Below are 223,669 nucleotides of genomic sequence, written 5' to 3'. Positions count from 1 at the left end.
GCCCGCCTGATAAGATCGTCACGCTTTCAGCGTGTACCGGGGAGACCAGACATGGCAGGCGACGACGACATCTCCGGGTGAGACCCGGAGCCGATAGCCACCGCCGGCGCCCAGGGCGCCGCCGCAGTGGCCGTGTCGTTGTTCCCTCTGGCCATTCCTCCGGGGCCGCGGTCCGTGCCGACCCCGGATTCACACGCGAGGTCTCCGCATGTCCGACGCATCCCTCATCTGCTCGAACCTTTCCTTCTCCTGGCCCGACGACACCCCGGTGCTCACCGGCCTGTCCTTCACGGTGGGCAACGGCCGCACCGGTCTCGTCGCCCCCAACGGCTCGGGGAAGAGCACCCTGCTCAAGCTGATCGCCGGTGAGCTGCGGCCCACCGCCGGTTCGGTCACGGTCGACGGCACGCTGGGCTACCTCCCGCAGAGCCTCCCCCTGACCGGCGACCTGTCGGTGGCCGAGGTGCTCGGCGTCGACGCGGTGATCCGCGCGCTGGACGCCGTGGAGTCCGGTGATGTGGGCGAGGAGCACTTCGCCGTCATCGGTGACGACTGGGACGTCGAGGAGCGCACCCGCGCCCAGCTCGACCGGCTCGGGCTCGACGGCATCGCCCTGGACCGGAGCATCGGCACGCTCAGCGGTGGCCAGGTCGTCTCGCTCGGGCTGGCCGCGCAGCTGCTGAAGCGGCCGGACGTCCTGCTGCTCGACGAGCCGACCAACAACCTGGACCTCGACGCGCGCCACCGGCTCCACGACACGCTGGAGGCATGGAACGGCACACTGCTCCTCGTCAGCCACGACCGCGCACTCCTGGACCGCATGGACCGCATCGCCGAACTCGGTCCGGAGGAAATGCGCCTGTACGGGGGCAACTTCACAGCCTACGAGGAGGCCGTGCAGGCCGAGCGGGAGGTGGCCGAGAAGAACGTCCGCAACGCCGAGCAGGAGCTGAAGCGGGAGAAGCGCGAGATGCAGCAGGCCCGCGAACGGGCCGAGCGCCGCGCGAGCAACGCGGCGCGCAACCTCAAGAACGCCGGGCTCCCGCGCATCTTCGCCGGGAACATGAAGCGCGGCGCCCAGGAGTCCGCGGGGCGCGCCGGCCAGACGCACGCCGCCCGGGTCGGCGACGCACAGGCCCGTCTCGACGAGGCGGGCCGTGCCGTACGCGACGAGCAGCGCATCACGCTCGATCTGCCGGACACCGACGTACCCGCCGGCCGCACGGTCCTGCTCGGCGAGCAGATGCGCGTCCGCCTCGGCGGCCGGGAGCAGTTCACCGGCGAGGGTGTCGACCTGACGGTCCGGGGGCCCGAACGCATCGCGCTCACCGGCCCCAACGGCGCGGGCAAGAGCACCCTGCTCCGGCTGATCAACGGCGACCTGGAGTTGGACGGCGGGCTGATCAAGCGCGCCGACGGGCGGATCGCCTACCTCTCGCAACGCCTCGACCTGCTCGACCTCGACCGCACGGTGGCCGAGAACTTCGCCGCGTTCGCCCCGCACCGGGCGGAGGCCGAGCGGATGAACCTGCTGGCGCGCTTCCTCTTCCGCGGCGACCGCGCCCACCTGCCCGTGGGGGTGCTGTCGGGCGGCGAACGGCTGCGGGCCACGCTGGCCTGCGTCCTGTGCGCGGAGCCGGCCCCGCAGCTGCTGCTCCTGGACGAGCCGACCAACAACCTCGACCTGGTCAGCGCCGATCAGCTGGAGAGCGCGCTCGCCTCCTATCGCGGGGCGTTCGTGGTGGTCAGCCACGACGAACGGTTCCTGGAGCGGATCGGCGTGGACCGGTGGCTCCGGCTGGCCGACGGGGAGCTGCGGGAGACGGGGGCCCCGCAGACGTGAACCGCTGACGTGCCGTCCGGGCCCGCGCCCGAGGCCCCGTGCCCGGCGGACCCGGAACCGATCACGTCGGAGGTGCCGAGGCCGGCTGCGCCGGCGGTGGCGGGGACGCGAACCGCGGCTGGGCGCCTGAAGACCGCCTTCACACCCCTCTGCGCCCCGCGCCGGCGTCGGGGTGGATGGGCGTGTGGGAGCCGGTGAGCGGTGCGCCCGTGCCGCCCCGGCGCACCGCGACGATCTCCGCCGCGATGGACAGGGCGGTCTCCTCGGGGGTGCGGGCGCCGAGGTCGAGGCCGATCGGGGAGTGCAGCCGGGCCAACTCGTGTTGGGCGACACCGGCTTCACGCAGGCGCCGGTTGCGCTCCTCGTGGGTGCGGCGGGAGCCCATCGCGCCGACGTACGCGGCCGGCAGCCGCAGGGCCGCCTCCAGGAGGGGCACGTCGAACTTGGTGTCGTGGGTGAGGACGCACAGGGCGGTCCGGTCGTCGGTCGTGGTGCGCCGCAGATAGCGGTGCGGCCAGTCGACCACCACGTCGTCGGCCTCGGGGAAGCGGGCCCGGGTGGCGAAGACCGGCCGGGCGTCGCACACGGTGACGTGGTAGCCGAGGAACGCGCCCGCCCGGACGAGCGCGGTGGCGAAGTCCACGGCACCGAAGACGATCATGCGGGGCGGGGGCAGGCTCGACTCGACGAACAGCGTCAGGCCGCCGGGGCAGTGCGAGCCGTCCTCGGCGATCTCGACGGTGCCGGTGCGGCCGGTGTCCAGTATGGCGCGGGCCTCGGCCGCCGCCGCCCGGTCGAGTTCCGGACGGCCGCCGATGTGTCCCGCGTACGATCCGTCGGCGGGTACGGCCAGTGCTCCGCCGAGCAGGTCGTCGGGGCCGCGCACCACCCGGGCGAGTGCCACCGCCTCCCGCCGGGTCGCGGCCGACACCGCCGCCCGGAACACGGGGGCGGCCGGCCGCACCGGGGCGATCAGGATGTCGATGACGCCGCCGCAGGTGAGCCCCGCCGCGAAGGCGTCCTCGTCGCTGTATCCGAAGCGCCGGCGCACGGTCCGCCCGTCCTCCAGGGCCTGCTCGCAGAGCTCGTACACCTCTGCTTCCACGCAGCCCCCGGAGACGGAGCCCACGACGGCTCCGTCCCGGTCGACGGCCAGGGCGGCGCCGGGGCCGCGCGGCGCGCTGCCGACGACGGCCACGACCGTGGCGACGGCGAAGTCCCGGCCGTCCTCGAACCAGGGGAGCAGCCGTTCCGCGATCTCAAGCACCCCGGGTGTCCCCCGCCGCTCGCAGGACGCGGTCCGGGCGGATCGGCAGTTGCCGGTGGCGGACGCCGGTGGCGTGCCACACCGCGTTGGCGATGGCGGCGGCGACCCCGACGACGCCGATCTCGCCGATGCCCTTGATGCCGACGGGGTCGCCGGGCACGTGGTCGTCCACCCAGTCCGCCTCGATGAGCGGCACGTCGGCGTGGGCGGCGACGTGGTATCCGGCGAGGTCGGCGTTGACGTGGCCGCCGGACGCCGCGTCGCGGACCGCCTCCTCGTGGAGCGCCATGGACAGCCCCCAGGTCATGCCGCCGATGAGCTGGCTGCGGGCGGTGAGCGGGTTGACGATGGTGCCCGCGGCGAAGACGCCCAGCAGCCTGCGTGCGCGCACCTCACCGGTGCTGACGTCCACGGCGACCTCGGCGAACTGTGCGCCGAAGGAGTGCCGTTCCTGCCGCGGGAGGGCGTCGATGGCGTCGGCGGTGTCCGAGCGGGCGGTGATCCCCTCGGGCGGAACGGCGCCGCCCAGGGCCAGCCGTTCGCGCACATCGCTCGCCGCGAGCCGCACGGCCCAGCCCCAGGAGCGGGTGCCGGTCGAGCCTCCGGCGATCATGGCCGGGCCCAGGTCGCTGTCGCCGATGCGCACCCGGATGCGGTCCGGGTTCACCTGGAGCGCGTCGGCGGCGATGAGCGTCATGGCGGTACGGGCGCCGGTCCCGATGTCCGCCGCGTTGATCCGTACGGTGAAGGTGCCGTCGGCCTCGGCGGTCACGGCGGCCGTGGACCGGCCGACCCCGGAGGGGTAGGAGGCCGCCGCCGTGCCGGTCCCGAGCAGCCAGCGGCCTTCGCGGCGCAGGCCGGGGCGCGGGTCGCGGTCCGCCCAGCCGAACCTGCGGGCGCCTTCCTCGAAGCAGGCGAGCACGTTGCGGCTGCTGAACGGCAGGCCCGACACCGGGCCCGTCGCGGGTTCGTTACGTGCCCGCAGCGCGATCGGGTCCACCCCGCACTTCTCGGCCAGTTCGTCGAGGGCCGAATCGATGGCGAAGGAGCCGGGCGCCTCCCCCGGGGCGCGCATCCAGGTGGGCGTCGGCACGTCCAGCCGTACGAGCCGGTGCCGGCTGTGGTGCGCGTCGGCGTCGTACATGACGCGGCCCAGCACGGCGCTCGTCTCGACGAACTCGTGCACGGTCGATGTGAGGTTCAGCGCCTCGTGGTCGAAGGCGCGCAACCTGCCGTCGGCGTCGGCCGCGACCCTGACGCGCTGGGCCGTCGGGCTGCGGTATCCCACGAGCGAGAACATCTGGCGCCGGGTCATGACGACGCGCACGGGCCGCTGGAGGATGGTGGTGGCCATGACCGCGGCGACCTGGTGGGCGCTCAGCCCCTTGGAGCCGAAGGCGCCGCCGATGTGTTCGGACCGCACCCGCACCGAGGCCGGGTCCAGGGAGAAGAGCTGGGCGAGTTCGCCGGCCACCCAGGTGCTGCCCTGGTTGGAGTCGACGACGTCGAGCCGCCCGTCGTCCCAGCGGGCGGTCGCGGCGTGCGGCTCCATCGTGCAGTGGTGTTCCTCCGGCGTGGTGTACTCCTCGTCCACGACGAACGCGGCGCCCTCGATCTGCGCCTGGAGATCCCCCTTCGCGGTGTCGGCCTGCACCATCGGGGAGTCCTCGGGCCGGTAGGCGTCGTCGCGTCCGGCGCGGAACGCCACGTCGTGCGGTTCCTCCTCGTAGCTGACGGCGAGCGCTTCGGCCGCTTCCCTGGCCTGCTCGGACGTCTCGGCCACCACCAGGGCCACCGGCCAGCCGGCGAACGGCACCCGGTCGTGCTGGAAGAGCCCGACGACCGGGTTCGGCCGCCCCAGCATCCCCACGTAGTCGGTGTCGACGCGGGGTGCGTTCTCGTGGTGCAGCACGGCGAGGACGCCGGGCATGGCGAGGACCGGCTCGTCCGCCACGTCCGTGATCCGTCCCCGGGCCACCGTGGACAGCACCAGCCAGCCATGGGCGAGCCGGGCGAAGGGGATCTCGCCGGCGTAGCGGGCGGCCCCGGTGACCTTGTCGCGGCCCTCCACCCGGGTGCGGCCCGAGCCGACGGCTCCGGTGGCGGCGCTCTTGCCGGTGGTGGTGGTCATCGAGCGGCCTCCTCGGCGAGTTGGGTGAGGACGGCGACGACGAGGTTGCGCATCAGCGTCACCTTGTAGCCGTTCTCCGGCAGCGATTTCGCGGCGGCCAGTTCGGCGTCCGCCGCCGCGGCGAAGGCTTCCGCGTCGGCCGGGCCGCCGGCCAGCGCCCGCTCGGCGGTACGGGCCCGCCACGGCCGGGAGGCGACGGCCCCGAAGGCGAGGCGTACGTCACGCACGGCTCCGTCGCGCACGTCGAGCGCGGCGGCGACCGAGCCGATCGCGAACGCGTACGAGGCGCGCTCGCGCACCTTGCGGTAGCGGGAGTGCGCGGCGGGGGCGGGCGGCAGCGTGATGCCGGTGACGACGGCACCGGCGGGGAGCGCGGTCTCGATGTGCGGGGCGTCGCCCACGGGAAGGTAGAACGCGTCGATCGGCAGGTCGCCGGGCCCCTCGGCCGTCTCGTACGAGATGACCGCGTCGAACGCCGCGAGTGCGACGGCCATGTCGGAGGGGTGGGTGGCGACGCAGTGCTCGGACGCGCCGAGGATGGCGTGGTTGCGGTGTTCGCCCGCGATGGCGGGACAACCGCTGCCGGGCGTCCGCTTGTTGCAGGGTTTACTCAGGTCGGCGAAGTAGCCGCAGCGGGTGCGCTGGAGGAGGTTTCCGCCGACGGTGGCCATGTTGCGCAGTTGCCCGGACGCACCGGCGAGCAGCGCCTGCGCGAGGGCCGGGTAGTGGCGCCGTACGTCGGGGTGGGCCGCCAGGTCGCTGTTGCTGACGGTCGCACCGATGCGCAGCCCGCCGTCAGGAGTGAACTCGATTCCCCTGAGCGGGAGTTCCTGTGCGTCGATGAGGAGCGTGGGACGCTCCACGCCCGCCTTCATCAGGTCGACGAGGTTGGTGCCGCCGCCGAGCAGCCGGGCGTCGGGGTCGGTGCCGAGGAGGGCGACCGCACCGGCGACGTCGTAGGCCCGTTCGTAGCCGAACTCCCTCATGCCACCGGCTCCTTGACCTCGTCCGCGGTGTTATCGGCCGCGCGCGCGACCGCCTGCACGATCGACGCGTAGGCGCCGCAGCGGCACAGGTTGCCGCTCATCCGCTCGCGGATCTCCTCGGCGGTGAGTGCGGGCGCCGCCGCTTCGGGCCGCAGGTCCTCGGTCACCGCACTGGGCCAGCCCGCTGCGTGCTCCTCGATGACCGCGAGGGCGGAGCAGATCTGCCCCGGTGTGCAGTACCCGCACTGGTAGCCGTCGAGATCCAGGAAGGCCTGCTGCACGGGATGCAGCCGGTCGCCCTCGGCGACGCCTTCGATGGTGGTGATCTCGCGTCCCTCGGCCGCTACCGCTAGCTGGAGGCACGACACGGCCCGGCGGCCGTCGAGCAGCACCGTGCAGGCGCCGCACTGGCCCTGGTCGCAGCCCTTCTTGGTGCCCGTCAGGTCGAGGTGCTCACGTAACGCGTCGAGCAGGGTGGTGCGGTGGTCGACGGGCAGCGTGTATTTTTCGCCGTTGATGCGCAGGGTGATGGCACTGGACGTCGATGGGGCCATGATCAGCCTTCTTTCGCATTGCTTGGACGCGTCGAACGAGACGACGCCGGGAGACGAAGGGCGATGCGTGCGAGTGCGGGGCCGACGGGTACCGGTCGGCCATGTGGCCTGATCCGGCGCTATGGTGGAGCCAAGCGGACAGCTGTCCGCTTGATGGTCGAACCTAACGGACGGCTGTCCGGTGAGCAAGGCCGTACCGGGCCGTGGCTGCGGGGAGGGGAGCAGGCGTGCGGGAGGCGAGGAGCACGCCCACGCGCCCGGACGCGCAGCGCAACCGCGAGCGCATCCTGGCCGTCGCGCTCACCGAGCTGACGCGGGACGCCGACGCCCCCGTCAGCGTGATCGCGAAGAAGGCCGGTGTCGGCCAGGGCACCTTCTACCGCAACTTCCCGCACCGCGAGGCCCTTGTCCTGGAGGTCTACCGCTACGAGATGCAGCAGGTCGCCGGCACGGCCGCCCAGTTGCTCCGCGACCGCCCCGCCGACCTCGCGCTGCGGGAGTGGATGGACCGGCTCGCCCAGTACGCCATGACGAAGGCCGGCCTCGCCGACGCCCTGCGCGCGACGACGAGCGGACACGGCACCCTGGCGCAGGTCGGCCACGGCCCGGTGACCGAGGCGATCATTCTCCTGCTGGAGGCGAACGGGACAGCGGGCAGCATCCGCCCCGGCGTGACCCCCGACGACTTCCTCCTTGCCATAGCGGGCCTCTGGCAGCTCGACCCCCACAGCGACTGGCAGCCCCGCGCCGCCCGCCTCTTCGACCTCGTGATGGACGGGCTGCGCGCGGGGGCGGCGGGTTGAGGCGGTAGGAGAAGCGCGCCACCGGGTAAACACGGCGGCACCGGTGTCACTCCGTCAGGCCCGCCGCGAGGGTGGCGCCCAGTTCCCAGCATGCCTCGGTGTCGGCCTTGCCCGGCTCTCCCGTCACCTTCACGGCGTCCGCCGCCCGGCGCCAGCCCAGGCCGGTGGTGATCGTCTCGATGCCGCGCACGGCCCCCGTGACGTCGTTGCCGCCGTGCACGTAGTAGCCGAAGGGCCGGCCGCTCGTGGTGTCGAGGCACGGGTAGTAGATCTGGTCGAAGAAGTGCTTCAGCGCCCCGGACATGTACCCGAGGTTCGCCGGGGTTCCCAGGAGCAGCCCGTCGGCGGCGAGGACGTCGGAGGCGGTCGCGGCGAGTGCGGCGCGCCGTACGACGCGTACGCCCTCGATCTCGTCCGTCGTCGCACCGGAGACGACGGCCTCGAAGAGGGCCTGGCAGTTGGGCGAGGGCGTGTGGTGCACGATCAGGAGAGTGGGCACAGCACCGAACCCTGCCGTTCGCGTCCCGCCGCCGCAAGCGGGGCGCGCCTCCCGGGCGGCGGTGTCAGGAGCGGTGGCCGAAGAACTCGATCTCGGCGACCGCGACCCGGCGGCCCTTGCCGGTACCGAACGCGGAGTCGAGCGTGAGCCGGACGCGGACGGTCTGCGAGCCCCGCACGTCGAAGGTCTGCTGTCCCGCCCGGTCCGCCAGCCGGATCGTGCGCTCGGTCGTGCTGCCGTCCTTCGCGGTCAGTTCCGCGGTGATCCTGGCCGGCCGGGCCTGCGTGAGGAATTCGTCCGTGCGCGCCGAGGTTCCGGAGAACACCACCATCTTGGTCAGCCGGACCGGCTGGTCGAAGTCGCACTCCAGGTACTCCCCCGCACCGTCGCCGGTGTCCTTGGGCGCCCAGTACCGGTTGTTGAAGCCGTCGAACGCCGCTCCGGCGGCGTGCCCCGGTGCCGCACTCGAACCGTGGCACGCGGAGGGCGGCATGGACTCCGGCGCGCCGGTCTCCTCCTTGGCGAAACCGAGCAGGCCGGACAGGTGCGGGAGCGCGAACCACACGCCGGCCAGCACGACGAGCAGCGCGAGGGGCACCCCGAGCCTCGGCCCGCGCCGGCGCCGCCGGGGCCGCGCTCCGGCGGCATGGGCCTTCGCCGTGCCGCGGACGAGCCGGGCCCCGATGGGGCGCCGCTCCTCCAGGTGCCCGGCGGTCAGGCGCAGGGTCGGGGCGGGAGGGATCAGCTCGTCGAACTCGGTCCTGCCCTGCTCGTCGCTGCGCCCGGCGGGCACGACGAGGAGCCGCACGCCCCGGGCGGCGGCGCCGCTGTCGTCGCCGTCGGCACCTGCCCGGATGCAGTAAACGCGGGCCGTGTCCCGGGGCGACCTCGCGGGCGAGGAGTTCGTAGTCGTGGGGGACGACGGCCCGGTGCGGGGTGCGCAGGGTCATCGGGCCGCGTACCCGGGCGCTGTCGACGCTCTCCCCGTCGACGGCGCCGAGCGCGGGCCGGCGGTTCTCCACCCGGGCCACGTACGGGATCGCGCTGCGCAGGATCTTCAGGGTCGACCTGGCGACATTGCCGCGCAGCCCGCCGCCCGTGCGGTAGGAACGCACCCGGACCGTTGCGCCCTTGGCGGGGACCGCCCCGTAGTAGCGGATGGAGCCGGCCCGTTCCCGTACGGCCGGGCCGAACTCGACGCGGCCGGAGTTCGGGTCGAGCGTGATGTGCGGGTCATCGGGGGCGGAGTGCGCGAAGTCGTCGACCCGGGTCCAGTGGGCGAACTCCGGCTCGGGGCCGCTCGCCGGGTCCGCGACCTCGACGACGAAGTCCCCCGGCGCCACGGAATACCGGGCGAGGGTGAACGTCTGGCCCGGTACGCCTTCCGCCGCGTCGAGCACCTCGTCGGTGATGGTCTCGGCGTGCTCGGCGGTGCGCCTGGGCGCCCAGCCCGGGACCGAGCGGGCACGGGTGGCGTTCGCCGCCACGGAGCCGATGACGTCGTGGACGGTCGAGCGCGTCTCCGCCTCCTCGGTCCGCTCGGGGGCTCCCGCCCGGGCGCGCTGGATCACCGGGCCGAGCGCGGCGTTGCCGACCGTGCGCTGGAGCATGCCCATGCCGGCCGTGCCCACCACGTCGGCCCGGCCGGTGGCCGCCGCCCGGAAGAGGTGGTGGGCTTCCGGTCCCCCGTCGCGGGCCTCCGACGTGCCGGGAGCCGTGGCGCTCTCGCCGTGCAGGTGGTCCGCCGGCAGGCGCTCGGGCCCGGCCTCGGTCTCCCGGGGCGGGGTGTGGTGGTCCCGTTCGAGGTCGTCGTGCTGGTGGTCGTGGTCCTGTGCGTTCATCGTCATCTCCCCTGACCGCGCCGGGGCCGGCCCGCACCGCGCGGGCGAGCAGCCCTACGGCATCCGCGACCGCGCGTTCCGGGACCCGGCGGGCAACCTGGTCCGCGTCCGGGAACTGCGCTGAGCCGTCGGCTCATCGGCCGGTGCCGTGCCCCAGGGGCGCGCACCGGCCGGCCGTGCGCGGTTCACGCGGTGAGTTCCACCCGGACCAGCGCGGCCGCCAAGCGGGGAAGGTCGTCGTCGCCGACGAGAGCGGCCAGTTTGTCCGGGGAGTGCGGCAGCCCGAGTTCGTCCGCGGCGCCCTGGGCCCGCTTGTCGAACGCCGGGCGCAGTTCGGGCCACACGCCCTGGGCCTCGCGGCTGAAGATGTCGGCGCCCACCGGCCCGATCCGGGGGAACTCGCGCAGCAGTTCGCGCAGCCGCCCGGCATCGCCGCCGGCTTCGTCGCGCAGCCGCCGCAGGTCTCCGTGGTACCGGTCGAGCACGAGTTGCGCGCCCTCGCCGAGCGCGGTGGCCGTGGACTCGTCGTAGCGGCGGTAGTGGGCGCGGCCCAGTGCGTCGACGCGGTCCTGCCAGGTGGCGTCGGCCATTCCCCGGGGTGTGCGCATCCCAGCGTCGAAGAGTTCCCGGGCCGCGGCCACCGCGATGTCGGCCTTGATGCGGACCGAGAAGAGCACGCAGAGCGTCAGCAGCTGGTACAGCGGCATGGGCGTGTCCTTCAGCCGGATGCCGGCTTCCTCGGCGTACGTCTGCCCGTGCTCATCCAGCAGCCGTTTCACCGTCGTCGCTCTGGACATGGGTTCCTCCGTCGTGGGTCGGCTCTACGCGGTCAGCGCGTCGAGCAGGGTGCGGGCCCGGCTGAGGGAGCGGGGCCGTGGTGGGTGGTGCCAGGGGTCGCGTTCCAGGAGCCCGTCGGCGCTGCGAAGGGTCCAGCGGCGGGCGTCGAGCGCCGGGTCCTCGATGTCCTCCCAGGCCAAGGGCGCCGCGACGGGGGCGCCGGGGCGCGCGCGGACCGCGTAGGGGGTGACGGCGGTCTGGGCGTACGCGTTGCGCTGGACGTCGAGGTAGAGGCGGCCGCCGCGCGCCTTCTTCCTGGCCTCGGTGGTGAACCGGTCGGTCCTGCGGGCGACGAGGGCGTCGGCGACCGCGCGGGCGAACGCCCGTACGTCGTCGAAGGCGTCCCGGCGGTCGAGCGCCACCACGACGTGCAGGCCGCGTGATCCGGTGGTCATGACCAGGGACGGCAGCTCCAGCTCGTCCAGCAGACCGTGCAGGGCCAGTGCCGCTTCGCGTACCGGGGCGAAGTCGTCGCCGGGCGGGTCGAGGTCGAACACCATCCGGTCCGGGTGGTGCGGCCGGTCCGCCCGGGAGAGGAAGCGGTGCGGGGTGACGCAGGCCTGGCCGGCGAGGTACACCAGCGTTGCCGTGTGGTCGGCGATCGGGTAGGTGACGGTGCCGTCCTCCTTGGGGAGTTCGACGCGGTGGACCCAGTCGGGAAAGTGGTCGGGCACGTCCTTCTGCATGAAGCCGTGGCCGCCGATCCCGTCGGGAAAGCGTTCCAGCATGAGGGGCCGCTCCCGCAGATGGGGCAGCATGCGGCGGGCCACCGTGCGGTAGTACCCGGCGAGTTCGGCCTTCGTGATGCCGTCGTCGGGGAAGAGGACCTTGTCCGGGCGGCTGATCTCCGGTACGCGCCTCGTGCGTGCGGTCACGTCCGCTCACCGGCCCTTGGCCGCGCGCAGTCCCAGGGCCGTGGCGCCGGTCACCGCACCCGCGGCCAGGAGCGCGGTGAGGGCCGGGTGCCGGGAGGCCCACAGCTGCGGGTCGCGCCGGTGGGACTCGTCGTCGAACGTGCCGTGCGCCCCGTGGTCGGTCTCGTCGTCCACCGGGTGCCAGAGGTTGTGCTCGCGCTCCTCGTGGCCGGCGTCCCCGGACTGCTGGGAGTCGAAGCCCGTACGCGCGAGGTAGCGGTCGAGGAGGCCGGGGGCGAACTTGTTGGCGACGAGCGTGGCGACCGTGCTGGAGCCCACGTAGAACTGCTTGCGGCCGGGGTGGTCGGCGGCGTACAGCACGGCCTCGGCGGCGACCTCCGGCTGGTAGATCGGGGGTACGGGCTGCGGCCGGCCCTTCATCCGGGACAGGACCCAGGAGAACTGCGGGGTGTTGACGGCCGGCATCTGGACCACGGTGACGCGGACGTTGCTGCCCTGGTGCATGAGCTCGGTGCGCAGGGACGAGGTGAAGCCGTTGATGGCGTGTTTGGCCCCGCAGTAGGCGGACTGGAGGGGGATGGACCGCTCGCCGAGTGCCGATCCCACCTGGATGATGGTCCCTGCGTCGCGCGGGGTCATGTGCGTGAGGGCGGCCCGGGTGCCGTTGACGAACCCCAGATACGTGACCTGCGTGACCCGCTCGTACTCCTCCGCCTTGATCTGCGTGAACGGTGCGAAGACCGAGGCAAAGCCGGCGTTGACCCAGACATCGATGCGGCCGAAGGCGTGCACGGCCTCTTCCGCCGCGGCCTCCACCGCGTGGTGGTCGGACACATCGGTGGGGACGACCAGGGCGCGCCCGCCGGCCTCCTCCACCTCGCGGGCGGCCGCGTCGAGACCGGCCCGGCCCCGGGCCAGCAGGGCCACGTCGGCCCCGCGCGCCCCGAAGGCCCGGGCCACTGCCCGGCCGATTCCTGCGCTCGCTCCTGTGACGACGACGCTCTGGCTCACGACTGTTCTCCTTCGGACGGGGCGGGTGCGGCGAGACGGACGGAGGTTTCGAGCATCAGCGCGTGGACGAAGGCCTGCGGGACGTTGCCGCGCAGCTGTCGCTGGCCGATGTCGTACTCCTCGGTGAACAGGCCCGGGGGCCCGCAGGCCGCCCGGTTGCGCTCGAACCAGCGCACCGCCTCCCGCTCGTTGCCCTGCTGGTGCTCGGCGAGCGCCATCAGGTAGCCGCACAGCAGGAACGCGCCCTCGGCCTGGTCGAGGGGGCGTTCGTCGTGCCGGAAGCGGTAGGCGTAGTGGTCGTGGGTCAGTTCGGCCCGGTAGGCGTCGAGCGTGCGGACGGTCCGCGGGTCGAAGGCGCTGATCCCGCCGCGGATCGGGGGCATCAGCAGGGCGGCGTCCAGGCCCGGGTCGTCGGCCGCGCGCTGCCAGCGCCCGGTCGGGTGGGTGCTGGTCGCGGCCGTCTCCGCGACCAGGGTGTCCGCGAGTCCGGCCCACGAGGCGGCCTGTGCGCAGCGGACGCTCCCGGCCATGGCCCGCAGTCCGGCGGCGCAGATGAGCTTGCTGTGTGTCCAGGCGCGGTCTTCCAGCTCCCAGATCCCCGCGTCCGGTTCGCCGCGGCGCCGGGCGATGGCCGCCACCGCGATGTCCGCCGCCCGCAGGCCGTCGGGGCCGAGCCGGTCCGCCCGGGCGGCCGCCGCGAACAGGAGCAGCGCCTCGCCGAACGCGTCGAGCTGGAACTGCCGGTTGACGTGGTTGCCGACCCGGTCGTGGCCTCCCGGGTAGCCGGGGAGGGACAGCGTCCGCTGGTCGGGGACCGGACCGCCGGTGGCGGTGTAGGCGGGCGCCAGCCGTGGGCCGTCCTCGTGCAGGCGCGCGGCGACGAACCGTACGGCGTCGTCGGTCAGCTGGTGGGCCCCCACTGCCGCGGCCGCCTGCCCGGCGTAGCACTGGTCGCGAATCCACACGTACCGGTAGTCGTAGTTGCGGCCCGCCTCGGCGCGTTCGGGGAGGCTGGTGGTGGCGGCCGCGACCATGCCGCCCGAGGCGCTGGTGAGGCCGCGCAGCACGGTGTGGGAGTGGCGGGCGTCGTCGGGTGCGAGGCAGGCGGGCAGCGGCTGGGCGGCGCGGGCCCAGGCGTCCTGCGTGGCCTGCCAGGCCAGTTCCGCGTCCACCGCCTCGCCCGGTCCGCTCTCGGCGAGTTCGAGGACGAGGTCGTGGTGGCCGCCGGCGGGCACGGTCAGCTCCGCCGCCATGCCCGTGGTGCGGTGGCCCTCGCGGGCGGGGCGTGCCGCGTCGGCTCCGGTCCAGCGCCAGTGCAGGGGGCCGGTGCGCCCGCTCCACACCCCGGGCCGCTCGCGCCGCACGCCCCGCACCCGGTGCGCGCCGTACTCCGCGTGCGGCTCCAGGCGTACGGTCACCCGGGCGTCCCCCTCCACCGCGCAGATCCGGCGCAACAGGACGGCGCGCCGTGCGTCGCCGGGGAACGCCAGGGCCTCGCGGCACTCGATGACGCCGGAGGCGGTGACCCAGCGGTTGCGCCAGATCAGCGTCCCGGGCTCGTAGTAGCCGCCCCAGACGAAGCGTTCGCGCGGGGTGACGGTGTAGTGGCCGGGGCCTCCGATGAGGGAGGCGAAGACCGCGCCGGAGTCCCAGCGCGGCGCGCACAGCCAGGCGATGTCGCCCTGGGGGCCGACGAGCGCGCCCCGTTCCCCGTCGGCGATCAGGGCGTACTCGCGCAGCACATGGGGCGGCGGGTTGTCGTGCGGCAGGTGCGGGCGGGTCATGCGCCTCCTCGTCGGGGCCCGGGCGGTCACCGGACGCGGTAGCGTTCCGCGGCGTCGGAGCGGAACTCCAGGCCGAGCCCGGGGGCGCCGGACGCGCCGGGGCGTACGGTGCCGCCGGCCGGGTCCAGGGCCCCGTCGAAGAAGAGCTCCTCGATGCGGACGTGGTCGTGGAACCACTCCAGGTGGCGCAGGTTGGGCACGGCCGCGGCGGCGTGGGCGTGGGCGTGCGGGGCGCAGTGTCCGGAGAGTTGCAGTCCGGCGGCCTCGGCGAGTGCGGCGGCGCGCAGCCAGACGGTGATGCCTCCGCAGCGGGTGGCGTCCGCCTGGAGGCAGTCCACGGCGCCGGCGGCGGTCAGCTGCCAGAAGTACGGCAGCGCGTAGCCGTATTCACCGGCCGCGACGTCGGCCGTCGTGGCCGCCCTGATGTGGGCGAGGCCGGTCGGGTCGTCGGACGAGACGGGTTCCTCGAACCAGGTCACGTCGTGGTCCTCGAACCTCCGGGCCATGCGGACGGCCTGTTTGCGGGTGTAGGCGCCGTTGGCGTCGACGTACAGCTCGGTGCCGTCCCCGATGCTGCGGCGGGCCCGCGCGATCCGGTGCAGGTCGCGGGCTTCCTCCCGGCCCCAGGACTCACCGATCTTGATCTTGACGCGGGGGATGCCCTGGGTCTGTGCCCAGCCGCGCAGCTGCCGGTCCTGCCGCTCGTCGTCGTACGGGGTGAAGCCGCCGCTGCCGTAGACGGGGACCTCCTGGGCCCCGGCCCCGAGCAGGCGGGTGAGGGGCAGGTCCAGGAGGCGGGCCTTCAGGTCCCAGAGGGCGATGTCGACGGCGGACAGCGCCTGGGCGACGAGCCCGGGGCGTCCGGCGTTGCGGACGGCCCGGCTCATCGCCTCGTTGGCCGCGGGTACGTCCCAGGCGCTGCGGCCCTCGACCACTTCGGCGAGCAGCTGGTCGACGGCCGCGGCGGTGGCGGGCGCCCCGTAGGTGTAGCCGAGGCCGCTCGTACCGCCCGAGCCCGCCCTGACCAGGACGAGTGTGGTCTCGTCCCAGGCCAGGGTGCCGTCGCCCTCCGGGGCGTCGGTGGGCACGGTGTAGACGGCGGTCTCCACCCGGTCGATCAGGGGGGCGTCCGCGTCGTGGGGGCTCACTTGCCTCCGGGCCCTTCGTCGCCGGAGTCCCCGTGGTGGCCGGGCAGCATCTCCTGGACCTTGGCCTTGAACCCCTGGCGCAGCACCGCACCGCGGTCGCTGTCGCCCCTGACCAGCGAGAGGGCGGCCCCCTCGATCTGGTCGAGGCTCGCGTGCGGCGGGATGGGCGGGACTGCGGGGTCGGTCCGGAAGTCGATGACGAAGGGCCGGTCGCAGGCCAGGGCCCGGTGCCAGGCGTCCTCGACCTCGTCGGGCTTCTCCACGCGTACGCCGTCCAGGCCGACCGAGCGGGCGAAGTCCGCGTAGCGCACGTCGGGCAGGGACTGCGAGGGCAGGAACTGCGGGGCGCCCGACATGGCGCGCATCTCCCAGGTGACCTGGTTGAGGTCCTGGTTGTTGAGGACCGCCACGACGAGGCGCGGGTTCTCCCACTCGTGCCAGTACTTGGCGATGGTGATGAGTTCGGCCATGCCGTTCATCTGCATCGCGCCGTCACCCACGATCGCGATGGCGGGCCGGTCGGGGTGGGCGAACTTGGCGCCGATGACGTAGGGCACGCCGGGGCCCATGGTGGCCAGCGTGCCGGAGAGCGAACCGCGCATCGCGCCCCGGAAGCGCAGGTGCCTGGCGTACCAGTTGGCGGCGGAACCGGAGTCGGCGGCCAGCATCGCGTCGTCCGGCAGGAGGTCGTCGAGGGCGTGCACGACGTATTCGGGGTTGACCGGGTCGGCCTCCACGGCGGCGCGCCGCTGCATGACCTCCCACCACTTGGCGGTGTCCTTCTCGATCTTCTTGCGCCAGCTGCCGTGCTTCTTCCGCTTGAGCCGCGGCAGCAGGGCGTCGAGGGTGGCGCGCGCGTCACCGACGAGATTGACCTCGAACGGGTAGCGCAGTCCGATCATGTAGGGGTCGATGTCGATCTGCACCGCGCGGGCCTGATCGAATTCGGGCAGGAACTGGCTGTAGGGGAAGCTGGAGCCGACCACGAGCAGGGTGTCGCAGTCCTGCATCAGCTCGTAACTGGGACGGGTGCCGAGCAGCCCGATGGAACCGGTGACATACGGCAGGTCGTCGGGGAGCACGTCCTTGCCGAGCAGTGCCTTGGCGACGCCCGCGCCCAGCACTTCGGCCAGCCGCTCGACCTCGGCGCGCGCGCCGCGGGCGCCCTGCCCGATCAGGATCGCGACCTTCTCCCCCGCGTTCAGCACCTCGGCGGCCCGCGCGAGGTCGTCCTCGGCGGGGACCGGCGCGGACGTGCTCGCGCCGAGGCTGGAGGGGACCATCTTGAAGGCGTGGGTGGGGGGCGTGTAGCCCAGTTCCTGGACGTCCGCCGGGATGATCACGGCCGTCACGGTCCGCTTGGCGTACGCGGTCCGCATCGCCCGGTCGATCACGTTGGGAAGCTGTTCGGGGACGGTGACCATCTCGCAGAACTCGGAGGCGACGTCCTTGTAGAGGCTCAGCAGGTCCACCTCCTGCTGGTAGGAGCCGCCCATGGCACTGCGGTTGGTCTGGCCCACGATCGCGACGACGGGCACGTGGTCCAGCTTCGCGTCGTACAGCCCGTTGAGCAGGTGGATCGCTCCGGGGCCCGAGGTGGCGGCGCAGACCCCGGCCTTGCCGGAGAACTTGGCGTAGCCGACCGCCTCGAACGCGGCCATCTCCTCGTGCCGGGCCTGGACGAACTTCGGCTTGTTCTCGGCCCGCCCCCAGGCGGCGAGCAGACCGTTGATCCCGTCGCCCGCGTAGGCGAAGACGTGGTCGACGTCCCACTCGCGCAGGCGCTGCAGAACGTAGTCGGAGACCTTGGTCGCCATGATTTCTTCTCCCTATCGGTGGTGCGTCGTGCGTCGGTTCCGGCGCAGGACGGCGTACGCGGCCGTCCCGAGCACGGTGAGCGAGGTGAGTGCGGTGAGTGCTGCGGCGCCCGAGGCCAGCCGGGCCGCGCCCGGGGTCGGCCCTGCGGGGCGGGCGGTGGCCTTCTCCGGGTGGTCGGCGGGCAGCGGCCCGTCGAGGCCGAGCGCGAGCGCTTCGGCCAGGTGCATGGCGCGTCGGCCGGTGTCGCCCTGCTCGATCTGGGTGCGGCAGCTGAAGCCGTCGGCCACGACCAGGGCGTCGGGTGCGGCGCCCCGGACGGCGGGCAGGACGCCCTGTTCGCCGATGTCCATGGACAGGTCGTAGTGGCCGCGTTCGAAGCCGAAGTTGCCGGCGAGCCCGCAGCACCCTTCATCCAGGACCTCGGCGTCGAGGCCGGCGCGGCGCATCAGTTCGCGGTCCGCGTCGAACTTGGTGACGGCGTGCTGGTGGCAGTGGGTCTGCACGGTGGCCTGCCGGGTCAGGACGGGCGGCCGCCAGTCGTCGGGGGCGTCGTTCACCAGGAGTTCGGAGAAGGTGCGGAACTGACCCGCGAGGCGCTGGATGTCCTGGTCGTGCGGCATCAGCTCCGGGGCGTCGGAGCGGAAGACGGCCGTGCAGGACGGTTCCAGGCCGACGATCGGGGTGCCCGCCTCGATCCAGGGCCGCAGCACCTCCACGGTCCGGCGCAGCACCTTCTTGGCGGTGGCGGGCTGGCCGGTGGAGATCCAGGTGAGCCCGCAGCACACGGCGCGTTCCGGGACGGCGACCCGGAAGCCGGCGTCCTCCAGCACCCGGACGGCGGACCTGGCGATGCCCGGGTGGAAGAAGGTCGTGAAGGTGTCCGGCCACAGGACCACGGTCCGGGCGTCGGCCGGGTCGGGGTTCGGGGTGCCGCGGGCCCGCCACCACTGGACGAACGACTCCTCGGCGAAGGCGGGCGGCTGCCGCTCGGCGGCGACTCCGGCGAGGCGCTTGGCGACGCGCCGGGCGCCGGGGGCGTCGAGCGCCGCGTTGACCAGGCGCGGGGCGAGGCGGGAGAGCTGGGCCCACAGGGGCAGCCAGCCCAGCGAGTAGTGCGCCGCCGGGCGCAGCCGCCCGGCGTAGTGGTGGGCCAGGAACTCGGCCTTGTAGGTGGCCATGTCGACGCCCACGGGGCAGTCGGACTTGCAGCCCTTGCAGGCGAGGCAGAGGTCGAGCGCGTCGCGTACCTCGGTGGAGCGCCAGCCGTCGGTGACGGGTGTGTCCTCGTGGCCGCCCAGCATCTCGAAGAGCAGCCGGGCCCGCCCCCGGGTGGAGTGCTCCTCCTCGCCCGTCGCCCGGTAGGAGGGACACATCACGCCGCCGCTGTGGGAGCGGCAGTTGCCGATGCCGACGCAGCGCATCACGGCCCGGTCGAAGGAGCCGCCGTCGTCGGGGTACTGGAAGTGCGTCGCGTCGGTCCGTGGCCGCCACAGCGGTCCGAGCCGCAGGTTCTCGTCCGTGCGGTACGGGTCGACGACCTTGCCGGGGTTCATCCGGTTGTCCGGGTCCAGGAGCGCCTTGACCTCGCCGAACGCGGCGACGAGCCGGTCACCGTACATGCGGGGCAGGAGTTCGGCGCGGGACTGGCCGTCCCCGTGTTCGCCCGAGAGCGAGCCCCCGTGCGCGACGACGAGGTCGGCGGCGCGGAACAGGAACTTCCGGAAGGTCGCGACGCCCTCGGCGGTCTTCAGCTCGAAGGGGATGCGGGTGTGCACACAGCCCTGGCCGAAGTGGCCGTAGAGGGAGGGGTGGTCGTAGCCGAACTCGGCGAACAGCTCCCTCAGGCCGCGCAGGTAGTCGCCGAGCCGCTCGGGCGGGACGGCCGAGTCCTCCCAGCCCTCCCAGGTCTCGCGCCCGTCCGGCGGCCGCGCGGTCACCCCGAGCCCGGCCTCGCGCGCCTTGAGCATCCTGCGCTCGCGCGGCGGGTCGTCGGAGAACGTCACCGTGCGGTCGTCCTCGTCGCGCCCGAGCGCCCGCAGCAGGTCGCGCGCCTGCCGGTCCACCTCCTGCTGGGCGTCCCCGCTGAACTGGAGCAGCAGCCAGCTCTCGCCCTCGGGGAAGGTCTTCAGGGAGGCGACGTGGCTGTCCTCCTCGCGCATCAGCTGCGCCATCCGGCCGTCCATCGCCTCCAGCTGGGTTGGTGCGCTGTGTTCCAGCAGGAGCGGTACGTCGTCGGCCGCGGCGCAGATGTCGGGGTAGCCGAGGACGAGCATGGCCTCGTGGGCCGGGACGGGCACCAGGTCGAGTTCGGCGCGCAGGACGGTGACGAGGGTGCCCTCGCTGCCGACGAGGGCCCGGGCCACGTCGAAGCCCTTCTCCGGCAGGAGCGAATCGAGGTTGTAGCCGGAGACCCGGCGCGGGATGGCGGGGAAGCCCTGGCGGACGTCGGCCAGGTGCGCGTCGATGATCCGGCGCAACCCCCGGTACACCTCCGCGCGGCGCCCGCCCCCGTCGATGATCCGGGTGAACTCGTCGTCGGATGTGGGGCCGACCCAGCAGCGCAGCCCGTCGTAGGTCAGGATCTCCAGCCGCCGTACGTTGTCGACGGTCTTGCCGTAGGCCTGCGCGGACGCGCCGCACGAGTTGTTGCCGATCATGCCGCCCAGGGAGCAGTGGCTGTGCGTCGAGGGTTTCGGGCCGAACCTCAGCCCGCGGTCCGCGAGCTGCCGGTTCAGTTCGTCCAGCACGATGCCGGGCTCCACCACGCAGGTCCGCGCGGTCTCGTCCACGGACGCCAGGCGGTTGCAGTACTTCGTCCAGTCGATGACCACGGCGGCGTTGGTGCACTGTCCGGCGAGGCTGGTGCCGCCGCCCCGGGAGAGCACCGGAACGCCGTAGCGCGCGCAGACCGCGACCGCTTCGGCGCCCGCGTCGACCGTGCGGGGCACGACGACGCCGATCGGCACCTGCCGGTAGTTCGAGCCGTCGGTCGCGTAGGCGCCCCGGCTGCCCGCGTCGAAGCGGACCTCGCCGTCGACCCGCCGGTCCAGCTCGCGCCGGAGGGAGGACAGGTCCGGCGCCGCTTCCACCCCCGTGCCGTGCTGCCCGTCCGCCTGAGCGTTCCCTCCCGTGGCCATCCGTCTCCTCCTCGTCGTCCGGCCGGAGAACCCGGGCGGCTCCAGCCTCGTACGAACCCGGTACCCGAAGTCGGCACCTTCACCTGTCCGCAGTGCGGCGACTGCCCCGATCGGCCCTGCGGACACCGGCGGCCGGGTGCACGGGCCGCCCGCCGCGTCACCCGAGCGCGCGGCCCGGTGGGCGTACCCGCGTCGGCGGTGCCATGTTTCGGACGAGGCCCCACGGCAACCCGGGTGTATGCCCGGGGACCGGTTTCCACGGGTCCAGGACGAGTACGAGGAGGACAACGTCATGCCGGCAGGATCGAGCCCTAAGCGTGAGCGCCAGTACGAGCACGTGAAGGAGGGCGCGGAGAAGCGCGGCACGTCCGAGAAGCGCGCCAAGGAGATCGCCGCCCGCACCGTCAACAAGGAGCGCGCCCGCTCCGGCGAGTCGAAGACGGCGAGCAAGACGTCCACGCGCGACCCCAAGTCGGCCTCCGAGCGCGGCGGGGAGCGCTCGCACAAGGGCGCGCAGGGCCGCACGAGGGACCAGCTGTACGAAGAGGCGAAGAAGAAGAACGTCGAGGGCCGCTCCACGATGAACAAGGAGCAGCTCCTCAAGGCCGTGAGCCGCTGAACCGCCGGGGCGCGAGGCCGTCACCGTAGTGGTGGTGCGACGGCCGGGAGGGAGGGAGAGCCGGCATGGACAGCAGCCGCGCCGACGAAGGCGACGGGGGTGGGAAGGACGTGCGCTCCGGGCGGGACGAGACGACCGAGGAGCGGGCCGACCGCCGCTGGACGGAACTGCTCCAGGAGCTGCGGGTGGCGCAGACCGGGGTGCAGATCCTCTTCGGCTTCCTGCTCGCGGTGGTCTTCCAGCCCCGCTTCGCCACCCTCTCGGACACGGACCGGGGCATCTACGTCGTCACCGTGCTCCTGGGTTCCGCGACGGCGGCCGCGCTGATCGGCCCCGTCTCCTACCACCGCCTGCTCACCGGGCGCCATCTGAAGCCGGAGACGGTGGTGTGGGCGTCCCGGCTCACGCTGTTCGGGCTGGTGCTGCTGTTCTGCACGATGTGTTCGGCGCTGCTGCTCATCATGCGGGTGGCGCTGCACAACGCGCTGGCCCTGTGGCTGGTGGGCGGGATGGCGCTGTGGTCCTTCGTCTGCTGGTTCGTGTTCCCCGCCTGGGCGCTCGCCCGGTCGTCCTCCTCGTCGGACCGCGAGAACCAGTAGACCCGGGAAGTAGCCCTGCGCGCGCGTTTGTGTGCCCCGGCCTCCGGGCCGGGGCACACAAACGCGCGCGCAGGCATGTCACATGGCGCGCAGAGCGGGCAGCAGCTTCTCCTGTGCCCAGTCGATGAACGGCTTCTGGTGGCCGCCGCCGATCTGCACGAGGGCGACCTCGGTGAACCCCGCATCGACGAAGGGGCGTACCGCCTCGACGAACTGCCCGACGTCGTCGCCGCACGGTACCGACTGGGCGACGTCCTCGGGCCGGACGTACTGGGTGGCCTGGTCGAACGCCGCCGGGCTCGGCAGCTCGGAGTTGGCCTTCCAGCCGCCGACCGACCAGCGGAACTGGTCGTGCGCCCGCTTCACCGCCGCGTCGCGGTCGGTGTCATAGCAGACGGGCAGCTGGCCCACGCTCGGCTTTCCGCCGCCGCCGTGCCGTTCGAACCCGGTGAGCAGGTCCGCCTTGGGCTCCGTGGCGATGACGAGGTCCGCGAGCCGGCCCGCGATCTCGCACGACCGGTCACCCGAGACGGCGACACCGAGGGGCACGGCCACGTCGGGCACGTCCCACAGCTTGGCGTTGTCCACGTCGAAGTGGGTGCCGTGGTGGGTGACGGGCCCACCGGCGAGGAGCGCCTTGATGATCTCGACCGCCTCCTCCAGTTTCTCCAGCCGCACCCGGGCGTCCGGCCAGCCCGCGCCCACCACGTGCTCGTTGAGGTTCTCGCCGGACCCCAGCCCGAGCCGGAACCGGCCCTCGGAGAGCAGTTGCAGCGTCGCGGCCTTCTGGGCCACCACCGCGGGGTGGTAGCGGGTCGTCGGACAGGTCACGTACGTCATCAGCGGGATGCGCGACGTGGCCTGGGCGGCCGCGCCCAGCACGCTCCAGGCGTACGGGGCGTGTCCCTGGGACGCCAGCCAGGGGAAGTAGTGGTCGGAGGTCACGGAGAAGTCGAAGCCGGCCTGTTCGGCCGCCACCACGTCCTCGACGAGGGCCCGCGGTCCCGACTGCTCGGTCATCATCGTGTATCCGAATTGCACCATATGGGATGGGTTACCGATCTGTGGCGGTCGAAACGTGCGGCGAGGGAGCCATCCGGGACGCGTTTCCTCCCCGGCGGACGCGGAACCCGGGAGGGGAAGATCCGGCACGGAAAGCGAGGAACAACATGGCTGTCGCGACATACTGTCTGGTCGCCCTCGACTGCCCCGACCCCGAAGCACTCGCCACCTTCTACCAGAAGGTCCTGGGCGGCGAGGTGAAGCGCGAGAACGACCGCTGGTACGACCTCTACGCACCGGGTGGCGCACGCATCGCCTTTCAGTTCGCCCCCGACTACCGGCCCCCCGAGTGGCCCCGGGGCGACCGGAACTCCCAGCAGGAACACCTCGACTTCGAGGTGACGGACATGGAGGCGTCCCAGCGCGAGGTGATCGCACTGGGTGCGAGGCCGCTCGATCTCGACGACCGGAACGGCGAACGCGGCTTCCGAGTCTTCGCGGACCCGGTGGGACACCCGTTCTGCCTGTGCCGCAGTTGAGTCCTACGGGTGCATGCGGGCGACGACACCGGAGTCGATATGCGCCAGGAGGTCGGCCGGAGAGCGGTACACCTCCACGGCCCCGGCCGACTCCAGGTCCGCCCGGGGGATTCCGCCCGACAGGAGGCCCACGGCGGCGACCGACGCCCGGGTCGCCGCCTCCATGTCCCAGACGGAGTCACCCACGTAGACGGTCTCCTCAGCGGTGGCCCCGGCGATCTCCATCGCGTGGCGGATCGGTGCCGGGGCGGGCTTGCCCTCGTCCACGTCGTCGGAGCTGGCGGTGCCGGCGATGACGTCGTCGGCGTCGAGCGCCCGCCGCAGGGCCTGGAGCTCGGGCCCGGACGCGGAGGTGGCCAGGACGACCGTCCACCCCCGGCCGGCCAGGGCGCGCAGCAGGTCCGCCGCCCCTTCCAGCGGGGGCAGGCGCTCGAAGCAGGTGGCGTACAGGGCGGAGTGCGTGGCGCTGATCCCCGCGTCCTGCTCCCGGTCCCGGCCGGGGCCCAGCAGATGGTCGATGAGGTCGTCGGAGCCGAGGCCGACCGCCCGGTGGATCGCGGGCATCGCCACCGTGTGGCCGGCCTGCCGGAATGCCTCCCACCACGAGGTGACGTGCAGGTAGTTGGTGTCGACGAGGGTTCCGTCCACATCGAACAGGGCGGCGCGCGTCATGGGGTTCCTTTCGGGTGGGCGTGGTCTGCCGGCGTCAGAACGCGATCTCGTCGGCCGCGCTCACCCAGGCGCCCATGTTGCGCTCCGTCATCCGCAGGGCGGCGTCGGCGAGGTCGCGGTGGATGTGGGCCACACCGTCGCGCGGGATCGTGAGGTCCATGTGGCGGATGTGCGCGTCGAGCGCCGAGTAGAGGATGCACTGCTCCGTCACCTGGCCGGTCAGGACGAGGTGGTCGACGTCCAGTTGGTGGAGCAGATACGGCAGGGGGGTCTCGTAGAAGATGGAGTGCCGGGCCTTGACCACGAAGAGCGAGTGGTCGTCGGGCCGCAGCGGATCGACCAGGTCGGGGCGGGCGCCGGCCATGGCCGCCTCGACGATCTCGCCGTGGTGGGACCGCCAGTCACCGAAGTTGTCGTTGGCGTAGATCACAAGTGTTCCGCTTTCCCGGGCCGCGCCCAGCATGCGTGCGATGACCGGGACGACCTGCTCGGCGGAGGGGAGGAGCTGTTCGGCGTCCTCGTGGTCATAGGGGTTGATCATGTCGATGACGATCAGCGCCTTGCGTGACATGGTTTTCATGGTGGCATCCGCCCGCTTTCGTGGCGAACTGTCGGCCTGGACGGGGTCCGGTGTGCGTTCACCGCAGGAAGCGTGCGGCCACGTGCAGGTCGGAGACGAGGCCCCGGTAGGCCTCCGCCCGGTCGCGGGAGCGCAGGACTGCGGAGGGGTGGACCGTGGCGACCAGGCCGCGCCCGCCGCCCTCGCCGTCCTGCCGCTGCGGGGCGGGCGCCGGCAGCCCGGCCCCGGGCAGGTACAGCAGGGTGCCGCGGCTCTCGGTCACCTTGAAGGAGTTCCCCAGCACGGACTTGCCGGCGGTCGCGCCGAGGATCAGCACCAGCTCGGGGTCGACCCGGTGCAGTTCCGCTTCGAGCCAGGGGCGGCAGGCCGCCATCTCGCGCAGGCTCGGTGCCTTGTGGATGCGGCGCTTCTTCCCCTCACCGACGGGGGCGAACTTGAAGTGCTTGACCGCGTTGGTGAAGTACACCTCCCGCTCGTCGATCTCCGCCTCGGCCAGCGCCTTGCGCAGGAGGCGCCCGGCCGGCCCCACGAAGGGTTCGCCTTCCCGGTCCTCCTGGTCCCCGGGCTGCTCGCCGACGACGACCGTACGGGCGTGGGCGGGCCCCGCCCCGAACACCGTCTGCGTGGCGTCCTCGTACAGCGGGCAGCCGTGGCAGTCCGCCGCCGCGCGCCGCAGGGCCGCGACACCCCCTCGGGCCGGGACGTAGGACAGGGCGCCCTGCGCCCGGTCGGGAGCGGTGCTCATCAGCTCCACCGGCTGCCGGCCATCGGGGCGGTCGCCTCGCCCTCCCCGCCGACGACACCTCGCAGGAAAGCCGTCAGCGCATCGGAGGCCGAGTACCGCGCCCGCCAGCCCAGCTCCTCGCGCGCCCGTGCGCAGTCCATGACCGGAAGCCGCAGGACGGCGTCGAAGAGGTGCGGCGAAGCCGGAACCGCCCGCGCGTGCCAGGCCGTCGCCAGCGCGCCGCGTACCAGCGGCACGGGCGCGCGCACCACGCGCGCGTCGAGGAGTTCCCCGAGCGCGCGGGCGTCGGTGACGGTGTCGGCCGCCAGGTTGAAGGGGCCGCGCACGTCGCCCAGTACGGCGAGCCGGTACGCCTCGGCCGCGTCGTCCGTGTGCAGCACCTGGAACCTCAGCCCCTCCAGGTCGGGTACGAACGGCAGCAGGTCCGGGCGGAGCAGCACCCCGGGGAGGTACTTCCCGCCGAAGATGCGCCGCTGTTCGGGGGCCGCCGTCTCCTTGAACAGGAAGCCCGGCCTCATCCGCACCACCCGGATCTGGGGATGGCGCAGCTCGAAGGTGTCGAGGACCCGCTCCAGGTATGCCTTCTCCCGGCAGTAGGCGGCGTCGGGCCACCCATGGGTCGGCCACTGCTCGTCGACCCCCGGTTCCCGCTTCGGGCCGGGCGAGTAGGCGCCCACCGACGAGGCGTGGACCAGGGCCGGCACGCCCGCCGTGCGCACCGCGTCGAAGACCCGCAGGGAACCCTCGACGTTGCTCCGCCAGGTGACGACGGGATCGTGCGTCGGCTGGAAGCGCCAGGCGAGGTGGACGACGGCGTCCGCGCCCGCCAGCAGGGAATCGAGCGCCCGTGCGCTGTCGGGGCGGGAGAGATCGACCCTGCCCCACTCCACGCCGGGCAGGGTGAGGTCGGGCAGCCGCCGTGCCAGGCCGAGGACCGAGCCCACTTCCGGGTCCTGCGACAGGGCCCGGACCAGGCTCGTTCCCACGTTCCCGGTCGCGCCCGTGACGACGACGCGCAGTCCTTGCGATGCGTTCACCGTGACTCCTTCCGTACGTCGCTCCCCCGTGGCCCCTGGGGGCTGCGCACCGGCTCAGGGCCGCAAAAGCGTCTTGATCATGCCGTCGGACTTCGCCTGGAAGGTCTCGTACGCCTTCGGCCCGTCCTCCAGCGGCAGGTGGTGGGTGGCGAAGCCGTCCACGCCCAGCGGATCGTCGTCGCCGAGCAGCGGCAGGATGTCCGGAACCCAGCGCTTGACGTTGGCCTGGCCCATCCGCAGCTGGATCTGCTTGTCGAACAGGGTGAGCAGGGGCAGCGGGTCGGCGGCGCCTCCGTAGACGCCGGACACCGAGATCGTGCCGCCCCGGCGCACCACGTCGATCGCGGTGAGCAGCGCGGTGAGGCGGTCGACGCCCGCGCGTTCCATGAGCTTGCGGGCCGCCGCGTCGGGAAGGAGTCCGGTGGCCCACTGGCCCGCCTTGCCGAGCGGTGCGCCGTGGGCCTCCATGCCGACGGCGTCGATGACCGCGTCGGTGCCGCGGCCGCCCGTGAGGTCCCGGACCGCCTGGGGCAGGTCCTTCCCGTACCGGCTCAGGTCCATGACCTGGACGCCGCGCGCCGCGGAGCGGGCGAGGCGTTCGGGGACGAGGTCGACGCCGATGACGAGGCTCGCGCCGCGGTGCAGGGCGATCCGGGCCGCCATGTCGCCGATCGGCCCGAGGCCGAGGACGGTGACGCTGCCGCCGGGCGGGATGTCGGCGTACTCGACGGCCTGCCACGCGGTGGGCAGGACGTCGGAGAGGAAGACGTAGCGGTCGTCGTGCGGCCCGTCGGGGACCTTGATGGGCAGGGTGTTGCCGAAGGGCACCCGCACCAGCTCGGCCTGCCCGCCGGGCACCTGCCCGTAGAGCTTGGTGTATCCGAAGAGCGAGGCTCCGGAGCCGTACTCCTTCACCTGGGTGGTCTCGCACTGCGAGTGCAGGCCCTGCTCACACATGAAGCAGGTGCCGCAGGAGACGTTGAACGGGACTACGACCCGGTCGCCGCGTGCCACGGCGGTCACCTCGGGGCCGGTCTCCTCGACGACGCCCATCGCCTCGTGCCCCAGGATGTCCCCGACGTCGAGGTAGGGGCCGAGCACTTCGTACAGGTGGAGGTCCGATCCGCAGATGCCCGTCGAGGTGACCCGGACGATGATGTCGGTCGGGTCCTGGATGATCGGGTCGGGAACGGTCTCGACGCGGACATCGCGTTTCCCTTGCCAGGTCAGTGCACGCATGAAGTCATCTCCTCGCTGTCAGGTGACGGCCGGGCCGCCGGTTCAGTGGCCTGCCGTGCGCCGCGCCGCCCTCGCCCCGGACGAGTTCCCAGGGAATGCGGCTTCAACCGGAATGCCCGATTCGATCCGCGTGGGCCGTTGTCTGCCACCGGGGTACGAAAACACCCGGCCGGTCCCGCATGTCCAGGGGCGGTACGGGTACCCGGCTGGCCAGGCTCCCGGCGTACGCGGGAGCAGGCGCTGACGGTTGGGACAACAGCCGCAGCGCCGTCCAGCGGATTCCGAGTCGCGGACCGTCCCCGGTGCGCCCAGGATCGACGGCAGGGCACCGGCGGGTCCGCCCCGGGCGTTCCGCCGCCGCACGGACCCCTCTCACACCTGTCCTACGGAGATTTCATGGTCGACAGCACCCTGTCCCTTCTGCTCCGGGGTTACGCGTGGCTGCCCGATCGCAGGCGGCGAAGTGGCGGAGCGCCCGTCCGCACCCGTCTGCTCGGCAAGCGGGCCATCGCCCTGCACGGCCCCGCCGCCGTGCGCTTCTTCTACGACGAGGACCACATCCACCGGCACGGGGCGCTGCCGGAACCGGTCATCGACACGCTGTTCGGCCAGGGCGCCGTGCACACCCTGGACGGTGCGGGGCACCGGGTCCGCAAGGGGATGTTCCTCCATCTGCTGAAGGACCCGAAGGGGGTGAAGACCCTGACCGACCAGGTGGTCCGGGAGTGGGGTGGTGCCGTCGCCGGGTGGGCGGACCGGGGCCGGATCGTGCTGTTCGACGAGGTGGCGGGGGTGCTCACCCGCGCCGTCCACGCGTGGGCGGGTGTCCCGCTGCCGGAGGCGGAGGCGGACGGCGCGGCCCGCGACCTCGTGGCCATGGTGGACGGGTTCGCGACCCCCGGACCACGGCATCTGCGCGCCCGCAGGGCCCGGCACCGGCAGGAGAAGCGCCTGGCCCGGCTGATCGAGGCGGAGCGCGCGAGCGGTGACGCCGGCGGGGCGGCATCCGCCACCCCGTTCCGTACCGTCGCCCACCACCGCGATGCGGACGGCACGCTCCTCGATCCCCGCACGGCGGCCGTCGAGGTGCTCAACATCCTGCGGCCGACCGTCGCGGTCAGCTGGTTCGCGGCCTTCGCGGCCCACGCCCTGCACCGGTGGCCCGAACACCGTGCGGCGCTCCGGGACGGCGATCCGGGGTCCGCCTACGCCTTCGCGCAGGAGGTCCGCCGTTTCTACCCGTTCGCCCCGTTCATCGGCGGGCTGGCCGCCGAACGGCTCGAATGGGCGGGCCGGACCATCCAACCGGGGACGCTCGTGCTCCTGGACCTGTACGGCCAGAACCACGACCCGGACCTGTGGCCCCGGCCGTACGTCTTCGATCCCGCGCGTTTCCGTGGCGCGGCGCCCAGGCCCGATGAGCTCGTCCCGCAGGGCGGGGGCGACCCGGCCACGGGGCACCGGTGCCCCGGCGAGGACATCACCCTCGCGCTGCTGGCCGCTCTCGCGGTGCTGCTGTCCGGTCTCACGTACCGGGTGGCGGAGCAGGACCTCTCCATCCCGCTGAGCCGCGTCCCGACCGCGCCCCGCAGCGGGTTCGTCATCGAGGACATCCAGCAGGCCCCCACCACCGAAACGGAAGAAGTCGCGTCATGACCGAGTCCGCACCGACCCCGGACCCCACCGAACGCTTTACGCAGCCCGATTTCCCGCAGCAGGAACAGAAGCACCCCGGCTGGACCGGGCCCATGGACCCGCCGCCCGACCACGGCGAGGACTCCTACCGGGGCCACGGCCTCCTGACGGACCGCAAGGCCGTCGTGACCGGGGGCGACTCCGGGATCGGCCGGGCCGTCGCGCTGGCCTTCGCCCGCGAGGGGGCCGATGTGCTGATCACCCATCTCGACGCCGAGAAGGACGAGGCGCGGGAGACGGCCCGCCTGGTCGAGGAGGCGGGCAGGCGGGCCCTGACGGAGGCGTGCGACATCCGGGACGAGAAGCAGTGCCGCGCGTTGATCGGCCGCGCGGTGCAGGAGTTCGGGCGGATCGACGTACTCGTCAACAACGCCGGGTACCAGATGGCCCAGCCCGACGGCATCGCCGCCATCTCCACGGAGCAGTTCGACCGGGTCCTGCACACCAACCTGTACGGGATGTTCTGGCTGTGCAAGATGGCCCTGCCGCACATCCCGGCCGGCGGTTCGATCATCAACACGACGTCGGTGCAGGCCTACAAGCCGAGTCCTCATCTGCTCGACTACGCCATGACCAAGGGCGCCATCGTCACCTTCACCCACGGCCTCGCGCAGATGCTGGCGTCCGACGGCATCCGCGTCAACGCGGTGGCTCCGGGCCCGGTGTGGACGCCGCTGATTCCGGCGACCCTGCCCGACACGAAGGAGTTCGGGAAGCAGAGCCCGCTCGGGCGCCCCGCCCAGCCGGCCGAGATGGCCCCGGCGTATGTGTTCCTGGCCTCGGCGAACGCGAGTTTCATCACCGGGGAGATCGTGAACGCGACGGGCGGCACCCCGCTTCCGTAGCGGGAGCGGGAAACGGCGGGGGCTCGACGCGTGAGGGGTGGGGCGATCACGGGAAGGTGGCCTGTATGCCGAAGAACCACGAAGAAGCACCCGTTCTCGACGCCCTGGCCGCCTACCGGAAGCGGGGCGAGCTGGGGTTCACTCCCCCGGGCCACAAGCAGGCCCGCGGCGCGGCGCCGGAGGTCAGGGCCGTGCTCGGCGATGCCGTGTTCCTGGGGGACGTCCTGGCCAGTGGCGGGCTCGACGACCGGCGGACGAGGTCGGGGGTGCTGCAGCGCGCGGAGGTCCTGATGGCCGACGCCGTGCACGCGGAGCACGCGTTCTTCTCGACGTGCGGCAGTTCCCTGTCGGTCAAGGCGGCGATGCTCAGCGTCGCCGCCCACGGCGAGAAGCTGCTGGTGGGGCGGGACGCGCACAAGGCCGTGATCTCCGGGCTCATCCTGTCCGGCATCCAGCCGGTGTGGATCGAACCGCAGTGGGACACGGAGCGGCACCTCGCCCATCCGCCGTCCCCCAACGCCTACGAGCGGGCGTTCGAGGAGCACCCGGACGCGAAGGGCGCCCTGGTCACCAGCCCCACGCCGTACGGGGTGTCGGCGGATCTGCGGTCCATCGCCGAGGTCTGCCACCGCCGCTCGCGTCCGCTGGTCGTCGACGAGGCGTGGGGCGCGCATCTGCCTTTCCACCCGGACCTGCCGACGTGGGCGATGGACGCCGGAGCCGATGTCTGTGTCACCAGCATCCACAAGATGGGCAGCGGCCTCGAGCAGGGTTCCGTGTTCCATCTGCGGGGCGATCTGATCGACCACGACACGCTGGCGTCCCGGGCGGATCTGCTGGGGACGACCAGCCCGTCCGTGCTGCTGTACGCCGGCATGGACGGGTGGCGGCGCCAGATGGTGCTGGAGGGCCGCACGCTGATGTCGCGCGCGCTCGCCCTCGCCGCCTCGGTGCGGGAGGAGATCGAGACCATCGACGGCATGCACGTCAACGACCGCGACGACTTCTGCGGTCCTGGGGCGGGCTCCGAGTTCGACCCGCTGCCGGTCGTCGTCGACATCCAGGAACTCGGCGTCTCCGGCTACCTGGCGGCGGACTGGCTGCGCGAACACCACCGGATCGACACGCACCTGATGGACCATCGGCGCATCAGCGCCCAGCTCACCCATGCCGACGACGCGGAGACGACGCAACGTCTCATGACGGCGCTGCGGGATCTGGCGCGCCGGGCGCCGTCCCTGCCCCGGGGGCCGGAGGTGGCGGTCCCCGCCCCGTCCGAGCTGCGGATGGAGCAGGCCCGGCTGCCGCGCGACGCCTACTTCACCGGCACCGAGGACATTCCGGTGGAGCGCGCCGCGGGACGGATCGCCGCGGAGATGATCACGCCCTACCCGCCGGGCATCCCGGTGGTGCTGCCCGGGGAGCGGCTGACCGAACCGGTCCTGCGCTACCTCCTGACCGGCCTCGACGCGGGCATGAACCTGCCCGACCCGGCGGACCCGAAACTGCACACCGTACGGGTCTGCGCGAACGACGGCGCCTGATACGCGCGGCCGCTCCCCCCGCATCGGGGAGCGGCCGTCCGTGTCAGCCGCGTGTTCTGGTCACGCACTCGGCGACCGCGTCGCGGAGGCTGCCCGTACGGGCGAGCGCGTCGCGCTGGATTCGGGCCCCCGTGCCCCTCTTCAGGACCTGTTCGATGCCTTCCTCGGCCCTCGCGAGGTCCCCGCTCTCCTCCAGGGCGTCCCGCACATGGGCGAGCAGGGCGCCGAGGACGTCCGGCGCGGGTGCGGGGCGCATGGTGGCGGGGTGGAGCAGCTGGCCCTCCAGGCCCGCGCGCCCGGCCTGCCAGCCGGCCATGCGCAACAGGCCCACCCCGTACGGCTCCGGGGGGTCGCCCGCCCGCCAGGCGCGGGCCGCCGTCTCGACCAGGCCGCGCACCAGGGTGGCGAGCAGCACGGCGTCGGCGGGGTCGAGGCACACGTCCGCGACCCGGACCTCGACGGTGGGATACCGGTGCGAGAGCCGGGCGTCGAAGTAGATCATCCCCTTGTCGCGCAGGACGCCGGTGTCGACGAGGGCCTGGACCTCTTCGTGGTAACGGCGGGCGGTGCCGAAGGGCTCGACGGGCCCGGCCGAGGGCCAGCGCCCCCAGACTCTGCTGCGGTAACTGCTGTACGTGGTGTCCTGACCCTGCCAGAACGGCGAGTTGGCGCTCAGCGCGAGCAGGACGGCGAGCCAGGGCCGGATGCGGTCCAGTACGCCGACGCCCTCCTCGTCCGACTCCACCGAGACGTGCACATGGCATCCGCAGGTCAGCTGCTCCTGGGTGGTCAGCCCGAACTTGTCGGCCAGCCAGCGGTACCGCTCCCCGTCGCCGATGGAGGGGCTGACGGGCAGCGGTGCGGTGGCGAGGGCCACCACCGCTCCCCCGGCGTCCGCGGCGCTGCGGGCCGCCTCCGCCCGCCAGCGCAGGATCTCGTCGGCGAGTTCCCCCATGTCGGCGCGCGGTTCGGTGGCGAACTCCAGCTGCTGGCGGTGGAGCTCCGCCTCGAAGACCGAGTCGCCCTCGGCGCGGCGTTCTGCCAGGGCCAGGACGGCCGTCGACAGGGCCCGGGGGTCACCGCTCTGCTCGTCGACGAGCAGCAGCTCCTCCTCGACACCCACTGTCCGCACCATCGTGTCCTCCATGCTCGTCCGGCCGGGGCGACCCGCTCGATCCGCTCGCACCTGAGCGTCTGCGGACCGGAAGCGCCCTCAAAGGTTCTCCCACAATGCCGTGTGCCACCGCCCGGCCGCGGCACCCGTCGCCGGGCGGGTTTTCTTCGTACGCGGCCGGCCCCGGAGGCCCAGGTCAGAAGGGGCCGGGACCGTGGATGCCGCCGCGCTGCGCCAGGACGGCCAGGTGGCCGGCCGCGATCTCCGCGCCGCCGGCCTCCAGGAGGGAGAACGGCGGGCGCGCCCCGGCCCTGAGCAGGGTCAGCGCCCCCAGCACCGTGGTGTCGTCGGGCGCGAGCAGGGCGACGCAGAGCAGGGAGGTGACGTCGGCGCGGACCATCAGCGGCGCGCCCTCGTCGTCGGTCCCGAGCCTGCCGAGGTCGTCCGTCAGCTGTTCCACCGCCGCCGCGCCCGAGTCCATGGCCTCCGCGACCACCGGGCAGGCGCGCGGGTCCTGCTGGAGAAATACCTTCTCCAGGCCGGGGTCGTCGGGGGACGCGGGCCCGTGGACCGCCGCCCTGACCGGAGCCGGCGCCGCTCCCAGGTCGAGCACGGCCCAGTCCGCGAGGCCGTCCCGCATCAGGCCCGCAGCCGCGCTGAGCGTCGCGGCAGGGTCCTGCTGCCCGCCGCAGCTCAGGAGCAGGCGGTCCGTGCGGTCCAGGAGGGCGGTCAGCTCGGCCTGGCGGACGACGGCGGAGGGCTCGGAAGGCCCGGGTTCCCGCACGGCCGGTACGGGCGGTCCGCCGGCGGACGGTGTGAGCGTGAGGAGCACGTCCTGCTTCCGTCCGTCCGGCACGTCCAGGCCGGTGAGCGTGGCGTGCAGCGGGCAGTCAGGGAGGCGCTGGAGGCGTACCGGGAGGCTGCGGCCCCCCTCGCCCCGGGCCACGGCCGCCGCATGGCCGCGCAGGGCCGCCCGGTCGGCGGGCCGGAGCGTCGCGGCGAGCGGCCGGCCGGCCGCGTACCCCGGGGGCAGGCCGGTCAGTTCGACGGCGGCCGGGTTGACGCGCCGGACCACGGTCTGTTCGTCCATCAGGACGACGGCCCACGGCAGGTGCTCGAAGACGGCCCTGAACGGATACGTGGCCTTGACGCCCGGCGGCCGGGCCCGCTCGTCCTCCGCCGGGCGCAGAACCTCGACCGCGCGCTCCAGTTCCGCCAGGGCCGCGTCGAGCAGGACCGGGTACTCGGCGGGAGGATGGGCACGGGCCGCACGCAGTTCCTGCACGCGGGCGGCGAGGGCCTGAACATCGCCCTCGCGCTCCGATGACCGGCTCATACGACGAAGCTAGCCGATGGTCCGCGTTCTCGCGCCGAGCCGCGCGAGGGGGCTTCCGTTCCGTCAGGGAGGCTGTGAAGTGACCCGTCCGGTGGGTGCGACGACCGATTCCGCCGCCGTGGTACCGCGAATCACCCGGTTGGGTCAACGGGCGATGCGGTGCGCCCCGCGCTGCCGGGGCGCGACCGTGACCACGGAACTCCCCGGCGCGGAAACCCACAGCGCGGCGACCCATCCGGATCTCGCGGAGCTGGCCGCCCTCCAGGAGGAGACCGGAACCGGTCCCGGCGTCGAAGCCGCCCGCTCCGGGCGTCCGGTCGCCGCCGCCGACCTCGTCACCGACGCGCGCTGGCCCAGGTTCCGGGTGGCGGCGCTGGAACGGGGACTGCGCTCCTGCACCGCCGTGCCGGTCCTGGTCGGGGGCGTCCCGGCGACGGTCACCCTGTACGCCTTCCGGCCGGGGCCGCTCACCGCGGCGGTGCTGGAGGCCGTACGGGTCCTGGCCGAGGAGTCGGTCGACGGGCTCCTCCGTGACCACGCCAGCGCCTGTGCCGAGGCGGAGGCGGAGCAGTTGCGTACGGCGATGGCCTCGCGGGCGGTCATCGACCAGGCCAGCGGCATCGTGATGCACATGCTGGACTGCGACGCGGACCAGGCCTTCGACGTGCTGCGCACCTTCTCGCAGCACACGAACCACAAGCTGAACGCCATCGCGGCGCAGATCGTACGGGCCAAGGGCCGGGGCAGCACACGGGAGCTGCGCCGGCTGCTGGGCGAGAACTAGGCGGCGCGCCAGTCGGCCAGCAGGCGTTCGGCGAGGCGGTCCTCCAGGAGGCCGGTGGTGTCGATGCCGAACACGACGTCCGCCTCCAGGTCGGGTTCGTCGTCCAGCAGCCCGCGCACGACGTCGTGGCGGACGACCTGTTCGTGGACCGCGTCCGCCTCGACGTGTTCGGTGTAGAAGTGCTCGGCGGCGGGCCCGGCCCCTGCCCGTTTCATCGCGAGGGCCAGGCGGCGTGACGCCGGGGACGAGGTGATCTCCACGGCGGCGAAGTGGCCGACCAGGGCGCCCCGCAGCCTGCGGTGCAGGCCGAAGAGGGACATCAGGTTCACCAGGGCCAGCATCTCGGCGTGGCCCCGGTCGAGGTAGTGGCCGTACGCCGTCTCCAGGCCCAGGTCCGCCATGAGGTCGGCGAACAACTGGGCGTGGACGCGTTCGGCCCGGCCGGCGCCGAACTCGTCGTACTCGATGGCGGCCATGCCCGCCTTGGCGCGTCCGCTGAGACGGGGCAGCACCCAGGCGTGCGGGTCGGCCTCCTTCAGGTGGTACAGGGAGCGCTGCACGGCGTACGTCCGCAGGCGGTCCCGCGTGCCGTGCTCCTGGAGGAAGTGCGACACCCCCGTGCCCTCGACGGGCTCGACGAGCAGCGCGTCCAGGGTGTCGGTCAGGGCGGCGCCGGGCGGCGTGTCCCGGCGCAGGGCCGACTCGAAGCGGCGTTCCAGCGCGGCCCTGACGGCCAGCAGCCCCGGCTCCCACTCGTGGGCCGGGTCAACCTCCGCGAAGCCGCGGTAGTGCAGCTCGTAGCAGACGTACAGGGCGAGCTGCAGGTCGTCCCCGTAGGGTTCCGCCTCGTCCGCCAGGACGGGGTCGGGCAGCGTGCCGCTCCCCCGCAGATGGGCGATGACCCCCGCCGAAAGGTCGCCGCGTGCCCGCGGAAGCGCCGGTCCGCCGCCCGTCTGACCTGCCATGGTGTGACTCCTCGAACGTCTGCTTGGGCCGAACGGCCTGGTCCGCCGGTCACTTCCGGGTACCCGGGGACCGGCACGTCAACCGGCCGGAGGCCGCCCGGACCGCCTCTCCCACCATGGGCGCCCGCCGCCGATGCCGCTACAGCGGGGGCCGGACGGCGGGGTGTGCGGTTGCGGGGGCCACGGCACGGCAGGAGGCTGCCGGAGGACGGGCGGGCCGCGGGAATGACCGCCGCCATGGGGGGGACCCAGAGGCTGCGACCCGGAAGCAACGTCACCGGGCGTGTTCCCCGCAGGACGGAAGGACGAACGCACATGAGCGACAACGGCAGCAAGCGCAAGGTACTGGCCATCGTCACCAACTACGGCGTGGAGCAGGACGAACTCGTCGTACCGGTCGACCATCTGCGTGAACGGGGCGCCCAGGTCGATGTCGCCGCCCTGAAGAAGGACGACATCCAGACCCTCGTCGGCGACAAGGACCCCGGCAGGACCGTACGCCCCGAGCTCACGCTCGACGAGGTCGATCCGGCGGGTTACGACCTGCTGCTGGTGCCGGGCGGCACGTTGAACGCCGACACGCTGCGGCTGCAGCGCACGGCGTGCGACATCGTGCGGTCCTTCACCACTTCCGGCCGTCCCGTCGCGGCCATCTGCCACGGCCCCTGGCTGCTGGTGGAGACCGGCAGCGTCTCGGGCAAGCGGCTCACCTCGTACGCCTCGCTGCAGACCGACGTCCGCAACGCGGGCGGCGACTGGGTGGACGAGCCCGTCGTCGCGGACGAGACGGGCGGCTGGAAGCTCATCACCTCGCGCAACCCGGGCGACCTCGACCCGTTCCTCAAGGAGGTCGACGCCGCACTCGCCGGCTGACGCCCCAGGCGCCGTACCGGCCGGGCTAGACGGGTTCGGGCACGAAGGGCTGGAACTCGTCCGCGCCCGGCTGGACGACGCCGTAGCTGCTCTCCGGCACTTCCTTCCACACACCGGGCAGGCCGCCCAGGGGCTCCGACACCACCAGGCGGGTGCTGTCGGACACGCCCTGCAGGAAGTCCAGGTCGGGGTGGAGTGCGCGCACGGTCTCGGCCCTGTCGCTGTAGAAAAGCGAGCGGGACTTGCCGAGGCTCGAATAGCGGAAGGCCCAGAGCCGTTCGCCGTCGGACACCGCCACGGTCATCTGCAGCGGATACTCCACCCCTTCGTCGTGCCCCACGCGTTCGATGAGTCCGGCCATGCGCGCCACCGCGCCCGGCACGTCCTGGTCGAGCCCGAATGTCAGCGCGAGGTAGAACATCACCTCCGAATCCGTCGACCCTTCCAGGGCGGAGAACAGCGCCGGGTCGAGCGCCATGGAGAGGTCGCGCCGCAGGCGGTGGAAGTCGGCGATCGCCCCGTTGTGCATCCACATCCACCGGCCGTGCCTGAACGGGTGGCAGTTCGTCTGCTGGACGGCCGTCCCCGTGGACGCCCGCACATGCGCGAAGAACAGCGGCGAGCGGATGTGGCTCGCGAGTTCGCGCAGGTTGCGGTTGTTCCAGGCGGGGCCGGTGTCGCGGATGATCGCGGGCGTGTCCCGGTCGGGCCCGTACCATCCGACGCCGAAGCCGTCCCCGTTGGTCGTCTCGACACCCATGCGTGAGTGCAGGCTCTGATCGATGAGCGAGTGCTCGGGTTTGTAGAGGAGATCGCTGAGCACGACACTCGTGCCGGAGTAGGCCAGCCATCTGCACATGAGCGGCGTCCCTTCCCGGGCGGTGGTCAGGGGCCGTGGCCGGGCGTGACGCCGGTTGCTTGCGCGGTCCTCGGTCCCTGGGCGTCCGGTCTCGTCGTTATGTCCACGCTACCGACTCCGCGGGCCGGTCGCCCGGCCGCGCCCCTACGAAGCGGGGGCGGGCCGGCGCCGGAAGGTCTCCGCCAGGGCGGTGTTGACCACGACGACGACGGCCAGGGCCGCGGCGGCCGTGGGGTGCCCGACCCCGTACAGCGCGGACGCGCCCCCGCCGAGCACCAGGGCCTTGACCGCCAGCACCCCGGCGAGCGGCGGGCGGAAGCGGGCGCGCGGAGCGGCGAACAGGGCCCACAGCGCGATGGCCGCCGCGAGGACGGCGCAGCCGAGCGGGAGCCGGACGGCCAGGTGGTCCGCGAGGGAGAACCCCCACCAGAAGAGGCAGGCCAGCGCCACGAGTTCCACGAGGAACGCCAGGAGTTCGTTGGCCGTCCACCAGGGCCGCCCCGCCATCGCACCAGTCGCCGGTCCGTCCGCAGGTCTCTCGTGCACCATGCCCCCTTGTCGTCCACGTGGCCGCAAGCGTACTGGGGGGGCGCCGTTCAGCGGGCGCGGCGCAGCCGTAGTGCGGCCACGGCGCCCAGCACGACGCCCACCGCGAGGACGGCCAGCCCCCTCAGCCAGACCGCGCCTTCGATCTGGGTGGCGAGCCCGACGCAGGAAGCTGCGCCGAGTACGGGTACGACGACCGGCGCCCTGAAGTGATCGGCGCGGCCCGGGTCGCGGCGCAGGACGAGCAGCGAGGTGTTGACGAGGAAGAAGACGACGAGGAGGAGCAGGACCAGTGTCGAGGCGAGCGTGGAGACGTCGCCGGTCAGGGCGAGCAGCAGCGACAGGGCGGTGGTCGCGGCGATCGCCGCCCACGGGGTGCGCCGGCCGGGCAGCACCGCGGTCAGGAAGCGCGGCAGCAGCCCGTCGCGGGCCATGCCGTACGCCAGCCGCGAGGACATGATGCCCGTCAGGAGCGCTCCGTTGGCCACGGCCACCAGGGCGATGGCGCTGAACAGCCAGGTGGGCACGGTGCCGGCCGTACGGACGACTTCGAGCAGCGGCCCGGTGGACCGCGCCAGCGTCCCGGTCGGCACGGCGGCCGCGGCGGCGGCACCGACCAGGGCGTAGACGGCGCCGGCGGTGAGCAGGGCGCCGAAGAGCGCCCTGGGGTACGAGCGGCGGGGATCGCGGGTCTCTTCGGCCACGTTGACGGACGTCTCGAAGCCGACGAACGAGTAGTACGCGAGCACGGCGCCGCTCAGCACGGCCAGGACCGGTCCCTCGCTCTCGGTGCCCAGGTCCGTCAGCCGACCCACGTCCCCGTCGCCGCGCAGCACGATCCAGGCGCCGAGCCCGATCACCAGCAGCAGCCCGCTGACCTCGATGACGGTGGCGACGGCGTTGGCCCGGGTCGATTCGCTGATGCCGCGGGCGTTCAGCAGCGCCAGCGCCACCAGGAAGACGACCGTGACGAGGACCAGCGGGAGCGTGACGAACTCGGACAGGTAGTCGCCGCCGAATCCCCGGGTCAGCGCGGCAACCGACACCACTCCTGCCGCGAGCATGCAGAATCCGGCGACGAACCCGATGAAGGGGCCGTACGCCAGGGTGGCGTAGTGGGAGGCGCCGCCCGCGCGCGGGTACTTGGTGGCCAGTTCGGCGTACGAGGTGGCCGTGAGCAGGGCCAGGCACAGGGCCACCAGGAGGGGCACCCAGACGGCGCCGCCGGCATCGGCCGCGACCTCGCCGATCAGCACGTACACGCCCGCGCCGAGGACGTCTCCGAGGATGAAGAAGTAGAGCAGCGGGGTCGTCAGGTCCTTCTTGAGGCTCGTCGGAGCGTCCGGCTTCTCGGGGCTGGTTCGGGGAGCGTTCACGGGAGCCGTATACCCGTTGCGCTCCTCCGCAGCGGGTGGGCTTTCCGCCGTACGGGGTGCGGCGGCTCCCGGGGCGTGGCGCCGGATGGCGCAACCCAGGTGTCCGGCCGCGGGGCGCAGGGTACCCGTGGTCAGGCGGTGCCGTCCCCAAGCGCGTGCCGTCCCCAAGCGCGTGCCGGCCACTGCGCGCACGGCACTGCCCGTCCCCCCGCGAGATTGGAATTCAGTGAGCGAGAAGAAGAACCCGGTGTCAGCCGCCGCGGAGAAGATCGCAGGCAAGGTGCAGGAGGCCGTCAGCCCGGGCAACGAACTGCCCGGCGCCCCCGGCCCCGAGGCCGCCCAGGTCGAGGAGCCCACCAAGGCGCGCGAGCCGCTGCCGCCCAAGCACGACCAGACCGGGCCCGACACGTACAGCCCGACGGGGCAGCCGACCGGCGCCCCGCAGGACAAGGTGGCCCAGGGCGGCGCCTACCTCACCACCGCGCAGGGTGCGCGCCTGTACGACACGGACCACTCGCTGAAGGCCGGTCCCCGCGGCCCGGTCCTGCTCCAGGACCACCACCTCCGGGAGAAGATCACCCACTTCGACCACGAGCGCATCCCGGAGCGGGTGGTGCACGCCCGTGGGGCCGCCGCGCACGGTGTCTTCCGGGCCTACGGCGCCGCGGCGGGCATCACCAAGGCCGCCTTCCTCGCCGAGGGCGCCGAGACGCCGGTGTTCGTACGGTTCTCCACCGTGCTCGGCTCGCGCGGCTCCGCCGACACGGTGCGCGACACCCGGGGCTTCGCGACGAAGTTCTACACCGAGGAGGGTGTGTTCGACCTGGTCGGCAACAACATCCCGGTGTTCTTCATCCAGGACGCGATCAAGTTCCCCGACATCATCCACGCCGGCAAGCCGCACCCGGACCGTGAGATCCCGCAGGCGCAGAGCGCGCACGACACGTTCTGGGACTTCGTCACCCTGCACACGGAGGCGACCCACCACACCCTGTGGAACATGTCGGACCGGGGCATCCCGCGTTCGTACCGGATGATGGAGGGCTTCGGCATCCACACGTTCCGGCTGGTCAACGCCGAGGGCGCGACCACGCTGGTGAAGTTCCACTGGAAGCCGAAGCTGGGTGTGCACTCGCAGGTCTGGGAGGAGGCGCAGATCACCGCGGGCATGGACCCCGACTTCCACCGCCGTGACCTGGCCGACGCGATCGAGGCGGGCGCCTTCCCCCAGTGGGAGCTGGGCGTGCAGACGTTCCCCGACAACGAGGACCAGATGTTCGAGGGCATCGACCTGCTGGACCCGACGAAGATCGTGCCGGAGGAGCTGGCGCCGGTCCGCCCGATCGGTCTGATGACCCTGAACGCGAACCCGTCGAACTACTTCGCCGAGACCGAGCAGGTCGCCTTCCACGTCGGCCACATGGTCCCGGGCATCGACGTCACCAACGACCCGCTGATGCAGGGCCGGCTCTTCTCGTACATCGACACCCAGATCACCCGGCTCGGCGGGCCCAACTTCGCGCAGCTGCCGATCAACCGGACCCACGCGCCGGTCAACGACATGCTGCGCGACGGCATGCACCAGACGGCCGTGCACCGCGGCGTGGCACCGTACCGGCCCAACTCCCTGGACGGTGGCTGCCCGTTCGTCGCCGGCGCGGACACCGGTGCGTACATCGAGGTGCCCGCCGAGGTCCCGGCGGCCCGCAAGGTGCGGGACGCGGCGGCCTCCTTCGACGACCACTTCAGCCAGGCGCGGCTGTTCTGGCTCAGCATGACGCCCACGGAGCGCGAGCACATCGTCGCCGCGTACACCTTCGAGCTCGGCAAGTGCTGGGAGAAGGCGGTCAAGGAGCGGGGGCTCAAGGCGCTCGCCAACATCGACCCGGAGCTGTGCTCGCGCGTCGCGCAGGGCCTTGGCCTGCCGGCGCCGGAGGCGACGGTGGCCCTGGCGTCGGTCGAGCCGAGCCCCGCGCTGTCCCAGCTCGGCCGTACCTGGCCGGTCGACGGCCGGGTCGTCGGCATCGTCACCGACGGGGAGACCGGCCTGGACGCCGTGCGGGAGGCGCGCGGGGTGATCCTGGACGCCGGGATGGTTCCGCTGGTGATCGCGCCGACGGGCGGCGAGCTGGGCGGCGGCGGCGACCCGGTCACCGTGCAGCGCACCTTCGCCACCGCCCGGTCGACCGAGTTCGACGCGGTCGTGCTGGCCGGGGCCCCCGTTCCGGGCGCCGACGCGTACGGGGCGCGCGACGCCAAGACCGACGACGACGTGGCCGCCGCCACCGGCGTGGACCCGCGCGTCCTGCTGCTGGTCACCGAGGCGTTCCGCCACGGCAAGGCCGTCGGTGCCTGGGGCGACGGGGCGACGGTGCTGGAGAAGGCCGGTCTGGCCGCGGACGCGGCCGGGGTGGTGTCCGGCAGCGCCGCGTCCACCGTGCTGGACGGCGTGGCCACGCTTCTCGCAGGTCACCGTGTCTGGGACCGCTTCACCCCGGCCCTCTGAGACCGCGCCGGGCCGGTGGTGTGTAGCCGGCCCGGTCCAGGGCACGCGCGGGAGGAGGCCGGGCCTCCGCAGGCCCGCCACGTGCCGTCCCGCCCGGTCGGCGGGGCGCCGCCCACGTAAGGAGACACATGAACCACCAGGATCACGAGCACAGCCGCCCGGACGGCGGGAAGCCTCCCCGGACCGCCGCGGACGAGGTGCTCCAGGAGGCGGAGGAGGCCGAGACGGATGTCGCGGATCTCGGGAAGCGGCGCGGCGAAAAGGACAGGGACAGCGAGGCCGGGGATGCGCTGACCCCGAATGAGGACGCCCAGGAGGACGCGGATCAGCCGCACACCTAGGGTGACAAATGGGGTGTTTCCACCATGCCCGGCAGGGCACTCGCAGGGGTGCGAAGGGAAGCGGCCGGGTGGCGTGACGCCACCCGGCGGCTCCCGGGCACTCATGACGCCTCCGACGGAAGGACGAATCATGCCGACAGAGGCACGTGGCGACGATGTCTACCAGCCGCAGGACGACGGCCAGGACCCGCCGAACGACGAACTCGACATGGAGAACACCCTCGGCGAACGAGGGCTGGACGACCAGATGGAAGAGGGCTACTCCCCGCCCGAGCGTCCGCTGGCCGTCGACAAGTACGGAACGACGGGCGAGGAGGAGCGCCGCGGCGAATCCCTCGACCAGCGCCTGGCGCAGGAGGTCGACGACGTCGAGCCGCCGGACGGCGACGGCATCGGTGACCTGAACGGCGGCGAGGGCGAACCGCTGGAGCCGAAGGACGGCGAGACGCGTTCCGGCCGTCTGAGTGCGGCGGACGAGGTGCCCGGACGGCGCACCGACGTCTACGCCGACGACGTGGGCATCGACGGCGGCGCGGCATCCGCCGAGGAGGCCGCCGTCCACACCACGGACGAGGAAGAGGAACAGGGGCGGAGGGGCTGACCGCGCGGCGGAAACAGGCCGGGTCGGTATGCGCAGAGGGAGGGTTGTCCGTGTCCCGGACCGGGAAGACGGCAGGGGGCCTGCTCGCCCGGCCGGCCGACGTGAAGGCGTGGTGGGGCTCCCTTGCCTCGGACATGCGCTTCCCCGGCCGGTACCAGTTGGTGCAGTCCCTGAAGGCCGCCGCCGCGGCCGCCCTCGCCTGGGCGCTGACGGGCTGGTGGCTGGCGGCCCCGATGGCGCTGATGGCCCCCTGGGCGGCCGTGGCCCTGGTCCAGGGAACCGTCTACCGCTCCCTGCGCTCCGCGGTCGAACTGCTCGCGATGATGGCGTCCGGAACCCTGCTCGCCGCCGGGGCCGCGGCGGTCACCGGGGACACCATGTCCGCCATGCTCATCGCCCTCCCGCTGACCGTGCTCCTCGGCAACTGGGCGCCGGTCGGCGAGCAGGGCCTGTACGCGCCGACGACCGCCCTGTTCGTCCTGGCCTACGGGTCCTACTCGCTGCCCGCCGTCGGACACCGGCTGCTGGAGACCGCGGTGGGGGCCGTCGTCGGGATCGCGGTCAACGCGATCGTCCTGCCGCCCGTGCACTCCCTGCACGTCAAAACCCTCGCGTGCGCGCTGCCCCGCGACTGCGCCCGCCTCCTGCGCGAATTGAGCGAGGGCGTCGTCAAGGAGTACGACGAGGAGCAGGCGGGGCGCTGGCACCGGGCCGCCGGGGAGCTGCCGGGGGCGCTGTCGGAGCTTCGGGCGGCGCGCGGGTGGGCGTCGGAGAGCTTCCGGTTCAACCCGGGCCACCGGATGCGCCGCAGCACCCCCTCCCCCTCCGATACGTGGGACGTCCTCTGGGCGCAGGTGGGGAACCGCCTGCTCACCCTGACGCTGACCCTCTGGGAGACCGCCTCCGAGCGGCGGGCGCTGCCCCGCCCGCCGGGCCGGTCCCTGGAGGACCTGAGCCTCGTACTGGCCGCCGCCGGGAAGGTCTGCGCGGCCGACCAGACGCTCATGGAGCAGGGCCCGGACGACGAGTGCCTGGAACGGCGCGCCGGCCACCTGGACGAGGCCCGCCGTGCCCTGGCCGACGCGATGGGGCACCTGCACGGGCCCGGCACCGACACCCGCGCCTCGCTCGGCAGCCTGCTGGCCTGCTGCCAGGCCCTGCTCGACGACCTGATGCCCGGCGCCGACGGCTCGGCGCTTCCGGCCGGGCGTGCCCGTACCGGCCGCACCTGAGGAGCACCCGATGACACGAACCGACCGCATCGCACAGCCCTGGGGCACCCGGACCCCGTACGGCCGGGGAGAGCCGTGGCCCGTACGGGTGGACACCCGGCTCGCCGACGGGGTCACACCGGACCAGGTCGAGCGCTGGGTCCAGTCGGCGGCAGTCCTGCACTCCAACGGGGACGGGCTCGACATCGCCGTGAAAGGCGGGCGGATCGTCGGGGTGCGGGGGCGCGCGCAGGACCGGGTCAACCATGGGCGGCTCGGCCCGAAGGACCTGTTCGGCTGGCAGGCGAACGGCTCCCCAGACCGGCTGACCCGGCCGCTGGTGCGCGAGGCCGGCCGGCTGGTGGAGAGCGACTGGGACACCGCGATGGACCGGGTGGTGCGCCGTACGCGGGAACTCATGGAGGAGCGCGGTCCGTCGTCGGTGGGCTTCTACACCTCGGGCCAGCTCTTCTCCGAGGAGTACTACACGCTCGCCCTGATCGCCCGGGGCGGCCTGGGCACCAACCACCTGGACGGCAACACCCGGCTGTGCACGTCGACGGCCGCCGAGGCGCTGAAGGAGTCGTTCGGCAGTGACGGGCAGCCGGGCTCGTACTCCGACATCGACCACGCGGACACCATCGCGCTGTTCGGCCACAACATGGCGGAGACCCAGACGGTCCTGTGGACGCGCGTGCTGGACCGGCTGGCCGGTCCGAACCCCCCTGCCGTCGTCTGCGTGGACCCGCGGCCGACCCCGGTGGCGAGGGCGGCCACCGTGCATCTCGCGCCGCGCCCCGGGACCAACGTCGCCCTGATGAACGGCCTGCTGCGGGAGATCGTGGCGAACGGCTGGACCGACCAGGGCTACATCGACCGCAACACCGTCGGCTTCGACGAGTTGAAGAAGGGCCTTGACGCCTACACGCCCGCACATGTGGCGGACATCTGCGGAGTACCCGCCGAACAGGTCCGGGAGGCCGCCCGCGTCCTGGGCACGGCCGAGCGGCTGCTGTCCACGGTTTTGCAGGGCTTCTACCAGTCGCACCAGGCCACCGCGGCGGCGGTGCAGGTCAACAACCTGCACCTGGTACGGGGCATGCTGGGGCGGCCGGGCTGCGGGGTCCTCCAGATGAACGGTCAGCCGACGGCGCAGAACACCCGCGAGTGCGGCGCCAACGGCGACATGCCGGGGTTCCGCAACTGGGAGAACGACGCCCACATGGCCGAGCTCGCCCGACTGTGGAACCTGGACCCGCTCCAGGTGCCGCACTACGGCCCGCCCACCCACGCCATGCAGATGTTCCGGTACGTGGAGGAGGGCTCCATCCGGATGCTGTGGGTCAGCGGCACCAATCCGGCGGTGTCGCTGCCGGAGCTCCGGCGCATCCGTTCGGTGCTCGCCCAGGAACGTCTGTTCCTCGTCGTCCAGGACGCCTTCCTCACCGAGACGGCGCAGCTCGCCGACGTGGTCCTGCCCGCGGCGATCTGGGGCGAGAAGACCGGCACCTTCACCAACGCGGACCGCACCGTGCACCTTTCGGAGAAGGCGGTCGAACCGCCCGGGGACGCCAGGCCCGACCTGGACATCTTCTGCGACTTCGCGCGCCGCCTCGGCCTGCGGGACAAGGACGGCGGCCCGCTGGTCCCGTGGAACGGCCCGGAGGCCGCGTTCGAGGGCTGGAAGGAGTGCAGCCGGGGCCGCCCCTGCGACTACACGGGCATCACGTACGCCAAACTCCGCGGCGGGAGCGGTATCCAGTGGCCTTGCAACGAGCGGCACCCCTACGGTACGGAGCGGCTGTACGCGGACGGTGCGTTCTGGAGCGGCGCCGATTACTGCGAGAGCTTCGGGCGCGACCTGATCACCGGGGCGCCGGTGGAGGAGAGCGAGTACCGGGCGCTGAACCCGTCGGCGAAGGCGGTCATCAAGGCCGCCGAGTACGTGACGCCGCACGAGCCGCCCGGCGGGGAGTATCCGTTCTCCCTGATCACCGGCCGGACGCTCTACCAGTTCCACACCCGGACCAAGACGGCGAGGGCCCCGCAGCTCCAGGCCGCCGCGCCCCAGGTATGGGTGGAGGTCTCCGCCGGCGACGCGGACTCGTACGGCATCGAGGAGGGCGATCTGGTGGAGGTCGCCACCGCGCGCGGCACGGTACGGGCCCAGGCACGCGTCAGCGGCATCCGGGACGGGGTGCTGTTCCTGCCGTTCCACTACGGCTACTGGGACACCGACGGCGGGTTCGCGCCCGAGGGCGACGGGCGCGCCGGGAACGAGCTGACGCCCACCGAGTGGGACCCGGTCTCCAAACAGCCGCTCTTCAAGACGGCCGCCGCCCGGCTGCGCCGCGTCGAGGCCACCGGCTCCCCCGCCCCCGCGCCCACCACCACCGCCTCCGCACCCGTCCCGGGCGCGGCCGTGCCCGCGACCACCGGCGGCGGTGCGGGCGAGGCGGACGAGCGGCTGCACGCGACACGCCCGGAGGAGATCCGATGAAGCTGGACGTGGTCCTCAAGGAGGTGCACGACGGGGAGAACGGCCTCGCCGTGCGGCTGATGCGGCTCTCCAGCGCCCATGCGACCGATCACGAGGTGCACCACGTCGCCCGCGACCTGGCCGCCTGGTCGCAGCAGCACGTACGAGAACTCGCGGACAGCGCCGCCGACCGCGGCATCGACCTCTCCGCGGAACCGAAGGAGGAGTCCGGGGCGGCGGCCTGGCTGCGGGAGAAGGGCGGCGAACTCGTCGGGCGGCGCCCCGAGCCGGGCCTGCTGCTCCTGCGGGACCTGCGCGACACCTGTCTGAAGGCGGCGGCCGTCTCCGTCGACTGGGAGCTGCTGGCCCAGACCGCCCAGGCGGCCCGGGATAAGGAGCTGCTGGACCTGACCGAGCGGTGCCACCCGCAGACGCTGCGCCAGCAGCGCTGGGCCAACGCGATGATCAAGGTGATCTCGCCCCAGGTCCTCATGGGCTGAACGGTCTGCGGAATCGGGCGCGGGGACGGGTGTGGCCGGGTGCGCATGCCCAGCGTCAGGAGGATCGTTCACGTGGGAGCACCCCCGGCGAAGGAGCCCTGCATGCCGAGCCTCGAATGGAAGACACCAGTGGGCGGTGCGCCCTGTTGGGTGAGTCTGGCGACACGCGATCTGCCGGCATCGCAGGACTTCTACGCCCAGGTCATGGGCTGGGAGTTCGACGAAAGCAGCCTCGGCGGCGACTTCGTCGTCGCCCGCGCGCACGGCGGTGCGGTCGCCGGGATCGGCTGCCCCGGCCCCGCGGGCCCGCCCCCGGCGTGGATTCCGTACTTCGCCGTACCGGGGGCCGACGAGACGGCCGACCGGATCAGGGAGCGGGGCGCCACGCTCGCCGTGGGGCCCCTCCCGCTGGGCGAGGGGCGGGCGGCGGTCGCGGCCGACCGGGAAGGTGCGGCGTTCGGCTTCTGGGAGGGCCCCGCGCCCGTCTGGTCCGACGGCCCGCGCGCACCGGCGCGCGTCGACCTCCGGTCCCGCCACGTCTTCGACGCGGCCATCTTCTACGCCGAGGTGTTCGGCTGGGCCGGACCGCACAGCCGGTGCGGCGTCGACTACGCACAGGAGCAGGTGCTCGTCCGGGCCGGCGGGCACACCGTGGTGACCCTGCGCGGCGGGGGCGTGGAGAACGACCCGGACCCGCGTGTCCGGACCCGCTGGGTCGTCGACTTCTTCGTGGAGGACAGCCGCAGGACGGCGGCCGCCGCCGTGGCCGCCGGGGGCGGGGCGACGCCCGCGGGCGGCCTCGCCGGGACGGCGTACGTGATCCGCGATCCCGAGGGCGCGCTGTTCACCGTCTCCGACCGCTGATCCGAGAACGGTCCGGCCAGGGCACGGGAGCCTGTGTGAGCAAGGACACCAGGGCCTGAACTCGTGTGCCGGAGCAGCGGGTTGGGGGATTGCGCGCATCTTGTGACGGCGGGAGGCGGGAGCGGGACTCCGGCCTCGGCTCGATGTTTGTGAAAATGAAGTGCGTCGACGGGCTGGAGTCCGTCCGCCCTCCCCCGCACCCCGAGGTATCACCGCGACGTCGTCGTGGAGTCCGACGCGTGCTGTTCGACCGCCCTCGTTGGAAATGTGCTCCTCCCGTGCCTCCTGCCGCCTCCGTTCCCGTCTCCGCCCGGAAACCGCGCCGCCGCGACAGCAGCAGCCCCTGGCGATGCCTCTCGGTACCCAGCATGCGCTGGTGGTCCGCCGCCAACCTGGTGTCCAACACCGGCGCGTGGATGCAGCTCACCGTGCAGAACCTGCTGGTCCTCCAGATCACCGGTTCGGCCGCGGCCACCGGGCTCTCGCTGGCCGTCCAGGCCGGCCCCGGCCTGCTGCTCGGCGTCTTCGGCGGCGCCGTCGTTGACCGCTGGCCCCTGAAGGTCACCGCTGCGGCCGGCCAGGCCGTCCTCGCCGCGATCGCCTTCTCGACGGCCGCCCTGATCGCGGCCGGGCTGCTGAACATGCCCGTCCTGCTGATCCTGGCGGCGGTCACCGGCATCGTGAACACGATCGACGGGCCCGCGACCGCGCTCCTGGGCAACGACCTCGTGCCCCGCACGGACGTGCCCTCGGCCATCGCCCTCGGTTCGATGGTGCACAGCGCCGGGCGGCTCGCAGGCACCGCGCTGGCCGCCGTGGCCGTCGGCACGCTCGGCACCGGCTCCGCCTACGTGGCCAACGGCATCTCCTTCCTCTTCGTCACCGCCGTGATCCCGTTCCTCCGGCCGTCCGGGGACGCGGCGCCGGCGCAACGGCCCGCCCCCGCGCAACGGTCCCGGGCGGCGGGCGGCGAGACCCGGGCCGGAATCGCCTACTTCCTGGGCCGCCCGGGTCTGGTCGCGCTGGCCGGGATCACCGCGGTGAGCTCGATCTTCGGCCGCAACTACCAGCTGACGCTCGCCGTCCTGGTCATCGGCCCGCTCCAGGCCGGCCAGAGCGACTTCGGCACCGTCTCCACCGTGCTGGCCGTCGGCGGCATCCTCGGCGCCGTTCTCGCCGGAAGGCTGCGGAACCCGACCGTGCGGCTGGTGGGGGTCCTGGCCGCCTGCGGAGGGCTCCTCCAGGTCGCGGCGGGCCTGGCCCCCGGACTCATGGTGCTCATCGCGCTGGTCATCCCGATGGCCGTGGTGGAGTCCGTATCGGACACGGCCGGATCGACCGTGCTCCAGACCGAGCCCGAGCCCGAGATGCGGGGCCGCGTGCTCGGAGTGTGGCGCAGCGCGAGCACCGGATGGCAGCTGGCCGGGCCGCCCCTGCTGGGGCTGCTGGTCGAGTTCGCCGGGGCTCGGGGCGCGCTGGTCTCCGGCGGCCTGCTGATCGCCGGGGTCATCCTCGGCGGAGGGCTGCGCCGCCGCGCCCCGGCCCGCCGGACGGCGCCCTTGCTGGCCCGGCCCGCACCGGCCCAGCCCGCACCGGCCCAGGTGCCGCTTCCCGCCCTGTCCTCGGTCTCCTGACCCGCGCGGCCTCGCAGGTTTGGGGCGGCCCTGGGCGGGAAAGAGCCAGGCGTGCTTCGGACAAGAGGCGCGCCCGTGGGAGCTCTGCTCCGGGTGCCGTCTGTCCGGCAGGCGCTCTCGCGGTGATCCGCCCAGGCGACGCCGAGGGAGTGAACATGATGGCCGGTACCCGACAGACAGCGTCCGAGAAGCGACAGGACATGCCGCCCGAGGAGGCCGCCTTCCAGCGGCTCCGGGCCCTTCCCGAGGGGCCGGAGCGGGACGAACTGCGCCGGGCCACCGTCTGTGCCTGGCTGCCCATGGCCCACCGGCTCGCATCGCGCTTCCGTGACCGCGGAGAACCCTTGGACGACCTGCGTCAGGTGGCGGCCATCGGCCTCGTCAAGGCGGTGGACCGCTACGACCCCGCGCGCGGCAAGGCTTTCGAGACGTACGCCGTGCCCACCGTGGTGGGCGAGCTGAAGCGCCATTTCCGCGACCACACCTGGGATCTCCACGTACCGCGCCGGGTCCAGGACCTGCGCAACCAGGTACGGGTGGCCCGCCGCGACCTCGCGCAGACGCTCGGGGGCCGGCTGCCGACCGAGGCGGAGATCGCGGACCGGACGGGGCTCGGCATCGAGGACGTCCGTGCGGGTCTGGAGGCCCTGGACAGCTACCGCACGCTCTCGCTGGACGCCGAGATGCCGAAGGCCGGCGACGGTTCCTGCCTCGCCGACACCCTGGGGCTGTGCGATCACGCCCTGGACGTCGCCGTCGACCGCGAGGCCGTCAAACCCGGGCTGCGTAGCCTGCCCGAACGCGAGCGCACCATCCTCTACCTGCGGTTCTTCCGCGACATGACGCAGGACCGGATCGCCGAGACCCTCGGCATCTCCCAGATGCACGTCTCCCGGCTGATCGCCCAGTGCTGCGAAGAGGTGCGCCGGCAGGCGCTCCAGGGCACCGGTCAGCCGACGTAACGCCAGGCGGTCCGGCTCCAGGGCACCGGTCAGCCGACGTAACGCCAGGCGGTCCGGCTCCGGGGCACCGGTCAGCCGACGTAGCGCCGGGCGGTCCCCTGGCGTTGGGCCCGTTCCAGGGCCGCCAGCCGGCGCTCGATGGCCGGGGGTACGGGGCTGCGCTGGCGCAGCACCCAGGGCAGGCCCCGCCCCGCGTGTGCGAAGGCGCGGAGGGACGCGCGGTCCCTCGGGACCGTGGCGAGCAGGTAGAGGGTGCGCCGCAGCGCGGAGCCCGCCGGGCGCCGCAGCCAGGTGAACCAGAGGGTGTTGCGCAGGCCCAGCACGCGGCGGTCGGTGCTGTCGCGTACGGGCGAGGCGGCGTGGTGGATCACCATCTCGGGGACGTACGCCAGCCACCACCCGGACCGCATCAGGTCGGTCGCCATCAGCTCCTCCTCACCGCCGAGCCAGATCCCGGGGTGGAAGCCGCCCGCCTCGCGGAACGCCTCGGTGCGCATCACGGTCGCCGCCGCCAGGAACGAGCCGATCGCGGGGCCGGGCAGCCAGGACGGGCCGGTGAGCGGCGAGTCGCGGAGTTCTGCCACCACGGGGTCGTCCTCGCCCCCGGGTTCGACGATGATCCTCGCGGTGACGGCCGCCAGCCGTTCGTGGGCGTCGAGCCGGTCGGCGGCGATGCGCAGGGCCCCGGGGTCCCACCAGGTGTCGTCGTCGCAGAACGCCACGTAGGGGGTACGGACCTGGCGTACGGCGAGGTTGCGGCCGACCGCGCCGAGGTTCTGGCCGGGGGTGAGCAGCCTGACGTCCGGGAAGTGCCGTGCGACCGCCTCGGCGGTGCCGTCCCGGGAGTCGTTGTCCGTCACGATGACGGCCGGCCGTTCGGGGAGTCGGCTGAGCGTCCGCAGCGTACGCAGGAGTTCGGAACAGCGGTCGCGCGTGATGATCACCACCGTGACGCGGGGGTCCGGGGCGGGCGGGGTGCCGGCGTTCATCGGCCGCCTCCGTCCGGCGGGGTGCTCTCCAGGAGCCTGATCCGGTCCTCGACCCACCGGGGCAGCTGCGAGCGCCGGCGCAGGGCGGCGGGGAGGCGGACCAGGGCCTGGCCCAGGGCTCGCCCGGCGCCGGGCCGGCCGCGCGCCCAGGCTCCCAGCAGCCGGGCGGTCTCCCTGAGCGCGACGGGTACGGGTCGCCGCAGCCAGGCCGTGAGCAGGGCGTTGCGGAGCACCGCGACCGTTCGGCCGGGCCGCTCCCCCGGGTCGGGGCTGTGGTGGGCGACGAGGGACGGTTCGTAGACGACGCCCCAGCCCGCGGCGGTGAGGTCGTAGGCGAGCAGGGTCTCCTCGGCGCCGAAGAAGAGGAGGCTGTGGTAGCCGCCCGCGTCCAGGAAGGCGGAGCGGCGGACCACCGCCGCGCAGCCGAGGAACCCGAGCACCGGTGTCCCGGGCAGGTCCGCGCGGCCGGGCAGGGGCGAGGCGGCGAGCACCCGGTTGAGGGCGTCCGGCTCCCCCGTGGGATGGACGACCGTCCGGGAGGCGAGCAGGCCCAGCTTCGGGTAGGTGTCGAAGAGGGCTTCGGCGGCCTTGAGTGCGCCCGGCTCCCACCAGGAGTCGTCGTCGCTGAACGCCACGTAGGGGGTGGTGGCCCGGTGTGCCGCGAGGTTGCGGCCCAGGGCGCCGGTGTTGCGGCCCGGCGAGAGCAGGCGCGCCCCGACCGGGTGGCGGCGGACCGCCTCGTCGGTGCCGTCCGTCGATCCGTTGTCCACCACGAGGACGGGCGGTTTCTCCGGGAGGGCCGCCAGCCGGTCCAAGGTCCTCAGCAGGCTGTCCCGGCGGTTGCGGGTGATGATCGCGACGGTGGTGCGGCCACCCCGCCCGGCCGGTTCGCGGGCGCGCTCAGACATGCCCGGCCACCTCCTTCGCGGGGTCGCCGTGTCGCAGGGCGGCCAGGGCGCCGCGCACCACCTCGTCGGTGCCGATCCGCAGGAGGAGGGGGTCCGGGGCGGTCGCGTGGGGGTCGCCGGGCGGGCCGGGGTGCCAGAGGGCGGTGTGGCGGGGGCCCGGGGGCGGGCCCCAGAGGGCGGGCGCGACCGGGCCGAACAGGGTCACCGACCGGGTGCCGTGTGCGACGGCGAGGTGGGCGGGCCCGGTGTCGCCGCTGACGAGGAGCGCGGCCCCGGCGACGAGTGCGGACAGGTCGTCGAAGGAGAGGGTGCCCGCGAGCACGTCGGCGGGGCCGAGGGCGGCGCGTTCGGCGACCTCGGCGCAGAGTTGCTGCTCGCCGGGGCCGCCGCTGACGACGACGCGGTGTCCGGTCTCCCGGAGCGCCGCCGCGACGGCCGCGTACCGGTCGGCGGGCCAGCGGCGGGCCGCCGCGTCCGCCCCGGGGTGGACGACGACGGCGCCCGGCGCCGGGGACGGCGCGGCGGGCGGCGGGATGCGTACCTCGGCGGGGTCGGCGGGGATGCCGTACGCGGTCAGGAACCGGCACCAGCGCAGGCGCTCGTGCTCGTCGTGCCGCCATCGGGGCGGGTCGGGGTGCGCGGCCTCCGGGCGGGCGAAGGAGAGCGTGCGGCCGGGACCGAGGGCGGCGAGGGCGTCGTGGCTCAGCGGTCCGTTGCCGTGCAGGTCGATGGCGAGGGCGGGCGGCGGGCCCGGCCAGTGGTCCAGGGACGGCACCTGCCGGCCGTTCTCGGGCGTGGCGAAGTGCACGTCGACGGCGCCGGCCGCCCGGACCGCCGGGGCCAGGCTGCCCGGTGCGGCGAGCACCGTCTCGTACTGCGGGAAGGCGCGTCGTACCGCGCGCAGCGCCGGCACCGCCGCCAGCAGGTCGCCCAGCCCCAGGGCGCGCAGCACCAGGACGGCGGGCCGGTCGCCCGAGGGGGCGGTGCGGGGCGTCGGCGGGTTCGTGGGCACCGGGCTCACCGCCGGGTGGGGGCCGAGGAGGGGGCGCCGGGCCGTCGGGCGGCGCGCTCCACGAGACGGGTGCTGGAGCGTCCGTCGAGATAGGGCAGCAGCACCACCTGGCCGCCCCAGCTCTCCACGAGGGCGGTCTCCGGCAGGTCGGTCAGGGCGTAGTCGCCGCCCTTGGCCCAGATGTCCGGCCGCAGTTCGTCCAGGAGCCGTTCCGGGGTGTCCTCGTCGAAGACGATGACGGCGTCCACGCAGTCGAGCGCCTCCAGGACGCGGGCGCGGTCGCCGGCGGGCACCACGGGGCGGCCGCCGCCCTTGCGGCGCCGGACCGACGTGTCGGAGTTGACGCAGACGACGAGACAGTCGCCGGCCCGGCGGGCGGCCTGGAGGAGTTCGACGTGCCCGGCGTGCAGCAGGTCGAAGCAGCCGCCCGCGGCGACGACGGTGCCGCCGCGTTCGCGGACGCGGCGGACGAGTGCGCGGGCGCCGCCGTCCGCACCGGGCGTCGGGGTGACGGGGCCGGCGTCCCGGAGCACCGCGTGGGCTCCGCCGTCGGACACGAAGCGGGCGGCGGCCTCGACGGCCTCGCGGACGGCGAGTTCGACCAGGTCGCCGTCGGCGAGCCGGCCGGCCACCGCGACGGCGAAGCTGTCTCCCGCGCCGCAGCAGTCGCCGCTCGCCCGCCAGGGTGCGGGCACAAGCAGCGGGGGGCCGCCCTGGGACAGCAGGGCGCCGTTCTCGCCGAGCGTCACGGCGACGGAGGCGATGCCCCACCGTTCCAGCAGCGTCCGGGCGTTGGCCGTGGCCGCGCGCAGGACGTCGCGGCGGTCCTGTGGCCGCGCGCGGCCCTCACCCTGGGACTTCGGGGCCGGCTGCCCGGCGAAGTGCCGTGCCTCCGGGGCGGCGGGGGTGGCCAGGCGGGTGCCCGGGACCGGCGGGCCGCCCGCGGGGTGCGGGTCCCAGACGACCGGGCCGCGGGCCGCCCGTGCGGTCAGGGCCTCGCGCAGGACGTCGGCGGTGCCGCGCCCGTAGTCGGCGACGAGCACCGCCCCGGCGTCCGCGAGCGCCCGTTCGGCACCGGGCGTGGAGCCGGCGGCCCGCCCGTCCCCCTCGTCGAGGCGCAGCAGGGGCCGCCCGTCCGCCATCAGCCGGGTCTTGCGGGACAGGGAGCCGCTGAGCGGGAGTTCCACGAGGTGCACGCGGTCCTTGAGCATGTCCCGTACAGCGTGGGACGCCTCGTCGTCGCCCAGGGCCGTGACGAAGGTGATCTCCCGGCCGCCGGCTGCCGCGAGGCACGCCGCCAGTGCGGCGCCGCCCGGCCTGGTGCGGCGCTCCACGTCGCCGACGACGGGTACGGGCGCGTCGGGGGCGAGGCGTTCGGCGCGGCCCGAGACATCGCGGTCGAGCAGCGAGTCGCCGACGATCACGAGGGGGGCGGGGCGCTTCATGAGGCGTCCTCCTCGGCCGGGGTTCCTTCGACGGCCGGCTTCCGCGTCGGCCGGGCGGCGCGTGCGGCGATCTCGCGGTCGAAGCTCTCGCAGATCATATGGACGGCGACCAGGTGGAGTTCCTGCACGGTCGCCGATGCGGCGGCCTCGACGCACAGCGCCTCGTCGCTCGCCGCGGCCAGCGGGTTGGGCTCGGGCCCGGTCAGGGACCAGACGGGCATACCGATGCGCATGGCCTCCGTCGCGGCCTCCAGCAGGTTGGCGCTGGCACCGCTGGTGGACAGGAGCATGAGGATGTCGCCGGGCCTGCCGTGGGCGCAGGTCTGCCGGGCGAAGACCTCGTGGACGCCGTAGTCGTTGGCGATGGCGGTCGTCGACGAGGTGTCGGCGTGCAGGGAGAGCGCCGAGTAGGCGGGGCGGTCGTCGCGGTAGCGGCCGACGAGTTCGGCGGTCAGGTGCTGGGCCTGGGCGGCGCTTCCGCCGTTGCCGGCGACGAGCAGGCGGCCGCCGTCGGACAGGACGGCGGCCAGGGTCTTGCCCCATCGTTCCGTCACGCCGGCGGCGCGGCGGAAGGCGGGGAGGGCTCGTGCGAGGTCGTCGCAGTGCTGGCCGGGGGCGATCAGCTTCATCGTGCCACCTCCGAGGGCTGGGGGGTGCGGACGAGTTCGGCGTAGACGCGGGAGACTCCGTCGGTCACCTCGTCCCAGGTGAACCGGGCGAGCGCGTGCGCGCGTCCGGCGGCGCCGTAGCGGGCGCGTCGGGCGGGGTCGTCGAGCAGGCCGCGGATCGTGGCGGCGAGGTCGTAGCCCTCCTCGTCGGCGGCCGGCACCAGGGTCCCGGTCACGCCGTCGACGACGGTGTCCAGCTGGCCTCCGACGGCCGTGGCCACCACCGGTGTGCCGCAGGCCATCGCCTCGACGGGGACGATGCCGAACGGTTCGTAGCGGGGCAGGGACAGGAGCAGGTCCGCGCTGGACATGAGGTGCGGCATCAGCTCCTGCGGTACGCAGCCCAGCAGCCGGACCCGCTCGGCCACCCCGTACTCGGCGGCGACCTTGCGCAGGCGTTCGGCTTCCGGGTCGGCGAACAGGAGCGGGGCGTCCGGTCCGCCGGCGATGAGCAGTTCGGCGTCCGGGACGCCGGCGAGGGCCTTGATCGCGCGGTCGAAGCCCTTGCGGGGGACGAGCCTGCCGACGGACAGCAGCCGGCGCGGGGAGCCGGGCGCCCGGTCGGCGAGGGGCACCGGGGCGAAGTGCTCCGTGTCGACTCCGCAGGGCACGACGGTGATCCTGGACCGGGGGAGGCCCATGGCGGTGAGTTCGCCCAGTTCGTCGGCGCAGGTGGCGATGATCCGGTGGGCCTCGCGGCCGATCCGTGTCTCGATGTCGACGCGCCCGGGCGGGCTGGTGTCCTCGCTGCCCTGGTGGCGCCGCTTCACCGTGCCGAGGGCGTGGTACGTCTGGATGACGGGGATGCCCGCGTCCCCGGCCCCGGTGAGGGCGGCCATGCCGGACATCCAGAAGTGCGCGTGGACGACGTCGGGGCGGGTGAGCCGCCAGAGCCGGGCCAGGTAGGCCCCGAACTCCGGCATACAGGCCAGCAGTTCGTCCTTCGGTACGGCGGTCGGCGGGCCGGCCGGCACATGGACGACCTTCACGCCCTGCTCGGTCCGCACCAGGGTCGGCAGGTCGGGCCGGTCGCGGCGGGTGTAGACGGTGACGTCGTGTCCCCGTCGGGCCAGGCATCCGGCCAACTGGGCCACGTACACGTTCTGTCCACCGGCGTCGGGGCCGCCCAGGTCGGCGAGGGGGCTCGCGTGCTCGGACACCAGGGCGATCCGTGCGGGTCGCGGCAGGGGCTGCGTCATCGCGTGACCTCTTTCATGAGTCGATCCCAGTCGTCCAGAAACCGCTGGACCCCGTACCTGGCACGGGCCGCCTCACGTGCCCGGCGGCCGGTGTGCTCGGCGTGGGCGGGGTCCGCGACGAAGTGGCGCAGGGCGTCGGTGAGTACGTCGGGCCGGTTGGAGACGACTCCGGCGCCGGGTGGCACCGCTTCGTGCACCTCCGTGGTCCCGAGGGCGACCACGGGCATGCCGAGGAACATCGCCTCCAGCAGGGAGAGTCCGAGCGAGGTCCACCGCACCGGGTGCAGGTAGACGCGGCGGCGGGCCATGGCCCGGTGGAGTTCGTCCTGCGGGAGGTCGAAGGTGCGGCACCGTTCCTCGGTCAGGCCGAGGTGCGGTGCCAGCCCCTGCGTCCGCATGCCGAAGACGTCCAGGGGTACGGCGCCGGCGAAGGTGGGCAGCAGGTCGGTGCCGGTGGTACGGCCGCGTCGCACCGGTTCGTTGACGACGACGGCGGCCCGGGGTTCGGTGCCCGTCCACAGGGGGCCGGGGTCCACGATGCCGTGTTCGATGACGCTGGTGGGGGCGCGGCCGCTGTCCCACATCAGGCGGTTGAAGTGGGTGACGTGCACGACGGGGATGTCCGACCGCTCGGCGAGCGGGTGCCGGGTGTCCACGGGGGTTTCGTGCGGGCTGTTGTGTTCGACGTACACGGCGGGGATGTCCTGCCCCGGGCGCCTGCCGGTCCAGGCGTGGGTGAGTTCGACCTCGTGCGGGCGTTGCAGGACGACGAGGTCGATCTCGGCGTCGCGCAGTTCGTCCGGGCCGATTTCCCGCACGGACGAGGGCCAGGTCCACGTCCGGGCACGGCCGAGGCCGTCGGGCCCCCGGTCGGGGGTCACCGGCACCAGGTAGGTGTGCGGCCCCTGGACGAAGGAGGTCAGCCACGAACCGTGGACGTGCCAGATGAGGATGTTCACGAGCTCTCCTTCCGGAGCTTGTGCACCGCGCTCACCACGTCGTGCGCGGTGATGCCGCCCAGACAGGGGTGGCCCGGCACCGGGCAGTGGCGGGCCCTGCTGTCGGCGCACGGGGCGCGCTGGTCGCCGAGCAGCACGACGGGGACGCCGAAGGGCGCCCAGCGCGAGGCGGGTACGACGGGGGCGAAGAGCGAGACGACCGGGGTTCCCACGGCGGCCGCGAGATGGGCGGGGCCGGTGTTGCCGCTGACGACGACGTCGGCGTGGCGCAGGACCCCGGCCAGCGTCCGGGGGCTGGTACGCCCTCCGAGGTCGACGGCCACCTCGCCGCTGACCTGGTGGGTGAGTTCGGTCTCGGCCGGTCCTCCGGTGACGACGACGCGGTGCCCGGCGTCGGCCAGCTGCTGGACCGCTTCGGCGTGGCGGCCCGGCTCCCAGGCCCTGGCCGGGGCGCTCGCCCCCGGGTGGACGACGACGTAGGGGCCGTTGCCGGTGAGCGCGGCGGTGTCGGGCGGCGGCAGCACGCGCAGCCGTCCGTCGTCGCCGGCGGGGAGGGCGAAGCCCATGGCCACGGCCACGTCGAGCGCCGCCTCGGCCTCGTGCCGGCCGGGGAGCCGGTGATGGCGTACGTCGAGCAGCCGGCCGGGGTGATCGACGCTGTCGGCCCCGAGCCGGGCCACCCCGGCCATGCGCAGCAGCAGTGCGGCGGGCAGCGGGCTCTGGTGGAAGGAGGTCAGCACGAGCCCGGTGTCGAAGGCGCGCTCCCGCAGCGTGGCGATCAGGCCGGTGACGTCCGCCTCGTCCACGGGTGGTGGGTGGGTGCCCTCCCAGGGCGCCTGCCAGACGAGGACGTCGTCCACGCCCGGGAGCATGCGGGCGGCGGGTTCGCCCAGCGGTCCGCAGACCATGGTGACGTGCGTGGCCTGCGCGGCGACCGCCCGCACGGCGGGCCCGGCGAGCAGCACGTCACCGAAGCTGTCGAGTCGTACGACGAGGGCCTTCATACGGGCCGCCCTTCCGTGCGGGCGGCCGTCGCGGCCGGTCCGGGGCGGGCCAGGAGGCGGCGGACGGCGGTGAGGACGTCGGCCGCCGGGTCGGTCTCCGCCCGTGTCTCCTCGGGCCGGGTCTGCGCGTTGGGGACGAGGATGCCTTCGGCGCCGGCCGCGCGGGCGGCGAGCACATCGGCCGCGATGTCACCGATGACGACGCAGTCGGCGGGGCGTACGGCCAGCCGCCGGGCGGCCTCGGTCACCAGACCCGGCCGGGGTTTGCGGCACGGGCATTCCTCGTCGGGGTGGTGCGGGCAGTACACCCAGACGTCCAAGGGGCCGGTCAGTTCGTCCACCCGGGCGTTGACCCGGCGCACGTCCTCGTGGGTGAGCAGGCCCCGGCCGATGCCGGACTGGTTGCTGACGACGCCGGTCGGGATGCCGGCGTCGCGCAGGAGCCGTACGGCGTCGGCGGCGCCGGGCACCGGCCTGACCCGGGCCGGGTCGGCGTTGTACGGGACGTCGTGCACGAGTGTTCCGTCCCGGTCGAAGAGCACGGCGGCCGGCCGGGTGAGCGGCGGTCCGTCGGGCGCGGCCGTTCGGCAGGGCTGAGGGTTCACGCGGTTCCTCCCCAGGCGGCGGCGCGGCGGTGACGTATCGCGCCGATGCCCCGGTGCAGTGCCGCGAGCGGCGGGATGACCGCACTGGTGCCGATCATGGTGGCGACCTCCGTGCCGGTACGGGGACCGGGCGCGATGCGGGCCCAGGTGAACTCCGCGGTGCCGGCGGCCCACAGGGCTCCCGCCACCGCTGCCGCGCGGCGGTGTCCGGTCAGGGCCAGTACGGCGGCGGTGAGTCCGGTGGCGGTGACGGCGAGGTGGCCGCGCAGCCGGCCCCGGGGGGCGTCGGCCCTGGTCCACCAGTCCGGTCCGTGGATGCGGTTCATCAGGGCGTCGTCCGCGTTGCCGCGCTGGGTGCGCACGGAGACCCAGCGGTCGGCGGGGCGCACGGGGTGCAGGGTCGAGCGCGTGCCCCTGCCGAGGGTCCAGCCGCCGTTCATCAGGCGCAGGGCGAGGTCGGCGTCCTCCCGGAAGGCCCGGAGGAACCGTTCGTCGAACCCTCCGGCCCGGCGCACCGTCTCCGTGCGGTAGGCCATGTCCGCGGTGGCCCAGGCCGCCTCCTCCAGGCCCGCGGTGCAGCGCTCCCAGTCGGTGGGCCTGCGGTCGTCGGGCAGCGGGACCGTGAGCCGGCCCTGCACTCCGGCGGTGCCCGGTCCGGCCTGGGCGAGGTCGTGGGCCAGCAGGGCTCCCCATCCGGGGCGCACCTGGACGTCGTCGTCCAGGAAGACGACCCAGGGTGTCGCCACGTGGCGCAGTCCGGCGTTGCGGGCGGCGGCGGGGCCGCGGCCGCCCGTGGCCAGTACGGTGAGCCGGTCCGCGAGTGGGCCCGCCCCCGTGAGGTCGAGGGGCGCGTCGGCGTCGCGGCGGTCGTCGACGACGAAGACCTCCCGGGGCGGCGGGACGGCCGCTTCGGCGAGGGCCCGCAGGCAGGCGTCGAGGCAGCGGCGGCCGATGGTGGGGATGACCACGGAGTAGGGGTCGGCGGCCGGCGCGTCCTGCGCTCCGTGCGGCGCGGCGGTCGTCACGCGGCTCTCCTGGTCCCCGGCCGTCATGTGAACGCCTTCGAACGGCGGACGAGGAAGGGGCCGATGGCCAGCAGGTCGACGGGGGCCGAGCCGAAGCATTCGAGCGCTTCGCGCGGGTGGTCGACCATGGGCCTGCCGGCGGTGTTGAGGCTGGTGTTGACGACGACCGGAAGGCCGGTGCGTTCCTCGAACGCGGTGAGCATCCGGGCGACCAACGGTTCCGTCGCGGCGTCCACGGTCTGGATGCGGGCGGTCCCGTCGACGTGGACGACGGCCGGGATGCGGGACTTCCACTCCTCGGCGACCTCGTGGACGAACAGCATGTACGGGCTGGGCATCTTGCCGTCGAAGAGTTCGGTGGCGCGTTCCGCGAGCACCATGGGGGCGACGGGCCGGAACTCCTCGCGCCCCTTGACCGCGTTCAGCCGCTCCAGGTTCTCGGCCCGTCCCGGGTGGGCCAGGAGGGAACGGTGGCCGAGCGCCCGGGGGCCGAACTCGCTGCGTCCCTGGAACCAGGCGACGATGCCGTCCTGCGCCAGTTCCTCCGCGACGGCGGCGGCGACGTCCTCGGGTTCCTCGTAGGGCAGCGCCGCCGTCTCCAGCACGCGGCGCAGCTCCTCGTCGCTCCAGCCCCGGCCGAGGGCGGCGGTGGTCATCGGGCGGACCGGGCCGTGTTCGGCCGAGACGTGCAGGGCGGCGCCCAGGGCGGTGCCCGCGTCACCGGCGGCCGGCTGGACCCAGATGTCGTCGAAGGGCCCTTCCCGGTGGAGCCGCGCGTTGGCGACACAGTTCAGGGCCACTCCCCCGGCGAGCGCCAGGCGCGGCGCGCCGGTGCGTTCGTGGAGCCAGGAGGCCAGCTGGAGGACGGCCTCCTCCAGGCACCGCTGGGCGCTGGCCGCGAGGTCGGCGTGCTGCTCGCTGTACGGGCCGTCCGGCCGGCGCGCCGGGGCGAATTCGCCCCAGGGGACGCCGGAGGCGCGGAATCCTCCGCCGCCGGTGTCGTGGACGTGTTCGGCGAGCCGCTGGGCGAAGACGGGCTGCCCGTACGAGGCGAGGGCCATCACCTTGAACTCGTCGCTGCTGCGCAGGAATCCGAGGTGCTCGGTCAGTTCCTCGTAGAAGAGGCCCAGCGATTCGGGCAGCGGCTGCGTGTTCAGGATCTCCAGAGCGCCGCCCTTGTAGTGTCCGGCGAGTTGCGAGGCGCACTCCCCGCGCCCGTCGAGCACCAGCACCGCGCAGTCGTCGCCCAGTGGGGCGGCGAGTCCGGCGGACGCGGCGTGCGCCACATGGTGGGCGACGAAGCGGACCTTGGCCGGGTCGAGTCCGGGCAGCGCTTCGGCGAGGAATTCGGGGGCGCGCCGGGCGTAGGTCTGGCGCAGCTCGTCCCAGGGGTCGTCGAGGCCCATCTGCTCGGCGGGGCGGGCGAGTTCGGGGTCGTAGGAGTAGGCGACCACGTCCAGGTCGGCGGGTTCGAGGCCGGCCGTCTCCAGGCACCAGCGGGCGGAGAGTTCGGGCAGCTCCCAGGCGGAGAACGGCAGTGGCCGCTTCCCGTGCTTGCGCCTGCTGAACCGCTCCTCCTCGGTGGCCGCGACGGTTTTGCCGTCGATGACCAGGGCTGCGGACGGGTCGTGGAACAGGGCGTTGATTCCGAGCACGCGCATGCGCTGGCTCCTTCAGAAAGTGCGGGCCGTTGCGTCGGCCGGTGTGCCGGGGTGCGAGGCGAAGAACGCGATGGTGCGTTCCAGCCCTTCTTCCCAGGACACGCGTGGTTCCCAGCCGAACATCTCCCGCACCAGGGTGGTGTCGGGGCGCCGCCGCTCGGGGTCGTCGACGGGCCGGTCGACGTAGTCGATCCGGCTGGCCGAGCTGGTCAGTTTGACGATCCGGCGGGCGATCTCCCGTACGGTCGTCTCGTCGCTGCCGCCGATGTTGACCGGCCGCACGGATTTGCTCGCGGCGACGCTCAGTACGCCGTCGAGGGTGTCGTCGACGTAGCACAGGGACCTGGTCTGGCTGCCGTCACCTGCGACGGTGAGGGGCTCCCCGGCCAGTGCCTGGCAGATGAAGGTGGGAACGGCCCGTCCGTCGTGGGCCCGCATGCGGGGACCGTAGGTGTTGAACAGCCGCACGATTCCCGCGTTCGTTCCCTTGGCCGCGTTGTGGGCGGTCACCAACGCCTCGGAGAACCGCTTCGACTCGTCGTACACACTGCGTGGTCCGACCGGGTTCACATTGCCCCAGTAGTCCTCCCGCTGCGGGTGCACCAAGGGGTCTCCGTAGACCTCGGAGGTCGAGGCGAGCAGCAGGCGCGCTCCGTCCCGGGCGGCGATTTCCAGCATGTTGCGCGTTCCGAGACTGCCGACGTCCAGGGTCTCCAGCGGCATTCTCAGATAGTCGACGGGCGAGGCGGGGCACGCGAAATGGAGCACGAGATCGTAGGGGCCGCGCAATTCCCGTACGCAGGACGGGTCGGAGATGTCGAGGCGGACGAATCGGAATCCGTCCTTTCCTTCGAGGTGGGCGATGTTCTCCGTCGCTCCGGAGGCGAGGTTGTCGGCGCAGTCGACCACCACTCCCCCAGCCAGCAGGCGTTCACACAAATGCGAACCGAGGAATCCGGCGCCGCCTGTCACCAAGGCACGCTGCCAGGGGAACCGCTCGGGCTCAGAGGACGCCATGTGCCCCTTCTCCTTTCAGAGAACTCGCTGTTCCGAAAAGCGCGCTCACGAAGTCGCCGCATGCGCGGACGAATGGCGGGAACGCACCGGCCGACCGGGCCGGTCGTCTCTCCGTGGCACGGCAGGCAAGCTGCCCCGCGGAAATCTCCGCCCTTCGTCATCGCCGCTTCCGACGACACCGAGCCGCGTTCCCTGTCACTCGCTTCTCACACACGAATCCTGCCGGAGTAACTCGCCCGCGCATCTCCGGGACTACCGTTGGAATGAATCAAGGAACAGGAGACGACCATGGGCCAGAGCCTGGCCGGCGTTCTCGACCCACTTCTCCGTCCCCGCAGCGCGACCGGTCGTGTGCTGGTCACCGGGTGGTTCAGCTTCCCGGACGGCGAGGTGACCGCCGGTGACGTCCTCGCCGAACAGGCGGTGTCCGACGCGTTGGGCCGGTTGGGTGTCGCGCACGACTCCGCCTGGAGTCCGCACTTCGCGCCGGGCGCGCTGACCCTGGAGGCCGCGCCGCCGGAGCGGTACGAGCAGGTGATCTTCGTCTGCGGTCCGGTGCACGGCCCGCAGATCACCCGCCTGCACGAGCGTTACGCGTCGTGCAGGCGGACCGCGATCGGGGTGAGTGTGATCGACGGGGACGCCGCGGCGGTGCGGGGGTTCCACCGGATCGTGGCGCGCGACGCACCCGGGGCGGAGCCCTTCGCCGACCTGGCCCTTTCCGCCCGCCCCCGGCCGGACAAGCCCGTGGTCGGTGTGGCGCTCACCCACGGCCAGGGCGAGTACGCGGACCGCCGCGCCCACGACCGGGTCGCCGAGACCCTGTACGCCTGGCTGCCGACGAAGGACTGCGCCCGGGTGACGGCGGAAACGCGGCTGGCCCACGACGACTGGCGGCTGTGCCGCACCGCCGACCAGTTCCTCTCGCTCGTCGGCCGGCTGGACCTCGTGGTCACCGACCGCCTGCACGGGATGGCCCTGGCGCTGAGCATGGGGGTACCGGCCCTGGTGGTGGACCCGGTGCGCGGCGGGGCCAAGGTGTCGGCGCAGGCGAGGGTGTTGCGCTGGCCCGCGGTGATCCCGTGCGAGGCGCTGTCCGGGCGGGCGCTCGACCGGTGGTGGACGTGGTGCCTGTCCGCCGCCGGCCGGGCGTCCGCCGGACGCCGGCGCTCACTCGTACGCCACCGGGCGGCGGGGTGAGCGCGTCGGTTCGGCCGGCCGAACGGCCGGACCACCAGCGTGTTCACGTCCACGCCGCGTGGCTGGGAGATCGCCCGGACGAGCGTGTCGACCAGCTGCCCGGCGGAGATCATCGGGCCTGCCGCTTCCGCGCCGCCCGGGCGCTCGTCCCAGAACGGCGTCAGTACCCGGCCCGGCGCGATCAGGGTCGTCCCCACGCCGTACCCGGTCGTCAGCATGCGGACGTTCTCGGCGAGGCCGGTCACCGCGAACTTCGTCATCGAGTAGAGGTTGCCCGCCGTGTTCTTGTACCCGGCGACGCTCCCGATCAGCGCGATCCGGCCCTGCGTCTCCTTCAGCGCCGGGAGCGCCGCCCGTACCAGCAGGGCGGGGCCCAGCACGTTGGTCGGCACCATGCCCCGCCACTTCTCGGGGTCGCCGGTCTCGACGTGGGCGTCGGCCGAGTACCCGGCGTTGGCGATGGCATGGTCCAGCCGGCCGAACGTGCGTACGGTCTCCTCGACGGCCGCCGACACATGGCCCCAGTCCGCCGCGTCCCCTTCGAGAGTCAGCAGCCGGTCGCCCGTGCCCGCGTCGGCCGCGGCGTCGGCCGGCACGGCCGGCTTCTTCGCGCTGCGCCCGGTCGCGCGACCCGGTGGCCGAGACCGAGCAGGCGGTGCACGCTCTGGGTGAAGCTTCCCCTTGATCGTGGACACCTGGAGACTGGGATCTTGAGGTTCCAGAGGAAGTAGCACCAGGTGGGAAGCAAATACACGAAGCGGTACACCGAGGAGTTAAAGCGGGACGCGATCGCGCTCGTCGACTCCTCGGGCAAGACGGTCACCGCCGTCGCCCGGGAGCTGGGCATCAGCTCCGAGTCCCTGCGCGGCTGGTACCGCCGGGCCAAAGCCGACCGGGGTGAGGGCGCCCCGGGCGAGCTGACCAGCGCCGAACGCGACGAACTGCGCCGGCTACGCAAGGAGAACCGCGAGCAGCAGCAGACGATCGAGATCCTGAAAAAAGCGACGGCCTTCTTCGTGAAGGAGATCGACCGGTGACCGCGTTGTACCAGTTGATCCACGCGGAGAAGGCGAACTATCCGGTCACGATGCTGTGCCGGGTGCTGCACGTGACCCGCTCCTCCTACTACGCCTGGCGCGCGGGCGAGGCCACCCGCCAGGCCCGCCAAGCGGCCGACGACGCGCTCGCGCACGAGATCACCGTGCTGCATATCGCTTCCCGCAAGGCCTACGGCGTCCCGCGCATCCACGCCGAGCTGCGGCGTCTGGGGCGGCGAGTGAATCGCAAGCGCATCGCCCGCGTCATGCGTGAGCGCGACATCCGCGGCGTCACCCGCCGTAAGCGGCGCTCGCTGACCCGGCCGGATTCGAAGGCGAAGCCGGCCCCGGACCTGGTCGGCCGGGACTTCCACGCCGAGCACCCCGGCACCAAGCTGGTCGGCGACATCACCTACCTCCCGACGGCCGAGGGTTGGCTCTACCTCGCCTGCTGGCTAGACCTGGCCACGCGCGAGGTCGTCGGCTACGCGATGGCCGACCACCACCGCGCCGAGCTCGTCGTGGACGCACTCGATATGGCCCACGGCCGAGGCGGTCTGGAGCCCGGATGCGTGGTCCACAGTGATCGCGGAAGCGAGTACACCTCGGCACAATTCCGCGCCCAAACAATAGAGTTGGGGCTACGGCAGAGCTGTGGACGCACCGGTTCGTGTTTCGATAACGCCGCAGCAGAGAGTTTTTGGGCTCTACTCAAGGAAGAGATCGGAACCCGGACTGGCCCGACCGGGCCACCGCCCGCGCCGAAGTCTTCAACTTCATCGAGACCTTCTACAACCGCCGCCGCCTGCGCAAGCACAAGATCTTCGGCTACCTCACCCCGGCCGAGACCAGGCAGCGGCATCGACACGCCCTCGCGGCCTAACGGACGAGTGTCCAGGATCACGGGGAAACTTCATTTCGGACCCCCTCCCCAACACCTGGACAGCACCGCTGGACGGACTGCACGGGCCCGTACGGCACCTGCGCCGCGACGCCGCGATCCGCCTGGTCCAGATGGCCCGTGGCGGCCCACGAGCCAGTGCCGGCCGCTACCTCGGCATCCCGCCCGGGCCCCTGCATGCCACCACGCTCAAGGTCCGCACCTGGCAGAAGGTGCCGGGCAACGCCGAGGCGTATCAGGAAGCGCTCCGACAGGTCGCCGAAATCGCTGTCTCAGAAGGCCGCCGTGGACCTTGAGGGTTGGCCAAAGCCTCACCGCACAGCGGCCACTGGGGCGAACGCCCCAGCACCCGCACCCTCAGCATCTACGCGAACGGATCCTGAGCAACAGAGTTGGCCGTCGGAGCCGTCTATGGCCCACCGTCCCAGCGACGGTCGAGGCCTGGACCTGATGAAGAATCGATCGACGGCCCTGCGTTCGAAGGGCGAGCATGCGTGGCTGCGCCACGCTGAGCGGAGGTGCCGTGGGATCTCCAGAGACGCCGACATCGACTTCACGTTCACGCACCCGACCACCGCACGCTCGATCGTGGATGCCCTAACCGCGGTGGGCTGGTCGGTGGAGGACCCTGTCGGGGGTGTCACCCACATGATCAACGACGCGGATGACATGTACGAATGGGCCACCAGCGCCCCCAAAGACATCAATGAGGTGCTGGTGCGCCTGGACGCGCCCGGCAATCTGCCGTACACCGTGGCCATCAACGTCTACCACCCGCAAGCCGGGACCGGCGGGATGTTCATGCTGATGCCCGGCCGCAAGGAAGTCTTCTTCTCGCCCAGCATCGACCGCCGGCATATCCCGGCGGCGCCCGCGTTCACCGACCTCGCCTGGTACCTGCACGCCCTCGTACCGGCCCTCGTCACGACGGGGCTCGAAGGGTACGAAGCTAAAGAGATCAAGTACTGAGCAGCGCGACCGGGCCTCAATTAAGCCGCCCACGCTGTGCATCGAAGGTGTCCAACAGTGCCAGGTACGGCGCACGCTCACACTCAGTGTCCTGTCGCACTGAAGTTTGAGTGGCGGCGGGAGTCAGTCGTGGGCGGCGCCGGTGACACGGTGATCGGCGTGAGTGGATGAAGCGTTGTTGGGCAACGCATTGCGTACGCCGTAGCCCGGGAAGCGTGGGCACCTCAGGCGTTCGCGTTGGCAGAGGGCGCGGCACCCGCTGCGATCTAGAGCCGACCCCTCACCGTGATCGAAAATTCCAGTTTCGAAAACTTGATTTTCGCTTCATGGGGTGGCTACAGTTCTGGAGTCAGCTAGGAATGGGATCGGGAGCAGCGATGACTGAGGCACCTGTGGCGTCGCGCCGGCGCAAGCTCACCCCGGAGCGGGAGCGTGAGCTGCTGTTCGTGACGGCTCAGCTTGTCGGCGAGGTCGGTTATGAGCAGGTGACCATGGCTGCGGTCGCGCAGCGGGCGAAGTGCAGTACGGCGACGCTCTACCGGCAGTGGGAGAGCAAGCCGCGTCTGGTGATTTCGGCGTGGAAGGCTCTCAGCGCGGAGTCCGGGGAGGATTTGTCCAGCATCGATACCGGCAGTCTTCGCGGCGATCTGATGGAGGTCGCGCGGTACCTGGTGGCCGATGATCTGGCCAATGAGCCCTTCACCTCGTTGCCGGCGGCGATCGTCCAGGACGAGGGCCTCATGGACATCGTGCGCGAGATCCTGATCCATCCGATCCTGCGGGATCTTGCCCAGCTGTTTGAGCGTGCGGTCGCAAGGGGCGAGATCAGGGCCGGAAACCCGGTCATTGACCTGGCGGACCAGATCCTGCTGGGCCCGTGGCTCGCACAGAAAATCGTTCACGGGACCGAGGCGACCCAGGAGCTGATGGAAGCCGTTGTCGAGCTGGTGCTCCTGCCGGCTCTCACCGCGCAGCCCGCCACCGCCTGACCCAACCCAGCCCCCACCACCTTCCGGCCGCACCTTCCCGTGCTGCCGGCGACCCCGCACGTCCCTGACGACGGCCCGGAGCCGCTCGCCTCCCTCCGCATGCCCTCATCGGGGCCCCGCCTGCCACAGGCCGGGCTCAGGGCACCGCACGTCCGAAAACACCTTCGACCCGGAGCGTTTCCCTCATGGCCACCTTCCTTCACAAGATCGGCAGGGCCGCGTTCAAGCGGCGCTGGCTGATCGTCCTCCTCTGGGCGCTCATCCTGGGCGCCGTAGGTATCGGCGCCTCCAGCAGTTCGGGCCCCGCCAGCTCCAGCATCACCCTGCCCGGCACCGAGGCCCAGCGCGCCTTCGACCTCCTGGGAGAGAAGTTCCCCGCGGCCAACGCCGGCGGAGCCACCGCCCGTGTCGTGCTGCGCGCACCCGACGACGAGAAGATCAGCACCCCGGAGAACAAGGCCGCTCTCGAAGCGACTCTGGCCGGCATCAAAGACTCCTCTTCCCGCATCGGACAGATCAGCGACCCCTTCACTTCCAAGGCGGTGAGCGCGGACGGCACCACCGCCTACGCCCAGGTCACCTACACCGCCACGGATGCCGACCTCACCGACGGCGACCACACCGGCCTGGACAAGGCCCTGGAATCGGGCCGCGACCAGGGGCTGACCGTGGAAGCCTCCGGCAACGCGCTGGCCGCCCCCGAGGAAAGCCACACTGCCGAAGCCATCGGCTTCGCCCTGGCAGCCGTCATCCTCCTCATCACCTTCGGCTCCCTGATCGCCGCAGGCCTGCCCCTGCTCACCGCGCTCGTCGGAGTCGGGGTGAGCATGGCCGCCATCACCGCGCTCAGCGGCCCGCTCGACCTCAACAGCAACGCCTCGGCCCTCGCCACGATGCTCGGCATCGCCGTCGGCATCGACTACGCCCTGTTCATCGTCTCCCGCTACCGCTCGGAGCGCGCCGACGGTTACGACGCCCGGGAGGCCGCCGCCCGCGCGAACGGCACAGCGGGTTCCGCCGTCGTCTTCGCCGGGCTGACCGTCGTCATCGCCCTCGCGGGCCTCGCGGTGGTGAACCTGCCCATCCTGACCGCGATGGGCCTGGCCGCCGCTGGTGCCGTCGTCATCGCGGTCCTCGTCGCCACCACCCTGGTTCCCGCCCTCCTCGGCTTCGCCGGTGAACGCGTCCGCGGCAAGAAGCGTAAGAAGCCTGCCGCCGTGGCCGACCCTGCCAAGCCCGCCAAGCCGGGCCTGGGGCAGCGCTGGATCTCCTACGTTCTGCGCAAGCCGGCCCAGATGCTCCTCCTGGCCGTGGTCGCTCTCGGCGTAGTCGCCCTTCCGGCCACCCAGCTCGAACTCGGGCTGCCGGACGATGGCTCCAAGGCCACCTCGTCCACCCAGCGCAAGGCGTACGACATGCTGTCGGAGTCCTTCGGACCCGGTTTCAACGGTCCTCTCACCGTGACCGTCGACGACCAGGACCCGGCCGTCGCCCGCGACAGCGCCGGAGCCCTGGGCAAGTCCCTCTCCGGTCTTCCGGACGTGGCCGGGGTGACGCCGGCCGCCTTCAACGAGAGCGGCGACACCGCGATCATCACGGTCATCCCCAAGAGTGCACCGGGCAGCGACGCCACCAAGGACCTCGTTACCGACATCCGCAGTCTGGCCGGTGACCTCCAGTCCGACACCGGTGCCCGCTCCCTCGTGACAGGCACCACAGCCCTCAACATCGACATCTCCGACAAGTTCAGCGCCGCGATCGTGCCCTACCTCGCCCTCGTCGTCGGCCTGGCCGTCCTCGTGTTGATCCTCGTCTTCCGGTCCATCCTGGTCCCACTCAAGGCGGCCCTCGGGTTCCTGCTCTCTGTACTAGCCTCCCTCGGAGCCCTGGTCGCAGTCTTCCAGTGGGGCTGGCTGAAGGACCTCATCGGCCTGGAACAGACCGGCCCCGTCATGAGCCTGATGCCCGTCCTCATGGTCGGCATCGTGTTCGGCCTGGCCATGGACTACCAGGTCTTCCTGGTGACCCGCATGCGCGAGGCGTACGTCCACGGCGCCGACGCCCGCACCGCCGTCGAGACGGGCTTCAAGCACAGCGCCACCGTCGTCACCTCCGCCGCCCTCATCATGATCAGCGTCTTCGCCGGTTTCGTCGGCTCCCACGACGCCATGATCAAGTCGCTCGGATTCGGCCTCGCCATCGCCGTCGTCTTCGACGCGTTCGTCGTCCGCATGACGATCATCCCGGCGGCCCTCGCCCTCCTCGGCAAGCGCGCCTGGTCCCTGCCCGCCTGGATCGACCGCATCCTGCCCAACGTCGACATCGAAGGCGAAAAACTCACCAAGCAGACCCCCGACACCCCCACCGTCCGCGAACCCAGCTACGCCGGCTTCACGGACCACAACCACTGACACCGCCCCACGGGCCCGCGGCCGCCACGGGCACCGCGGGCCCGACCCCTTCCCCAAGGACGCCGCCGATGCACCGGGTACTCCTCGCGGGCGGCCCGGCCCTCGTCCGGGACGCCTACGCACGCGTCATCGCCGCATCCCCCGCCTTCGCCCACCCAGCCCAAACCGCAACCCTCACCGACGCCCTGGCCGGACTGACCGCCTGCGACCTTCTGCTCGTCGACGCCCAAGAACTCTTCCAAGGCCCGCCCTCCGCAGCCCAGATACGTCTGCGCCACGCCACCGCGTGCACCCGGGTCGTCGTACTCGGGAACATCCCGCCCGCCGAACTGCCCTTCCTCACAGGCGCCGGAGTGACCGGCGTGCTCGGCCCCAACCTGGAACCCGACGACTTCCTCACCGCACTCGACGTCATCCTCGGCGGCGCCATGGTCATCTCACCCGCACCCGCCCACACAGCCCCACCGCCTGCCCTCCGCGGAACGCTGACGCCACTGACCCAGCGCGAACTCGAAGTCCTCACGCTCATTGCCACGCAGCCCGACAACACCGCCATCGCCAAAGCACTCGTCGTGAGCCCTCTGACCGTCAAATCGCACATCAACCGAATTATGCACAAACTCGCAGCGTCCAGCAGATCCCAGCTCGTCGTACTCGCCTACGAAAGCCGCCTGATCATCCCCGGCACTCCCGTCGACCCAAGAGCTACAGACGCCGAGAGCCGCGCCCAGTCCCCCCGCCCCGGTCAGTCCTCCTGAGCACCCGCCACGTTTCGCGCTCACTCGCCAGCCGGCGTGCTCAGTCACAGTCGTTGTGACTGAGCACGCTATCCGGCCCTTGGGCGCGCTAGCTGGCACCTGTGCACGTTAGATGGCCCGCGCGATAGCCGCAGGGACATGCTGGGCTGGGAGTTTCTGGGTTCACGATGGTCTGCGGCGTGCCGTGTCAGGACTGCAGATGGCTTCGAGTCGTCCGGGAGATCCCGCATGATCAATCCACTGGGGATTCGACGGTGGGATGGTGTGGTGTGGGGGACTGGCGGACCGATCCGACGTTTGCGATGTGTCGGGCGCTGGTGGACGGGGAGGATCTGGCCTCGTTCGCGGGAGGCCCGTTCGACATCCGGGCTGTCGTGGCGACCCTACGGCCCGGGACCTTCGGCGGAGCCGCCCTCGACGACCTTCCCTGGGGAAACTTCCCTCACGGCGAGAAAGCGCGGGAGGCCGTTCGCCGGTTGTGCACCGGAGACGGGTCGGCACGTAACTCGATGGGTGTCCTGATCGGCATGTGCGCCGACGACAGCCGGGCCGCCGCCGCTCTCGCTGTCCCGTTCCTGATCCGGATCGCCACCGACCCCCATCATCGACACCGCGCCGACGCCCTCTGCGGTCTCGCCGCCCCGGCCCGCGCCCGTCACTTCGGTGTCGCCTCCCGCGACGAACTCCTCCTCCATCGCTCCGGCCCCCAGCACGACGACTATGACGACTACGGCGTCGAGGTGACCGGCTACCCGGCGGGCTGGTCGGTGGCCGCCGCCCGAGCCGTGATCACCACCGGGGCCCCCGTGCTCCTGCCTCTCCTCGACGCCTCCGACCCCGCCATGCGCATCGACGCCTCCTACGTTCTCGCCACCGCGGCCGACCCCGGGCATACAGTCCGAAGCGCCTTCGCTACCCGGTCCGCAAAGGAGCAGGACCCCATGGTCCGGGCCGCCTTGGTTCTCGCCACCGCAGAGACCACACGTGCCCACCCGCACCAGCCGGCCACCGGATGGATCCGCGAGCTGTGGCAGGACCGGGCACAGGCCCCCGAAGCCCGCCTTGCGGCCGCGATCGGCTGGCTTGCCCTCACCAATGAACCCGCCCCCGAAACTTTGCACACCACCGTAGAAGCCCTGGCCTCCGCAGAACGCGCCCGCGCCATAAATGTCCTGCCCTGGATGGCTGCCGCCGGTGGCAGCGAGCCGGGGCTCCTGCGCTGCGTCCGCCGCATGCTCCACCCGGAGGAGCCCGAACCGTCCGACGACCCCTGGGCCTGACTGCCCTGAGCGACGAGTGGCTGGCCCACAAACACTCGCCTGCGCACCTGCTCGCGTTCTGTGCATCGGAGTTGTCCTTTGGGGCCAAATACCGTGCTCAGTCACAGTACGCTGCCGTACGACCGTTTCCCCGCCCTGGTCGAGGAGGCCACGACCACCCTCGGCGTCCGCTCCCCCCGGTCCTGGCAGATCACCGTCGACCGTCTCACTGGCTCCCTCGTCATCAGGGTCGTCGTGACCGGGCCCGGAGGAACGGCGTCACTGGAGGCGAACGGACAGGGCAAGGTGGTGCGGCGCGCGCCCGCACGGTGAGGTGCGCGTGTCCCGGGACCGCACTGTTCCGGACGGCAGGGGTGTGCTCGGTGGCCGTCCCCGAAGTGGCAGGAGGGAAGCGGATGGGCTGGCACGGATATCTGGTGCTGTGGTGTGGCGTGTTCGGCACGGTCGCGCTGGTGGGCTACGGGATGTCGCTGGCCGGAACGACCCGGGCGCAGCGGGCGGTCCGGGCGAAGGGGCGGATCGAGCGGGTGGGGGTGCCCCGGCACGGAAGCTCCCCGAGCGACGGGATTGCCGTGGTCGTCTCCTTCCAGGACCCGTCCAGCGGACAGGAGTTCACCGTCACCAACGACGGTGAGCGGGGCGAGAGGATCAGCGCGGCCTGGACGGGCCGGGAGATCGGCGTCCACTACCCGCGCGGCAGACCCCACGCCTTCCGGTTCGCCAACGACCTCTCCGAAGGCGGGCGCGGACTCGGCCCGCCGACCTTCGCGGTCTTCCTCGTCTACGCCGGTCTGGTCGTCGTAGCCGCGATCGACCGGGGCTGGCCGTGGGCTCTGCTCGGCTTCTGCGGGCCGTGGGCCCTCTCGGCCATGTACCACCTGCCGGGGAACGTACGCGACAGGAATCGCCGTCTCGACGCACTGGCCGCCATGGCCCCCGTACCCGGCCGTGTCGTCGCCGTACTCAAGAGCGTCAGCACTGACGACGACGGACACACCTTCACGCGCGTGATGCCGGTCGTCACCTTCACCACCCTCGACGGTACGGCCGTTACGGCCTACTGCGAGTCAGGACTGCGGGACCCCGCCGGATCACAGGGCCGGGACGTCACGGTCCACTACGCCCCCGATGACCCGGCGGTCTTCACTCTGGACGTCGGGGCCGAACGCCGGTCCTGGAAGCGGGACATGGCCGTCGACGTCGTGGGTCTCGTGGTCGTGTTGGCGGCGGCCGTGGTGGGGATGGTCGCGCTGTGAGCACGCGGGGCCGCTTCGTTCATCGCCCGCGACCTGGGTGAACGACTCGTGGGCGTCGAGCATGACGACGATGTCGCCGTCGTCGTTCCGGCCGGCTTCGGTGAGGCGGCGGGCCGGGGTGATGTGCGCCGGGCGGCCCACCTGGTTGAGCGGGATGCGGTGCCGGGCGGTCAGGGAGGCAACGCTAGTGATGCCGGGGATCACCTCGACGCTTACGGAGAGCGCGCCGCGGTCCTCGATGTCCCCGGGTCCGACCCGGTTACCTCGGTTACCTGGTCATTACGTACGATCACCAGGTCAAAGCCGCGGCAGGAGCCAGGAAGCCGGTGCGAGTCCGGCACGGTCCCGCCACTGTGACCGCGCACGTCCCACGGGGCGTCCGCGGAAGTCAGGTCACTGATCTGCCGCGGGCCCGATCCAAGGAGCGCGGACTCCGCAGGAGGCTTCCCATGCACGACGGTCACAGCCGTCCCCTTTTCTCGTTCTCCCCGTCGCCCGCGGCGTCCGCAGCCTCACGCGGGCGCGGTCCGGCGCGCCTCGCCGCGGCCGTCACCGCGCTGTCGGCGATCCTGCTGACGGCCGGCTGCGGCTCGTCCGGCACCACCGCCGACTCCCCGGAGGCGGGCGCCTCGGCGGCGAAGGGCTTCCCCGTCACCATCGACAACTGCGGTGTCAGGACGACGTACGCCAAGCCGCCGTCCCGTGCGGTGACCATCCACCAGCATCCGGCCGAACTGATGCTCTCGCTGGGGCTGAAGGATCGGATGGCCGGTACGTCGTACCCTGACTCGGCGGTCCTGCCCGCTCTCCGCGAGGACTTCGCGTCGATCCCGCAGCTGTCGAAGCAGGCGCCGTCGTTCGAGAAGGTCCTCGACACCGATCCTGACTTCGTCTACGGCGGGTACGCCAGCGCGTTCGCGGAGAAGGAGGGCCGCTCGCGCAAGGCGTTCGAGGACGCAGGCATCGACACCTACCTCAACCGGGAGAACTGCGCCGGGAAGAAGGGGGTGACCATGCAGGACACGTACACCGAGATACGCACGATCGGCAAGATCTTCGGCGTCTCCGACCGCGCGTCCGCGCTCGTCTCCGAGCTGCGCACCCGCGTCGACAAGGCGAGCGAGGCCGTGAAGGACGCGCGCGACGTCTCCGTGTTCGTCTACGACAGCGGCGACAAGTCCGCCTTCACGGCCGGCGGCAAGGGCCTGGGCAACGAACTGATCAAACTGGCCGGCGGCAAGAACGTCTTCTCCGACCTGGACGACGTGTTCGGCGACGTCTCGTGGGAACAGGTCGTCGACCGCAAGCCGGATGTGATCGCCATCTACGACTACGCGGGCACCAGCGTCGCGCAGAAGAAGAAGTTCCTGCTCTCCCAGCCCGCCCTAGCCGACGTGCCCGCGATCAAGAACAAGCGTTTCGTGGTGCTGCCGCTGACCGACACCCTTGTCGGCGTCCGCTCGGCGGACGCGGTGGGCGACCTGGCGCGCGGGCTGCACCCGGACAGCTTCAAGTGACCGCGTTCACCGCGGACGCCGAGGACACCGCCGTGGTGAAGCCGCGCCGCCGGGCCGCGTTCGCCGTCACCCTGGTCGCGCTCACCGTGCTCCTGGCCGCCTGCTTGACCGCAGGGCTCGCCGTCGGCTCGGTGCACGTGCCGCCCGCCCAGGTGTGGGGCATCGTGACGCACGCGCTCGGCGCCGACTGGACGGAGCCCACCTGGACCCGGGCGCGGGAGACGATCGTCCTCGACGTGCGCGGGCCCCGCGTCCTGCTCGGCGCGGTCACCGGCGCGGGCCTCGCCGTCGTCGGTACGGCGCTGCAGGCGCTGGTGCGCAACCCGCTCGCCGAGCCGTACCTCCTCGGGGTGTCCTCCGGCGCCTCGCTCGGCGCGGTCGCGGTGATCGTGTTCGGGGTGAGCCTCTTCGGGACGGTGTCCCTGTCGGCGGCCGCCTTCACGGGGGCACTGGGCGCGCTCGTGCTCGTCTACGCCGCCGCCCGCACCGGCGGCCGCATCACATCGATGCGGCTCATCCTGGCCGGGGTCGCGGTGGCGTCGGTGCTCAGCGCGCTGCTGAACCTGCTGCTCCTGACGACGGACAACGGCAACGAGGCGCGCACCGTCCTCGCCTGGACGCTGGGCGGCCTGGGCGGTGTGTCCTGGGGTTCCCTCTGGCTGCCGGGTCTGGCTCTGCTGCTCGGCATCGCCGTCCTCATGGTCCAGTCCCCGAACCTGAACCTGCTGCTCGCCGGGGAGGAGGCCGCCGCCACCATGGGCCTGGACGTCGCACGGTTCCGGGCCCGGATGTTCGTGCTCGTCTCGCTGGTCACCGGTGTGCTGGTCGCCGCGGCCGGACCGATCGGCTTCGTCGGCCTGATGCTGCCGCACATCGTGCGGCTGCTCGTCGGCGGCGACCACCGGCGTGTGCTGCCGGCCGCCGCACTGGGGGGCGCCTCCTTCCTGGTCCTGGCGGACATCGCGGCGCGGACCGTAGCGGCACCGCAGGAGATCCCGGTCGGCGTGCTCACCGCCCTGTGCGGAGGGCCGTTCTTCCTGTGGCTGATGCGGCGCGACGCGCGCAAGAAGGCGGGGGGCGCAGCATGACGGCGGCCGAACTGCGCGTCGAGGGCGTCACGCTCACGGCCGGCGCCCGGCGGCTGGTCCACGACGTCACGCTCACGGCCCGTACCGGCGAGACGATCGGCCTCGTCGGCCCGAACGGCAGTGGTAAGTCCAGCCTGCTGCGCGCCGTCTACCGCGTACTGCGCCCGGAAGCCGGAACGGTCCGCGTCGACGGCGCCGACGCCTGGTCTCTGCCTCCACGCCGACTCGCGCGCACGCTGGCCGCGGTGGTGCAGGACACCCCGTCCGGCCTCGATCTGAGCGTGCGGGAAGTCGTCGCGATGGGCCGGACCCCGCACAAGCGGCTCCTGTCGGGCGACACGACCGAGGACGCCGCCACGATCGAGGCTGCACTCGCCTCGGTCGACGCCGTCACCCTGGCCGACCGCTCCTTCGACCGGCTCTCCGGCGGCGAGCGGCAGCGGGTGCTGATCGCCCGTGCTCTGGCCCAGGAACCGTCGCTGCTCGTCCTGGACGAACCGACCAACCACCTGGACATCCGGCACCAGTTGGAGATCCTGACCGCGCTGCGCCGGCTGCCCGCGACGGTCCTCGTCGCCCTGCACGACCTCAACCTGGCCGCGTACTACTGCGATCGCCTGTACGTTCTGCGCGACGGCGGTGTCGTCGCGTCCGGACCGCCGCACGAGGTGCTCACTCCGCGCCTGCTCGCGGAGGTCTACGAGGTGACCGCCGAGGTCGCGGTGCATCCCCGCACGGGCCGTCCCCAGGTGACGTTCCTGCCGGCGGACGGGCCGTTGCCCGGCGCGGACCGGTGACCGCCGGCCCTGTGAGCGTTCCGAACACGGGCTCGCCCCCGGTGACCTGCCCGGTCACCGGACCAGGCAGCAGTCCCCGCACTTCGAGCCGTTCGGCGCCCGGTAGTACAGACAGCAGCTGCGGCGGCGGAAGGTCAGCTCGGGGCCGGTGATCCGGCCGGTCCCGCGCAGCCGTCCCGTCTCCAGGAGTTCCCGCGTCAGCTCGGTGAGCGGCGCCCGCAGCCCGGGCCGGGACCTCAGCAGCTGCGCCGCCGAACCGACCAGCGCGGAAGCGGAGTTCCCCGCGAGCAGCCGCGGCGCCATCTTGACGGGCAGGTGGCTCTCCACGCGTCGGAGGACGCCGTCGGCCTGCGCGGCCACGGCGTCCGCCACCGGCGACGACCCCGACCGCGGGACACGGCTGCCCCGCGGCCCGGCCAGCCGAAGGGCTGAGCCGTCGCCGGCCCATTCCACGGTGGTCATCACCGGCACGATGCCGTGGACGAGGGTGCAGGCGAGGACCGGCGACCACAGGCGTGCCGCGAGTCCGAGGTGAGCGATGGAGACGCCGATACGGGTTTCGACGGTGCCGTAGCGTTCGTTGACGGTTCCGGCCCGCGCGGCGAACCCCTCCCCCGTGAGACGCTCTTCGCCGGACGCGGGCCCCAAGGCCGTGTCGAGGGCGAAGAAACCTCCCAGCTGTGCGACGTCGCGCAGCGCCTCGACGGTCTCGTGCGCCGGTACTTCGTCCGCCGCGCCCTGACCGCCGGTCATGAGGTGGATGTCCCGACGCGGCGTGGCGCGGCGATCACATAGAGGTCGAGGATCTCGGGGCGGGCCGCGACACCCGGCCCCCCGGCCCGCACCCAGTCCGCTATGTCCTCCGTGGCTGCCGGGTCGTTGACCAGCCCGAGCCAGACCGGGCGGGCGCCTGCCGCCCGTCCGGCCGCCGAGGGCTGCACGACGACGACGTTGGCCTGTTCGCACACGTCCAGGCACTCGGAGATCCGCACCGGGGCGATCTCCCGCAACCGCGCGGTCTGCGCCGCGTGATCGGCGTCGACCTTCACGGTCCCGCAGCAGCAGTCGCGGCACACCACCACCCGGCACGGGGCCGCCCGGTCCACTGTCGGCGCGTTCTCGTCGGCGGGCTGTTCAGGCATGCCGCGTCCTCCCTCTCGCCGGGGAGCTCCGCCCCGGGGTACGTCGAGAAGGCGACAGCGTGAGTCTCTGGCTCTCGGGCAAGCGCTCGTCCCGGCCTTCCCGCCCGCGCGGGACAGTGGCACGTTCCGATCCGCTCGCCGATCACAGTGGCGGTACCGCACCGGATTCACACCGGTTTCCTCGGAGCGCTGTCCCCCAAGTCACCAGCCATGATGCCACCCGCCCCTCGCCGGAAGACGCCGACCACCATGCACCCTCCGCGTCAGAAACGCCGGGCCCTCACAACGGACAGGGCGTCCACGACCTCCCGGACGACGCGCCCCGCGTCTTCGGGGCTGTTCACCACATCAGTTCGGTTCATGTCGATCACGAGGACGTCGCTGGCGGAATAGTGCTCGCGCACCCAGTCGTCGTATCCGGACCACAGCGTCCGGTAGTACTCGACGAGACCCTGGCCCTGCTCGAAGTCGCGCCCCCGCAGACCGATGCGGCGCAGCACCGTCTCGAAGTCCGCGCTGAGGTACACCATGAGATCAGGTGCCTTGCGGTACGGCAGGCCGTCGATCTCACGCATCATCTCTGTGAGCAGCCCCTCGTACACCCGCATCTCCAGGGAACTGATCCTGCCGAGGTCGTGGTTGACCTTGGCGAAGTACCAGTCCTCGTAGATCGACCGGTCGAGGACGTTGTCGTCCTGTTTGTACGCCTCCTTGATCGCGGCGAATCGCGTCTGCAAGAAGTAGAGCTGGAGAAGGAAGGGGTAGCGCCTCGCCTCCATCTCCTCGGGATCAGCCGTGTAGAAGAGCGGCAAGATCGGATTGTCCTCCACGCTCTCGCGGAAGACCTTGCTCCCCAGCTCTTTGGCGATCAGCTCGGCCACACTTGTTTTGCCGATCCCGATCATGCCGCCGACGCAGATCACTGCCCTACCTCGCTTCTTTCCCGGGCAACGTCGGAAGGGCACGATGCCCGCGACGCGGCAAACAGGAACCCGGCAACCCTCGAAAGAGAAGAATCGCAGCTCAGCGCACCCGCCCGCGCGGCTTCAGCGGCAAGTCGGGCAGCGCCGGAGCCGGGAGGGGCGGGCCGTCGTAGCCGTGGACCGCACCGAACCGATCACCGTTCATCCAGTCCTCGCGGGCCTGCGCGATGTCGGCCTGGGTCCTGCCCACGAAGTTCCACCACATGACCAGCTCCTCCTCGAAGGGCTCGCCGCCCAGGAGCATCAGTCCGGCATCGGACTCGGCGCGCAGCGGGAGCTCCGTGCGGCCGCAGCCGAGGTAGAGCATCGAGCCGGGCAGCACGGGTACGCCGTCGACCTCGGCCTCTCCCGACATCGACAGCACGGCGTACTCGAAGTCGGGGTCCAGCGGCAGCCGGGCCTCGGCGCCCCGGTTCAGCGCGAGGTCGGCGCCGACGATGGGGGTGTAGGCAGTGCCGGGCGAGGTGGCGCCGTCCAGTTCGCCGAGGATGACGGTGGCCGTCAGGCCGGGGGCGGTGGCGGTGGGCAGGTCGCGGTGGTGCTGGAAGTGCGGCTCGACGGACCGGTGCGCGTCGGGCAGCGCGACCCAGAGTTGGGCGCCGTGCAGCAGGGCGGCGTGCCGCTTGGGGCTCTCCTCCGAGTGGCTGATCGCGCGGCCGGAGGTCATCAGGCCGAGTTCGCGCGGGCGAACCGTCTGGAGGTTGCCGAGGCTGTCGCGGTGCAGGACCTCGCCCTCGTGCAGCCAGCTGACGGTCTGCAGGCCCATGTGGGGGTGGGGCGGCACCTGCATGCCGGGTTCGTCGGCGATGTCGTCGGGGCCGTAGTGGTCCACGAAGGCCCAGGCCCCGACCATGCGGCGGCCCAGGTTGGGCAGCAGTCTGCGGACCTCGGTGGACTCGCCGAGGCGCACCCGGCGCGGGGCGAGGAGTTCACGTACCGGTTCGGCGACGACGAAGCCCCGTCCTCCGCAGACGGAGGGGACGGCCTGGCGATCGAGATTGCTCATGGCGCTCAACCTATTCGGCCACGGGAGGGGGCGGGTGATGCCCACGCCGGACATTTAGTGGAAGGTTGAACCACCTGTGGGTGTTGTGCGCATCGGACGCCTGCGGGGCCAGCCCGGCGACCGCTCGGGCCGAAACGGAGCTGCGGGCGGTGCTGGAGCGCGATCCGGTGGAGCACTACGCGAGGCCCAAGCTCGGCCGCACGCTGGAGCGGCAGGGGCGGCAGGCCGAGGCGGACAACAGTTGCGGCTGGACGCCGCGCTCTCCGGGGACTTCGGGACCGGCAGCGACTCGTAACCGCCGGTCCCGAATTCGGATAGCGGGGCCGGTCGCGACGCGTAGCCGCAGGCCATATTCGCGTGCCGGGGCCTGCCGCCCCGTGATACCCCGAGGATCATGAATAATGTCGAAACCCCGCGCCTGCTCCTGCACGGGATGAGCGTCACCGACGCCGAACACGTGGTGGCCGGTTCCCCCGCCGCCGGCGGGCGCTGGGCCCCCGGCTACCCCTCCCCCGGCGAGAAGGGGGCTGCCACGCGCTTCCTCACGTCGTGCGCGGACACCGGCGACCCCAGCCCCTTCGGCCCGTACGAGATACGGCTGCGCGAGGACGGGGTGGTCATCGGCGGGGTGGGGTTCCACGCGGCGCCGGACGTGGACGGGAGCGTCACGATCGGCTATGGGCTCGTTGAGTCGGCGCGCGGGAAGGGGTATGCCGGCGAGGCGCTTCGGGCGCTGCTGCGGTTCGCCCGTGACCAGGGCGTCGCCCGTGTGCGCGGGGACGCCGACGTCGGCAACGTCCCCTCCCAGCGGGTCATGGCGGCGGCGGGCATGCGCCTCGTGGCCGAGGACGCGGCGCTGAAGTACTACGCCATCGACTGGAGCGGCTCAGCCGGCGAGGAGTGAGGCACAACGGGCGGAGCCCGCCGGAAGGCCCCGGCGGGCTCCGCCCGTTGTGTCCGTACGACGGTGGTCATCCCACGACGGTCGCCGCCCGGTCCGCCCGGCCGTTGGCGCCCGTGACCGCGGCGGCCCTCGGGACCAGCAGCCGTTCGGTGAGGTGGCCGAAGAGGAGGCCGAACGTGGTCCAGAGCGTGACCTGCACCGCGAGCGTGGCCAGCCGGAACTGCCACAGCAGCGTGGCCGGGAAGTCCGCGCCGACCTCGTTGATCGACGGCAGGAACACGTAGGCGAGGGCGATCACCAGCAGATAGCCGGCCGCCGCCGCGACCGTCGCGTTCCAGTTGCCCAGGCGGGGCGCCAGCCGCTTGCCGATGATGACGGCGGCGACGGCCAGCAGCACGCTGAGGGCGACCATCAGGAAGAACAGCGCGGTGCGTTTGCCGATGGTGTCGGGGTTGCCGACGGCCGGCGGGTTGGCCGGGTACTTCAGGAACGGCACGATGTACACGCTCAGCAGGGCCGCGCCCGCGATCAGCGCGGCCGTGGCGCGCGGGCCGAACCGGCCCATCCGGCCGAGGGCGTAGCAGAAGACGAGCGCGGCGATGCCGCCGACGGCCACGCCGAACACGAGCACACCGGTGGCCAGGCCCGCGGTGGACTGCATGCTCCGGCTGACGAGTTCCTCGGCGGCGCCGTGGTCGTGGCCGTGGGCGCTGTGGGCCTCTTCGAGCGCGATGGCGGCGTCCACACGGGACTCACCGAGGAAGTAGGCGACGAGCAGCGCGAGCGCGCCCGCGACCAGTCCCGCCAGCATGCCGCGGACCAGTAGGGCTCTGACAGATATGGAGTTCATGAGGGATTCCCCTGGATCAGCAGGCAGGTCAGTGGCAGGGGAAACCGAGGAGGTGACGGCCGTCGTGGACCCACTCGTGCACGCCTTCGCCCGAGATGACGGCCGTGGCGCCCTGCTCGGCGCCGACGAAGTAGAGCAGGACCAGCATGAGGAGGCCGAAGAAGACCGCCCAAGGGGCGATGGCCTTCAGGGAGATGGGGGTGATGGCGGATGCGCCGGTGGCGGGGGCAGCAGTCTGCGCCATGGCAGAACCTCCTGTGGGAACACGCGTCCCGATCGTGGTGCCTGAGACGAAGGTGCTGGGTCTGACTTCCCGCACGCGTGCGGGTACACAGTGGCGCGACCGTGCCGGATTCTCACCGGACTTCCGTCACACCCTCGTCATGTCGCCGAGACCATACCCCCTGGACACCGGGCGCCGCCATGGCCCGTCCGAACCGCTCGGAAGCCCCGGATGCCATGGTGTGCTTGGTCATGTGGCCACTGTTCGGGGAGTTGAGGGCGGGTATGACGGTACGGGTGATGTTGATCTCACCGGCGATGAACGCGGCGCTGCGCGAGGCCCGGTTCGCCGGTGACTCCGCGCTCGACGCGTCCGGCGTCCGGGCGGCCCGGCTCGCCGCTTCGCGGGTGCCTGCCGCGGACCGTGCCGTGCGCGGGCCGTCCGAGCGGTGCGCCCTGACCGCCGAGGCCCTGGGGCTGCGGTCGGCGGCCAGTGAACCGGCCCTGGCCGACTGGGGGTTGGGCCGGTGGGCGGGTGCCCGGCTGGACGAGGTGAGTCGGAGCGAACCGGAACAGGTGGCGGCCTGGCTGGCGGACCCCACCGCCGCCCCGCACGGCGGCGAGTCGCTGCACGGCCTGTGCGCCAGAGCGGGCGCCTGGCTCAACTCGCTGCACGGCGACAGCGATGGCGATGCCGACGGCGACTTCCGGGTGCTGGCCGTCGCCGAGCCGTCCCTGGTGCGGGCGGCGCTGGTCCACGCGCTGGCACTGCCGCGGGAGGCGTTCTGGCGGCTCGACGTCCCCCCCTTGACCCTGACGGAACTCAGCGGCCGGTCGGGGCGGTGGAACCTGCGCTGCGGCCGGCCGCTGGCAGCGGAGCCGGCCGGCTGAAACACGACGTACCTATCCCCGGTAGGTCTCCAGCAGCCGGAGCCAGACCTCGCTGATCGTCGGGTAGGACGGCACCGCGTGCCAGAGCCGGTCGACGGGGATCTCGCCCACGACCGCCATCGTCGCCGAGTGGAGCAGTTCGCCGATGCCGGGGCCGACGAAGGTGACGCCCAGCAGGACTTCGCGGTCGAGGTCCACGACCATGCGGGCGCGGCCCCGGTAACCGTCCGCGTACAGCCCGGCTCCCGCCACCGAGCCGAGGTCGAAGTCGACGGCACGGACCCGGCGGCCGGCCTGCTCCGCCTCGGCCTGGGTGAGGCCCACCGAGGCGGCCTCCGGGTCGGTGAAGACGACCTGCGGGACGGCCGCGTGGTCGGCGGTGGCCGCGTGGGTGCCCCAACGTTCGGTGTCCAGCGGCGTGCCCTTGGCGCGGGCGGCGATAGCCGCACCCGCGATGCGTGCCTGGTACTTGCCCTGGTGGGTCAGCAGGGCGCGGTGGTTCACGTCGCCGACCGCGTACAGCCAGTCCGTGTCCTCGACCCGGCAGCTGTCGTCGACAGTGAGCCACGAGCCGGGTTCCAGGCCGACTGTCTCCAGGCCCAGGTCGTCGGTGCGCGGGGCGCGGCCGGTGGCGAACAGGATCTCGTCGGCCTCGACGCTCTCGCCGTTGTCGAGTTCCACGGTGACCGGCCCGTCCGGGTCCGCACGGCGTACGGAGGTGGCCGAGACGCCCGTACGAATGTCGGCCCCGGCCTCGGTCAGCGCCTCGGCGACCAGCTCACCGGCGAATGGCTCCATCCTGGGGAGCAGCCCCTTGCCGCGCACCACCATGATGACCTCGGAGCCGAGGGCCGCCCACACGGTGGCCATCTCGACGCCGACGACTCCCCCGCCGACGACGACGAGCCGGCCGGGCACCTCCTTGGCGCTCGTCGCCTCGCGGCTGGTCCAGGGGCGGGCGTCCTCGATCCCTGGCAGGCCGGGGACCACGGCCCGGCTGCCGGTGCAGACGGCGACGGCGTGCCGGGCGGTGAGGCGGTGTTCCGTGCCGCCGGGCGCGGTGACGGTGACCTCCTTGGGGCCGGTCAGCCGCCCGTGGCCGCGGACGATGTCGGCATCGATCCCGTCGAGCCAGGCGACCTGGCCGTCGTCCTTCCAGTGCGAGGCGTACTCGTCGCGGTGGGCGAGGACGGCGGCGGTGTCGAGCGGCCCCTGCACGGCGCCGCTCAGGCCGGGGACGCGGCGGGCGTCGGCGCGGGCGACGACCGGGCGCAGCAGGGCCTTGCTGGGCATGCAGGCCCAGTAGGAGCACTCGCCGCCGATCAGCTCGGACTCGACGACGGCGGCGCTCAGCCCGGCGGCCCGGGCCCGGTCCGCCACGTTCTCACCCACCGGGCCCGCACCGATGACCACGACGTCGTACACGGCAGGCTCCGCAGCATGTGTCATACGCCCATTGTGTCCGCGGGTGTGGGTGTCGGCCACATGGGCAGGCGGAATAGCGCGAGTACGGGCACCGTTGTCCCGGACACGTCTCATACGGGCACAGGAAGAGGTAGCAACGCATGAGCACCGTAGAGCTCACCAAGGAAAACTTCGACCAGGTCGTCAGCGACAACGAGTTCGTCCTGATCGACTTCTGGGCTTCCTGGTGCGGCCCGTGCCGGCAGTTCGCACCGGTCTACGACTCGGCATCCGAGCGTCATACGGACCTGGTCTTCGCCAAGGTGGACACGGAGGCGCAGCAGGAACTGGCGGCGGCCTTCGAGATCCGGTCGATCCCCACGCTGATGATCGTCCGGGACAACGTGGCGGTCTTCTCCCAGCCGGGCGCACTCCCCGAGGCGGCCCTTGAGGACGTCATCGGCCAGGCCAGGAAGCTGGACATGGACGAGGTCCGCAAGTCCATCGAGGCCGAGCAGAAGCGCGGGCAGGAAGGGCAGCAGTAGGCCGCCCCTTCCGGCATCGCGCGAACCGGTCGGCACCGCTCGCCCGCACCGGTCGGCGCCAGTGATGTGTACCGGCCGGTCCCGGTCGTGTGTAACGGTCGGCGCCGGTTGTCTGTAATGATCGGCGCCAGTGGTGTGTACCGGCCGGTCCCGGTCGTGTACCGGCCGGTCCGCGGCTGATGGCGGGCGGTCTCAGCCGTCCGTGTCCCGCTGCCTGCGGTCGCGCTCGGCGATGCGGGCCGAGAGCCCGTAGGCGAGTTCCGATCCGTCGACGAGCAGGCCCTCCACCGCCTGCGTCCTCGGGTCGATGTCCGCCACCATGCCGTCGCCCGCGTAGCGGGGGTATCCGGTCTCGCCCGTCTCGCCGGTGGCGGTCACGACGGCCGAGCGGACGGCGTCGCCGGGGCCTCCTTCGTCGGAGCCCTTGGCCGCCGTGCCCCGGACGCTGGCGCCGGCGGCACCGCCCCCGGTTCCCTGGGACTCGGGGGCCTTGTCGTCGGTGAACTCGGGGACGATGAGGATTTCGTAACTCTGCGGATGACTCATGGTCATGACGCTAGGCACGGGCCGCCCGCCGCGCACCTCGCCGCGCCCGGCTCGCGCGGTCAGCTGGATTCGCGCCGCACCGGCCGGGCCCGTAGCAGGTCGTGGCGTTCGGGCGGTGTCCTCGGATGCCGTACCAGGCGGTCCACCAGGTCCGCCAGCGGCTGCGCCGTCGCCAACTCCATGCGCACGCTGCTGAGCCGGGGCCGCAGCAGCCGCCCGATCATGGAGTCGTCCGCGCCCACCACGGCGGCGTCGGCCGGCACCTCGATCCCCGCGTCCTGCAACGCCCGCATCAGGAGCATCGCGTAGGCGTCGTCGTAGGCGAAGACGGCGTCCAGGCCGAGCCCGGGCCACCGGGCGGCCAGCGCGGCGGCCGACTCCTCGTCGTAGCGCAGCGGCAGCACCTCGATCCGCGCGCCCCCGGTCAGCGCGGCAGCGCGGGCGCCGGCCAGTCGCGGGGCGGCGAACACGGCGGCGCCGGGTTCCTCGGGCATCACCACGCCGATGCGGCGCCTCCCGCGCTCCAGCAGATGGCGCACCGCGCAGCCGCCGACCTCCCGCTGATCCGTGATCAAGGCGTGGGCGCCCTCCACCGGCTGAGGCCCCAGGGTGATGACCGCCTTGGCTCCGGAACGCCGGAGCACGGCTATACCCTGCGGGGCGAGCGGGACGGAACCGGGCACGATGACGGCGGCCGGGCGGAGTTCGGCCCAGGCGCGGGCGGCGTCGTCGGCGCCGAGCCCGAGGGAGCCGTACTGGACGACGGTGTAGTCGAGGTCCCGCAGCCCCGCCTCCAGTTCGCGCAGGAAGCGCAGGTGCAGGGGCCCGGCCGGCATGTCGCCGGTGGGCAGCAGCACCATGCGGGAGTGGCCCGCGCGCAGGGTCCGGGCAGCCGCGTGGGGTACGTAACCGAGTTCGTCGGCGGCCTCCCGTACCCGGCGGCGGGTCGGATCGCTGATCCGTACCTGCGCGTTGTTGTTGAGGACGTAGGAGACGGTGGCCCGGGAGACGCCGGCCAGGCGCGCCACATCGGCGCTGGTCGGCACGGGACCTTCGGTGGACTGCTCGGGTAACTGACTCATGGCTGCGGGCAGTCTCGCAGACCCCGGCGACGGCCCGACGCCACGGCCCCCCGTGCCCGCCCCGCTCCACGCGGGCGGCGGGGCAGGTTCTACGGTGTTGCGATGACGATCCAGCACCGCACCGACAGCCATGACGATCCGGCCGCCTTCCCCGGCCGCTCCGGTACCGCCGCCACCTCCGAGGCCGACCCGCGCGATGTGGGCCCGGTCCGCACCTCCTACGCACCCGACCGGGACGGCGACCCCGATCCCGGGGAGATCGTCTGGACCTGGGTGCCCTTCGAGGAGAACGACGGGCGCGGCAAGGACCGCCCCGTCCTGGTGGTGGCGCGCGAGGCGGCGGGCACGCTGCTGGCCGTGCAGCTGTCCAGCAAGCAGCACGACCGGGAACGCGAGTGGGTGGCGCTGGGCGCGGGCCCCTGGGACAGCTCGGGGCGCCAGTCGTGGGTGGACCTGGACCGGGTGCTGCGGGTGCACGAGGACGGGATGCGGCGCGAGGCGTGCGCCCTGGACCGGGACAGGTTCGACCTGGTCGTCGGGCGGCTGAGGGAACGTTACGGCTGGTCGTAGCCGCGCCCGACGGCCCGCCCCGGCCGAAGGTGCGGGGCGGGCCGCCGACCCGAACGGAGCAGTTCCGGCGCACCCGGCGGCACACCCACCCTCACCCTGGACGTCAGGGTGAGGGTTGACACCGGCCGGCGAACACGCGCTCGAATGCGGCTCTGGTGGGTGAGGCGTCGTCGCGGCTGAGGATGCCGAAGACGATCTGCTCGAAGTGGCCCGCGAAACGGCCCTCGCCGGTGAGCAGGGCACGGAAGACGCCGGCCACCTCGGCGGGGTCGTTGCGGAACACGCCGCACCCCCAGGCGCCCAGGACCAGCCTGCGGTAGCCGCGTACGGCCGCGACCTCCAGCACCCGTTCGGCCCGGGCGGCGAGCGCGGCGGGGATGAGGTGGGCCTCCTGCGGGGTCCGGGCGCGGATCACCCCGGCGTTGGGCGCGGGCGAGGTGAGGAAGCCCGCCGTGTACGGGGTGTCGAGCAGCCGGCCCCGGTCGTCGCGGAAGACGGGCACGCCCGGTGAGTGGATGACCCGGTCGGTGTAGAACGCGCTGCGTTCGGCGCGGTGGTGGGCGTAGTACTCGGGGGCCCGCAGCAGCGTGGCGTACAGCGCGGAGCCCCGGCACAGGGCCTCCTCCTGCGCCTGGGCGCCGTTGAGGTAGCCGCCGCCGGGATTGCGGGCGGAGGCGTAGTTCAGGACAGCGACCTTGCCGGGCCGCTCGCCGGTCATCCGGGCGGCCGCCCGCAGGCTGCTCTCGCCGGTGACCTCGACGACCGGGGTCCGGTCCCGGTCGAGCGCGGCGACGGGTACGGGCTCGGGGCCGTACAGCCGCGTGCCCGAGAGCGCGGCGGTCAGGGCGCGCTCGATGCTGATGTCGCGGCCCTGCGCGGTGCGGTAGGAACCCGCCCGGACGATGGCTTCGGTCTCCCGCGCGATCCCGCGCAGCCGGGCGCTCACGACCACTCCCCCTTAAGGTGCATACGGGGCATGATCGACGCCCCGTCGGAGCGGACGCAACCGGATATCCGGCGCACAGGGCACTCTTGTGCGATCGCTTTACAGGGGTTTGGCTAGGACGGACGCACCGGAACAAGGAGGCCCGGCATGTCATCCGACACACCCGGCGGCCACGGTCCGCCCGCTCCCGCCCCGCCCCTCGACGAGGGCCAGGCGGAGGATTTACTGCGCGGCATCTGCTTCAAGACGGGACCGCCGCGCACCGTGGGAGTCGAACTCGAATGGCTTCTGCACGATCGTGAACACCCTCACCGCCCCGTCCCGCCCGACCTTCTGGAGGCGGCCGCAACGGCCGTCCGGGCGCTGCCCCTGAGTGCGGCGCTCACCTTCGAACCCGGCGGCCAGCTGGAGCTCAGCTCGCGCCCCGCCGATTCCCTGATGGCGTGCGTCAACGACGCCGCCGCCGATCTCGTCGCCGTACGGGCCGCCCTCGCCCGACTGGGTCTCGCACCCGCCGGAGTGGGCGTCGATCCCTGGCAGCCACCGCGCCGGCTCCTGCGCGAGCCCCGGTACGACGCCATGGAGAGGGCGCTCGACCGGTGGGGACCGGCCGGCCGGGCCATGATGTGCACCACCGCCTCGGTCCAGGTCTGCCTGGACGCCGGGGAGGAGGAGCCGGGGCCGCTCGGGTACGCGCGGCGCTGGCAGTTGGCCCATCTGCTGGGCGCCGTGCTGGTGGCGGTCTTCGCCAACTCGCCGTTCCGGCAGGGCGCGCCGACACCCTGGCGGTCGACGCGCCAGTCCCTGTGGGCCGATCTGGACGCGTCGCGGACGCTGGCCCCCGCCGGCCCGCTGCCGCCCCGCGACGCCTGGGCCGCGCATGTCCTGGACACACCGGTGCTGTGCGTCCGGGGCGAGGCTCCGTGGGCCGTGCCGGAAGGGCTCACCTTCCGGGACTGGATCGGCTCGGGGCTGCCCAGACGCCCGGACCGCAGCGACCTCGACTACCACATCACCACGTTGTTCCCGCCGGTCCGCCCGCGCGGGCACCTGGAGCTGCGCATGATCGACGCGCAGCCCGGTGACGACGGCTGGATCGTGCCGCTCGCCGTCACGACCGCACTGTTCGACGACCCGGAGGCCGCCGAGACCGTGTACCGCGCCGTCAAGCCGCTGGCCGAGACCGCGGGCGCCCGGGCCGCACCGCGCAATCCGCTGTGGACCGCCGCCGCCTGCGACGGGCTGACCGATCCGGAGCTGCGCCAGGCGGCGGACGTCAGCTTCGCGCTCGCTCTGGAGGCGCTGCCCCGGCTGGGCGCGTCCCGGGCTGTGCGGGACGCGGTGGCCGGCTTCCACGACCGCTACGTCGCCCGCGGCAGGTGCCCGGCCGACGATCTGCGGGACCTGCTCACCACGGGCCGGGACCACCGCCCGGACCATCCGAAGGGGACCTTGTCATGACCGAATCCCCCACTCCCCCGAACGCCGGGGGCGCTGAGGCGCTGCGCGAGCGGGCGCTCACGGCGCTGCTCACCGCCCGGGAGCGCACCACGCTGCTCACCGACAGCGTGGACGACCACGAACTGACCGCCCAGCACTCGCCGTTGATGTCGCCGCTGGTCTGGGACCTCGCGCACATCGGCAACCAGGAGGAGCTGTGGCTGCTGCGCGGCGTCGCGGGCCGGGAGGCGATGCGTCCGGAGATCGACGGGCTGTACGACGCCTTCGAGCACCCGCGCGCCACTCGCCCCTCCCTGCCGCTGCTGGCCCCGGCCGAGGCCCGTTCGTACGCCTCGGAGGTGCGGGGCAGGGCACTGGACGTGCTCGAATCCACCCCGCTCGACGGCGGCGCCTCGCTGGTGCGGTCCGGCTTCGCCTTCGGGATGATCGCCCAGCACGAACAGCAGCACGACGAAACGATGCTGATCACCCATCAGCTGCGCTCGGGTCCGGTGGCCCTGACGGCACCGGAGCCGCCGCCCGCCGTCGACGTTCCGGCGCTGCCCACCGAGGTCCTGGTGCCCGGCGGCCCGTTCACCATGGGTACCTCGACCGAGCCGTGGGCGCTCGACAACGAACGCCCCGCGCACCGGCGGGACGTGCCCGGCTTCTGCATCGACACCGCCCCGGTGACCTGCGGTGCCTACCGGGCGTTCATCGAGGACGGCGGCTACGGCGAGCGGCGCTGGTGGGCGCCCGAGGGCTGGGCGATGGTCCGCGAACACGAGCTGGGGGCCCCGCTGTTCTGGCACCGGGACGCCGGGCAGTGGCTGCGCCGCCGCTTCGGGGTGACCGAGCCGGTGCCGGACGACGAGCCGGTCCTGCACGTGAGCTGGTACGAGGCCGACGCGTACGCGCGGTGGGCGGGCCGCCGTCTGCCCACCGAGGCGGAGTGGGAGAAGGCGGCCCGGCACGACCCCGCGTCCGGGCGCTCCCGCCGATATCCGTGGGGCGACGAGGACCCGACGCCGGAGCGCGCCAATCTGGGGCAGCGCCATCTGCGGCCGGCGCCCGCCGGGGCGTATCCGGCCGGGCGGGCGCCGTGCGGGGCGGGGCAGCTGATCGGTGACGTGTGGGAGTGGACGGCGAGCGATTTCCTGCCCTATCCGGGGTTCGCCCCGTTCCCGTACCGCGAGTACTCGGAGGTGTTCTTCGGCCCTGAGCACAAGGTGCTGCGGGGCGGCTCGTTCGCGGTGGACACGGTGGCCTGCCGGGGCACGTTCCGCAACTGGGACCTGCCGGTCCGGCGGCAGGTATTCGCCGGATTCCGTACCGCAAGGGACCTCTGATGTGCCGTCACATCGCATACCTGGGGCCGCCCATAGGTCTGGGCGAGGTGCTGACGCGGCCGGCGCACTCCCTGGTGCGGCAGTCCTGGGAGCCGCGCCGTCAGCGGTACGGGACGGTCAACGCCGACGGCTTCGGTGTCGGCTGGTACGCGGACGGTGACCCGGTTCCGGGACGCTACCGCCGCCAGGGCCCCGTGTGGGGCGACCAGACCTTCGCCGATCTGACCCGGGTGGTCCGCAGCCACGCGCTGCTCGCCGCGGTCCGGGACGCGACCGGGGCGGACCCGGACGGCGAGGCCGCGGCGGCGCCGTTCACCGCGGGCGACGTGCTGTTCAGCCACAACGGGGCGCTGCAGGGCTGGCCCGGCTCGGTGGCGGCCCTGGCGGCCACCCTGCCCCCGGCCGAGTTGCTGCGGCTCACCGCGCGCAGCGACTCCGCCCTGGTGTGGGCCCTGGTGCAGCACCGGCTGGCGGCGGGCGACGCGCTCACGCAGGCCGTGACGGACACGGTCCTGGAGGTCGCGGAAGCCGCCCCCGGCTCCCGGCTCAACCTGCTGCTCACCGACGGCCGCACCATCGTGGCGACCGCCTGGGGCGACACCCTGTGGCATCTGTCCGAGCCCGGCCGGCACACGGTCGTCGCCTCGGAGCCGTACGACGACGATCCGCGCTGGTGCGAGGTCCCCGACCGCGCACTGCTGACCGCGACCAGCTCCGATGTCCTGCTGACCCCGCTGAAGGAGCCCCACGCGTGAGTCCCTTCCTGCTGACCCGCACCCTGCCGGTGGACGCGACGGACGCGGCGCTGCGCGCCGATGTGCTGCACGGTCTGACCCGGCAGCCGAAGACACTGCCGCCCAAATGGTTCTACGACGCCCGCGGCAGCGAACTGTTCGAGGAGATCACCCGGCTCCCCGAGTACTACCCGACGCGTGCCGAGCGGGAGATCCTGAGCGGCCGGGCCGCCGAGATCGCCGCCGCGTCCGGGGCCCGCACCCTGGTCGAGCTGGGCTCGGGCTCCTCGGAGAAGACCAGGTATCTGCTGGACGCGCTTCCCGAACTGCACAGTTATGTGCCGGTCGACGTCAGCGAGAGCGCGCTGCGCGGTGCTGCGGACGCCCTGCTGGCCGAGCGGCCGCAGCTGTCCGTGCACGCCTTGATCGCCGACTTCACCGCCGGGCTCTCGCTGCCCGGCACTCCCGGGCCCCGGCTGGTGGCGTTCCTGGGCGGCACGGTCGGCAATCTGCTGCCGCGGGAGCGGGCGGTGTTCCTGAGGTCGGTGCGCTCGCTGCTGGCGCCCGGTGACGCGCTGCTGCTCGGCACGGACCTCGTGAAGGACGAGAAGGTGCTGGTGGCGGCGTACGACGACGCGGCGGGGGTGACGGCCGCGTTCAACCGGAACGTGCTGTCGGTCGTCGACCGGGAGCTGGGTGCGGACTTCGCGCCGGACGACTTCGAGCATGTGGCCCGGTGGAATCCGCGCGAGGAGTGGATCGAGATGCGGCTGCGGGCCCGCCGGGCGCTGACGGTGAAGATCCCGCAGCTGGACCTGGTGGTGCCGTTCGACGCGGGTGAGGAGCTGCGCACGGAGGTGTCCGCGAAGTTCCGCGAGGACGGTGTGCGCCGCGAGCTGGCCGCTGCGGGGCTGCGACTGGCCCACTGGTGGACGGATTCCGGGGGCAGATTCGCGCTGTCGCTGGCCACGGTGGACTGAGCGGGGGGCGAGGCGCCAAGGCGGGGCGGGACCGGGTCTCGGCCCGGTCCCGCCCCGCCTTGGCGCCGCCGGTCGGCCCGGTCCTGCCCCGCGCCGCCGGTGCGGCCCAGCCCCGGCCCGCGCCGCCGGCCCGGCCCGGCCCCGGCCCGCGCCGCCGGTCGGCCTGCTCCTACGCCGCCCCGCCGGATCAGCTGCCGGCGAGCAGGTCGGTGATCTTCTCGGAGGCGGTCTTCGCCTCGGTCGCCGGGTCCCCGCCCTGGAGGACCGCCGTCATGTAGGGCTTGATCGGGTTGTCGGCCTCGACCGCGGCCCACTGCGAGGAGTTCGGGGTGGCGTGGCCGCGGGTGGCGCCCTCGGCCATGGCGGCGGTGCTCTCCTCACCCTCGATGACGTGGGCGAGTTCGGGCTTGTTGGGCACGTAGCTCATGGTCTTGGCCAGCTCCTCCTGCCACTTGGCCCCGGCCAGCGCCTTGATCACCTCATAGCCCGCGCTGCGCTGGTCGGCCTTCTGCGGGATGATCAGGTCGGAGCCGCCGGTGAACACCGAGCCGGGCGCCTTCGAGGTCTTGCCCGGAATGGGGAAGTAGCCCAGCTTTCCCTTGAGTTCGGGGTTCTTCTTCTCGATCAGCGGCACGCTGCTGGGGGTGGAGATGATCTGGGCGACATTCCCCTCGGCGAACACATCGGCCTGCGGGGGCTTTTCCTCGTCGGCGTCCTTGGGTCCATCGCCCAGCGCCTGGAGTTGGGAATAGAACTGCATGCCCTTGAGCGCGGCGGAACTGTGGAGTGCACCCTGCCAGTCGCCTTCCTTGTCGGTGGCGAGTTCCCCGCCCTCGTCCCAGATGAAGCCGGCGAGCACATACCAGTTCTGCCCCGGCAGATACATGCCCTGGTTGCCGTCGTGGTTGAGCTTTTCGCTGTCCTCGATCCACTCGGCGCGCGTCTTCGGCGGGTTCTTGATGCCCGCGTCCTCGAAGAGGTCCTTGTTGTAGATCACCACGCGGTTGGCCGCGTACCACGGGATTCCGTACTGGACGCCACCGATGCTGCCCGGCTCGGCGAGACCGGGCAGCCAGTCCTCGCTTCCCAGGTCACGCATCGATTCCAGGGTCAGGTCGCGCAGGTTGCCGCTCTCGGCGTACTGGGCGACCTGGGTGTTGCCGACCTCGATGACATCGGGCGTGTCCTGGCCACTCAACGCCTCCAGGACCTTCGGGCCGATGCCACCCCATTCCTGAATCTTGAACTCCAGTTCGACTGATGAGTGCTCTTCTTCGTACGACTTCTTGAAGCGGTCCAGGAAGTCGGCGGTAACACTGTCCTTCATCAGCCAGATCGTCACCTTCTTGCCGCCGGAGCCGCCCGATCCGGGGATCATGCCGCACCCGCCCAGCGCAACAGTGGAAATCAGGGCAACAGCTCCGACGAGCATGCGGTTTTTCACGGAGTCACCTTCTGCGGAACGGCAGGACGAAATTGCGGACCCGGTGTGGGGGACTGCGGGCTGCGCTCGCACGGGCGTGGCTGGATTTTGGTATGGACCAATACTTTGGTCAAGGGGCGTTCCGGACATGCGGAACCCCCACGACCCCTCGCGAACCGGGCCGAGGTAGGGCACCTTGGTAAGGGCGAGAGGAGACATACCATGTCAAACCACACGTATCGCGTCACCGAAATCGTAGGAACCTCCCAGGAGGGCATGGACGAGGCCATCCGCAACGGCGTCGCAAGAGCCTCGGAAACGTTGCACAATCTCGACTGGTTCGAGATCACCCAGGTGCGTGGACAGATCGAGGACGGCCGGATCGCGCACTACCAGGTCGGCCTGAAAGTGGGCTTCCGCCTCGACGACCCGCAGTGACGCGAGCGGGGCGCGCACGGGCGGGCCGATGCGGCGCACCTGGCCGGATCAGGTACGCCCCTCGCGCTCCTGCGCGTCCTTCAGCGCGGGCGAGGCCGGCGTCCAGCGGGCGCGCACCACGGTGAATCCGGCCAGCTCGGCGGCGTCGCAGACCAGCTCGTCGTCGACCAGCATCCGTACCGTACGGTCGCGGCCGAGCCGCCGGAGGATCTCCAGCTTGGTCCGGCGGGCCGGCCGGCGGTCGTCGTCGCGCCGCATGTGCAGCCGCCCCTCGGGCAGCCCCTGCCGCGCCAGCCAGGTCACGGCGTCCTTGCGGCACCGCTCGGGCCGCCCGGTGAGGTAGACGACCTCGCACTCCTTCGCGCTGCTCAGCAGCAGCCGTACGCCCTCGGCCAGCGGCGGGTCGTCCGCCGCGGCGGCGAAGAAACCGGACCAGTCCCGGCGGCGGCCCTCCAGATGGTGCTGGCGGTGGGCGGTGTCGGCGAGCGTACCGTCGAGATCGAATACGGCCAGTGGCCGGGCGTCGTTTCGCATGCGGCCGGCAAACCAAGCGGGCGCGGTGTCCGGCGAACCGGCGCGGCACCGGCCGGCACGAACAGTTCGGCACCGAGCGTACGGAGACCCACTCCCCCATGACCTCCCCCCACGATCCGTACGTCCGGGTCCGCGGCGCCCGCGAGCACAACCTGCGCGACGTCGACGTCGACATCCCCCGCGACACCCTCACCGTTTTCACCGGCGTCTCCGGTTCGGGCAAGTCCTCGCTGGCCTTCGGGACGATCTACGCGGAGGCGCAGCGCCGCTACTTCGAGTCCGTCGCCCCGTACGCCCGGCGGCTGATCCACCAGGTCGGCGCCCCCGCGGTCGGGGAGATCACCGGGCTGCCGCCTGCCGTCTCGCTGGAGCAGCGCAGGTCGGCGCCCGGTGCACGGTCCTCCGTGGGGACGGTGACGACGCTGTCCAACTCGTTGCGGATGCTGTTCTCCCGGGCCGGGGACTATCCCGAGGGCGCGGAGCGGCTGGACTCGGACGCCTTCTCCCCGAACACCGCCGCCGGGGCCTGCCCCCGCTGCCACGGCCTGGGACGGGTCCACCGCACCAGTGAGGAGCTGCTGGTCCCGGACCCGGACCTCTCGATCCGGGACGGGGCGATCGCCGCCTGGCCCGGCGCCTGGCAGGGCAAGAACCTGCGCGATGTGCTGGACGCGCTCGGCTACGACGTGGACCGGCCGTGGCGCGCGCTCGACGCGGCCGACCGGGAGTGGATTCTGTTCACCGACGAGCAGCCGGTGGTGACCGTCCACCCGGTGCGCGAGGCGGGTCGCATCCAACGCCCCTACCAGGGCACGTACATGAGCGCGCGCCGCTATGTGATGCACACCTTCGCCGATTCCAGGAGCGCCACGCTGCGGGCGAAGGCAGAGCGCTTCCTGACCAGTGAGCCCTGCCCGGTCTGCGGGGGCGGCCGGCTGCGGCCGGAGGCCATGGCGGTCACCTTCGCGGGCCGTACGATCGCGGAGCTGGCCGGCCTCGCGCTCACCGAACTCGCCGATGTGCTCTCGGCGGCGGGCGGCGGGGAGACCGCCCGGGTGCTGACGGCGGACCTGCTGGCCCGGATCGGGACGGTCACCGAGCTCGGGCTCGGCTATCTGAGCCTGGACCGCACGGCTCCCACGCTCTCCTCCGGCGAGCTCCAGCGACTGCGGCTCGCGACCCAGCTGCGCTCGGGCCTCTTCGGTGTCGTGTACGTCCTGGACGAGCCGTCCGCCGGCCTGCACCCGGCGGACACCGAGGCGCTGCTCGCGGTGCTGGGGCGGCTCAAGGAGGCCGGCAACACGGTCTTCGTGGTGGAGCACCAGATGGACGTGGTGCGGCGGGCGGACTGGCTGGTGGATGTGGGTCCGCTGGCCGGTCAGCACGGGGGCCGGGTGCTGCACAGCGGTCCGCCGGCCGGGCTCGCCGACGTCACGGAGTCCGCCACCCGGCGCTTCCTCCTCGACGACGGCCCGGCCCCGGTGCGTGAGGTGCGCGCGCCATCGGGTTGGCTGCGGCTGCACGGGGTGGAGCGGCACAACGTGCGCGGGGTGGACGCGGCGTTCCCGCTCGGGGTGTTCACGGCGGTCACCGGGGTGTCCGGCTCCGGCAAGTCGACGCTGGTGGGGCAGGTGCTGGCGGGTGCGCTGGCCGACCGGCGGGCCGCCGGTGCCGAGGAGTCCGAGCCGGAGCGGCCGGTGGCGGGCTGCGCCCGGGCCGAGGGGCTGGACGCGGTGGACCGGCTGGTGCAGGTCGACCAGCGGCCGATCGGGCGGACGCCCCGTTCCAACCTGGCCACGTACACCGGGTTGTTCGACGTGGTGCGCAAGCTGTTCGCGCAGACGCCCGAGGCCCGTGAACGCGGCTACCGGGCGGGCCGGTTCTCGTTCAACGTGCCGGGCGGGCGGTGCGAGACGTGCCAGGGCGAGGGGTTCGTCTCGGTGGAGCTGCTGTTCCTGCCGAGTACGTACGCGCCCTGCCCGGACTGTCACGGCGCGCGGTACAACCCCGAGACGCTGGACGTCACGCTGCGGGGGCTGAACATCGCTTCCGTGCTCGATCTGACGGTGGAGTCGGCGGCGGAGTTCTTCGCGGACACGCCCGCCGCCGCGCGCAGCCTGGGAACGCTGCTGGATGTGGGGCTCGGCTATCTGCGGCTCGGGCAGCCCGCGACGGAGCTGTCCGGCGGCGAGGCGCAGCGGATCAAGCTGGCGGCGGAGCTTCAGCGGGCCCGCCGGGGCCACACGCTGTACCTGCTGGACGAGCCGACGACGGGGCTGCATCCGGCCGATGTCGAGGTGCTGACAAGGCAGTTGCACGGGCTGGTCGACTCGGGCGGCACGGTGGTGGTCGTGGAGCACGACATGGCCGTGGTCGCGGGCGCCGACTGGGTGATCGACCTCGGTCCGGGCGGCGGCAACCGGGGCGGCCGGATCGTGGCGGCGGGTGCGCCGGTGGAGGTGGCCCGGGTGCGGGAGAGCCGGACGGCCGGGTATCTGCGGGCGGCCCTCCATCTCGACTGATCCCCCAACCGTCTCCAACTCCCCTATTTGCCGCACGGGTTGGCTCACGGACCGGCTCTCGGGAAATGAAACAGTAAAGAACGTTGACAGTTAGCTGGTCCATACCAATTATGGGCATGCCCCACGGCTGTTCGTCGCCGTGCGGCATGTGACCCCGGCCGGGAATCACAGGAACGGGCCGCGCCCCTCACCGGGCGCGGCCGAGCCGTGCATCCGCCCGTTGTCCCACCCCGCTGGGAGCTGCCCCATGAGACGTCCAAGAACAGTCGGCGCCGTCCTGAGCGCCTTGGCCACCGCCGTCGGGTCCGCAGGTCTGGTCCTCGGATCAGGCGCCGGCGCGCAGGCCGCCACCACCGCCGCCACTCCCCTGCCCGCCCATGTCTTCGCGCCGTACTTCGAGGCGTGGAACGGGGACAGCCCGGCCGCGCTCTCGCAGGCGTCCGGAGCCAAGTACCTGACCATGGCCTTCATCCAGACGGAGGCCCGCGGTTCCTGCACCCCGTACTGGAACGGTGATTCGAGCACACCGATCGCCCAGTCCGAGTTCGGCTCCGACTTCGCCACCATCCGCTCGCGCGGCGGCGACGTCATCCCCTCGTTCGGCGGCTACACCGCCGACAACACCGGCACCGAGATCGCCGACAGCTGTACGAACGTCGACTCGATCGCCGCCGCGTACGAGAAGGTCATCACGACCTACGACGTGTCCCGCCTCGACATGGACATCGAGGACAACTCGCTGGAGAACAGCGCCGGGATCGACCGCCGCAACAAGGCGATCAAGAAGGTCCAGGACTGGGCCGCCGCCAACGGGCGTTCGGTGCAGATCTCGTACACCCTGCCGACCACCACCCGGGGCCTCGCCGACAGCGGTCTCGCGGTGCTGCGGAACGCGGTGTCCAACGGCACCAAGGTCGACGTCGTGAACCTGATGACGTTCGACTACTACGACGGCGCCTCGCACGACATGGCCAAGGACACCCAGACGGCCATCACCGGCCTGAAGGGCCAGCTGGCCTCGCTGTACCCGTCGAAGACCGAGGCCCAGCTGTGGGGCATGACGGGCATCACCGAGATGCCCGGCATCGACGACTACGGACCGGCCGAGACCTTCACCACGGCCAACGCGCCCACCGTCTACGACTGGGCCGTCTCCAAGGGCGTCGGCACCCTGTCGTTCTGGGCCCTCCAGCGCGACAACGGCGGCTGCCCCGGCACCGGCGGGAGCGACACCTGCTCCGGCATCGCGCAGGACACCTGGTACTTCAGCCACACCTTCGCCCCGTTCACGAGCGGCGGCAGCGGTCCGGTGACCGACGACTACTCGGTGGCCGTCACCCCCTCCTCGGCGACGGTCGAACGGGGCAAGTCGACGACCGCCACCGTGAAGACCGCGGTGACCTCCGGTGCCGCCAGGACGGTCGCGCTGACCACGAGCGGCGCCCCGGCCGGGGTGACCGCGACGCTCAGCCCGACCTCGGTCACCGCGGGCGGCTCCTCGACGCTGACGCTCAGCGCCTCGGCGTCGGCGGCCCCGGGCACCTACACCGTCACGGTGACCGGCACCGCCGGTACGCTCAGCCACTCGGCGTCGTTCACCCTGACGGTGCCCGGTGCCGGCGGCGGTACGGGGTCGCTGGTCAACGGCGACTTCGAGACCGGCGCGCTGGGCCCCTGGACCTGTGAGTCCGGTGGCGCGGTCGTCTCCTCGCCGGTGCACGGCGGTTCGCACGCGCTCGCGGTCGCGGCCACCGCGTCGCAGACCGGCGAGTGCGCGCAGACGCTCACCCTGTCCCCCAACACCACGTACACGCTGCAGGGTTACGTGCAGGGGAACTACGCCTACCTCGGTGTCCGGGGCGGCGCGACGGCCAGCACCTGGGGCCTGTCGAACGGTTACACCAAGCAGTCGGTGTCCTTCACCACCGGTTCCAGCGGCTCGGTGACGGTCTACCTGCACGGCTGGTACGGACAGGGCACGGTCTACGGCGACGACCTCTCCGTCACCCAGTCCTGACCTGAGACGCGTAAGAGCCTTCCGGCCCCGGAGGCGGGCGGCCTCCGGGGCCGGAAGGCGGGTGACAGCTCAGCGGCGCGCCTTGCGGGTGGCCCGCAGCCACTCCTTGTTCATGGCGGAGATCGACGGCAGCGGGATGCCCTTCGGGCACGCGGTGGCGCACTCGCCGGTGAGCGTGCAGCCGCCGAAGCCCTCGCTGTCCATCTGCTCCACCATGTCCAGCACCCGGGTCTCCCGCTCGGGGGCACCCTGCGGCAGGACGTTCAGGTGGTTGACCTTCGCCGAGGTGAAGAGCATCGCCGAACCGTTGGGGCAGGCCGCGACGCAGGCGCCGCAGCCGATGCACTCGGCGTGCTCGAAGGCGAAGTCGGCGTCCGGCTTGGGCACGGGCGTGGCGTGCGCGTCGGGAGCCGTACCGGTCGGGGCCGAGATGTAGCCGCCGGCCTGGATGATCCGGTCGAGGGCGGAGCGGTCCACCACCAGGTCCTTGACGACCGGGAAGGCCGAGGCGCGCCAGGGTTCGATGTCGATGGTGTCGCCGTCGTGGAAGGCGCGCATGTGGAGCTGGCAGGTGGTGGTGCTTCCCCAGGCTTTCGAATCCGCTCGAGCAGGCGAGACCCCGTTCGGGCCGTGTGCGTCGCCGTTGATGACGAGGCTGCACGCGCCGCAGATGCCCTCGCGGCAGTCGTGGTCGAAGGCGACGGGGTCGTCACCGGCGAGGATCAGCTCCTCGTTGAGGGTGTCGAGCATCTCCAGGAACGACATGTCCTGCGAGATGCCGTCCACCTGGTACGTGGACATGGCGCCGGGTGCGTCGGCGTTCTTCTGGCGCCAGACGCGCAGGGTGAGCTTCATGCGTAGCTCCGCTGGGTGGGGTGGACGTACTCGAAGACGAGGTCTTCCTTGTGCAGGACGGGGGCGTCGCCGGTGCCGGTGAACTCCCAGGCGGCGCCGTAGGAGAACTCCTCGTCGCGGCGGGCGGCCTCGCCGTCCGGGGTCTGGGACTCCTCGCGGAAGTGGCCGCCGCAGGACTCGGCGCGGTGCAGGGCGTCGAGGCACATGAGCTCGGCGAGCTCCAGGTAGTCGACGACGCGGTTGGCCTTCTCCAGCGACTGGTTGAGCTCGTCTCCGCTGCCGGGGACCTTGATGCGCCGCCAGAACTCCTCGCGGATCAGCGGGATACGGGCGAGCGCGGTGCGCAGCCCCTCCTCCGTGCGGGCCATCCCGCAGTACTCCCACATGAGTTCGCCGATCTCCCGGTGGAAGGAGTCGGGCGTGCGGTCGCCGTCGACGGCGAGGAGCAGGCTGAGCCGGTCCTCGGTCTCGGCGACGGCCTCCTGAACGGCGGGGTGCGAGGCGTCGATCTCCTCCTGCCGCGGGTTGCGGGCGAGGTAGTCGTTGATGGTGGAGGGCAGGACGAAGTAGCCGTCGGCCAGGCCCTGCATCAGTGCGGAGGCCCCGAGCCGGTTGGCGCCGTGGTCGGAGAAGTTGGCCTCGCCGATCGCGAACAGGCCCGGGATGGTCGTCTGGAGGTCGTAGTCGACCCAGAGTCCGCCCATCGTGTAGTGCACGGCCGGGTAGATCCGCATCGGGGTCTCGTAGGGGTTCTCCGCGGTGATCCGCGCGTACATGTCGAAGAGGTTGCCGTACTTCTCCTCGACCTTCGCCCGTCCCATCCGCCCGATGGCCTCGGCGAAGTCCAGGTAGACGCCCTGGCCGCCGGGCCCGACGCCGCGGCCCTCGTCGCAGACGTTCTTCGCGGCACGGGAGGCGATGTCGCGTGGCACGAGGTTGCCGAAGGCGGGGTAGACGCGCTCCAGGTAGTAGTCGCGCTCGTCCTCGGGGATCTCGTTCGCCGGGCGGGTGTCGCCCTTGGCCTTCGGCACCCAGATGCGGCCGTCGTTGCGCAGCGACTCGCTCATCAGGGTCAGCTTGGGCTGGTGGTCGCCGGTGCGCGGGATGCAGGTGGGATGGATCTGGGTGAAGCAGGGGTTCGCGAAGTAGGCGCCGCGCCGGTGGGCCCGCCAGATGGCGGTGGCGTTGGAGTTCATCGCGTTGGTCGACAGGTAGAAGACGTTGCCGTAGCCGCCGCTGGCCAGGACCACGGCGTCGGCGAAGTAGGTGTCGGTCTTCCCGGTGACGAGGTCGCGGGCGACGATGCCGCGGGCCTTTCCGTCGACGACGATCAGGTCCAGCATCTCGGTACGGGGGTGCAGCTCGACGTTGCCCGCGGCGATCTGCCGGGACAGCGCCTGGTAGGCGCCGAGGAGCAGTTGCTGTCCGGTCTGGCCGCGGGCGTAGAAGGTGCGGGAGACCTGGACGCCGCCGAAGGAGCGGTTGTCGAGGAGGCCGCCGTACTCGCGGGCGAAGGGGACGCCCTGCGCCACGCACTGGTCGATGATCTCGACGGAGATCTGGGCGAGCCGGTGCACGTTGGACTCGCGGGCGCGGAAGTCGCCGCCCTTGACGGTGTCGTAGAAGAGGCGGTGGACCGAGTCGCCGTCGTTGCGGTAGTTCTTGGCCGCGTTGATGCCGCCCTGGGCGGCGACGGAGTGGGCCCGGCGGGGCGAGTCCTGGAAGCAGAACTGGACGACGTGGTAGCCCTGTTCGGCCAGCGTCGCGCCGGCCGAGCCGCCGGCGAGGCCGGTGCCGACGACGATGACGGTGTGCTTGCGGCGGTTGGCGGGGTTGACCAGCTTGGCCTCGAAGCGGCGGGTGTCCCAGCGCTCCGCGACGGGGCCGGCGGGCGCCTTGGTGTCGGCGACGGGTTCGCCGGTCGTGTAGTGCGTGTAGTCGTTCATGTCAGCTCACCACTCCGGTCATGACGGCGACGGGTACGGAGACGAAGCCCACCGTCAGCACCAGCGCGAGGGCATTGGCGAGGGTTTTCAGGACGCGGTCGCGGCTCGCGCGGCCGGCGCCGAGGGTCTGGGCGGCGCTCCAGAACCCGTGCTGGACGTGGAGTCCGAGGGCGAGCATCGCCACGATGTAGATGACGTTGCCGTACCAGGTGGAGAAGGTGTCGATGACGTTCTGGTACGGGTGGCCGGACTGGAAGCCGCCGGAGTGCACGGTGCCGGTCGTCAGGTCCAGGATGTGCCAGACGATGAACAGCCCCAGGATGACGCCGCCGTAGCGCATGGTGCGGGTGGCGTAGCTCGCGCGCGGCCTCGGGTGGACGTAGCGGCTGGGCCGCGCCCTGAGGTCGCGCCGGCTGAGCTGGTACGCGGAGACCGCGTGCAGCACCACGGCCGCGACGAGCACCACGCGCACGATCCACAGGCCCCACTCCCGGTGCAGGACGGGCTCGCCCATCACCCGCAGCCAGTGTGCGTAGCCGTTGAACTCGACGGACCCGAAGAAGATCTTCAGGTTGCCGATCATGTGGGCGACCAGATAGAGGAGCATGACCAGGCCGCTCACGGCCATGATCGCCTTCTTGCCGACGGTCGAGCCCCACAGCGTGCGCGTCATGGACGACCGTCGGTCCGTCCGGGTTGCCAATGCCATGGACACGACGCTAGGGGCGAAGGGCCCGATCAGTCCAAGACATGGAATGCCTCATCTCCATAGGCGGAACCTATGCAGCGCGGTAGCGTGGGGTTATGCAGTTCCAGCAGCTGACCTATTTCGTGGCCGTCGCCGAGGCCAGGCACTTCACCCGCGCCGCCGAGGAGGTGCACGTCTCGCAGCCCTCGCTCTCCCAGCAGATCAGGGCCCTGGAGAGCGAGTTGGGCGCCGAGCTGTTCAGCCGGGCGCGCGGGAACATCACGCTCACGGACGCGGGCGAGGCTCTGCTGCCGCTCGCCCGGCGCATCCTGGCCGACGCCGACACCGCTCGGCACGAGGTCCAGGAGCTGGCCCAGCTGCGTCGCGGCCGGGTCAGGCTGGGCGCGACGCCCAGCGTGTGCACGGGGCTGCTGCCCGAGGTGCTGCGCGCCTTCCACGACCTGCATCCCGGCATCCAGCTGCTGCTGGAGGAGGGCGGCTCGCACGACCTGGTACGGGAGCTGGCGCGCGGCGCGCTCGACCTGGCCCTGGTGGTGCTGCCGCTGCCGGCCGCCTCCCCGGCGCTGACGACGGTAGAGCTGCTCCAGGAGGACCTGGTGGTCGTCTCGTCGGCGCACCGCCCCCGGCCCGGGCGGGGCGGCCGGGTCCGGATCACGGACCTCCAGGGCGAGCCGATGGTGATGTTCCGGCACGGCTACGACCTGCGGGAACTGACGGTGGCCGCCTGCCGGGCCGAGGGCTTCGAGCCGTCGTTCACGGTGGAGGGCGGCGAGATGGACGCGGTGCTCGGCTTCGTCCGCGCGGGCCTGGGCATCGCGGTGGTCCCGAGCATGGTCGCCACCCGGGCGGGCGTCGGACTGCGGGCGACACCGCTGGCCCGGCCGGGGCTGCGCCGCACGATCGCGCTGGCGCACCGCAGCGACGTGGCTCCGCCGCGCGCGGCCCGCGAACTGCAGCGGGTACTGCTGGCCGGCCGGGCGGACGCGGCGTCCCCGTAGGTCAGGGACGAGGCGCGCCCGCCCGGCTCACACCGCGTCGGCCAGCAGCAGCGAGTGGATGCGGTCCGGGGCGCCCGGGCGCGCGTAGTACCAGCCCTGGGCGGTGTCGCAGCCCAGCTCCCGCAGCTGCTCGGCCTGGGCGCCGGTCTCCACGCCCTCCACCGTCACGGCCAGGTCGAGGCTGTGCGCGAGCGACACGATCCCCTCGACGATCTTCAGGTCGACCGGGTCCGCCGGATGGTGCTGCATCCCCTGGGTGAAGGAGCGGTCCAGCTTCAGCACGCTCACCGGGAGCCGCCGCAGGTTCGCGAGGTTGGAGTACCCGGTGCCGAAGTCGTCCAGCGCGATGTCGACGCCCATCTCGGCCAGCTGGCGCAGCGGCTTCAGCAGGTCCTCGTCGGCCCCGATGAGCGCCGACTCGGTGACCTCCAGGCACAGCGCGCCCGCTTCGAGCCCTGACCGTTCCAGGACGTCGATGGTCTCCGCGACCAGCTGCGGGTGGTGCAGCTGGGCCGGCGAGAGGTTGACGTTGATGCGCAGCGGGCCGCCGTCGGTGTGCCGCTCCTGCCAGAAGTTGGCCTGGCGGACCGACTCCTCCAGCACCCAGCGGCCGAGCGGCACGATCAGCCCGGTGTGCTCGGCCAGCGCGATGAACCGGTCGGGCCCCAGCACCCCGTGCTGCGGGTGGCACCAGCGCACCAGCGCCTCCGCGCCGTGCACCGTACCGTCGCCGAGGTGCACCAGCGGCTGGTACTCGATGAAGAACTCGCCGCGTTCCAGGGCGGCCGGCAGGGCCGTGGTCAGGCCGTGCCGGGTGATGGCGCGGGCGTCCGCCTCCGCGTCGGCCAGCTCGAAGCGGTTGCCGCCGGCCGACTTGGCCCGGTACATGGTGATGTCGGCGCTGCGCAGCACTTCGGCGGCGCTGCGTTCCCCGGCGGGCCCCTCGACGACGCCGATCGATCCGCGGACGGTCAGCTCGCGCCCGTCGAGCCGGATCGGGGTGGCGAGCACGCTGAGGATGCGGCAGGCGAGTTCGTCCACCTCGGCCGCCGTGTCGAAGCCCGTGGTCAGCGCCACGAACTCGTCGCCGCCGAGCCTGGCCACCATCTCGCCGGGGGCCGTGGCGCAGCTCTGCAGCCGGTCCGCGACCTCGACCAGCAGCCGGTCGCCCGCGGCGTGGCCGAGGCTGTCGTTGATCGCCTTGAAGCCGTCCAGATCCAGGTAGCAGAGCCCGAAGCGGCTGTTGCCGCCCGCTGAGAGCGCTTTCTCCAAACGCTCGAAAAAGAGCGTCCTGTTGGGCAGACCGGTGAGCGCATCGTGGGTGGCCTCGTAGCGCAGCCGCAGGTTGAGCAGCCTGCGCTCGGTGGTGTCCTCCAGCAGTGCCAGCTGGTATTCGGGCCGGCCCTCCGAGTCGCGCAGCAAGGAAACCGTCAGATTGGTCCACAGGACGGTGCCGTCGTTGCGGTAGTACGGCTTCTCGACCCGGTAGTGCTCGCGTTCGCCGCGTACCAGCTCGTTGTAGTACTTCCAGACCTGCGGGGAGTCCTCGGGGTGGACCCACTCGTTGACGCGGTGGCTGAGGACGTGGTTCTCCAGGCCGCCGAACATCCGGGTGAGGGTGTCGTTGACCTCCAGCACATTGCCGTCGAGGTCGGCGATCCCGATCCCGATGGCCGCGTCCTTGAAGACGGCCCTGAAGCGGGCCTCGGTGGCGTGCAGGGCCTGTTCGGCGTCGGAGCGGGCGGTGAGCGCCGAGCGGGCGATGGCCTCCTGCTCGGCCAGCGTCCGCTCGCGCAGGGCCTGGGTGAAGCCGGCCGCCACCGCGTGCTGGGTGCGGGCGCAGCGCGAGCGGCTGTCCTCGGTGGTCAGGGCCGCCGGCCCGTTGCCGCCGCAGTACAGCACCAGGTAGGAGTCGATGACGCCGAGCGTGGCGCTGAGGGCGTCCGGGTCCGTGCAGTGTGCCGCGACGAGCGCGCCGCCCACCTGGTTCGCCGCGGCCGCGTCGAACGGGCGGGCGTGCAGGGTGTCGCTGAGCGTGCGTGCCAGCGGCAGCAGATGCTGCTCGAATTCCGGCCGGGTCATGGAGGTGGCCGTGGACGGGAAGATGGCCCGGCTCCAGATGGTGGCGAACCTCCGGAGCCGGTCCTCGGGGCCGTCGGGTTCCGCGTCCGGGGCTCCGGACGACTGGGCGGGAATACTCACGCCTTGCGTCCCACTCCCGCGATGCCCGAGAAGGCGTATGGGTCCTCGTTCTCGGGCGCGGTGGGGCTGTCGGGGCGCCATTCCGGCATCGCGACGAGGCCGGGCTCGACCAGTTCGTAGCCGGCGAAGAAGCGGCTGATCTCCTCGCGCGTGCGCATGACCAGCGGGTTGCGGATGTTCTTGTAGACCCCGACCGTGCCGCCGGCCTCGTCACGTGTCAGCGGAATGCCTTCGTAGGCGGCGTGGGTGACGACGAGGAGGCTGCCGGGGGCGAGCATGTCGCGGAGTGCGGCGACGGCGGACTGCGGGTCGTCGGAGTCCTCGACGAAGTGGAGTACGGCCACGAGCAGCAGCGCCACCGGGCGGTCGAAGTCGAGCAGTCCGGCGACTTCGGGGTTCTCCCGTATCTCGGCCGGCCGGCGCAGGTCGGCGGCGGCGATCACCGCGCCGCCGTTGCCCTCCAGGACGGCCTGGCTGTGCGCGACGGCGACCGGGTCGTGGTCGACGTAGGCCACCTTGGCGTCGGGGTCGATCCCCTGGGCGACCTCGTGGACATTGCCGAAGGTGGGTATCCCGGAACCGATGTCGAGGAACTGGTTGATGCCCTCACCCAGCGCGTAGCGCACCGCGCGGCGCATGAATGCCCGGTTCGCCTGCATGGCCTTGGGAAGTCCCGGCATGAACTCCATGGCCTTGCGGGCCGCTTCCCGGTCCACCTCGAAATTGTGCGATCCGCCCAGATAGAAGTCATACATTCGGGACACGCTCGGCACCGAAATGTCAATGCCTTGCGGTGCCCAGGCGGGACGCTCCATCGATGTCTCCAACAAGTCGCCACGGCGATCCGGCCATGTTCATGGTCAGTGTTGACCAGAGGCTACTGATCGACCGCCAAGAGAGCGAGCGGAAACGGAAATTAGCCGTCCGTTATTGGTCACACTCCCGTGGCATGTGCAACCGCCCCGTCGCTGCCTGTCACATTCGGTGAACGGGAAGGGCCAAATAGTTCACTCCCGGACTACTTTGACGCTCCGGCGAAATCGGACCCGTCCGCGACCGGGCCTCATGTGCAGCCGAGTCCATGGCCGTTGGTGCCTCCGGGCCCGCTGCCCCGGAAGGCGGAACGGAGGTCGCGGCAACCGGTTGTCCGCCTCTCCCGCTCCTCTCGGCCGTTCGGCGTGACGAATGCCCACGGCCGGTGACACCGCCTTTGATGTCATTGCCGGCGAGAGGGTCGACAATCGGCCATTTCCAGAGACAGGCGCCGACGCGCACCCGCTCCTTTTCGTGGCGACCGTGGACCTGCGCACCGCCCATCCCCTTCGGCAAGCGGCTCCGGGACGACTTCCCGGGCCGCAAACCTTCCGCACCTCAGGTCCCCTCCATCAGGGGAATCCCGGAGAGGTCCGGCGTGCCGCCGCGCGGCCCGGAACATGCTCCCCGTCGTGTACGGATCACTCATCTGGCGGATGGCCGCCGCGGTCGCGCTCACCTGGCAGCTGACCGCCCCCACCCCGGCGATCGCCGACAGCTGCGCGTACGCCTCCATCGGGGACGACGGCGGCGGCTCGGCCGTGGCCGTCAGCGGTGACGGCAGCTGTTACGCGGGGCCGGAGCCCGAGCCCACTCCGACGCCCACGCCGAAACCCGCACCACCGCCGCCTCCCCCGACGCCGTCTCCGCCGCCCCCGCCGCCTCCTGCGCTACCCGAGCCGGAGCCCGAACCCGCGCCACCTCCGCCGCCCCCGCCTCCACCGCCCGCCCCGGCGCCCCGGCCCGCCCCTTCGCGCTCGCCGTCGCCCGCACCGTCCGTGCGGCCTTCGTCCCCCGCGCCGGTGGCGCTTCCCTCCTATCGCCGCCCCGTGCGGAAGGCACCGGAGCGCCACACCTCCCTGGTCACGCTCACCTTGATGATCACGGCCCCCGCGGTGTTCGCCGTCGCCGTGCTGCGGCCCCGTTCCCGATGATCCCCGGAGACACCCATGTCGGAATGGCTCGTCCTCACACTCGCCCTGGTCGCGGCCACCGCCGTCGTCCTGACCATCGCCGTCCTCAACAACCGCAGGCTCCCCGCGGACGACGACCCGTCCGAAACCCCCGATGTCATCGAGTACATGACGATGATGATCGGCGTGGTCTACGCGATCGTGCTGGGCCTCGCCATCGCGGGTGTCTGGGAGGGCCGGAGCGCCGCGCAGGAGTACGTACGCCAGGAGGCACAGGCCCTGCACGAGGTCAGCGCGCGCTCGTCCGTCTATCCGCAGGAGGTGCGCACCCGCATCCGGGCCGATGTCGACGCCTACGTCAGCTATGTGGTGCACGACGAGTGGCGGACCATGGCCAAGCAGGGGGCGCTCAGCGACCACGGGACCGAACTGCTGAACCGGGTACGCGCCGACGTGACCGACTACCGGCCGAAGACCGACCACGAGGGGGAGGCCTACCAGCCCCTGGTCGACCAGGTGGCCGCCGCCGACGACGCCCGCAGCGCACGGGGGCAGAGCGCCCGCGCGACCATGCCGGGTGTCGTGTGGTTCGGGCTGATCATCGGGGCCCTGGTGACCGTGGGGCTGATCTTCACGCTGCAGATCCGGCGGACGTTCCGTGAACTCCTGCTGGCGGGCCTCTTCAGTGTGCTGATCGCCTTCCTCCTTTTCCTGATCTGGGACTTCGACTCACCGTTCGGGAGGGGATTCTCGGCCACCGCCGCACCCTTCCTCGACCTGTTCCCCGGGGCGGCGGGCGGATAGCGGAACCCTCCCCCGGGCCGGTCCGCCGCCCGGGGGACAGCGGTGCCCCATTCGCCGGACCCCGATCGCGGGCGAAATGCACCACTTCTAGCGTGGGCCGCATTCGAGGTGCATTTCTGACGTTTTGTGGAAATCCGTTCCGCAGCTGCTCCTCGGGGACCCGGAGGATTCACCATGCGCGCAATACGTGTCGCTCCCGTCGCCCTGCTCGGCGCCGCGGCGCTCGCCCTGACCGCCCCGGCCGTCAGCGCGTACGCCACGACGGCGGGCGGGCCGTCGGGCGGCGGGAGCGGATACACCGTCACGCCGTCGGTGATCGCGCCGGGCGGCAAGGTCACCCTGGCGGCCAGGGGGTGCTCGACCACGGCCACGGCGTCCTCGGGGGTGTTCGACACCGTCACCATCCCGATGAACGGCAGCACCCCGGCCACGGTCGACTGGGACGCCAAGCCCGGCGCCGCCTACGAGGTGACGTTCATCTGCAACACCTCGCCCAGCTCCACGGCCAAGGTGAATCTCACGATCAGCGCGGCCACGAGCGCGCCCACCACGAGTTCGACCAGAACCGCGGCGGCCTCGGCCTCACCGGCCGGTGTGCAGGGCGGGCTCGGCGGCAGCATCGACAGCGTGAACTCCGGTGAGATCGTGGCCGGCACCGCGCTGGCCGTGGCCGCCGCGGCCGGTGTCGTGTTCTTCGTGCGGCGACGCAGGGAGAGCCGCTCGCACTGACCGGTGCGGAAGGTGTGGAACAAGAGTCGCCCCGGGTCCTGTCACAGGACTCGGGGCGACTTCGGTATCGGTCCGGCGGGAGCGTCCCTGCGGTCAGGCCGCCCCATGGCCCGTCCTGCGGCGGCGCATGATGTACACGCCTCCACCGAGAGCCGCCGAGGCGACCAGGCCCGCACCGACACCCATCTCCGCGGGAGTCGCGGCCATCGAGCCACCGAGGCCGCCCTGCGCACCCCGGCTGTCGAGCACGGTGAAGCGGTGGCCGGCCGTCCGGTCGGTGCCGTCGCACCGCACGGTCAGGTTGTACGAGCCGGGCGTCGCGTCGTTGAGGATGCGGACCCGGGCGTGGCCGACCCGGCCGGCCGAGAGCCGCGTGGTGCGGAACGCGTTGGACGAGACGCTGCCGCCCCGGCCGCAGCCCTCGGCGCTGACCTGCATGGCCGCGCCCTGGTGCACGCGCTCGGGGTCGACGGTCACGTTGTTCGGGCCGTTGTTGCGCCCGTTGCCGTTGTTGTGCCCGTTGTTGTTGCCGTTCCCGTTGCCGTTGTTGTTGCCGTTGTTCCAGCTGTCCTGGTCGTTCCAGTCGTTCTGGTTGTTCTGGTTGTTGCCGTTGTTCTGGTTGTTCCCGACGTCTCCACCGGCGGCCGCCATCGGGGCGCCGAGCCCGAGAGCGGCGACGGCGGTCGCGGCGACAACGAGAGCGCGTGTAGCACGCATCGTTCGAACCTCCACCGGGAAGCGCCCCGGGGCTGGGTGCACCGGGATGGATCGACGAGAACGCCTCCCATGACGAACCCTCACCAGATCCCTGATCCCCCGCATGTCGGCGCTGCTCCACACCGGTGATCCGACACGCCGTCCCGGTGCGCCCCGAGCTGATGGATGCGCAGGTCACAGGGCGTCAGAACTTTTATCCGTGCGCTACTCCGATAAGCATCCGAGTGTGTCGCCGCCACCCGTTCGCCCTTCTCTGATCGCCGCCCGGCCGTACCGCGCCTAGCGTTCTGCTCGTCGCGACGAAGGGAGAACCATGGGCCGGGACAATTGGCGACCCGAACGGGTCAGACACTCGCCCTGGGGCGCGCTCGCCCTGGCGATGCTCACCGGTCTGGCACTGATGCGCAACGGTGCCGACCTCTCCCCCGGCCCGCCGCAGCCGGTGGCCGCCGCCTCGGTGGGCCACCAGAAGAACGCCCCCGCCGCCCCGGTGCCGGGCCCGGCCGTGAAGCCCCTCGCGTACGCGCCCGTCGCCCGCGTCGCCATCCCGGCCATCCAGGTCGACGCACCGGTCATCGATGTGAACCTCGACCCGGACGGTTGGATCGGGACCCCGCCGCCGGAGGACCCCAACCTGGCGGGCTGGTACCAGAACGGCATCGCCCCCGGGCAGCTCGGCACCTCGGTCGTCGTCGGCCACGTCGACAACAAGGCGGGGCCCGCCGTCTTCTACAGCCTCGGCTCGCTGAAGAAGGGCGACCGCATCGAGGTCGACCGCAGCGACGACCGGGTGGCGGTCTTCGAGGTGTACGGCGTCGAGGTCTTCGCCAAGGACGACTTCCCCGGCGCCCGTGTCTACGGCGACACCGGGCAGGCGGAGCTGCGGGTCATCACCTGCGGCGGCGGATACACCAAGGCCAACGGCTACGACGGTAACGTCGTGGTCTTCGCCCGCCTGGTGGAGACCCGCTGAACCCGTCCCTCAACGGCGTCGCGGCACCGTGAGCCGGTATCCGTCGGCCAGCAGCTCCGGCAGGTACCGGCGCAGCGCCGCCACGCTCTGCGAGCGGTTGCCGCCCGCGTCGTGGGAGAGCACCACGACCCCGGGGCCCGCCCCCTCCGTCACCCGGCGGACGATGCTGTCGGTGCCGGGCACGGTCCAGTCGAGGGTGTCCACGGTCCAGGCCATCGGTTCCATGCCCATCGCGGCGCCGATCTCGAAGGAGCTGCGGTTCCAGGCACCGTAGGGTGCCCGGTACCAGAGCGGCGCGGCGCCGGTGATCTTCTCGATCACGTCGCTGGTACGGCCCAGCTCGTCGGTGGTGCCCGCCCGGGAGAGCTTGGTGACCAGGGGGTGCGTCCACGAGTGGTTCCCCACGGTGTGCCCCTCGTCGGCGATCCGGCGGACGAGGTCGCGGTTGTCGTTCGCCATCTCGCCGCAGAGGAAGAACATCGCCCGGATGTCGTGCTCGCGCAGCGTGTCCAGGATGTGCGGGGTGTAGAGGGGATCGGGGCCGTCGTCGAAGGTGAGCACCATGGCGTGGCCGATGTCGGTCAGCTTCTCGAACGGCCGGGTGCGTACCGGCGGCGCCGCGGGGCGGTAGCGGGGCGGTGTGTGGCCCGTCATGGGCCGCAGTTTATAGGCGAGCGGTCCGGTGCGGAGGGTGGCGGCCTGCGATCCCGCCGCCCCCGCGGCCTTCGGCTCGGGGCGCGGTGGGGAGCCGACGGGGTCCGCGGCGACGAGGCGTACGGCGGTGGCGGCGCCCAGGCCGGCGGCCAGCCGCAGGAGCGTTCTGCGCAGGGGCAGCCTGTGATCACTCTTCATGCCCCACTGCTCGCACGCCCACTCCGCCGCCGACCTCAGCGACACCGCTCGCCGGGGGTTTTGCACCCGGATGGAGGGAGTGCGTCCGCGCAGGTGGCGGCGGGAGCACGGCCTCCGGGAGGCCGGGCGGGGAGTGCCGGACCGAGCCGATAGCCTCACTGCCGTGACAGATCAGCAGCCCCACCAGTTCGAACGTGGCACAGACGGACCGAAGGTGATCGTCGCGGGCATCGACGGTTCCGACTCCTCGATGCGTGCGGCGGCCTATGCCGCCGGGCTCGCCCGTCGCCAGAGGGCCAAGCTGGCTCTGGTGTACGTCCAGCCCGTGCTGCCCGCGGGTGCCGCGCTCGGGGCTCCGATCGGCGATGCGACGGGGGAGGTCGCCGAGGGTCTGGTGAGCGAGATCCGGGCGGCTACGGAGCGGCTGAAGGACATATGGGATGTGCGCTGGGAGTTCCACACGTTCCGCGGTGACCCGTACAACGGTCTGGTGACGGCCGCCGACGAACTCAAGGCGGACGCCGTCGTGGTGGGCGCGTCGGAGTCGGCGGGGCACCGCTTCATCGGTTCGGTGGCCGTCCGTCTGGTGAAGGCGGGCCGCTGGCCGGTGACCGTGGTCCCGTAGGACCCCGCTCGGGGCGCCGCCCGACCGTTCACCGCACCATTCGCCGCTCGGTGCGACCGCTCGTCGCACGGGGTGGCGTTTGTCCTGTCCCTCGTGGCCTGAATGCGCTCGTATACGCCAGTCAGCAGCGAGGCGGCAGGGCCTTGGCGGGAAAGGGCGTTCACCATGACCACGACGACGACCGATGAGCGGGCCCTCGCGCAGCTCCAGCGTGAACACGGACCCGCCCTGTTCCACTTTCTGCTCGGTCTGACGTTCGGCGATCGGCAGCGGGCCGAGGACCTGCTCCAGGAGACGCTGGTGCGGGCCTGGCAGCACCCGGAGGCCTTCGACGGCCCGTACGAGTCGATGCGGCCCTGGCTGTTCACCGTCGGGCGCCGGCTGGCGATCGACGCCCGCCGCTCGCGGCTGGCCCGGCCCGCCGAGGTCAGCGATGTGGTCCTGGAGTGCGCCCCGGCCGGAACCGACACCGCGGAGTCCGCGGTCGCCGCGCTCGACGTGCGCGAAGCCGTACGCGCCCTGAGCCCGGAACACCGGTCGGTGCTCGTACAGATCTACTTCCGCGGGCTGAGCGTGGGCGAGACCGCGCGGGTGCTCGGAATACCGGCGGGCACGGTCAAGTCCCGTTCGTACTACGCGCTGCGGCTGCTTTCCCGCAATCTGCCCGGCTACTCCAGCAGATCCTTCTCGCGCAGCAGCGCCAGCAGCTCCGCCGCCTCCGCGACCGCCGCGTAGTCGGCGGCGCATCGGCCGCAGGAGCGCAGGTGGCGGGCGACCGTGCGGGCCTCCGTGTCGGGCAGCGCGTCCAGGACGTAGGCGCCGAGCAACTGCCGCATGTGCGGCCCCTCCCCGGGGTCGGCGGTCATCGCAACCTCATGTCTGTGACGGATCGGGTCCGGCGAATCCTGTCCTTCTGGCCACGCGGGGCACGCTCCCCCGGTTCAATGCTGCGTGGGGAACCGGCCGGGGGGCCGCCGGTCGCACGGTCCCCGCACCCGGTGCCGAGAAAAGGGAATGGGGCGATTCGGGATGCGCCCGGAGCGTCATGAGGGGTCCGGCGGGGACGAGCTGCCGGTCCCGATGGCCTGGATGTACGCGGAGTACCTCGCCGACGAGCTGCTGCGGACCGGTGATCTGATGGAGCCTGCGACGCTGGAGTACCGGGCGGGGCGCGACGCGCTGGCGCTGACCATCTTCCTCCTGGACAGTGCGGTGGCCGAGGCCCTGCCGGCGACGCGGGTGGACGAGCTGCGCCTGCTCACCGCGTACGGGACGCCGTGGCGCCGGTGGGTGTGCGAACGGCTCCGCGTCCCCGCGCCGGGCTGCACGGACGCCGATCTGGCGCTGGCCCGGGCGGCCTGGCGGTGGCTGGAGGAGACCGAGCTGCTGGCGGCCGACCTGGAGGCCATCGGCCCGCTGCCCTGGGAGCGGGACGGCGGTGAGGACCCGGGCGGCGAGGAGGCCGCGCAGGTGTGGACCCCGGCGTGGCAGCTGGGCCTGCCGCTGGGGCATCTGGCGGTCCACCTGTACTGACGGGCCGGACCGGGCCGGCCGGTCAGGAACCGTGCACCCCGGCACGGTACTTCGGCAACCGTACGGTGATCCGCATCCCGGCACCGATGCCCGTCTCGATGACGAGGCCGTAGTCGTCCCCGTACACCTGGCGCAGCCGTTCGTCCACGTTGAGCAGGCCGATGCCGGTGGAGTTGCCGCCCTCGCCGCGCAGGATGTGGCGCAGCCGCTGGGGGTCCATGCCGGTGCCGTCGTCCTCGATGACGACCTCGGCCTCGGAGCCGGCGTCCAGGGCGCTGATGGTGATGCGGCTGGAGGTGACGGCGCCTTCGAGGCCGTGTTTGACGGCGTTCTCGACGAGCGGCTGGAGGCAGAGGAAGGGCAGGGCGACGGGCAGCACCTCGGGGGCGACCTGGAGGGTGACGGAGAGCCGTTCACCGAAGCGGGCCCGGACCAGGGCGAGGTACTGGTCGATGGAGTGCAGCTCGTCGGCGAGGGTGGTGAAGTCGCCGTGGCTGCGGAAGGAGTAGCGGGTGAAGTCCGCGAACTCCAGGAGCAGTTCGCGCGCCTTCTCGGGGTCGGTGCGGACGAAGGAGGCGATGGCGGCCAGTGAGTTGAAGATGAAGTGCGGGGAGATCTGCGCGCGCAGGGCCCTGATCTCGGCCTCGATGAGCTGGGTGCGCGAGCGGTCGAGTTCGGCGAGTTCCAGCTGGACGCAGACCCAGCGGGCGACCTCGCCGGCCGCCCGGGCCAGGACGGCGGACTCGCGCGGGGCGTAGGCGACGAGGCTGCCGAGCACCCGGTGGTCGACGGTGAGGGGCACGGCGACGGCCCATTTCAGCGGGCAGTCCAGGTCGTCGCAGTCGCTGCGGAAGGCGGTGTCGCGGCCGGTTTCCAGGACGCCGGCGACCTGTTCCATGACGTGCCGGCCGTGGTGGTCGCCCTCGCCGTCCCAGACCAGGACCCCGTCGCGGTCGGTGAGGCACAGGGCGTCCGTGCCGAGCAGGGAGCGCAGCCTGCGGGCGGACCTGCGGGCGCTGTCCTCGGTGAGCCCGGCGCGCAGCGGGGGCGCGGCCAGGGACGCGGTGTGCAGCGTCTCGAAGGTGGCGTGCTCCACGGGCGTGCCCACGTCGCTGGTGCGTACGGGTCTGGCGGTGCGCCGGCCGAGCAGGAGGCCGCCGCCGAGCAGGAGCAGGGCGAGCAGGACGACGACGGCGTATCCGGCCCCGGTCACCGGTGCCTCCCGGATGTGAGGGCTTCGGGCAGGTGGAAGCGGGTCATGGCGGCGTTGGTGCCGGGGGGTATCCGGCCGGGGGTGGCGAGCGAGACCAGGATCATGGCGAGGAAGCCGACGGGCACGGACCAGACGGCGGGCCAGGCGAGCAGGGCGTGCGGCCAGCCGGGCGGGCGGACCGCGCCGCTGACCGTGATGGCGACGGACAGCAGCGCGGAGCCGCCGCCCAGCAGGAGGCCCGCGACGGCGCCGGGCGGGGTGAGCCGGCGCCACCAGATGCCGAGGACCAGGAGCGGGCAGAAGGAGGACGCGGAGACGGCGAAGGCCATGCCCACGGAGTCGGCGACGGGGACCCGGCTGACCATCAGCGAGCCGGCCAGCGGGAGGGAGATGGCGAGGACGGTGGCCAGCCGGAAGTGCCGTACCCCGCGCGAGGGCAGCACGTCCTGGGTGATGACCCCGGCGACGGCCATGGTCAGTCCGGACGCGGTGGACAGGAACGCGGCGAACGCGCCGCCGGCGACGAGCGCGCCGAGCAGGTCGCCGCCGAGCCCGCCGATGACCCGGCCGGGCAGCAGCAGCACGGCGGCGTCCGCGTCGCCGCCGTGGATGAGTTCGGGGGCGTAGAGGCGGCCGAGTGCTCCGTAGACGGGCGGCAGGAGGTAGAACACGCCGATCAGGGCGAGGACTGCGACGGTGGTGCGGCGGGCGTCGCGGCCGTTGGGGCTGGTGTAGAAGCGGACGACGACGTGCGGCAGGCCCATCGTGCCGAGGAAGGTGGCGACGATGAGGCCGTAGGTCGCGTAGAGCGGGTGGTCGGCGCGGAAGGCGGAGAGCTGTTCGTCGAAGGTGATGCGGGGCTGTCCGTCGCCCTGCCAGGCCAGCACCAGGAAGATCGCCGGGACGAGGAGGGCGGTCAGTTTCAGCCAGTACTGGAAGACCTGTACGAAGGTGATGGAGCGCATGCCGCCGGCCGCGACGGCGAGGACGACCACGGCGGCCACCAGTACGTCGCCGAGCCAGCCGGGCGCCCCGGTGAGGATCTTGAGGGTGAGTCCGGCGCCCTGGAGCTGGGGGACGAGGTAGAGCCAGCCGGCGCCGACGACGAGGACGCTGACGATCCTGCGCACCTGCCGCGACTCCAGGCGTCCTTCGGCGAAGTCGGGCAGGGTGTACGCCCCCGAGCGGCGCAGCGGCGCGGCGACGAAGACCAGCAGCACCAGATACCCGGCGGTGTAGCCGACCGGGTACCAGAGCATGTCGGGCCCGTGGACGAGTACGAGTCCGGCGATGCCGAGGAAGGAGGCGGCGGAGAGGTATTCGCCGCTGATCGCGGCGGCGTTCAGCCGGGGGCGCACGGTGCGCGAGGCGACGTAGAAGTCGGAGGTCGTGCGGGAGATCCGCAGCCCGAATCCGCCGACGAGGACGGTGGCCAGGACGACGACGGCGACGGCCGCCACCGCGTACGTGCGGCTCACGGGGCGGGGCGGCCTTCCACGAGCCGGGCGAAGTCGCTCTCGTTGCGCTCGGCTCGGCGCACGTACCACCAGGCGAGCAGGGTGAGCGGCGGGTAGGCGGCGAAGCCGAGGACGGCCCAGACGACCGCGGAGCTGTGCAGGGCCTCGAAGACGAGGGGCAGGGTGCCGACGACGACGGCGAGCACGGCGAAGGCGGTGAGCCCCGCCCGCAACTGCCCGCGCATCAGCGAGCGGACGTACGCGCCGCCGAGTGCGGTCTGCTCGTCGATCTCCGACTGGGTGCGGTAGCGCGGCAGCGGGCGCACCCGCCGGGGCTCCCCCGTCACCACTTCGCGCCGGGGTGTGGACTCTGCGGACATGGGGCCGGAGTGTACGCAGCCCCCGGCCTCGCTGGGAAGGGGTTTCGGGCCGGGTAGGCGCTGGTCAGCGGCCGGTCCGGCGCATCAGCAGATCGCGCAGCGCGCGGGTGTGGCGGCGGCTGACGGCGAGCTCGGCGGTGCCGATGCGCACGCTCATGCTTCCGGCGTCCAGGCGCAGTTCGTCGATCCGGCCGAGCGCCACGAGGTGGCGGCGGTGGATGCGGACGAATCCGCGGGTGCGCCAGCGCTCCTCCAGGGTGGTGAGGGGGACGCGCACGAGGTGGCTGCCGGTGGCGGTGTGCAGCCGGGCGTAGTCGCCCTGGGCCTCGGCGTAGGCGATGTCGTCGATCGGGATGAAGCGGATGACGCCGCCCAGTTCGACGGGGATCTGGTCGTGGGCGGTGTCGTGGACGGGTGCGGAGCGGTCGCCGACCTGCTCGGCGACGCGGCGCACGGCCTCGGCGAGGCGTTCGCGGCGCACGGGTTTGAGGACGTAGTCGACGGCCTTGAGGTCGAAGGCGTGTACGGCGAAGCCCTCGTGGGCGGTGACGAAGACGATGAGCGGGGGCGCGGCGAAGCCGGCCAGCAGCTGGGCGACGTCGAGCCCGGTCAGGCCGGCCATGTGGATGTCGAGGAAGACGACGTCGATGGCGGACGGGTCGTCGGGCCCGGCGTCGACGGCGCTGCCGATGCGGCGCAGCGCTTCGGTGGCCCCGGTGGCTCCTTCGGCGCTGCGGATGCGGGGGTCGGCGCGCAGGAGGTAGAGGAGTTCCTCCAGTGCGGGTTCTTCGTCGTCGACGGCGAGTACGCGGAGCATGAGGCCGGAGTGTAGGGCCTGCTTCTGACGTGTGGGCGCCGCTACTTGAGCAGCTTGGAGAGGCGGCGGTCCGCGAGTGGTTTGCCGCCGGTCTGGCAGGTCGGGCAGTACTGGAGCGAGGAGTCGCTGAAGGACACCTCGCGGATGGTGTCCCCGCAGACCGGGCAGGCCTGGCCGGTGCGTCCGTGGACGCGCATCGCGCTCTTCTTCTCGGCCTTGAGGCGGCCCGCCTCCACCCCGCCGGAGCGGGTGACGGCGTCCTCCAGCGTGGTGCGCAGGGCCGTGTACAGCCGGGTGATCTCCTCGTCGGTGAGATTGGCGGTGAGCTTGAACGGCGACATCTTCGCGACGTGCAGGATCTCGTCGCTGTAGGCGTTGCCGATGCCGGCGATGAGCGACTGGTCGCGCAGGGCGCCCTTGATCTGGCGGCGTTCCCCGTCGAGCAGTGCGGCGAACGCGTCCCGGTCGAAGGAGGGGGCGAGCGGGTCGGGCCCGAGCCGGGCGATCCCGGGCACCTCGGCCGGGTCGCGCACGAGGTGGACGGCGAGGCGTTTGGTGGTGCCGGCCTCGGTCAGGTCGAAGCCGTCGCCCGTGGTGAGGACGGTACGCAGCGCGAGGGGGCCCTTGCCGGGGCGGGGCGGGGCGTCGGGGAAGCCGTCCTTCCAGCGGAGCCAGCCGGCCCGGGCGAGGTGGGTGATCAGGTGCAGCGGTCCGACGCCGATGTCGAGGAACTTGCCGTGCCGGCTCACGTCCGTGACCGTCCCGCCGTGCAGGGCGGTGAGGGGCGGGTCGTACGTCTTCAGGACGCTGATGGCGAGCGGCAGGACGCGGTCGATCTCCTTGCCGACCAGGTGGTCGTCGAGGAAGAGCCGCAGGGCTTCGACTTCCGGCAGTTCGGGCATGGTTCCAGCCTGCCGCAGCCGCGCCCGGGGCGCCTACCGGAGGCCGTACACCCGTTCGGCTGTGGTGGCGAGTACGGCCTCCCGCTCCTCGTCGCCCAGGCCCTCGATCAGGGTGCGAGCGGTGTCCAGGACCTCGGTGTACGTCGCCGCGAGCCGGCAGACCGGCCAGTCGGAGCCGAACATGAGGCGGGCGGGCCCGAAGGCGTCGATGACGGTCTCGGCGTACGGGCGCAGGTCCGCCACGCTCCAGGTGCGCGGGTCCGCCTCGGTGACCAGCCCGGAGAGTTTGCAGACGGTGTTGGGGAGGGCGGCGAGCGCCCTCAGGTCGCCGGCCCAGGGGTGCGAGCGTCCTGCGGCGATGGGCGGTTTGCCGGCGTGGTCGAGTACGAGGACGAGTCCGGGCAGCAGGGCGGCCGCGCGGGTGGCGGCGGGCAGCTGGTGCGGGAGGACCACCAGGTCGTAGACGAGCCCGGCATCGGCCACCGCGGCCAGGCCGCGCAGCACGTCGGGCCGCAGCAGCCAGTCGGGGTCGGGTTCGCCCTGGACCTGGTGGCGCAGGCCGACTAGCCGGTCGCCGCCGGGGAGTTCGCGCAGGGCGGCCAGGGTGTCGGCGATGTCCGGGGCGGTGAGGTCGCTCCAGCCGACGACGCCGGCGACCAGCTCGCTGCCGTCGGCGAGCGCCAGGAATTCGGGGGTCTCCTCGGCCACGGTGACGGTCTGGACCAGCACGGTCGCCCGCACCCCGGCCGCGCGCGCCTCGGGCTCCAGGTCGGCGAGGGTGAAGTCGCGGCGCAGGGGCGCCAGCTCCTCGTCGGTGATCCAGTCCTGGTCGCGCACCGAGAGGTCCCACACATGGTGGTGGGCGTCGACGACACCTGGCCGGGCGGTCATCTCACAGTTCCCAGACGACGGGGAGCCCGGCTTCGGCGCCGTCGGTCGAGTAGTCGTGCGCGACGTCCAGGAGTTCGTCCATCCTGGCCTGCCAGGCGACGTTGACGGGCAGGTGCTCCAGCTCGGCGAGGAGGCGGGCGTAGTCGTCGCACTCGATGAGGTGGAACAGGTCGGTGCCGCTGCGCCAGATCGTCCAGGAGCCGGCGCCCGCGGCCCGGATCGCGCGGGTCAGCTCGGGCGGGACCTCGCGGTGCGCGGCCTCGTACGCGGTGATGCGGTCGGCGCGGACCTTGGTGTGCAGGGCTATACGCATGTCAGTGTCCGTTCCCGGGCAGCAGGCCCTGGTCGCGCAGGTCGTCCCAGAGGGCGTCGGGGATCTCCCGGCTCAGCTGCGCGGCGGCGTCGCGCACCTCGTCCGGGGAGCGGGTGCCGACGAGGATGCCGGCGACGGCCGGGTGGGTGAGCGGGTAGTGCAGGGCGGCGGCACGCAGCGGCACGCCGTGGGCCTCGGTGACGCCCTTCAGGTGCAGGGCCCGGTCCAGCAGGTTCAGCGGGGCGGTGGCGTAGTCGTAGGTCGCGCCGGGGCGCGGGTCGGCGAGGAGCCCGGAGTTGAAGACCCCGCCGACGACGACGCTGCGGCCGCGTGCGGCGGCGGCCGGCAGCAGGTCCGTCAGCGCCGACTGGTCGAGGAGGGTGTGGCGGCCCGCGCACAGGACCACGTCGACGTCGGTGTCGAGGACGAAGCGGGTGAGCATCGCGGTTTGGTTCATGCCGGCGCCGATCGCCCCGACGACCCCTTCGGCGCGCAGCCTCTCCAGTTCCGGGTACGCCTCGTGGAAGGCGGCTTCCGCGTGGTCGTCGGGGTCGTGGAGGTAGGCGATGTCGATGCGGTCGAGGCCGAGGCGCTCCAGGCTGTCCTCGATGCTGCGGCGGACCCCGGCGGCGCTGAAGTCCCAGCGGCGGCGGTGCGTGGCGCGTACGGCGAAGCCCTCGGAGAGCCCTTCGGCGGCGGCGGTCTCCGCGGCGGAGAGCGGGTCGAGCACCCGGCCGACCTTGGTGGAGAGCGTGTAGGCGTCCCGTGGGCGGTGCCGCAGGGCTTCGCCCAGGCGCCGTTCGGAGAGGCCGAGCCCGTAGTGCGGGGCGGTGTCGAAGTAGCGGATGCCGGCCTCCCAGGCGGCGTCGACGGTCGCCGCGGCCCGCTCCGGCTCCACCGCGCTGTAGAGGTTGCCGATGGCGGCCGCACCGAAGGAGAGTGCGGTGACTTCCACCGCGCTGCTTCCCACCCTGTTGCGCCGCATTCCTCCGCCGCCCTGCTCAATGATCGTTGCCACACAGCGAATATTCATCGGATCACTTGGGCGCGTCAACACCCTTGCGGCTATCAAATGCGACTGGAGGGGAGGTGACCTCTCCGACCTATGGCGGCGGTCACCGCCTTTCCCTCGCCTCCGCGACGAGTTCGGCCGCCTCCTCCTCGACGCACCGCGTCAGCCGCTCCAGATCCGGGAGCGCCTTGCCGTCGGCCACCAGACCGATGTGCACGCGCGCACCGTACGTGGTCAGCGCGACGGCCATGGACTGGCCCCGGGCCAGCGGCGCCATCGGGTAGAGGGCGCTCAGTGGGCAGCCGGCCAGCGAGAGCCGCGAGCGCGGCAGGGGCACGCTGGTGACCAGGACGTCGAAGAGCATCCGGGCCGCGTTCCCCGCGAGCGGGGCGCCGAAACGGTGGGCCAGCGGGGGAAGTTGGTCGGCCAGCACGGCGACCGCGCCGGCTCCCCGCAGCGGCCCCGCCGCCTTGTTGCGCTCCATCGCCGCGCGCACGGCCCGCAGCCGCTGCCAGGGGTCGGCCTCGGAGACGGGGAGGCCGAGGAGATAGGCGGAGAGCCGGTTGCCGGTCGCGGCGGCCGCACCGCCCGGCCGGCGGCGGGAGACGGGGACCAGGGCGCGCGGGTCGTCGCCGGGCAGGGACTCGCCGCGCTCCAGCATCCAGCGGCGCAGCCCGCCCGCCACGACCGCGAGCAGCACATCGTTGCCCGTGCCGCCGGAGGCCCGGCGGATTCGCCGCACTGTTTCGAGGTCGAGGTCGGCCGTGGCCAGCCGCCGGGTGCCGCTGGACCCGGCCCTGAGCGCCGGTGCGCCGCGCGGATCGAGGCGGCCCGCCCGCACCAGTGACGCGCCGACGCCGAAGGCCCGGCCGAGGTCCTCGATGCGGCCGAGGGCGAGCCCCGCGACCTGGCGCGGGCCCGGCATCCAGGAGCGGGGCGGCACGGGGCGCGGCCGGGCGGACGGGGGGCGGGCCGTCGCCGAGGCGATCTCGTCGAAGATCCCGGCCCCGATGGCGACCGCCCGCATGCCGTCGGCCAGCGCGTGATGGAGCTTGACCAGCACCGCGAAGGGGGCGCCGGTTCCACCCTCGATGAGGTACATCTCCCAGGGCGGCAGCCCCCGCCGCAGGGGCCGCTCCATGAGCTCGCCCGCGAGCCGGGTCGCCGCCGGCATGAAGCCCCCGCCCTCGGGTTCGGGCCCCTCGGCGGACAGCGTGACGCGCGTGACGTGGCGGTGCACGTCGAAGTCCTTGTCTGCGAACCAGGCCGCGCCGCCGACGGGCAGCAGCACGTCCCGTACCCGCATGCGCAGCCGGGGAATCGCCGCGGTCCGGGAGCCGAGCAGTTCGAGGAGCGCGTCGGGGCCGGGGGCCCCGCCCGGCGGCGGGGAGAACACGGCGAGCGCGCCGAGGTGCATGGGGTGGGCAGCGGACTCCAGGTGCCAGAAGGCGAGATCGAGAGGTGCCAGTAGCTCAGTGCCCAACGGGTCCTCATGTCATCGAAGAAGACGGATACCGACCACGATGCAGCCGATCCCTCGCGGTTCATTACGGTCAAGTACGACCACGTTACGTTCCGTTACATGCCGGTTCCGCTCAACCCGCCCTCCGTCCGGGCGGCGCGCGGGCCGGGTCAGCCGCGTGGCGGAATGACGAACTCGCACCAGACGCACTTGCCGGTGCCGCGGGACTCGACGCCCCAGGCGTCCGCGAGCTGGTCGACCAGCATCAGCCCGCGCCCGGAGACCCCCGACTCGCCGGCGTCCCGGCGGCGCGGCAGCGCGCTCGACCGGTCCTCCACGTCGACCCGGAGCCGCCGCTCGGGGCCGGTGAGCACCCGGATGGTGACGATCGCGCCGCCGTCGGTGTGCATCAGGGCGTTGGTGGTCAGCTCGTCGGCAGCCAGCTCGACCTCGTCGGCCCGGTCCTTGGCGCCCCAGGCCCGTACCGCCGCGCGGATCATGTGGCGCGCCGAGGTGAGCGCTTCCGGGTCGCTCTGGGCGACGTGCTGCTGGAGCCGGCCGCCGGAATGTGGGGCGTGTACGGCCTTGCGGCGCAGGAACAGCACCGCGACGTCGTCCTCGCCGCCGCGCTCGTCCACCGACGCGCAGAGCCGGTCGGCCAGCTGCTGGAGGTCCCGCGGGCCGCTCCTGATCAGGTCGGCGAGCAGCTGCGTACCCTCGTCCAGGTCGACGCCGGGCAGCTCCACCAGGCCGTCGGTGAACAGGACCATGGTCTGCCCCGGGTCCAGCTCGACCGTGCCGACCGGATACTCCAGCCGACCGAACTCGGCGGAGAGCCCCAGCGGCAGCCCGCCCTCGGACGGCACCCTGCGGCAGCTCCCGTCGGTGTCGCGCAGCAGCGGGTCCACGTGGCCGGCCCGGACCAGCTGGATCACCCCGGTGGTCAGGTCGGCCTCGGCGTAGATGCAGGTCGCGAAGCGGTCGGTGTCGAGTTCGTGCAGGAAGACGGAGGCCCGCGCCATGACCGTGGCGGGGCTGTGTCCCTCGGCGGCGTACGCCCGCAGCACGATGCGCAGCTGTCCCATCACGGCGGCCGCGTGCGTGTCGTGGCCCTGGACGTCGCCGATGACGGCGCCGACCCGGCCGCCGGGCAGCGGGATGACGTCGTACCAGTCGCCGCCGATGTCCCGGCCCAGCCGGGCCGAGCGGTAGCGCACGGCGATCTGGGCGCCCGGCACGTCGGGAATCCGGCGCGGCAGCATGGCCTGCTGGAGCCCTTCGGCGAGGTCGTGCTCCTGTTCGTAGAGCATGGCGCGCTGGAGGCTCTGGGCGATGGAGCTGCCGAGGGCGAGCAGGAGGTTGCGTTCGTCGGCGGTGAAGCCGTCCTTGCCGCTGTAGAGCAGGCCGAGCGCGCCGATGGGCCGGGCCTGGGCGATCAGCGGCAGGTATGCGGCCGAGGTGATGCCGAGGTGGCTGATGTGGGGCCACAGGCCGGGGTAGGAGGCGGCGAAGTCCTCGGCCGACTCGATGAAGCGGGGGCCGAGCGTGCGCACGACCTCGCTCATCGGGTACTGCTCGTCCGTCCGGGTGTAGCGCGTGCCCGGGACGAACGATCCCTCCGGCCCGTCGGCCACCAGGTGGATGCGGCCGGCCTCGATCAGCCCCATGACCAGGCTGGTCGCGCCGAGCAGGGCCAGCCCCTCGGACTTCTTCAGGACCTCGATGACGTCCTTGACCGTGCGGGCGTGGGCCAGCGCCGCCGTGGTGGCGTCCACGAGGCTGGTCCGGCGGCGCAGCTCCTTGTCCAGTTCGCGGCGGGCGGTGGAGTCGGCGAGCTCCTGGGTGGCGTCCCTGACGATGCCGATGATGCGGCGCGGCCGTCCGGTGTCGTCGCGCCGGACGAAGCCCTGGGTGTGCGCCCAGCGCAGCGTCCCGTCGCGCCGTTGCACGCGGAAGTAGGCGCCGTAGTTGCCGCGGCCGCTCTTGAGTGCCTGCGACACCATGGCGTCGAGCCGGACGCCCTCGTCGGGCGGCACGCGCTGCCCGAGCGTCTCCGGCCGGTCGTCGTACTCGTCGGCCCCCAGGTCGAACACGTCGAGGGCGGCCCGGTCCATGTGCATGAGGCCGCTGTCGAGATCCCAGTCGAAGCTGCCCATTCGGTTCAGGGCGAGGCTGAGATCCGGGTGGGCGGGCCAGTCGTCCGGGAGTGACAGGGCACCCGCTACCCGATCATCCATGCGCGTCACTCTGCCACCATTTGTCCGAATCCTCGACCGAACCGTCCATCTGGTGAATGTGCAATGGAACACATTTGCGACAGGTCCGGAAGGCCCGGTTTCCAGGGAATTCCGGCGCCGGGCGGCGGAACCGGGGGCCGAATACCACCTGGTAACACGGCCCCCGCCCCGGAACCGGGCAGGAGCAGCGGCTAACGTGTGCGGCAGGGTCGACTAAGCCTTGCCTTACTAACCCGGCCCTGCTTCTGCTCATCCGTTCGAAGGAACAGCTCGCCATGACACGCCCCGTCCGCGTCGCCATCGTCGGAGCCGGTCCCGCCGGCATCTACGCAGCGGACGCGCTGCTCAAATCCGACGCCGCCGCCGACCCGGGCGTCTCCATCGACCTGTTCGAGCGGATGCCCGCACCCTTCGGCCTGATCCGCTACGGCGTGGCCCCCGACCACCCGCGCATCAAGGGCATCGTGCAGGCGCTGCACCAGGTGCTGGACAAGCCGCAGCTGCGCCTCTTCGGCAACGTCGACTACCCGAACGACCTGGGCCTCGACGAGCTGCGGACCTTCTACGACGCGGTGATCTTCTCCACCGGCGCCGACGCGGACCGCGCCCTGGACATCCCGGGCAACGATCTGGACGGTTCGTACGGGGCCGCCGACTTCGTCTCCTGGTACGACGGCCACCCGGACGTGGCGCGCACCTGGCCGCTGGAGGCCGAGAAGGTCGCCGTGCTGGGCGTCGGCAACGTCGCCCTGGACGTGGCCCGCATCCTGGCCAAGACCGCCGACGAGCTGCTGCCGACGGAGATCCCCGCCAACGTCTACGACGGCCTGAAGGCGAACAAGGCGCTGGAGGTGCACGTCTTCGGGCGGCGCGGTCCGGCGCAGGCCAAGTTCAGCCCCATGGAGCTGCGGGAGCTGGACCACTCGCCGAACATCGAGGTCATCGTCAACCCCGAGGACATCGACTACGACGCGGGTTCGATCGAGACCCGGCGCGGGAACAAGCAGGCCAACATGGTCGCCTCCACGCTGGAGAACTGGGCGATCCGCGACGTCGGCGACCGGCCGCACAAGCTCTTCCTGCACTTCTTCGAGTCCCCCGTGGAGATCCTCGGCGAGGACGGCCGGGTCACCGGGCTGCGCACCGAGCGCACGGAGCTGGACGGCACGGGCAATGTGCGCGGCACCGGCACCTTCCACGACTGGGACGTGCAGAGCGTCTACCGGGCCGTGGGCTACTACTCGCAGGAGCTGCCGAAGCTGCCCTTCGACGTCGCGTCCGGCACGGTGCCGCACGCCGCCGGAAGGGTCCTCGCGGGCGGGGAGCCGATGGAGTCGGTGTACGTCACCGGCTGGATCAAGCGGGGTCCGATCGGCCTGATCGGTCACACCAAGGGCGACGCCAACGAGACGGTCGCCTGCCTGCTGGAGGACCACGCCGAGGGCCGGCTGCCCGCCCCGGCGCAGCCCGAGCCCGAGGCCGTCACCGCGTTCCTCGATGCGCGCGGCGTCCGCTACACCACCCGCGAGGGCTGGTACCGCCTGGACGCGCACGAGCGCGCCCTGGGTGCGGAGCAGGACCGCGAGCGGATCAAGGTCGTGGAGCGCGAGGCCATGCTGGACGCCTCGGAGGCCGGCAGCTGAGAAGTCCGGCGAAGGCCCCGTACATCCCCGGACCGGGGCGTGCGGGGCCTTGGCCGGACGGGGGCGTCAGCGTCCCTGGAGCGCCTTCACGTTGTCGCCGAAGGTCCAGTTCTTGGAGCCGTCCCAGTTCAGCGACCAGGTCATCAGGCCCTTGAGGCTGTTGCCGTAGTGGTTCCAGGCCTGCGAGACGAGGCCGGGCGCCATGTAGCCGCCGCCGGCGCCGGGCTGGGCGGGCAGGCCGGGGACCTGCTTGTCGTAGGGGACCTTGATCGTGGTGCCCTGGATGACGAGCCCCTTGTTCAGGCAGTCCGTCTGCGCGGTGAAGCCCTGCACGGTGCCGGCGGAGTACGAGTCGCCGGAGCAGCCGTACATGCTGCCGTTGTAGTACTGCATGTTCAGCCACCAGAGCCGGCCGTTGTCCGCGTACTTCTTCACGATGGGCAGGTAGGCGCCCCAGATCGAGCCGTACACGATGCTGCCGCCGGTGACGTACGCCGTCTCGGGCGCCATGGTCAGACCGAAGTTGGACGGCATCTTCGCGAGTACGCCGTCGATGATGCGGATCAGGTTGGACTGCGAGGCGGACAGCTGGTTGATGTTGCCGGTGCCGGTGAGGCCGGTCTCGATGTCGATGTCGATGCCGTCGAAGTTGTACTTCTTCAGGATCGGCACCACCGTGTCGACGAAGCGGTCGGCGACGGCGCTGGAGCTGAGGTCGATGCCGGCGGTGGCGCCACCGATCGACATCAGGGTGGTGAGCCCGGACGCCTTCGCCCGGCACATCTCGGCCGGGGTCGGGACCTTGACGGTCGAGTCCATCCCGTCCTCCCACCGGACGGTGCCGTCCGAGAGGATGACCGGGAAGGCCGCGTTGATCACGTTGTAGCCGTGCTGCGGGATGCGGCTGTCGGTGACCGGAATCCAGCCCAGCGGCGGATGCACCCCGTTGGACGCGCCGTCCCAGTTCTCCCAGTACCCCTGGAGCACCTTGCCCGTGGGCTTCGACTTGACCGCACAGGTGTCCTCCTGCGCGGAGGCCGGCTTGGCCGCGACGAGCATCGGGACGATGCACGCCGCCGCGAGGCCGATCCCCAGCAGACGTGATGTACGACCGAACATGGCGGGACCTCTTCCTGAAATGGCATGCCCCTGACAACACGCAACCGGATCGCGAACGCCGCCCAACGTAAAGTGGTCCAGACCTTCCGTCAATAGGTCTGGACCAAAGTGGGGTCGGTGTGCCTCACGGGAGGCTTGCGCGTCCCGGGCCCGCTCGCGCACCCGGTCCGGGTAGCGCTCGGTGAACATTCCGCGCGGGCAGCGCGCGTTCCGCGTTGCGGCGGGCCGGGGCCGGAGCTTGAATGAAGGGTCAGCCCGGGCCCGCATCCGGGTGCGCACGACCCCGGCGAGGGAGGCCGCCATGGCCGCACATGCCGCACACGCCTTCGACCCGAGCCGCGTCGTCCATCTCTCCGGCCGCTTCGCCCCGGTCACCGAGGAGGTCGACGAGGCGGACCTCCAGGTGACGGGCCAACTGCCGGACGAGCTGGACGGGGTGTTCCTGCGCAACGGGCCCAACCCCCGCTTCACGCCGATCGGTTCGTACCTCTACCCGATCGACGGGGACGGCATGTTGCACGGGGTATGGATCTCCGGCGGCCGGGCCCGCTACCGCAACCGGTTCGTGCGGACACCCGCCGTGGTCGCCGAGGAGCGGGCCGGGCTGGCGCTGTGGGGCGGGATCGAGTCGATGATCCTGCCCAGGGTGCCGGACGTCGAGCCGGAGTTGGCCGGCACGTTCCGGGACATGCCCGACATCAACGTGGTGCGCCACGCGGGACGGCTGCTGGCCCTCGCCGAGTCCGACTGCCCCTTCCTGATGACGCCGGAGCTGGGGACCGTCGGCAAGGAGACGTTCGGCGGGGCGCTGCCGGCCGGGATCACGGCGCACCCGAAGACCGACCCGGTCACCGGCGAGATGCTCGCCTTCTGCTACGGCCTGGAGCCGCCCTACCTCACCTGGTCGGCGATCGGCCCCACCGGCGAGGTGGTGCGCGGCCCCACCGCGATCGACGGGGTGGACGAGCCGATGATGATCCACGACATGGCGCTGACTCCGCGCTTCCTGGTGATCGTGCTGGCGCCCGTGTTCTTCGACATCGACGCGGCGATGAACGGCGGCTCCATGATCGACTGGCGCCCCGAACGAGGCACCCGGGTCGCCCTGGTCCCCCGCGACGGCGGCCCGGTGCGCTGGGCTTCCGACGACGCCTTCTGGCTGTGGCACACGGTCAACGCGTACGACACCGAACCCGACGGCGGGAACGTGGTGCTCGACTACGTGCAGTGGACGCGCCTGGCCATGGGCACGCCCGACGAGGGCGGCCGGCCCAACCACGCGGGCCTGGTGCGCGCGGTCATCGACCCCGAGGCGGGCACCATGCGCCGCACCGTGCTGGACGACGCCCGGATGGAACTCCCCCGCACCGACGACCGTCTGATCGGCCGCCGCCACCGCCAGCTGGCCGTGGCCGCGGATTCGGGCGACCCGGACCTGCTGCCGGGCGAGTTCGACGAGCTGCGCTGGTACGACGGCAGCGACCCCTCGGGCCCGCACCTCGCGTGGCGGGCCGGGAACCTGTCGGTCGGCGAGCCGGTCTTCGCCCCCGTCCCGGGCACCGCCCCCGGCGAGGGCGGCTACTGGATGACGTACGCCACCGACCGTACCGACGCGAGCAGTTGGCTGCTCGTCATCCCGTCCGAGGACCCGACGACGGGCCCGGTGGCCCGGGTGCGCATCCCCGTCCGCGTCCCGCTGGGCCTGCACGGGAACTGGCTGCCGACCGAGGAATGAGCCCGCCGCCCCTCACCCCCGGGCCGCCGGGCCGTCGTCGTGCCGGGGCAGCTGGATGGACGTCTGCGGCTCGTCGGTCATGGGCGGCACCAGATCCTGCGGCGGCTCGTCCGGTTCCGGCTCGGTGGGCTCGTCCGGGTACCCGTCGGTGGGGGCGTCGGAGGGGACGCCGGTGGGCGTGGGGCAGTTCGTTTCCCCGGCCGACCGGGCGGGCAGGCCGGTGGCGGCCGCCGGCTCACCGGGCGGCGTCGGCTCAGCGGGTGTCGGGCAGTCGCCGGGCGGCCGGGAGCGGGACGGCGTCGGGTCCGCCGGCTTTTTGGGCCGCGCGGACTTCTTCGGCGCCTGCGGCTCCTTCGTGCCGGTCGGCGGCGCCTCGGGGAGCGGCCCTGTGATGTCGGTGCCGGGGTCGTAGGGCGGCGGCACCGCGGGCTCCCGGTCCCCGGCGCCCTCGTCGCCCGAGGGCCGCGCGATCCAGGTGTGGTGCTCCACGTCGACGATCACCAGTTCGCGGACGGGCCGTGCGGCGGGCTCGATCACGACGGTCCGCGCCGCGTCGAACCCCTCCCAGCGCGCCCCCTTGCCTGCCGAGACGCCCGCCGCCCCGGTCGGCGGGTCCAGGGGGTTGCCGCAGGCGCAGCGGACGCGCGGGAGGCCGCGGCCGTCGACCATGACCGCGGTGCCCGCCTGAAGCACGGACCGGAACGCGGTGACGGAGCCCGCGCGGAAGCCGTGGCCGGTGACCAGCGTGTCGGCGCGCAGCAGGACGGGCGTCAGGGCGCGCAGGAAGGCGGGGACCTGGGCAGGGGCGACCGACACGGTGCGCGCGAAGGCCTCTTCCCTGGCCGGGTCGGCGGCGAGCATGCGGATCTGGGTCTCGACGTCGCAGGACGGGACGGCGCGCGTTCCGCCGTACAGTCCGGGCGTCGATCCGGTGCGCGTGAGCGGTTTCCCGTCGCCGGGCGCCGACGAGGAGCCGCCACCTGAGCGCGCCGGACCGGGCGTGCTCGCCGTGGAACCGGTGAACGGGGAGGGACCGGGGTCGGCGGCCGGCTGGAGGAGGACGTCCTCGGCGGCCGTCCTGGTGCGCGGGGAGGTCTCCTGGGCGCAGCCCGCGGCGAGGAGGATGCCGGCGGAGAGGAGGGCGAACACAGCGCGTCGCAGACGTATGCGTGAGTGCACGAAGGAATCTCCTGCCTGGTCACCGGTCTCCCGGTCGCTCCCCTCATGTCTGCCGCACTTCCCGGTCCGCCGCAAACGGACGGCTCGCCGGAACAGGTCCGGCGCGCAGGGTGCGGCGGGCCGATACTGGTAGCGATGGAGTGGTTCACCGCAGACGGGTACTGGCTCGGCCGGCTGGTCTTCCAGGAGGCCCTGGCCGTCATCTACCTGGCCGCCTTCCTCACCGCGGCGCTCCAGTTCCGGGCGCTGATCGGTAAACGCGGCATGCTGCCCGCCCGGGACGTCCTGCGGCGCACGGACTGGCGCAGCGCCCCGGGTCTCTTCCGCCTCCGCTACTCCGACCGCTCCTTCGCCGCGGTCGCCTGGACCGGCTGCGCCGTCGCCGTCGCGCTGATCGCGGGCGTGGACGACCGGGTGCCGTTGGGGGCGGCGATGGCGCTCTGGGCGCTGCCGTGGCTGCTGTATCTGTCGATCGTGCAGGTCGGCGGGGTCTGGTACGGCTTCGGCTGGGAGTCGCTGCTCCTGGAGACGGGCTTTCTCGCCGTCTTCCTGGGCAACGCGGGCACGGCGCCACCGGTGCTCGTGCTGTGGCTGCTGCGGTGGGTGCTGTTCCGGCTGGAGTTCGGGGCCGGGCTCATCAAGTGGCGCGGCGACGCCTGCTGGCGGAATCTGACGTGCTTGTACTTCCACCACGAGACCCAGCCGATGCCGGGGCCCCTGAGCTGGTTCTTCCACCGTCTCCCCCGGCCCGTGCACCGGGCGGAGGTGGCGGCCAACCATGTGACGCAGCTGCTCGTCCCGGTTCTGCTCCTCACCCCGCAGCCGGTGGCGAGCGTGGCGGCGGGGCTGATGATCGTCACGCAGTTGTGGCTGGTGCTCTCGGGGAACTTCGCCTGGCTCAACTGGCTGACCATCACACTCGCCCTGCCGGCCATCGACTGGTCGCCGCTGACCGAGCCGCCCGCCCAGCGGGGTGCGCCGCTCTGGTACGAGGTGGTGGTGATCGCCGTGACGGTGCTGATCCTCGCCCTCAGCTACCGCCCGGCCCGCAACCTGGTCTCCCGCCGTCAGGTGATGAACCGCTCCTTCGACCCGTTGCACCTGGTCAACACGTACGGCGCGTTCGGCAGCGTCAGCCGGGTCCGCCTGGAGGTGGTGGTCGAGGGCACCTCCGATCCGGTGGTGCACCCGGGCACGGTGTGGAAGGAGTACGGCTTCCGGGGCAAGCCGGGCGACCCGCGGCGGCTGCCGCGCCAGTTCGCGCCGTACCATCTGCGGCTGGACTGGATGATGTGGTTCGCGGCGCTGTCGCCCGCGTACGCCCGTGCCTGGTTCGGCCCGTTCGTGGAACGGCTGCTGGACAACGACCGGGACACGCTGCGGCTGCTGCGGCACAAACCGTTCCCCGGCGCCCCGCCTGCCCAGGTGCGGGCCAGGGTCTTCCGCTACCGGTTCACCACCTGGCGCGAGCTGCGGGCCACCGGCTGCTGGTGGCACCGCACGTTCGTACGCGACTTCCTGCGCCCGACCCGGAAGTAGGTGCTAAGAAACTAAGCTGAGGGCGTTCCGGTAAACAACTTGCTGTCGAACACCCTGCCTGAGCAGCGGTGTCAAGGGCTTCGACACGCAAGTTGATGCTCTGCACGCCCTCAGCGGTCGTCCTCGCGGGCCCGCAGCAGCCGGCTGATCTGCCTGACCAGCTCGTCGTCGCTCGCCACCCGCTTGCCGGAGACCAGTGCGCCCAGGCGATCGGCGGTCTGCAAGTCGTACGCCTGCTCCGCCTCCTCGCCCGGGACGTTGCCGTACTCCTCCTTCGCCCGGAAGCCGACGGTCAGGTCGACGGCCTTGGCGATGATCCAGGTGAGGATGAACGAGAAGGCGATCATGGAGACGATCGCGACGAGCTGCTTGCCGAGCAGGCCCCAGCCGCCGCCGTAGAAGAGGCCTTCCTGGCCGCTGATGCGCGCGGTGGCGAAGAGGCCGACCATGATCAGGCCGATCAGCCCGCCGACGCCGTGCACCCCGACCACGTCGAGCGTGTCGTCCACGTTGAAGCGGAACTTCAGCGTGATCGCGAAGGCGCTCACCGCGCCGACGACGAGGCCGGTGATCACCGCGCCGAGCGTGTCGATCTCACCGCACGCCGGGGTGATGGCGACCATGCCCGCGACGGCGGACGAGACGACGCCCATGGTGGTGACCCGGCCGGTGCGCCACTTCTCGACCAGCGGCCAGGTCACCATGGCGCCCGCGGCCCCGAGCTGGGTGTTGATGAAGGCGGCGGCGGCCGTGCCCTGGTCGGTGAGCGCGGAGCCGGAGTTGAAGCCGAACCAGCCGAACCACAGGAGCCCGACGCCGACGACCACGAGCGGGATGTTGTTGGGGCGCTCCTCGTGGCGGGCGAAGTCGCGCGGTGCGCGCAGCACGAGGGCTACGGCGAGTCCGGCGACCCCGGAGTTGAGCTCCACCGGCAGGCCGCCCGCGAAGTCGAGCGCACCGAGGTGCTTCACGATCCAGCCGTCCTTGTCGAACACCCAGTGCGCGGCCGGGATGTAGACGATCAGCAGCCACAGCACGACGAAGACGAGCCAGCCCTTCATCGTGGCGCGGTCGGCGATCGAACCGCTGATCAGCGCCACGGTGATGATGGCGAAGCCCATCTGGAAGGTGCTGTAGATGTACGTGGGGATGGCGCCGCTCAGCGTGTTCAGCTGGATGCCCTTCATGAACACGTGGTCGAGGTTCCCGATGAGCCCGGCGCCTCCCACGTCGGGCCCGAACGCCAGGGTGTATCCGATGACCCACCAGACGAGGGTGCCGAAGGCCAGGGCGGCGAAGCTCATCTTGATCATCATGAGCACGTGCCGGGTGCGCACCATGCCGCCGTAGAAGAACGCGAGGCCGGGCGTCATGAGGAGGACCATGGCGGTGGCGGCGAGCAGCCAGGCGGTGTCCCCGGAGTCGTACGCGGCCGGCATGGGCGCGGGAGCGGTGATCATCGGCGGTACCTCGTGTGGGGGGAGGGGCGGGGGTCTACGGTTTGCGCAGGTCCGGCGGCGGGTGGCCGGTGAGCAGCCGGCGTACGGCGTGCCAGGCGGCCCGGTGCGCGGCGGCGACCCGGATCGGGCTGTCGTCGAGGAGCCGCACCCAGGCCCCGCAGTCCCGGGGCAGCACGCTCACCCCGTACAGGACGCCGAGTCCGGCTAGCGCCTCGTGCAGGGCGTCGGCGAGGCCGGCTGCCGGGACGCGGTCGGTCACGACGAAGAGCGAGGCGACGTGGTCGTGCCCGGCGAACACCCCGGGCCCGAGGATGCCCCGGCCGGACCGTCCGGGGGCCAGGCGCAGGGTGTCGACGGCGAGGAGGGTGCCGTCGGGCCTGCTGATGCGCAGGTCGGTGGCGAGCGTCCGATAGGCGTGGCGTTCGCCCCGGGCGAGCCTCCCCGCGGTGAGGGTGTCGCCGAGGAGGACCGTGGCACCGGGTGCGACGGTGACCTCGGTGCGCTGGTAGAAGCGTGCGTCCTGGAACGGGATCAGCGGGTCGGGCAGGTATTCGACGTAGCTGCCGGCCTCGGCCGTCAGGTGCACCCGCTGGCTCGCGTAGTCGTGCTCCATCCGGAAGACCTTGGTGGCGGCCTGGGTGGTCAGGTGGACCTGGGTGTCCGGGCCGCAGCGGAAGTCCATCCGGTAGCGGTCGGCCTGGGCGATGCCGCCGCCGGTCGCCATGAGGTAGACGTAACTCATGCCGGGCAGCGCGGGGTCGATCCACAGCGGCCGCATGATCTGCAGCGGTGTCTTCTGGTAGCGCCCGACGAGTTCGGTGCGCTCGCCCCGTACGGCGAAGGCGAGGTCGAGGATGCCGACCTTGGCCGGGGAGCCGGGGGCCAGCGTGTCCGGGACGGACGCCAGGGCCGCCAGGTCCGGGGGGACGCGGACCGCGGTGTAGTACTCCTCGGCGAGCCGGCCGGCCTTCGGCCGCTGCGGGGCGAGCGGCATGTCAGATCAGCACCTTGCGGCGCGATTCGAGGTAGCCCGCGATCTCGTCGATGCCGACGCCGGTCAGGCAGTCGGTGAGGACGACGGGGCCGTCTCCGCGGACCCGGTGGGCGTCGGACTCCATGACGCCGATGTCCGTGCGCACGTACTTCGCGATGTCGATCTTGTTGATGACGAGGAGGTCGGATTCGGTGATGCCGGGGCCGCGCTTACGGGGCATCTTCTCGCCCTCGGCGGTGTCCAGCACGAAGAGGAACAGGTCGACCAGTGCCGGGCTGAACGTCAGGGTGAGGTTGTCGCCGCCGGACTCGTAGAGCAGCGTGTCGGTGTCCGGGAAGCGCTCCAGCATCTCGGCGCCGGCCGCCAGGTTCATCGTGGGGTCGTCGCGCACGGCGGTGTGCGGGCAGGCGCCCGTCTCGACGCCGACGACGCGCTCGGGTTCGAGGACGCCGGCCAGCGTACGGCGGACGTGCTGGGCGTCCTCCTGGGTGTAGATGTCGTTGGTGATGACGGCGGGGCGGTGGCCGCGTGCGATCAGCACGGGCACCAGCGCCTCGATGAGCGCGGTCTTGCCGGAACCGACGGGTCCGCCGATGCCGACCCGCAGTACGTTGTCGTCCATGGTGCTCCCTGGTGTGTGTGGCGGGGGTGGGTGGTCAGCTCGCGAAGAGCCGGGCCTCGGCGCGTTCGTGACGGCCCGACATGACGTCCGAGGCGAAGACGGTGGCGCCGACGTCGTCGAGTTCCCTGCGCAGCGCCGCGTCGACGGTCGTCTCGATGACCGGTGCGGCACCCCTGAGCAGGGTCTGCGCCGTACGGTGGTCGGTCAGCCGCAGCCGCAGGGCGGCGCCCGCGAAGCTGACGCAGAACGCGAACAGGTCGGCGGCGACGGCCTGGCGGACCGGGACGCCGGTCGCCGCGTAGACGACCCCGGCCGCCACCGCCTGGGTGCCGGGGGCCTCGCGGCGTACGACCCGGCCGAAGTAGTCGCCGATCTCCGGGCGGCCGAAGACCTCGTGGCCGAGGTCCAGGAGTTGGCGCCCGGTCCGCGTGGCGGCCTGGCGCATCTCCCGCCCCAGCTTCGTGGCGAACAGGTGCTCGTCGATCCTGACGACGGCCTCCGGGTCGCCCGCCGCGGTCGCCCGGTGGGCGAGGGCGAGCGCGGTGGCGTCGGCGGGGCCGACGCCGTGCAGCAACAGGTCCTCCAGCAGCAGCGGCAGGCTCCCGGCGTCCACGGCGCCCGCCTGGGCGAAGCCCTCCAGGCTGTGCGAGAGCGTGTAGAAGCCGCTCGGGAACGCCGAGTCGGTCAGCTGGAGGCTGACCAGCAGCGGTCCAAGGCCCACGGCGGCCGTGGTCCCCGCCGGGCGGGGTTCGCCCGCGATGTCGCCCTCCTTGCGGTACATCGTCCCTAGACCAGGAAGTAGAGGTGGTTGAGGGGCAGCGTCTCGGCCGGGTCGATGGTGGCGACCTTGCCGTTGAGCGTCACCTTGAACGTCTCCGGGTCGACCTGGACGTCCGGCAGGGCGTCGTTGCGGATCATGTTGTGCTTGCCGATGGTGCGGGTGCGGCGCACCGGCAGGACCTTGCGTTCCAGGCCGAGCGCGGCCGGCACGCCAGCGGCGATGCCCGCCTGCGACATGAACGTGGCGTGGGTGGCGGGGAGCGCCTTGCCGTACTGCCCGAACATCGGCCGGTAGATGACCGGCTGCGGGGTCGGCAGCGAGGCGTTGGGGTCGCCCATCTGGGCCCAGGAGACGATGCCGCCCTTGATGATCATCTTCGGCTTGGCGGCGAAGGAGTGGATGGGCCACAGCACGATGTCGGCGAGCTTGCCCTTCTCGATCGATCCCACGTGGTCGGAGATGCCCGAGGCGATGGCGGGGTTGATGGTGACCTTGGCGAGGTAGCGCAGCACCCGCTGGTTGTCGTTGCGCTCCGAGTCGCCCTCCAGCACACCGAGCTTGTCCTTGCAGTGGTGCGCGGTCTGGAAGGCCCGGGTGACGGACTCCCCGATCCGGCCCATGGCCTGGGAGTCGGAGGAGAACATGCTGATCACGCCGAGGTCGTGCAGCACGGATTCGGCGGCGATCGTCTCGGCCCGGACCCGGCTGTCGGCGAAGGACACGTCCTCGGGAATGTCGTGGCTGAGGTGGTGGCAGACCATGACCATGTCGAGGAGCTCGTCCACCGAGTTCTTGGTGTACGGCAGCGTCGGGTTGGTGGAGGACGGCAGGACGTTGGGTTCGCCGGTGACCCGCAGGATGTCGGGGGCGTGGCCGCCGCCCGCGCCCTCGCTGTGGAAGGTGTGGATGGCCCGGCCGTCGATCGCCGAGCGGGTGTCCTCGAAGAACCCGCTCTCGTTCAGGCTGTCGGTGTGGATGGAGACCTGGACGTCGTGCGCGTCGGCGACGTTCAGCGCGTTGTCGATGACGGCCGGGGTCGCGCCCCAGTCCTCGTGCACCTTGAGCCCGCAGGCCCCGGCGACGACCTGCTCGGTCAGCGCCTCCGGCAGGCTGCCGTTGCCCTTGCCCATGATCCCGAGGTTGACGGGGAAGGACTCGGCGGCCTGGAGGAGCTTGCCGATGTTGTACGGGCCGGGGGTGCAGGTCGTGCCGTTGGAGCCGTCCGTGGGGCCCGTGCCGCCGCCGATGAGGGTGGTGATGCCGTTGGTCAGCGCCTGTTCGGCCTGCTGCGGGGCGATGAGGTGGACGTGGGTGTCGATGGCGCCGGCGGTGGCGATCAGGTGCTCGCCGGCGATGGCCTCCGTGCCGGGTCCGACGACCAGGTCCGGGTCGACGTTGTTCTGCGTCTGCGGGTTGCCGGACTTGCCGATGCCGACGATGAAGCCGTCCTTGATGCCGATGTCGCACTTGACGACGCCCACCATCGGGTCGATGACGACCACGTTGGTGATGACGGTGTCGAGCGCGCCCTGGGCGGCGGTGGCCTGCGGGTCGGAGGCCATGCCGTCACGCATGGTCTTGCCGCCGCCGTAGACGACCTCGTCGCCGTACAGGCCCTCGCTGTAGTCCTTCTCGACCTCGACGACGAGGTTGGTGTCGGCGAGGTGGAAGCGGTCGCCGACCGTCGGGCCGAACATGTCGGTGTACTGCTTGCGCGGCAGGATGGGCATCAGCGCGAACCCTTCTTCTTGTCCTTGGCTGCCTTGGAACCCTTGGACCCGCCCTTGCCGGCGTCCTTGGACTCCCCCTTGGAGCCGTCCTTGTCGCTCTTGGCGGCGGGGGCGCTCTGCGCACCCTGGTAGCCGCGTTCGATGGCCCTGCGGACGGCTTCGACGCGTGCGGGGTGGGAGGAGAGGCTGCCGTTGAGCAGCCCGCTGAAGCCGGTGAGCCGGCCGGTTCCCGCGTACGCGCAGAGCTCGACCTCGCGCGAACCGCCGGGCTCGAACCGTACGGAGGTGCCCGCGGCGATGTTGAGGTGCATGCCGAGCGTCGCCTCGCGGTCGAAGGAGAGCGCCGAGTTGACCTCGAAGAAGTGGTAGTGCGACCCGATCTGCACGGCCCGGTCGCCGGTGTTGCTCACGGTGATCTTCAGCGTGCGGCGGCCCGCGTTGAGCTCGATGGGGTCCTCGCCGTACAGATACTGCTGACGGAACGTCATGCGATGCTCCTGATGACTCGGTCCGCTCCATCGGCGGACGGGTGGTGGTGCCGGTGCTCGTGGGAGTGTCCGTGCGTGTGGCCGTGACTGTGGCCGTGGCCCTCGCCCGGTGGGTGGGTGTGGGCGTGGCCGTGGTGGTCGGCGGCCACGAGCCCGGCCGCGATGCCGTCGTCGCCGTGCTCGTCCCAGCGCCGGAGGGCGTCGGCCACCCGCTCGTCCAGCACCCGGCGCAGCGCGGAGGCCGGCATGAGGGGGCCCACGCTCTCCGCCGGCACCGGTGCCGCGCCGCCCGCGTCCACGGGGGCGAACGAGGCAGGCAGCAGCGCCACGTCCTTCGCGCCGAGCAGCGCGCAGCGCCTCACGCCCTCGGCCGGGTCCGGGTCGCCCCCGTCGAACGCGACCTCGACCAGAGCATGGCGGCCGTAGCGGCGTACGAGCGCGGCGACGCGGTACAGCTCGGCGTCCTCGAAGGGGTCGCCCGAGGGGGCGGTGACGAGGAGTCCGGACCCGGCGGGCACCCGGCCGGCCGCGGCCCGCAGCCAGGCGACGAGGTGCTGGGCGGTGCCGAAGGGCTCGGTGAGCAGCGCGCCGCCGGGCCCGGCGGCGGAAACCGCGCGCAGGGTGCGGGCGGTGTCGGCGACGAGGCCGGGTTCGCGGCCCAGCGTCATGGGGACGACCACGCTGTTCTCGCCCCGGCGCAGGCGCGCGGCGACGGCCCGGAACAGTTCGCGCCCGCTGGAGACCACGCTCACGGACGGGTCGAGACGCCCTTCCAGCGCGCGTCCGTACGCGGCTTCGTGGCCGCACACGGCGATGACGGTCCCGCTCCCGGCCATCGGTCAGCCGCCGATGGGGTCGTGGCAGGAGACGAGCTTGGTGCCGTCCACGAAGGACGCCTCGACCTGGAGGAGGCCGAGCATCTCCCGTACGCCGGGCATGGTGTCGTCCTCGCCCACGATGTGGCGGCCCAGTTCCATGCAGTCCGCGACGCTCTTGCCGTCGCGGGCGGCTTCGAGGATCGCCTCGGTGATCAGCGCGACCGACTCGCTGTAGTTGAGCTTGAGGCCGCGGTCCTGGCGCTTGCGGGCCAGGTCGGCCACGACGTAGACGAGCAGTTTGTCGATCTCGCGAGGGGCGAGGTTCATCGTGGGTACCTTCCTCGGGATGGTGCGGTGAGAGGGCGGGAGGGCCGGTGGCCTCGGGCCTTGTCAGTCGCTGCGGCGCAGGCGCGGCAGCAGGGGGACGGCCGCCAGCAGCGTCCAGGTGGTGAGGATGAACGGCCAGGTGAAGGTGTGGCCGCCGAAGGGTTTGAAGAAGGAGGTCAGGGTCGCGGTGAGGCCCGTGCTGACCGCCGCTCCGAACATGGCGTAGACAGCGGTCCAGACGGTGTTGGCCATGAAGACGACCCCGAGGCCGATGGCGACGAGCACCGCGTTGTAGCCGTAGATGCCGTTGGCGATCAGGTCGGTCGGCGCGCCCAGCAGCCAGGCGGCGACGATCCCGGCCACGCTGCCGGCCGCGGCGTAGAGCACGACGCGCAGGCCGGCCAGGGCGAGTCCGGCGAGCATGATCAGTCCGACGTACCAGCTCTCGACCAGGAAGACCTGCGAGACGTTGTTGAAGAAGGCGTGCCACAGGTCGTTCCAGGTGATCCCGGTGTCGCCGCTCGTCGTGCTGGACACGGCGGCCGGAGCGCCGTGCCAGACGCGGTCGAAGGACGGGGCTCCCACCACCATCACCCCGGAGACCAGGCAGAACGGCGCGGTCATGGGGGTGAGCTTGTACGGCTTGAGGAAGGTGGAGAGGGCCGCCATGAGGATGACGCACAGGACGCCGCCCACGACGGTCAGCACATAGGTGGCCGGGTGGTTGCCCAGCGAGGAGATGAGGGCGATGCCGGTCAGGCAGCCCGCGAACCCTTGCAGACCGAGCGCGATGGCCCCCCGGTCCACGGCCAGCACATAGGCGGCGGCCGTGGCGGTCAGCGTCCCCAGCGTGGCGAACAGGCCGGTCTCCCAGCCCGCCGCCCACAGGCCGGCGAGGATCGCCGCGCCGGTGAACAGACTGGCCTGGAAGTCGACCTGCCCGACGCCTCGCAGGGAGGCCAGAAGGTACGCGGTCGGCTGGCGGCTCTCCAGCCGCCGGACGAGGTCCGGCTCGGCGAGGGGCAAGGCATGCTCCAGCGTCTCGTCAGAAGGCGGATGCGGTTCAGGCATGACGGGCCTTCGGAACAGTCCCGATATATGCCATAAACGCATATAAAGCGGTAACTATCGCGCTGTATGGGATTCGCGTAGCCCACTCGGGTACAGCCGTGGGCCACGCCGCGAACCGGGAGCGTGACGCGCGGCCGTCGTCCGTACGTTCGCTGGATGTCCCAGAAGATGCGGTTGCACCGGCACACCCACCCCGATCACCACCCGGGCGTACAGCTCACGGTCGTGGCGGCCGTGGCGGTCGGCGGGGCCGCGGGGGCCGCCGCCCGGTACGCAGCCGAACGCCTGTGGCCGGCCGGGACCTTCGCCTTCCCGTGGACGATCCTGCTGGTCAACGCGGTGGGGTGCTTCCTGATGGGGATCTTGATGGTCACGCTGAAGCTGCGCTTCCCCGGGGCGCCCCGGCTGATCAGCCCGCTGCTCGGTACCGGCGTGCTCGGCGGGTTCACCTCGTTCTCGCACTACACGGACAACGTGCGGCAGCTGTTCGAGAACCATCAGCCGGGCTATGCCGTCGGCTGCCTGGTACTGACCGTGGCGGCGGCGCTGGCGGCCGTGACGGCGGGTGCGTTCGCCGCGCACTTCTCGTTCGGCCGCTCCTACGGTCCGCAGGGCGAGGCGTCATGACCGACTGGCTGCTCGTCCTGGCCGGCGGACTGGTGGGCGCGCCGGTGCGCTATCTCCTCGGGGTGGACGCGAAGTTCCGCCTGCACAGCGTCTTCCCGTGGGGCACCTTCGCGGCCAACGCGGGGGCCGCCCTGCTCCTCGGGTTCATCGCCGAGGCGGCGGTGAACGGCGACCTGAGCACCCGGCTGAATCTGCTGCTGGCCACCGGCTTCTGCGGGGCGCTGTCGACCTGGTCGACGTTCTCCTACGAACTGCTGACCCTCAATTCGGCCCGCCGGCTCGGTCTGGCGGCGGGCTATCTCCTGCTCACCGTCGGCGTCGGGCTGGGGCTCTCCTTCGGCGGGGCGGCACTGGCGCGCGCGGTGGTCTGAGCGCGCGCCGACGCACGGAAACGGGCCCCGGCCCCGCCCGCTCGGGGGCAGGCCGGGGCCCGTGGAAGGAACTCAGTCGATGCCGGGCAGGATGTGCGGCTCGGCGAGGTCGTCCTCGTAGCCGGCCAGACGGATCGGCGCGGACCTGGCCCAGACCTCGATGTTCTGGAGCTTCTCGCCGCCGGAACCCGGCTTTCCTCGCCGTTCGGCCGGCCGTTCCTCGTGCTTCGTCATTTCCGGTGTCGTCACCGCGCACTCCTTTGTGTCGCGTAGCCCCGGGCGCCGCCGACGCTCCGGTTCTCATTGCCGGGAATCAGCCGCCCATGCGGGGCAGGGGCAGGAACAGTTCGGTCGCGGTGGCGCCGGGTACGGGGCGGGACGGCGACTTGGTTGACAAGCCTGTCCCAGGACGGTCGAGGAAGGTTCGTGGACTCCTCGATGACGTCCGTTCACATCAGAGTAACCAAATGAGCGCATCCGCGCTCGATGGAACGTGTGCTATGGGTCACTTTCGGCCACCGCGTACGGAAAAGACCCGGCCAGGGACACATTCCGGCCGGGTCTCCACGGGGCGCGGGCGGCGCGCTCCCGCGCCGCTACCAGTTGGCAGGGGCGTAGTCCTTCAGGAAGCAGCCGTACAGGGCCTCGCCCGACTCGCCGCGCACGATCGGGTCGTAGACCCGGGCGGCGCCGTCGACCAGGTCGAGCGGGGCGTGGAAGCCCTCCTCCGCCAGCCGCATCTTGTCCGGGTGCGGGCGCTCGTCGGTGATCCAGCCGGTGTCGACGGCGGTCATCAGGATGCCGTCCTTCTCGAACATCTCCTGGGCGCTGGTCCGGGTCAGCATGTTCAGCGCGGCCTTGGCCATGTTGGTGTGCGGATGCCCCGCGCCCTTGTAGCCGCGGCCGAACACGCCTTCCATCGCGGAGACGTTGACCACGTAGGAGTGCTTGGCCGCCGTCGCCGCCATGGCCGGGCGGAGCCGGCTGATCAGGATGAACGGCGCGGTGGAGTTGCAGAGCTGGACCTCCAGCAGCTCGATCGGCTCGACCTCGTCGACTGTCTGGATCCAGCTGTTGGTGTCGTGCAGGTCCGGGACGAGCCCGCCCGCGTCGATCGCGGTGCCGGCGGCGATCCGGGCGGGCGAAGCGGAACCCGTGACCAGAGCCAGCTCCGTGACGTCCTGCGCGCTCAGCCGCTCCTTGCGCGGGGCGGGCAGCGCGGCGACCCGGTCGACGGTGCCGCTGCCGAAGGTGCCGATCACCTGGGCGGCGGGCAGTTCACCGGCGGGCAGCGGGGCGGACTCGGCGCCGACCAGTTCGCTGTAGGCCTGCGGCGAGCGGCGGACCGTCTGCGCCGCGTTGTTGATCAGGATGTCGAGCGGACCCTCGGCGGCCACCGAGTCGGCGAGGGCGACGACCTGGGCGGGGTCGCGCAGGTCGATGCCGACGACCTTCAGGCGGTGAATCCACTCGTCGCTGTCCGGCATCGCCTTGAAGCGGCGGATCGCGTCGTTGGGGAAGCGCGTGGTGATCGTGGTGTGCGCGCCGTCGCGCAGCAGCCGCAACGCGATGTACATGCCGATCTTGGCGCGGCCGCCGGTGAGCAGCGCCCGGCGCCCCGTCAGGTCGGTGCGCGCGTCGCGGCGGGCGCGGTTCTCCCGGGCGCAGTCCTGGCAGAGCTGGTGGTAGAAGGCGTCGACCTCGACGTACCGCGTCTTGCACACGTAGCAGGACCGGGGCCGCCGGAGGACTCCGGCGATCTCGGCGGTGGCGGAGGAGGACGGCAGGACCCCCTGGGTCTCGTCGTCGATGCGCTCGGCGGAGCCCGTGGCGGTGGCCTCGGTCACCGCCTTGTCGTGCGCGGTCTTGGCGGCCCGGCGCTCCTGGCGGCGGCGCTGCTTCACGGTCCGGTAGATCCCGGCGGTGGCGCGGCGCACCGCGATGGCGTCCGGGTGGTCGACCTCGATGGTGTCGAGTTCGTCGAGCACGCTCAGGCAGACGGCCAGCCGCTGCGGGTCGATACCGGGACCGAATTCCTCGGTTCCGGCCACGAGCTCCGGGCCGTCCTCTGTCACCGTCATTGCCGTTCCTCTGTACTCGTGCCGCTGGCCTTACTGCGGGCCGAACGCCCCGATCAAGTTTGCCACGGTTCCCGGGCTGCTCCATTCGGGTGGCCGGCCGGGGCGGAGGAGCCGCCCAAAAAACTGTCGCATCAGTTGCGCATGCCCTCGCCGATACGGGGCAGGCGGTGTGCGAAGCACTTGGCGACAGGAAGAGGTCACACATCATGGCGACCAAGACGGAGCGGACCGGCGAAGTCCTCGGCGACGCACGCGCGCTTGTTGAGCAGGACGGTGCGCCGCAGGGCGCGGGGACTGCGGAGCTGCCGTGGATCGAGGACACCGGGAAGGTCGCTCCGAAGGACGCCCGTGCCCTCTCGAGGATGTTCCTGGACCGGCTGCAGACGCTGGAGGAGGGCACGCACGAGTACCAGTACGCGCGCAACACCCTCATCGAGATGAACCTCTCGCTCGTGCGGTACGCCGCCTCGCGCTTCCGCAACCGCGGCGGCGACGACGTCGAGGACATCATCCAGGTGGGCACGATCGGCCTGATCAAGGCCATCGACCGCTTCGACCTCTCGCGCGAGGTGGAGTTCGCCACATTCGCGGTCCCCTACATCGTCGGGGAGATCAAGCGCTTCTTCCGGGACACCACCTGGGCGGTGCACGTCCCGCGCCGGCTCCAGGAGCTGAGGGTCGACCTGGCGAAGGCGAAGGAGGAGCTGTCGGCGCGGCTGGACCGCGATCCGACGGTCGCCGAGCTGGCCGCCCACCTCGACCTGCCCGAGGAGGAGATCATCGAGGGCCTGGTCGCGGCCAACGGATACTCGGCCGGCTCCCTCGACACCCCCAGCGCGGAGACCGACTCCGGCACCGAGCAGCGGTCGTACGCCGATGTGATCGGCGAGGCCGATCCCGGTATGGAGACCGTCGAGAACCTGCACACCCTGGCGCCCCTGCTGGAGAAGCTGGACGAGCGCGAGCGCCGGATCGTCCAGATGCGCTTCGGCGAGGAGATGACGCAGTCGCAGATCGGGGCGGAGCTCGGCGTCTCCCAGATGCACGTGTCCCGGCTGCTCGCCCGTATCGTCAAGCGGCTGCGTGCGGGGATGTCCGTCGAAGCCTGACACCGGCACACCGGCACCGGGCCCGTGTGATCCGTCGGCCCGGATGATTCCTCACCCTCTCGAATCGGCCACGCAACGGCGCGGTGTGGTCGAAGAGGCGTTGGACGGCGCCCGACGGCAAAGCGTCGGGCGCCGTTCACATATGCTGCGATGCACACCGGCGGGCGGCCCGCGCGGTGGCAACGAGAGGGTGAAACGTGGCTGAGATGCGCATGGGCGCCCCGGCCCGGCCTCCCATACCGGCACGCTTCCCGGTCCAGACCGCCCACGGGGCGGACGGCCGGGACTCCGTCTGGGACGTCAGCGGTTCCATCCTGCTCGTCGAGGACGACGCGGGCGACGCGCTGCTCGTCGAGGAAATGCTCGCCGACGGTGAGCTGGACTCGGCGCTGACCTGGTGCAAGACCCTGTCCGAGGCGATGGCGTACCTGCGGTCGCACCGTGCGCCGATCTGTGTCCTGCTCGACCTGCACCTGCCCGACGTCCACGGCCTGCGGGCCGTCACCCAGATCGTCGAGTCGTCCTCGGACGCCGCGATCGTCGTGTTGACCGGCCTCGCGGAGGCCGACGCCGGGCTCGAAGCCGTGGCCACCGGGGCGCAGGACTACCTCGTGAAGGGGCGGCTCGATCCGCAGGCGCTGTCGCGCGCCATCCGGTACGCCCTCCAGCGCAAGCAGGTCGAACGGGCCGCGTCCGCCCTGCGGGCCAACCAGCTGATGGCGCAGGAGAACGCACGCCTGGAACGCGGGCTGCTGCCCGTGCCACTGCTCAACGACGACAGCTTCCGGGCCGTCGCCCGCTACGAACCGGGCCGCGCCCACGGCCTGCTCAGCGGCGACTTCTACGACGTGGTGCAGACGGCCGACGGCACGGTGCGGGCTGTCATCGGCGATGTGTCGGGGCACGGTGCGGCGGAGGCGGCACTCGGCGTGTGCCTGCGCGTGGCCTGGCGTACTGCCGTGCTGTGCGGGACCGATCCGTTGCAGCAGCTCGGGCTGCTGGAGTCGATCCTGGTCGCCGAGCGTTCCGACCCCCATGTCTTCGCGACCGTCACCTCGCTGGTCTTCCCGCCCGGCGGGGACAGCGTCAGCGTCGTCCGGGCCGGCCATCCGGGGCTGCTGCTGCGGGGCGGCGGGGACGTCGAGTGGGTGGAGCCCGAGGGCGGGATGGCGCTCGGCCTGCTGCCCGGACACGGTCAGTGGCCGGTCACCGATCTTGAACTCGCGCCCGGTGCCGGGCTCGTCCTGTTCACCGACGGCCTCTTCGAGGGGCGCACCGGACCGCATACCCGGCTGGGTGAGGAAGGGCTGCTCGACATGGCCCGGGGCCGGGCCCATCTCGCCGCCCGCCCGTTCATCGACGCACTCGTCGCGGGCGCCTCGGAAGCGGCGGCTCCTCACGGGGGCCTCGCCGACGACGTGGCCGTCCTGCACCTCGGCTGGAGCACCACCCGTGAACACTGACATACCGGACACCACCGTGAAGCCGACCGGGTTTCGGGCAAGTCTGTCGGTCCAGAACTGGGTCCACCTGATCCTGGGCTGCTTCGTCCTCGTGGTCTGCGGCTGTCTGGTCGCCGGGGGGCTCGTCCTGTCCCGGATCTCGGACCGCACCACCGAGCTGGTGGACCGTATCCAGCCGGCCCGCTCCGCCTCCTTCCAGCTGCAGAACGCGCTGCTCGACCAGGAGACGGGCGTGCGGGGCTACGCGCTGACCGGTGACGCCTCGTTCCTGGAGCCGTTCGCGGCGGGCAAGAAGGCCGAGAAGGACCGGCTGGCCCGGGTGCGCTCCGCGATCGGTGACGGCGAGCTGTACAACCGCGACCTGGACCGGATCGCCTCGGCCGCCGCGGAGTGGCGCAGGGTGCACGCCGACCCGCTGATCGCCACCGTCCGCCGCGACGGGCCGGGGACCCGCTCGTCCGACCTGACCAGCGCGAGCAAGGCCGCCTTCGACAAGCTGCGGCAGCTCTACGGCACCCAGCAGGCGCATCTCGACACCGCCCGGGACCGGGCACGCGCCCAGTTGGACGAAGCGCGCCACACCCGCGACCGGGTACTGATCGCCCTGGTGATCGGTTTCGTGGTGTGCGTCATCTCGCTCAGCGTGCTGCTCCAGCGCATGGTGGGGCGCCCGTTGAACGCGCTGGCCGAGGCCTCCAGGCGGGTGCGCTCCACCTCGTCCCGCCGGCACCGCATCGAGGTGAGCGGGCCGTCCGACGTACGGGCGGTGGCCTCGGCGGTCGAGGACATGCGCAGCCGGCTCGTGGCGGAACTCGACGCCGCGCAGGCGCGGGAGGAGCTGCTTGCGCAGCAGACGGTCGAGCTGCGCCGGTCCAACTCCGAGCTGGAGCAGTTCGCCTACGTCGCCTCGCACGACCTCCAGGAGCCGCTGCGCAAGGTGGCCTCGTTCTGCCAGCTGCTGGACAAACGGTACGGGACCGAGCTGGACGGCCGGGGCAAGCAGTACATCGACTTCGCGGTCGACGGCGCCAAGCGCATGCAGGTGCTCATCAACGACCTGCTCACGTTCTCCCGCGTCGGGCGCGTCCACGACAGCTGGAGCCCGGTCGACCTGGACCGGGCGCTGGACCGGGCGCTGGCCAATCTGGCTCTGGTGATCGAGGAGTCGGGGACCACGGTCGTCCACGAGAACCCGCTCCCCTCGGTCACCGGGGACCCCACGACGCTCGCGATGATCTGGCAGAACCTCATCGGGAACGCCGTGAAGTTCCGCCGCGCCGACGAGCCGTGCGTGATCACGATCGAGTGCGAGCGGGAGGGCGACGACTGGCACTTCACCGTGACGGACAACGGCATCGGCATCGCGCCCGAGTTCGCGGAGAAGGTCTTCGTCATCTTCCAGCGGCTGCACCCCCGCGACGAGTACGACGGCACGGGCATCGGACTCGCCCTGTGCCGCAAGATCATCGAGTTCCACGGTGGCCGGATCTGGCTCGATCCGGAGTCCCGCCAGGGCGCCCGTATCCACTTCTGCCTGCCCGTCGACGCCCCCGCGGCCACGGAGCCGGCCGGCCCGACCACCCCTGCCGAGACTTCCGGAGAGACCGCGTGAACATGCCCGAGATGCCCATCGAGATCCTTCTCGTCGAGGACGACCCCGGCGACGAGCTCATGACGCGTGAAGCGTTCCTGGACAACAAGATCCGCAACAAGCTCCATGTGGCCCGGGACGGCGAGGAGGCGCTCGACTTCCTCTACCGCCGGGGCGCGCACGCCGAGGCGCCCCGTCCCGACCTGATCCTGCTCGACCTGAACCTGCCCAAGTACGACGGCCGGCAGGTGCTGGAGCAGATCAAGCAGGACCCCGTGCTGTCGCTCATCCCGGTCGTCGTGCTGACCACGTCCTCCGCCGAGGAGGACATTCTGCGCAGCTACAAACTGCACGCGAACGCCTATGTCACCAAGCCGGTCGACCTAGACCAGTTCATCGCGGCGGTGCGCCAGATCGACGAGTTCTTCCTCACCGTGGTGCGGCTTCCCGGCCGCGCGTAATATTCGCTGACCATGCTTGGGAATGGGATCTCCCGACGCGGGTACACGATCACCAGAAAGAGGTCTGCGACCTCCCCGCTGCGCCCTGGCTGGAGCACATGAACGAACAGGCGATCTCCCGGCCGGACGACTCCCCACGGAGTTGTCCGCCCTCGGAGGCATTGCACAGCGCCGAAGTGTTCGACGGCGAGCCGGGGTGCATTTCCCAGGCGCGGGCACTGGCAGACCGTTTCCTGGGCAGGCTGGTGTCCGAGTGGATGGCCGTGGTCGGCACCCACACCCGCAATGACCTGATGCTGGCGGTGAGCGAGCTGGTCACCAACGCCGACCGTTACAGCCACGGCCCGTACCTGCTGGAGCTGGAGGGCACCGCGGAGCGGATCAGCATCACGGTGTACGACAGCAGCAGCGCGCTGCCGGTGTTCTACGCCCCCGATCCGAGCCGCCTGGGCGGTCACGGCATGGAGATCGTGGTGGCCCTGTGCGACCGCGTCACGGCCGAGCGGGTGCCGGTCGGCAAGCGCATCCGCGCCGAGTTCACGCTCAGCAGCTGAGCCGACCGGCGGGCGCCGGCCGGCCCGGGCTCAGCTCCGGGCGTCCTGCCGGCCGAACCAGTCGATGCACATGACCAGCGCGTCGTCGAGCGTGTCCGACGCGCGGTGCTCCGCGAGTTCCCGCAGCACCGCCCCGGGCACCGAGGCCGCCGGCAGCAGCCGGGTGGCGAGGACCGCCCGGGCCAGATTGCGCTCCGCGTACTTTTCGCCGAGGGGCGACACCGCGTCGTAGACCCCGTCGCTGACGAGCAGCAGCCGGTCCCCCGGGCGGGCCTGGAGGTGCTGGACGACGTACTGCGACTCCTCGAACATCCCCAGCGGCAGCTGGGCGTCCAGGGCGACGCGCGTGACCGTGCGGCCGCGCAGGCGCCACAGCTGTGGGGAGCCCGCGTCGACCGCTTCGACCGACGCCGTGGCCAGGTCGAAGCGGAGCAGCAGGGTGGACACGTGGGCGGCGCCGCGGTGCTGCTCGTAGATGGCCTGGTCGGCCAGGGCCGCCTGGTCCGCGATGCCGATCCCGGCTCGCCTGGCGTTGCGCAGCGCGTTCACGGCGAGGTTGGTGAGCAGGGAGGCGCGGATGCCCTCGCCCATGCCGTTGGTCACGGCCACGCTGAGCTGATCGCCCTCCGCCGCCCAGTCGAAGTTGTCACCGTGGATGGCGTAGGCGGGTTCGAGCTGGGCCCCTATGGCGTACTCCGCGGCGGTGAACGACCGGGCGGGGAGCAGCTGCCACTGCATTTCGGCGGCGAGGGTGAGGCGCGTGGTGCGGCGGGCCCGCTGGTAGTGGTCGGTTTCCCGGTCGGCGACGACGAGCTCGTGCCCCAGCAGCTCGGCCACATGGGTGAGGTCGTCCATGATCTGCGGGGTGGAGCGCGCGGTCGGCAGCCGGACGGTGAGGATGCCGAGGCGTTCGCCCCGGGCGGTGACCGGGAAGTAGTGGTCGGCCGCGTCGTCGGGTCCGGTCCGCCCTTGGTGCGGGCGCTGGCTGCCGAAGGCGCGGCCCTGCGGGCTGTTGTGCATCGAAAGTGGCTGGGCAGGGCCCTCGGCGGCGTCGACGGGGTTGAGCACGGTCATTCCGTAGTCGGCCAGGAACAGCTGCACCGAGCGTGCTCCGTACTCCCTCACGAGTGAGGCGCGCACCGTCTCCACCAGGGCATACGGTGGCGCCGCGCGTAGCGCTCGTTCGATCTCCGTGTGGGCATTCACGCTGTTTCGCCCATTCTTCGGTGGGTGGCGGGGCCGGAGCCGGGCTGACAGGAGCACGCTACGGGTGACAGAGTGGACGGATGCCCCACCGCACCGGACTCCCTCACCGCCCTGAACAGGTGTCCGAGGACGTCTGTGCCGCGTCGGAACTGCTGGAGGTGTTGTGGGGGCGTGGCCAGGAGGCCGCCGCGCTGGGTGTGGTCTCGCCCTCGCAGCTTCGCGCGCTGCTGGTCATCGAGCAGCAGGAAGGGAGCAATCTCCGCTCGCTCGGCAAGGCACTCGGCTCGCGTGCTCCCTCGGTGAGCCGGCTCTGCGACCGGATGGAGGCCATGGGTCTGATCCAGCGGGCCCCGAGCCCGACGAGCCGCCGGGAGGTCGAGCTCCGGCTCACCCGCCGGGGCCGGGAGCTGCTGGAGGAGTACCGGGCGATCCGCACCCGGGAACTCACCGCCGTGCTGGAGAGGATGCAGCCGTCCGAGGTGGCGGCTCTGGCCGTGGGGCTCACCGCTTTCCGCTCGGCGGCATCGCAGCGGCTCACCGGCGACCGGAGTCCGGCCGCGCGGCTTCGCGACGATGTCGCGGACAGCGCCTAGCTTCATGGAGCCCTGCTTCCGCGTTCCTGAGGCGCTCCTCGGACGGGCGCACTCGTTGATCGTTCGGTACAGATTGTTGCCCGCCGAAGAATGTTGTCAAATGGCAACTGTTACTTTTATCGTTGAGCATTCCCGCCGCGACCAGGGACCGGGCGACATCGCACCGTCCGCCTGATCCGGTGGTTCCCCCACCGTCCAGTGCATCACGAGGTGAACGTGCTTCCACCCCCCAGCGCCGGCCGCGCCATGCAGATCGTCCCACGGCACGAACGAGGGGCGCTGGTGCTCGCGGTGACCGGCGACCTCGACATCGACAACGTCGCGCCCCTCGGCGCTGCGCTGGAGAACGCGTCGCTGGAGGGCACCGGGCCGGTCGTCGTCGACCTCTCGGACGTGAGTTTCGCCGACTCCACGACGGTGAACGTGCTCCTCCAGGGGCAGACCGCGCTCGGCCCCCGGCTGCGGCTGGCCGCGCCCTCCGTCTTCATGGAGCGGCTCATCGGCGTGCTGGGACTCGACAGCGCACTCCCCGTCTTCCCGAACGTCGCCGAGGCGATCGACCCCGCGCTTCCCGGCTGACCCGGCGGCCGCACGGCCGAGCGCCCTTCCTCCCGTCCGGACGGGAGGAAGGGCGCTCGGCCGTGCGGCCGCCGGGTCAGTCCAGGGCGGGCGGGGCATCCTCGGGTGAGGTTCCCCACGTCGACGGCTCGTCGCCCACCGTGAAGGAGAGCGAGCGGGCCGAGCGGATGTCGTCCGTGGTCAGGTAGGTGCGCGCCTGGGGCGCGCCGTCGAGCCGGGCGGACTGGATGTAGCGGTCGGCGGCGGAGGTGCCGGGGGCGCTGACGGTCAGCGCGCCGCGCGGGTAGTAGCGGCGGTCGAGCTCGATGTCGACGCGCTCGAAGGCCGGCGTGGACAGTCCCCAGGTGTCGGTGCCCGGCTGGACCGGGAAGACGCCGATGGACGACAGCACCATCCAGGCGGACATCGTCCCCAGGTCGTCGTTGCCCGTCATGCCGGTCGGGCCGTTGGTGAAGAGCGTCAGGGCTGCGTGGACCACATCGGTCGTCTTCCACGGCTGGCCGGTGGACAGGTAGGTGTACGGGGCGATGAGGTCGGGCTCGTTCTGCGGGTTGTACTTGTCGGCGTTGTAGTACGCGTACGGGCCGTTCACCCATACCTCACGGGCCGTCTTCGCCGGGTCGGCGAGGAGCTCGTCGTACGCGAAGAACGAGTCGAGGCGTTGGTTGGCGGCGTCCTTCCCGCCGATCAGGTCGACCATGCCGGGGATGTCCTGCGGGACCATCCACTGGTACTGCCAGGAGGTGCCCTCGTGGAAGCCCTCGCTCTCGGCCGGGTCGGCGGGGCCGGTGAACGCGCCGGAGGCGTCACGGGCGCGGAAGAAGCCGGTCGATGGGTCGAAGATCTTCCGGTAGTTCTGGGCGCGGGCCTCGTAGCGCGCGGCGTCGGCGTCGTGGCCGAGGTCGCGGGCCATCTCGGCGAGCATGCCGTCGGCCAGGGCGTACTCCAGGGTGGCGGAGGCGCCGTGGTCGAAGTCGGAGTCGCCGGGCTTGGCGTGCTGACGGTCCTTGATGTACGGGGCGAAGCCGTCCGCCAGGTACTGGACGTTGGCCTCCCGGCCCACCGGTGCGGAGTCGGTGGGCGGTACCCCGTCCGCGTTCTTCCTCAGGGCCCGGTACGCCTGCTCCTCGTACCCCTTCAGCAGTCCCTGCTGGTAGGCGTTGGTGAGGAAGGGGGTGACCGGGTCACCGGTCATGATGTTCGTCTCGACCGTGCCGTAGCCCCACTTGGGCAACCAGCCGCTCTCCGCGTCGACGCGCAGGACGGATATCGCCATGTCCCGGGACTCGCGCGGGGCGAGCAGCGCGAGCAGCTGGGCCTGGGTGCGGTAGGTGTCCCAGAGCGACCAGTTCTGGTAGTACGTGAAGTTCTCGGCCCGGTGCTTCTTCTGGTCCCAGCCGGTGTAGCGGCCGTCCACGTCGCTGCCCACGTTGGGCGCGAGGAAGGACCGGTAGAGGGAGGAGTAGAAGGTGCGGCGCAGTTCGTCGCCGCCGCCCTTGGCCCGCACGCCTTCGAGGCGGTCCTCCCAGGTCTGCTGCGCGGCGCGCCGGACGCGGTCGAAGCTGCGGCCTCCTTCGGCGCGGAGGTTGAGCGCGGCGCCCCTGGCGTCGACGTAGCTCAGGGCGGTGGTGGCCTCGACGGTGCGGTCCTTGGTGGTGTCGAACCGCAGCCATGCGCCGTTGCGGGCGTCGGCGGCCGCGGACTTCTTCGAGCCCCCGGTGACGGTGTCGCCGTTCCAGGTGCCCGACGTGGTGAACGGCCGGTCGAAGCGGGTGACGGTGTAGACGGTGTACGGCTTGGTGTCCTGGCAGAAGCCGCTGCCGGTGATGGCGGTGCGCACGGTGCGGCTGTCCAGGATCTCCACCTCGGAGGAGAGCGTCCGGTGCAGCGACTGGCCCGCGTTGAGCAGCACGTTGGCCTTGTCGGTGGCCGGGAAGGTGTAGCGCTGCACCCCGGTGCGCTGTGTCGCGGTCAGCTCGGCGTCGATGCCGGACCCGAGCCCGACCTTGTAGTAGCCGGGGCTCGCCTTCTCGTCGTCGTGGCTGAACTCGGCCGCGTACTTCGCGTAGTCGGTCTCGGTGACGTCCCCCGTGGTGGGCAGCGTCGGCAGGTCGCCGCCCAGCCCGCAGCCGACGCCGGAGAGGTGGACGGAGGAGAAACCGCGGATGTGGTTCTCGCCGTAGTCGTAACCGGTGTTGTGGCCGGTGTCCGGGGAGAGCTGCACCATGCCGAAGGGCACGGAGGCGCCGGGGTAGGTGTTGCCCTCGTTCTGGGTGCCGATGAACGGGTTGACCAGGTCGGTCAGCCGGCCGTCGCTCCGGGGGGCGGCCTCGGCCGCAGCCCCGGGGAGGAGGACACCGCCCAGGAGTGCGGCGGCGGCGAGTACGGCCGCCGGGCCGCGCAGTCCCGGCCGTGGGGTCCGATGCATGGGGATACTCCTCAGGACAACGTTGTCAGAGCCCGATCAATTCTTCGATTCCGCCGTGGTCACGTCAAGGGGCGGGACGGTGCCGGTCCGGCCGGTGCCGGTCCGGCCGGTGCCGGTCCGGCCGGTGCCGGTCCGGCCGGTGCCGGTCCGGCCGGTGACGGTCCGGCCGGTGACGTGAAGGTGCGGTTCGTGGCCGCGCGTGCCACCACGGGTTGAGGCGGTTGATCGTTCTGACGTGGGCCGCAGGGAGGACTACCGTCAGGAGGAGGACACCCTGACCGTTCCCGTACTACCAAAGCAGTACGCCGGATCGCCGCCTCAGGGACGACGACGCGGCGGCTGTAAAAGGGGATCGTGGTGTACATGAGTTCCCTCGCGCTCTCCGTGCTGCTGTCACTGGTCTCCGCGGTCGCCTACGCGGCCGGGGCGATCGTCCAGGAGCGCGTGGCCACGGCCTCCGACGGCCGCTCGCCGGCACCGCTGCGCAACCGCGTCTGGTGGGCGGCGGTCACGCTGAACGGCGTCGGTGCCGTTCTGCACGTCGTGGCGCTGGCGTACGGCCCGCTCAGCCTCGTGCAGCCGCTGGGAGCGCTGACGATCGTCTTCGCGCTGCCGATGGCCGCCCTGCTCGTACGCCGCGGGGCCGGGGCCACGGCTTGGCGCGGCGCGGTCATGGCGACGGCGGGGCTCGCCGGGCTGCTCGCGCTCACCGGCAACTCCGACGGGCATTCCCTGGGCCGCCCGCAGCAACTGATGCTGGCCTTCGTCACCTTCGGCGCGGTGGCGGCGCTCGTCCTGCTCTCGCGGGCGATGCGCCGGCCGGTGATGCGCAGCGTGGTCCTGGCGGGGGCGGCGGGTGTCGCGTTCGGCATCGCGTCGGTGTACACGAAGACCGTGGCCATGGAGTGGACCGCCGGCTCCGTGGGGTCGGGGCTGCCGACCCTGCTGGTGATCGCGGCGCTCGCGGGCGCCGGCCTGCTGCTGTCCCAGGCGGCCTACCGGGGCGCGGGTCTGACGGCTCCGCTGGCCACGGTGACCGTGGTGAACCCGGTGGTGGCCGCGGCCGTCGGCATCACGCTGTTCGGCGAGCAGTTCCGGCACGGCACCACGGGCACGGTGCTCGCCCTGGCCTGCGGGGTGGTCGCGGCCGGCGGGCTGATCATGCTGACCACGGAACGCATGGGCGCGGAGCGCCTGGCGCCGGCGCTCGAACAGGAGCCGGAGGGCCCCGGGAACCCTGGGGGCTCTGGGGGCGCGTCGCTCAGTCCCGCGCCGGCCGCCGCGTCCCTTCCCCGGCCCTCGGGTCCGCGGCCGGCGACGCCCGCGCAGACGACTCCCCCGGCGCCGCCGCAGTCCGTGCGGATGCCCCTGGAGCGCCTGGCCGGACGGGTGGGGTTCGGCCAGGCGCCGGGCGTTGGACACAGGGCCGGGCCGCCCGCGGGGGCCGGTGACCGCCGGGGCGTTCAGACCTTGACGCCGCCCGCCCTGAGGTAGGCCAGCGGGTCGATGTCCGAGCCGTACTCGGGGCCCGTCCGGACCTCGAAGTGCAGGTGCGGTCCGGTGACGTTCCCCGTGGCGCCGGACCGGGCGATCCGCTGACCGCCGCCGACATGCTGGCCGCCGCGCACCAGCAGCGAGGAGAGGTGCGCGTACTGGCTGTACTTGCCGTCGCTGTGGCGGATGACGACCTGGTAGCCGTACGGTCCCGCCCAGCCCGCCGATACGACGGTGCCGGCCGCCATCGCCTTCACGGACGTGCCGGTGGGGACGGGGAAGTCGACGCCCGTGTGGTAGCCGCTGGACCAGGAACCCGCCTGGTGGTACTGCGTGCCGGTGCGGGCCGCGACCGGCGCGGTGAGCGAGGTGTGCTTCTGCGTCTGGGTCTTGGGCGTCTCGGTCTTCTTCGGCTGCGGCTTTGCCTGCTGTGTCTGCTGCTTCTTCGGAGCCGTCTTCGGGGTTGTCTTCGGCTCGGTCTTCGCCGCGGCCTTGGGCTCGGCCTTCGTCGCCGTCCTCGGCGTGGCCTTCGTGGCCGTCTTCGGCGTTCCGGTCAGGTCGAGGCTCAGGCGCTGGCCGGGGAAGATCAGGTCCGGATCGTCGCCGACGACCGTGCGGTTCGCCGCGTACAGCCGCTGCCAGCCGCCGTCGAGGTGCCGGTCGACGACGATCCCGGAGAGCGAGTCGCCGGGCGTCACTGTGTACGACTCCCGCTTGCCCGGCACGTGCGTCGGCGTCGCCGCGGCCGGCTTCGTCTGCGCCTTGCGCGGGGGTAATGAGGCGCTGTCCGGCTTCTTGGGCGTCGTCACCTGGGCCGTGCGCTCGCTCTGCGGGCTGACATCGGGCGTGTCGCCGCCCTGTGCCAGGCCGGCCTTTCCGGAGCAGACCGGCCAGGCGCCCGGCCCCTGGCCCTTCAGGACCTTCTCGGCGATGGCGATCTGCTGTTCCCGGGTGGCCAGGTCGGCGCGCGGCGCGTAGACCGTGCCGCCGTACGCCGCCCAGGTGGAGCGGGTGAACTGGAGCCCGCCGAAATAGCCGTTGCCGGTGTTGATGTGCCAGTTGCCGGTGGATTCGCACGCGGCGACCTTGTCCCACACGTCCGCCGACGCGGCGCCGGCCGACGCGGCCGTGATGAGTGGGAGCGCGAGCCCCGCACCCCCTGCCGTGACCGTGAGCGAAGCCCGGTTGATGCGGCTCGGCTGATATCTGCGGTGCCGTCCGTTCGCGGCCATGACTTGGCTCCCCCACTGGCTGTAGGACATGTCGCAAGCGGTCAACTTATGTGCAGACAGCGGGTGATGACAAGACCACGGTACGTTTCGGCCATCGGCGCGAAGGGCGGGCGCGGGTGCGCGCGGTCGGCGGATGGTGAAGGTCAGCGGCGACGCTATGCCCGGGGAGCGTTCGGAGGCACCGACGGCCTCCCCGGCCCGCGCGCGGGGGCCCTGGCTCGGGGCGGCCGGATCACGGTCGTCTTCGGCCTCCCCGGCCCGCACGCGCGGGGTCCCGCCGCCCCCTGTTGACACGGTCGGCGTCAGCCAGCGACGCTGGGCGCGACAGCCGGGAGAGCGCTCTCCGATTCATGGGGGCGCGGTGCACGAAGGAGCATGGCCGCCATGACGGACGAAGAGACCGATCCGCTGCTCGACAAGCTCGACGCGGACCAGAAGGTTCGTCTGCTGACGGGGGCGAGCACCTGGCGCACGTACGGTGAAGCGGCTGTCGGGCTGCGGCCGCTCACCCTCTCGGACGGGCCGGCCGGAGTGCGCGGCGAGACCTGGGACGAACGCGAGACCTCGCTCGTCCTCCCCTCCCCCACCGCGCTCGCCGCCTCCTGGGACGAGCGGCTGCTGACGGACCTCGGGGCCCTGCTCGCCTCGGAGGCGAGACGCAAGGGCGTCGACGTGCTCCTGGCCCCCACGCTGAATCTGCACCGCTCACCGCTGGGCGGCCGGCACTTCGAGTGCTTCTCCGAGGACCCGCTGCTCACCGGACGCACCGGCGCCGCGCTCATCAGGGGCATCCAGTCGGGCGGGGTCGCGGCCACCGCCAAGCACTTCGTCGGCAACGACGCCGAGACGGACCGGCTGAACGTCGACGTCCGCATGGACGAGCGGACGCTGCACGAGGTCTATCTCGCCCCGTTCGAGGAGGCGGTGGCGGCCGGGGTCTGGGCGGTCATGTCCGCGTACAACAAGGTCGACGGCGTCACCATGTCCGCCTCCCCGCTCCTGGAGCACCCCCTCAAGGACGGCTGGGGGTTCGACGGGCTCGTGGTATCCGACTGGGGAGGCGTGCGCACCCTCCTGGACACCGCGCGCTCCGGCCAGGACCTGGCGATGCCGGGCCCGGACGGTCCCTGGGCGGCCGGCCTGCTCGCCGCACTGGAAGAGGGCCTGGTGTCCGCCGATGCGGTCGACGACAAGGTGCGAAGACTGCTGAGGCTGGCGGGACGGGTGGGCGCGCTGGGTCCGGCCCGGCCGGTGCGGCGGCCCACGACGGCCCCGGACGCGCGGCGTGCGCTGCTGCGGCGCGCCGTTTCCGCCGGTGCGGTGCTGCTCCGCAACGAGGGCGGAGTGCTGCCGCTGAATCCGGCGGCGCTCGGCTCGGTCGCCGTCATCGGTACGCACGCCACGGCCGTACGCATCCAGGGCGGGGGCAGTGCGGAGGTGTTCCCGGAGACCGTGGTGACCCCGCTCGCCGGACTGGAGAAGGCGTTGGACGGGGCGGCCGAGGTGACCTACCGGCCGGGTCTGCCGCCGTCGGGCCGGCCGGAACCGCTCGGCCGCGACCGGGCGCGCGATCCGCGCAGCGGCGAACCCGGGGTGCTCGTGCGGCTGCTCGACGGGCAGGGGGCCGAACTCCACGCCGAGCACCGGCTGTCCGGACGGATCGTGGAGCCCTCGGTCCCGGCCGGCGATGCCGCGGCGGTGGAGATCCGGGCCCTGTTCCGGCCGGCCGGAAGCGGGGTGTGGACCTGGGCGGTGGGCGGCTGGGGCGACATCACGCTGTCCGTCGACGGCCACGAGGTGCTGTCCGGCACGTTCCCGCTGGACAGCGACGACCCGACCCGGGTGCACGTCGCCCCGCCCCTGCACACCGCCCGGGCCGAACTGGTCGCCGGCCGGGAGGTGGAGGTGGTGGCACGGCGCTCGCTCGCCCCGGGATCGGGCGTCGCGACGGTCCTCGCCGCCGCCCCGCCCGCCGGTGACCCGGCCGCCGCGCTAGCCGACGCGGTGTCCGCAGCGCGGGCGGCCGACGTCGCGGTGGTGGTCGTGGGCACGACGGAGCAGAGCGAGTCGGAGGGCCACGACCGCGAGAACCTGGAGCTCCCGGAGGGGCAGGACGCGCTCGTACGGGCCGTGGCGCGGGCCAACCCGCGCACCGTCGTCGTGGTCAACGCGGGCGGCCCGGTCGCCCTGCCCTGGCACACCCGGGTTCCCGCGCTGCTGCTCACCTGGTTCCCGGGCCAGGAGGCCGGGGACGGACTGGCGGACGTCCTGTTCGGCCGGTCCGAGCCCGGTGGCCGGCTGCCGACCACCTGGGCCGCCGCCCAGCACGACGTACCGGTGCTCGGCACCGCCCCCGCCGCCGACGGGCGGCTGCGCTACGAGGAGGGCCCGCACATCGGCTACCGGGCCTGGCTGCGGTCCGCGACCGCACCGGCGTACTGGTTCGGCCACGGCCTCGGGTACACCGGCTGGGCGTACGAGGAGCTGACGGCCCCGGCGGCGGTGCGGGCCGGGGAGCCCTTCGACGTACGGGTGCGGGTACGCAACTCCGGGCGGCGGCGTGGCCGGGAGGTGGTGCAGGTCTATCTGGCCCGCCCCGATTCGGCCGTCGAGCGGCCGGTGCGCCGGCTCATCGGGTACGCGGCGGTCGAGGCGGACCCCGGGCGGAGCGCGGTCGCGGTGGTCCGGGTGAGCGGGCGCGCACTGGCCCACTGGTCGCCCCGGCGGGGCGGCTGGGAGACCGAGGCGGGTGAGTTCACGCTGCTCGGCGGGCGTTCGGCGGGCGATCTGCCACTCACCGCCGGGCTCACGGCACAGCCGCGCCCGGACTCGGCCGGGAAAGGATCGGATAACGGTTCGGAGCACGATGGAGAGCGCTCTCCGCTGATGCTATAAATGCGCTCATGACGGATGATCTGCGACCGGCCGGAACACCCACCCTCGAGGACGTGGCGAGGGCGGCCGGGGTGTCCCGCGCCACCGTCTCCCGGGTGATCAACGGCGTACGGAATGTCGACCCGGTGATCCAGGAGGCCGTGCGCCGGGCCGTCGCACTCACCGGCTACGCCCCCAACCGCGCGGCCCGCTCCCTGGTGACCCGGCGCACCGACGCCATCGCGCTGGTGGTGACGGGCGCGGGCACCGAGCCGGAGGAGACCGCGCCACCGGCCGACGCGGACGGGACCGAGGCGGGCAGCGGGGCGTCCTTCACGGGACAGGTCTTCGCCGACCCCTTCTTCGGCCGGGTGGTGACCGGGGTCGTCAACTATCTGCGGCCGCGCGGTATGCACCCGGTGCTGATGTTCGCCGAGACGTCACGGGCCCGCGAGGACGTGGTGTCGTTCCTGCGCCAGGGCAGCGCGGACGGTGCCCTGGTCGTCTCGACGCACGCGGAGGACCCGCTGCCGGGCATGCTCACCGACGCGGGGCTGCCGGCCGTGCTCTATGCGCGCCCCGCCCGCGCCACCCGGATCAGCTATGTCGACGTCGCCCACCAGGACGGGGCGCGGCTGGCCGCCGAGCATCTGCTCGCCCGGGGCTGCCGCCGGATCGCGACGATCACCGGCCCGCTCGACGTGCCCGCCGTCCAGGAGCGGCTGGCCGGCTTCCGGGACACGATGGCGGGGAACGGGCACCCGTACATCGCGATCGCCGAGGGGCGGTTCACCCAGGAGAGCGGTGAGGCCGCGATGGAACGGCTGCTGGCCGAACACCCCGATCTGGACGGGGTGTTCGCGGCCAACGACCTGATGGCCATGGGCGCCTGCCATGTCCTGCGGGAACACGGCAAGCGGGTGCCGGAGGACGTCGCGGTGATCGGCTTCGACGACAGCAGCGCGGCATCCGCCTGCCGCCCGCCGCTGACCACGGTCCGCCAGCCGGTGGAGGCGATGGCCGCCGAGATGGCCCGGCTGCTGATCGAGCGGCTGTCGAAGCCGGAGGGGGCCGCGACGTCCGTGATCTTCGAGCCGTCGCTGGTGGTGCGGGACTCGGCGTAGGCGGGGCGATACCTGGGCGACGCCGCACGGGAGGCGCGCACAGGACAGGCACGGGACGCACGCACAGGGTCAGCGCGGGCCGGCCCAGGACGCAGGGGCCGGAACGCGCGGGCGGGCCCGGGACGCGGGGCGGCCCGAAGCGCGGGCGGGGACGCGCGGGCCGGCCCAGGACGCAGGGCCCGGGACGCGGGCGGGCCCGGGACGCGGGGCCCGTAAGCGCGGCCCGGGACGGCAGCCGTACCGCAGTGGCGCCCCTCAGCCGGGCGCATCCGACGCGGTCCGGGGGCGCTGCCTGCTCCGCACGGCGTCCGCCGGGGTCCGCAGCTCCGGTGCCGGGGAGCCGGAGCCGGTCCCGGGCGCGGGTGACGGGCGGCTGCCGCCGCGGGCCAGGAAGTCGGCCAGGGGAAGCGTCGCCGCTCCGACCGTGACCGCGTCGGGCCCGAGGCGGCCCATCTCGATGGTGGTGCGGGCCGCCGCGTGCTTCAGCGCGTACTCCTGCGCGTACCGGCGGATGTCGGGCAGCAGATGCGGGCCGATCAGCAGGCCCGCCCAGCCGCCGAGCAGGATGCGCTCGGGCAGGAAGAGGTTGGTCAGGTCGCCCAGTGCCGCGCCCAGGCACTCGGCCGTCTCGTCCAGCACCGCGACCGCCACGGGGTCGGGTTCGCCGCCGGCGGCCGGGTAGGCGGCGGCGAGCAGCGCGGCGAGCGCGGTCTCGTCGTCGGCGTCGGCCGGCAACGGGCCGCCCGCCTCGTGCCAGCGCTCGCGCATCGCCTCGGCGCCCGCGTACGCCTCCAGGCATCCGATCGAGCCGCAGCGGCAGCGCCGGCCGCGCAGCTGCACGGTGCTGTGGCCCCACTCCAGGGCCTGGCTGCTGCGGTCCTCGTCGAGGAGGTCGCCGTGGTTCACGCAGGCGCCGACACCGGAACCGATGAGGGCGATGGCCGAGGCCCCCGCGCCCCGCCCGCCGCCGAACCACATCTCGGCCTGGCCGAGGGTCTTGGCGCCGTTGTCGATGAAGAAGGGCACCTGCGGCGGAACCCGCACGGCGTCCCGGAGCAGCTGCTCGAAGGGCACGGCGCTCCAGTCGATGGTCTGGCCGTGCACGACGGAGCCCACGTCGCCGATGACGCCGTCCGGCGCGTGGCGCTCGATGATGCCGGGGACGCCGATCCCGATGCCGAGCAGCCGGTGCGGGTCGGCGCCGGCGTCCCGCAGCACGTCGGCGACGCCGCTGCGGACATGGCCGACGATGCGGTCGACGTCGTAGCCGTGCTGGGCGAGCAGCCTCTCGGTGCGCGCGAGTTCGGTCAGGGAGAGGTCGAAGAGCTCCACCCTGACCCGGGTCTCGCCGATGTCGATGCCGATGAGGAGGCCGCCACCGGGGGCGACGCGCAGCAGGGTGCGGGGGCGGCCGCCGTCGGAGTCGACGACACCGGCCTCCTCCACGAGGCCTTCCGCGGCGAGTTCCGCGACGACGTTGCTGATGGAACCCGAACTCAGCCCGGTGGCCGGACCCAGCTCCTGGCGGCTCAGCGGGCCGTCGAAATACAACCGTTGCAATACCCGCGCCCGGTTGCCCCGTCGCAGGTCACGCACGGTTCGTCTGTTGCGCTCAGCCATGTGGCTCCTTCCCTGCCCGCAACATACCGCGACCCCGGGACTTGACGCGACCTTAGCTCATCTCTTAAATCATGCCATAAATTAGGCCCTGAAGGTCGTGTCGGTTCCCGGACACAGCCTTCTTCCCCGGAAAGGGGCCACCCAGCATGCGCACCATCAGAGCCGCGGCAGCCGTCACCCTCGCGATCTCCATAGCCGCCGGAGTCACCGGCTGCGGAGGCGGTTCGTCCGCGAGCGGCGGCAGCCGGTACCTGGAGGAACACCTCGCGGCCTGCGCCCGCGCCGTCCGCAAGGGCGCCCCGCTGGCCGGCTACTTCGCCTGGTCGCTCCTCGACAACTTCGAGTGGGCGTACGGCTACGACAAGCGGTTCGGCCTGGTCCACGTCGACTACGCGACGCAGCGCCGCACGGTCAAGAGCAGCGGCCGGCGCTACGCGGAGCCGATCCGCCAAGCGGCGGCCGACCGCACCCGCAAGGCCGCCTGACCCGGCGCCACCCCCTCAGCAGCCTCCGGCCGCGGCGGACGACCGCCGCCGCCGGAGGTTTCGCGCTGCAGCGACGGACTCATGATCCGCCGCTCACGGTTTCGCGCCGGTGGCCGACGCCCAGTTCGACAGCAGGAAGTGCAGGGCCTCCACCGCCCGCTCCCAGGAGGTCTGTACGGGACGCGGGGCCTCGAATCCGCCGTCGGCCTCCAGGGCGGTGAACCCGTGGAAGGTGCTGCGCAGCAGCCGTACCGCGTCGGTGAGATCGGGTTCGGTCAGACCGTACGCGCGCAGCATCGCGGAGGTGGTCCGGAGGGTGCGGTGGTACGCGGGCGCCTCGGCGACGATCGCCGGGTCGACGCGCATCTGTGTGGCCGCGTACCGGCCGGGGCACTCCAGCGCGAAGGTGCGGTAGGCGTCGGCGAACGCGATCAGGGCGTCCTTCCCGGCCCGTCCGGCCACCGCCGTCTCGATCCGGTCGATGAACTCTTCGGCGGCCAGCAGCGCGACCCGGGTCCGCAGGTCACTCAGGTTCTTGACGTGGGAGTACAGGCTCGCGTCCTTGACGCCGAAGCCGCGGGCCAGCGCGGAGATGGTGACCTTGTCGAAACCGGTCGAGTCCGCCAGGTCGGCCGCCGCCGCCACGACCCGCTCGGTCGTGAGCCCCGCGCGAACCATCCCCACCCCCGCCGACGTACTTCCTAGGACCCTTAGCTTTCCCGAATATACACAGGAGCCCGCGGTGGTCACGGATCACCGTGTCCACCGCGGGCTTCCGTACCGTGCCGACAGCGGGGAGTGGGCCGGCACGGTGGCCCGGACGGAGCGGGAGAGCGCTCTCCCGCGCGCGTTGTCAGTGTTGCGCCGCCGTCGACGGAGTGTCAAGAGTTGACGTGAAACGGCCTTCCTCGGGCATGCGCAGTTGAACAGGCCGTCCCCCGTTCCCGTGTCCATACTGGACATCGGCCGGCTGTCACAGCCCCCGGCTCCCGGCCTCCCCCGACCTACCGCAGGAGCAGACAGATGAGCGCAACCGCGCAGATCGGCGTCACCGGGCTCGCGGTGATGGGCCGCAACCTGGCTCGCAACTTCGCCCGCAACGGCTTCACGGTCGCCGTGCACAACCGTACGGAGAGCAGGACCGAGGCCCTGGTCGAGGAGTTCGGCGGCGAGGGCTCCTTCGTGGCCGCGCACAGCCCCGAGGAGTTCGTCCGGGCCCTGGAGCGGCCGCGCCGCCTGGTCGTCATGGTGAAGGCGGGCGAGCCGACGGACGCGGTCATCCAGGAGTTCGCCCCGCTGCTGGACGAGGGCGACGTCATCATCGACGGCGGCAACGCCCACTTCGAGGACACCAGGCGCCGGGAGAAGGAGCTGCGCGAGCGCGGCATCCACTTCGTGGGCGCGGGCATCTCCGGCGGCGAGGAGGGCGCGCTGAACGGCCCGAGCATCATGCCGGGCGGCTCGGCCGAGTCGTACGAGTCGCTGGGGCCGATGCTGGAGCGGATCGCGGCGAAGGCCGAGGACGGCACGCCCTGCACCGCGCACATCGGGCCGGACGGCGCCGGCCACTTCGTCAAGATGGTGCACAACGGCATCGAGTACGCCGACATGCAGCTGATCGCGGAGGCGTACGACCTGCTGCGCGCGGTGGCCGGGTACTCCCCCGCGAAGATCGCCGAGACGTTCCGCGGCTGGAACACCGGCCGCCTCGACTCGTATCTGATCGAGATCACGGCCGAGGTACTGGCCCACACCGACGCGGCGACCGGCAGGCCGTTCGTGGACATCGTGCAGGACCGGGCGGAGCAGAAGGGCACCGGGCGCTGGACGGTGCAGATCGCCCTCGATCTGGGCGTGCCCGTCTCCGGCATCGCGGAGGCGGTCTTCGCCCGTTCGCTGTCCGGGCACACCGATCTGCGCGAGGCCGCGCGGGATCTGGCGGGCCCCACGGTCACCCCGCTCGGCGAGAGCGAGGCGGCGGCCTTCGCGGACCGGGTCGAGCAGGCGCTGTACGCGTCCAAGATCGTCTCGTACACCCAGGGGTTCCACCAGATCCGGGCGGGCAGCGAGGCGTACGACTGGGACATCGATCTGGGCGCGGTGGCGTCGATCTGGCGGGCCGGCTGCATCATCCGGGCGGCGTTCCTCGACCGCATCCGCGCGGCCTACGACGCACAGCCCGGGCTGCTGAGCCTGCTGTCGGACAAGCAGTTCGCCGAGGAGATCGGCGCGGCGCAGGACGACTGGCGCGCGGTGGTGGCCGAGGCGGTGCGGCAGGGCGTGCCGACCCCTGGATTCGCCGCGGCGCTCTCGTACTACGACGGTCTGCGCGCCGACCGGCTGCCGGCGGCGCTCACCCAGGGGCAGCGGGACTTCTTCGGCGCACACACCTATCGGCGGTCCGACCGCGAGGGCTCGTTCCACACGCTCTGGGGCGGGGACCGCTCGGAGGTAGAGGCCGGCTGACCGGGCGGCGCGAGACGGACCGGCCCCCGGAGGCGGCGGCCGGTCGCTCCCGCCTCAGCCCAGACGCTTGAGCAGTTCGTCGGCGAGCGGGCCGGCCGATGCCGGGTTCTGGCCGGTGACCAGATTGCGGTCCACGACCACGTGCGGGGCCCACGGCTCGCCCTCCTGGAAGTCGGCCCCGATCTCCACGAGGCGGTCCTGGAGCAGCCACTTGGCCTTGTCGGCGAGTCCGGTCCGGCTCTCCTCCGCGTTGGTGAAGCCGGTGAGCCGGTATCCGGCGAAGCTGTGGCCGCCGTCGGCGTCGGTGGCGGCGAGCACGGCGGCCGGAGCGTGGCAGACGATGCCCAGGGGCATGCCCGACTCCAGGGCCCGGTTCAGCAGCCGACCGGAGTCGGCGTTCACCGCCAGGTCCTCCATGGGGCCGTGTCCGCCGGGGTAGAACACCGCCGCGTAATCCGCCGGGTCGATGGCTGCCACGTCGAGCGGGTGTTCGAGTTCGGTGATGCCGGCGACGGCTGCCGCCATCCGGTCGGCGTTCTCCTGGCCGTTGTTGAACTCGGGGGCGAGGCTGCCCCGGTCGACGGTGGGCACCACACCGCCGGGGGTGGCGACGACGATCTCGTGCCCTGCCGCCTTGAACGCCTCGTGGGGAGCGACGATCTCCTCCGCCCAGAAGCCGGTCGGATGCGCGGTCCCGTCGGCGAGCGTCCAATGGTCGGCACCGGTCACAACGAACAGAATCCTTGCCACGTCACGTCTTCCGCAGGGCCGGGGCGTCACCGCCCAGGAGGGTTTCGCGTGACGGTGGTCCGGAAAGGGCGCCGTCACGCCGGGAGGCAGACCGTACGACCGCGCCCGTGCGAGCCCCACGCGGGCCGCCGCGTGGGAACGGGGCGGGGTGAAACCGCGTCACCCTCCGACGGCCCCGGTGCGGGAGTCACCCGCCCGGGGCCGGGTACGGTGGTGATCGCGCCGCGGCACCGTCGCACCGCCCGGCCCGGCGGAGCCTCGGCGCTTCCCCTTCCGGGGGCGGGCTGCCCGGAAGGACGAGGGGTGGCCGTCCGACACGATCCGCCGGACAGGCCCGACGGGCATCGGAGGTCTCGTGGCACTCGACATCAACGAACCGTTCGGTCAGAACTGGACACACGCGGCGCAGTTCGGCATCGCGTTCGTCCTGTCCTCCGCGATCGGGATCGAGCGTGAGATCCGCCAGAAGGCGGCGGGGCTGCGCACGTACACGATCGTCGGCCTCGGCGCCGCGCTCTTCACGCTGGTCAGCAAGTTCGGCTTCTCCGACGTCGTGGCCACCGGCCAGGTGGAACTGGACCCGTCCCGGGTCGCGGCGCAGATCGTCTCCGGGCTCGGGTTCATCGGCGGAGGCGTCATCTTCGTCCACCGCGGCTCGGTGCGCGGCCTCACCACGGCGGCCTCGATCTGGCTCACCGCCGCCGTTGGCTGCGCGGCCGGTGCGGGGCTGCCCGTTCTCGCCACACTGGCCACCCTCGCGTACTTCCTGGTGTCCTACGGCGTCCGCCCCCTCGCCCACCGGCTCCCCGCCCTGAGCAACGCCTCGATCGGCTACCGGATCACCTATACCGAGGGCGTCGGCGCGCTGCGGGAACTGGTCAACCACTGCACGGAGACCGGGTTCGCCGTCTCGGAGCTGACCACGCTCTCCGCCGACGGCTCGGGCATGTTCCGGCGCCGCCGCTCGCAACAGGACGCCGAGCGGACCGTGGAGATCGCGCTGAGTGTTCGGGGGCGCGGCGACCTGGACGCACTGACCGCACGGCTGGCGGGTACGGCGGGGGTCCTGGCGTGCAACCGCAGCGACCTCGCCGACGAGTGAGGGGCCGGGCCCGGAAAGGCCGGTCCCGCGCGCCGGTGCGCTCGTATGCTCGGCTGCCATGACGAGCCGTGCGTCCTCCTCACCGCAGCCCTCGGTGGCGCTGCGCGAGATCCTCGCCTTCGACGACGGCGGGAGCCTGCGGCTGCTGCTGGCGCCGGCCGGGCATGACGTCGGCGTACGGGGCGTGGCCGTGGGCGACGAGGGCCCCGCCCGGCCGCTCGACGGCTGCCTGGTGCTGCTGACCGGCCCGCCCTCCGCGTCCCCCGACGCCGCCGAACCGGTACGCGCGGCGGCGAACCGCGGCGCGTCCGGTGTGGTGCTGCGGGAGGTGGAGGGGGTGGCCGCCTCGCCGCAGGTGCTCGCCGCGGCCGAGGAGGCGGGGGTCGCCGTACTCACCCGCGCGGAGTGGGCCGACTGGACGGACACCGCCGCGCTGCTGCGTTCCGCGCTGGCCTGCGCACGGGCGGGCCGGGACGACGAGAGCCCGGGGCGGCCGGTGGCCGGCGGCGCGGAGAGCCTGTCCGCCCTCGCCGCGGCCGTGGCCGAGTACACCGGCGGTTCGATCACCATCGAGGACACCCGCCTGCGCGTGCTGGCGCACTCCGCCACCGGGCCGGACGCCGACGCGCTGCGCCGCTCCACCATCCTGGGCGGCCGGGTGCCGCAGTGGCGGATCGCGGAGCTGCGGCGCAGCGGCATGCTCCGGGCGCTGTGGACGTCCCGGGACGTGATCCACCGCGCCGCCGACGCCGACGGTCCCGAGCGCCTGATCATCGCGGTCCGCAGTGGCCCCGAGGTGCTCGGCTCCATCTGGGTGGCGGGCGACGGGCGCCCCCTGCGCGCGGGAGCGGCGGACGCCCTGCGCCGGGCCGCCGATGTCGCCGCTCCCCTTCTGGTGCGGCACCGGCTGCGCGAGAGCGGGGCCGCGCGCCGCAGCGAACTCGCGCTGCGCGGCCTGCTGTACGGGGACGGCGACGCCCGCACCCATGCCTGGTCGCTGGGCCTGTCCCCCGACGCGGCGTGCGCGGTCGTGGTCGCCGAACGCCTCGCCGCCGCACCGGTCCCGGGCGACCGCACGCTCGATGTGCTCGCGCTCCAGGCAGTCACATACCGCCCGTCGGTACGTGTGCTGCGCGACGGTGACCGGCTGCTGGTGCTGCTGCCCGTGGAGGCCGGGCCGGCACGCGGCGCCCTCGCGCTGGCCCGGGAACTGGCGGCCCAGGCCCCGCCCGGGGGCGCCGGGGTGCTGGCGGGTGCCGGCCCGGCGGTCGCCGGCGCGCCGGGGGTGCGGGCCTCGTGCGAGGAGGCCCTGCTGATCGTGCGGGTGCTGCGCAAGCGGGCGGACACGGACGGCGCAGGGGCCCGAAAGCCCTACGCGGACGCGGCGGGCGTGGGCCCCTCGCTGGACATCGCCCGCGTCCTGGACGCCGCCCGGCCGGTCTGGGAGGCGGGGAACGGTCCCGTGCACGAGCTCGTACGCACCGATCTGGCGGCGGGCGGTGAGCTGGTCCGTTCGCTGGCGGCCTATCTCGACGCGTCGGGCGACGTCGTCCGCGCGGCGGCCCGGCTCGTCGTGCACCCCAATACGCTGCGCTACCGGCTGCGGCGCGCCCGGGAGCGGTTCGGCGTGGACCTGGACGACCCCGACACCAGGCTGCTGGTCACCCTCGCCGTGCGTCTCACCGGGTAGGTTGCCGTCTGTTCGTACGGCTCACGGCTCACGTCGTACGGCTCACGGCTCGCGGCTCACGTCGTACCGCTCACTGCTCACGGCTCACGTCGTACCGCTCACTGCTCACGGCTTACGGCTTACGGCCACCAGGCTGGGACCGGTCGCGCACACGCTGCCGGCCACCGGCCGAAGGCAGTCCGTACAGGCCGCCGACCACCGGCACCGGCCAAGGACGGCCAGTCGGCCGGCCGGCACCAGCTGTCGGCCACCGGCCGGGGGCGGACTCGCACGAGCTGTTGGCCGAGCGGCCAAGGCGGTGCACCGTTGTTGTCCGCCTGGACAGAGACCTGGGGGCACCCATCACCGAATCTGGCTCCATGAGCCTCCCTTCATCGCCCTCCGCCCTGACGTCGCCCCCCGCCCCGACGTCGCCCTCCGTCCTGACTCCATCCGCGCGTGTCGCGGCCGCGGTCCGCCACGCCGTGGCCTCCGGGCTGCTCGGCGAGTCCAGCCCGGTCGCCGGTTTCATCGACACGGACGGCGTACGCGCGTCGGTCGCCGCCCTGCACGAGGCGTTCCCCGGGGTGCCCGCCGTACTGCACACGTTCGCCGCGAAGGCCTCCTCGCTCGTGCCCGTACTGCGGCTGCTCGCCCGGTGCGGCATGGGCTGCGAGGTCGCGAGCCCGGGTGAGCTGCGGCTCGCGCTCGACGCCGGGTTCGCGCCGTCGAAGATCGTGCTGGACTCCCCCGCCAAGACCCGGGACGAGATCCGCCGCGCCCTGGCGGTCGGCGTGGCGATCAACGCCGACAACCTCGACGAGGTGGACCGGATCGCTTCGCTGCGCCCGTCCGACGCGGTGTCCGCCATCGGGCTGCGGGTCAACCCGCAGGTCGGCGGCGGCTCCATCGGCGCGATGAGCACGGCCACGGCCACGTCGAAGTTCGGCGTGGCGCTGCGCGACCCCGGCGCGCGCGAGCAGGTCGTGAAGACGTTCGCCGCGCACCCCTGGCTGACCCGCCTGCACGCGCATGTCGGCTCGCAGGGCTGCTCCCTGGAGCTGATCGCGGCCGGGATCGGCGAGACGTACCGGCTGGCCGAGGAGATCAACGACGCCCTCGGCCGCCGGCAGATCACGGGTCTCGACATCGGCGGCGGCCTCCCGGTCAACTTCGCCGACGACGAGATCCGCCCCAGCTTCGCCGCCTACGCGGCGGCCCTGCGGGCGGCCGTGCCCGGACTCTTCGACGGCCGGTACGAACTGGTCACCGAGTTCGGCCGGTCGCTGCTCGCCAAGAACGGGTTCATCGGCGCGCTGGTCGAGTACACGAAGAACGCGGGCGGCCGCCGCATAGCGCTCACCCACGCGGGCGCCCAGACCGCCACCCGTACCGTCTTCATGCCGGAGGCCTGGCCGCTGCGGGTCGGCGCCTTCGACGCCGAGGGGCGGCCCAAGGACGGGCCCGCGCTGGTCCAGGACATCGCGGGCCCGTGCTGCTTCGCGGGAGACGTCGTCGCGCACGCCAGGGAACTGCCCGAACTGCGGGCCGGCGACTACGTGGTGCTGTACGACACGGGCGCGTACTACTTCTCCACGCCGTGGTCGTACAACAGCCTGCCGCGCCCGGCGGTGTACGGATTCGACGTGGCCGCGCAGGCGGGGCACCCGGAGCCGGTGGTCCGCTTCGCGCCGGTGCGCGACGCCCAGTCGCTGGACTCGGTCTCCGCCGAGAGCGGCCTCGCACACGCGGACGCGCTGCTGAGCCTGCGCGACTGACCCGCGTACTCGCGGCGGGGTTCGGGGGCGTCCGGCACTCGGAAGGCAGCGGCGACGGGCGGCGACGGGCCGAAATTTAGTAGCCATGTACATAGTAGCCATGTACGGTATCTGCCATGAGCGACGCGATCGAGGGCGCGACCCCGGGTTTCCTGGTCTGGCGCCTGTCCATGAAATGGCGGGTGGCGCTCGACCGGGCGCTGGCTCCGCTCGGGCTGACCCACGCGCAGTATTCGCTGGTGGCGTCCCTGCTGGGGATGGAGCGGGCGGGGCTGCGGCCGAGTCAGCGCGCACTCGCCGAGCACACCGGACTCGAAGCGCTCTACGTTTCGAAACTGGCCCGCGGTCTGGAGGCCGCGGGGCTCGTCGAGCGGGCCGCCGACCCCTCGGACAGCAGAGCGGTCCAGCTCTCGCTGACCGTGGAGGGCCGCGCGGCGACCGGCCGCGCGGTCGAGGTGGTGCGGCAGCTCGTCAACGGGCTACTGGCACCCCTGGGCGGCCTCGACGGCCTGGACACCGAGGCGTTCACCCAAGCACTGACGGCACTGCTCGACGTGCCGGTTCCCGCAGTCACCGGCTCTTCCAAGGAGTAACCATGACTACCGCACCCCCTGTCAACGGCCAGATCATCGGCATGGCCCACTACGCCACCCGGGCCGTCCTGAAACGGCTGCTGGCGACGAGCGGCATCACCTTCCACCAGTCCGTGGCGCTGACCGCCACCGCCGACAAGGGCGGGATCATCGAGCGCCGCCGGCTGATCGAGCGCATGACCGGCGCCGTGAAGCTGGACGTGTCCGTGGCGGAGCAGACCCTGTCGGAGCTGACGTCGGCCGGGCTGCTGGAGGAGCGGCCCGGCGAACAGCCCCTGCTGGCCCTCACCGCCGCCGGCGAGGCGCTGGAGCGTGAGCACAGGACCGGCGTCGCCGACGCCACGGCCCCGCTGTACGCGGGCCTGCCGGCCGAGGACCTGGCCACGGCGGGCCGGGTGCTGACCGAGGTGACCGCGCGGGCAAACGCCTTGCTGGCCGCGGGCTGACCGGTCGTCGCCGGTCAGCCGGCCGGTGACGGCTCGGGCTCGGGCGGCGGCACCGGCTCGGGGTCCGGCGACGGCGGCTGCGGAATCGGTTCGGGTGCGGGCCCTGGCGGGGTGGGCGAGGGCGGCGTCGGCGCCGGTCCCGGCGGGGTCGGCGTCGGCTCGGGCAGCGGCTGCGGCGGCCCCGGAATCGGCCCGGGCGTGGGTGCCGGCGGTACGGGGTCGGGGAACGGATGAGTCATCTCGGGCCTCCGAACGGTCGGGGGTGGATCTCTTCCACCGTCTCCCGGAGCGGCTTCCCTCGCCCGGCGAGCCCATACGTACGGACCAAGGGCACGGCCCCGGCCGGCTCAGCGACCGGCCGCCACCACCACCACCGCGGCGGCCAGCCCGGGGCGCGGGCTGGACAGCACCGGGACACGGGTCGTCGTACGGTCGGCCGCACCGGCCATGGAGCCCTGCGCGAGCACGATGACATCGGCGTCCGTCACCGCGTCGGCCGCGGCGGCCACGAGGTCCAGACATCCGTCTACGTCACCGGCCGCGAAGCGCTCCCAGGCGCCCGCCACCAGCACGGTACGCACATCCGCCGCGGGGAGACCGGCCCTGACCGCCTCCTCGGCGAGCAGCGCGCGGGTCGGCGCCAGGGTGGAGGCGAGGGTGGCGAGGACGGTGACCCGTCCCGCGCGGACGGCGGACGCGGCCATCGGCCGGTCGACGCGCAGGACCGGGACGCCGAGCGCCACCCCGGCGGACTCGGCCACGGCACCGATGGTCGAACACGTGCAGAGCACGGCGTCCGCCCCCTCGGCGACCGTCTCCGCGACCAGCGCCTCCACCTCGTCCGCCACCGCCTCCGGCCCCCGCGCCCCGGCCCGGGTGAGCAGTTCCTCGCGCACCACATGGCGCAGGACGAGCCCCGGGTGGTCGGCGTCGCGCAGGGCGTCGAAGACCGGAACGTGGACCGGCGAGGTGTGCAGCAGCGCGAGCGTCACCGGCGACACGTCCGTCCCCGCCGTCCCCGCCGTCAGTACAGCTCGGGGTGCAAGGCGAGTTGCACCTTCGCCCGCTCCACCAGTTCGACCGACGCCTCGGGGGCCTCCTCGGGATGGCGCGAGGCCCACTTGGCGGCGTACGGGCACAGCGGGACGACGGGCACGCCCTCGCGGCCCGCCATGGCGTAGAACTCACCGACCAGGGCGCCTCCGATGCCCTTGCCCTCGTGCCCGGGCTCGACGACCGTGTGCACGACGACGAGCCCGGCGGGCTCCCCGCCCATCACGAAGTACGCGATGCCCCCGACGGGCCCGCCGTCCTCGTACGCCAGCAGCTTGCCCGCCGCCCGGTCGTCACGGATCTCGGGCCCGGTTTGCTCTGCCATGGCGGGGCTGCTCCCTAGCTGGACGAGACGCTTCAGCGCGCCGCGGGCACCGCGTGCGGGCTGCGCTCGGTGTCACTGCCCGGCACGGGCGCGGAGGCGTCGGCGCCGAGTGCGACGATGCGGTTGTCCGCGTCGACGTGAACGATACGCGGAACGAGGGCGCGCGCCTCGGCATCGTCGACCTGGGCGTAGCTGATGAGGATGACCAGGTCACCCGGGTGCACGAGGTGGGCGGCGGCACCATTGATCCCGATCACCCCGGAGCCGCGCTCCCCCTCGATGACGTACGTCTCCAGCCGGGCACCGTTGTCGATGTCCACGATGTGGACGAGCTCGCCGGGCAGCAGATCCGCGGCTTCCATGAGCTCGGCATCGACCGTGACAGACCCGACATAGTGCAGGTCGGCCTGGGTCACGGTGGCGCGGTGGATCTTGGACTTGAACATCGTTCGCATCATCGAAGCACTCCCAAAAGTAGGCTCCCTGCCTGCGTTTTTGCAGGTCAAGGGCTGTTTAGACACCCTACAGCGAGTCGCATGTCCGGGCAGCTCTTCCCAGGTTTTCCAGGACCCGCGTGCTGACCACTCGCTGACATTTCCGACGCCTCGCCAGGCGACCGAGGGAGGGCTTCACCCGCTCTCGCGGACCCCACCATCGCGACAGCCCAAGCCTACGCAGCGCCCCCGAAGGACGGCCGTGATCACCGTCACACGGATGGCCTGGACGGGGGCCAGGAGCGGAGCGTGGGACCTGAAGTCGGACCCCGTGCCACAACCGGGCCGCTGGCCGGGGCCCCTCGCACCCGTCTCAATGAGCCGCTTCCGTCTTGGTCAGCTGGAGGGTTCGAGGGCGACGACGGCTCGGACAACGGCGGTGACCTGCGAGAAGACCGGAGAGATGCCGCAGTGATCGGAGAGATGCCGCAGTGTGCGGCTGGAGAGATCGATGCGTTGGGGTCCTCCAGGGCTGCCGACCCACCCACCCGCCAGGTCGGAAGGGGTTCACTGATGACACTGGATGAGGTCCACCTGGACGGTGAACGGGGTGGCGTCGGGATGCGTCATGCCGCCGGCCCGCACAGGTGCGCTCGGGCATCTACGGCTGCGGCCAAGTGGAGGAGTCGCACGGACCACAATGCGGGCATGGCTGATCAGGGCGGGGACTCGGTGTCGGTGTGGCGGGTGGGTGGGGCGGCTTGCGCTGCGGGTTATGTGATGCCGGCTGTTGTGGGGGCGAAGGCACTCTTCGGTTGGGCGGGATGGGTTTCTTCTCCGGGAGCCGAGGCGGCCCGGAAGGCCGGCCTGTGGACAGGGCTGGCTGTTGGCGTTGCGTTGTTCTTCTGGTGGGCGGTTCTCAGGGTCCGGCTTGAGGTTGGCCCTGACGGGCTTGTGGCGGTCAATCCGTGGGGTACCCACCGCCTGGGGTTGGACGAGGTGACTTCGGTGCGGCTGGGTGCGTGGGGCGCGGAGTTCCATCACGGAGACGGTTTCAAGACCACGGCCTATGCGCTGAGCGAGCTGGCCGCGGGCTCCTCGCAGGACCGGCGCTTCGCAGAGCTGCGGGCTGTTCTGGAGGCCGACCCCGACTCCTCGTCGTGGTGATGCCTGACAGGGACGCTGGTCAGGGGCCGGCCGGCCGGGCTTCGTAAAAGGTTCCGTCGCGGAGCATCGCGAAGAGGGCGTCGGCCCGGCGTCCGACGAGGCAGAGCAGGGCCTGGGTGCGGTGCTTGCCCTGGGCGATCTTCTAGTCCCAGTTGGCCCCCGGGGTCAGCCTTGAGAGGCTGAGCCGGTGAGACCCCGCAGGTCACCGGCGGCTGCGTCAAGCTCCGCGCCGCCGCCGAGTTGTACCAGTGCGGGTTCGGGGGCGGCGCAGCAGCAGCCGCCGTCGGTCCGGTCGGCGTCCGGGGCGTCGAAGAGGCCGGCGCCGCCGCAGACTCCGGTTTCGGGGAGGGTGAGCTCGACGCGGTCGGCGGCTTCGGTGTCGCCGGCGAGGGCGGCGGTGACGGAGCGGATCTGCTCGTATCCGGTCATGGCGAGGAAGGTCGGGGCGCGGCCGTAGGATTTCATGCCGACCAGGTAGATGCCCTGTTCGGGGTGGGACAGTTCGCGGTGGCCGTGCGGGTAGACGGTTCCGCAGGAGTGCTGGTTGGGGTCGATCAGCGGGGCCAGCTCGGTGGGTGCTTGGAGGCGTTCGTCGAGGCCGAGGCGGATCTCGGAGAGGAACGAGAGGTCCGGGCGGAATCCGGTCAGCACGATCACCTCGTCGACCGGGTCCAGGCGGCGCCCGTCCTCGGCGGCCAGGACGAGCCGGCCGTCGCCGTCGCGTTCGACGGCCTCCGTGCGGAAGCCGGTGACAGCGTCGGCGCACCCCTGGTCGACGGCGGCCTTCGCGGCGAGCCCCAGGGCGCCGCGTGCCGGAAGCTGGTCGGCGCTTCCCCCGCCGAAGGTGGAGTCGCTGATGCCGCGGCGCACGATCCATACCCCGTGTGTACCGGGTTCGTCCTTCGCCACTTCGGCGAGTGCGGCGAGTGCGGTGAAGGCGGAGGCGCCCGATCCGATGACGGCGGTGCGCTTGCCCGCGTAACGGGCGCGGACGGCGGGGTCCTTGAGGTCGGGCACGCGGTAGGTGATGCGGTCGGCCGCCTTCTTCTCGCCGACGGCGGGCAGACCGCCGGCCCCGGCGGGGCTCGGGGTGCTCCAGGTGCCGGAGGCGTCGATGACGGCGCGGGCGAGGACACGCTCCTCGCCGCCGTCGGTGGTGGTGAGGTGGACGACGAAGGGCTGGCCCTCGCGGTCGGCGTCGACGATCCGGTCGCGGCCGGCGCGTGAGACCCCGGTGACGGTGGCCCCGAGGCGTACGCGGTCGCCGAGGGCATCGGCGAGGGGCTGCAGGTACTGCTCGGCCCAGTCCCCTCCGGACGGGTAGGTGCCCGCGTCGGGCTTCGTCCAGCCGGTCGGGGCCAGGAGCTTCTCGGCTGCCGGATCGGTCACCTCGCCCCAGGTGGAGAACAGCCGTACGTGCGACCAGTCGCGTACGGCGGAGGCGGCGGTCGGCCCGGATTCCAGGACCAGCGGGGTGATGCCGTGTTCGATCAGGTGCGCGGCGGCGGCCAGTCCGGCGGGTCCGGCTCCGATGACGACAACCGGAAGGTCCGCAGTGGTGGTGTTCATGGTGCTGATGTCCTCCGAGGCAGGCAGGGTTCGACCATTGATTCGATTGCTGTCGATGTCTGAAGCTTGCCTTCGGTATAGATGGACGTCAAGATAGACACATGTCGAATTCAAAGGCCGAGGGACTATCGGTCCTGGACGCGCAGGCCGTGGTGCCGTGCTGCCCGCCGCTCACGGCGGCGGAGCTGTCGCGGGATGACGCGGAGAGGATGGCCGTGATGTTCAAGGCGCTCTCCGACCCGGTGCGGCTGCGCCTGTTCTCCAAGGTCGCCTCGCATCCGGGGGGCGAGGCGTGCGTGTGCGACATCCAGGACGTCGGCGTCTCCCAGCCGACCGTCTCCCACCACCTCAAGAAGCTGCGCGAGGCCGGTCTGCTGACCTCCGAGCGGCGCGGGACCTGGGTGTACTACCAGGTCGCGCCGTCCGTCGTGGCCGCCATGTCCGCGATGCTCGACCTGCGCCCGGCAGCCGCGGAACGCTGACCGAGGCCGCGGCCGGTCAGTCAGTGCCCTTCGGCGGCGGCAGGGACGTCATCGCCGACGAGGTGCCGCAGGGGCGCCCTGCGCCGTCGTAGCCTCGGCCCGTGTCGGCGTACGCCTCCGACACGTTCACTTGTACGCCGGCAGCCCGACGCCATGGGCCTCGGCAGATCCGTAACGGTCACCCGTCGAGAAGCCCCGCGACGCTCTCGGCAGTGTCGCGAGCGGGGCGGCCCACACCGATGAGGGTGGCGGAGGCCGGGCCCGTCCAGTCGCCGTAGCCGAGAAGGTGCAGCCGCGGTTCACCGGCCGCGCGCGTCCTGTCGGTGGCGATGCGGCCCCGTTCACCGCGCAGGCCCAGCGGGGCCAGATGGGAGAGGGAGGGCCGGAACCCGGTGCACCAGATCACCGCGTCCGCGTGGGCGGTGGTGCCATCGCGCCACCGGATGCCGTCGGTGACAAGCCGCTCGAACATCCGCCGCGTCCTGAGGAGCCCCGCGTCTCGTGCCGCGCGGACCGGCGGGACGGCCACGATGTCGCCGAGCGAGGCGACGCCGCCGGAGTCGGGGCGGCCTTCGTCCAGCGCCCGGCGTCGGGCGGTCGCGGCGTCGAACAGGGCCCGGCCGTCGATGTCGTCGGCGAGGAAGCGGGGCGGGCGCCGGGTAACCCAGGTGAGGTCGATGCCGTCGTGGGCGGCGAGGTCGGCGGCGATCTGCGCGCCGGAGTTCCCCCCACCGACCACGACGACACGCTGCCCGGCGAAGTCGGACGGGCGCCGGTAGCCGGTGGTGTGCAGCTGGCGGCCCGTGAACGTCTCCCGGCCCGGAGCGGCGGGGAGGAAGGGGCGCCACCAGGTGCCGGTCGCCGAGACGACCGCCCGCGCCGACCAGTCGGCGGCATCCGTCTCCACCCGCAGCCGTGTCCCGTCCCGGTGAACCGCGCGGACCGTGACCGGGCGGTGAACGGGCAGGCTGTAGCGCTGCTCGTAGTCGCTCAGGTAGTCGACCACGTGAGCGGCGTCGGGGTATTCCTGGCCCGGTTGTACGGGCATGAGCCGCCCCGGCAGCGAGGAGTAGCCGGCCGGGGAGAACAGGTGCAGGGAGTCCCAGGTGTGCTGCCAGGCACCGCCCGCGGTGTTCTGGGCGTCGAGGATCACGAAGTCCAGGCCCTTGCGGCGCAGGTGGTACCCGGCGGCGAGCCCTGCCTGCCCGCCGCCGATCACGACGACATCGGTGGTGGTCACGGAGTGCGCGCCGCTACGGCCGGGGCGTGGGCTTCGGCGCAGACCGGGCACAGCAGGGTGCACTCCCGGTGTTCACCGGGGGTGCCGACGAGGCTCCCGTGGCGCACGCTGCGGGTCGCCGTGCGGACGTGACGCGCACACACGGCGGCTCCGCACCTGTGGCACACCCCGACGGCATGGCCGTCCCTTCCTTCGGCGTGGCATTCCAGACAGTGCATCAGCTTTCCCTTCCGGGCGTGGTGCGGGCGTCGGGGGCGAACTTCTTGCGCCAGGCGAGGGCGACGTAGACGAGGCCGATCAGGACGGGGACCTCGATGAGGGGTCCGACGACGCCGGAGAGGGCCTGTCCGGAGGTGACGCCGAAGGTGGCGATGGCGACCGCGATGGCGAGTTCGAAGTTGTTGCCCGCCGCGGTGAACGCGAGGGTGCTCGTACGGTCGTAGGCGAGGCCGAGGCCCTTGCCGAGCAGGAAGGACCCGAAGAACATGATCGCGAAGTACGCCAGCAGCGGCAGTGCGATCCGTACGACGTCCAGCGGCTGCGAGGTGATCGTCTTCCCCTGCAGAGCGAACAGGATGATGATCGTGAACAGCAGGCCGTACAGGGCCCAGGGGCCGATCTTCGGCAGGAATTTCCGCTCGTAGTACTCGCGGCCCATCCTCTTCTCGCCGATACGGCGGGTCAGGAACCCGGCGAGCAGCGGCACGCCGAGGAAGACGACGACGTTCAGGGCGATGTGCCAGACGGGTACGTCCAGCCCCTGCCCGTCGCCGAGGCCGAGCCACCGGGGCAGCAGGTCGAGGTAGAACCAGCCCAGCACGCCGAAGGCCAGGACCTGGAAGACCGAGTTCAGGGCGACGAGGACCGCTGCGGCCTCCCGGTCGCCGCAGGCGAGGTCGTTCCAGATGATGACCATGGCGATGCAGCGGGCCAGGCCGACGACGATCAGGCCGGTGCGGTACTCGGGCAAATCCGGCAGGAAGGTCCAGGCCAGCGCGAACATGACCGCCGGTCCGACGATCCAGTTGATGACCAGCGAGGACACCATCAGCCTGCGGTCCCCGGTGACCGTGTCGAGCCGGTCGTAGCGGACCTTGGCCAGCACCGGGTACATCATCACCAGCAGACCGAGGGCGATCGGAAGGGAGATCCCGCCGACCTCGATCTTCGCGAGCGCGTCGTTCATCCCCGGAATGAGGCGGCCCAGGCCCAGACCGACGGCCATGGCGAGCAGAATCCACACCGCGAGGTACCGGTCGAGCGTGGAGAGCTTCCTGACGATCGAGTCCTCGCCCCCGGCTCCCGGGGCCGGGCGGGCGGCGGCGGGCTCGGCGGAGGTCACGGACAGGCCCTCTTGTTCTCGACGGCACTACGGGCGGACTCGGCGAGCTCGGCGAAGTGCGCGGACACCGAGGCCAGGACCTCGGGGCGCAGCTTGAAGTAGGTGAACCGGCCGCACGGCTCGGTCTCCACCAGGCCGGCTTCGCGCAGGACCTTCATGTGGTTGGACAGGTTCGTCTGCTTGGCACCGGTCTCCTCGACCAGATGCGACATGCAGAGCGTCTCCCGGGCCAGCAGGGCGACCACCCGCATGCGCAGCGGATCACCCAGAACCCGAATAACATCAGTGTCGACTGAAGTCAGCATGCACTGATGCTCCCACATCAGCACCCCTTGATGCCACCAGGGACTGACATCAGTAGCTACTGATTTCTCCGTGAGGCAAGAAAGGTCCCCTCAACGTGTGAGTGACCGGAGATCTCATCCCTGGAGGTCATGGTTCTGGATGAAATCCCCGGTCACCTTTCCCGGGTGCCCTGCATTGCATTACTTATCCTCGATCCCGTCTCCGATGATGTGGGACCGGCATACGAATGGCGTGCGGGCGGGCCGCGACGTCGAATCGTCGCGGCCCGCCCGCACGCCATGAGGGGTCTGCTCAGCCGGTGGCAGTCACCATCGGTACCAGCGGCCCCGCTTGCCATTGGCCGTCGGCCGGATCACGAATCCGAGCAGCCATACCACCAGCACAATCACTGCGATCCACCACAGCGCCTTCAGTGCGAAACCGGCGCCGAAGAGAATCAGGGCGAGCAGCAGAACAAGAATGATAGGAACCATGATTATCAACCTCCGAGACATCCTGTGCCCAAAGATTCCGCCTTCACTCCAGAGGCCTTACGAGATTCTTACGGGCGTCTCTCGATGACGGTCGTCGCGGCAGGGCAGGCCCTTACGCGGCTCATGTCCAGCGCGTCGGCGAAGTCAGGCTGGATCTGCGGACGACCAGTTCGGGCTGCAGGATCACGCCGCGGTGCTCGTGCGGGGCGCCCTCCGTCTCCTCGATCAGGAGTTCCGCGGCCAACGTGCCCATGGCCACCGCCGGCTGCCGCACCGAGGTCAGCGGAACGGCGGCCGCGGCAGCGAATGCGATGTCGTCGTACCCGACGATCGCGATGTCCTCGGGAACACGCACGCCCGCGGAGTACATCGCCTGCAGCACCCCGAGCGCGAGCAGGTCGTTCGCGCAGAACACCGCTGTCGGCCGGTGCGCCAGGCCGAGGAGCCTGGCACCCGCGTCCCGGCCGGCGGCGACGTCGAGCCGCTCGGTGGTCAGCTCCCGCAGGGCAGCAGGGGTGTGGCCGGCCTCGCGCAGCGCGTTGAGTGCCCCTGTTCGCCGGTCCCGGACCTGGCTCAGCGTCTTGGGGCCGCTGACGTAGGCGATCGACTCGTGTCCGGCCTCCAGGAGGTGACGTACGGCGAGGGCGCCGCCCAGCACGTCGTCCACCGAGACGGAGCAGGTCTCCGGGTCGTCCCCCACCCGGTCCACGAGGACGAACGGGATTCCGGAGCGTCGAAGGGTCTCGATGTTGCGTCCGCCGGCATCGGCCGGCGCCAGCAGTACCCCGCGGACGCGCTGCTCGGCGAAGAGGGACAGGTAATCCGCCTCGTCGCTCCGGCTCCGCGCGCTGTTGCAGACCATGACGCCGAGCCCCTTGTCCCGTGCGGTGCGCTCGGCGCCACGGGCCACGTCGACGAAGAAGGGGTTGCCCATGTCGAGGACGACCAGGCCCACGACTCGGCTCTGGCCGGCCCGCAGGTGTCGCGCCGATTCGCTGCGCACGTAGCCCAGTTGCTCGATCGCGGACAGGACCCTGCTCCGCGTCTCGGCGCCGACCCCGGCGGGGCGGTTGATCACGTTGGAGACCGTGCCGACGGACACACCGGCGGCCCGCGCCACGTCCTTGATTCCAACCGGCCGAGATACCGGGCGGGACATCAGTGATCTCCTCCTTGTGTGCCGAGCACGGCGGGGAGGAGTTCTGCCGGCTCCTGCCCGTCCCGCGGCTACCTTGCCATGCGGGCGAGGGACACGTCGGAGTGGCAGGCACGTACTGGTCGTTCCCCTTGTCGGGACGACGCCGTACTCGTGACGCCGGTCCCCCGCGGCTCGCCGCGGGGGACCGAACGCGACGGGGCGCGTCAGCGGGTGACCACGTGCCGCTCGTTCGGTACGCAGTGGGTCATCGTCAGTCCGGCGACGTCGCGCGGCGGGTTGTCACCCAGGCGGGAGAGCCGCTGCCGGTCCTCGTCGGTCAGGTCCTGGCCGGCCAGCGGCTCCAGGCCCTTCACGTCCTGTGCGCTGATGCCGAGGCCTTCGCCGACCTTGAGGCCCAACTCGTTCTCCACGAGCAGGAAGTGCCAGACCATCCGCTCCTGGACCGGCCGGTCGCACTGGGAGAGCAGATCGATGAAGTTGTGGACCAGGTCGTCCCGCTCCCACTGCTCCATCAGGAGGTAGCGCTGGCCCGCCTGGAGGTAGTCGTTGGCGCGCGGGATGCGCTTGCGCGTGAGCCTGCCGCGTACCTCCGGCCCCACCTCGTCGTGCGTGGGGTACTGCGCCTCCCGCAGGCCTCCTGTGACGGACGGCTCGTAGTTGACGACGGGGTTCTCGCCGCCACCGTCTACGTGGTACGCCATCAGGCCGTCGCGCTGGTTGGTGCGCACCTCGGCGTTCTTGGGCTGGTTGACGGGCAGTTGCAGGTAGTTGGGGCCGACGCGGTAGCGCTGGGTGTCGCTGTAGGAGAAGGTGCGGCCCACCAGCATCTTGTCGTCGGAGAAGTCGAGCCCGTCCACCAGCACACCGGTGCCGAAGGAGATCTGGTCGTTCTCGGCGAAGTAGTTCTCCGGCATCCGGTCGAGCACCATCCGGCCGACCGCCCTGGGCGGGAAGTCCTGTTCGGGCCAGGTCTTGGTGTCGTCGAGCGGGTCGAAGTCCAGCTCGGGGTGATCGTGGTCGTCCATCACCTGCACGAGCAGTTCCCACTCCGGGTGGTCGCCGCGCGCGATCGACTCGTACAGGTCCTTGGTCGCGTGGCCGAGGCTGTCCGCCTGGACGTTGGCCGCGTCCTCCTCGGTCATGCTGCGGACGCCGGCCTTGGGCATCCAGTGGTACTTGACCAGGAAGGACTCGCCCTCGGCGTTGACCCACTTGTACGTGTTGACGCCGAAGCCCTGCATGTGGCGGTAGTCCGCCGGGATGCCGCGCGGGCTGAACAGGTTGACCAGCATGTGCATGCACTCGGGCGTCTGCGACATGAAGTCGAAGATGCGCCTCGGCTGCTGCTCGAACGTGACGGGGTCCGGCTTGAGCGCGTGGATCACGTCGGGGAACTTGATCGCGTCCCGGATGAAGAAGATCCCCAGGTTGTTGCCGACGAGGTCCCAGTTGCCGTCCTCGGTGTAGAACTTCACCGCGAAGCCGCGCGGGTCGCGGGCGGCCTCGGACGAGTCGTGACCGCCGATGACGGTCGAGAAGCGCACGGCGAGGTCCGTACGCTTGCCGCGCTCCTGGAAGAGCTTGGCGCGGGTGAGGCGGCTGATGGGCTCGTCGCCGAAGGCTCCGTACGCCTCGAAGTAGCCGTACGCGGTCACGCCCCGGGCGTGGACGACGCGCTCGGGGATGCGCTCGCGGTCGAAGTGGCTGATCTTCTCCAGGAACTGGTAGTTCTCCAGCGTGGCCGGGCCCCGGGCGCCGACGGTGCGCTGGTTCTGGTTGTCGTAGACGGGGTGGCCCTGCCGGTTGGTGAGCGTCTCGCGTTCGTCACCGGCGGCGGGGCCCCTGCTCGATACGTCCGTCACGTGTGTCGACTCCTTCGAAACGTGTACGTATGCTCCGGTTCACCAAGCTATGCGAGGTTTACGCACACGGCCGGATGGAGCGGTCCGTGCGGGCGGACAGCCGTCGGCGCCGTCCCGTTCGGCTGTTCGGGTCGCCGCTCCCCCGCGCCTCAGAGCAGCAGGATGATCGCGTAGACCAGGAAGAACGCCGCGATGAGCAGCGTCAGGCCGATGATCAGCGCCATCGGGGCCTTTGCCCAGCCCTTGGGCGGGTTGTAGGTGGTGTCCTGGGGCCCCGTCCCCGACATACCGCCCTCGGCGGGCGGGGTCTCGCCCGGTGGGACGCCCCCGCCGGGCTCGAGGCCTGTGGTCTTGCGGGGTTCCGGATCGGGGTCCGGGGTCTGCGAAGGGCTCATACGCTCCACGTTCCCCGATCGCCGCCGGATTCGCCCGCCCACCGCGACAGAGGTGCGGCCCGTTCGGCCGTCCCGGCGAAGAGGTGGCGCGGTGGTCCCTGCGGTATGAAGAGGTGGCGTGGTGGTCCCTGCGGTATACAGGGACACATCGTGACCAGTGCAGCAGCCGGCGTCCGGAAACGGAGCAGCAGGTGACGCGGAACGCGCAGGACCCCCCTCCCCACGGACGCGAGCCAGTCAGCGGTACGCGTCCGGTGGGTGCCCCGGGCGGCGGGCCGGCCGGTGGGGCGGCCAGTGGGGCGGCCGGTGGGTCGCCGCACCACGAGGTCCGCACCGAGGGGCTTCCGCCCGACCTGAACCAGGCCATCCTGGAGGCGACCAAGCAGGTCGCCGTCATCCTCAAGCGGAGCGGGCACGCCTTCGCCCTGGCCGGCAGTGTCGCCGTGTACGCGCACGGCGGGACCGGCAACCTCCAGCACGACGCGGACTTCTGCGTCCGGCCCGAGGACGCCGAAGCGGTCGCGGCCACCCTGGAGGAGGCCGGGCTGCCGGTGTTCACGCCGCCCGAGGACTGGCTGCTCAAGGCCAAGTGCCTCGGCCAGGACATCGACCTCATCCTCGAAGTGGCCAACGAGCCGGTCACCCCGGAACTGCTGGGCCGGGCCATGGACCTCTCCGTGGACTCGGTGCACATGCCGGTGCTGGCGCCGACCGATCTGATGCGGTCGCTGCTGGCCGCCTTCTCCGAGCACCACTGCGACTTCGGCGCCGTACTGCCGATCGCCAGGCAGCTGCGCGAGAGGGTCGACTGGCCGGCCCTGCGCCGCGAGTACGGGGAGTCACCGATGCCGGACGCCTTCCTCTACCTGCTGGAACGCCTCGGAGTCGTCGCAGCGCAAGGAGGAGAACGATGAACGCCCCAGCCGATGTCGAGTACCGCATCGCCCATCTGAAGGACCGGCTCGCCGCGGAGGAGACGGGCGAGCTCGGTATCCGTATCGAGAACCGCGGGTCGTCCGTGACCGTCGTCGGTACCGTCCCCACCGCGCACTGCCGCGAGGAGCTGATGGGCACCGTGAACGACGAACTGTCCGGGCTGACGGTCCGCTTCGACGTCGTCGTCGCCGATTCGGCGGCCCCGGACCACTCGGAGGAGGTCCTGTGATCCGCGTCGCCGCCGTGGGGGACATCCATATGGGCCCCGACAGCCAAGGGGTGCTCCGGCCCGCCTTCGAGACGCTTCCCGAATGCGCGGACCTGCTGCTCCTCGCCGGGGACCTCACCCGCCACGGCACACCGGAGGAGGCCCGCGTGGTCGCCCGGGAGGTCGCCGGTCTGGCGGTGCCGGTGGTCGCCGTGCTCGGCAACCACGACCATCACGACGAGCGGCCGGAGGAGGTCACCGCCATCCTCCGCGAGGCGGGCGTGCGGGTGCTGGAGGGCGAGGGCACCGTCGTCGAGACCGGTGGCCGGCGGGTGGGTGTCGCGGGCACCAAGGGGTTCGGCGGCGGTTTCGCCGGGCGGAGCGGCAGCGAGTTCGGGGAGCCCCTGATGAAGGAGTTCATCCGGTACACCCGCCGCTGCGCCGACGGGCTGCGGACCTCGCTGGAGGAGCTGGCCGGGCAGGGGTGCCAGGAGCGCATCGCGCTGACCCACTTCGCGCCGGTGCCGGACACCCTCGCGGGGGAACCCCTGGAGATCTACCCCTTCCTCGGCAGCTATCTGCTGGCGGAGGCCATCGACGCGGCGGGGGCGGACCTGGCCGTCCACGGCCATGCGCACGCGGGTACGGAACACGGGATGACCAGCGGCGGCGTCCCCGTGCGCAATGTCGCCCAGCCCGTCATCCGCAAGGCCTTCAACGTCTACCACCTGCACGGCGACCGGAGCGGCGAGACCGCCGCAGCGGCCGGCAGCCGATAGGTTCCCGCACCGGACGGCGGAGGTGGCGGCGGCGTGGTCACGGGCGCCGTCACCTCCGCTTTCCGATCCGTCAGCCCGGCCAGGTACCCGTCAGGCGGCGGGCGGTCACCGCGCCCGACCGCTCGACGGCGGCCTTGACCACGGCGAAGATCGCGCCCTGGACGGCGGCGGCGAGCAGGATCTGCCGCCAGGGACGGTCCTCGTCCATGGCGTCGGGCGCGTCACCCTCGCCCTCGATGGCCTTCCACACCTGCTTGAACGCGACGCCCGCGACCATGCCCCCGACGGCGCCCAGGACCAGCCCGACCGGCTTGTAGGCGATCTTGGCCGCCTTCACCGGCGGTGCCCCCGGCTGCGGCGGACCAGCAGCACGGTGAGGAGCAGCGCACCGGCCGCCGCCAGCAGCGGCTTGCGGTTGGCGCGCGCCGCTGTCGCGGCCTGGCCGGCCGTCTGCAGCAGCGGGTCGGGCGTCTTGTCCACCGCGTACTGTCCGGCCCGGGCGGCGCCGTCGCGTACCTGGGCGGCGGCCTGCGCCGTCTTCTCCAGGACGGGGTCGGGTGTCCGGTCCTTCAGCTTCTGCGCGACCTGACCGGCCTTCTCGCGCACCTGACCCGTGGCCAGGGCGGTCTTCTCCGCGGTCTGCTGCTTCACAGCGGCCGTCCTCTCCTTCGCCTGCGCCTTGATGTCGGCCTTGGCCGCCAGCGCCTCGACGGTGTGCCCGAGTTCGTCGCGGGTGTGCTCGACCTGTCGGCGCAGGTCCTCGGGGGTGGGGTTCTCGGTGTCCGTCCGGGGTGTCTCGCTCATCGGTGTGCCTTTTCCTTGATCTCTGCCACATCGGCCTTGACGCTGTCGATGGTCTGCTCGGGTGCGGGGCCCCCGGCCTCGGTGATCTGCCGCTTCCCAGCCAGCGCGGCCACGGCGGCCACGGCCGCCAGCACCGCCGTGACGATGAGGGCCGCCGCCCACACCGGCAGCGCCGACGCGAGGGCGGCTATGCAGGTCGCCACCAGGGCCTGGGCCGTCAGGAAGCCCAGCAGTCCCGCGGCGCCGAAGAGGCCGCCGCCCTTCCCGTACCGCTTGCCCTTCCGGGTCAGTTCCGCCCGGGCGAGCTGCATCTCCTCGCGGACCAGCTCCGAGATCTGCTGCGAGGCCCGTGAGACCAGCACGTTCACCGATTCGTCGGTGGCGTGGGTCTGTCGCTCCATCGTGCTCATGGCGAGGTCTCCTTGCCTTCCTCGATCTGTGGTCCTGGCACGACTACCCTGCGAACGCCCAGGTACCGCCCGCACGTCATTCCTCCATGCGGCGGCGGTCCGCCTCGCTCCAGGCTCGGGTGTCGCGGGGTTCCACGTACGGCTCCTCATCCTCGGGCAGTCCCCCGGCGATCGCGCGTCGGCGGGCCATCTCCGCGTCGAACTCGAGGCCGAGCAGGATCGCCAGGTTGGTGATCCACAGCCACACCAGGAACACGATCACGCCGGCGAGGGTGCCGTAGGTCTTGCTGTACGAGGCGAAGTTCGCGACGTAGAACGCGAACCCGGCCGAGGCCGCCAGCCAGATCAGCAGGGCCAGGAAGCTGCCCGGGGTGATCCACCTGAAGCCGCGGCCCTTGGCGTTCGGGGCGGCCCAGTACAGCAGCGCGATCATGAGCGTGACGAGGAGGACCAGGACCGGCCACTTCGCGATCGACCACACGGTCAGGGCGGTGTCGCCGATGCCCAGGGCGGTCCCCGCCTGCCGGGCCAGGCCGCCGGAGAAGACGACGATGAGCGCGCTGACGCAGGCGAGGACCATCAGGGTGACGGTCAGGGCGAGGCGCAGCGGCAGGACCTTCCAGACCGGCCGCCCCTCGGGCAGGTCGTAGACGGCGTTCGAGGTGCGGATGAACGCGGCGATGTAGCCGGAGGCCGACCACACGGCGACGGCCAGGCCCACGATCGCCATCACCGACCCGACGCCGGCGTTGCCCTGGAGCTGCTGCACGGCGTCGGTGATCACGTCGCGGGCGGAGCTGGGCGCGAGCTTGCGCAGGTTGTCCAGGACCCGCTGGGTGACCGACTCCCCCGCGATGCCCAGCAGGGACACCAGCACCAGCAGTGCGGGGAACAGCGACAGGACGCCGTAGTACGTGAGCGCCGCGGCCCGGTCGGCGAGCTCGTCGTCCTTGAACTCCCTGGCGGTGGAGCGCAGCACGGCGCGCCAGGACCGGCCGCTCAGCTCGGTCGGCTGGTCCGGTGCCCGTTCCTCCACCTCTTCGCCGGGCCCCACCTGCGGCTCGTGGCCGTCACCGGCGCGCTCGTCGTCTTCTCGGTCGGTGCCAGAATGCGGTGTCCGTGTCATACCGTGCGGCTTGCCCGCCGGGCGGTACTCATGTCTGCGGGGAAAACCGGCCCGGGAAAGGTGGTGCTCCCCGGACCGGCCTGCCTGCCTGCCTGCCTGCCTGCCTGCCTGCCTGCCTGCGAATGCGCCGCTAGCCGGCGTACGTCTCGAACTCCGCGATCTTCGGCGTGCCGCTGGAGCCGGTGATCTCGAAGGTGATCTTGCGCAGTGAGGTGGTGGGGATCGTGATGGCGCCGGCGCCGCTGCCGGTCTTCAGGACCGCCCCGGTGTCGGCGTCGAGGACCCGCCAGGAGCCGATGGCGCCCTGGGCGCCCGCCGCCTCCCGGATGTCGAGCGCGGAGACGCTGGTGGCGGAGGGCCACTTGATGGAGACGGAGCCGGTCGAGCCGGACGGCGACCAGTAGGTGTTCATGTCGCCGTCGCGCACGTTGCCGTAGCTCGTCCCGCTCGCCTTGCTGGAGCCGTCGGCGCCGGCGCCGATGCTGAGGTTGGTCCCGCCGGGCGTGGTCGGGTCCGTCGGGTCGGTGGGATCGGTCGGGTCGGTGGGGTTGGTGGGGTCGGTCGGGTTCGTCGGGGAGCAGTTGCCGTCCGAGACTTTCAGACCCTTGTTGGCGCCCGCCGTCCGGGTCACGATGTCGGGCACGCAGGAGGCCGCGTCGAGGCTGTAGGCGTAGGGGATGCTGACCGTGGTGTTGGACTGGGGGTTGGGGCCCGCCGGGTGGTTGTCGCTGCCGGGGGTGGACCAGGTCACGTTGTCGAAGGTGTTGCCGCTGACCTGCCAGTAGCCGGTCGTGTCGGTGTAGAAGGTGCCCAGGACGTCCTTGGAGTCCTTGAAGTAGTTGTTGTCCACCTTGGCGTGGGCGCCGGCCCGGGAGTTGATCCCGGACTTGTTGAGCTTCACGTAGTAGTTGTTGTAGATGTGGGCGATGCCGCCGCGCAGCAGGGGCGTGCGGGAGTCGACGTTCTCGTACAGGTTGTGGTGGAAGGTGACGAAGCCGTTGTTGAGCTGGGTCTCGCTGGAGCCGATGAGGCCGCCCCGGCCCGAGTTGCGCAGGGTGCTGTAGGACAGGGTCACGTACTGGGTGTTGTCCTTCAGGTCGAAGAGGCCGTCGAACCCGTCCGACTCGCCGCCGGACGCCTCCAGGGTGGCGTGGTCGACCCAGACGTTGCGGACGTCGCTCTCCATGCCGATGGCGTCGCCGCCGTTGGAGGTGGGCGAGCCGGACTTCCTGACGTTCTTGACGGTCACGTTCTGGATGATGATGTTGCTGGACTGGCGTATGTGGATGCCCAGTTGAACGAAGACGGCGCCACTGCCGACGCCGACGAGCGTGACGTTGCTGATCTGCTTGAGCTCGATGACACCGGCCGCCGTGTTGCAGCTGCCGCCGGACACCTTGGCGGTGTTGGCGTGGTTGATGGTCCCCTCGACCTCGATGGTGATCGGGGTGCTGCTGCTGGCCCGGCCGCACAGGGCCTGGTGGATCTGGGTGCCGGTGGTGGCCCGTACGGTCTGACCGCCGGCGCCACCGGTGGTCCCGCCGTTCTGACTCGCGTAGCCGGTGGCGCCGCCGGTCGCCGCCGAGGCCTCGGGCACGGTCAGGACCGCCCCGGTCGCGGCCGCCAGGGCCATCGTGGACAGCGCCGCAGAGAGTCGCAGCGCGACTGGTCGCCTCATGTTCGTCCTCATTCGTCTCGGATCACGGGTGGGGAAGCCGCGTGGTGCGGTCGTGCCGAACGTGCAGGTGCCGCGTACCGTAGTTGGTGCGGGCGGACCGCCGAAGTTGCCGCGGTGTGACGCCCGCCGTAACGAGGCCTGAAGAAAGGGAAAGCGCTTTCTGGTCGCCGAGAATAGGGCCGCCAAGGTTCCACTGACAAGGCTGCGAGCACTGACAGAATGCGCTCTCTTTTCAGGGACACGACAAATCGGCGTGCGATCGGGGCGCAACCGGGTCGTAACGAGTTGGCGTTGACACCGGACGCCTGGGCCGCGGCGGACCGTCACGGCCTCCCGCACCCGCCCGCGGGCAAGGCCGCAGGGCCTCCGCGCCGGGGCACACCAACACCACGCGCGCGCCTGCACCGTGGAGGGAACGTACGAATTTCCTACGCGGGGGTAGTGAGCGCGCCGCTCTTGCTATACCTTCCGTCTAACAGCTTGCTAGACACCACGTCTAACAAGCGAGGCGGCGCTCGGCGGCCATCGATCTCATCGGGCTGACGCAAGGTGAGGGTGCCGGGCGGCGACGGGTCGATCTCTCGAGTCAAGGAGCCGCAGCATGGCAAGCAGCACCGTTCGGCCGGAGGACCAGGACCGGGCCGCCGAGCAGGACGTCGCCCGGCGCCTGCTCGATTCGTCCGCGAAGCTCTCGTACGACCCGGCCACCGAGGTGGACTGGAACACCCCTCTGGACACGGACCACCACGGGGCGAGCCCCGAGTGGAGCACGCTCTACGGGACCGCGTACTGGGGCGAGTTGACGGATGCTCAGCGCAAGGCGCTGACGCGCCAGGAGGCCGCGTCCGTCGCCAGCACCGGCATCTGGTTCGAGATGATCCTCCAGCAGATGGTGCTGCGCGACATGTACGCCAAGGACCCGACCGACCCGCGTTTCCAGTGGGCCCTGACCGAGGTCGCCGACGAGTGCCGGCACTCGATCATGTTCGCCCGGGGCGCCGCGAAGCTGGGCGCACCGGCCTACCGGCCGCGCCGGCCCGTGCTGGAGCTGGGCCGCGCCTTCAAGACACTCGCCTTCGGCGAGGCCGCGTACGCGGCGATTCTCGTGGCGGAGGAGGTGCTCGACGTGATGCAGCGCGACTGGATGCGCGACGAGCGCGTCGCGCCCTTCGTCCGCACGATCAACAACATCCATGTGGTGGAGGAGTCGCGCCACATGAAGTTCGCCCGCGACGAGACCCGCAAGCGGCTGCGCGGCGCGGGCCCGGTGCGCCGGCACCTCAACGCGCTCGTGGTCGCCGTCGCCTCGTACTACATCGTCACCAGCATGGTGAACCGGGACGTGTACGCGAACGCGGGCCTGGACGCCGCGCGGGCGATTGCCGAGGCGAAGACCAACGAGCATCACAAGTCCCTTATGAGGTCGAGCTGTTCGGGGCTGATGGAGTTCCTGGCCTCGGCCCGCCTGCTGACGAAGCCGGCCCTGTTCTTCTACAAGCGCGCCGACCTGATCTGACCCGAGCCGAGAGCCCGAGCCGACCATGACCTACGCCATCACCCAGACCTGCTGCACCGACGCCACCTGTGTCGCCGTCTGCCCCGTCAACTGCATTCACCCCACGCCGGAGGAACCGGCCTTCGGCAGCACGGAGATGCTCTACGTCGACCCGCAGACCTGCATCGACTGCGGTGCCTGCGCCGACGCCTGCCCGGTGGACGCGATCTTCCCAGTGGACAGCCTCTTCGGGGCGCGCGAGGAGTACGCCGCCATCAACGCGGCCTACTACGCGGACCGGGAGCTGGAGCCGGCCACCGGACCCAACTTCCACGCCTGGGGCGCCCCGTCCTTCGCGCGCAGCCTGCCCTCGCACTTCGCGCCGATCCGGGTGGCGGTCGTCGGCACCGGCCCCGCTGGGATGTACGCCGCCGAGGACCTGCTGCTGCACACCAACGCCGAAGTGACCCTGGTCGACCGGCTGCCGGTGGCGGGCGGCCTCGTCCGCTACGGCGTGGCGCCGGACCACCCGGGGACGAAGGGCGTGGGCGAGACCTTCGCGCGCTTCCACTCCCACCCTCGGGTGCGGATGCATCTCGGGGTCGAGGTGGGCAGGGACGTCACCGCCGAGGAACTGGCCGCGCACCACGACGCGGTGATCTACGCGGTCGGCGCCGGCGCCGACCGCAGGCTCGGGATACCGGGCGAAGACCTGCCGTCCAGCATCGCGGCGACCTCGTTCGTGTCCTGGTACAACGCGCACCCCGAGGTGGCGCCCGGGGCCGTGGACCTGTCCGGGGCCGAGCGGGTGGTCGTCGCCGGGAACGGCAACGTGGCTCTCGACGTGGCGCGCCTGCTCGTCACGGACGCGGCCTCGCTGGCGGGCACCGACATCGCCGACCACGCGCTCGCGGCGCTGCGCGGCTCGGCGGTGCGCGAGGTCGTGCTGCTGGGGCGGCGCGGCCCGAAGGACGCCGCCTGCACCTCGTCGGAGCTGCTCGCGCTCAGGCACCTGCCGGGCGTGGAGCTGGTGGTGGACGACCACGATCCGCGCATCGGCCCCGCGATCGGCGGCGCGGTGTCCGGCAGTGCGGCCGCCGTGCTGCGGAGCGTACGCCGGGAGCGCGTGGACTGGTCGCGCCCGCCGGCGGACGGGCGGCGCATCGTGCTCCGCTTCCACTCCGCGCCCGTCGAGGTCATCGGCCGGGACGACGTGGAAGGCGTCCGGGTCACGGCCGACGGGGGTGAGGCGCGGCTCCCGGCGCAGCTGTTCCTCCGGGCGATCGGCTACCGGGGCCTGGCGCTCCCGGGCCTGCCCTTCGACGAGGCGAGCGGCACGGTCCCGCACGAGGGCGGCCGGGTGAGGGGCCTGCCCGGGACGTACGTCGTCGGCTGGATCAAGCGCGGCCCTTCGGGCGGCATCGGCGCCAACCGCACCTGCGCGGCCGAGACGGTCGGCACGCTGCTCGCGGACGCGGTCGCCGGTGCGCTCCCCTCCCCCGCCCACCCGGCCAAGGCGTTCGGCCGTCTGGTCCGCGGCCGGAGCCGCCAGGTCGTCGACGCCCGGGGTCTGGCCGCCATCGACCGGGCCGAGCGGGCGCGCGGCCGGGACGGCGGGCGCCCGAGGGTCAAGTTCTCCACGGTCCCCGAGCTGGTCGCGGCGGCGAAGGGGTGGCGCAGGGCCGCGAGCTGAATCCGTGCCGGTCACGCCCTCGGCGTGGCCGGCGGGTCAGAACTCCTCCGGCTCCGACGACCGCCGTGGCCCGTCCCATGGACCCCGCGTCGGCGCGGCCGGCCGATCAGAACTCCTCCGGCTCCGGGACCTGTGCCTTGGACCGCTTGCCGACCACGGCGGCGGCGGCCACCGCGCTGCCGGCGAAGGCGAGCGCGACCATCCAGGGCTGGTTGAACGCGTGGCCGGTGGCGTGGTCGACGGAGTAGCGGCCGGGGCCGGTCAGGCCGATCGCGGCGGCGGTGAAACCGAGGAACGCCGGGTACTCGTAGCCGCCGCCCTGCGCGAAGAACCCCGCGGGCGCGTGGACGGCCACCGCTCCGGCCATGGCTCCGGCAGCCGCCGCCCCGGCCGCCGGTGTGGCCAGGCCCAGGGCGAGCAGCGCGCCGCCGCCCGCCTCGCCGAGCCCGGCGGCGATGGCGCTGTGCTTCGGCGGATGGAAGCCCATGGCCTCCATGGCGGCGGTGGTGCCCTCGACTCCTCCGCCCCCGAACCAGCCGGCCAACTTCTGGGCGCCGTGCGCGGTGAGGAACGCGCCGGTGCCGACGCGCAGGAGGAGCAGACCGAGGTCGTGACGGTTGACGCTGCCCATGGGGGGTCTCCAGTGGGTTTCGGGGCCCGGCCCGGACGACGGGGGCCCCTGGATGCCGTACGTCACCACTCTCCGTGCCCCGCGCCGCGCGCGGACCGTGTTGTTACGCCGTCCGGGCGGCCCGCACCGGGGCGTGACCCGTGACACAGTGCGACGAACGCCATTGTGCAACTTGTTGCACAATGGCGTTCCGGTGGTCTAGAACTGGGGCGACGCCACAGCGAGGAGCCGCCGCATGAGCCCGTATCCGCATCTGCTGAGCCCGCTCGACCTCGGGTTCACCACCCTTGCGAACAGGGTGCTGATGGGGTCGATGCATGTCGGCCTGGAGGAGGCCGAGAACGGCTTCGAGCGCATGGCGGCCTTCTACGCCGAGCGTGCCCGCGGCGGGGTGGGCCTCATGGTCACCGGCGGCATCGCGCCCAACGAGCGGGGCTGCTCGTTGCCCGGCGGGGCGAAGATGACCACCGAGGCGGAGGCGGCGCGGCACGCCCGGGTGACGTCGTCCGTGCACGCGGCGGGCGGGCGGATCGCCATGCAGATCCTGCACTTCGGCCGCTACGCCCACCATCCGGACCTGGTGGCGCCGAGCGCGGTCCAGGCGCCGATCAGCGCGTTCACCCCGCACGCCCTGACCGACGACGAGGTCGAGGCGACGATCGAGGACTTCGTCACGGCGGCCGTACTGGCGCGGAGCGCGGGGTACGACGGTGTCGAGATCATGGGCTCCGAGGGCTATCTGATCAACGAGTTCATCGCCTCGGCGACCAACCACCGCGAGGACCGCTGGGGCGGCTCGTACGAGAACCGCGTGCGCTTCCCCGTGGAGATCGTGCGCCGGGTCCGTGAGCGGGTCGGCGGCGACTTCATCCTCATCTACCGGCTCTCGATGCTGGACCTGGTGCCCGGCGGCTCGTCCCTGGACGAGGTGGTGCGGCTCGCCCGGGAGATCGAGGCGGCCGGGGCCACCATCATCAACACGGGCATCGGCTGGCACGAGGCCCGCATCCCGACCATCGCCACCTCGGTCCCCCGGGGCGCCTTCACCTGGGTCACCGAGAAGGTGCGCGGCGCCGTCTCCGTACCGCTGGTGACGAGCAACCGCATCAACACCCCTGAGGTCGCCGAGCAGGTCCTCGCGGCGGGCCGCGCGGACATGGTGTCGATGGCCCGGCCGTTCCTGGCCGACCCGGACTTCGTGGCGAAGGCGGGCGAGGGGCGCGCGGACGCGATCAACACCTGCATCGGCTGCAACCAGGCCTGCCTGGACCACGTCTTCAGCGGCCGGGTGACCTCCTGCCTGGTCAATCCGCGCGCCTGCCACGAGACGGAACTCGTCCTGTCGCCGACCCGCACCCGCAAGCGCGTCGCCGTCGTGGGCGCCGGGCCCGCCGGGCTCGCCTGCGCGGTCACGGCGTCCGAGCGCGGTCACGCGGTGACGCTCTTCGACGCGGCCGACGAGATCGGCGGGCAGCTGAACGTGGCCCGCCGGGTGCCCGGCAAGGAGGAGTTCGACGAGACGCTGCGCTACTTCCGCACCCGGCTCGCGGAGGAGGAGGTCGACGTGCGGCTCGGCGCCCCGGTCGGCGCCGGGGACCTAGGAGGGTTCGACGAGATCGTGCTCGCGACCGGGGTCACCCCCCGGACACCGCCGATCCCCGGGGTCGACCACCCCAGCGTCGTCAGCTACCTCGATGTGCTGCGGCACGGGGCGCCGGTCGGTGACCGGGTCGCCCTCGTCGGGGCGGGCGGGATCGGCTTCGACGTGGCGGAGTTCCTGACGGACGGCGGTCAGGCGGCGAGCCTGGACCCGGAGGTGTTCTTCCGGCAGTGGGGCGTCGACACCGAGTACCGGCAACGCGGCGGCCTCGCGGCCCCGGAGCGCCCGAAGACCAACCGCACCGTGCACCTGCTCCAGCGCAAGGCGAGCAAGGTCGGCGCCGGCCTCGGCAGGACGACGGGCTGGATTCACCGCACCGAGCTGCGGCATCGCGGGGTCACCATGACCGCGGGCGTCACCTACGACCGGATCGACGACGAGGGACTGCACATCACGGTCGGCGGCCGGCAGCACCTGCTGCCGGTCGACACGATCGTGCTGTGCGCGGGCCAGGAGCCGCGCCGGGACCTGTACGAGGAACTGCTCGCCGAGGGCAGTACCGCGCATCTGATCGGCGGCGCCGACGTCGCGGCCGAGCTGGACGCCAAGCGCGCGATCCGGCAGGGCACGGAACTCGCCGGCTCGCTCTGACCCGGGCGGCCCCACGGCCGGGCGGCCTGCGACCCGTCCGGCCGTCCTTAGGATGCACCCCATGTCACTGCCGCACGCGATCCTCACCGCCCTGCTCGAAAAGCCCTCCTCGGGCCTTGAGCTGACCCGCAGGTTCGACCGGTCGATCGGCTACTTCTGGTCGGCGACGCACCAGCAGATCTACCGCGAGCTGGGCAAGCTGGAGCAGGCCGGGCAGATCAGGGCGCTGACCCCGGCGCAGCCCGCCCGGGGGCAGAAGAAGGAGTACGAGGTGCTGCCGGCGGGCCGCGAGGCGCTGTCCGCCTGGGTGGCTCGGCAGGAGGACCCCAAGCAGGTACGCGATCCGCTGCTGCTGCGGGTGCGTGCGGCGGCGGTCGTCGGGGCGCCCGGGCTCGACGCGGAGCTGCGCCGCCATCTGGCGCTGCACCGGCGGCAGCTGGCGGAGTACCTGGAGATCGAGGAGCGGGACTTCCCGCCGGGCCGGGACACGCCCGAGGACCGGCTGCGGCATCTGGTGCTGCGCGGCGGCATCGACCTGGAGAACTTCTGGATCGGGTGGCTGACCCGCGCGCTCGCGGACTACCCCGCCCCGGCGCCCGATCCCGGGTAACCCGGAGGCGGCCGGTGCGCTCAGGAGCGGCCCACCCTGATCCTGCGCGGCTGTTCCGGGCGCGAGGCCCGGGGGCTCCTGATGACCACCCTCGACCGGGTCGTGGCCGGGGCCCCGGCCACGGCGGGCACGGGCTGCGCCTGGGCGCGGCTGAGCAGGATCACGCCCCGGACGGCGGCCGCCGTGCCGAGCAGCGCCGGGACGAGTCCGGCCGGTCCGCCCTGGAACCGCTCCCCCAGCAGCGCCAGGCCGATGGCCGCGGCGGCGACCGGGTTGGCGAGGGTGACGACGGCGAGCGGCGCCCCGAGTCCGCCCCGGTAGGCGGTCTGCGAGAGCAGCAGCCCGCCCATCGCGAAGGCGGACACGAGCACGGCGACGACCACCAGGCGCGGGCTGAGCAGTGGGCCGGTGTGGTCGGTGACGGCGACGGTCAGGGTCTGGGTGAGCGCGGAGGCGACGCCGGATGTGATGCCGGAGGCCGCCGCGTGCCGGAGGCCGGGGCGGGCGCCCGGGCGGCTGAGGCCGGCGACGAGGGCCATGGTCCCGGCGCCGACGGCCAGCGCCTCGGCCAGGGTCAGCGTCTCGTGCGGGGCGGTCCCGCCCGTCGTCAGCAGCAGGGCCCCGAGGCCGAGCAGCGTGAGCAGGGTGCCGCGCCACTCGGTGGCGGTGACGCGGCGGCCGGCGGCCCGGGCGCCCAGCGGTACGGCCGCCACCAGGGTGAGCGCGCCGAGCGGCTGGACCAGCGTGAGCGGTCCGTACTTCAGGGCGGCGACATGCAGGAGGGCGCCGCCCGCGTTCAGCCCGACGGCACACCACCAGGCGCCGCGCCCGAGCAGCCGGAGCGTCCCGGTGCCCGGTTCGGTGCGGCCGGCCAGCCGTGCCTGCGCCACCGCGGCCGCCGCGTAGGCGGCGGCGGAGACGAGGGACAGCGCGACGGCGGCCAGGGTGCCGTTCACCGGCGCGCCCCGGAGGAGGCGTAGGGCGTGACGTGTTCCCGCTGCGGAACGACGGACGGCCACGGCAGCGGCGGGCGGACCGGCTCGGCGCGCGGCAGCCGCAGCGCGGCGAACGCCACCGAGAGCAGGGCGGCCACCACGATCGAGTCGAGCCAGTAGTGGTTGGCGGTGCCGACGATGACGAGCAGCGTGATCGCCGGGTGCAGCAGCCACAGCCAGCGCCACCGGGAGCGGGTGGCGACGACGAGGCCGACGCCGACCATGACCGCCCAGCCGAAGTGCAGTGAGGGCATCGCGGCGAACTGGTTCGCCATGGAGTCGGTGGCGGGCGTGGCCCCGTACACCGTCGGTCCGTAGACCTGGCCGGTGTCGATGAGACCGGTGGCGGCGAGGAGGCGCGGCGGGGCGAGCGGGAAGAGCAGGTGCAGGGCGAGCGCGGCGCCGGTGAGCACGGCGAGGATGCGGCGCGACCAGACGTAATGGCGGGGGCGGCGCCAGTACAGCCAGGCGAGGAAGAGCAGCGTGGCCGGGAAGTGCACGGTCGCGTAGTAGGTGTTCGCGAGGTGGATCAGCGTCTCGTCGTGCAGGAGCAGGCGCTGTACGAGGCCCTCGCCGGGCAGGTGCACGGCACGTTCGAAGTCCCAGACGCGGCCGGCGTTGTGGAACGCCTCATCGACGTGACCGTTCGCGGCCTGGCGGCCGAGCTTGTAGATCACGAAGAGTCCTACGACGAGGAGGAGCTCGCGGACTAGGGGTGGTCGGGCAGAGGTGTCCGGCTCCCGATCGGCGGGCCTGTTACCGGCGTACTTCACCCGGTGCCCCTTTGCTGACGAAGCGGTGTGTAGCGGGCGGTTCTCCGCCCTTATCGATACGCCAGTGTACCGATACGCAACCGTATCGGGACACTCGCGTATCGGTACACTGGCGTATCGATGGACCTCGTCGCAGAGTCGCAGAGAGGGAAAGCGCATGCCGTCGCTGGAGACCGAGCAGGAGCACGCCCCCGCGCAGCGCCGCTCGAAGATCACGCCGGAGCGGGCCCAGGAGCTCTACACGGCCGTGCTCGACATGCTGAGGGAGAGCGGCTACGAGTCGCTGACCATGGAGGGGGTCGCCTCCCGGTCCCGCTGCGGCAAGTCCACGCTCTACCGTCAGTGGGGGTCGAAGCCCGAGCTGGTCGTGGCCGCCCTGCACGGCACCCGGCGCGGCACCCTGCGGACGATCGACACCGGCACGCTGGCGGGCGACCTGCTGGAGGCGGCGCGGGCCATAGGCGAGGGATCGGGGCGCGACACGCCCCTGATGCTGGCCCTGAGCCACGCCGCCCTGCACAACCAGGAGCTGCTGTGCGCGCTGCGCGAGTCGCTGATCCTGCCGGAGATGGCGGCGATCGACGCGCTCGTCCGGCGCGGGGTGGAGCGCGGCGAGGTGGCGGCGGACAACCCGGCGACGGAGTTCGTCTCCGCGCAGTTGCTGGGCGTGATGCGGGCCCGCCCGATGCTACAGGGGGCCCATGCGGACGAGACCTTCCTCGTCCGCTTCGTGGAGGGCGCCGTCCTTCCCGCACTCGGCCTGGGCGCTCCGGCGTCCGGGTCCTGACAGACGTGGGCCGTCGCCCCAGCGGATGACGGCGGCCCGCCCGCGCCGCACCGTGGGGACGGGGACGGCGCGCAACCCGAACGGCCGGTGACTTCTCCCGAAGTCACCGGCCGTTCGGGTACCCGGGCAAGCCTTGTCGTCCCCGGGCGGACCCGGCAGGCGCCGGCCGACGTGGCGGCGGCCGTACCGCTCCAGTGGCGGCACTGCCGGGTGGAGCGGGCGGATCTGGACCGGTTCCTGTTCGCACCCGAGGACGTCGTGGTCGTGGCCGGCCAGGACGGTCTGGTCGCCGACGCCGCCAAGTACCTGTCCGGCCAGCCGGTCGTCGGCATCGACACCGACCCGGGCCGCAACCCCGGTGTCCTGGTGCGCCACCGGCCGGCCGACGCGGCGGCCCTCATGCGGGCGGCCGTGGCGCCCGGCGGGCGGGCGGACGACCTGACGATGGTCGAGGCGGTGGCCGACGACACACAGCGACTGCTCGCCCTCAACGAGATCTACCTCGGCCCGCCCGGTCACCAGACGGCCCGCTACCGGCTCGGCCTCGACGCGGCGGACTCCCCCGCCGAGCCGCAGGCCTCCTCCGGCGTCCTGGTCGGGACCGGCACCGGGGCCACCGGCTGGCTGCGCTCCCTGTGGCAGGAGCGCCGCAGCCCCCCCCCGCCCTGCCCGGGCCCGCCGACCCCCGGCTGCTCTGGTTCGTCCGGGATGCCTGGCCGTCGCCGGTGACCGGCACCTCGTTCGTCTCGGGCGAGCTGGGCCGGGGGCAGGGGCTGCGGCTGACCGTGGAGTCCGACCGGGTGGTGGTCTTCGGCGACGGGATGGAGGCGGACGCGCTGGAGCTGACCTGGGGGCAGAGCGTACGGCTCGGCGTGTCGGACACCTCGCTGCGGCTGGCGGTATAGGCGCGGGGGCCGGGCGCCGCCGCCCCATAGGCTCGACGCCCGAACCGGAACGGCCCCCGTCAGGAGAACCGCATGGACACCGAAAGCCCCCTCGTTCCCTCCCGTAACTCCCGTCCGCCGCAGGCGCAGGCGGCGCTGGGTGTCGGCGTGATCGTGCAGGACGCACGGGGCCGGGTGCTGCTCGGCCGGCATCACAGCGGCACCTGGGAGTTGCCCGGGGGCAAGGTCGATCCGCTGCCCGAGTCCGTTGCGGCGGCGGCCGTGCGCGAACTGCGGGAGGAGACCGGGCTGACGGTCGCCGAGGACGAGGTGAGCGTCTTCGCGATGCTGCACGACGCCGTGGCCGGCATCAACCGCGTGACGATGGCCGCCCTGGTGCGCATCGGTTCCGGCACCGCGCGGGTGACCGAACCGCACCTGATCAGCACCTGGGAGTGGACCGCGCTCGACGCGCTGCCGGGGCCGCTGTTCGACCCCTCGGCGCAGATCCTCGCGACCTGGCGCCCGGACCTCGGCGTCCCGCACCCGCCCGTGCACCGCCTCGCCCTCGCGGCCGAGGAGCCCCAGGTGAAGCCCTAAGTGCATTAATCGTTTGCCTAGGGCCCATAGGCAGAGTTAGCTTCGTGGGTATGAAGGCCGTGACCGAGCAGGACATCCGCACATCGTTCGTGAATTGCTCCAAGGGGGAAGCCAAGCGTCTGCCGCTCCCCCGCGATTTCGAGGAGCTGCCCTGGGACGACCTCGACTTCCTGGGCTGGCGGGACCTGTCCGCGCCGGGGCGCAGCTACATCGTCACCGAGCACGAGGGCGAGCTGGCCGGGATCTCGCTGCGCTTCCCGTCCCAGCAGCGCGGGTTCCTCCACCGGAGCATGTGCTCGCTCTGCCTGACCACGCACCCGGGCAGCGGGGTCTCGCTGATGACCGCACGCAAGACAGGACCCGCCGGGCGGGAGGGCAATTCGGTCGGCCTGTACATGTGCACCGACCTGGCCTGCTCGCTGTACGTGCGCGGCAGGAAGGCCGTGGCCTCCGGCGCCCGCTTCAAGGAGTCGCTGACCACCGAGGAGCAGATCGCCCGTACGGTCACCAACCTCTCCGCGTTCGTGACGAAGCTCTTCAGCTGAGCGGGGTCCGGGGGCGGCCGTGCGCGCCCCGGCGGTCCGGGCGGACCTCCGGGGCGCGCACCCTTCGCTACCGCGCGGCGAGGGCCGCGTAGTCCGGTGCCTCGTTCTGCTTTCCGGCGACGCCGCCGAGGACGCTGCCCTGGTTCACCAGCCGCACCGAGTCGGGGCCGACCCCGCTCTGCTCGGCGGTGACCGCCAGCGCGACGGTGTTGTCGCCGTGCGGCTTCAGGAAGCCGGACGGGATGACGAACTCCTGCTGCGGGCCCACGTTGTTGACGTACTGACCGGTGTTCCAGCCGTTGACGAAGATCTGGACGCGGTACTTGCCGGTCCGGCCCCCGGCGTCCTCGATCCGCAGCCCGAGCGCGGTGTCGGCCCCCTTCGGCAGGTCGAGCCGGGCCGTGGTGCGGTACCACCGCACGCCCGGCCGGTCGCTCTTGAGCGAGCCGGTGCGCGCCCACGACGCGTCCGGCGCACCCGGCAGGTGCCAGCCCAGGCGCTCCCCGTACAGACCCCCGTTGTTGTAGAGCCCGCGCGCGGTGTCGGTCGGCTCGTCGCCGCCCTCGGCGCCCTGGATGCGCCACTCGGTCTTCCCGGCGCCGGCGATGTCGACGTCGGCCAGGCCTCGTCCGCCCTTGGACCGGCCGTCGGAGCTCCAGTCCTCGTACTGGCCCATGTTCCGCACCAGGATCGCCAGCACGGCGGGCTTGCCCGGCTCCACCAGGCCCTCGGGGACGGTGTAGGTGGCGCCGCCGTCGCCCTGGGCGCCGAGGTAGTGGCCGTCGAGCCAGACCAGGGCGTGGCCGGCGGTGCCGGTCTTCACCGTGACCTTCACGGTGCTGCCGGCCACGGTGGGCGTGTAGTGGCCCCGGTACCAGGTGTCGCCCTCGTGGAAGCCGTACTCGTCCGTGTCCAGCACGACTCCGGACGCCGCGCCGGGCCCGTGCCGGGTGTTCGCGGCGGTGGTGCGGTCCGCCCTGGTCCACGCCGAGTCGTCGAAGTCCGCCGTGCGCTCGGGGTCGGAGGCGGAGGTGCGCCAGGTGTCCAGGGCGGGCACCGACACCTTCGCCGGGCCGGGCAGCCGGGCGACGAGCGCCCCGGAGGCGTCCCGCTCGGCCCGTACCACCTTGTTGTTCCAGGTCAGGGTCTTCACCCCGGCCGGTGCGAAGACCCTGACCCGGCCGGCCTCGCGGGTGTCACCGGTGAGGTCGAGGCGGGTTCCGCTCACGCGGGCGGTGCGGGCGAGTTCCGGGCCGATGACCAGCGCCTGGCCGCTGCCCGCGTCGAGCTGCCAGATGTCCGCGACACCGTCCCGGTCGCCGATCACGACGGTGAGGTCGCGACCGCCGCCGCCCGAGATGCGTACGGTGCGGCTCCCACCGTGCTGGTAGTTGAGCCGCAGGTCCTTGCGTACCGGGTCCCAGGTGGTCTCCACGGGTGCCCCGGCCACCGTGGTGACCTTCGGCCGCTTCGCGTAGCGCAGGACGGTCTCGCCGTCGGTGCCCTTCGCCCCGTCGAGGACGAGCAGATCGCGTCCGGCGTTCAGCTGGGTGAGGAGCTGGGAGGTGGAGTAGACGAGCCGGTGCGATCCGAAGGCGTAGTCCGCCACGAGGGTGGTGGCGTCCCGGCCGTCCACCGTGATCGCGGTGTCCGGCTTCTGCGGAACCCGGGCATAGCCGCCGTCGCCGGTCAGGTCCAGGGGGAAGGTGACGCGGCTGGTCGTGGTGTCGTTGGAGTCGGGGTGGCGCAGCGTGATGAGCCGCATGCCGTGGCCCGAGACGGAGGTGTCGTCGGCCTGCTCGGTGGACCGGCGCTGCTGGACCCTGACCGGGCCGCCGCCCGTGACGGTGAGGTCGGGGGCGGTGTCGGGCTCCGCGGAGGCGATCGGCTTCACCGCGCTCTGCAGGTAGCCGAATTCCTTCTGGACGGCGAGCTTCGGCGTGATCGCGCGGTTCTCGGAGATCGCCGCCCCGTAGTCGTACGAGGTGAAGCCGGAGCCGGGATCTCCGGTCCAGCCCCAGTTGGTGCCGCCGTACTCCATGTAGGTGTTGGAGAGGGTGGCCCCGTTGGCGAGGTTGTTCACGGCGAACTGGCGGGTGAACGCCTCGTCGGTGAACTTCGCGCACTCGTCGGTCTGGAAGTCGCGGCCCCACGCGGTGAACGCGCCGCCCTGGCCCTCGGCGATGAAGACGGGGGTGGTGGGCGAGTAGCCGCGTACCCGGGTCTCGTAGTCGCTCAGCCTGCCCCGGGCGCCGGCGCAGTCGAAGCCCAGCGGGTAGGTGTCGAAGGCGTACAGGCCGAGCTTGGAACCGCCGGGGCCGCCGGGCACGTTCCAGCCGTGCCCGTTGCCGTAGTCGTTGTGGAACAGCGGGACGGTGATGCCCTGTTGGACGACCGCGCTCTGCAGCTTCTCGATGTAGTCGATGTGCTCGGCTGAGTTGTCGATCTGTTCGTTCTCGACCTGGTAGGCGATGACGCTGCCGCCGCCGTCGGTGATCTGGTGCCGGCCGATGATGCCGTTGACGGCCTTCAGCCACTCCAGGTCGGCCGCCAGGTTCTGCGGATCGGCGGTGCGCTGCTCGCCCGCGTACGTGCTCATGTACGGCGGCAGGCCGCCCATGCTCACTTCGGCGTTGATGTACGGGCCGGGGCGGGCGATGACGTACAGGCCCTCCTGCTCGGCCATGGTCAGGAGCCGGTCGATGTCGCGGACGCCGCTGAAGTCGTAGGAGCCCGGCACCGACGAGTGGTAGCCCCAGAAGAAGTACAGCGAAACGGCGTTGAAGCCCGACGCCTTGAGCTTCTGCAGTACGTCGCGCCACTGGTCGGGGCTGGGCAGCCGCCAGTAGTGGAACTCTCCGGACCAGACGACCAGCCGCTCCCCGTCGATCTTGAGGGACTTCTCGTCCCAGGTGACGGTGTGGGCGCGGTGGTCGTTGCCCGGGTAGCGGTGGGTGGTGGCTTCGGCGGCCGTCGCCCGCCCGGCCTGCGGCGCGGGGTGGGCGGAGACCGGGGACGGGGAGAACAGGGACAGCGCGAGTCCGGTGGCCAGGCCGCCGACGACCGCGCGCCGCCGTAACGGGCGCGGCCGCGTGCGCGGCGGGTGGGGGTGGTGTGTCATGGACGCCCTTTCGCTGGTGTGCTCATGGTGCGGGTCCGTGGGCCGTGGAGCCGGTCGTGGTGCGCCGTGCGGGTCAGCGGATGTCGGCCACCACCTGGGAGGCGACCAGCCGGATGCCGTCGGCGAGGCGGAAGTCCAGCGTGATCGGACGCGTGCCGGCCGCCGCGTCCGGTGCGGCGCTCACGGCGACCCGCTGGACGTCGCCCCGGGTCCCGCGCACCTTCAGCGTGCCGTGGGACGGCTCCACGCGGACGCCCTCCGGTGCGGTGGCCGTCCAGTGCACGGTGTGGCCGGTGAAGTCGGCGTCCTGGGCCTCCACGTCGAGCCGCACCGCTTCGCCGCCCCGCTCCAGCACCAACAGCCCCGGGTCGCCGAAGCCGGCGGCCGGGCTCGCGTAGGTGTCGACGACGTCCTGCCGGATCTTCGCGTCGTCGTACGGTTGCTGGCTCTGCGGCCCGTTCCAGCGCCACCACGCCTGCATGTTGGGCAGGCAGATCCCGTTGAACCGGTTGCGGTGCACCAGCGCGCGGTACTCCCGGCGGGCGGCGTCGAGTTCGGCGCCGGCCGCCGGTGCCAGGCCGATCCGCATGTCGGCGAGCGCGATGTCGGCGTTGCGGGTCAGCCGGTCCAGGACCGTGCGGGGCGCGGCGCCCGTCACCTGCCCGGCCGCCTCCCGCAGTGCCGCACGGGCCTGCCCGTACGCGGTGCTGAGCGCTGCGGCGGCGTGTGTGTCCGGGTCCAGGCGCGTCAGCTCGTAGTAGCGGCGCATGGCGGGCACCGCCCGGTCCCCGAAGCGGGCGTGCAGGTAGCCGTCGAGGAACGCGTCCGCGTCGAGGGAGCCGTCCCAGGCCAGCGCGGCGACCAGGCTCTGCACGTGCTCGTACGTGATCCAGTCGCCGGGTTCGCTGTACATGCCGATCCCGTCGAGACCGAGCCCCGCCTCGAAGGCCACGTCCCCGGCGATGGTGGTCAGCGGGTGCACGGGCAGGCTGCGCCAGCGGTAGCGCCGGTAGTACTCGTACATGGCGAGCGGGCCGCTGTGCGTGGTCCGCCAGGCGCGCAGCGCGTCCGCGAAGGGGACGTTGGCCCCGACGGCCGGGTCACCGATGTGGCCGTCGTAGTTCCGGGAGTAGGCGGCGAAGTCCACGATGACCTCGGGGTCGCTCGCGTGGTCCGCGTCGGGCGGGCGCACCGTGGAGGCGTACGCGATGCGTTCGACCCGGACGCCGGGCAGCTCCTGGCGCAGCACCCGGGCCAGTTCGTTGACCACCACCGACTCGGCGTTGGAGGCGGTGCCGTACCGGTCGAGGACCGGCTTCTGGAAGGCGCCGACGTCCGGGGGCCAGCAGTCGAAGACCGTGATCTCCGGGCGCTCCCGGAGGAAGGCGACGACCTTGCCCACGTAGGCGTCGAGCGCTTCGGGGTTGTAGATGTCGAAGACCGGCCCGCCGGACTCGTAGAACTGCGGGTAGGCGGCCTTCGGCAGGAAGCTGTCGTAGCCGTGGCCGCCGGTCTCGATCCGCAGGCCCCGCTTCCCGGCCTCCCGGGCCAGTACGCCGCGCACCTTGTCGTACGCGGTGACGCCCAGGCCCAGGTAGTCGGTCGGGTAGACGAAGGTGTTGAGCCGGTTCTTGGCCATCCAGTCGAGCAGTGGCGGCAGGCTCGCGGCGGTGTGGCTGAACCCCTCCTCGGCGTACTGCCGCCGCAGCCCGGTGGCGGGCCGGTCGGTATGGCGTACGGCCGGCAGGGCGAGGTCACGGGTGGCGGGTACGTGTTCGTGGTGGCCCTCGTACGCGGGGAAGGCGGGGGCGAAGAAGCGGACGCCGGCCCGTTCCAGGAGGGCGTACACCGCGTACAGCGGGGCGCGGTCGCCGTGGCCCGTCAGCAGGAGGCAGGTGTCGTCGCCGAGCAGGGTGAAGGAGTCCTCGGGGGCGCCGGCGAGTTCGCGTCCGGCGGCGGCGAGGCGGCTCGCGGTGATCCGGCCGCCGCCGGTCCCGGTGTGCAGGGCCACCAGGCCGGTGACGCCCTCGGGTGCGGCGGCCGGGGCGGGGACGGCGCGCAGCGGGAGGCGGACGCCGGTGATCGCGCGGAGGTAGTCGCGCAGTTCGGCGGCGGCGAACCCGGCGCTGCCGCCGCCCCACCACAGGACCGAGGCGCGGGCCCGGCCGCCGGAGGTCACCCGGAGCGGGCCGCCGGCCGCGGCGGCGTCGGTTGCGGTGGTCCCGGCCAGGAGGGCGGCTCCGGCGAGCCCGGCCGCTCCGACGAGGAAGCCGCGCCGTCTCACCCCGCCGGGTGCGGTGGTGGTGTCGATGTGCGGCGAGTCGGTCATGAGCGGTCCGCCTTTCCGGCTGCGGCGTAGAGGTCGCCGAGGTAGTAGTCCTTGGCCTTGCCCGGGTCGGGCAGCTTGCCCATCCGGTGGAAGTTGGCGGCCAGTTCGTCGAACCAGCCGTCGACCGTGCCGTCGCGGGTGAGCTTCGTCAGCTCGTCGGAGGGCAGGATCTTCACGTACTTCGTGGAGCCCTTGAGCTGCCCGGCCGGCAGCTTCAGGAAGTCGGCGGCGACGGTCTCCGACTCCTCGGGGTGTGCGGCGATCCAGTCACCGGCCGACTTGAGGACGCCGGTCACCTTCTTGACGAGCGCGGGGTCGCCGGAGGCGAGCTTCGGCTGGGTGACGAAGACGTTCGGGAAGGTCAGCTTGGGGTAGTAGTCCTCGGTGCGGCTGATCTCCTTGAGGCCGGGCACCTTCTTCTTCATCGTGTCGATCAGCGGGTACCAGGTGGCGGCCGCGTCGACCTGGCCGGAGGAGAACGCCGTGACGACGGTCGAGGCGTCCATGGCGACCTTCGTGATGTCGTCCGGCTTCAGTCCGGCCTCGCTGAGGGCCAGGTTGAGGATCATGTCGCCGGAGGTGCCCTCGGCGACGGCCACCTTCTTGCCCTTGAGGTCGGCGGGCTTCTCGATGCCGGAGCCGGGCCGGGCGATGACCCGGTCGGCGAGGCCCAGCATGTTCACCGAGACGATGGAGGCCCGGCCGGAGGCGGGCAGCCACAGGGCGCCGGGGCCGAGGTAGCCGAAGTCCAGGTTGCCGGTGCCCAGGGCCTGGACCTGGAGGGGCCCGTTGGTGAAGACCTTGAGTTCGGGGGTGACGCCCGCCTTCTTCCACAGCCCCTGCTTCTGGGCGACGGCCAGGGCGACGGAGCCGCTGTAGTCGGCGATGTAGCCGAAACTGACCTTCTGCGGCCCGCCGGCGGCGTCCGAGGAGTCGTCCCCGCAGCCGGCGGCGGTGGAGACGAGCGCCAGGGCGAGGAACAGGCCCGCCGTGCGGCGGCGGACGGCACGGATCGACTTCATGTCACGATTCCTTCGAGCGGGGCGGGCTGGTGGTGCACGGCGTGCCACACCTGGGCGCGCAGTGCGGCGAACTCGGGCGACAGGCGCTGCTCCTCGGTACGCGGGTAGGGCAGCGTGACCGGGATGACGGTGTGGATGCGGCCGGGGCGGGCCGCCATGACGACGACGCGGTTGGCGAGGAAGACCGCCTCGTCCACGTCGTGGGTGATGAACATGACGGTGCGCCGGTCGCGGCCCCAGGTGTCCAGGAGCGATTCCTGCATCCGGACCCGGGTGAGGGAGTCGAGCGCGCCGAAGGGTTCGTCCATCAGGAGGACCTTGGGGTCCACGGCGTAGGCGCGGGCGATGGCGCAGCGCTGTTTCATGCCGCCGGAGAGGGTCTTGGGCAGGGCGTCGGCGAAGTCGGTGAGGCCGACGAGCTCGATGACCTCGCGGGCCCTGCGCCGGCGCTCCTCCTTCTTGACGCCGGCGACCTTCAGCCCGTACTCGACGTTGGCGGCGACGGTCATCCACGGGAAGAGCGCGTACTGCTGGAAGATGACGCCGCGTTCGGGGGCGGGGCCGCTGACGGGGACGCCGTCGACGACGACTTCGCCGTCGGTGGCGTCGAGGAGTCCGGCGGCGATGTTCATGAGGGTGCTCTTGCCGCAGCCGGACGGGCCGACGACGGTGACGAACTCGCCGTCCTCGATGTCCAGGGTGACGTGGTCCAGGGCGAGGAATCCGCCGTCCTTGACCGTGAAGTCCTTCGTCACGTCGTGGAAGTTGATGCTGGGCATGGGTTACCGCCGTTCCTGCCAGTGGGTGAGCCGGCGCTCGGCGAGGAGCAGCAGCCGGTCCATGGCGAGTCCGATCGCGCCGATCGCGATGAGCTGGACGAAGATGGTCGGCAGGTCGTAGTAGAGCTGTGCCTGCTGCATCCGGAAGCCGAGCCCGCCCTGGGCGGCGATGAGTTCGGCGGCGACGACGGTCGCCCAGGAGGCGCCGAGCCCGATCCGCATGCCGACCAGGATGAACGGGGTGGACGCGGGCACGACGACGCCGAGGAAGACCTGCGGGTCGCGGGCGCCGAGGACCCGGGCCGCGTTGACGAGGGTGACGTCGACGGCGACGACGCCCTGGAAGGTGGAGACGACACAGGACAGGAACGAGGCCAGGAAGATCACGAAGATCTTGGGGGTCTCGTCGATGCCCATGAGCACGATGGCGAGCGGGATGATCGCGAGCGGCGGCACCATGCGAAAGAACTGGAGCCAGGGTTCGATCAGTCTGCGGACGACCGGGTACCAGCCCATGACGAATCCGACGGGTATCGCGAAAGCGACGCCGAGGACGTAGCCGATGAGGACGCGCTTCAGGCTGGCGCCCGCGTCCTCGAAGAGCGTGCCGTCGGCGATGAGTTCACCCGCGCGGCGGGCCACGACGACGGGTCCGGGGAAGCCGTTGATGCCGCTGCCGGCGAGGGCGATCCAGGCGAGGAGCCCGAGCGCGGCGGAGGCGAGGGCGAGGAGTACGGAGGTGAGCCGGCCCGTGCCGCGCTTCTTGGTGGTCTTGCCGGGTGGGCGTTGGCGGGCCGGGGGTTCGGTGGCCGGTGGGCCCGGGGGTTTCGTCCGGTGCGGTGCCCGGGTCCTGTCCTGCACGCTCATGCCACTTCCTCCGCGACCCCGTCGACGTCGGCCGCCCGGCCGCCGCCGATGTCGGCCATGTAGCTCATCCAGGTGTAGGCGGGGTCGCCGCGGCGCAGCAGCTCGCGGTAGAGCCGGACGGTGAGGTCGCGGCGGACCTCCGCGTAGGCGGGCGCCTCGTACACGTTGTGCAGTTCGTGCGGGTCGGTCTCCAGGTCGTACAGCTCGTGCACGCTCTCCGGGTTGTGGACCAGCTTGTGGCGCCGGTCGCGGATCATGCGCTGGGAGTACGGGAAGTGGTGGCCGTGGAATTCGGTGACGACCTCGTCGCGGGTGCCGCCGGCCTCCTCGCCGTGCAGCAGCGGGAGCAGGCTGGTGCCGTCGCAGAGTTCGGGGACGGGCGCGCCGGCCAGTTCGAGGATGGTCGGGTTGAGGTCGATGAGGGTGGCGAAGTCGTCGTTGACCTGGGCGGGGGCGCCGGGGACGCGGGCGATGCCGGGGATGTTGTAGATGTCCTCGTACATCGCCGGGCCCTTGTCGTTGAGCCGGTGGGCGCCGGTGAACTCGCCGTGGTCGGCGGTGAAGAAGACCGCCGTGTCGTCCCACAGGCCGTGGCCCTTCAGCGCCTCGGTGATGCGTCCGACCTGGTGGTCGATCATCGTGACGTAGCCCCAGTAGACGGCGATGAGCTTGCGCCAGGCGGCGGCGTCGAAGTCGTCGGAGGACCAGTAGGCGCTGTACTGGCGCTGCACCTCGGGCTTCCCCGCGAAGGTCTCCGCCATGGACGCGGGCAGGGGTACGTCGTCGGGGTCGTAGAGGTCGTAGTAGTGGTCGGGGATCAGGTAGGGCAGATGCGGGCCGTACCAGTGGCAGGAGAGCATGAACGGCTTGCCGGTCGCCTTCCAGTCGGCGGCGTAGCGGTCCAGCAGGCCGAGTGTGCGGTCGGTGAGGAAGGCCTCGATGGTGGCTTCGGCGGGCTGCTGGAGCCGGCCGGCGATGAGGTGGCCGCGTCCGGTGCCGTTGGCGGCGGTCCCGAAGACGGCTTCGCGCACCGCGAAGGGCGGGAAGCCGTTGTCGTCGAGCCACTTCTCGTACGAGGGGTGGTGTACGGGGTTGAGGGCGCCGGGCAGGTGCTCGCCGTCCAGGCCGTAGAACTCGGGGCCGCGCTCGCGGCCGATGTGCCATTTGCCGACGTGGCCGACCGCGTAACCCTGGTCCGTCAACTGACGCCAGAGCATGGGGCTTTCGTCGGAGAGTTCGTCCTTGCTGCCGCCGTTGCGCTCGGGGTTGTTGAGCATGCCGTGGCGGAACGGGTGGAGGCCGGTGGCCAGGGAGGCGCGGGCCGGGGTGCAGATGGCGGTCGGGGTGTAGAAGCGGTCAAAACGGGTCCCCTCGGCCGCCAGGGCGTCCAGGGCGGGGGTGTCGACGAGCGGGTTGCCGTAACAGCCCAGGGTGTCGGTCCGGTGCTGGTCGGTCATCAGGAACAGGACGTTGCGCGGAGCCACTCGGGCCGCCCTTTCGGTGGTCGCTCATGGTGGTGACGGGCGCCGGCCGGGGCGCGTTGCGGGGTGCTCGACGCGTTCCGGCTCCGGCGATTGACGGGAACTGTAGGGAGGCCCACTTTTTTACGTCAACCCTCGGGAATAAAGATTGTGTGAATTCGTCCGGTGCATTGACAGAAACCCCTTGACCGATCGACCATGCGTCCATGACCGAACGCACCGATGCCCTCCAACGCCTGCGCAGAGCCAATGAAGCCGCCGTACTGGGCGAGCTGCGCAGGTCGGGGGCGCTGAGCCGGGGCGAGCTGAAGGACCGGGTCGGGCTGTCCCGTACGACCCTGTTCGCGATCGTGTCCGACCTGCTGGAACGCAACACGGTGGTCGAGCAGCCGGCCCCCGACGCCGGGCAGCCGAGGGGACGCGGCCGGCCGGCCCTGGAGATCTCGCTCAACTCGCGCGGCGCCGAACTGATCGGCATCGACCTCCAGCGCCACCACATCCATGTGGTCGTGGCCAACTGCGCCCACGAGATCGTCGGCCGCTACAGCGCCCCGGTGCCGGCGGACAGCCAGGCCGCCGAGCGTGCCGCCCAGGCGATCCGCGCGGTGGAGGAGCTGGTGCGGCGCGAGAACATCAGCCTCGCCCCGGTGCAGGGCATCGGCCTGGGCCTTCCCGGCCTCGTCCAGAACCCGGCCTCCGCCGACCGGCACACGATGACCCCGTTCGCCGGGCACGTCGCCGCCGAACTCGGCCGGCACTTCGGCGCACCGGTGCTCACCGACAACAACTCCCGGCTGGCCGCCCTCGCCGAGGTCACCTGGGGCGCCGCGCGCGGCTTCGACAACGCCGTGTATCTGCGCTGGTCCCAGGGTGTCGGTGGCGGACTCGTCGTCAACGGCTCGCTGGTGCACGGCGCGCACGGCGCGGCCGGCGAGATCGGGCACACCAGCTGCGATCCCGAGGGAAAGCCCTGCCACTGCGGCGGCCGGGGCTGTCTGGAGGGCCTCATCTCCGTCCCGGCCCTGCTCGCCGCCTGCGCCGACCGGGGGGTGAGCGCCCGGGACGCCGAGGAGCTGATCGGCCTCGCCGCCGAGGGCCGGCCGGAGGTGGCCGACGTGCTCCGCGGCGCGGCCGTCACCGCCGGGCGGGTGCTCGCCGCGCTCGCCGCCCAGGTCGATCCGGAGTGCGTCGTCGTCTACGGGGAGCCTGCGGCCCTCGACGACCTCGTCCTCACCCCGATCCGGGAGCAGATCGCGGCGCTCTCCCTGCCCTCCGCCCCCCGCTCCATCGAGGTGCGCGGCTCCACCCTCGGCGGCGAGGCGGCCGCTCTCGGCGGCGTGGCGCTGCTGCTGCGCACCACGGGCCAGGACCTGGCGGAACTCCTCGACCGCCCCGCCTCCGCCCCGGCGGGCGGCCACGGCCGGGACGCCGCGCACGACGAGGGGACCTCCCGATGAGCGCCTGCTGCGGGCCGGGCCGCGAGAGCGCCGCCACCGCCGTCACCACCGCTCCCCCGGCCGACTTCACCGTGCCCGTCCGCAGTACCGCCGATCTCCTGCGGGGCACGGTCGCCGTGCCCGGGGGGCCGTTCCTGATGGGCGGCGCCGACGAGGACGCGTTCCCCGCCGACGGGGAGGGGCCGGTCCGGGAGGTGGTCCTCGCCCCGTTCCGGATCGACGCCACCTGTGTGACCAACGCCGGGTTCGCGAGCTTCGTCAAGGCCACCGGCTACCGCACCGAGGCCGAACTCATCGGCTGGTCCTACGTCTTCGGCCCGTTCGTCCCCCACGAGGCGCGGCACGCCGTGCTCCCAGGGACCGTGCCCGGGGCGCCCTGGTGGAGAGCGGTGGAGGGAGCCGGCTGGCGGGCGCCCGAGGGGCCCGGCACCTCGATCGGGGACCGCCGGGACCATCCGGTGGTCCATGTGTCGTGGCACGACGCCTCGGCCTACGCCCGCTGGGCCGGCAAGCGGCTGCCCACCGAGGCCGAATGGGAGAAGGCGGCCCGCGGCGGACTCGCCCGCGCCCGCTTCCCGTGGGGCGACGAGCTGACCCCGAACGGCCGGCACCGCTGCAACATCTGGCAGGGCGACTTCCCGGTCCGCAACACCCGGGAGAACGGCTACGCCGGCACCGCCCCCGTCAAGGCCTACGCCCCCAACGGCTACGGGCTGTACAACGTCTCGGGCAACGTGTGGGAGTGGTGCGCCGACCGGTTCAGCGCCGACTGGCACGTCCCGGACCGCCCGGAGACCCGCATCGACCCCGTCGGACCGCCGGACGGCGCCGGCCGGGTGCTGCGCGGCGGTTCGCACCTGTGCCACCGCTCGTACTGCAACCGCTACCGGGTCGCCGCCCGCACCTCCAACACTCCCGACAGCACCACAGGTCACGGCGGGTTCCGCTGCGCGCTCTCGCTCTGAGCGCCCGCCCGGCCCCCCGCCTCGACCCGGACATCCGTCCGGCTATCCTGGCCGCCACACCGGACACGGGGTGCCCCGCGCAGGGGCTGAGATCACACCCGTCGAACCTGAACCAGTTAGCACTGGCGGAGGGATGTCTTCATGTCATTGCCGCATGCCCAGGACGAGCGCGCCGCCGTGGAGCCGAGGCCCGCATTCGGCGGGCGCATGCCCACCGCCCCCGGCGATCTGCGCATCGAGGCGCACGGGATAGCCCCGGTCCCCGAGGACCGCCGCTACGGTGGCCCCGGCCGCCTGTTCACCGTCTGGTTCGCGCCCAACCTGACCATGACGGGCGTCTTCACCGGCACCGTGGGCATCGCGCTGGGCCTGGACTTCGCGACGGCGCTCACCGCGGTCGTGCTCGGCACCCTCGTCGGGGCCGCGCCCACCGCGTATCTGGGCACCTGGGGCAGTCGGACCGGGTCCGGGCAACTGCCGCTCGCACGGCTGGCGTTCGGCCCGGGTGTGGTCCTGCCGGGCGCGTTGCAGTGGCTGTCGTCCATCGCCTGGGACGCGCTGATCGGCCTGTTCGGCGGCGACGCGCTGGCCCAGTTGTGCGGCTGGCCGTTCTGGCTGGGGGTGCTGGTCATGATGGCCGCCCAGGGCGCGCTCGGCGTGCTGGGCTACGAGGTGATCCACCGCCTTCAGACCGTGATGACCTTCGTGCTCGCCGCCGCGTTCGCCGTGCTCTCCACGAAGCTCCTCAGCGGCGTCCACCCCGTCACCACCGGCTCGGTCCACGGCGCCGACCGGGCCGGCGCGTTCGTCCTTACCTGCACGATCGCCCTGAGCCTGGCGCTGTCCTGGGCCCCGTACGCCAGCGACTTCAGCCGCTACCTGCCGCGCGAGACGTCCCGGCCGCGCATGTGCTGGTGCACCCTGGGCGGGATCAGTGCCTCCTTCGTGACGGTCCAGACGCTCGGGCTGTGGGGTGCCTCGGTCTTCACCGACCAGACCGCGCGCGGCGTCGACACCCTGCTGGGCGGGGGTGCCCTCGGAGCGTTCGGGCTGCTCGCGGTGGCGCTGGCCGCGCTGTGCAGCAACGCGATGAACGACTACAGCGGCTCGCTGGCCCTGCAGACCATGGGGGTGCGCCTGCCGCGCCCGGTCGCCGCGGCCCTCGCCGCCGCCCTCGGCTTCCCGCTGGTGCTGTGGATGCACGCGGCCGACACGACGGCCCGCTTCCAGAACGTGCTGCTCCTCGTCGGCTACTGGATTCCCGGCTTCGTGGCGATCGTGGCCGTCGACTGGCTGGTCCGGGCCAGGGCCCGCCGCGGCGCCCCCGTGGACCTGGTGGCCGAGCACGCCCGCCCGCGCCCGTGGTGGCCGTCGCTCGCCGCGTTCGCCGTGGCCTTCGCCGCGGCGGTGCCGTTCATGAGCACCGGCCTGTACGTGGGCCCGGTGGCCGAGGCGTTGCACGGGGCGGACCTCGCGTACGGGGTGGCGTTCCTCGTGGCCCTCGCGGTCTACGCCCCGCTGCGGCTGCGGCTGCGCCGCTGACCGCTCGCCGCGGGGTGCCCGGACCGCCGGTCCAGGGCCGGTGCGGTGCCGAACGAAGAGCGCGCCCTGCCCGGGCTTGACCGGGTCGGGGCCGCCTGGAGGTGCGGCGACTACGGGCGGTGTCAGCGGTATTGACCCCGATGAAACACTTCAATAGTTTCAGTATCTTCGACTCACACGGTACTCCCCTGGAATGGAGCCCCGATGACCGACGATGCCGCGACCTTCACCACGCGCTCCCCCGCAACCGGCGAGCAGATCGCCGAACACCCGGTGGACGGGCCGGAAGAGGTTTCCCGCGCCCTCACCCGGGCCCGGACCGCCCAGGCCGGTTGGGCGGCGCTGCCGGCGTCGCGGCGCCGCGACCACCTGCTGCGCTGGAAGAAGGCCCTCGCCACCGATCTGGAGCCGGTGGCCCGGACCATCACCGAAGAGACCGGCAAACCGGCCGGCGACGCCGCGCTGGAGGTCGTACTCACGCTGGAACACCTGGCCTGGGCCGCCCGCAACGCGGAGCGCGTGCTGCGCCGGCGGAAGGTGGGCACCGGGCTGTTCACCGTCCACCAGCGGGCCTCGCTGGTGCACCGGCCGCTCGGCGTGGTCGGCGTGATCGGCCCCTGGAACTACCCCCTGTACACCCCGATGGGCTCCATCGGTTACGCCCTGGCGGCGGGCAACGCCGTCGTCTTCAAGCCGTCCGAACTGACCCCGGCCACCGGGCTCCTGCCGGCCGAACTCTTCGACGCCGCCGTACCCGAGTACGCCGGGCTGCTCACCACCGTCACCGGGCCCGCGTCCACCGGGGACGCCCTCGCCAGGTCCGGGGTCGACAAGCTGGCGTTCACCGGTTCGCCGGGGACGGCCCGCGAGGTGATGGCGGTGTGCGCCGAGACACTGACACCGTTCCTCGCCGAGTGCGGCGGGAAGGACGCGGTGATCGTGACGGCGGACGCCGACCTGGACGCCGCCGCCGACGCCATCGTCTGGGGTGCGCTGAGCAACGCGGGCCAGACCTGCGCGGGCGTGGAACGCGTGTACGCGGTGCGCGAGATCCACGCACCCCTGTGCGAACGGGTGGTCGAGCGGGCCGGGAAGCTGCGCCCCGGCGCCGAGGCGGAAGCCGCCTACGGACCGATGACGCTGCCGGGCCAGGTCGCGATCGTGGAGGGGCATGTGACCGGGGCGGTCGCGGCGGGTGCGCGGGCTCTCCTCGGCGGGCCCGAGTCGGTGCGCGCCCCGTACGTCGCGCCGGTCGTGCTGACCGGGGTGCCGGAGGACGCGGCGGCGATGACCGAGGAGACCTTCGGGCCGGTCGTGGCGATCAACGCGGTGGCCGGCGTGGACGAGGCGGTGGAGCGGGCCAACGCCTCCCGTTACGCGCTCGGCGCCGCGGTGTTCTGCCGCGGCGGGCGCGCCGGGGCGGCGATCGCGGCGCGGCTGCGCGCGGGGGCGGTGTCGGTGAACTCGGTGCTGGGCTTCGCGGCGGTGCCCGCGCTGCCGTTCGGCGGTGCGCAGGAATCCGGATTCGGGCGGATTCACGGCGAGGAAGGACTGCGCGCCTTCACCTCCGTGCAGTCGATGACGGTGCAGCGGTTCGCTCCGCCGATCGCGCTGACCTCCTTCGAGGTGCCGGCCGCCACGCGGGAGCGCGCGATCCGGATGGCCCGGGCGCTGCACCGGCGCCGCTGAACGGCCGGGGTGGGCCCGGCGGGAGGGCCGCCGGGGGCGGCCGGCCCGTCAGGCGTTCAGCAGCGGGGCCAGGTAGCGGCGGGCGAAGGCCCTGGCCTGCTCCTCGTCGTCCATCTCGATGCAACTGGCGGGATTGAGCAGGAAGGACACGGCCACCCGCACCATGAGTTCGGCGACCGGCCGCGGGTCCTCGTCGGGGCGGCCCTCGGCCTGCTGGGCGCGGCGCAGATGGCCCGTCAGGTAGGCGACGGTGGCGGAGAGCGTGGAGCCGCCCTGCACGGTCATGTACGGGAGCACCACTTCGGGCTCCAGGCGCAGCAGCCCGCCGAAGAGCGGGTGGGCGCGGGTGTGGCGGAGGGCGACCACGAAGCCCTCGACGACTCGCTCCTCCATGGTGGGCAGCGCGGCCACCGCCGCGTCCAGCCGCTGGAAGAAGCGGCCGTGTTCACGCAGCAGGGTGGCCATGACCAGGTTGTCCTTGGTCTGGAAGCGCCGGAAGACGGTGACCCGGGAGACTCCGGCCCGCTTGGCGACGTCGTCCACGGAGGAGCGGCGCAGGCCCAGCAGGGTGAACTGCTCCAGCGCGGCGTCGAGAATCCGCCGCGCCGTCGGGTCCTCCGTCTCCGACTCGGCGAGGGCCCTGGTGAGCGCCGAGTCGTTCGTGTCAGTTCTCATGCCGCTCACGATACCGGCGAACCCCCTCCCGATGAGCCAATGAAACGCCTACCATCTCTTAGTAACACGCTTCCGACCCCAGGAGGACCTGATGGGCAGTCGCCTCACCGAGGAACAGGCCGGTTTCGTCGCGGCCATCCGCGATTTCGCCAAGCGGGAGTGCGCCACCCGGGAGCAGCGCGACGCGCTGACCGCCGCCGGCCGCGAGGCCCACAACCCCGAGCTGTACGGGAGGCTCGCCGAGCTGGGCTGGCTGGGGGTGTGCCTGCCCGAGGAGTACGGAGGCGCCGGGGGCGGGCTGGCCGACGCCTGTCTGTTCCTGGAGGAGACCTCGTACGGGATGGTCCCGGCCGGGGGCTTCATCACCACCGTCATCGCCGCGAAGGCGTACGAGAAGTTCGGCGCCGAGGAGCGGCGGCGGCAGGTGCTGTCCGGGGTCGTGCGCGGTGACGTGCTGTCCATCGCCATGTCTGAGCCGGGGGCCGGGTCGGACGTCGGCGCGCTGCGCTGCCGGGCCCGGCAGGATGCGGACGGCACGTGGGTGATCGACGGCCAGAAGACCTGGATCTCCAACGCGCACTGCGCCGAGCACATCCTGCTGGTGGCCCGCACCGGCGAGGACAAGCACGGCGGTCTGACCATGTTCCATCTGCCCGCCCGCACCCCGGGCGTGGAGATCCGGCCCATCGACACCATGGGCGGCCGTGAGGTCAACGACGTCTTCCTCACCGGCGTGCGGCTGCCCGCGGACGCGGTCGTCGGGCAGGTGGGCGACGGCTGGCGGCAGCTGATGGCCGGGCTGAACTACGAGCGGCTCTTCCTGGCGTCGAACATGCTGGGCCTGGCGCGCCGCGCCTTCGACGACACGGTCGGCCATGTGCGCGAACGGGAGCAGTTCGGCCGGCCCGTCGGCTCCTTCCAGGCGTTGCGGCACCGGATCGCCGACCTGGCCACCGAGATCGAGTGCGCCCGGCTACTGGTGCGGGAGGTGGCTCTGGACTGCGACGCGCAGCCGGACAAGCTGTTTCCGCGCGAGGCGTCGATGGCCAAGCTGAAGGTGACCGAGACCGCCAAGCGGGCCGCCCTGGAAGGCATGCAGATGATGGGCGGCTACGGCTACACCACGGAGTTCGACATGGAACGCCATCTGCGGGCCGCGGTGGTCTCCACGGTCTACGGCGGGACCAGCGAGATCCAGCGGGACGTCATCGGCAAGACGTACGGCCTCTGAGACGGCCGGGGCGGGGCGGCCGCGGTGAACGGCCGGGGCGCGGGGGGACGGCCGCGGTGAACGGCCGCCCCGCCGCGCCCGGGACGAAGCGGGCGCCCCGGCTCAGTCCCGGTAGAGCCCGGACAGCGAGTCGGCGTACTTGTCCCGGATGATCCGGCGCCGCATCTTCAGCGACGGCGTCAGCTCGCCGGTCGCCGGACCCCATTCCTCGGCCAGCAGCTCGTAGCGCTTGACCTGCTCGCTGCGGTTGAGCCGGGCGTTGGCGGCGGCGACCGCCCGGTCCGTCTCCGCCCGGACGGCCGGGTGCTCCGCCAGCCCGGCCAGTCCCCCGTCGACGTGGACGCCGTTGGCCTCGGCCCAGGCGGGGGCGGCCTCCGCATCGAGGACCAGCAGGGCGACCAGGTAGGAGCGGTTGTCGCCGTGCACCATGGCCTGGCCGATCAGCGGGTGTTCCTTGAGCGCGTTCTCGACCAGGGCCGGCGAGACGTTCTTGCCGGTGGAGGTGATGATCATCTCCTTCTTGCGGTCGGTGAGCCAGAGGTAGCCGTCCTCGTCCATCCGACCGATGTCGCCGGTGGCCAGCCAGCCGTCGTCGTCCACGGCGGGCAGCACCGAACCGTCCGGCCGGAGGTATCCGGAGCAGACGGACGCGCCCCGCACCAGGATCTCCCCGTCCTGGGCGACCCGGACCTCCACGGACTCCACCGGGCGCCCGACCGAGCCGAGCCGGAACCCGGCCCGCGGGCTGTTGCTGGTGGCCACCCCGGTGGTCTCGGTCAGCCCCCAGGCATCCATGACGACGATGCCGAATCCGGCCCAGAACCTCACCACGTCGACCGACATCGGCGCCGACGCACTGGCCGACCAGGTCACCCGGTCCAGTCCGCCGGCGGCCAGCATGGGCAGCAGCACGTCCTCCCGCACCTGGGTGTAGCGCTTCTCCAGCTCGGCGGGCGGTGTCTCGCCCCGCTCGCGGTGTCCGACGTGCTCGCGGGCGATCTCGAACGCCTCCTCGATGACCGCCCGCTGTTCGGCCGGCATCAGCGACAGGATGCCGCGCACGGTCGCGGACAGCTTCTCCCAGATCCTCGGCACACCGAAGAACTGCGCGGGGCGCACCTCGCGCACCACGCCGGCGACGCTCGCCGGGTCGGCGCAGAGGTAGACGTGCGAGGCCCGGTGGCAGGGCAGGTAGATGCCCAGCATCCGTTCGGCGATGTGGGCGAACGGCAGGTAGCAGATGTGCTCGACGTGCGGCGGCAGCTCCACCACGGCGTCCAGGGCGAGCGCGTTGGACATCACCTGGCGGTGGGTCAGGACGACGCCCTTGGGCTCGCCGCTGGTGCCGGAGGTGTAGACGACGGTCAGCGGGTCCTCGGGGCGTGCCGTGTCCAGTTCCCCGGCGTTCCCCTCCGCCGCCGGCTCCCGGAGCAGGGCGGTGTACGGGACGTGCCCGCCCTCCGCCCCCGGCTCGGCCACCACCAGGCGCTCCAGCGGGGTGTCGGCGTCGGTCAGCAGCGGCTCCCACACCGCCACCTGCGCCGACCCGTCCACCACGGCGAGGCGGGCGCGGCAGTTGCGGGCGATGTGCGTGATCTGCTCGGGCGCCGCGGTGCCGTAGACGCTGACCGGGACCGCGCCGAGCCGGACCAGGGCCAGGTCGGACAGCCAGTGTTCGGGCCGGTTGGGCATCATCAGCAGGACGCGGTCGCCGGGGCCGACCCCGAGGGTCCGGTAGCCGGCGGCGAGGGTACGGGTGTGCTCCTCGACCTCTGCCCAGCTGTACGTCGACCAGCCGCCGCCGGTGCCCGCCGACCGCCAGGAGAGCGCGGGCAGTTGCGGGTACGTGTGTGCGTTGCGGGCCAGCAGCTGGGGCAGCGTGCGGTCGGCCGGGGCTTCGGGCAGGTCGCCGGTGGTGCGTGTCATCGGGGCCTCCTTGCGGATGGTGGACGGGGTGCGGTGGCATCCGCCGCGGTCACAGCCAGCTCCTGACGCGTTCGATCAGCCGGGCGGGGTCGGGGCCCACAGGGGTGACGTTGAGCATGGTCACGCCCGCTTCGCGGAAGACCTCGACGCGGTCGCGGACGTACCCCTCGGGACCGGCCAGGCACAGGCGCTCCAGCAGTTCGGCCGGGACCGCGGCCTCGGCCTCCTTCTTGCGGCCGGCGAGGTAGTGCTCCTGGATGGCCACCGCCTCGCCCTCGTAGCCGTAGGAGGAGACGAGATCGTGGTAGAAGTTGCGGCCGGGCGCGCCCATGCCGCCGACGTAGAGGGCGACGGTGGGGCGCATCAGGTCGCGGACCGACTCGGCGTCGTCGCCGATGGCCAGCAGGCCGCCCGCCACGACCCGGAGCGGGCCGAGCGCGGGGTCGCGCCCGGCGGCGCCTTCGCGCAGGGCCTTCCCCCAGACGTCGGCGGCGCGCTCGGGGACGTACAGGAACGGCAGCCAGCCGTCGGCGATCTCGGCGGTCATCCGTACGTTGGCCGGGCCCAGCGCCGCGACGTAGACCGGGATGGTGTCGCGGACCGGGTGGTTCAGCAGCTTCAGCGGCTTGCCGAGGGTGCCGCCCTTCTCCGGGGGCAGGGGCAGGTCGGTGATCCCGTGGTGCTCGATCACCTCGCGCCGCCAGATCCGCCGGGACAGCTCGATGACCTCGCGGGTGCGGCCGAGCGGGCGGTCGTAGCGGCGGCCGTGCCAGCCCTCGACCACCTGCGGCCCGGAGGCGCCGACGCCGAGGAGGGCGCGGCCTTCGCTGATCGCGTCCAGGCCTGCGGCGGTCTGGGCGATCAGGGCGGGGGTGCGCGAGTAGACGTTGACGATGGCCGAGCCGATCCGCATCCGGTCGGTCTTCGCGGCCAGGTACCCCATGACCGTCGGGGAGTCGAAGCCGTACGCCTCCGCCACCCAGACCGCGTCGAGTCCCGCGGACTCCAGGCCGGCGGCCCGGTCGGCGGCGGCGCGCGGGTCGCCGGCGTACGTCAGGGGTGAGGACAGTTCCATGGGTTCCTCTCTCGGCGTGCGACACGCACACCTCCACCCGGTCCGGGTCTACTGAGCGTTCGCTAAGAACGTAGGAGTGCGCAGACAGGTGGTCAACTCCCCGTACACCACGAGTTTTTACGGGCATCTACCGGAGAATCGGGAGCAGGCAGTACGCTGACCGCCGGAGTTCCCTGATCGAGCGCTAAGCACGTGGAACGAGGCACCTGCGACGCACGGGCCGCACGAAGTCGCCGATCGCCGCCCGTCCCGAGGAGAGCAGTTGAGCACCGAGACCAGCCACGACATGGCGCCGCCCGCGGAGCACTGGCGCTCCTACCGACCGCTCGACCTGCACCCGATCCTGATGCGCGCCATGGAGGCGTTCAACGAGCACGGCTACCACGGCACTTCGGTCCGGGAGATCGCCGGCCGGGTGGGCGTCACCGTGCCCGCGCTCTACTACCACTACGAGAACAAGCAGGCCCTACTGGCCACCTTGCTGGAGACGTCCATCAAGGACGTCCTGGACCGCTGCCGGGCCGCGGCCGCCGAGGCCGGGGACGATCCGCTGGCACGGTACTGCGGCATGGTCGAGTCGATCGTGCTCTCCATGGCCCACCGCCGCCAACTGGCCTTCCTCGACACGGAGATCAGGAGCCTGGAGCCGGAGAACCGGGCCCGATACGTCGCCCTGCGCGACTACCTCGAACACATGTTGCTGGACACGGTGGAGGCGGGCCGCGCCCGGGGCGTGTTCAGCACACCGATCCCCGCCGACGCCGTGCGCGCGGTGCTCACCATGTGCCAGGGAGTCGCCAACTGGTTCCGCGCGGACGGTCCGCTCACCGCCGAGGAGGTCGCGGAACGGCACGTCCTGCTGAGTCTGGGCACCGTGGGCCACCCCCCGGCGGCCACACCCTGAATCCCCGCTCCGACGAGGCAGCACCGACGAGAGGACACCCGAATGAACGTGCTCGACGCCCGCGCCCGGTTCCAGGAACTGCGGGAGAGGAGCGGCCTGATCGATCCCGGCGAACTCGACGCCGTATGGACGGCGTTGGACACCGTCCGTCCGCAGGACATACTCGGCGAGTGGAAGGGCGGCGAGTTCCGCACCGGCCACCCGCTCGAAGGCATGCTGGCCGAGGCCGACTGGTACGGCAAGACGTTCGCCTCCGTGCACGACGCCAAGCCGCTGATGTGCCGCAACACGGCGGGCGAGCTGTACTCCAACCTGGAACTCGGCCAGGGCGAGGCCAGCCTCTGGACGGTCGAGTTCCGCGGCGAGTCGACGGCCACCATGGTCTACGACGGCCGACCGGTCTTCGACCACTTCAAGCGGGTGGACGGGACGACGCTGATGGGGATCATGAACGCCAAGGGGGTCCCCGCCGAGGGCCCGTTCTACTACTTCTTCCTGGAGCGGGCCTCCGAGGCACCGCCCGCCGCCGGCGAGGGCGCGTGAGGCACGTCCGCGCGGCGGTCACCGACGCCCCCGGCGCCCCGTTCACCGTCCGGGACGCGGACCTCCAGGACCCGCGCCCGCACGAGGTGCTGGTGCGGATGACGGCGGCGGGCCTCTGCCACACCGACCTCGCGATGCAGGGCACCTGGCCGCGCCACCTCACCCCGATGGTCTTCGGCCACGAGGGCGCCGGCCGGGTCGAGGCGGTGGGTGCGAAGGTGACCGGCGTCGCGGCGGGCGACCACGTCTGCCTCACGTTCGCCAGTTGCGGGGCCTGCGAACAGTGCGCGGCGGACCACCCGGCCTACTGCCTCGCCGCGCAGACCCTGAACTTCTCCGGGGGCCGCGCCGACGGCACCACACCCCTGTCCATGGCGGGCGCGCCGCTGCACGCCGGCTTCTTCGGCCAGTCCAGCTTCGCCACGTACGCCGTCGTCCATGAACGCGGCGTCGTCCAGGTGCCGTCCGACCTGCCCGCCCCGGTCGCGGCCCCACTGGGCTGCGGCGGCCAGACGGGCGCCGGTACGGTGCTCAACCGGCTGCGGCCCGCACCGGGTTCCTCGCTGGTCGTCCTGGGCGCCGGCGGGGTCGGCCTGAGCGCGCTGATGGCCGCAGTCGCCGTGGGCTGCGATCCGGTGGTGGCCGTCGATCCGGTCGCCTCCCGCCGGGAACTGGCCACCGCGCTCGGCGCGGCGGCTGCCCTGGCCCCCGGGGACGGCCTGGCGGCGGCGCTGCGCGAGCTGACCGGCGGCGGCGCGCACCACGTCGTGGAGACCACCGGCCGCCCGGAGATGGTCCGCCGGGCCGTCGGCGCCCTGCGGCCGCGCGGTGAACTCGCCCTGCTGGGCCTCGGCGGCGAGGTGGCCTTCGACGTGACGGGCCTGCTCGCCAAGGGCGTACGGGTCCATGGGGTGATCGAGGGCGACTCCGACCCCGGTCGCTTCATCCCCGAGTTGGTCGCCCTGCACCGGCGCGGCCTCTTCCCGCTCGACCGGCTGGTCACCACCTTCCCGTTCGAGGAGATCGGCAGGGCCGCGGCCGCCATGGGGGACGGCAGCGTGGTCAAGCCGGTCCTCACCTTCTGAGGCGACAACGGCGGGCCGGCCTGCTGACCCTGTGTGATTGACTGATCCGCATGGTCCCAGCCCCTCGATCCGCCCGCCGGGCCGCGACCGGCGACCGGACGGCGGCGTCCCGGCCCCGTAACCGCAGGCAGCTGATCCTCCAGGCGGCCGGGCGGGTCTTCAGCGAGCGCGGCTACCACACGGCGTCCATGGAAGAGGTCGCCGCCGGGGTGGGTATCACCGCCGCCGCCCTCTACCGGCACTTCCCGAACAAGTACGCCCTGTTCGCCGAGTGCGCCGACGTCATGGTGGACGGGCTGGTCGCCGCGCTGGACCAGGTGCCGCCCGGCGCGCCCCTGACCGACGTGCTGCTGCCGCTCTCCCGGAT

208 protein-coding genes, 7 pseudogenes and 4 riboswitches (1 of these 219 running past the window's edge) are annotated in these 223,669 nt (G+C 72.3%); of the genes and pseudogenes, 97 read left to right on the top strand and 118 right to left on the bottom strand.

Going from position 1 to position 223,669, the window contains the following annotated elements:
- The first annotated feature begins 208 nt into the window (after positions 1–208).
- Positions 209–1,843, top strand: a complete 1,635-nt coding sequence (gene abc-f, locus E6P78_RS08315; RefSeq protein WP_136202858.1) for a ribosomal protection-like ABC-F family protein — start codon at positions 209–211, stop codon at positions 1,841–1,843.
- A gap of 139 nt (positions 1,844–1,982) precedes the next feature.
- Here abc-f and E6P78_RS08310 read toward each other — a convergent pair whose 3' ends face one another.
- From E6P78_RS08310 to E6P78_RS08295, 4 genes are read right to left on the bottom strand one after another with little or no spacing between them, the layout of a single operon-like run.
- On the bottom strand, positions 1,983–3,110 hold the full coding sequence (locus E6P78_RS08310; protein WP_136202857.1) for an XdhC/CoxI family protein: 1,128 nt from the start codon (positions 3,108–3,110) through the stop codon (positions 1,983–1,985).
- Positions 3,103–5,241: a xanthine dehydrogenase family protein molybdopterin-binding subunit gene (locus E6P78_RS08305; RefSeq protein WP_136202856.1), complete on the bottom strand. Its 2,139-nt coding sequence runs from the start codon at positions 5,239–5,241 to the stop codon at positions 3,103–3,105. Before E6P78_RS08305 ends, E6P78_RS08310 begins: the two co-directional genes overlap by 8 nt.
- Positions 5,238–6,227, bottom strand: coding sequence for a xanthine dehydrogenase family protein subunit M (locus E6P78_RS08300; protein WP_136202855.1), 990 nt, complete (start codon positions 6,225–6,227; stop codon positions 5,238–5,240). Before E6P78_RS08300 ends, E6P78_RS08305 begins: the two co-directional genes overlap by 4 nt.
- Entirely contained in the window at positions 6,224–6,781 is a 558-nt protein-coding gene (locus E6P78_RS08295) for a 2Fe-2S iron-sulfur cluster-binding protein (protein WP_136202854.1), read from the bottom strand. The genes E6P78_RS08300 and E6P78_RS08295 overlap by 4 nt, the downstream gene beginning before the upstream one ends.
- Positions 6,782–7,008: 227 nt before the next feature.
- On the opposite strand from E6P78_RS08295, the gene E6P78_RS08290 reads away from it, so the two are divergent.
- Positions 7,009–7,584 carry a TetR/AcrR family transcriptional regulator gene (locus E6P78_RS08290; protein ID WP_136202853.1) on the top strand — a complete coding sequence of 192 codons (576 nt, stop codon included), beginning with the start codon at positions 7,009–7,011 and terminating at the stop codon, positions 7,582–7,584.
- A 46-nt stretch (positions 7,585–7,630) separates the two neighbouring features.
- Here the strand turns inward: E6P78_RS08290 and E6P78_RS08285 are convergent, their stop codons facing one another.
- The 3 genes and pseudogenes from E6P78_RS08285 to E6P78_RS33300 form a co-directional block, all read right to left on the bottom strand.
- Entirely contained in the window at positions 7,631–8,083 is a 453-nt protein-coding gene (locus E6P78_RS08285; RefSeq protein WP_136202852.1) for an NAD(P)H-dependent oxidoreductase, read from the bottom strand.
- 64 nt (positions 8,084–8,147) lie between these two features.
- Entirely contained in the window at positions 8,148–8,891 is a 744-nt protein-coding gene (locus E6P78_RS08280; protein ID WP_240799106.1) for a hypothetical protein, read from the bottom strand.
- 133 nt (positions 8,892–9,024) lie between these two features.
- Positions 9,025–9,693, bottom strand: a pseudogene (locus tag E6P78_RS33300) (hypothetical protein); the annotation flags it as partial.
- A 277-nt stretch (positions 9,694–9,970) separates the two neighbouring features.
- Here E6P78_RS33300 and E6P78_RS08270 point away from each other — a divergent pair.
- Positions 9,971–10,048: pseudogene (locus E6P78_RS08270) on the top strand (VOC family protein); the annotation flags it as partial.
- 61 nt (positions 10,049–10,109) lie between these two features.
- Here the strand turns inward: E6P78_RS08270 and E6P78_RS08265 are convergent.
- The 7 genes from E6P78_RS08265 to E6P78_RS08235 are packed head-to-tail and all read right to left on the bottom strand — an operon-like array spanning position 10,110 to position 20,534.
- Entirely contained in the window at positions 10,110–10,721 is a 612-nt protein-coding gene (locus E6P78_RS08265) for an endonuclease (RefSeq protein ID WP_136202851.1), read from the bottom strand.
- A gap of 24 nt (positions 10,722–10,745) precedes the next feature.
- Positions 10,746–11,636, bottom strand: a complete 891-nt coding sequence (ligD, locus tag E6P78_RS08260; protein WP_136202850.1) for a non-homologous end-joining DNA ligase — start codon at positions 11,634–11,636, stop codon at positions 10,746–10,748.
- Between the two features lie 6 nt (positions 11,637–11,642).
- A complete protein-coding gene (locus E6P78_RS08255) occupies positions 11,643–12,647 on the bottom strand; it encodes an SDR family oxidoreductase (protein ID WP_136202849.1) in 1,005 nt (334 codons plus the stop codon).
- The gene (locus tag E6P78_RS08250) at positions 12,644–14,431 is read right to left on the bottom strand and encodes a glycoside hydrolase family 15 protein (RefSeq protein ID WP_136202848.1); all 1,788 of its coding nucleotides are present in this window, start codon (positions 14,429–14,431) and stop codon (positions 12,644–12,646) included. The genes E6P78_RS08255 and E6P78_RS08250 overlap by 4 nt, the downstream gene beginning before the upstream one ends.
- Positions 14,432–14,457: 26 nt before the next feature.
- Entirely contained in the window at positions 14,458–15,579 is a 1,122-nt protein-coding gene (locus E6P78_RS08245) for an enolase C-terminal domain-like protein (RefSeq protein ID WP_240799105.1), read from the bottom strand.
- On the bottom strand, positions 15,576–17,396 hold the full coding sequence (locus E6P78_RS08240) for a thiamine pyrophosphate-requiring protein (RefSeq protein WP_136202847.1): 1,821 nt from the start codon (positions 17,394–17,396) through the stop codon (positions 15,576–15,578). Before E6P78_RS08240 ends, E6P78_RS08245 begins: the two co-directional genes overlap by 4 nt.
- A 12-nt stretch (positions 17,397–17,408) precedes the next feature.
- Positions 17,409–20,534 carry an FAD-binding and (Fe-S)-binding domain-containing protein gene (locus tag E6P78_RS08235; RefSeq protein ID WP_136202846.1) on the bottom strand — a complete coding sequence of 1,042 codons (3,126 nt, stop codon included), beginning with the start codon at positions 20,532–20,534 and terminating at the stop codon, positions 17,409–17,411.
- 292 nt (positions 20,535–20,826) lie between these two features.
- Between E6P78_RS08235 and E6P78_RS08230 the strand changes: the two genes are divergently transcribed.
- Entirely contained in the window at positions 20,827–21,153 is a 327-nt protein-coding gene (locus E6P78_RS08230) for a plasmid stabilization protein (protein ID WP_136202845.1), read from the top strand.
- Positions 21,154–21,218: 65 nt separating this feature from the next.
- Positions 21,219–21,752, top strand: coding sequence for a DUF6328 family protein (locus E6P78_RS08225; protein ID WP_136202844.1), 534 nt, complete (start codon positions 21,219–21,221; stop codon positions 21,750–21,752).
- 78 nt (positions 21,753–21,830) lie between these two features.
- Here E6P78_RS08225 and E6P78_RS08220 read toward each other — a convergent pair whose 3' ends face one another.
- A complete protein-coding gene (locus tag E6P78_RS08220; protein WP_136202843.1) occupies positions 21,831–22,796 on the bottom strand; it encodes an LLM class F420-dependent oxidoreductase in 966 nt (321 codons plus the stop codon).
- A 125-nt stretch (positions 22,797–22,921) separates the two neighbouring features.
- On the opposite strand from E6P78_RS08220, the gene E6P78_RS08215 reads away from it, so the two are divergent.
- Positions 22,922–23,293: a VOC family protein gene (locus tag E6P78_RS08215; RefSeq protein WP_136202842.1), complete on the top strand. Its 372-nt coding sequence runs from the start codon at positions 22,922–22,924 to the stop codon at positions 23,291–23,293.
- 3 nt (positions 23,294–23,296) lie between these two features.
- Here E6P78_RS08215 and E6P78_RS08210 read toward each other — a convergent pair whose 3' ends face one another.
- The 5 genes from E6P78_RS08210 to E6P78_RS08190 form a co-directional block, all read right to left on the bottom strand.
- The gene (locus E6P78_RS08210; RefSeq protein ID WP_136202841.1) at positions 23,297–23,965 is read right to left on the bottom strand and encodes an HAD family hydrolase; all 669 of its coding nucleotides are present in this window, start codon (positions 23,963–23,965) and stop codon (positions 23,297–23,299) included.
- 34 nt (positions 23,966–23,999) lie between these two features.
- On the bottom strand, positions 24,000–24,536 hold the full coding sequence (locus tag E6P78_RS08205) for an isochorismatase family cysteine hydrolase (RefSeq protein ID WP_206307754.1): 537 nt from the start codon (positions 24,534–24,536) through the stop codon (positions 24,000–24,002).
- Between the two features lie 67 nt (positions 24,537–24,603).
- The gene (locus E6P78_RS08200; protein WP_136202839.1) at positions 24,604–25,290 is read right to left on the bottom strand and encodes a UdgX family uracil-DNA binding protein; all 687 of its coding nucleotides are present in this window, start codon (positions 25,288–25,290) and stop codon (positions 24,604–24,606) included.
- Entirely contained in the window at positions 25,290–26,327 is a 1,038-nt protein-coding gene (locus tag E6P78_RS08195) for an NAD-dependent epimerase/dehydratase family protein (protein WP_136202838.1), read from the bottom strand. Before E6P78_RS08195 ends, E6P78_RS08200 begins: the two co-directional genes overlap by 1 nt.
- 54 nt (positions 26,328–26,381) lie before the next feature.
- Entirely contained in the window at positions 26,382–27,566 is a 1,185-nt protein-coding gene (locus E6P78_RS08190) for a zinc-dependent alcohol dehydrogenase (protein WP_136202837.1), read from the bottom strand.
- 396 nt (positions 27,567–27,962) lie between these two features.
- Between E6P78_RS08190 and E6P78_RS08185 the strand changes: the two genes are divergently transcribed.
- From E6P78_RS08185 to E6P78_RS08175, 3 genes are all read left to right on the top strand, one after another.
- Positions 27,963–29,222, top strand: coding sequence for a cytochrome P450 (locus E6P78_RS08185; RefSeq protein ID WP_136202836.1), 1,260 nt, complete (start codon positions 27,963–27,965; stop codon positions 29,220–29,222).
- Positions 29,219–30,106, top strand: coding sequence for a glucose 1-dehydrogenase (locus E6P78_RS08180; protein WP_136202835.1), 888 nt, complete (start codon positions 29,219–29,221; stop codon positions 30,104–30,106). Before E6P78_RS08185 ends, E6P78_RS08180 begins: the two co-directional genes overlap by 4 nt.
- 65 nt (positions 30,107–30,171) lie before the next feature.
- Positions 30,172–31,650, top strand: coding sequence for an ornithine decarboxylase (locus tag E6P78_RS08175; protein ID WP_136202834.1), 1,479 nt, complete (start codon positions 30,172–30,174; stop codon positions 31,648–31,650).
- 43 nt (positions 31,651–31,693) lie between these two features.
- Here the strand turns inward: E6P78_RS08175 and E6P78_RS08170 are convergent, their stop codons facing one another.
- Both E6P78_RS08170 and E6P78_RS08165 read right to left on the bottom strand, forming a co-directional pair.
- The gene (locus E6P78_RS08170) at positions 31,694–32,785 is read right to left on the bottom strand and encodes a glutamate--cysteine ligase (protein ID WP_206307753.1); all 1,092 of its coding nucleotides are present in this window, start codon (positions 32,783–32,785) and stop codon (positions 31,694–31,696) included.
- Positions 32,786–32,960: 175 nt separating this feature from the next.
- The gene (locus E6P78_RS08165) at positions 32,961–34,100 is read right to left on the bottom strand and encodes a PAS domain-containing protein (protein WP_136202832.1); all 1,140 of its coding nucleotides are present in this window, start codon (positions 34,098–34,100) and stop codon (positions 32,961–32,963) included.
- A gap of 187 nt (positions 34,101–34,287) precedes the next feature.
- Here E6P78_RS08165 and E6P78_RS08160 point away from each other — a divergent pair, with 187 nt between their 5' ends.
- Positions 34,288–34,884, top strand: coding sequence for a GAF and ANTAR domain-containing protein (locus tag E6P78_RS08160; RefSeq protein ID WP_240799104.1), 597 nt, complete (start codon positions 34,288–34,290; stop codon positions 34,882–34,884).
- Here the strand turns inward: E6P78_RS08160 and E6P78_RS08155 are convergent.
- Positions 34,881–35,849 carry an iron-containing redox enzyme family protein gene (locus E6P78_RS08155; RefSeq protein ID WP_136202830.1) on the bottom strand — a complete coding sequence of 323 codons (969 nt, stop codon included), beginning with the start codon at positions 35,847–35,849 and terminating at the stop codon, positions 34,881–34,883. The two genes, E6P78_RS08160 and E6P78_RS08155, sit on opposite strands and share 4 nt — an antisense overlap.
- A 315-nt stretch (positions 35,850–36,164) precedes the next feature.
- On the opposite strand from E6P78_RS08155, the gene E6P78_RS08150 reads away from it, so the two are divergent.
- Positions 36,165–36,722 (top strand): type 1 glutamine amidotransferase domain-containing protein, encoded by a 558-nt coding sequence (locus E6P78_RS08150; protein WP_136202829.1) that lies wholly within the window; start codon positions 36,165–36,167, stop codon positions 36,720–36,722.
- Between the two features lie 25 nt (positions 36,723–36,747).
- Here E6P78_RS08150 and E6P78_RS08145 read toward each other — a convergent pair whose 3' ends face one another.
- The 3 genes from E6P78_RS08145 to E6P78_RS08135 form a co-directional block, all read right to left on the bottom strand.
- Positions 36,748–37,581 (bottom strand): class II glutamine amidotransferase, encoded by an 834-nt coding sequence (locus E6P78_RS08145; protein WP_136202828.1) that lies wholly within the window; start codon positions 37,579–37,581, stop codon positions 36,748–36,750.
- Between the two features lie 144 nt (positions 37,582–37,725).
- Positions 37,726–38,088 carry a YrdB family protein gene (locus E6P78_RS08140; RefSeq protein WP_136202881.1) on the bottom strand — a complete coding sequence of 121 codons (363 nt, stop codon included), beginning with the start codon at positions 38,086–38,088 and terminating at the stop codon, positions 37,726–37,728.
- A gap of 89 nt (positions 38,089–38,177) precedes the next feature.
- A complete protein-coding gene (locus E6P78_RS08135; RefSeq protein WP_136202827.1) occupies positions 38,178–39,503 on the bottom strand; it encodes an APC family permease in 1,326 nt (441 codons plus the stop codon).
- A gap of 226 nt (positions 39,504–39,729) precedes the next feature.
- Between E6P78_RS08135 and E6P78_RS08130 the strand changes: the two genes are divergently transcribed.
- The 9 genes from E6P78_RS08130 to E6P78_RS08090 all read left to right on the top strand — a co-directional run bounded on the left by E6P78_RS08130 (position 39,730) and on the right by E6P78_RS08090 (position 50,601).
- Entirely contained in the window at positions 39,730–42,009 is a 2,280-nt protein-coding gene (locus tag E6P78_RS08130; RefSeq protein WP_136202826.1) for a catalase, read from the top strand.
- 128 nt (positions 42,010–42,137) lie between these two features.
- Positions 42,138–42,350 carry a hypothetical protein gene (locus E6P78_RS08125; RefSeq protein WP_136202825.1) on the top strand — a complete coding sequence of 71 codons (213 nt, stop codon included), beginning with the start codon at positions 42,138–42,140 and terminating at the stop codon, positions 42,348–42,350.
- Between the two features lie 130 nt (positions 42,351–42,480).
- Positions 42,481–42,951, top strand: coding sequence for a DUF5709 domain-containing protein (locus tag E6P78_RS08120; RefSeq protein ID WP_136202824.1), 471 nt, complete (start codon positions 42,481–42,483; stop codon positions 42,949–42,951).
- Between the two features lie 50 nt (positions 42,952–43,001).
- Positions 43,002–44,183 (top strand): aromatic acid exporter family protein, encoded by a 1,182-nt coding sequence (locus E6P78_RS08115; RefSeq protein WP_240799103.1) that lies wholly within the window; start codon positions 43,002–43,004, stop codon positions 44,181–44,183.
- Positions 44,184–44,193: 10 nt separating this feature from the next.
- Positions 44,194–46,662: a nitrate reductase gene (locus E6P78_RS08110; RefSeq protein ID WP_136202823.1), complete on the top strand. Its 2,469-nt coding sequence runs from the start codon at positions 44,194–44,196 to the stop codon at positions 46,660–46,662.
- Entirely contained in the window at positions 46,659–47,141 is a 483-nt protein-coding gene (locus tag E6P78_RS08105; protein ID WP_136202822.1) for a hypothetical protein, read from the top strand. Before E6P78_RS08110 ends, E6P78_RS08105 begins: the two co-directional genes overlap by 4 nt.
- A gap of 102 nt (positions 47,142–47,243) precedes the next feature.
- Positions 47,244–48,005 carry a VOC family protein gene (locus E6P78_RS08100; RefSeq protein WP_136202821.1) on the top strand — a complete coding sequence of 254 codons (762 nt, stop codon included), beginning with the start codon at positions 47,244–47,246 and terminating at the stop codon, positions 48,003–48,005.
- A 278-nt stretch (positions 48,006–48,283) separates the two neighbouring features.
- Positions 48,284–49,639, top strand: a complete 1,356-nt coding sequence (locus E6P78_RS08095) for an MFS transporter (protein WP_240799102.1) — start codon at positions 48,284–48,286, stop codon at positions 49,637–49,639.
- A gap of 158 nt (positions 49,640–49,797) precedes the next feature.
- Positions 49,798–50,601 carry a SigB/SigF/SigG family RNA polymerase sigma factor gene (locus E6P78_RS08090; protein ID WP_136202819.1) on the top strand — a complete coding sequence of 268 codons (804 nt, stop codon included), beginning with the start codon at positions 49,798–49,800 and terminating at the stop codon, positions 50,599–50,601.
- A gap of 71 nt (positions 50,602–50,672) precedes the next feature.
- On the opposite strand, the gene E6P78_RS08085 is transcribed toward E6P78_RS08090, so the two are convergent.
- The 12 genes from E6P78_RS08085 to E6P78_RS08030 are packed head-to-tail and all read right to left on the bottom strand — an operon-like array spanning position 50,673 to position 63,093.
- Positions 50,673–51,590: a glycosyltransferase gene (locus E6P78_RS08085; protein ID WP_136202818.1), complete on the bottom strand. Its 918-nt coding sequence runs from the start codon at positions 51,588–51,590 to the stop codon at positions 50,673–50,675.
- Positions 51,587–52,498, bottom strand: coding sequence for a glycosyltransferase (locus E6P78_RS08080; protein WP_136202817.1), 912 nt, complete (start codon positions 52,496–52,498; stop codon positions 51,587–51,589). The genes E6P78_RS08085 and E6P78_RS08080 overlap by 4 nt, the downstream gene beginning before the upstream one ends.
- On the bottom strand, positions 52,491–53,510 hold the full coding sequence (locus E6P78_RS08075) for a glycosyltransferase family 9 protein (RefSeq protein WP_136202816.1): 1,020 nt from the start codon (positions 53,508–53,510) through the stop codon (positions 52,491–52,493). Before E6P78_RS08075 ends, E6P78_RS08080 begins: the two co-directional genes overlap by 8 nt.
- Positions 53,511–53,515: 5 nt before the next feature.
- Positions 53,516–54,955: a D-glycero-beta-D-manno-heptose 1-phosphate adenylyltransferase gene (gene rfaE2 / locus E6P78_RS08070; protein ID WP_136202815.1), complete on the bottom strand. Its 1,440-nt coding sequence runs from the start codon at positions 54,953–54,955 to the stop codon at positions 53,516–53,518.
- A complete protein-coding gene (locus E6P78_RS08065; protein WP_136202814.1) occupies positions 54,952–55,584 on the bottom strand; it encodes an SIS domain-containing protein in 633 nt (210 codons plus the stop codon). Before E6P78_RS08065 ends, rfaE2 begins: the two co-directional genes overlap by 4 nt.
- Positions 55,581–56,822 carry a glycosyltransferase gene (locus tag E6P78_RS08060; protein WP_136202813.1) on the bottom strand — a complete coding sequence of 414 codons (1,242 nt, stop codon included), beginning with the start codon at positions 56,820–56,822 and terminating at the stop codon, positions 55,581–55,583. Before E6P78_RS08060 ends, E6P78_RS08065 begins: the two co-directional genes overlap by 4 nt.
- Positions 56,819–57,781 carry a glycosyltransferase gene (locus E6P78_RS08055; RefSeq protein WP_136202812.1) on the bottom strand — a complete coding sequence of 321 codons (963 nt, stop codon included), beginning with the start codon at positions 57,779–57,781 and terminating at the stop codon, positions 56,819–56,821. Before E6P78_RS08055 ends, E6P78_RS08060 begins: the two co-directional genes overlap by 4 nt.
- Positions 57,778–58,785 carry a glycosyltransferase family 9 protein gene (locus E6P78_RS08050; protein ID WP_136202811.1) on the bottom strand — a complete coding sequence of 336 codons (1,008 nt, stop codon included), beginning with the start codon at positions 58,783–58,785 and terminating at the stop codon, positions 57,778–57,780. Before E6P78_RS08050 ends, E6P78_RS08055 begins: the two co-directional genes overlap by 4 nt.
- On the bottom strand, positions 58,782–59,390 hold the full coding sequence (locus tag E6P78_RS33025; RefSeq protein ID WP_206307752.1) for an HAD family hydrolase: 609 nt from the start codon (positions 59,388–59,390) through the stop codon (positions 58,782–58,784). The genes E6P78_RS08050 and E6P78_RS33025 overlap by 4 nt, the downstream gene beginning before the upstream one ends.
- A complete protein-coding gene (locus tag E6P78_RS33020; RefSeq protein ID WP_240799101.1) occupies positions 59,387–60,415 on the bottom strand; it encodes a glycosyltransferase in 1,029 nt (342 codons plus the stop codon). Before E6P78_RS33020 ends, E6P78_RS33025 begins: the two co-directional genes overlap by 4 nt.
- A gap of 23 nt (positions 60,416–60,438) precedes the next feature.
- Positions 60,439–62,076, bottom strand: coding sequence for a carbamoyltransferase C-terminal domain-containing protein (locus tag E6P78_RS08035; RefSeq protein ID WP_136202809.1), 1,638 nt, complete (start codon positions 62,074–62,076; stop codon positions 60,439–60,441).
- A 12-nt stretch (positions 62,077–62,088) separates the two neighbouring features.
- Complete coding sequence (locus tag E6P78_RS08030; RefSeq protein ID WP_136202808.1) at positions 62,089–63,093, bottom strand: NAD-dependent epimerase/dehydratase family protein; 1,005 nt, start codon at positions 63,091–63,093, stop codon at positions 62,089–62,091.
- A gap of 288 nt (positions 63,094–63,381) precedes the next feature.
- Between E6P78_RS08030 and E6P78_RS08025 the strand changes: the two genes are divergently transcribed.
- Together E6P78_RS08025 and E6P78_RS33295 are read left to right on the top strand one after the other, a co-directional pair.
- Positions 63,382–64,293, top strand: coding sequence for a polysaccharide pyruvyl transferase family protein (locus tag E6P78_RS08025; protein WP_136202807.1), 912 nt, complete (start codon positions 63,382–63,384; stop codon positions 64,291–64,293).
- 39 nt (positions 64,294–64,332) lie between these two features.
- Positions 64,333–64,560 carry a hypothetical protein gene (locus E6P78_RS33295; protein ID WP_240799100.1) on the top strand — a complete coding sequence of 76 codons (228 nt, stop codon included), beginning with the start codon at positions 64,333–64,335 and terminating at the stop codon, positions 64,558–64,560.
- On the opposite strand, the pseudogene E6P78_RS33290 reads toward E6P78_RS33295, so the two are convergent.
- Positions 64,485–64,889: pseudogene (locus E6P78_RS33290) on the bottom strand (SDR family oxidoreductase); the annotation flags it as partial. The gene E6P78_RS33295 and the pseudogene E6P78_RS33290 overlap by 76 nt on opposite strands.
- 141 nt (positions 64,890–65,030) lie before the next feature.
- On the opposite strand from E6P78_RS33290, the gene E6P78_RS08015 reads away from it, so the two are divergent.
- Entirely contained in the window at positions 65,031–65,330 is a 300-nt protein-coding gene (locus E6P78_RS08015; protein WP_136202806.1) for a transposase, read from the top strand.
- A 455-nt stretch (positions 65,331–65,785) separates the two neighbouring features.
- Here E6P78_RS08015 and E6P78_RS33830 read toward each other — a convergent pair whose 3' ends face one another.
- Positions 65,786–65,911 carry a hypothetical protein gene (locus tag E6P78_RS33830; protein ID WP_276607211.1) on the bottom strand — a complete coding sequence of 42 codons (126 nt, stop codon included), beginning with the start codon at positions 65,909–65,911 and terminating at the stop codon, positions 65,786–65,788.
- 119 nt (positions 65,912–66,030) lie between these two features.
- Between E6P78_RS33830 and E6P78_RS33285 the strand changes: the two genes are divergently transcribed.
- From E6P78_RS33285 to E6P78_RS07975, 8 genes and pseudogenes are all read left to right on the top strand, one after another.
- Positions 66,031–66,213: a hypothetical protein gene (locus tag E6P78_RS33285; protein WP_240799099.1), complete on the top strand. Its 183-nt coding sequence runs from the start codon at positions 66,031–66,033 to the stop codon at positions 66,211–66,213.
- A gap of 429 nt (positions 66,214–66,642) precedes the next feature.
- Entirely contained in the window at positions 66,643–67,200 is a 558-nt protein-coding gene (locus tag E6P78_RS08005; RefSeq protein ID WP_168712576.1) for a hypothetical protein, read from the top strand.
- 377 nt (positions 67,201–67,577) lie between these two features.
- On the top strand, positions 67,578–68,189 hold the full coding sequence (locus E6P78_RS08000) for a TetR/AcrR family transcriptional regulator (RefSeq protein ID WP_136202803.1): 612 nt from the start codon (positions 67,578–67,580) through the stop codon (positions 68,187–68,189).
- A gap of 185 nt (positions 68,190–68,374) precedes the next feature.
- Positions 68,375–70,600, top strand: coding sequence for an MMPL family transporter (locus E6P78_RS07995; protein ID WP_136202802.1), 2,226 nt, complete (start codon positions 68,375–68,377; stop codon positions 70,598–70,600).
- Positions 70,601–70,668: 68 nt separating this feature from the next.
- Positions 70,669–71,358 (top strand): response regulator transcription factor, encoded by a 690-nt coding sequence (locus tag E6P78_RS07990; RefSeq protein ID WP_136202801.1) that lies wholly within the window; start codon positions 70,669–70,671, stop codon positions 71,356–71,358.
- A 509-nt stretch (positions 71,359–71,867) separates the two neighbouring features.
- Positions 71,868–72,638: a hypothetical protein gene (locus E6P78_RS07985; RefSeq protein ID WP_240799098.1), complete on the top strand. Its 771-nt coding sequence runs from the start codon at positions 71,868–71,870 to the stop codon at positions 72,636–72,638.
- A 108-nt stretch (positions 72,639–72,746) separates the two neighbouring features.
- Positions 72,747–72,950, top strand: a pseudogene (locus tag E6P78_RS07980) (hypothetical protein); the annotation flags it as partial.
- Positions 72,951–73,033: 83 nt separating this feature from the next.
- Positions 73,034–73,894, top strand: a complete 861-nt coding sequence (locus E6P78_RS07975; RefSeq protein ID WP_136202799.1) for a DUF3592 domain-containing protein — start codon at positions 73,034–73,036, stop codon at positions 73,892–73,894.
- Positions 73,895–73,912: 18 nt separating this feature from the next.
- On the opposite strand, the pseudogene E6P78_RS07970 reads toward E6P78_RS07975, so the two are convergent.
- Positions 73,913–74,140, bottom strand: a pseudogene (locus E6P78_RS07970) (SAM-dependent methyltransferase); the annotation flags it as partial.
- A gap of 70 nt (positions 74,141–74,210) precedes the next feature.
- Positions 74,211–74,293: riboswitch (cobalamin riboswitch) on the top strand.
- A gap of 50 nt (positions 74,294–74,343) precedes the next feature.
- On the opposite strand from E6P78_RS07970, the gene E6P78_RS07965 reads away from it, so the two are divergent.
- The 3 genes from E6P78_RS07965 to E6P78_RS07955 are packed head-to-tail and all read left to right on the top strand — an operon-like array spanning position 74,344 to position 77,296.
- Complete coding sequence (locus E6P78_RS07965; RefSeq protein WP_136202798.1) at positions 74,344–75,411, top strand: ABC transporter substrate-binding protein; 1,068 nt, start codon at positions 74,344–74,346, stop codon at positions 75,409–75,411.
- The gene (locus E6P78_RS07960) at positions 75,408–76,499 is read left to right on the top strand and encodes an iron ABC transporter permease (RefSeq protein ID WP_136202797.1); all 1,092 of its coding nucleotides are present in this window, start codon (positions 75,408–75,410) and stop codon (positions 76,497–76,499) included. Before E6P78_RS07965 ends, E6P78_RS07960 begins: the two co-directional genes overlap by 4 nt.
- Entirely contained in the window at positions 76,496–77,296 is an 801-nt protein-coding gene (locus E6P78_RS07955; RefSeq protein WP_136202796.1) for an ABC transporter ATP-binding protein, read from the top strand. The genes E6P78_RS07960 and E6P78_RS07955 overlap by 4 nt, the downstream gene beginning before the upstream one ends.
- A gap of 54 nt (positions 77,297–77,350) precedes the next feature.
- On the opposite strand, the gene E6P78_RS07950 is transcribed toward E6P78_RS07955, so the two are convergent.
- From E6P78_RS07950 to E6P78_RS07935, 4 genes are all read right to left on the bottom strand, one after another.
- Complete coding sequence (locus tag E6P78_RS07950; RefSeq protein WP_136202795.1) at positions 77,351–78,049, bottom strand: (2Fe-2S)-binding protein; 699 nt, start codon at positions 78,047–78,049, stop codon at positions 77,351–77,353.
- Positions 78,046–78,438, bottom strand: coding sequence for a (2Fe-2S) ferredoxin domain-containing protein (locus E6P78_RS07945; protein WP_136202794.1), 393 nt, complete (start codon positions 78,436–78,438; stop codon positions 78,046–78,048). Before E6P78_RS07945 ends, E6P78_RS07950 begins: the two co-directional genes overlap by 4 nt.
- Positions 78,439–78,499: 61 nt before the next feature.
- A riboswitch (cobalamin riboswitch) is annotated at positions 78,500–78,621 on the bottom strand.
- An 80-nt stretch (positions 78,622–78,701) separates the two neighbouring features.
- Positions 78,702–79,361 carry a deoxynucleoside kinase gene (locus E6P78_RS07940; RefSeq protein WP_240799097.1) on the bottom strand — a complete coding sequence of 220 codons (660 nt, stop codon included), beginning with the start codon at positions 79,359–79,361 and terminating at the stop codon, positions 78,702–78,704.
- 100 nt (positions 79,362–79,461) lie between these two features.
- Positions 79,462–80,427, bottom strand: a complete 966-nt coding sequence (locus tag E6P78_RS07935) for a pirin family protein (protein ID WP_136202793.1) — start codon at positions 80,425–80,427, stop codon at positions 79,462–79,464.
- Between the two features lie 394 nt (positions 80,428–80,821).
- On the opposite strand from E6P78_RS07935, the gene E6P78_RS07930 reads away from it, so the two are divergent.
- Positions 80,822–81,331 carry a GNAT family N-acetyltransferase gene (locus tag E6P78_RS07930; protein WP_136202792.1) on the top strand — a complete coding sequence of 170 codons (510 nt, stop codon included), beginning with the start codon at positions 80,822–80,824 and terminating at the stop codon, positions 81,329–81,331.
- Positions 81,332–81,398: 67 nt separating this feature from the next.
- Here the strand turns inward: E6P78_RS07930 and E6P78_RS07925 are convergent, their stop codons facing one another.
- Entirely contained in the window at positions 81,399–82,181 is a 783-nt protein-coding gene (locus E6P78_RS07925; protein ID WP_136202791.1) for a CbtA family protein, read from the bottom strand.
- 28 nt (positions 82,182–82,209) lie between these two features.
- A complete protein-coding gene (locus tag E6P78_RS07920; RefSeq protein WP_136202790.1) occupies positions 82,210–82,425 on the bottom strand; it encodes a CbtB-domain containing protein in 216 nt (71 codons plus the stop codon).
- A gap of 2 nt (positions 82,426–82,427) precedes the next feature.
- Positions 82,428–82,576: riboswitch (adenosylcobalamin (AdoCbl) riboswitch) on the bottom strand.
- Positions 82,577–82,688: 112 nt separating this feature from the next.
- On the opposite strand from E6P78_RS07920, the gene E6P78_RS07915 reads away from it, so the two are divergent.
- Positions 82,689–83,294: a histidine phosphatase family protein gene (locus E6P78_RS07915; RefSeq protein WP_136202789.1), complete on the top strand. Its 606-nt coding sequence runs from the start codon at positions 82,689–82,691 to the stop codon at positions 83,292–83,294.
- 12 nt (positions 83,295–83,306) lie between these two features.
- On the opposite strand, the gene E6P78_RS07910 is transcribed toward E6P78_RS07915, so the two are convergent.
- Positions 83,307–84,743 carry an NAD(P)/FAD-dependent oxidoreductase gene (locus E6P78_RS07910; protein ID WP_206307750.1) on the bottom strand — a complete coding sequence of 479 codons (1,437 nt, stop codon included), beginning with the start codon at positions 84,741–84,743 and terminating at the stop codon, positions 83,307–83,309.
- 116 nt (positions 84,744–84,859) lie between these two features.
- Here E6P78_RS07910 and trxA point away from each other — a divergent pair, with 116 nt between their 5' ends.
- Positions 84,860–85,243 carry a thioredoxin gene (gene trxA, locus E6P78_RS07905; RefSeq protein WP_136202788.1) on the top strand — a complete coding sequence of 128 codons (384 nt, stop codon included), beginning with the start codon at positions 84,860–84,862 and terminating at the stop codon, positions 85,241–85,243.
- Between the two features lie 192 nt (positions 85,244–85,435).
- Here trxA and E6P78_RS07900 read toward each other — a convergent pair whose 3' ends face one another.
- Together E6P78_RS07900 and E6P78_RS07895 are read right to left on the bottom strand one after the other, a co-directional pair.
- Positions 85,436–85,795 carry a hypothetical protein gene (locus tag E6P78_RS07900; protein ID WP_136202787.1) on the bottom strand — a complete coding sequence of 120 codons (360 nt, stop codon included), beginning with the start codon at positions 85,793–85,795 and terminating at the stop codon, positions 85,436–85,438.
- A gap of 53 nt (positions 85,796–85,848) precedes the next feature.
- Positions 85,849–86,871 (bottom strand): LacI family DNA-binding transcriptional regulator, encoded by a 1,023-nt coding sequence (locus E6P78_RS07895; RefSeq protein WP_136202786.1) that lies wholly within the window; start codon positions 86,869–86,871, stop codon positions 85,849–85,851.
- A gap of 102 nt (positions 86,872–86,973) precedes the next feature.
- On the opposite strand from E6P78_RS07895, the gene E6P78_RS07890 reads away from it, so the two are divergent.
- Positions 86,974–87,441 (top strand): type II toxin-antitoxin system PemK/MazF family toxin, encoded by a 468-nt coding sequence (locus tag E6P78_RS07890; protein WP_136202785.1) that lies wholly within the window; start codon positions 86,974–86,976, stop codon positions 87,439–87,441.
- 103 nt (positions 87,442–87,544) lie between these two features.
- Here E6P78_RS07890 and E6P78_RS07885 read toward each other — a convergent pair whose 3' ends face one another.
- Positions 87,545–88,387, bottom strand: coding sequence for a TIGR02452 family protein (locus tag E6P78_RS07885; protein ID WP_136202784.1), 843 nt, complete (start codon positions 88,385–88,387; stop codon positions 87,545–87,547).
- A 147-nt stretch (positions 88,388–88,534) separates the two neighbouring features.
- Here E6P78_RS07885 and egtA point away from each other — a divergent pair, with 147 nt between their 5' ends.
- Genes egtA through egtD form a run of 4 tightly spaced genes read left to right on the top strand, consistent with a single transcriptional unit; the run spans position 88,535 to position 92,890 of the window.
- On the top strand, positions 88,535–89,848 hold the full coding sequence (gene egtA, locus E6P78_RS07880; protein WP_136202783.1) for an ergothioneine biosynthesis glutamate--cysteine ligase EgtA: 1,314 nt from the start codon (positions 88,535–88,537) through the stop codon (positions 89,846–89,848).
- Positions 89,845–91,176 carry an ergothioneine biosynthesis protein EgtB gene (egtB, locus tag E6P78_RS07875; RefSeq protein ID WP_136202782.1) on the top strand — a complete coding sequence of 444 codons (1,332 nt, stop codon included), beginning with the start codon at positions 89,845–89,847 and terminating at the stop codon, positions 91,174–91,176. Before egtA ends, egtB begins: the two co-directional genes overlap by 4 nt.
- Positions 91,176–91,931 (top strand): ergothioneine biosynthesis protein EgtC, encoded by a 756-nt coding sequence (egtC, locus tag E6P78_RS07870; protein WP_136202781.1) that lies wholly within the window; start codon positions 91,176–91,178, stop codon positions 91,929–91,931. The genes egtB and egtC overlap by 1 nt, the downstream gene beginning before the upstream one ends.
- Positions 91,928–92,890 carry an L-histidine N(alpha)-methyltransferase gene (gene egtD / locus E6P78_RS07865; RefSeq protein ID WP_136202780.1) on the top strand — a complete coding sequence of 321 codons (963 nt, stop codon included), beginning with the start codon at positions 91,928–91,930 and terminating at the stop codon, positions 92,888–92,890. The genes egtC and egtD overlap by 4 nt, the downstream gene beginning before the upstream one ends.
- Positions 92,891–93,077: 187 nt before the next feature.
- On the opposite strand, the gene E6P78_RS07855 is transcribed toward egtD, so the two are convergent.
- Positions 93,078–94,334, bottom strand: a complete 1,257-nt coding sequence (locus tag E6P78_RS07855) for an extracellular solute-binding protein (RefSeq protein WP_136202779.1) — start codon at positions 94,332–94,334, stop codon at positions 93,078–93,080.
- 201 nt (positions 94,335–94,535) lie between these two features.
- Between E6P78_RS07855 and E6P78_RS07850 the strand changes: the two genes are divergently transcribed.
- Positions 94,536–94,751 (top strand): dodecin, encoded by a 216-nt coding sequence (locus E6P78_RS07850; protein WP_136202778.1) that lies wholly within the window; start codon positions 94,536–94,538, stop codon positions 94,749–94,751.
- Positions 94,752–94,799: 48 nt separating this feature from the next.
- Here E6P78_RS07850 and E6P78_RS07845 read toward each other — a convergent pair whose 3' ends face one another.
- Positions 94,800–95,285: a hypothetical protein gene (locus E6P78_RS07845; RefSeq protein ID WP_136202777.1), complete on the bottom strand. Its 486-nt coding sequence runs from the start codon at positions 95,283–95,285 to the stop codon at positions 94,800–94,802.
- A 98-nt stretch (positions 95,286–95,383) separates the two neighbouring features.
- On the opposite strand from E6P78_RS07845, the gene uvrA reads away from it, so the two are divergent.
- Positions 95,384–97,807: an excinuclease ABC subunit UvrA gene (uvrA, locus tag E6P78_RS07840; protein ID WP_136202776.1), complete on the top strand. Its 2,424-nt coding sequence runs from the start codon at positions 95,384–95,386 to the stop codon at positions 97,805–97,807.
- A gap of 247 nt (positions 97,808–98,054) precedes the next feature.
- The gene (locus tag E6P78_RS07835) at positions 98,055–99,824 is read left to right on the top strand and encodes a glycosyl hydrolase family 18 protein (protein ID WP_168712582.1); all 1,770 of its coding nucleotides are present in this window, start codon (positions 98,055–98,057) and stop codon (positions 99,822–99,824) included.
- Positions 99,825–99,893: 69 nt separating this feature from the next.
- On the opposite strand, the gene E6P78_RS07830 is transcribed toward E6P78_RS07835, so the two are convergent.
- From E6P78_RS07830 to E6P78_RS07820, 3 genes are read right to left on the bottom strand one after another with little or no spacing between them, the layout of a single operon-like run.
- On the bottom strand, positions 99,894–100,679 hold the full coding sequence (locus E6P78_RS07830) for a succinate dehydrogenase/fumarate reductase iron-sulfur subunit (RefSeq protein ID WP_136202775.1): 786 nt from the start codon (positions 100,677–100,679) through the stop codon (positions 99,894–99,896).
- A complete protein-coding gene (locus E6P78_RS07825; protein ID WP_136202774.1) occupies positions 100,676–102,625 on the bottom strand; it encodes a fumarate reductase/succinate dehydrogenase flavoprotein subunit in 1,950 nt (649 codons plus the stop codon). The genes E6P78_RS07830 and E6P78_RS07825 overlap by 4 nt, the downstream gene beginning before the upstream one ends.
- Before the next feature lies 1 nt (position 102,626).
- Positions 102,627–103,334, bottom strand: coding sequence for a succinate dehydrogenase (locus E6P78_RS07820; protein ID WP_136202773.1), 708 nt, complete (start codon positions 103,332–103,334; stop codon positions 102,627–102,629).
- A gap of 95 nt (positions 103,335–103,429) precedes the next feature.
- On the opposite strand from E6P78_RS07820, the gene E6P78_RS07815 reads away from it, so the two are divergent.
- Complete coding sequence (locus tag E6P78_RS07815) at positions 103,430–104,332, top strand: LysR substrate-binding domain-containing protein (RefSeq protein WP_136202772.1); 903 nt, start codon at positions 103,430–103,432, stop codon at positions 104,330–104,332.
- 27 nt (positions 104,333–104,359) lie between these two features.
- On the opposite strand, the gene E6P78_RS07810 is transcribed toward E6P78_RS07815, so the two are convergent.
- Both E6P78_RS07810 and E6P78_RS07805 read right to left on the bottom strand, forming a co-directional pair.
- Complete coding sequence (locus E6P78_RS07810) at positions 104,360–106,534, bottom strand: EAL domain-containing protein (RefSeq protein ID WP_136202771.1); 2,175 nt, start codon at positions 106,532–106,534, stop codon at positions 104,360–104,362.
- Complete coding sequence (locus E6P78_RS07805; RefSeq protein WP_136202770.1) at positions 106,531–107,349, bottom strand: SAM-dependent methyltransferase; 819 nt, start codon at positions 107,347–107,349, stop codon at positions 106,531–106,533. Before E6P78_RS07805 ends, E6P78_RS07810 begins: the two co-directional genes overlap by 4 nt.
- A 630-nt stretch (positions 107,350–107,979) precedes the next feature.
- Between E6P78_RS07805 and E6P78_RS33015 the strand changes: the two genes are divergently transcribed.
- From E6P78_RS33015 to E6P78_RS07790, 3 genes are all read left to right on the top strand, one after another.
- Positions 107,980–108,501: a hypothetical protein gene (locus E6P78_RS33015; protein ID WP_206307757.1), complete on the top strand. Its 522-nt coding sequence runs from the start codon at positions 107,980–107,982 to the stop codon at positions 108,499–108,501.
- A 15-nt stretch (positions 108,502–108,516) separates the two neighbouring features.
- The gene (locus E6P78_RS07795; protein ID WP_136202769.1) at positions 108,517–109,284 is read left to right on the top strand and encodes a DUF4239 domain-containing protein; all 768 of its coding nucleotides are present in this window, start codon (positions 108,517–108,519) and stop codon (positions 109,282–109,284) included.
- Between the two features lie 174 nt (positions 109,285–109,458).
- Positions 109,459–110,013, top strand: coding sequence for a hypothetical protein (locus E6P78_RS07790; RefSeq protein WP_136202768.1), 555 nt, complete (start codon positions 109,459–109,461; stop codon positions 110,011–110,013).
- A 93-nt stretch (positions 110,014–110,106) separates the two neighbouring features.
- On the opposite strand, the gene E6P78_RS07785 is transcribed toward E6P78_RS07790, so the two are convergent.
- A complete protein-coding gene (locus tag E6P78_RS07785; RefSeq protein WP_136202767.1) occupies positions 110,107–110,730 on the bottom strand; it encodes a hypothetical protein in 624 nt (207 codons plus the stop codon).
- Positions 110,731–111,043: 313 nt separating this feature from the next.
- On the opposite strand from E6P78_RS07785, the gene E6P78_RS07780 reads away from it, so the two are divergent.
- Positions 111,044–111,703 carry a class F sortase gene (locus E6P78_RS07780; RefSeq protein ID WP_136202766.1) on the top strand — a complete coding sequence of 220 codons (660 nt, stop codon included), beginning with the start codon at positions 111,044–111,046 and terminating at the stop codon, positions 111,701–111,703.
- Between the two features lie 9 nt (positions 111,704–111,712).
- On the opposite strand, the gene E6P78_RS07775 is transcribed toward E6P78_RS07780, so the two are convergent.
- The gene (locus tag E6P78_RS07775; RefSeq protein WP_136202765.1) at positions 111,713–112,555 is read right to left on the bottom strand and encodes a polysaccharide deacetylase family protein; all 843 of its coding nucleotides are present in this window, start codon (positions 112,553–112,555) and stop codon (positions 111,713–111,715) included.
- A gap of 163 nt (positions 112,556–112,718) precedes the next feature.
- Between E6P78_RS07775 and E6P78_RS07770 the strand changes: the two genes are divergently transcribed.
- Positions 112,719–113,180 carry a universal stress protein gene (locus E6P78_RS07770; protein WP_206307749.1) on the top strand — a complete coding sequence of 154 codons (462 nt, stop codon included), beginning with the start codon at positions 112,719–112,721 and terminating at the stop codon, positions 113,178–113,180.
- A 165-nt stretch (positions 113,181–113,345) separates the two neighbouring features.
- Complete coding sequence (locus E6P78_RS07765) at positions 113,346–113,915, top strand: sigma-70 family RNA polymerase sigma factor (protein ID WP_136202764.1); 570 nt, start codon at positions 113,346–113,348, stop codon at positions 113,913–113,915.
- Here E6P78_RS07765 and E6P78_RS07760 read toward each other — a convergent pair.
- Positions 113,849–114,046, bottom strand: coding sequence for a zf-HC2 domain-containing protein (locus tag E6P78_RS07760; RefSeq protein WP_136202763.1), 198 nt, complete (start codon positions 114,044–114,046; stop codon positions 113,849–113,851). The two genes, E6P78_RS07765 and E6P78_RS07760, sit on opposite strands and share 67 nt — an antisense overlap.
- Positions 114,047–114,209: 163 nt before the next feature.
- Here E6P78_RS07760 and E6P78_RS07755 point away from each other — a divergent pair, with 163 nt between their 5' ends.
- Positions 114,210–114,713 (top strand): hypothetical protein, encoded by a 504-nt coding sequence (locus E6P78_RS07755; protein WP_136202762.1) that lies wholly within the window; start codon positions 114,210–114,212, stop codon positions 114,711–114,713.
- A 22-nt stretch (positions 114,714–114,735) separates the two neighbouring features.
- On the opposite strand, the gene E6P78_RS07750 is transcribed toward E6P78_RS07755, so the two are convergent.
- The 10 genes from E6P78_RS07750 to E6P78_RS07705 all read right to left on the bottom strand — a co-directional run bounded on the left by E6P78_RS07750 (position 114,736) and on the right by E6P78_RS07705 (position 125,397).
- Entirely contained in the window at positions 114,736–115,926 is a 1,191-nt protein-coding gene (locus E6P78_RS07750; protein WP_136202761.1) for a histidine kinase, read from the bottom strand.
- A complete protein-coding gene (locus tag E6P78_RS07745; protein ID WP_136202760.1) occupies positions 115,923–117,404 on the bottom strand; it encodes a cation acetate symporter in 1,482 nt (493 codons plus the stop codon). The genes E6P78_RS07750 and E6P78_RS07745 overlap by 4 nt, the downstream gene beginning before the upstream one ends.
- Positions 117,401–117,763 carry a hypothetical protein gene (locus E6P78_RS07740; protein ID WP_136202759.1) on the bottom strand — a complete coding sequence of 121 codons (363 nt, stop codon included), beginning with the start codon at positions 117,761–117,763 and terminating at the stop codon, positions 117,401–117,403. The genes E6P78_RS07745 and E6P78_RS07740 overlap by 4 nt, the downstream gene beginning before the upstream one ends.
- A 64-nt stretch (positions 117,764–117,827) precedes the next feature.
- Positions 117,828–118,580 carry a LytTR family DNA-binding domain-containing protein gene (locus E6P78_RS07735; protein ID WP_136202758.1) on the bottom strand — a complete coding sequence of 251 codons (753 nt, stop codon included), beginning with the start codon at positions 118,578–118,580 and terminating at the stop codon, positions 117,828–117,830.
- 41 nt (positions 118,581–118,621) lie between these two features.
- Positions 118,622–119,482 carry a DNA-formamidopyrimidine glycosylase family protein gene (locus E6P78_RS07730; RefSeq protein WP_136202757.1) on the bottom strand — a complete coding sequence of 287 codons (861 nt, stop codon included), beginning with the start codon at positions 119,480–119,482 and terminating at the stop codon, positions 118,622–118,624.
- Positions 119,483–119,515: 33 nt separating this feature from the next.
- Positions 119,516–120,373 (bottom strand): amidohydrolase family protein, encoded by an 858-nt coding sequence (locus E6P78_RS07725; RefSeq protein WP_136202756.1) that lies wholly within the window; start codon positions 120,371–120,373, stop codon positions 119,516–119,518.
- Position 120,374: 1 nt separating this feature from the next.
- Positions 120,375–120,686, bottom strand: coding sequence for an L-rhamnose mutarotase (locus tag E6P78_RS07720; RefSeq protein ID WP_136202755.1), 312 nt, complete (start codon positions 120,684–120,686; stop codon positions 120,375–120,377).
- Position 120,687: 1 nt separating this feature from the next.
- Complete coding sequence (locus tag E6P78_RS07715) at positions 120,688–121,671, bottom strand: aldo/keto reductase (RefSeq protein WP_136202874.1); 984 nt, start codon at positions 121,669–121,671, stop codon at positions 120,688–120,690.
- A 130-nt stretch (positions 121,672–121,801) separates the two neighbouring features.
- Entirely contained in the window at positions 121,802–123,181 is a 1,380-nt protein-coding gene (locus E6P78_RS07710) for a wax ester/triacylglycerol synthase family O-acyltransferase (protein ID WP_136202754.1), read from the bottom strand.
- Between the two features lie 149 nt (positions 123,182–123,330).
- Positions 123,331–125,397 carry a SpoIIE family protein phosphatase gene (locus E6P78_RS07705; protein ID WP_206307748.1) on the bottom strand — a complete coding sequence of 689 codons (2,067 nt, stop codon included), beginning with the start codon at positions 125,395–125,397 and terminating at the stop codon, positions 123,331–123,333.
- A gap of 275 nt (positions 125,398–125,672) precedes the next feature.
- On the opposite strand from E6P78_RS07705, the gene E6P78_RS07700 reads away from it, so the two are divergent.
- Entirely contained in the window at positions 125,673–127,040 is a 1,368-nt protein-coding gene (locus E6P78_RS07700) for an FAD-dependent oxidoreductase (RefSeq protein WP_136202753.1), read from the top strand.
- 66 nt (positions 127,041–127,106) lie between these two features.
- On the opposite strand, the gene E6P78_RS07695 is transcribed toward E6P78_RS07700, so the two are convergent.
- Positions 127,107–128,159, bottom strand: coding sequence for a chitinase (locus E6P78_RS07695; protein WP_136202752.1), 1,053 nt, complete (start codon positions 128,157–128,159; stop codon positions 127,107–127,109).
- A 301-nt stretch (positions 128,160–128,460) separates the two neighbouring features.
- Here E6P78_RS07695 and E6P78_RS07690 point away from each other — a divergent pair, with 301 nt between their 5' ends.
- Positions 128,461–129,894, top strand: a complete 1,434-nt coding sequence (locus E6P78_RS07690; protein ID WP_136202751.1) for a carotenoid oxygenase family protein — start codon at positions 128,461–128,463, stop codon at positions 129,892–129,894.
- A gap of 12 nt (positions 129,895–129,906) precedes the next feature.
- On the opposite strand, the gene E6P78_RS07685 is transcribed toward E6P78_RS07690, so the two are convergent.
- On the bottom strand, positions 129,907–131,073 hold the full coding sequence (locus tag E6P78_RS07685; protein ID WP_136202750.1) for a DUF6777 domain-containing protein: 1,167 nt from the start codon (positions 131,071–131,073) through the stop codon (positions 129,907–129,909).
- Between the two features lie 135 nt (positions 131,074–131,208).
- On the opposite strand from E6P78_RS07685, the gene E6P78_RS07680 reads away from it, so the two are divergent.
- Entirely contained in the window at positions 131,209–132,612 is a 1,404-nt protein-coding gene (locus tag E6P78_RS07680) for a lipase maturation factor family protein (RefSeq protein WP_136202749.1), read from the top strand.
- A gap of 110 nt (positions 132,613–132,722) precedes the next feature.
- On the opposite strand, the gene E6P78_RS07675 is transcribed toward E6P78_RS07680, so the two are convergent.
- The 9 genes from E6P78_RS07675 to E6P78_RS07635 all read right to left on the bottom strand — a co-directional run bounded on the left by E6P78_RS07675 (position 132,723) and on the right by E6P78_RS07635 (position 140,858).
- The gene (locus E6P78_RS07675; RefSeq protein ID WP_136202748.1) at positions 132,723–134,072 is read right to left on the bottom strand and encodes an ammonium transporter; all 1,350 of its coding nucleotides are present in this window, start codon (positions 134,070–134,072) and stop codon (positions 132,723–132,725) included.
- Positions 134,073–134,106: 34 nt separating this feature from the next.
- On the bottom strand, positions 134,107–135,066 hold the full coding sequence (locus tag E6P78_RS07670) for an urease accessory protein UreD (protein WP_136202747.1): 960 nt from the start codon (positions 135,064–135,066) through the stop codon (positions 134,107–134,109).
- A 1-nt stretch (position 135,067) separates the two neighbouring features.
- Entirely contained in the window at positions 135,068–135,688 is a 621-nt protein-coding gene (gene ureG, locus E6P78_RS07665; RefSeq protein WP_136202746.1) for an urease accessory protein UreG, read from the bottom strand.
- Between the two features lie 34 nt (positions 135,689–135,722).
- Positions 135,723–136,469 carry an urease accessory UreF family protein gene (locus tag E6P78_RS07660; protein ID WP_136202745.1) on the bottom strand — a complete coding sequence of 249 codons (747 nt, stop codon included), beginning with the start codon at positions 136,467–136,469 and terminating at the stop codon, positions 135,723–135,725.
- 5 nt (positions 136,470–136,474) lie between these two features.
- Entirely contained in the window at positions 136,475–138,199 is a 1,725-nt protein-coding gene (gene ureC / locus E6P78_RS07655; RefSeq protein WP_136202744.1) for an urease subunit alpha, read from the bottom strand.
- A complete protein-coding gene (locus tag E6P78_RS07650; protein WP_136202743.1) occupies positions 138,199–138,687 on the bottom strand; it encodes an urease subunit beta in 489 nt (162 codons plus the stop codon). The genes ureC and E6P78_RS07650 overlap by 1 nt, the downstream gene beginning before the upstream one ends.
- Positions 138,684–139,523 carry a cobalamin biosynthesis protein CbiX gene (locus E6P78_RS07645; RefSeq protein ID WP_136202742.1) on the bottom strand — a complete coding sequence of 280 codons (840 nt, stop codon included), beginning with the start codon at positions 139,521–139,523 and terminating at the stop codon, positions 138,684–138,686. The genes E6P78_RS07650 and E6P78_RS07645 overlap by 4 nt, the downstream gene beginning before the upstream one ends.
- 3 nt (positions 139,524–139,526) lie before the next feature.
- A complete protein-coding gene (locus E6P78_RS07640) occupies positions 139,527–139,832 on the bottom strand; it encodes an urease subunit gamma (protein WP_136202741.1) in 306 nt (101 codons plus the stop codon).
- A gap of 63 nt (positions 139,833–139,895) precedes the next feature.
- Positions 139,896–140,858 (bottom strand): urea transporter, encoded by a 963-nt coding sequence (locus E6P78_RS07635; protein ID WP_136202740.1) that lies wholly within the window; start codon positions 140,856–140,858, stop codon positions 139,896–139,898.
- A gap of 201 nt (positions 140,859–141,059) precedes the next feature.
- On the opposite strand from E6P78_RS07635, the gene E6P78_RS07630 reads away from it, so the two are divergent.
- Together E6P78_RS07630 and E6P78_RS07625 are read left to right on the top strand one after the other, a co-directional pair.
- Positions 141,060–141,530, top strand: coding sequence for a CrcB family protein (locus tag E6P78_RS07630; protein ID WP_136202739.1), 471 nt, complete (start codon positions 141,060–141,062; stop codon positions 141,528–141,530).
- The gene (locus E6P78_RS07625) at positions 141,527–141,901 is read left to right on the top strand and encodes a CrcB family protein (RefSeq protein ID WP_136202738.1); all 375 of its coding nucleotides are present in this window, start codon (positions 141,527–141,529) and stop codon (positions 141,899–141,901) included. Before E6P78_RS07630 ends, E6P78_RS07625 begins: the two co-directional genes overlap by 4 nt.
- 72 nt (positions 141,902–141,973) lie before the next feature.
- Here the strand turns inward: E6P78_RS07625 and E6P78_RS32710 are convergent, their stop codons facing one another.
- Together E6P78_RS32710 and E6P78_RS07620 are read right to left on the bottom strand one after the other, a co-directional pair.
- Positions 141,974–142,150 carry a hypothetical protein gene (locus tag E6P78_RS32710; RefSeq protein WP_168712575.1) on the bottom strand — a complete coding sequence of 59 codons (177 nt, stop codon included), beginning with the start codon at positions 142,148–142,150 and terminating at the stop codon, positions 141,974–141,976.
- A 347-nt stretch (positions 142,151–142,497) separates the two neighbouring features.
- A complete protein-coding gene (locus E6P78_RS07620) occupies positions 142,498–143,982 on the bottom strand; it encodes an SDR family NAD(P)-dependent oxidoreductase (protein ID WP_136202737.1) in 1,485 nt (494 codons plus the stop codon).
- Between the two features lie 206 nt (positions 143,983–144,188).
- Here E6P78_RS07620 and E6P78_RS07615 point away from each other — a divergent pair, with 206 nt between their 5' ends.
- The 5 genes from E6P78_RS07615 (at position 144,189) to E6P78_RS07595 (ending at position 149,160) form a co-directional block, all read left to right on the top strand.
- Complete coding sequence (locus tag E6P78_RS07615) at positions 144,189–145,091, top strand: RNA polymerase sigma factor SigF (protein ID WP_136202736.1); 903 nt, start codon at positions 144,189–144,191, stop codon at positions 145,089–145,091.
- A 206-nt stretch (positions 145,092–145,297) separates the two neighbouring features.
- Complete coding sequence (locus E6P78_RS07610) at positions 145,298–146,554, top strand: SpoIIE family protein phosphatase (protein ID WP_136202872.1); 1,257 nt, start codon at positions 145,298–145,300, stop codon at positions 146,552–146,554.
- Positions 146,544–148,166, top strand: coding sequence for a sensor histidine kinase (locus E6P78_RS07605; RefSeq protein WP_136202735.1), 1,623 nt, complete (start codon positions 146,544–146,546; stop codon positions 148,164–148,166). Before E6P78_RS07610 ends, E6P78_RS07605 begins: the two co-directional genes overlap by 11 nt.
- Positions 148,163–148,606, top strand: a complete 444-nt coding sequence (locus tag E6P78_RS07600; protein WP_168712581.1) for a response regulator — start codon at positions 148,163–148,165, stop codon at positions 148,604–148,606. Before E6P78_RS07605 ends, E6P78_RS07600 begins: the two co-directional genes overlap by 4 nt.
- Positions 148,607–148,704: 98 nt before the next feature.
- Positions 148,705–149,160 (top strand): ATP-binding protein, encoded by a 456-nt coding sequence (locus E6P78_RS07595; RefSeq protein ID WP_136202733.1) that lies wholly within the window; start codon positions 148,705–148,707, stop codon positions 149,158–149,160.
- 30 nt (positions 149,161–149,190) lie between these two features.
- On the opposite strand, the gene E6P78_RS07590 is transcribed toward E6P78_RS07595, so the two are convergent.
- The gene (locus E6P78_RS07590; protein ID WP_206307747.1) at positions 149,191–150,366 is read right to left on the bottom strand and encodes a PP2C family protein-serine/threonine phosphatase; all 1,176 of its coding nucleotides are present in this window, start codon (positions 150,364–150,366) and stop codon (positions 149,191–149,193) included.
- An 80-nt stretch (positions 150,367–150,446) separates the two neighbouring features.
- Between E6P78_RS07590 and E6P78_RS07585 the strand changes: the two genes are divergently transcribed.
- Together E6P78_RS07585 and E6P78_RS07580 are read left to right on the top strand one after the other, a co-directional pair.
- Positions 150,447–150,959 (top strand): MarR family transcriptional regulator, encoded by a 513-nt coding sequence (locus tag E6P78_RS07585; protein WP_136202731.1) that lies wholly within the window; start codon positions 150,447–150,449, stop codon positions 150,957–150,959.
- A gap of 246 nt (positions 150,960–151,205) precedes the next feature.
- Entirely contained in the window at positions 151,206–151,538 is a 333-nt protein-coding gene (locus E6P78_RS07580) for an STAS domain-containing protein (protein WP_136202871.1), read from the top strand.
- Positions 151,539–151,614: 76 nt separating this feature from the next.
- Here E6P78_RS07580 and E6P78_RS07575 read toward each other — a convergent pair whose 3' ends face one another.
- Positions 151,615–153,966, bottom strand: a complete 2,352-nt coding sequence (locus tag E6P78_RS07575; protein WP_136202730.1) for a GH92 family glycosyl hydrolase — start codon at positions 153,964–153,966, stop codon at positions 151,615–151,617.
- Positions 153,967–154,320: 354 nt separating this feature from the next.
- Between E6P78_RS07575 and E6P78_RS07570 the strand changes: the two genes are divergently transcribed.
- A complete protein-coding gene (locus tag E6P78_RS07570) occupies positions 154,321–155,460 on the top strand; it encodes a DMT family transporter (RefSeq protein WP_136202729.1) in 1,140 nt (379 codons plus the stop codon).
- Here E6P78_RS07570 and E6P78_RS07565 read toward each other — a convergent pair.
- Positions 155,430–156,692, bottom strand: coding sequence for a transglycosylase family protein (locus E6P78_RS07565; protein WP_136202728.1), 1,263 nt, complete (start codon positions 156,690–156,692; stop codon positions 155,430–155,432). The two genes, E6P78_RS07570 and E6P78_RS07565, sit on opposite strands and share 31 nt — an antisense overlap.
- Positions 156,693–157,076: 384 nt before the next feature.
- Between E6P78_RS07565 and E6P78_RS07560 the strand changes: the two genes are divergently transcribed.
- The gene (locus tag E6P78_RS07560; RefSeq protein ID WP_240799096.1) at positions 157,077–159,587 is read left to right on the top strand and encodes a glycoside hydrolase family 3 C-terminal domain-containing protein; all 2,511 of its coding nucleotides are present in this window, start codon (positions 157,077–157,079) and stop codon (positions 159,585–159,587) included.
- A gap of 8 nt (positions 159,588–159,595) precedes the next feature.
- Entirely contained in the window at positions 159,596–160,690 is a 1,095-nt protein-coding gene (locus E6P78_RS07555; protein WP_136202726.1) for a LacI family DNA-binding transcriptional regulator, read from the top strand.
- Positions 160,691–160,945: 255 nt separating this feature from the next.
- On the opposite strand, the gene E6P78_RS07550 is transcribed toward E6P78_RS07555, so the two are convergent.
- Positions 160,946–162,310 (bottom strand): ROK family transcriptional regulator, encoded by a 1,365-nt coding sequence (locus E6P78_RS07550; protein WP_206307746.1) that lies wholly within the window; start codon positions 162,308–162,310, stop codon positions 160,946–160,948.
- Between the two features lie 245 nt (positions 162,311–162,555).
- Between E6P78_RS07550 and E6P78_RS07545 the strand changes: the two are divergent.
- Positions 162,556–162,795 (top strand): annotated as a pseudogene (locus E6P78_RS07545) (family 1 glycosylhydrolase); the annotation flags it as partial.
- Between the two features lie 93 nt (positions 162,796–162,888).
- Here the strand turns inward: E6P78_RS07545 and E6P78_RS07540 are convergent.
- Positions 162,889–163,473, bottom strand: coding sequence for a TetR-like C-terminal domain-containing protein (locus E6P78_RS07540; RefSeq protein WP_136202869.1), 585 nt, complete (start codon positions 163,471–163,473; stop codon positions 162,889–162,891).
- A 345-nt stretch (positions 163,474–163,818) separates the two neighbouring features.
- Here E6P78_RS07540 and gndA point away from each other — a divergent pair, with 345 nt between their 5' ends.
- Positions 163,819–165,261, top strand: a complete 1,443-nt coding sequence (gene gndA / locus E6P78_RS07530; RefSeq protein ID WP_136202725.1) for an NADP-dependent phosphogluconate dehydrogenase — start codon at positions 163,819–163,821, stop codon at positions 165,259–165,261.
- 54 nt (positions 165,262–165,315) lie between these two features.
- Here the strand turns inward: gndA and E6P78_RS07525 are convergent, their stop codons facing one another.
- Positions 165,316–166,011: a type 1 glutamine amidotransferase domain-containing protein gene (locus tag E6P78_RS07525; RefSeq protein WP_136202724.1), complete on the bottom strand. Its 696-nt coding sequence runs from the start codon at positions 166,009–166,011 to the stop codon at positions 165,316–165,318.
- Positions 166,012–166,366: 355 nt separating this feature from the next.
- Between E6P78_RS07525 and E6P78_RS07520 the strand changes: the two genes are divergently transcribed.
- The 5 genes from E6P78_RS07520 to E6P78_RS07500 all read left to right on the top strand — a co-directional run bounded on the left by E6P78_RS07520 (position 166,367) and on the right by E6P78_RS07500 (position 171,599).
- Positions 166,367–167,113 carry an MgtC/SapB family protein gene (locus E6P78_RS07520; RefSeq protein ID WP_136202723.1) on the top strand — a complete coding sequence of 249 codons (747 nt, stop codon included), beginning with the start codon at positions 166,367–166,369 and terminating at the stop codon, positions 167,111–167,113.
- A 58-nt stretch (positions 167,114–167,171) separates the two neighbouring features.
- The gene (locus E6P78_RS07515) at positions 167,172–168,803 is read left to right on the top strand and encodes a helix-turn-helix domain-containing protein (RefSeq protein ID WP_136202722.1); all 1,632 of its coding nucleotides are present in this window, start codon (positions 167,172–167,174) and stop codon (positions 168,801–168,803) included.
- A gap of 359 nt (positions 168,804–169,162) precedes the next feature.
- Positions 169,163–170,560, top strand: coding sequence for a diaminopimelate decarboxylase (locus tag E6P78_RS07510; RefSeq protein ID WP_136202721.1), 1,398 nt, complete (start codon positions 169,163–169,165; stop codon positions 170,558–170,560).
- A gap of 116 nt (positions 170,561–170,676) precedes the next feature.
- Positions 170,677–171,153, top strand: coding sequence for a MarR family transcriptional regulator (locus tag E6P78_RS07505; protein WP_136202720.1), 477 nt, complete (start codon positions 170,677–170,679; stop codon positions 171,151–171,153).
- A 2-nt stretch (positions 171,154–171,155) separates the two neighbouring features.
- The gene (locus E6P78_RS07500; protein WP_136202719.1) at positions 171,156–171,599 is read left to right on the top strand and encodes a hypothetical protein; all 444 of its coding nucleotides are present in this window, start codon (positions 171,156–171,158) and stop codon (positions 171,597–171,599) included.
- 347 nt (positions 171,600–171,946) lie between these two features.
- Here E6P78_RS07500 and E6P78_RS07490 read toward each other — a convergent pair whose 3' ends face one another.
- From E6P78_RS07490 to panD, 3 genes are read right to left on the bottom strand one after another with little or no spacing between them, the layout of a single operon-like run.
- On the bottom strand, positions 171,947–172,591 hold the full coding sequence (locus tag E6P78_RS07490; protein WP_136202717.1) for an aspartate/glutamate racemase family protein: 645 nt from the start codon (positions 172,589–172,591) through the stop codon (positions 171,947–171,949).
- A gap of 32 nt (positions 172,592–172,623) precedes the next feature.
- Positions 172,624–172,977: a GNAT family N-acetyltransferase gene (locus E6P78_RS07485; RefSeq protein WP_136202716.1), complete on the bottom strand. Its 354-nt coding sequence runs from the start codon at positions 172,975–172,977 to the stop codon at positions 172,624–172,626.
- Positions 172,978–173,009: 32 nt separating this feature from the next.
- On the bottom strand, positions 173,010–173,435 hold the full coding sequence (gene panD, locus E6P78_RS07480) for an aspartate 1-decarboxylase (RefSeq protein ID WP_136202715.1): 426 nt from the start codon (positions 173,433–173,435) through the stop codon (positions 173,010–173,012).
- Positions 173,436–174,119: 684 nt separating this feature from the next.
- Here panD and E6P78_RS07475 point away from each other — a divergent pair.
- Positions 174,120–174,578, top strand: coding sequence for a PH domain-containing protein (locus E6P78_RS07475; RefSeq protein ID WP_240799095.1), 459 nt, complete (start codon positions 174,120–174,122; stop codon positions 174,576–174,578).
- 165 nt (positions 174,579–174,743) lie between these two features.
- Here the strand turns inward: E6P78_RS07475 and E6P78_RS07465 are convergent, their stop codons facing one another.
- On the bottom strand, positions 174,744–176,147 hold the full coding sequence (locus E6P78_RS07465; RefSeq protein ID WP_136202714.1) for an NAD(P)-binding domain-containing protein: 1,404 nt from the start codon (positions 176,145–176,147) through the stop codon (positions 174,744–174,746).
- 101 nt (positions 176,148–176,248) lie between these two features.
- Between E6P78_RS07465 and E6P78_RS07460 the strand changes: the two genes are divergently transcribed.
- The gene (locus E6P78_RS07460) at positions 176,249–176,629 is read left to right on the top strand and encodes a metalloregulator ArsR/SmtB family transcription factor (RefSeq protein ID WP_136202713.1); all 381 of its coding nucleotides are present in this window, start codon (positions 176,249–176,251) and stop codon (positions 176,627–176,629) included.
- A gap of 178 nt (positions 176,630–176,807) precedes the next feature.
- On the opposite strand, the gene E6P78_RS07455 is transcribed toward E6P78_RS07460, so the two are convergent.
- The 7 genes from E6P78_RS07455 to E6P78_RS07420 all read right to left on the bottom strand — a co-directional run bounded on the left by E6P78_RS07455 (position 176,808) and on the right by E6P78_RS07420 (position 183,406).
- Positions 176,808–177,869 carry an ArsO family NAD(P)H-dependent flavin-containing monooxygenase gene (locus tag E6P78_RS07455; protein WP_136202712.1) on the bottom strand — a complete coding sequence of 354 codons (1,062 nt, stop codon included), beginning with the start codon at positions 177,867–177,869 and terminating at the stop codon, positions 176,808–176,810.
- Between the two features lie 217 nt (positions 177,870–178,086).
- Positions 178,087–179,211, bottom strand: a complete 1,125-nt coding sequence (gene arsB / locus E6P78_RS07445; RefSeq protein WP_136202710.1) for an ACR3 family arsenite efflux transporter — start codon at positions 179,209–179,211, stop codon at positions 178,087–178,089.
- The gene (locus E6P78_RS07440; protein ID WP_136202709.1) at positions 179,208–179,516 is read right to left on the bottom strand and encodes a metalloregulator ArsR/SmtB family transcription factor; all 309 of its coding nucleotides are present in this window, start codon (positions 179,514–179,516) and stop codon (positions 179,208–179,210) included. Before E6P78_RS07440 ends, arsB begins: the two co-directional genes overlap by 4 nt.
- Before the next feature lie 306 nt (positions 179,517–179,822).
- Entirely contained in the window at positions 179,823–179,990 is a 168-nt protein-coding gene (locus E6P78_RS07435; protein WP_136202708.1) for a hydrophobic protein, read from the bottom strand.
- Between the two features lie 121 nt (positions 179,991–180,111).
- On the bottom strand, positions 180,112–181,149 hold the full coding sequence (locus tag E6P78_RS07430; RefSeq protein WP_136202707.1) for a LacI family DNA-binding transcriptional regulator: 1,038 nt from the start codon (positions 181,147–181,149) through the stop codon (positions 180,112–180,114).
- Between the two features lie 203 nt (positions 181,150–181,352).
- On the bottom strand, positions 181,353–183,011 hold the full coding sequence (locus E6P78_RS07425) for a catalase (RefSeq protein ID WP_136202706.1): 1,659 nt from the start codon (positions 183,009–183,011) through the stop codon (positions 181,353–181,355).
- A 149-nt stretch (positions 183,012–183,160) separates the two neighbouring features.
- Entirely contained in the window at positions 183,161–183,406 is a 246-nt protein-coding gene (locus E6P78_RS07420; protein ID WP_136202705.1) for a DUF6480 family protein, read from the bottom strand.
- A gap of 254 nt (positions 183,407–183,660) precedes the next feature.
- Between E6P78_RS07420 and E6P78_RS07415 the strand changes: the two genes are divergently transcribed.
- The 3 genes from E6P78_RS07415 to E6P78_RS07405 are packed head-to-tail and all read left to right on the top strand — an operon-like array spanning position 183,661 to position 185,329.
- Positions 183,661–184,320 carry a nucleotidyltransferase family protein gene (locus E6P78_RS07415; protein ID WP_240799094.1) on the top strand — a complete coding sequence of 220 codons (660 nt, stop codon included), beginning with the start codon at positions 183,661–183,663 and terminating at the stop codon, positions 184,318–184,320.
- The gene (locus E6P78_RS07410; RefSeq protein WP_136202704.1) at positions 184,317–184,571 is read left to right on the top strand and encodes a hypothetical protein; all 255 of its coding nucleotides are present in this window, start codon (positions 184,317–184,319) and stop codon (positions 184,569–184,571) included. Before E6P78_RS07415 ends, E6P78_RS07410 begins: the two co-directional genes overlap by 4 nt.
- Positions 184,568–185,329 carry a metallophosphoesterase gene (locus E6P78_RS07405; RefSeq protein ID WP_136202703.1) on the top strand — a complete coding sequence of 254 codons (762 nt, stop codon included), beginning with the start codon at positions 184,568–184,570 and terminating at the stop codon, positions 185,327–185,329. Before E6P78_RS07410 ends, E6P78_RS07405 begins: the two co-directional genes overlap by 4 nt.
- A gap of 70 nt (positions 185,330–185,399) precedes the next feature.
- On the opposite strand, the gene E6P78_RS07400 is transcribed toward E6P78_RS07405, so the two are convergent.
- The 5 genes from E6P78_RS07400 to E6P78_RS07380 form a co-directional block, all read right to left on the bottom strand.
- Entirely contained in the window at positions 185,400–185,666 is a 267-nt protein-coding gene (locus E6P78_RS07400; protein WP_136202702.1) for a DUF4235 domain-containing protein, read from the bottom strand.
- Positions 185,663–186,133 (bottom strand): DUF3618 domain-containing protein, encoded by a 471-nt coding sequence (locus tag E6P78_RS07395; RefSeq protein WP_136202701.1) that lies wholly within the window; start codon positions 186,131–186,133, stop codon positions 185,663–185,665. Before E6P78_RS07395 ends, E6P78_RS07400 begins: the two co-directional genes overlap by 4 nt.
- Positions 186,130–186,543, bottom strand: coding sequence for a phage holin family protein (locus tag E6P78_RS07390; protein ID WP_136202700.1), 414 nt, complete (start codon positions 186,541–186,543; stop codon positions 186,130–186,132). The genes E6P78_RS07395 and E6P78_RS07390 overlap by 4 nt, the downstream gene beginning before the upstream one ends.
- Positions 186,544–186,619: 76 nt before the next feature.
- On the bottom strand, positions 186,620–187,669 hold the full coding sequence (locus tag E6P78_RS07385; RefSeq protein WP_136202699.1) for a YihY/virulence factor BrkB family protein: 1,050 nt from the start codon (positions 187,667–187,669) through the stop codon (positions 186,620–186,622).
- A gap of 130 nt (positions 187,670–187,799) precedes the next feature.
- Positions 187,800–189,347 carry a pectate lyase gene (locus tag E6P78_RS07380; protein ID WP_136202698.1) on the bottom strand — a complete coding sequence of 516 codons (1,548 nt, stop codon included), beginning with the start codon at positions 189,345–189,347 and terminating at the stop codon, positions 187,800–187,802.
- Between the two features lie 601 nt (positions 189,348–189,948).
- Here E6P78_RS07380 and E6P78_RS07375 point away from each other — a divergent pair.
- Together E6P78_RS07375 and E6P78_RS07370 are read left to right on the top strand one after the other, a co-directional pair.
- Entirely contained in the window at positions 189,949–190,863 is a 915-nt protein-coding gene (locus tag E6P78_RS07375; RefSeq protein WP_136202697.1) for a diiron oxygenase, read from the top strand.
- Positions 190,864–190,888: 25 nt separating this feature from the next.
- Entirely contained in the window at positions 190,889–192,535 is a 1,647-nt protein-coding gene (locus tag E6P78_RS07370; protein ID WP_136202696.1) for an FAD-dependent oxidoreductase, read from the top strand.
- Positions 192,536–192,641: 106 nt separating this feature from the next.
- Here the strand turns inward: E6P78_RS07370 and E6P78_RS07365 are convergent, their stop codons facing one another.
- Positions 192,642–193,166, bottom strand: a complete 525-nt coding sequence (locus tag E6P78_RS07365) for a DoxX family membrane protein (RefSeq protein ID WP_136202695.1) — start codon at positions 193,164–193,166, stop codon at positions 192,642–192,644.
- 235 nt (positions 193,167–193,401) lie between these two features.
- Between E6P78_RS07365 and E6P78_RS07360 the strand changes: the two genes are divergently transcribed.
- Positions 193,402–195,417 (top strand): NADPH-dependent 2,4-dienoyl-CoA reductase, encoded by a 2,016-nt coding sequence (locus E6P78_RS07360; protein ID WP_136202694.1) that lies wholly within the window; start codon positions 193,402–193,404, stop codon positions 195,415–195,417.
- Positions 195,418–195,478: 61 nt separating this feature from the next.
- Positions 195,479–196,027 (top strand): PadR family transcriptional regulator, encoded by a 549-nt coding sequence (locus E6P78_RS07355; protein WP_136202693.1) that lies wholly within the window; start codon positions 195,479–195,481, stop codon positions 196,025–196,027.
- Between the two features lie 20 nt (positions 196,028–196,047).
- Here the strand turns inward: E6P78_RS07355 and E6P78_RS07350 are convergent, their stop codons facing one another.
- Positions 196,048–196,983, bottom strand: coding sequence for a hypothetical protein (locus E6P78_RS07350; RefSeq protein WP_136202692.1), 936 nt, complete (start codon positions 196,981–196,983; stop codon positions 196,048–196,050).
- Positions 196,980–197,795: a phosphatase PAP2 family protein gene (locus E6P78_RS07345; RefSeq protein WP_136202691.1), complete on the bottom strand. Its 816-nt coding sequence runs from the start codon at positions 197,793–197,795 to the stop codon at positions 196,980–196,982. The genes E6P78_RS07350 and E6P78_RS07345 overlap by 4 nt, the downstream gene beginning before the upstream one ends.
- 157 nt (positions 197,796–197,952) lie before the next feature.
- Between E6P78_RS07345 and E6P78_RS07340 the strand changes: the two genes are divergently transcribed.
- From E6P78_RS07340 to E6P78_RS07325, 4 genes and pseudogenes are all read left to right on the top strand, one after another.
- The gene (locus E6P78_RS07340) at positions 197,953–198,582 is read left to right on the top strand and encodes a TetR/AcrR family transcriptional regulator (RefSeq protein ID WP_136202690.1); all 630 of its coding nucleotides are present in this window, start codon (positions 197,953–197,955) and stop codon (positions 198,580–198,582) included.
- An 87-nt stretch (positions 198,583–198,669) separates the two neighbouring features.
- Positions 198,670–199,487 (top strand): annotated as a pseudogene (locus E6P78_RS07335) (hypothetical protein).
- A gap of 72 nt (positions 199,488–199,559) precedes the next feature.
- Positions 199,560–200,066, top strand: a complete 507-nt coding sequence (locus E6P78_RS07330; RefSeq protein WP_136202689.1) for an NUDIX domain-containing protein — start codon at positions 199,560–199,562, stop codon at positions 200,064–200,066.
- Positions 200,067–200,116: 50 nt separating this feature from the next.
- On the top strand, positions 200,117–200,611 hold the full coding sequence (locus E6P78_RS07325; protein WP_136202688.1) for an FBP domain-containing protein: 495 nt from the start codon (positions 200,117–200,119) through the stop codon (positions 200,609–200,611).
- A gap of 67 nt (positions 200,612–200,678) precedes the next feature.
- On the opposite strand, the gene E6P78_RS07320 is transcribed toward E6P78_RS07325, so the two are convergent.
- The 6 genes from E6P78_RS07320 to E6P78_RS07295 all read right to left on the bottom strand — a co-directional run bounded on the left by E6P78_RS07320 (position 200,679) and on the right by E6P78_RS07295 (position 210,213).
- Positions 200,679–203,732 (bottom strand): beta-galactosidase, encoded by a 3,054-nt coding sequence (locus E6P78_RS07320; RefSeq protein WP_136202687.1) that lies wholly within the window; start codon positions 203,730–203,732, stop codon positions 200,679–200,681.
- A gap of 73 nt (positions 203,733–203,805) precedes the next feature.
- Positions 203,806–206,061, bottom strand: a complete 2,256-nt coding sequence (locus E6P78_RS07315; protein ID WP_136202686.1) for a DUF4838 domain-containing protein — start codon at positions 206,059–206,061, stop codon at positions 203,806–203,808.
- Positions 206,058–207,083: an aliphatic sulfonate ABC transporter substrate-binding protein gene (locus tag E6P78_RS07310; protein ID WP_136202685.1), complete on the bottom strand. Its 1,026-nt coding sequence runs from the start codon at positions 207,081–207,083 to the stop codon at positions 206,058–206,060. Before E6P78_RS07310 ends, E6P78_RS07315 begins: the two co-directional genes overlap by 4 nt.
- The gene (locus E6P78_RS07305; protein ID WP_136202684.1) at positions 207,080–207,862 is read right to left on the bottom strand and encodes an ABC transporter ATP-binding protein; all 783 of its coding nucleotides are present in this window, start codon (positions 207,860–207,862) and stop codon (positions 207,080–207,082) included. The genes E6P78_RS07310 and E6P78_RS07305 overlap by 4 nt, the downstream gene beginning before the upstream one ends.
- A gap of 3 nt (positions 207,863–207,865) precedes the next feature.
- Positions 207,866–208,729 (bottom strand): ABC transporter permease, encoded by an 864-nt coding sequence (locus E6P78_RS07300; RefSeq protein WP_136202683.1) that lies wholly within the window; start codon positions 208,727–208,729, stop codon positions 207,866–207,868.
- Entirely contained in the window at positions 208,726–210,213 is a 1,488-nt protein-coding gene (locus E6P78_RS07295; protein ID WP_136202682.1) for a sulfatase-like hydrolase/transferase, read from the bottom strand. The genes E6P78_RS07300 and E6P78_RS07295 overlap by 4 nt, the downstream gene beginning before the upstream one ends.
- 203 nt (positions 210,214–210,416) lie before the next feature.
- On the opposite strand from E6P78_RS07295, the gene E6P78_RS07290 reads away from it, so the two are divergent.
- The 4 genes from E6P78_RS07290 to E6P78_RS07275 all read left to right on the top strand — a co-directional run bounded on the left by E6P78_RS07290 (position 210,417) and on the right by E6P78_RS07275 (position 215,863).
- Entirely contained in the window at positions 210,417–211,667 is a 1,251-nt protein-coding gene (locus tag E6P78_RS07290) for an ROK family transcriptional regulator (RefSeq protein ID WP_136202681.1), read from the top strand.
- Positions 211,664–212,632, top strand: coding sequence for a formylglycine-generating enzyme family protein (locus tag E6P78_RS07285; protein WP_136202680.1), 969 nt, complete (start codon positions 211,664–211,666; stop codon positions 212,630–212,632). The genes E6P78_RS07290 and E6P78_RS07285 overlap by 4 nt, the downstream gene beginning before the upstream one ends.
- A gap of 56 nt (positions 212,633–212,688) precedes the next feature.
- Positions 212,689–212,783: riboswitch (TPP riboswitch) on the top strand.
- Entirely contained in the window at positions 212,774–214,174 is a 1,401-nt protein-coding gene (locus E6P78_RS07280) for a cytosine permease (RefSeq protein WP_136202679.1), read from the top strand. Its footprint overlaps the riboswitch before it by 10 nt.
- 204 nt (positions 214,175–214,378) lie before the next feature.
- Positions 214,379–215,863, top strand: coding sequence for an aldehyde dehydrogenase family protein (locus E6P78_RS07275; RefSeq protein ID WP_136202678.1), 1,485 nt, complete (start codon positions 214,379–214,381; stop codon positions 215,861–215,863).
- 48 nt (positions 215,864–215,911) lie between these two features.
- Here the strand turns inward: E6P78_RS07275 and E6P78_RS07270 are convergent, their stop codons facing one another.
- A complete protein-coding gene (locus E6P78_RS07270; protein WP_136202677.1) occupies positions 215,912–216,538 on the bottom strand; it encodes a TetR/AcrR family transcriptional regulator in 627 nt (208 codons plus the stop codon).
- Positions 216,539–216,629: 91 nt separating this feature from the next.
- On the opposite strand from E6P78_RS07270, the gene E6P78_RS07265 reads away from it, so the two are divergent.
- A complete protein-coding gene (locus E6P78_RS07265; RefSeq protein ID WP_136202676.1) occupies positions 216,630–217,769 on the top strand; it encodes an acyl-CoA dehydrogenase family protein in 1,140 nt (379 codons plus the stop codon).
- Between the two features lie 102 nt (positions 217,770–217,871).
- Here E6P78_RS07265 and E6P78_RS07260 read toward each other — a convergent pair whose 3' ends face one another.
- The gene (locus E6P78_RS07260) at positions 217,872–219,695 is read right to left on the bottom strand and encodes an AMP-dependent synthetase/ligase (protein ID WP_136202675.1); all 1,824 of its coding nucleotides are present in this window, start codon (positions 219,693–219,695) and stop codon (positions 217,872–217,874) included.
- A 49-nt stretch (positions 219,696–219,744) separates the two neighbouring features.
- Positions 219,745–220,770 (bottom strand): LLM class F420-dependent oxidoreductase, encoded by a 1,026-nt coding sequence (locus tag E6P78_RS07255; protein ID WP_136202674.1) that lies wholly within the window; start codon positions 220,768–220,770, stop codon positions 219,745–219,747.
- Positions 220,771–221,056: 286 nt separating this feature from the next.
- Between E6P78_RS07255 and E6P78_RS07250 the strand changes: the two genes are divergently transcribed.
- The 4 genes in view from E6P78_RS07250 to E6P78_RS07235 are tightly spaced (at most 50 nt apart) and all read left to right on the top strand, a layout consistent with a single transcriptional unit that may run on beyond the window.
- The gene (locus E6P78_RS07250) at positions 221,057–221,674 is read left to right on the top strand and encodes a TetR/AcrR family transcriptional regulator (RefSeq protein WP_136202867.1); all 618 of its coding nucleotides are present in this window, start codon (positions 221,057–221,059) and stop codon (positions 221,672–221,674) included.
- A gap of 42 nt (positions 221,675–221,716) precedes the next feature.
- Entirely contained in the window at positions 221,717–222,217 is a 501-nt protein-coding gene (locus E6P78_RS07245; protein ID WP_136202673.1) for a DUF4334 domain-containing protein, read from the top strand.
- Positions 222,214–223,302 (top strand): NAD(P)-dependent alcohol dehydrogenase, encoded by a 1,089-nt coding sequence (locus E6P78_RS07240; RefSeq protein WP_136202672.1) that lies wholly within the window; start codon positions 222,214–222,216, stop codon positions 223,300–223,302. The genes E6P78_RS07245 and E6P78_RS07240 overlap by 4 nt, the downstream gene beginning before the upstream one ends.
- 50 nt (positions 223,303–223,352) lie before the next feature.
- On the top strand, positions 223,353–223,669 hold the beginning of the coding sequence (locus E6P78_RS07235) for a TetR/AcrR family transcriptional regulator (protein WP_136202671.1). Its footprint extends 880 nt past the window's final position; only the first 317 of its 1,197 coding nucleotides appear in the window; it begins with the start codon at positions 223,353–223,355; its stop codon lies beyond the right edge, outside the window.

It is taken from the genome of Streptomyces sp. A0958 (assembly GCF_004795035.1).
GTDB lineage: Bacteria > Actinomycetota > Actinomycetes > Streptomycetales > Streptomycetaceae > Streptomyces.
The sequence above is the reverse complement of the archived record's forward strand: the minus strand, read 5'-3'. Positions and strand labels throughout refer to the sequence as shown.

Coding starts and splice junctions, on each gene's coding strand:
- abc-f (WP_136202858.1), top strand. CDS start 209: ATGTCCGACGCATCCCTCATCTGCTCGAACCTTTCCTTCTCCTGGCCC.
- E6P78_RS08305 (WP_136202856.1), bottom strand. CDS start 5,241: ATGACCACCACCACCGGCAAGAGCGCCGCCACCGGAGCCGTCGGCTCG.
- E6P78_RS08300 (WP_136202855.1), bottom strand. CDS start 6,227: ATGAGGGAGTTCGGCTACGAACGGGCCTACGACGTCGCCGGTGCGGTC.
- E6P78_RS08295 (WP_136202854.1), bottom strand. CDS start 6,781: ATGGCCCCATCGACGTCCAGTGCCATCACCCTGCGCATCAACGGCGAA.
- E6P78_RS08265 (WP_136202851.1), bottom strand. CDS start 10,721: ATGTCCAGAGCGACGACGGTGAAACGGCTGCTGGATGAGCACGGGCAG.
- E6P78_RS08250 (WP_136202848.1), bottom strand. CDS start 14,431: ATGACCCGCCCGCACCTGCCGCACGACAACCCGCCGCCCCATGTGCTG.
- E6P78_RS08240 (WP_136202847.1), bottom strand. CDS start 17,396: ATGGCGACCAAGGTCTCCGACTACGTTCTGCAGCGCCTGCGCGAGTGG.
- E6P78_RS08235 (WP_136202846.1), bottom strand. CDS start 20,534: ATGGCCACGGGAGGGAACGCTCAGGCGGACGGGCAGCACGGCACGGGG.
- E6P78_RS08230 (WP_136202845.1), top strand. CDS start 20,827: ATGCCGGCAGGATCGAGCCCTAAGCGTGAGCGCCAGTACGAGCACGTG.
- E6P78_RS08225 (WP_136202844.1), top strand. CDS start 21,219: ATGGACAGCAGCCGCGCCGACGAAGGCGACGGGGGTGGGAAGGACGTG.
- E6P78_RS08220 (WP_136202843.1), bottom strand. CDS start 22,796: ATGGTGCAATTCGGATACACGATGATGACCGAGCAGTCGGGACCGCGG.
- E6P78_RS08215 (WP_136202842.1), top strand. CDS start 22,922: ATGGCTGTCGCGACATACTGTCTGGTCGCCCTCGACTGCCCCGACCCC.
- E6P78_RS08210 (WP_136202841.1), bottom strand. CDS start 23,965: ATGACGCGCGCCGCCCTGTTCGATGTGGACGGAACCCTCGTCGACACC.
- E6P78_RS08205 (WP_206307754.1), bottom strand. CDS start 24,536: ATGTCACGCAAGGCGCTGATCGTCATCGACATGATCAACCCCTATGAC.
- E6P78_RS08200 (WP_136202839.1), bottom strand. CDS start 25,290: ATGAGCACCGCTCCCGACCGGGCGCAGGGCGCCCTGTCCTACGTCCCG.
- E6P78_RS08190 (WP_136202837.1), bottom strand. CDS start 27,566: ATGCGTGCACTGACCTGGCAAGGGAAACGCGATGTCCGCGTCGAGACC.
- E6P78_RS08185 (WP_136202836.1), top strand. CDS start 27,963: ATGGTCGACAGCACCCTGTCCCTTCTGCTCCGGGGTTACGCGTGGCTG.
- E6P78_RS08180 (WP_136202835.1), top strand. CDS start 29,219: ATGACCGAGTCCGCACCGACCCCGGACCCCACCGAACGCTTTACGCAG.
- E6P78_RS08175 (WP_136202834.1), top strand. CDS start 30,172: ATGCCGAAGAACCACGAAGAAGCACCCGTTCTCGACGCCCTGGCCGCC.
- E6P78_RS08170 (WP_206307753.1), bottom strand. CDS start 32,785: ATGGTGCGGACAGTGGGTGTCGAGGAGGAGCTGCTGCTCGTCGACGAG.
- E6P78_RS08165 (WP_136202832.1), bottom strand. CDS start 34,100: ATGAGCCGGTCATCGGAGCGCGAGGGCGATGTTCAGGCCCTCGCCGCC.
- E6P78_RS08155 (WP_136202830.1), bottom strand. CDS start 35,849: ATGGCAGGTCAGACGGGCGGCGGACCGGCGCTTCCGCGGGCACGCGGC.
- E6P78_RS08150 (WP_136202829.1), top strand. CDS start 36,165: ATGAGCGACAACGGCAGCAAGCGCAAGGTACTGGCCATCGTCACCAAC.
- E6P78_RS08145 (WP_136202828.1), bottom strand. CDS start 37,581: ATGTGCAGATGGCTGGCCTACTCCGGCACGAGTGTCGTGCTCAGCGAT.
- E6P78_RS08140 (WP_136202881.1), bottom strand. CDS start 38,088: ATGGCGGGGCGGCCCTGGTGGACGGCCAACGAACTCCTGGCGTTCCTC.
- E6P78_RS08125 (WP_136202825.1), top strand. CDS start 42,138: ATGAACCACCAGGATCACGAGCACAGCCGCCCGGACGGCGGGAAGCCT.
- E6P78_RS08120 (WP_136202824.1), top strand. CDS start 42,481: ATGCCGACAGAGGCACGTGGCGACGATGTCTACCAGCCGCAGGACGAC.
- E6P78_RS08110 (WP_136202823.1), top strand. CDS start 44,194: ATGACACGAACCGACCGCATCGCACAGCCCTGGGGCACCCGGACCCCG.
- E6P78_RS08105 (WP_136202822.1), top strand. CDS start 46,659: ATGAAGCTGGACGTGGTCCTCAAGGAGGTGCACGACGGGGAGAACGGC.
- E6P78_RS08100 (WP_136202821.1), top strand. CDS start 47,244: ATGCCGAGCCTCGAATGGAAGACACCAGTGGGCGGTGCGCCCTGTTGG.
- E6P78_RS08090 (WP_136202819.1), top strand. CDS start 49,798: ATGGCCGGTACCCGACAGACAGCGTCCGAGAAGCGACAGGACATGCCG.
- E6P78_RS08085 (WP_136202818.1), bottom strand. CDS start 51,590: ATGAACGCCGGCACCCCGCCCGCCCCGGACCCCCGCGTCACGGTGGTG.
- E6P78_RS08080 (WP_136202817.1), bottom strand. CDS start 52,498: ATGTCTGAGCGCGCCCGCGAACCGGCCGGGCGGGGTGGCCGCACCACC.
- rfaE2 (WP_136202815.1), bottom strand. CDS start 54,955: ATGAAGCGCCCCGCCCCCCTCGTGATCGTCGGCGACTCGCTGCTCGAC.
- E6P78_RS08065 (WP_136202814.1), bottom strand. CDS start 55,584: ATGAAGCTGATCGCCCCCGGCCAGCACTGCGACGACCTCGCACGAGCC.
- E6P78_RS08060 (WP_136202813.1), bottom strand. CDS start 56,822: ATGACGCAGCCCCTGCCGCGACCCGCACGGATCGCCCTGGTGTCCGAG.
- E6P78_RS08050 (WP_136202811.1), bottom strand. CDS start 58,785: ATGAAGGCCCTCGTCGTACGACTCGACAGCTTCGGTGACGTGCTGCTC.
- E6P78_RS08035 (WP_136202809.1), bottom strand. CDS start 62,076: ATGCGCGTGCTCGGAATCAACGCCCTGTTCCACGACCCGTCCGCAGCC.
- E6P78_RS08030 (WP_136202808.1), bottom strand. CDS start 63,093: ATGGCGTCCTCTGAGCCCGAGCGGTTCCCCTGGCAGCGTGCCTTGGTG.
- E6P78_RS08025 (WP_136202807.1), top strand. CDS start 63,382: ATGGGCCAGAGCCTGGCCGGCGTTCTCGACCCACTTCTCCGTCCCCGC.
- E6P78_RS08005 (WP_168712576.1), top strand. CDS start 66,643: ATGGCCCACCGTCCCAGCGACGGTCGAGGCCTGGACCTGATGAAGAAT.
- E6P78_RS08000 (WP_136202803.1), top strand. CDS start 67,578: ATGACTGAGGCACCTGTGGCGTCGCGCCGGCGCAAGCTCACCCCGGAG.
- E6P78_RS07995 (WP_136202802.1), top strand. CDS start 68,375: ATGGCCACCTTCCTTCACAAGATCGGCAGGGCCGCGTTCAAGCGGCGC.
- E6P78_RS07990 (WP_136202801.1), top strand. CDS start 70,669: ATGCACCGGGTACTCCTCGCGGGCGGCCCGGCCCTCGTCCGGGACGCC.
- E6P78_RS07985 (WP_240799098.1), top strand. CDS start 71,868: ATGGGTGTCCTGATCGGCATGTGCGCCGACGACAGCCGGGCCGCCGCC.
- E6P78_RS07975 (WP_136202799.1), top strand. CDS start 73,034: ATGGGCTGGCACGGATATCTGGTGCTGTGGTGTGGCGTGTTCGGCACG.
- E6P78_RS07965 (WP_136202798.1), top strand. CDS start 74,344: ATGCACGACGGTCACAGCCGTCCCCTTTTCTCGTTCTCCCCGTCGCCC.
- E6P78_RS07955 (WP_136202796.1), top strand. CDS start 76,496: ATGACGGCGGCCGAACTGCGCGTCGAGGGCGTCACGCTCACGGCCGGC.
- E6P78_RS07950 (WP_136202795.1), bottom strand. CDS start 78,049: ATGACCGGCGGTCAGGGCGCGGCGGACGAAGTACCGGCGCACGAGACC.
- E6P78_RS07945 (WP_136202794.1), bottom strand. CDS start 78,438: ATGCCTGAACAGCCCGCCGACGAGAACGCGCCGACAGTGGACCGGGCG.
- E6P78_RS07935 (WP_136202793.1), bottom strand. CDS start 80,427: ATGAGCAATCTCGATCGCCAGGCCGTCCCCTCCGTCTGCGGAGGACGG.
- E6P78_RS07930 (WP_136202792.1), top strand. CDS start 80,822: ATGAATAATGTCGAAACCCCGCGCCTGCTCCTGCACGGGATGAGCGTC.
- E6P78_RS07925 (WP_136202791.1), bottom strand. CDS start 82,181: ATGAACTCCATATCTGTCAGAGCCCTACTGGTCCGCGGCATGCTGGCG.
- E6P78_RS07920 (WP_136202790.1), bottom strand. CDS start 82,425: ATGGCGCAGACTGCTGCCCCCGCCACCGGCGCATCCGCCATCACCCCC.
- E6P78_RS07915 (WP_136202789.1), top strand. CDS start 82,689: ATGACGGTACGGGTGATGTTGATCTCACCGGCGATGAACGCGGCGCTG.
- E6P78_RS07910 (WP_206307750.1), bottom strand. CDS start 84,743: ATGACACATGCTGCGGAGCCTGCCGTGTACGACGTCGTGGTCATCGGT.
- trxA (WP_136202788.1), top strand. CDS start 84,860: ATGAGCACCGTAGAGCTCACCAAGGAAAACTTCGACCAGGTCGTCAGC.
- E6P78_RS07900 (WP_136202787.1), bottom strand. CDS start 85,795: ATGACCATGAGTCATCCGCAGAGTTACGAAATCCTCATCGTCCCCGAG.
- E6P78_RS07895 (WP_136202786.1), bottom strand. CDS start 86,871: ATGAGTCAGTTACCCGAGCAGTCCACCGAAGGTCCCGTGCCGACCAGC.
- E6P78_RS07890 (WP_136202785.1), top strand. CDS start 86,974: ATGACGATCCAGCACCGCACCGACAGCCATGACGATCCGGCCGCCTTC.
- egtA (WP_136202783.1), top strand. CDS start 88,535: ATGTCATCCGACACACCCGGCGGCCACGGTCCGCCCGCTCCCGCCCCG.
- egtB (WP_136202782.1), top strand. CDS start 89,845: ATGACCGAATCCCCCACTCCCCCGAACGCCGGGGGCGCTGAGGCGCTG.
- egtC (WP_136202781.1), top strand. CDS start 91,176: ATGTGCCGTCACATCGCATACCTGGGGCCGCCCATAGGTCTGGGCGAG.
- E6P78_RS07850 (WP_136202778.1), top strand. CDS start 94,536: ATGTCAAACCACACGTATCGCGTCACCGAAATCGTAGGAACCTCCCAG.
- E6P78_RS07845 (WP_136202777.1), bottom strand. CDS start 95,285: ATGCGAAACGACGCCCGGCCACTGGCCGTATTCGATCTCGACGGTACG.
- uvrA (WP_136202776.1), top strand. CDS start 95,384: ATGACCTCCCCCCACGATCCGTACGTCCGGGTCCGCGGCGCCCGCGAG.
- E6P78_RS07835 (WP_168712582.1), top strand. CDS start 98,055: ATGAGACGTCCAAGAACAGTCGGCGCCGTCCTGAGCGCCTTGGCCACC.
- E6P78_RS07830 (WP_136202775.1), bottom strand. CDS start 100,679: ATGAAGCTCACCCTGCGCGTCTGGCGCCAGAAGAACGCCGACGCACCC.
- E6P78_RS07825 (WP_136202774.1), bottom strand. CDS start 102,625: ATGAACGACTACACGCACTACACGACCGGCGAACCCGTCGCCGACACC.
- E6P78_RS07820 (WP_136202773.1), bottom strand. CDS start 103,334: ATGGCATTGGCAACCCGGACGGACCGACGGTCGTCCATGACGCGCACG.
- E6P78_RS07815 (WP_136202772.1), top strand. CDS start 103,430: ATGCAGTTCCAGCAGCTGACCTATTTCGTGGCCGTCGCCGAGGCCAGG.
- E6P78_RS07805 (WP_136202770.1), bottom strand. CDS start 107,349: ATGGAGCGTCCCGCCTGGGCACCGCAAGGCATTGACATTTCGGTGCCG.
- E6P78_RS07795 (WP_136202769.1), top strand. CDS start 108,517: ATGTCGGAATGGCTCGTCCTCACACTCGCCCTGGTCGCGGCCACCGCC.
- E6P78_RS07790 (WP_136202768.1), top strand. CDS start 109,459: ATGCGCGCAATACGTGTCGCTCCCGTCGCCCTGCTCGGCGCCGCGGCG.
- E6P78_RS07785 (WP_136202767.1), bottom strand. CDS start 110,730: ATGCGTGCTACACGCGCTCTCGTTGTCGCCGCGACCGCCGTCGCCGCT.
- E6P78_RS07780 (WP_136202766.1), top strand. CDS start 111,044: ATGGGCCGGGACAATTGGCGACCCGAACGGGTCAGACACTCGCCCTGG.
- E6P78_RS07775 (WP_136202765.1), bottom strand. CDS start 112,555: ATGAAGAGTGATCACAGGCTGCCCCTGCGCAGAACGCTCCTGCGGCTG.
- E6P78_RS07765 (WP_136202764.1), top strand. CDS start 113,346: ATGACCACGACGACGACCGATGAGCGGGCCCTCGCGCAGCTCCAGCGT.
- E6P78_RS07760 (WP_136202763.1), bottom strand. CDS start 114,046: ATGACCGCCGACCCCGGGGAGGGGCCGCACATGCGGCAGTTGCTCGGC.
- E6P78_RS07755 (WP_136202762.1), top strand. CDS start 114,210: ATGCGCCCGGAGCGTCATGAGGGGTCCGGCGGGGACGAGCTGCCGGTC.
- E6P78_RS07740 (WP_136202759.1), bottom strand. CDS start 117,763: ATGTCCGCAGAGTCCACACCCCGGCGCGAAGTGGTGACGGGGGAGCCC.
- E6P78_RS07735 (WP_136202758.1), bottom strand. CDS start 118,580: ATGCTCCGCGTACTCGCCGTCGACGACGAAGAACCCGCACTGGAGGAA.
- E6P78_RS07730 (WP_136202757.1), bottom strand. CDS start 119,482: ATGCCCGAACTGCCGGAAGTCGAAGCCCTGCGGCTCTTCCTCGACGAC.
- E6P78_RS07725 (WP_136202756.1), bottom strand. CDS start 120,373: ATGACCGCCCGGCCAGGTGTCGTCGACGCCCACCACCATGTGTGGGAC.
- E6P78_RS07720 (WP_136202755.1), bottom strand. CDS start 120,686: ATGCGTATAGCCCTGCACACCAAGGTCCGCGCCGACCGCATCACCGCG.
- E6P78_RS07715 (WP_136202874.1), bottom strand. CDS start 121,671: ATGCGGCGCAACAGGGTGGGAAGCAGCGCGGTGGAAGTCACCGCACTC.
- E6P78_RS07705 (WP_206307748.1), bottom strand. CDS start 125,397: ATGGATGATCGGGTAGCGGGTGCCCTGTCACTCCCGGACGACTGGCCC.
- E6P78_RS07700 (WP_136202753.1), top strand. CDS start 125,673: ATGACACGCCCCGTCCGCGTCGCCATCGTCGGAGCCGGTCCCGCCGGC.
- E6P78_RS07695 (WP_136202752.1), bottom strand. CDS start 128,159: ATGTTCGGTCGTACATCACGTCTGCTGGGGATCGGCCTCGCGGCGGCG.
- E6P78_RS07690 (WP_136202751.1), top strand. CDS start 128,461: ATGGCCGCACATGCCGCACACGCCTTCGACCCGAGCCGCGTCGTCCAT.
- E6P78_RS07680 (WP_136202749.1), top strand. CDS start 131,209: ATGGAGTGGTTCACCGCAGACGGGTACTGGCTCGGCCGGCTGGTCTTC.
- E6P78_RS07675 (WP_136202748.1), bottom strand. CDS start 134,072: ATGATCACCGCTCCCGCGCCCATGCCGGCCGCGTACGACTCCGGGGAC.
- E6P78_RS07670 (WP_136202747.1), bottom strand. CDS start 135,066: ATGCCGCTCGCCCCGCAGCGGCCGAAGGCCGGCCGGCTCGCCGAGGAG.
- ureG (WP_136202746.1), bottom strand. CDS start 135,688: ATGGACGACAACGTACTGCGGGTCGGCATCGGCGGACCCGTCGGTTCC.
- E6P78_RS07660 (WP_136202745.1), bottom strand. CDS start 136,469: ATGTACCGCAAGGAGGGCGACATCGCGGGCGAACCCCGCCCGGCGGGG.
- ureC (WP_136202744.1), bottom strand. CDS start 138,199: ATGCCCATCCTGCCGCGCAAGCAGTACACCGACATGTTCGGCCCGACG.
- E6P78_RS07650 (WP_136202743.1), bottom strand. CDS start 138,687: ATGACGTTCCGTCAGCAGTATCTGTACGGCGAGGACCCCATCGAGCTC.
- E6P78_RS07645 (WP_136202742.1), bottom strand. CDS start 139,523: ATGGCCGGGAGCGGGACCGTCATCGCCGTGTGCGGCCACGAAGCCGCG.
- E6P78_RS07640 (WP_136202741.1), bottom strand. CDS start 139,832: ATGAACCTCGCCCCTCGCGAGATCGACAAACTGCTCGTCTACGTCGTG.
- E6P78_RS07630 (WP_136202739.1), top strand. CDS start 141,060: ATGTCCCAGAAGATGCGGTTGCACCGGCACACCCACCCCGATCACCAC.
- E6P78_RS07625 (WP_136202738.1), top strand. CDS start 141,527: ATGACCGACTGGCTGCTCGTCCTGGCCGGCGGACTGGTGGGCGCGCCG.
- E6P78_RS07620 (WP_136202737.1), bottom strand. CDS start 143,982: ATGACGGTGACAGAGGACGGCCCGGAGCTCGTGGCCGGAACCGAGGAA.
- E6P78_RS07615 (WP_136202736.1), top strand. CDS start 144,189: ATGGCGACCAAGACGGAGCGGACCGGCGAAGTCCTCGGCGACGCACGC.
- E6P78_RS07610 (WP_136202872.1), top strand. CDS start 145,298: ATGCGCATGGGCGCCCCGGCCCGGCCTCCCATACCGGCACGCTTCCCG.
- E6P78_RS07595 (WP_136202733.1), top strand. CDS start 148,705: ATGAACGAACAGGCGATCTCCCGGCCGGACGACTCCCCACGGAGTTGT.
- E6P78_RS07585 (WP_136202731.1), top strand. CDS start 150,447: ATGCCCCACCGCACCGGACTCCCTCACCGCCCTGAACAGGTGTCCGAG.
- E6P78_RS07580 (WP_136202871.1), top strand. CDS start 151,206: ATGCAGATCGTCCCACGGCACGAACGAGGGGCGCTGGTGCTCGCGGTG.
- E6P78_RS07575 (WP_136202730.1), bottom strand. CDS start 153,966: ATGCATCGGACCCCACGGCCGGGACTGCGCGGCCCGGCGGCCGTACTC.
- E6P78_RS07565 (WP_136202728.1), bottom strand. CDS start 156,692: ATGGCCGCGAACGGACGGCACCGCAGATATCAGCCGAGCCGCATCAAC.
- E6P78_RS07560 (WP_240799096.1), top strand. CDS start 157,077: ATGACGGACGAAGAGACCGATCCGCTGCTCGACAAGCTCGACGCGGAC.
- E6P78_RS07555 (WP_136202726.1), top strand. CDS start 159,596: ATGACGGATGATCTGCGACCGGCCGGAACACCCACCCTCGAGGACGTG.
- E6P78_RS07550 (WP_206307746.1), bottom strand. CDS start 162,310: ATGGCTGAGCGCAACAGACGAACCGTGCGTGACCTGCGACGGGGCAAC.
- E6P78_RS07540 (WP_136202869.1), bottom strand. CDS start 163,473: ATGGTTCGCGCGGGGCTCACGACCGAGCGGGTCGTGGCGGCGGCGGCC.
- gndA (WP_136202725.1), top strand. CDS start 163,819: ATGAGCGCAACCGCGCAGATCGGCGTCACCGGGCTCGCGGTGATGGGC.
- E6P78_RS07515 (WP_136202722.1), top strand. CDS start 167,172: ATGACGAGCCGTGCGTCCTCCTCACCGCAGCCCTCGGTGGCGCTGCGC.
- E6P78_RS07510 (WP_136202721.1), top strand. CDS start 169,163: ATGAGCCTCCCTTCATCGCCCTCCGCCCTGACGTCGCCCCCCGCCCCG.
- E6P78_RS07505 (WP_136202720.1), top strand. CDS start 170,677: ATGAGCGACGCGATCGAGGGCGCGACCCCGGGTTTCCTGGTCTGGCGC.
- E6P78_RS07500 (WP_136202719.1), top strand. CDS start 171,156: ATGACTACCGCACCCCCTGTCAACGGCCAGATCATCGGCATGGCCCAC.
- E6P78_RS07485 (WP_136202716.1), bottom strand. CDS start 172,977: ATGGCAGAGCAAACCGGGCCCGAGATCCGTGACGACCGGGCGGCGGGC.
- panD (WP_136202715.1), bottom strand. CDS start 173,435: ATGATGCGAACGATGTTCAAGTCCAAGATCCACCGCGCCACCGTGACC.
- E6P78_RS07475 (WP_240799095.1), top strand. CDS start 174,120: ATGGCTGATCAGGGCGGGGACTCGGTGTCGGTGTGGCGGGTGGGTGGG.
- E6P78_RS07465 (WP_136202714.1), bottom strand. CDS start 176,147: ATGAACACCACCACTGCGGACCTTCCGGTTGTCGTCATCGGAGCCGGA.
- E6P78_RS07460 (WP_136202713.1), top strand. CDS start 176,249: ATGTCGAATTCAAAGGCCGAGGGACTATCGGTCCTGGACGCGCAGGCC.
- E6P78_RS07440 (WP_136202709.1), bottom strand. CDS start 179,516: ATGCTGACTTCAGTCGACACTGATGTTATTCGGGTTCTGGGTGATCCG.
- E6P78_RS07435 (WP_136202708.1), bottom strand. CDS start 179,990: ATGGTTCCTATCATTCTTGTTCTGCTGCTCGCCCTGATTCTCTTCGGC.
- E6P78_RS07430 (WP_136202707.1), bottom strand. CDS start 181,149: ATGTCCCGCCCGGTATCTCGGCCGGTTGGAATCAAGGACGTGGCGCGG.
- E6P78_RS07420 (WP_136202705.1), bottom strand. CDS start 183,406: ATGAGCCCTTCGCAGACCCCGGACCCCGATCCGGAACCCCGCAAGACC.
- E6P78_RS07410 (WP_136202704.1), top strand. CDS start 184,317: ATGAACGCCCCAGCCGATGTCGAGTACCGCATCGCCCATCTGAAGGAC.
- E6P78_RS07395 (WP_136202701.1), bottom strand. CDS start 186,133: ATGAGCGAGACACCCCGGACGGACACCGAGAACCCCACCCCCGAGGAC.
- E6P78_RS07390 (WP_136202700.1), bottom strand. CDS start 186,543: ATGAGCACGATGGAGCGACAGACCCACGCCACCGACGAATCGGTGAAC.
- E6P78_RS07385 (WP_136202699.1), bottom strand. CDS start 187,669: ATGACACGGACACCGCATTCTGGCACCGACCGAGAAGACGACGAGCGC.
- E6P78_RS07380 (WP_136202698.1), bottom strand. CDS start 189,347: ATGAGGCGACCAGTCGCGCTGCGACTCTCTGCGGCGCTGTCCACGATG.
- E6P78_RS07375 (WP_136202697.1), top strand. CDS start 189,949: ATGGCAAGCAGCACCGTTCGGCCGGAGGACCAGGACCGGGCCGCCGAG.
- E6P78_RS07370 (WP_136202696.1), top strand. CDS start 190,889: ATGACCTACGCCATCACCCAGACCTGCTGCACCGACGCCACCTGTGTC.
- E6P78_RS07365 (WP_136202695.1), bottom strand. CDS start 193,166: ATGGGCAGCGTCAACCGTCACGACCTCGGTCTGCTCCTCCTGCGCGTC.
- E6P78_RS07360 (WP_136202694.1), top strand. CDS start 193,402: ATGAGCCCGTATCCGCATCTGCTGAGCCCGCTCGACCTCGGGTTCACC.
- E6P78_RS07355 (WP_136202693.1), top strand. CDS start 195,479: ATGTCACTGCCGCACGCGATCCTCACCGCCCTGCTCGAAAAGCCCTCC.
- E6P78_RS07340 (WP_136202690.1), top strand. CDS start 197,953: ATGCCGTCGCTGGAGACCGAGCAGGAGCACGCCCCCGCGCAGCGCCGC.
- E6P78_RS07330 (WP_136202689.1), top strand. CDS start 199,560: ATGGACACCGAAAGCCCCCTCGTTCCCTCCCGTAACTCCCGTCCGCCG.
- E6P78_RS07325 (WP_136202688.1), top strand. CDS start 200,117: ATGAAGGCCGTGACCGAGCAGGACATCCGCACATCGTTCGTGAATTGC.
- E6P78_RS07320 (WP_136202687.1), bottom strand. CDS start 203,732: ATGACACACCACCCCCACCCGCCGCGCACGCGGCCGCGCCCGTTACGG.
- E6P78_RS07315 (WP_136202686.1), bottom strand. CDS start 206,061: ATGACCGACTCGCCGCACATCGACACCACCACCGCACCCGGCGGGGTG.
- E6P78_RS07310 (WP_136202685.1), bottom strand. CDS start 207,083: ATGAAGTCGATCCGTGCCGTCCGCCGCCGCACGGCGGGCCTGTTCCTC.
- E6P78_RS07305 (WP_136202684.1), bottom strand. CDS start 207,862: ATGCCCAGCATCAACTTCCACGACGTGACGAAGGACTTCACGGTCAAG.
- E6P78_RS07300 (WP_136202683.1), bottom strand. CDS start 208,729: ATGAGCGTGCAGGACAGGACCCGGGCACCGCACCGGACGAAACCCCCG.
- E6P78_RS07290 (WP_136202681.1), top strand. CDS start 210,417: ATGACCGAACGCACCGATGCCCTCCAACGCCTGCGCAGAGCCAATGAA.
- E6P78_RS07285 (WP_136202680.1), top strand. CDS start 211,664: ATGAGCGCCTGCTGCGGGCCGGGCCGCGAGAGCGCCGCCACCGCCGTC.
- E6P78_RS07280 (WP_136202679.1), top strand. CDS start 212,774: ATGTCATTGCCGCATGCCCAGGACGAGCGCGCCGCCGTGGAGCCGAGG.
- E6P78_RS07275 (WP_136202678.1), top strand. CDS start 214,379: ATGACCGACGATGCCGCGACCTTCACCACGCGCTCCCCCGCAACCGGC.
- E6P78_RS07270 (WP_136202677.1), bottom strand. CDS start 216,538: ATGAGAACTGACACGAACGACTCGGCGCTCACCAGGGCCCTCGCCGAG.
- E6P78_RS07265 (WP_136202676.1), top strand. CDS start 216,630: ATGGGCAGTCGCCTCACCGAGGAACAGGCCGGTTTCGTCGCGGCCATC.
- E6P78_RS07260 (WP_136202675.1), bottom strand. CDS start 219,695: ATGACACGCACCACCGGCGACCTGCCCGAAGCCCCGGCCGACCGCACG.
- E6P78_RS07255 (WP_136202674.1), bottom strand. CDS start 220,770: ATGGAACTGTCCTCACCCCTGACGTACGCCGGCGACCCGCGCGCCGCC.
- E6P78_RS07250 (WP_136202867.1), top strand. CDS start 221,057: ATGGCGCCGCCCGCGGAGCACTGGCGCTCCTACCGACCGCTCGACCTG.
- E6P78_RS07245 (WP_136202673.1), top strand. CDS start 221,717: ATGAACGTGCTCGACGCCCGCGCCCGGTTCCAGGAACTGCGGGAGAGG.